The following is a 230,686-nucleotide window of genomic DNA, read 5'->3' as shown; positions in this document are numbered from 1 at the left end:
CCCGCGCGGTGACGATCAGCTTGTCGTCGTACCAGGCCATACCGCCGAGCCGGGCGCGCAGACCGTCGAAGCCCCGCTCGCCGGCCGTCGGCACGACCAGCAGCACCCACCGGTACCTGAGGTTCGACGGGTCACTGGCGTCGACGAACGCGACCCTGGCGAGCCCCTCGTCGTCGGCGCCGGCGGAGACGGTGCCGTCGGGTGTGCCGCTCCCGGCGCCGCTGTGCGACCAGCCGGACGCGATGACCCGGTTGTCGCGGGACGTGGTGACCGAGCGGGGGACCCACCTGTCGTCGACCGCGTCACCGGGTTCCCAGCAGTACGCCCGGGCGGCGGCCGGCTCGACGGGGAGATTGTCCTTCTCGGTGCTGAAACAGTCGGCCTCGGCGCGCATCGCGTGGTTCGTGCTGCCCAGCACCTCGTCGAGACCGACCCCGCCGCCCATTTCGTCGGCGAGGGTCCGCAGCCCGGCCCTGTCGGTCAGGGTCTCCCGGAGCTGGAGCGCGCGCAGCTCACCGGCCGAGGTGATCGAGGAGAGGGCGCCCGGCGTCCCGGCGCCCGCCGCCTGCGACGTGCTGATCAGGGTGGCCGCCGCCGTGAGCGCCAGCGCGGTCCCCGCCAGGGACGCGCGCAGCGCACGCCCCCTTCTGCGTCGGCGGTGCCTGCCGCGGTGCTTCATAAAACCTCCCGGGGAAGGCCAACTGCCCAGCGAAAACAAGATCTTGACGGAGAGGCAGGTGGGGCGGCCTGGCAGCGATGCTACGCCAGTGGGACACGTGTCACGCCGAGGTCCCGGGAAATACCGGGAGATCCCTCACCTCGACGCCATGATCCGTTCACCGGTACGAGGTTGAGATGTTCGGCGTGGGCTCAGAGGTTCGGCCCGGCCCGCTCGTGCCCCGAAGACCCGTCCGTCCCGAGGAGGCCACCCGGCGCACCACCCCGCGCGCGCACCACCCCCGGCGCCACCGAGTGCGGCAGCAGGTCCAACGGGGTCTCCGGGAGCAGGACTTCGACGTCGGCGCGCTCGGTGAAACGGTACGGCCGGTGGTCGAGGTAGGCGCCGAGATAGCGGCGTACACGGGACATCTCGGCACGGACCGTGACGGTGCGCGCGGGGTCGCCGAACATGTCGTCGGCGAGCGCGGAGGCGCTGCGCCCACCCCGGTGGAGGGCGAGCAGGTACAGGAGTTCGGCGTGGCGGGGGGTGAGTTCATGGGTCCAGGAGCCCGTGAAGCCGGCGACGGTGACGGTCCAGCCGCGCGGGTGGGAGACGTCGAGGGTGATGTGCGTGGCGGTCGGGGCGGACGCGGGCTCCGCCACCGGGCGTATCAGCCAGCCCGCGGGCAGCGGCTCGACGGTGCACGGGCCGAACGCGGGCAGCAGACAGCGGCCGGGGGAGAGGGACTTGGGCAGGGCGACCCGGCTGGTGTACGGCATGCCGGTGACCGCGGCGGTCCAGCCGTCCCGGTCGACGGCGATCGCGCGGCCGCCGACCCGGGCGAGCACCGGGGCCGCCACCGCGCGCAGCTGTTCGAGCGAGGTGAGGTGCAGCTCCCGGAGGTGGGCCTGGGCGAGTTTGGCCACCGAGTCGACGAGCGCGAGCGTGGAGGGGTGCAGCGTCTCCAGGGGGCCGCTGATGTCGACCGCGCCGAGGAGACGGCCGTCGCGCGGATCGACGATGGGGGCGCCGGTGCAGGTCCAGGGGTGCAGGGCGCGCACGAAGTGCTCGGCGGAGAACACCTGCACGGCGCGGCGGGAGACCAGGGGCGTGCCGACGCCGTTCGTGCCGACGGTCTCCTCGCGCCAGTCCGAGCCGATTCCGAGCCCGTGCCCGTCGGCCTTGCGGAGGACGGCCGTACTGCCCTCCCGCCACAGCACCCGGGCGTCCGCGTCCGCGACCATCATGATGTGCTGCGTGGTGTCCGCCAGCGACAGCAGCCCCTCGCGGAGCACCGGCAGGACATGGCGCAGCCGCGAGGTCCGACGACGGCGCTCGACCTCGTCCCGGCCGAGGAGGTCGGACCGGAAGTCGTGGTCGGGGTCGACGCCGCCGCGCACCGCGCGGCCCCAGGACTCCCGGATCGCGGGGCGCGGGGCGGGTTTCGAGGGCCGCCCGTCGAGAGTGGAGGCGCGTACCTCGCCGAGGACCCGGGCGGCTCGGGCGGCGTCCGTGGCGGTCAGCCGCGTGACTTCCATCGGCGAGTGCGGCACACGTTCCTCCCCGGCCGGCCGGTCCGCCCCACGGCCCCTGGTGGCCGTGGAAGTCCGGATCCGCGCGACGGCGTCGACTGCGGGTCTCCTAGTGTGCCGTTCTTCGGCCACGGAGGGGCGGCCTCCGGCCACAGAGCGCGGACGACTTGCAACCCCCTGCAACCCTGGCGGACCGGCCCGTGCTCCTTGAAACTTGTTCAACGTCGCCCGGTGCGGCGTCCGCGCTCCGCTCCGAGGGGCCACAGAAGCGGGGGTGGTGCCGTGTCGGCGCAGCGCCACCCCCGTGCCGGACGGCCCGGTCGCACCACTCGAAAGAGCGGGCACCCACCGCGCGGAGGGACGTCCCCCGTACGGCTGCGGCTCAGCTGACGGGACGTGCCCGTTCCACCACCGAGGCCAGATCCAGGGTGTGCGGCAGTGTGCCGAAGGCCGTGCCCCAGTCGCCGCCGAGCCGGGAGGCGCAGAAGGCGTCGGCGACCGCAGGGGGCGCGTACCGCGTGAGCAGCGCGCCCTGGAGGACGAGCGCGAGCCGTTCCACGAGCCGGCGCGCGCGGGCCTCGACGCCGGCCAGATCGGCGAGTTCGGTCAGTAGCGCCCTGATCGCGCCGTCGAGACGGTGGTCGGCGCCGCGTGCCCGGCCCACCTCCCGCAAGTAGGCGTCGAGGGCCCCCGGTTCGCGCTGCAGGGCGCGCAGCACATCGAGCGCCTGTACGTTCCCGGCGCCCTCCCAGATGGAGTTGAGCGGAGACTCGCGCAGCAGGCGTGGCATGCCCGACTCCTCGACGTAGCCGTTCCCGCCCAGGCACTCGGAGGCCTCCACCACGAGCGGGGCGCAGCGCTTGGTGACCCAGTACTTGGCGACCGGGACCGCGAGCCGCAGGAACGAGCGTTCGTTCTCGTCGCCCGCCTCGGCCGCGTCGTACGCCGAGGCCAGCCGCATCGCCAGCGTCGTCGCCGCCTCGGACTCCAGCGCCAGATCGGCCAGCACGTTCCGCATCAGCGGCTTGTCGACCAGCCGCCCGCCGAACGCCTCCCGGTACGTGCAGTGATGCACCGCCTGCGCCACCGCCTGCCGCATCAACGAGGCCGCGCCCAGCGCGCAGTCCAGCCGGGTGGCCGCCACCATCCCGATGATCGTGCGCACGCCGCGCCCCTCGTCCCCGACGCGGCGCGCCCACGTCCCGTCGAACTCGACCTCGGCGGAGGCGTTGGACCGGTTGCCCAGCTTCTCCTTCAGCCGCTGGATGCGGAACACGTTCCGCGAGCCGTCCGCCAGCACCCGGGGCACCAGGAAGCACGTCAGCCCGCCCGGAGCCCGTGCCAGCACCAGGAACCCGTCCGACATCGGCGCCGAGCAGAACCACTTGTGGCCCGTCAGCTCGTACGTCCCGTCCTCGGCCAGCGGCCGCGCCGCGCTGGTGTTGGCGCGTACGTCGCTGCCGCCCTGCTTCTCGGTCATGCCCATCCCGAAGAGGGCGCCGGCCTTGCGGTCGGCGGGGCGCATGTCCCAGTCGTAGAGCCGCGACGTCAGCCGCGGCTCCCACTCCGCGGCGAGCGCGGGGTCCGTCCGCAGGGCGGGCACCGCCGCGTGGGTCATGGACAGCGGGCAGCCGTTGCCGGCCTCGACCTGGGTCCACACGACGAACGCCGCCGCCCGCCGCACGTGACCGCCGGGCCGTGTCCAGGCCGCCGTCAGCCCCGCCGAGACCCCCTTGCCGAGCAGCCGGTGCCAGGACGGATGGAACTCGACCTCGTCCACCCGGTTCCCGTACCGGTCGTACGCCCGCAGCTTCGGCGGGTTCTCGTTCGCGAGCCGCCCCCACTCCTGCACCTGCGCGGAGCCGGCCGTACGGCCGAAGCCGGACAGCTCGCTCCGCGCCTCCTCCAGCGTCTCCGGCGCCAGATGCCGCTCGACCGCCTCCGTCAGGACCCTGTCGGCGGCGAAGACGTCGTAGTCCACCAGGGGCGGAGCCTGATTGGTCACTTCGTGCGTGCTGGATGCCATGTCCGGAACCTACCCGTCGGTATCGCGTCGTCACGGCGACGCCCACCAGTATCCGGCGGGCAGGTGTCCGGCGCCGGACCGGGACCGCTCCGGCGCCGGAGCGCGGAGGCCGGCTCAGACGGGCGCCGCGAGCTCGCCCGTCCCCAGGCCGCCCGTACCGAACTCCTCCTCCCGTTCGAGCGCGGCCTCCCCGTACTGCTCCAGCGGCCAGCCCGGCCGGTAGACGGTGTCGAGGTAGCGTTCGCCGAGGTCCGGGGAGATCGCCACCGCCGTGGTGTCGGGCGAGCCGTTGCGGGCCAGCCACGCGCCGGCACCACTGACGACCGTGCCCGTGGAGCCCCCGAAGAGGAAGCCCCGGCGGGCCATGCGGTGACAGGCCCGTACGGTGTCGATCTCCTCCACCCGGACGACGTCGTCGACGTAGGACGCGTCGAGGAGCGCCGGCGTCACGCTCGTGCCGAGCCCCGGGATCATCCGGCGACCCGGCGCCCCGCCGAACGCGACCGACCCCACACTGTCCACGGCGACGATCCGCACCCGGCGCCGCCGCTCCCAGAACCACTGGGCGCAGCCCATCAGCGTCCCGGAGGTGCCGACCCCCACGAACAGCACGTCCAGTCGCGGGAACTGCCGGGCGACGGCGGGCGCGGTGGTGCGGTAGTGCGCCTGCCAGTTCGCCTCGTTGGTGTACTGGTCGAGCCACACGTACCGCGGATCCGTGGCGCACAGCGCGCGGACGTACGAGATCCGCGCCCCCAGGAAACCGCCGTGCGGGTCCGGCTCGGAGATGACGTGCACCCGGCTGCCCAGCGCCTCGATCACGCGCCGGGTCTGCGGATTGCACCGGGAATCGGTCACGCACAGAAACCGGTAGCCCCGGCTCGCCGCGATCATGCTCAGCGCGACGCCCAGATTGCCGGACGACGATTCGACGAGCGTCGAGCCCGGCCCGAGACGGCCCTCCCGTTCGGCGGCCCGCACCATCTCGGACGCGGCCTTGAGCTTGATCGAGCCGGCGAAGTTGAACCCCTCGCACTTCAGGAAGAGCCCGTGTCCGACGACCTGGCGCAGATCGACGTACAGCTCCTCCTCGTTGAAGTCCGTGGGAACGGATATGACTGGCACCGCTGCCCCCCTGGTTGTGCGATGTCGTACTCGCTGTGCCCGGCGGTCAGCCGTGGCGGCGCAGCTCGTGGAAGAAGTCGTCCACGAGCCGTAGTCCGCCGGAGCGGGCCACCTCCTCGTGGACATGTGCGCCGACCGCGAGGTCCAGGACCCCGAGGCCGAAGGGCGAGAAGACCACCGGACGGTCCGCCGGCACGGTCGCCCGGCCGGTGAGGACGTCGTGGAGCGTTCCGTCGAGGAAGTCCCGTGCGCCGGTGAGCTGTTCGGTCAGGTGCGGTGACGTGTTCGCCTTGAGGCAGTGCTCGACGTCGTCGACGAAGTTCGCCGACGAGAGCAGCACCTCGGGCGCGAGATCGCGCAGCGACACGTGCAGCACCAGTGGGTTGTGGGCGAACCACTTCGGTTCGTGGATGTGCGGTTCGCCCGCGATCGTCGCGAAGACCACCAGGTCGCTCGCCCGGATCACGTCCTCGGCGCTGTCGTGCACGGTCACCCGCCCGGCCGCGCCGGACCGCTCCAGGTACCCCCGGAACCCGGTCGCGCTGTCCGCGGCCAGGTCGTGCACCCCCACCTCCTCGAAGCCGAAGCCGGTCGCCGCGAGGTACGTGTGGACGTACCGGGCGATCAGGCCGGTGCCGAGGAAGCCGACCCGGGCCGGGCGCGGCGCCCCCCGGCGCGCGCTCAGCCGGTCGGCCGCCAGCGCCGCCGACGCGGCGGTCCGCGTCGCGCTGATGACCGAGGCCTCCAGACACGCGAACGGATACCCGGTGGCGTGGTCGTTGAGGATCAGCACGGCGGACGCGCGCGGCAGCCCGGACGCCGTGTTCTCCGGGAAGCTGGAGATCCACTTCAACCCGTCCACCTGGAACCTCCCGCCCAGTGAGGCGGGCAGCGCGATGATCCGCGAGGTGGGGCGGTCGGGGAAGCGGAGGAAGTACGACGGCGGGTTGACCGTGTCGCCCGTCTCCCCGTCGCCGTGCAACAGATAGGCGGACTCGACCAGTTCGACGATCTCCCGTTCCCGGCCCCGCAGGGCCTGCTGCACCTGGGCGCCGGAGATCACGGCGAAACCCGGAACCTCGGTCATCGGAAGCTCACCTCGTCCTTCACGTCGGAGTGGTGTGCAAGGGATTCCTGCGGCCGTACCGGATCCGCGAGTCCCACCAGCACCTCGCGCGGCCCCTCGAAGGGCTCACGGCTGTGGGCGCAGCGGATGTTGTCGACGAGCAGCAGGTCGCCCGGTCGCCACGGGGTGCGGACGGTGTGCCGCTCGTAGACCTCGTTGAGCGTCGAGACGACATCGGCGCCGATCGGATCGCCTTCGCCGTAGCGCGTGTTGAAGGGCAGACCGTCGGCCCCGTACAGGTCCACCAGGTACTCGCGAACCTCCGGGTCCATGGTCCATTCGTTGAGGAACGCGATCTGGTTGAACCAGCAGCGCCGGCCGGTCACCGGATGCCGGAGCACGGCGGCCCGCCGCTGCCGGGTGTGCAGCGACCCGTCGGGCTGCCAGGCGAACTCGATGGCGTGCGCCCGGCAGTACGCCTCGACGACCGTCCGGTCGGCGGTGCCGAACGCCTCGGCGACCGACGCGCCGATCTCGTCGTTGTACGAGCGGGTGAGCAGCCAGCCCTCCCGCTCGAACCGCTCGGTCAACTCGGTCGGCAGCGCCGCGAGGACGGCCTCGGCGTCCGCGACACCGGTCGCCCCGCCCCGCTCGGCGGCCCCCAGACAGGCGAAGAGCATCAGGCCGGGGAACTCCAGCGCATAGCTCGACTCGTGGTGCATGCACATCGGCTGGTTCGGCGGCCAGGCCGTCGGGGAGTACACGCCGTCCGCGTACGTCCGGCGTGGCGCGAACGCCTCCTTCTCGGTCGTCAGCGTGGCCGCCACCTCGTGGAAGACCGCGCCGGCCTCGGGCGCGTCGCGCAGTCCGAGCCCGCGCACGAGCAGTGAGCCGTGCTCGGCGACGGCGGCCCGCAGAGCGCCGCGGTGTCCCGCCGCCCAGCGGGCGGCGGACTCGGCGGGGCGGACGGTGAGCAGCGGTGGCTTGTCGGTCGAGAGCTCGACGTCCGGCAGGGCGAGGGCGGCCGGGGACGGCGTCGAGGGGTCCGTGTCCCCGCGGCGGCGGCGCGCTCCGCCGCGTCGACGGCTCAGAAAGCTCACGACGGCCTCCCCACGGTCTCGGCGGCGGCGCGCGGCGTCGCGTCGGCGGCCGCCGCGCCGGCCCTCGTGTCGATCAGCCCGGCCAGCCCGGCCAGGGTCGGATGCGCGGTCACGTCCTTGGGGGACACCGCCCGGTCCAGGGCGATCGCCAGCTTCACCGCCGACAGCGAGGTGCCGCCCCGGTCGAAGAAGTGGTCGTGCCGGCCGATCCGGTCCCGCGGCACGCCGAGCACCTCGGCCCAGACGGCGGCCAGCCGCTCCTCGGTCGGCGTGGCCGGCGGCTCGTCCGACTCGCCCCGCACCACGTCGAGTTCCTCGGCCAGCGCGGTCAGCGTCCGCCGGTCGGTCTTGCCGTTGGCGGTCAGCGGCAGGCTCTCCCGCCAGTGGAACACCGACGGCACCATGTACGCCGGCAGCGACGCCGCCAGCCGGTCCCGCAGCTCCTCGCCCGCGAGCGGCCGGCCCGAGTGGAAGGCCACCAGACGCGCGCCCCGGGCGACCACCACCGCGCCGTCCCGTACGCCCGCCACCTTGAGCAGGGCGTTCTCCACCTCGCCGATCTCGATGCGGAACCCCCGCACCTTGACCTGGGTGTCCCGGCGGCCCAGGAACTCCAGTTTGCCGTCGGGCCGCCAGCGCCCGTGGTCCCCGCTGCGGTAGAGCCGCTCACCGGGCCGGTACGGATCGGTGGTGAACGCCCGCGCGGTGCGTTCGGGATCGTTGACGTACCCGCGCCCCACGCACACCCCGGAGAAGACGATCTCGCCCGGCGCGCCCAGCGGCACGAGGGCGAGGTGCTCGTCGACGACGTACACCCGGACGTTCTGGACGGGACGGCCCAGCGGCACCCGGTCCCCCTCCGGAGCGCGGTCCATCACCTCGTGATTGGTGTCGTCGGAGGTCTCGGTCAGCCCGTAGGCGTTGACCAGCGGTATGCGCGGCTCGGTGGCGAACCAGCGCTCCGCCAGCTCCTTCTTCAGCGCCTCGCCGGTGACCGACACCCGGCGCAGGTCGGGCAGTTCACGGGGGTGCTGCTCCAGATGGGCGAGGACCGCTTCGAGGTACGACGGCACCACCTGGACCACGTTCGCCCGGCCGTCCGCGATCCGGTCGACGAACCGCCCGGCGTCCAGGATCACCTCCTGCTCCACGAGCAGCGTCCGCCCGCCGACCAGGGGCGCGGCCAGCAGCTGCCACAGGGAGATGTCGAAGCACTGGGGCGCGGTCTGCGCGACCACGTCCCCCTCGCCGATGCCGAGGTCGTCGAGCTTGGCGTGGAGGTGGTTGACCATCCCGGCGTGCTCGCACATCGCGCCCTTGGGCTCGCCCGTGGAACCGGACGTGAAGTAGATGTACGCCAGCCGGTCCGGCCCGATGTCCATGCCGAGGTCGGAGTCCGGATGGGCCTCGTCGTAGGCGTCCTCGACCAGCAGCCGCCGCACCCCGGGCAGGGCGGCCAGGGCCCGGTCCAGCGTGGCCGTGCTGCCCCGCTCGGTGAGCACCAGCTCGCAGCCGGCGCGGGCGAGGGTGGTGGCGACGCGCTCGGCGGGGAAGTGCGGTTCGACAGGCAGGTAGGCGCCGCCGGCCTTGAACACCGCGAGCACGGCCGCCATCCAGTCCAGGTTGCGTTCGGTCACCACGGCGACGACGCCCTCGTGGCCGAGGCCCCGGACCAGCAGGGCCCGACTGAGCTGGTTGGCGCGGGAGTTGAGTTCGCGGTAGGTCCAGCGCCGGTCGCCGTGCACGGCGGCGACCGCGTCCGGGTGTGCCGCCACCCGCTGCTCGAACAGCTCGTGCACCCGGCGGTCGGGCAGTTCGCGCCGTGGCCCGGCCAACCCGTCGAGCTGGAGGCGGAGTTCGTCGTCCGCGACCAGACTCCGCCGCCCGTGCTCGGCGGCCGGTTCGGTGGCGAGCAGGGTCAGCGCGGTGACGTGGTACCCGGCGACGCGGGCCGCGGCGTCCTCGTTGAGCACGTCCGTGCGGTACCGCAGCCGCAGTGCCGGACCGTCGTCCCGGTGCACCAGGCCCACCCGCAGGACCACCTCCTCGTCGAGGTCGCCGTCGCCCCCGCTCGTGTCGAGCACGGTCTCGAACGGCGACTCGTTCAGGCGGAGTTCGTGCCGCAGGGCGGCCACCGGGAACGTGGCGTGCGTCAGCAGCTCGGCGGTGGCCCGTCGGGTCTGCTCCAGCAGGGCGCGCCAGGTGCCGCCGGGCGCGGTGGTGAGCCGGCAGGGCAGCAGCCGGCCGTCCTCCAGCCAGCCGGTGGTGATCTCGGCCTCGCCCGACAGCGCGGAGAGCACCTTGGCGTGCGCGGCGAGCAGCGCGGCCGTGCCGTCAGCAGCCGTCAACAGGCCCTCCGGCAGCGGTACTTCGTGGGCGGCTACCCCTTTCGCCGGGAAGGGACTCCACCGCGGTATCACGGTCCGCCCCCCGGCGGTGAGCATCTCGTGCCAGTACTTCCGGGCAGCGTCGCCCGGCTCCAACCGTCCCATGTTCTTCCCCCGATTCACCGTGTTCCGGTGGTCTCCGTCGCCGGGTTCCCGCCCCAGCGTGCGTGCGGCGGCACCTCCTCGCCCTTCATCAGGAAGGAGTCGGGCGCCAGCACGGCACCCTCGCCCAGCGTCACGCCGTAGTGGACGAACGCCTGGACCTCCAGCGTGCAGCCGGTGCCGATCGTGACGTGGTCGGACTTGTAGGTGCCGTCCTCCTGCGAATGTGCCTGGATCTTGCTGCCGGCGGCGAGCGTGCAGTCGTCCCCGACGGCTGTCAGCGTCCGCTCGGTGATGTACGCCCCGTCGTCGAAGACCCGGCGCCCGATCCGGACCCCGAGCAGCCGCCAGACGAGGTTCTTGTACGGCGTGCCGTTGAGGACCTGCAGATGCGTGTCGGGCAGCTTCCACAGCCGCTCCTGCCGCCAGAAGACGGGGTCGTAGATGGAGCACAGCCGGGGGCGCAGGGGACGGAAGCCGGTCAGTGTCCGTTCCACCAGCGCGTAGTAGAGGGCGTTGAAGACGAGTGCCGCCAGGGGCAGCGCGGCGAGTGCGAGCGGTGCCGCCGGGCCGTCGCCGTGGCCGTAGAGGTCGAAGGCCGCGAAGCCGAGGACGGTGAGTGCGAAGGCGTGCAGCCAGCGCAGGAACAGGAACAGTGCCATCGAGCGCAGGTTGAAGCGGTTCTTCGCGCTGAGCCTGCGGCGCAGTTCCGCGCCCTCGCGCAGATGGTCGAAGCGACTGTCCCGCTCGACCGAGCGGGGTATCTCGAAGGGCGGTGAGCCGAGCAGTCCGACCCCTTCGCGGATCTCGCCGTCCAGGGGCACCAGCACCTTGGTGGCCAGCAGACAGTTCTCGCCGGTCCGGCCGCCGACCGGGTAGGCGATGGCGTTGCCCAGGAAGTTGTGCCCGCCGATCGCCGTCCGGGAGACCCTGAAGGAGGTGCCGGAGTAGTCGGCGTTCATGACCGAGAGGCCGTCGGCGACCATCGTGCCGCTGCCGACCTTCACCAGGTACGGCGTCTCGTGCCGCACCGCGGTGCCGAAGTTGGACCCGGTCTGCTCGACGCGCGAGAGGTCGTATCCGAGGGCTGTGAGGCAGGGGACGATGTACGAGCTGTCGCCGCACAGCCACGTGAAGAACTTGATGTTCGTCAGGCGGGCGATCGTGCGGTGCACCGAGTAGTGGAAGCCGTAGAGCGGATAGACGCGGTCGGGCTTCACCAGCGGGCGCAGCAGCCGCGGTACGACGAACACCACGACGGCTCCGACGACGATCGAGGCCACGAACAGCGTGAGCGACAGGGCCATCGCCTCGACGTAGAAACGCGCCGAGGTGGTGTGCCGCGACGTCCGGTCGAGCAGGGTGTCCAGCTCGGGCGCGGCGGTCAGCAGCAGATAGGCGCCGCCTATGGTCAGCGGCACGTGGAGCAGCAGGGTCTGGAGCAGGGTGGCGAGTCCGTACCCGGCCCGGCGCAGCGTGCCGCGGGGGAGCGGGGGGACCCGGATGTGGTCCACGTCCGTCGGGCGGGCCGGTGAGCCGTGCCAGCTCTCTCCGGCCGGGACGGACTCGCCGGCGCGCAGCGCGGAGGAGTGGCCGAGCTGGGAGCCGTCGCCCAGGGCGGTGTCGATGTCGAGGACGGTGTGCTCGCCGACGAAGGCGTCCCGGCCGAGGGTGACGGTGCCGGTGCGGATGCGTCCGGCGCGCGCCCGGTAGCAGAGGAAGGAGCAGTCCTTGCGGATCACCGTGCCCGCGCCGATGGTCAGCAGGTCGGTGCAGACCGGGAGGGTGCGGCTGAGGATCGTGACGCCCGGTCCGATGCGGGCGCCGAGGGCCCGCAGGTACAGCACGTACAGCGGGTTGCCGACGAACAGGGCCATCGGGCTGGTGCGCAGCAGTGCCTTGACAAGCCAGAACCGCAGGTACGTCGGGCCCCACACGGGGAACTCCCGTGGTTTCCACCGACCGATCAGCAGCCACTTCGCGGCGACGGGCAGGGTGCACAGGGCGAGGAAGGCGAGCATCCCGAAGACGGTCGAGCGCAGATAGATCCCGAACGTCCCGGAGCCGTCCGCCACCCACTCGTACCCCTGTACGTATCCGGAGGTGGCGAGCAGACAGTATCCGGCGAAGAGGAGCAATTGCAGCACACCGCACAGGACATAGCGGAACGTGCTGCCCGGGGGCACGGTCTCGGCGGGCTCGGGCGGGGCGGCCGGCGCCGGTGCCCGGGTCAGCGCGGCGGCGAGGCCGCGGATCGTCGGGTGGCCGTAGACGTCCCGGATGGACACCGACGGCAGATCGGGGTGTTTTCTGACGCGGGCACAGAAATGCGCCATCGTCAGTGAGTTGGCACCGAGGTCGTCGAAGAAATGGCTTTCTGCGGGCACGTGTTCGATGTGTGCGACGCCGGCCAGAACTTCGGCGAGGAGTCGCTCGACGGCGGTGTACGATTCCGCCGCGTCCGGCTCGGCCCCCTGGACCTCGCCCGGTATTTCCGCCACGGGTCGTGGCGCTGGCAATGTCATTGAATTTCTCCGCGACAGGTATTGCGATGGAAGGCGCCCGGGGGTGAACGGGGCGGCGCGCGGAATGACAGAAGGAGGGGGGAGGGTGACGGGAACGGAAAGCGGTGACGGGTGTGGCGGAATTGATCAGGCCTGGTCGGATCCTGGACTGATTCCCTGGTGTGCGCTGGGCCGGCATCTGGTCCAGAGAGGCGCAGCGGAATGCAATCCGGATTCTTTCGGTACATTCGTGAACCGGTCAAGGGAGGTCGGGTAAATGACTCTTTCCCGCCCCTTTTGCGATCTCGTCCGGCCTGTCGGACCTGAGCCCCCGCACCGTTCCAGCGGGGAACTTTCCAAAAGGACGGCACAAACGCGCTCGCACGCTCCGCTTTCGGCCCCTCGATGATTCAGCCAGCACGTTCATGACAGAAAAGGCGATTCGGAATCACCTTTGGTTTCTGCTGGGTTTCCCTTTGTTTGCTGCCCCGTGACGCGACCGGAGGGGACCGTGCGTCGCACGCGGACCCTGTCGCGGCAGGCGGCACCGGGAGGTGAGGGCGGCACGCGCAGGCGGATACCTTTAGGGCGTGCAGCCAGCAAGTCAGTCACCCCCACCGTCCGAGAGCCCCCATGGGCGTCTCCACCGTGCCCGCGCCCTCTACCGGGACGTCTCCAAGCGCAGGACCGCCTGGCTGCTCCTGAAGGACACCGTCAACTCCTGCATCGAGTACCGCATCCTGGGCCTCGCGGCCGAGGCGGCGTTCTTCACGCTGCTCTCCGTGCCGCCGCTGCTGCTCAGCATGATCGGCCTGCTCGGCTACGTCGACGACTGGACCGGCGCCGACACCATCGCCAGCCTGGAGCTCAACCTCCTGGAGGCGTCGCGCACCGTCCTGTCCGAGAAGGGCGTCGCGCAGATCGCGCAGCCCATCCTGGACGACGTGATGAGGGGCGGTCGCCCCGACGTCATCTCCATAGGCTTCCTGTTCGCCCTGTGGTCCGGCTCCCGCGCGGTGAACGTCTTCATCGACACCATCACCGTCATGTACGGCCTCGACGGGGTCCGCGGCATCGTCAAGACCCGCCTCATGGCGTTCCTGCTGTTCATCGTGGCCCTGCTGATCGGCTCGATCGCCCTGCCGCTGATGGTCGCCGGGCCCGACGCCGTGGTCCGGATCGTCCCGTGGTCGGCGACCGTGGTCCAGGTCCTCTACTGGCCCGTCGTGATCGTCCTGTCCATCGTCTTCCTGACCACGCTCTACCACGTCTCGGTGCCGGTCCGCTCCCCCTGGGTCGAGGACGTCCCCGGCGCCCTGGTCGCCCTCGCCATGTGGGTACTGGGCAGCTTCCTGCTCCGCATCTACCTGACGAACACGGTCGAGGGCGCGACGATCTACGGCTCCCTGGCGGCCGCCGTCGCCGTCCTGCTCTGGATCGGCGTGGGCGCCTTCGCCGTCCTCGTCGGCGCCGCCGTCAACGCCGCGATCGACCGTGTCTGGCCCGCCGCCGCCACGGCCGCCGCCCGTGCCGCCAACGAGCGCCTGCGCGAGGAGCAGGCCGCCGAGTACGTCGCCCGCGCCGCCGCCGCCCGCTCCCACGACCCGGAGGACCCCGACATGCCCTCCGAGTTCCCCGAACGCTGGTCCCGCTTCCTGCCGCCGGAGGACGTCACGTCGAGGCTGCGGTCTCCGGTGAAGAAGGGGGAGGAGTAAGGGGCCTGGGGGCGTGCGCGGGCGCAGCCCCGGGCCACCCGCCGATCGCCGCGGCGGCCCCCGCGCCCTGATGTCCGACGGGTGCACCAGGCGCGCCGTGTCCGCCCCGCGCAGCGCCGGGACCCAGGTGGGCCCGTCCAGCCAGTCGAACCCGGTCGCCCGGCACGCCGCCCGCACCGTGAGGCCGACGGCCCGCGCGGCCTTCGCGGCCCCGGCTGCCCGTACGCCCCGAGGCCCCCCTCACCCACCGTCATGCTCATGGTCCGGGGTGACGCCTGGATCGTCCCCGACGAGGGCGGAGGGGGGCGGGGGTGTACGCGAGTCCTCAGGAGCACCGGCCGTCCGCGTGGGCCGTGAGCGCCGCGGGACGCCGTGGAGGCGAGGTGGTCTGTGGTCCGAGGGTGGTCTGCGGGTGGTCCGTGGTTGCTCGCGCAGGTCACCCGCCCCTTGGAGGGCACGGTGGCCACCGGCGTAGCCTTCTTGTCGTGTATGTCGAAAGGGCCTCTCGGCTGAGCGGGGCCGTGGTGTGGACCAACAGCCCGAGTCGGCCGGGCGCGGGGCGGGTCCTGCCCGACGGGTGCATGGACCTGTTGTGGAACGACGGGCGGCTGATGGTGGCCGGTCCCGACACCCGGGCGTATGTCACCGAGGGGGCGTCCAGCAGTTGGGCGGGGCTTCGGTTCTTCCCCGGTCAGGCGCCCGGCTTTCTGGGGGTGCCCGCGCACGAGTTGCGGGACCGGCGGGTGGACCTGGCCGAGCTGTGGTCGCTGACACTCGTGCGGCGGCTCACCGCCCGGGTGAACGCGGCGGACGATCCGGCGAGCGGACTCGAAGAGGTGGTCCTGGAGCGGGCGGCAGAGGCGGGGCGGCCCGACGCGCTGCTGCGGCAGGTCGTCGACGCCCTCGACGCGGGCCGGCCCGTCGCGGCGACCGCCGACGAACTGGGGATCGGAGCACGGCAGTTGCACCGGCGATCACTTGCCGCGTTCGGATACGGACCGAAGACGCTGGCCCGTGTGCTGCGGCTGCAGCGGGCGCTCGCGCTCGCCCGGGCCGGTGTGCCCTTCGCCGAGACGGCGGCTCGGACCGGCTACGCCGACCAGGCTCATCTCGCCCGTGACGTACGGGAGTTGGTTGGACTGCCGCTCGGAGAACTGCTCGGCGGACGGTAGCCGGCGGACGGTGGCCGGGGCTGGGTGGCGCGGGCACTCCGGGCCGGGCGCCGCCCGCGACGGACGGCTACTCGCCGGCGGGCGTCGGCAGCGGCGCGAAGAGGTCGACGCCGTTGCCGTCGGGGTCGAGGACCACGGCGTAGCGCTGGCCCCACACCGCGTCCCACGGCTTGAGTTCACCGTCGTACCCGGCGCCGACCAACTCCTCGTACAGCGCGTCGACTTCGGCCGGACTGTCGCAGAGCAGGGCCAGCCCGGCGCCGCCACCGGTCCCCGGGCGGTACTCCGGACGGAAGGACCGGACGGTCTCCTCGGTGTCGAGCAACAGCCGCAGCCCGCCCGGCAGTCGGGCCTCGGCGTGCGGCAGATTCTCGGCACCCTCGGGGAAGGCGAAACCGAGCCGGCGGTAGAAGGTGACGGAGGCGGCCATGTCCGAGGCCACCATCCCGATCGCGTCGAGTCGTGGAGTCATGCGAGCCACCGTAGGGCGGGTGGCGACGGCCGGTCTTGAAGGAATCGGACATCGGGGCAAGCGCTCTCACGGAACGGACTCTTTGGCTCACCTGTGGAACATCTGTGCGGCAGGATGGAGGTCATGTCCATGCTCCGTACCGCGCGTGTTCTGCTGCCCCTGGCGTTGCTGCCGTCGCTGCTCACCGCCTGCGGCACCGAGAAGGTCGTGGTCGCGGACCGGGAGCCCCTGGCACCGCCCCCCGACCGGGCCGAACTGCACGCCCGTGCCGAGGCGTTGGGCCTTGCCCCAGGGCTCGTCTACGTCACCGAGTCCCCCGGGTTCACGCTGGCCCGGCAGTCCGTGGGCGTGTACGGCGCCGACGGGTTCTCCGCCGCCTACTGGTCCCGCAGGAACAGCGCCCAGCTCCTGCTCCTCGTCGACCGCGGCACGATGACCGCCGGGAGCTGCCCCGAGCAGCCGGTGGGCCAGGGCACGGGCGAGGCGGTCAGCTGCGCGCGTGACGGGGCCACCTGGTACCGGGCCTCGGCGGGACAGCACGAGTACGTCGTACCGGAGGACGGCCACCTCGTCCGGATCAGCGCCGCCGAGACCGCCGTCGACCGCGCCACCCTGCGGGCCGCCGCCCTCGCCGCCCACCGCCCCACCGACGCCGAACTGGCCTTCCTCCTCCCGCACCGTCACCGCGACAAGCCCCCGCCCCACGGCATGCCGGCCGAACGCGGCGACCTGCCCCCGGCGGGCGACGGGGCCCCGCGCGACGAGGTGGGCGCCTCGGGCTGAGCCTCGGGTGAAGCGGCCACCGGCGCGGGGCGGGCGATCAGGACGTACCGCCCGCCTGCCGCGGCCCGAACGCCGTCATGAAGCGGTCACGGAACTTGTCCATCCGCCATGTCGGCGTGGAGTCGGCGGGCTTGAGCCCGTCCGTCCAGCCCCAGTCGGAGATCTTCTCCAGCACCTCGGGGTCCTGGGCCACGATCGACACCGGCACGTCGTGGCTGGGGTTGTCGCCGGTGACCGTCTTGTTCGGCTGGTGGTCGCCGAGGAAGACCAGCACGGTGTCCTCGGAGCCGTACTTCGCGACGAAGTCGACGAGGCTGGTCACCGAGTACTGGATGGACTTGCGGTACTCGTCCCGGACGGCCAGCGGGTCCTTCCAGACCTCCGTCGGGTCCTTGCCCTCGGCCTTCTGGAGGGAGTGGTAGACCGAGCCGTCGCCGATCTCCTCCTCGGGGATCGTGCTCGGGATCGGCGCCCACGGGTTGTGGCTGGAGGTCAGGATGATCTCCGCCATCATCGGCTCCCGGTCCTTCCTGCCGTGCTCCAGCTCCTGGAAGGCCTTCAGCGTGTACTGGTCGGGCATGGTGGACCAGCTGAACTTCGGCCCCTGGTAGCCCAGTTGGTCGGAGTCGTAGATGTGGTCCAGCCCGAAGTACTTGCCCTCGGGCCAGGTCTTCTGGGTGCCCGGCACGATACCGACCGTGCGCCAGGCGCCCGTGCGGCGGAACGCCTCGGTGAGGGTGAGCCGGTCGCTCGCGACGAGGTTGTTGTACCGCGACTGGTTCTTGATCCACAGACCGGACAGGAACGTGGAGTGCCCCAGCCAGCTGCCGGCGCCCGTGATGGGGGAGCGCAGCCAGCCGCTCCGCGAGGCGTATCCGGCGTCCTTCAGCTCCCGCGTCTTCTGTGTGAGGGTCTCACCGAGCGGTTCGCCCATCCGCGGGTCGTCGATCGCGGAACGGCCGTAGCTCTCGATGAACGTGATCAGCACGTCCTTGCCGCGCAGCCCCGTCAGCAGCTGGTCGGGCGGCACGTCGGCGAAGGCGTCCACCGCGGCCTGCTTGCGGAACGCCTCGCCGTCCTTCAGGCCCTCGCTCACCGCCTCGATCCGGTTCTCCACGAGGGTGGCGGCGCTGTGCGAGGCCACCGGTACGTCGGATATCTCCAGCGTCAGCGTCGAGCAGGTGATCCACGCGGTGCCCAGGACGAGGAGCGTACGGCTCGCCGTGTGCCGGTTGCGCACCATCAGCCTGCTCAGTCGTACGACCGCGAGCGTCATCAGCACGGGCAGCGCCAGCGCGAGCGCGATCACCCCGACGGTCGCGGCCTGGGCGGCCGCCCCGCCGAGCGAGTCCTTCATGAACGACTGCGCGTCGTCCAGCAGGATCCAGTCCAGCACCAGGTCGAACGGGCGGTCCAGGGTCCAGTACGACCCCATGTCCAGCACCTTGACGATCACCAGGAGACCGAGCACCACGCCGACCACCACGACCGCCACGCGGCGCGCCTTCGCGGGCAGCACCAGCAGCAGTCCGGCAACGAGGATGCCCTCCGCCGGGATCCGCAGGAACCGGCCGAGGTCCAGCTCCGTGATGTCGTTCGGCACGACGAGCGCGAACAGGACGAGCACGAGGGCAAGCCCCGTCCCGGCCCAGGCGACGGCACGCGCGGCCCGGGGGTGCCTCGTGAGCCGGCCGGGGGAGGGGGATGCGGCGGGCTCGGGACCGGACTCCGGGGCCGAGGGGGATTCGGGGGTGGCCGTTCCGGGGTCCGAGGTGTCCGCCTCGGGTGCGGGGGTGGCCGGTCCGGGTTTGGCGGTCGGGTCGGGGCTCTCCGGGCGTGCCTTGAGGCCGGGCTCACGCTCCTCGGGTGTCTCCGCCTCGGCTTGGGCCTCGGCCATGACCGGCTCGGACTTTTCCGTCTCGGCCTCGGTCTCGGCCGTCGCCGCTTCGGGTGTTTCTGCCTCGGCTTGGGTCTTGGCCGTTGCCGCCTCGGGTGTTTCTGCCTCGGCTTGGGTCTTGGCCCCGGTCCGAGCCGGTGCGGACGGGCGCTGCTCGGGTTCCTCGATCGCGGCCCCGGCGCCGGGCGTTCCCCCCTCGGGTTCCTCCCTCGCGGCCTCCGCCCCCGCCTTCGCCTCCGCCGGCTCGGTCACCGCGACCGCGTCCCGCTTCGGAGGGGCGGCGTCCTCCGGGGCCTTGTCGTCGTCCGGAGCCGGAGTCGGTCCCGGAAGCTGCGGAGAGCGTATGTGCGACAACCCGAAGGTCCTTCCCTGTGGAGCATGTGGAGCTCAGTGCTGGTGGAGCGGAGTGGGCCGGGGGCCGCGGGACCGCCGGGACACCCGATTGGCCATCCCTATGCGTACGGTCCCACGACGCCGACCGTTCACCCGAACTCAGGGCCTCCGCAACCACCTCACCGAACCACGCCGCACCGGCTCAGGCCGGGCCCAGCGCCCCCGTGCTGGCCCGTTCCACCAGCCGGGTCGACAACTCGGTGCGCGTGCCCTCCGGTTGGTCGCCCTCCATCATCCGCACCAGCAGCCGTAGCGCGGTCTGGGCCATCTCCGAGAGCGGCTGGCGGACGGTGGTCAGGCCGGGGGTGGCCCAGCGGGCCTCGGGCAGGTCGTCGAAACCGACCACGCTGATGTCGTCCGGCACCCGCAGCCCCCGCTCCGCCAGCGCCTCATAGACACCGAGGGCCATCTTGTCCGAGCAGACGAACACGGCGGTCGGCGGCTCGGGGAGGTCGAGCAGCTGGAGCATACGGTGCCGGGCGGTGGTCTCCATGAAGTTGCCGTAACGGACGTAGTCCGCCCGGTACGGGATGCCCGCGGCCGTCAGCGCCGAGCGGTAGCCCGCGACCCGGGCGCTGCTGCACATCTTGCGCCGGTACCCGGCGATCACGGCGATCCGCTCGTGGCCCAGGGACAGCAGATGGTCGGTGGCGGTCGTTCCGCCCTGCCAGTTGGCCGCGCCCACGGACACCACGCCGGGCGGCGGCTCCAGAACCGGGTCGATCAGCACGAACGGGATGCGGTGCTGGGTGAGCCAGGAGTACTGGGCGGGGGACAGTTCGGCCAGGTTGAAGAGCACGCCCGCCGAGCCGCGGGCGGTCAGCTTGTCGAACCAGCCGCGTTCGGGGCGGGCACCCCGGGTACGGGTCAGACCGGCCGAGACGACGACCTCCAGGCCGGCGTCGTGGGCGGCCTGTTCGACGCCGTGCAGTACGGCGCCCGACCAGGAGCTCTCCAGGGAGTGCACCACCAGGTCGACCATGCGCGGCGGCTTCGGCGCCTCGAACCGGGGTCTGCGGACATAGCCGAGCCGGTCCAACGCCTCCGTGACCCGGCGCCTGGTCTCGGGGGCCACGTCCTCCCGGCCGTTGACCACCTTCGAGGCCGTGGGCACGGACACCCCGGCCTCGCGCGCCACCACCGCCAGCGTCGGCCCGGCCGTCGCGCTCCCGCCACGCACCATCGCGACTCCACCTCTCAGGGCCCGTCCCGAGGGCCGGTGAAATTTTCGAACAGAGCTACGCACACGGCCGGATCCCGAGCCGCGTAGCAAGCGCTTCCTACGTTAAGCCCAACTCAACACGGCGGGAAGAAGCGGGGCTTCAGCTTGATCTAGCGCGGAACCCCGGGCGTTCACGCCCGGGAGGAAGCGCTTCTCTGGATCGCTCTGACCCGCAGGTGTCCACGGGCCTGCACTGTTGACCTCAGCCAGGTCGCTTCTGGTTCTCGATGTACTCCTCGATGATCTCCAGCGGTGCTCCGCCGCACGAGGCGGCGAAGTACGAAGGCGACCAGAAGTGGTCACCCCACAGATACTTGCGGATATGGGCTGGGAACTCCTGACGGAGCCGCCGGGCGGAGACACCCTTGAGGGAGCCGACCAGCCGGGACAAGGCGACTTTGGGCGGGTAGTGCACCAGCAGGTGGACGTGGTCCCTCTCCCCGTTGAACTCCACCAGCTCGGTGTTGAAGTCCGCGCACACGTCACGCATGACTTCCGGAGGCGGCGCCGATGACGAGGGCCAGGATCACGAGGACGGCGGCCGCCAAGCCGATCAGGAGCCATGGCAGAGGCTTCTTCGGCCGACGGAAGTGGAGGGCGGAGCGAAGGGTCCCCTGGGACTGCTCCACGAGCTCCCAGCCGTCCTTCCGCATCTTCGAGATCACCAAGCCGTCGGTGCCGCGAACCGTCCGCACGGTCTTGTGCTCGTACTTGATCTCGTCCGCCATGCCGCTCCGCGCCCCGAAATGGAACCGTTCGCACCAACTGCCCCGCGAGCTTACGGCCCCGGGGGACTCCGCGAGGACTCGGTGCCACCGGCGGTGCCCTCGGCGGCGAGCAGCGCACGAGGCTGTCCGAGCGGCGAACGGGGCCGGTCGCGCCGGAACGTCGCGGTCGCCCCGCGCCGTCACCTCACTCCGCCCCGCACACCAATCGGAACCCGCTGAAGTCCGCCGTGAACTCCGCCGCGACGAGGTCCTGGGCGTGGATGCCGGCCAGGGTTCCGGTGAAGCGGAGTCTGGGGCCGTAGTCGTCCGAGAGGTGGGTGAAGTCCAGGGGCGGGCCGACGGGGGTGCGGAGACCGTCGTGGAGGTACCAGAAGCGAGCCTCCTCACCGTCGATGCTCGCCCCCAGGGTGATCGGCTGGCCCGGCTCTACCTCGACGACGGCCACCTGCCGGGCGCCGTCGCCGTCGCGCTCCAGGAGGCTGAGCACCGTACGGCCCTCGCCCCGCCACTGCTGGCCGCGCTGCGGTTCGCCCTCGGGCTCGGCCCAGGTCAGATCGAGGCTGAGGTAGGAGGCGGTGTTGTACCGCAGGGTCAGCCCCGCGGCCTCGCCGAAGGTGCGCGGCCGGGCCTCCACGGTGACCTCCACCTCCGCCCGGTGCTCGGTGATCCGCTGCGCCAGCACGCTCTGGTCCCACAGCGACTCGGGCCCCTGCCGGCCCCGCAGCCGTATCCAGCCGGGGCGGGTGGTCGTGTCGACCCACGAGGCGTCCGGTGCGGCCCGCGGACTGCTCCAGGGCCAGGTCGGCAGTCCTTCGGACGAGGCACGCACGGTCTCGGGGGTCGCGGGGGGACCCGCCCCGTCAGGCACCCCTGAAGTCGGCGCCCCGGCAGCCGGTACCTCCACCTCCACCGCCGGATGCCAACCCCCCTGCCGCAGCCGGGGCCAGCCCTCGCTGTCCCAGGTGACCGCCTGGACGGCGGTCTCGCGGCCCAAGGTGCAGCGGATGCCGTGTGCGGTGTGCAGGGGGCGGGCGGTGAGGTGGCTCAGGAACCACTCGCCGGAGGGCGTCCGGACCAGTTCGGCGTGCCCGGCCTTCTGCAACGGCACCTTCGGGTCGTCCCGGGTCGTCAGCAGGGGCAGCTCGTCGAGTTCGTACGGTCCGGTCAGGGTGCGGCTGCGCGCCACCCGCACCCCGTGTTCGACCCCGGTGCCGCCCTCGGCGAGGATCAGGTAGTACCAGCCGTCGCGGATCAGGAGCTTGGGACCCTCGATCAACCGGTCGTGCTGGAGCAGGAGATGGGTGTCGCCGAGGGGACGCAGGGTGGAGCGGTCCAGCTCGGTCAGGACGATGCCGGCGAACCGCCGGCCGCCGGGACGGTGGTCGCTCTGCATGTTGAGGAGCCAGAGCCGGCCCTCGTGGTGGAACAGGGCGGGGTCGAAGCCATGGCTCACGACCCGCCGCGGCGCGGTCCACTCCCCGTCCACCGCCGTGGCCGTACTGACGTACGTGTCCAGGTCGAAGTAGCGCGTGCCGACCGACCGCACGATCGTGTAGACCACCCAGAAGCGCTCACCGTCCCAGCTCAGTGAGGGCGCCCAGATGCCCGCCGAGTCGGGGACCCCCCGCAGCGAGCCGCCGGGGGCCGCTCCGCGCACATGACCGGCGTACTCCCAGTGCGCCAGGTCTCTGGACCGGTGCAGGGGGATCGTCGGGAACCACTCGAACGAACTGGTCGCCACGTAGTACCACTCGCCGACCCTGATCAGGGAGGGGTCGGGGGCGAAGCCACGGATGACCGGGTTGCGGGCGACGGTCACGGCCCGCCGCGCGTCGGCGGTCACTTGAGCGCCCCCAGCGTGACGCCCGTCCGCCAGTAGCGGCGCATCGCGGTCATCATGATCGCCAGCGGGACGATGGAGAGGAGGGCGCCGGTCAGGACGAGGCTGGTCACGTCGATGCCGGACTCGGCGCGCTTGCCCGTCCAGTTGTAGAGGCCGAGGTTGAGGGTCCAGTTCTCCTCGCCGCGCAGGACGGTGAGGGGCAGGAAGAAGGCGTTCCAGGTGTTGACGAAGGCCAGCAGGAAGACCGTCGCGCCGCCCGTGGTCATCATCCGCAGCACGATGCTGAAGAAGATCCGCAGCTCACCGGCGCCGTCGATCCGCGCCGCCTCCAGCAGTTCGAAGGGGATCGTCGCCTCGGTGTAGACCTTCGCCAGATACACGCTGAAGGGGTTGATGAGGCAGGGGATCAGCATCGCCCAGGGTGTGTCGACCAGGCCGATCTTCGAGAACATCAGATACAGCGGAAGCGTGAGCAGGGCGATGGGGATCAGGAAGGAGCCCACCACGGCCGCGAACACCACGCCCCGGCCGGGGAAGTCGAAGCGGGCCAGGCCGTAACCGGTTGCCAGCGCGATGAACGTGCCGCCGAGGGAGCCGACACCGGCGTACAGGAACGAGTTGGCCGTCCAGCGCAGGAAGATGCCGTCCTCGTAGGTGAACAGCTGGTGCAGGTTGTCCCAGAGGTGCATGCCGGAGAACCACAGGCCGTTGCTCTGATACAGCCCGACCTGGTCCTTCGTGGCGGCGACGATCAGCCACCACACGGGGAACAGGCTGTAGACACTGGCCAGGATCAGGCCGAGCAGGATGAAGCGCTGGCCGCCGCGCCCGCGCGAGGCGGGGTCGGGGCCGGCGATCCGCCGTACGGGGGGCGAGCCTGACCTCCCCGACTCGGCGGACTTCGCCGGGGTGCTGGGGGAGTCGGTGGTCGTGGCCATCAGTCGACCTCCTTCGAGGTCAGCCGGTAGAAGAGGAGGGAGGCGACACCGAGGATCAGGGCGAGGAGCACCGACAGGGCGGCGGCGTACTGGTAGTTGCCCGCGTTGAACGCCTGGTTGTAGATGATCATGATGGGGGTGAAGCTGCCGTCGACGGTCTCGGGGGTGATGTTCCGGAACAGCGCCGGCTCGTTGAAGAGCTGCAGCATCTGGATGATCGACAGCAGGCCGGTCAGCACCAGCGCCGCGCGCACGAACGGGATCTTGATGCTCAGGGCGATCCGGATCTCGGAGGCGCCGTCGAGACGGGCCGCCTCGAACAGCTCGCGGGGCACCCCTTGGAGCGCCGAGTAGATGATCACCATGTTGTAGCCGATGCCGTGCCAGGTGAGCAGATTGCCGATGGACGGCCACACCATGGAGGGCGCGAAGAAGTTCCAGTCGAACCCGAGGAAGTCGCCCATCGGGGTCAGCGGGCCCACGGCCGGGCTGTACAGGTTGATCCACACGATCGCCGCGACCACACCGGGGATCATGTACGGGACCAGCAGCACGATCCGGAACCGGTTCGCGGCCTTCGCGGTGAGCGCGTCCAGGAACAGCGCCAGGACGAGGCTGACCAGCAGCATGAACGGGATCTGCACGCAGGCGAACAGCACCACCCGCAGGATCGAGCCCATGAACGCCGAGTCGGTCAGCCCCAGCTGGTAGTTGTCGAACCCGGTGAACTCCCGGGTCGCGCCACCGAGGCCGAGCCCGGACCGCTTCTCCTGGAACAGCGACTCGTAGACCGCGTAGGCGATGGGCAGCAGATAGAGGAAGACGAATCCGAGCTGGAAGGGCACCGTGAACGCGGCACCCTTCCAGCGTTGGGAGCGAATCATCGAAAGATGCCTCAGCCCTTGACGTTGATGCCGCGCGACTTCAGGTCCTCGACCGTCCACTCCTGCATGTGGGCGAGCAGGTCGGTGACCTTCTGCTCCTTGCTGACTACCTTGCCCCACTCGCTCTGCAGCTCGGTGAACATGGCGGTCCAGTTCGGGCCGTAGACCCAGTCGGTGGTGACGGTGCCCAGGCTGTCCGTGACGATCTTCTTGGCCGGCTCGTAGTTGTCGCCCAGCAGCTTCTCGGAGATCGCCTCGGCGACGAACGAGTCGCTGTCGGCCAGTCCGGGCATCACACCGCTGCCGGTCTCGGGGCTCGCCATCGACTTCACCGCGCCGGGGTCCGTGGACAGCCACAGGGCCGCCTCCGCCGCCTGCTTCTTGTGCTCGCACTGCTCGGTGACCAGGTTCATGCCACCGCTCTGGTTGGTGCCGGCCGGAGTCTTCGCCGCCTCCCCCTTGTACGTCGGCCACGGGGTGAGCGCCCAGTCGCCGAAGGAGTCGGTGAAGTTCTGCACCATGCCGGCCATCTGCCAGGTGGAGATCTGCCGGGTGACCGTGCCGCCCTTGTCGTAGTTGCGCTGCACGGCCGCGTAGTCGGCGAACGAGAGCTTGGAGTTGAGGTCGCCGTCGATGATCTGCTGGATCACGTCGGCCGCCTTCAGGCTGCCCTCGTCCTGGAAGTCCACCTTCCAGGAGTCGCCGTCGATCGCGTACCAGTGGGCGCCGGCCTGCATGGCCAGCACCTCCAGGGTGCTCGGGTCCTCACCGGCGTAGTTGGTGATGTGGATGCCGTGCTTCTTCAGAACCTTGCCGGCGGCTATGAAGTCGTCCCAGGTGGCCGGGGCCTTCAGGCCGTACTTCTCGAAGACGTCGGTGCGATAGATCGTGAACGCGGGCGCCGAGCTGGTGGGCACGCCGTAGACCTTGCCCTGCACCTGGACACCGGCCCACGCGCCGGCGTTGAACTTGTCCGCGCTCGACCCGACGTACTCGGTGATGTCGGCGAGCGCGCCCTGCGACACCCAGGTCGTCACGTACTCGGCGGTGTTCTGCACCAGACAGGGCGCGTTGCCCGCCTTCACCGCGTTGCTGAGCTGCTTCTGCATGGTCAGCTGGTCGGTGACCTTGGTGTACTTGAGCTGGACGTCCTTGTGGGCGGCGTTGAACGACTTGACGAGGGCTTCCTGGCCGTTGGCCCAGCCCCAGAACGGGAGGGTGACCGGGCCGGTGGCTCCGGAGGAGCCGTCGTCGCCCGAGCCCGAACCACCGCACGCGGCGAGCAGACCTGTCAGCGCCACACTCGCGACGGCGATGCGGGCGAACCTTCTCCGGGGGCTGCTGGAGTTCATCGAACGGCATCCTTCGAGACGTAGACGATCGCGGAAGGGGGAGCGAGGGGCGGCTCGGTGGGGCGACTGCGAGCGAGGCGGACCGTCAGCTCGGGTCTCGGGACCCCTGCGGAACGTTGTAGTAAACGGTTGCTGTGAAACGTAGGTCGCCTGATCGGCTCCACGCAAGAGCGCGACGGCAAATTGTTACGCCGGATGGTCGTCGGGGTTGCCGGAAGCTGTCGTCCGGTGGCCGCCGGGTTACGGTGAGTGCGCAGGTCAGAGACGCGTCGATCAGGATGCGGCCATGGTGGAGCGGGTGCGCGCGGCGATCGGTGGCGCGAAAACGTTTACGCGACGGCCACCGAGACCCCGCCCGTCGGGCCACGTTGCGGATGGTCGCCCGGCCCGGCCCGCCCGACGCCCTGCGCCGGCTCACCGCATCGTGTCCTTCCCGCGGGACGGCCGCGGCGTGAGGTGCGAGGACGCGTGGGGGCACGGGTCAGGCGACCCTGGCCAGATCCGTGTGCCGTACCTCGTGGGCCGGTGGCAGCCCCGAGGCGAGACGCTCCAGCTCCTCGACGACGGTACGGCCGAGGCGCTCCAGCTCGTTGCCGAGGGAGCCCGCGATGTGCGGGGTGAGGAAGACGTTGGGGAGGCGGTAGAGCGGGGAACCGACGGGCAGCGGTTCGGGTTCGGTCACGTCCAGGACCGCGCTGAGCCGGCCGGAGAGCAACTCGTCGGTGAGCGCCTCGGGGTCGACGAGGGCGCCCCGTGAGGTGTTGATGAGCACACCGCCGTCCCGGATGAGCGCGAGTCTGCCGCGGTCGAGCATGCGATAGGTCTCGGGGATGTCGGGGGCGTGCAGGCTGACGATGTCGCTGGTCCGCAGCAGGTCGTCCAGCGCCATCGGCTCGGCGCCCAGTGCGGCGGCCCCCGCCGTGTCGACGTAGGGGTCGTACAGCGAGACGGCGAAGTCGAACGGCTTCAGCAGTTCCAGGAGTCGGCGGCCGACGCGCGAGGCCCCGATGACTCCGACCCGGCGGCCGACGTTGCCGATGGCCGCGGTCTCGGCGGGGGAGGGGTAGGTGTGTGTCCTGCGGAAGCGTTCGCGCTGGTCGAAGGCGTCCTTTCCGGCCAGCAGGATCATCGCCAGGGTGTACTCGGCGACCGGCAGCGCGTTGCCGGCCACCGCGCTGGAGACGGTGACCCCGCGCTGCCAGAGGGCTTCGCCGACCAGCGCGCGGACCGAGCCGGCGGCATGCAGGACGGTACGCAGCCGGGGCGCCGCCGCCAGTACCTCCGCGTCGAGGTGCGGACAGCCCCAGCCGGTGATCAGCACCTCGGCGCCGGCCAGTGCGGAGGTGGCCACCGGATCCGTGAAGTCCCGCACCACGACCTCGGGATCGATCTCGATCACCTCCCGGAGCCGTGCCATGAGCGGAGGCGGGAAGAGCAGGGGCAGATGCACCGGATCCATGGCGAACACGGCTCGCGTCGACTGGGCGCTGGGCATGACTCTCCTGGAGAGCAGGGGGGTGGACGCAGGGGCTGCTGCGGGAAACAGTTTCAGAAAACGTCTTCTACCGTAGATCCGGTTCCGGCGGACGGTCAATCGTCGCGATCGGGTGTCGCACTCCGTGGCTCGCCTGAGGTCGTCTGCGTATGCGCAGGTCGTGCGGCTACGGGAGGGGACGTGGGGTGGGCGGCCGGAAGATGTCGGCCAGCTCCGGGGGGTGAGGGGTGTCTGCCGCGACAGAAGGGGTGGTTGATGTCCCGATGTGGCGTAATCGATTACTCCATGTGTCAGGTGGCCATGTGTCAGGTGGCCGTGTGCCAGGTGGTCATGTGCCAGGTGGTCATGTGGCCGGTTGCCGAAACGGTCGAGGTGTAGGCGATACGGCTCCGGAAGTGGATCAGGATCTCGGCCGCACGACAACCGGTTCCAGCAGGTGACGCAGTTCGAGCTCGTGACCTGACTCGCGTGGTGACCGGAAACCGTAGCCGATTCGGCGAATTTGCCCTGGTCGCACGGGGGTCCGCCCCCGCCCGGAGTGGCATCCGGCCATGTCCCGGGGGTTACGCGGAGTTTTCGAAAACTGGTCGAGCCTCTTGACGCGGTTTGCGGTCAGGAACAAGCTCTGCCCCGTCGGCCGGTAGAAACCGGTTGTTGTCGAGAGGTGGTCACTGCTCGTGGAGGTGAGGTGTCCATGCATACCCGTGCCGATGGTCCCCTGAGCCGCCGTCGATTCCTCGCCCTCTCGGCGGCCGGTGTCACGGCCGCTGGGGCGGCTCTGAACGGCTGTGCGCTCCCCGTGGCCGGTGGTGTCGGCGGTTCGGGCGAGACCGTCACGCTGATGGTGAAGGCCGAGGACATCTCCCCGGAACTGATCAGGCAGGCCCAGCGTGGCCTCGGCATCCGCATCGTCACGGTGAGGTACGACATCACCAAGCTGATCGCGATGCTGACCAGCGGGAACCCGCCCGATCTGGTGCGCGGCGTGGGCGCCGTGGACACGCCGTACTACGCGGCGCGTGACGTGGCCGAGGAACTGGACCCGTACTTCGCCGCGAGCACCGTGCTGAAGGCCGACGACCTCGACCCGGTCAACGACCTGTGGCGCTACGACGGCCGCACCCAGGGGAAGGGGCCGCGCTACGGGATGGTGAAGGACTTCTCCCAGGACTCCATGTACTGGTACAACACCGCGCACTTCGACGAGGCGGGCATCGCGTACCCGCCCACGTCCGAGCCGGTCACCTACGAGGAGTGGCTGGACCGGGCCGAGCGGCTCACCCGGCGGAGGAACGGTCAGACCATCGTCTTCGGCGGCAGCTACAACGGTCTCTACGAGGCCACCAACCTCTCGACCCTGACGGCGGCCGCCGGTGGCAGTCTCTTCGACGACGACCTCGCCCGGATCGACTTCACCACCCCGGAGGCCCGTAAGGCACTGGGCTGGTACATCGACTACTGCCGGACCAGGGTGGGCCCGAGCGCGATCCAGCCCGACCCCAACGCCTGGGACGGGCCCACCTACCAGGCGGGCCGCATGGCCATGAGCAACAGCGGCTACTGGCTCGGCGGGATGATCAACACCGACGAGAAGCTGGCGAAGGTGTCCCGGCTGGCCCCCGCCCCGGTCTTCGCGGGCGGCGCCCGGGTCAGCCCCTGCCAGGGCGGTACCGGTTTCTGGATGCCGAGGAAGGCACGGAACAAGGACGCCGCCTGGCGGGTCTTCGAGTGGTTCTTCGGCGAGGCGCCGGCCAAGGCCCGCGCGGGCGGCGGCTGGGGCATCCCGAGCCTGAAGTCGCTGCGGCCGCTGATGCCGGCCGAACACGACCACCAGCGCCGGGTGCTGGCGGCACAGGAGGCCGAGCTGGAGCACTTCTCGGTGATCTCCTTCACCCCCTACATCACGGCGGAGGGCTTCAAGGCCCTCTTCAACCAGGTGGCACCGGCGGCGATGAAGGGCGAGATCTCCGTCGACACCCTCGCCGGGCGCCTCAACTCCACCATCAACGAACAGCTCGACCGCGGGAAGGAGCAGGTCGGATGAGGGCCGAGGGAACACCCTCCGCGGCGACGCGCGGGGCGACCGGCGTCCGGGTGGCACCGGCGGCAGCCGCCCGGCCGGCCGGAGACCGGCCGCCCACCTCGATGTCCACCCGCAGGCACCGGGCGTTCTACATGTTCGCCTCGCCCTGGATCATCGGCTTCCTGCTGCTCACGATCGTCCCGATGGTGTACGCGCTGTGGCTGAGCCTCACCACCTACGACGGGATCTCGCCGCACTGGCGGTTCATCGGGCTCGCCAACTACCGCGAGCTGTTCGCCGACCCGGTGACGTGGGACGCCCTCGGCCGTGCCGGGCTGTTCGCGCTGACCTCGGTGCCGCTGTCGATCGTCGCCGGACTCGGGCTCGCCGTCCTGATCAACCGGCCGCTCAGGGCACGGGCACTGTTCCGCACTCTGCTCTATCTGCCGGCCGTCGTACCGCCGGTGGGCGCCGGCCTCGCCTTCAAGTCGCTGTTCGACCAGAACTCCGGCGCGGCCAACGGGGTGCTGAACATCTTCGGCATCGACGCCCTCGGCTGGCTCGCGGATCCGTACGCCCGCTACGTCCTGCTGATGACGGTGCTGTGGGCCGCGGGCAACGTCATGATCATCTCGCTGGCCGGGCTCCAGGACGTGCCCCGTGAACTCCACGAAGCGGCCCGGATCGACGGAGCCGGCGCCTGGCGGACCTTCCGCAGTGTCACCGTGCCGCTGCTGTCGCCGGTGCTGCTGTTCCAGACGGTGACCGGGGTGATCGCCTCGGTGCAGACCATCATGCCGCTGCTGCTGGCCGCCGAGCCCACCACGGGCGGCGTCACCGCGATCCCGCAGTCCAACTACATGTACATGATGCATGTGTTCGCCGAGTACTTCGCGCTCGGCCGTTACGGCTACGCCTCCGCGCTGCTGTGGGTGCTCTTCGTCCTGATCCTCGTCGTCACCGGTCTCATCTTCCGGTTCACGTCGGGCGTGGTGTTCTACAACGTCGATCCGGAGGCGAAGAAGTGACCGTCACCAGCGACACCGCCGGCACGTCCGACACTCCCGGCACCCCCGGCACCTCGGATTCCGCCCGCACCTCCGGTTCCGCCGTCGTGCGCGGCACCGCCGCCACCGGCCGGTCCCGCCGACCGTCCGGCTCCCCGGGCGGCTCCCCTCCGGCCGCCGTACGGCTGCGTACCGGCCGGCTCGTTCTCTACACCGTGCTCGTCGTCGTCACCGGGCTGTTCCTCGGCCCCTTCGGCTGGCTGGTCCTCACCGGGCTGAAGACCTCCGCAGAGACGGCCGCGGCGCCGGTGCACTGGCTGCCCGCGGACTTCCAGTGGCACAACTTCGCCGACGCGTTCCACCTGATCGACTTCCTCGGCTACGCCCGCAACTCCCTGATCATCGCCTTCCTCTACGCCACCCTGGTCACCCTGAGCTCGGCCTGGGTCGGCTACGGCTTCGCCCGTCTGGACGCACCCGGGAAGAAGACGCTGTTCGGCGTGCTGCTCGGCTCGATGATGCTGCCCCAGATGATCACGCTGCTGCCGACCTATCTGATCTTCGCCCGACTCGGCATGGTCGACACCTACTGGCCATGGGTGCTGTGGGGCCTCGCGGCGGCGCCGTATCTCGTCTTCCTCTTCCGGCAGTTCTTCGCCGGGCTGCCCCGGGAGCTGGAGGAGGCGGCGATCGTCGACGGCTGCGGCTACGCCACGATCTTCTGGCGGATCTTCCTGCCGCAGTCCTGGCCGGTGCTCTCCGCCAGCTTCGTGATCGCCTTCACCTGGACCTGGGGCGACTACATCGCACCCCAGCTCCTGCTGTCCACGGACCGTTCCACCCTCGCGGTCGCCGTGATGTCCACCTACGTCACCTCCGCCGGGACGCCCGTCACCCACCTCCAGGCCGCCGCCTCGGTGATGTACGTCGTCCCCATCCTGCTGATCTTCCTCGTCGCCCAACGCGGCTTCGTCGCCGGGATGTCCACCTCCGGACTGAAGTAAGTCCCGCCCCCGTCACCGCGGTCGCCCACCGATCCCCTCGACTCCCCTCGCACGCAAGGACGTTGATCATGAACGAAACCCAGGGCCCGGGTCTGTCCCGACGCACCCTCCTCCAGACCGCCGGCGCCGCGGCCGCGGCCTACACCCTGCTCGGAACGGCCACCGGCACCGCGAGCGCGGACACCGGCACCGCGAGCGCGGACACCGGCACCGCGAGCGCGGCCGACGGACCGAGAACCGACCGGCTGGTGGTGCACCCCGTCCCGACCGGGCTGCCCCTGAACACCAGCTTCTCGGTCAAGGCCCGCACGCCGGACGGCGAGTGGCAGCCGGTGCCCGTCATCCGGGCGCGCACCAAGACCATCAACGAGAAGACCGGCGCGGGCGTCGTCCGCAGCTCCTCGGTGGCCAACCTCGACTTCCGCGGCACCGTGGAGGTCCAGGTCACCTCCTCCAAGGGCGCCATCCCCTCCGCGCGGATCCGCCCCCTGTCGTACGACATCGCCCACGAGGTGAGCGGCGACACCGTCACCTTCAGCCTCACCGAGCCGCGCAACCTCTCCATCGAACTCGGCGACGCCGACGCAGGCGCCTTCGACCTCTACGACAACCTCCAGCTGCACGCCAACCCGATCGAGAAGTGGCGGCCCGAGGAGGACGACCCGGACGTCATCTACTTCGGACCGGGCATCCACACCGTCCCCGACAACGTGGTCAAGGTGCCCAGCGGCAAGACCGTGTACCTGGCCGGCGGCGCGGTCCTCAAGGCCCGCGTGGAGTTCAGTCACGTGGAGAACGCCCGGCTGCTCGGCCGGGGCATCATCTACGACTCGGACGCCGCCACGCTGGTCGCCTTCTCCAAGAACATCGAGATCGACGGCATCCTCGCCCTCAACCCGAAGACCGGTTACTCCTGCACCATCGGCCAGTCGCAGCAGGTCACCGTCCGCAACCTGCACTCCTACAGCTTCGGCCAGTGGGGCGACGGCATCGACGTCTTCAGCAGCGAGGACGTGCTCATCGAGGGCGTCTTCATGCGCAACAGCGACGACTGCATAGCCATCTACGCCCACCGCTGGGACTACTACGGCGACTGCCGCAACATCACCGTCCGCGACTCCACCCTCTGGGCCGATGTCGCCCACCCCGTCAACATGGGCACCCACGGCAACCCCGAGAAGCCCGAGACGATCGAGAACATCGTCTTCAGCGGCATCGACGTGCTCCAGCACCGCGAGCCACAGGTCCTCTACCAGGGCTGTTTCGCCCTCAACCCCGGCGACAGCAACCTCATACGCAACGTCCGTATCCAGGACGTCCGTGTGGAGGACTTCACCTGGGGCCAGTTGCTCAACATGCGGGTGATGGCCAACCGGTACAACGCCTCCCCGGGGCGCGGCATCGAGGACGTGTACGTCCGCAACCTGACCTACAACGGGACGCACGCCTCCATGGCGATCCTGACCGGCTACGACGCGGACCGCCCGATCAAGAACCTGACCTTCCAGAACCTGTCGGTCAACGGCACGGTCGTCCACGACAAGATGAAGAAGCCCGGCTGGTACCTGACGACCGACATGGTCCCGATGTTCGCCAACGAGCACGTCAAGAACCTCCGCTTCCTCGACGCCGACACGGCGGCCGCCACCACCGCGCCGGAGATCACCAGCGCGGGCGAGGTCACGGCCGTCGCCAAGCGGGTCTTCAACCACCTGGTCACGGCGAGCGGGCTGCCCACGTCGTTCGCCGCGGAGGGACTGCCCGGGGGTCTGTCGTTCGACACGAGAACGGGCCTGATCTCCGGTGTCCCGTTCCGCCCCGGCTCCTGGACGGTCACCGTCTCGGCCACCAACAGCGCCGGTACGGCCACCCAGTCCCTCACGCTCACCGTGCGGCACCCGTAGGACCAGGAGAGACATCCGTGCTTCCCCTCAGCAGACGGTCGTTCCTCGGCGCGGCCACCTTCACGGCCGCGGCCGGCGCCGGAATCCTGTCCGCCGCCTCCGCCGCCTCCGCCGCCTCGGCCTCTGCCGCGTGGGCGCGCTCCGCCGAGGCGACCCGCACCTTCAGCCACCCGGGCCTCCTGCACGGCGCGGCCGATCTGGACCGGCTGAAGCGTGCGGTCGCGGCGAAGGAGTCGCCGATCCACGACGGCTATCTCGTCCTCGCGGCCCACGCCCGGTCCAAGGCGACGTACACCGTGCAGAACACGGGGCAGATCACCTCCTGGGGGCGCGGCCCCACCAACTTCATGAGCCAGGCCGTCGCCGACTCCGCCGCCGCGTACCAGAACGCGCTGATGTGGTGCGTGACGGGCGAGCGGGCCCACGCCGACAAGGCGCGGGACATCCTCGACGCCTGGTCCTCCTCGCTCACCATGATCACGGGCGCCGACGGTCCGCTCGGCGCGGGACTGCAGGCCTTCAAGTTCGTCAACGCCGCCGAGCTGCTGCGGCACACCGGGTACGACGGCTGGGCGGAGGCGGACATCGCCCGCTGCGAGCGGTCGTTCCTCGACGTCTGGTACCCGGCGGTCTCCGGCTACATGCTCTACGCCAACGGCAACTGGGACCTGACGGCCCTGCAGACCATCCTGGCCATCGGCGTGTTCTGCGAGGAGCCCGTCCTCTTCGAGGACGCGCTGCGGTTCGCCGCCGCGGGCGCCGGCAACGGCAGCGTCCGCGGTCGGATCGTCACGGCGGCCGGCCAGGGCCAGGAGTCCGGCCGCGACCAGGGGCACGAGCAGCTCGCGGTCGGCCTGATGGGCGACGCGGCGCAGGTGGCCTGGAACCAGGGCGTGGACCTGTGGGGCTTCGACGGCAACCGTCTCCTGGCGAACGCCGAGTACGCCGCCCGCTACAACCTCGGCGGCGACGTCCCCTTCACTCCCGACCTGGACCGCACCGGCAAGTACATCAAGAAGACCGTCTCGGCCGTCGGCCGCGGCAATCTCCCGCCGGTCTACGAGATGTACCTCGCCCACTACGCCGGGGTGCGCGGCCTCGACACCCCCGCGACGAAGGCGGCGGTCTTCCGGGGCACGGGGGGCGCCCGCTTCGTCGAGGGCACCAACGACGACCTCCCGAGCTTCGGCACCTTCGCCTACGCCGGGGCGACGGCCCCCGCGTCGACACCCGCACCGGAGCCCCCGGCCGGGGTCACGGCGGTGGGCGCCCCCGAGGCGGTGACCGTGGCCTGGCTGCCGTCGGCCTGGGCCACCGGGTACACCGTCCGGCGGTCCACCCGCCCCGAGGGCCCGTACGAGGAGGTCGCCACCGGCCTCCACGAGCCGACGTACACCGACGGGGAGGTGCGCCGGGGACGGACGTACTACTACACCGTCGCCGCCGCCAACTCACGTGGGAGCAGCGGTTTTTCCAGCCCTGCCGCCGCCTCCGCGGGCCTCCCCGGGCCCTGGGGCGCCCGGGACCTGGGGACGGCGCGGATCCCGGGATCGGCCCTGTTCGACGGCGAGCGGTTCGTGCTCCGGGCGAGCGGTACGGCGGACACGTACCACCTGGCCCATCTGCCCCTGCGGGGCGACGGCACGGTCACCGCCCGGATCGTGTGGCCGCTCAGCTCCCAGTACTCCAAGATCGGCGTCACTCTGCACGACGCCCTCGACGCGGACGCCGCGCACGCCTCGATGCTGATCCAGGGTCTCCCGCTGCACACCTGGAGCGGGGTGTGGACCGTCCGGAAGGCGGCCGGGGCCGACCTCTCGGCGACCGGCAGCACACCCGTGCCGCCCGCCCAACAGCAGGCCATCACCACGGCCGCCGCGTTTCCGATCTCCGGCCTGGGGACGCTCCCGGAGTCGGCGACCCCGCTGGAAGCCCCGTACGTCGAGGGCGCGGGCGACGGCTACCGGCTGCGGGCGCCGTACTGGGTGCGGGTGACCCGCGAGGGCCGCCGCTGCACCGGGGCGATCTCGCCGGACGGCGTCCGCTGGACCGATGTAGGCAGCTCCGAGGTCGACCTGGGGCGGACCGTGCACGCCGGACTGGTCCTCACGTCCTGTCTGGGCGTGGACGAGGAGTACGCCGACTCCGGCACCGGCGCCTTCGACAACGTCACCGTGACCTCCGCCGCCGGGGGAGGGGTCTGGTCCGTGGCCCGCCCCGCCCGACAGGTCACCGACCTCAGGGCCACCACGGGGGCCGACGCCGTCGAACTGACCTGGACCGATCCCGACCTCTCCGCCCGCTACCGGGTGCGGCGTGCCACCGGCGTCGACGGCACCTACCGGACGATCGCGACCGGCGTCGCCCCGGTCGGCTTCGGCGCCCGCCTCCGGTACGCGGACGCCACCGGCAACCCCGGCACGACGTACCACTACGTCGTCACGAAGACCAACGAGGCCGGGCACGGCCCCCGTTCGAAGCCGGCCTCCGCACGGATGCCGTCCCCGACCGCCCCTCGACTCACCTCCGTCCTCACGGCGTTCGCCGGCAGGGGCGTCCCCTTCCAGTACCTGATCCGTGCCTCGCACACCCCCGTACGCTTCGGCGCGAGCGGACTCCCCGAGGGCCTCCGCGTCGACGAACGCAGTGGTCTGATCTCCGGAACCCCCACCCGGACCGGCGAGTTCACCGTCACCACCACCGCGGGCAACGCGGCGGGCGAGGCCTCCGGCACGCTCACCCTGACCGTAGGCACACCGCCGCCCGCCCCCTGGTCGTACGGCGATCTCGGCGACGTCGTCCTCGACGAGCGCGCCTTCGGGACCCTGGGCGTGGTCGCGATCCGTACCCCCGGCCATACGGCGTACGAGGAGGACGGGACCTTCGTCGTACGGGGCGCCGGCGTCGACCTTTCCGTCAACAACCAAGGCATGACCGGGCAGTTCGTGCGGCGGCCGGTCACCGGCGACTGTGAGGTCACCGCCCGGCTGGTCTCCCGTACCGGCGCCGTCGCCGACCGGGTCGGGTTGTTGATGACCAAGTCGCTGTCGCCGTTCGACCAGGCGGCCGGGGCGATCGTCAGCGGCGGGACGAGCGCCCAGCTGATGCTCCGGACGACCGTGGCCGGACGGTCGGCGTTCACGGGCGGTGCCACCGTCGCCGCCCCCTGCCTGCTGCGGTTGAGACGCGTCGGGACCGCGTTCTCCGCGGCGGTGTCCACAGACGGAGGAGTCACCTTCACCCCCCTCGCCGACGGAGAGATCCCCGGCTTCGGTGACGCCCCCTACCACGTGGGCCTGGTGGTCTGCTCCCGCGACCCCCTGGCCCACGTCACCGCGCGATTCAGCGAGGTGAGCATCACCCCCCTCTAGTGCCTGGCGGGTCCCTCGGGGCCCGCGAGGCACCTCCATGGAATGGAGACAAGCAATGAGCCGCACTTCCCCCCACACGAGCCCTGAAGGGCTCGCTCCCGAGGGCGAGTTGAGCCGCAGAGGTCTGCTGCGGACCGCCGGCGGTCTCACCGCCGCCCTCGCGCTGGGCGCCGCCTCCTCCGTAGTGACGACGGCGGAGGCGGCCCCGGCCGCCTTCACCCATCCCGGCATGCTGCACGCCTACGGCGAACTCAACCGCGCCAAGGTGCGCGTGGCCGCCGGCGACGACCCGTGGCTGTCCGGCTGGAACCGCCTGACCGCCAACTCCCACTCCGCGAGCACCTGGACGCCCAACCCGCAGGCCACCGTCATCCGCGGCGGCACCGGCGAGAACTACGGCATCCTCTACAACGACATCCACGCCGCCTACCAGAACGCGCTGCGCTGGAAGATCGCCGGTACCACCGCCCACGGCGACGCGGCCGTCCGTATCCTCAACGCCTGGTCGTCGACGCTCACCACCGTCACCGGCAACGCGGACCGGTTCCTGGCCGCCGGGATCTACGGCTACCAGTTCGCGAACGTCGCCGAGCTGATGCGCGGCTACGGCGGGTTCGACCTGGAGCGGTTCAAGACGATGATGCTCAACGTCTTCTACCCGCTCAACAACCAGTTCCTGAACAACCACAACGACGCCTGCATCACCAACTACTGGGCCAACTGGGACCTGTGCACCATGAACTCGATCCTCGCGATCGGGATCCTGTGCGACGACGGCGCCAAGTACGACCAGGCCGTGAACTACTTCAAGAACGGCGCGGGCAACGGCGCGATCCGCAGGGCCGTGCCGTTCCTGTACGACAGCCAGGGCCTCGCGCAGTGGCAGGAGTCGGGCCGCGACCAGGGGCACACGATGATGGGCATGGGCCAGATGGGAGCCTTCTGCGAGATGGCCTGGTCCCAGGGCGAGGACCTCTACGGCTACGACAACAACCGGTTCATGAAGGCCGCCCAGTACGTCGCCAAGTACAACCTCGGCGAGAACGTGCCCTTCACCGCCTACACCTGGGGCACCGGCCAGAACTGCGCCCAGCAGACCCACACCGTGATCTCGTCCAGCGGCCGGGGCCAGCTCCGCCCCGTGTGGGACCTCCTCCACTACCACTACGCGCGGCGACGGGGCCTGTCCGTCCCGTACATCACCCGTATGGCGGAGAGCGTCCGTCCCGAGGGCGGCGGCGGGGACTACGGCCCCAACAGCGGCGGCTACGACCAGCTGGGCTTCGGCACCCTGATGTACGCCAAGTAGCCACGCCCCGGATCGGCCCCCGTCGCCCGAACGGCGGCTCGGGACCCCGCACGACCGGAATACCGCGAAGGGATGTGGTGCTCTGAGGTGGACGACGGTTCACGAGCGGGCGGCGTGAGGAGCTGGTGCGCGGATGACGGCAGACCGGCGGGACCCCGTGGTCAGGACGCCCTACGGGGACGTACGCGGCACGTACGAGTACGGGGACGGCCCCGGGGACCGGATCGCGGTGTTCCGGGGCATCCCGTACGCGGCCCCGCCCTTCGGCCCCCGCCGGTTCCGCCCGCCCTCCCCGCCCGAGCCCTGGTCGGGGGTGCGGGACACCGTCGCCTTCGGGCCGACGCCTCCGAAACCGCCGTACTCGGAGGCGTTCGCCCGCTATCTGTCGGACCCCGTCGTCCCGGGCGACGACTGCCTCAACCTGAACGTGTGGACGCCGGAGCCGGGTCACGGGGCCCGGCTGCCGGTCATGGTCTGGATCCACGGCGGCGCCCTCACCCGGGGCTCCTCGGCGGTCCCGGTCTACGACGGCGCCGCCTTCGCCCGTGACGGGGTGGTGCTGGTCTCTCTCAACTACCGTCTGGGCGTGGAGGGTTACGGCCTCTTCCCGGACGCCCCGCCCAACCTCGGGCTGCGTGACCAGCTGGCCGCGCTGGAGTGGGTGCGGGAGTCGATCGCGGGGTTCGGCGGTGATCCGGACCGGGTGACCCTGGCCGGCCAGTCGGCCGGCGCCATCAGCGTCGGCGCGCTGCTGGCCATGCCCCGCGCCCGGGGCCTGTTCCGACGGGCCGTGCTGCAGAGCGGGCCGCCGGAGGCGCTGGACCGGGACAAGGTGCGCCGTATGGTCCGCCGGATGGCGAACCGGCTCAAGGTCCCGGCGACCGCCGAGGCCTTCGCCGCCGTGGACCGGTCCGCGCTCGCCGAGGCGCAGGCCGAGGCCGGCCGGCTCAGCAGCCCCGTGCTCGGCGGTCCCGCCTTCGGCATCGTCGTCGACGGCGACCTGCTGCCCACCGACCCGCTGGAGGCGCTGACCGAGCACGGCGCGGCACCGGGGATCGACCTCCTCATGGGCTGGACCCGCGACGAGCATCGGCTCTGGCTCGTCCCCGGCGGCCTCCAGGAACGCGTCGACCGCCTCGGGACGGTCGCACTGGCCGGCGCCCGCGCCCGCTGTCACTGCGGCCCCGAGATCCCGCGCGCCTACCGCGAACTCCACCCGGACAAGGGCATCGCCGACCTGGTCGGCCGGCTTGTCACCGACCACCTCCTGCGGGTCCCCCTGCACCGGGTGGCGGACGCCCGCGTCGACCAGGCCCGGTCCTACGTCTACGAGTTCGCCTGGTCCTCCGGCCTCCCGGCCCTCGGTTCCTGCCACGCCCTCGAACTCGGCTTCGTCTTCGACACCGGCGACACCCCCGCCTCCGCCAAGCTCGCCGGCGAACACGCCCCACGCGACCTGGCCACCGCCCTGCACTCCGCCTGGGTCGGCTTCGTGGCGGAGGGCACCCCCGGCTGGCCGGTGTGGGACCACACCCATCCGGTCCGCGTCTTCGACTCCCCGGACGCCGAGCCCCTCGCCTTCGGCCCCTACGACCCCGAACTCGCCCTGTGGGCCGCGGACGCGCGGCGACCGCGCAGGGTCCAGGGCGGCGGCACCTTCGTCACCTCCGGCGGAGGCCCACTGCCGGCGCTGCGCCGCTTCCGCCGGAGTCCCTGAGGCCCGCTGTCCTGCCGGTGCCGTCCCTATCCGTGGTCCGCGCCGGGTCCGGCGGTGCCGTCCGTGGGCGTCGGTGGTCTGGTGTGGAGGATCTCGCGGGCCTGCTCGGCGGCGCGGGTGGTGTTCTCGCTGACGAAGTCGAGGAAGCGGGCGACGTTCTCCAGGCGGGCGGCGGCGGGAGTGCCGGTGCCGAGGACGCCGACGCCCTGGCGGGCGGTCTCCACGATCTGGGCGATGGCGCGGGCGCTGGCGATCATCGACTGGTACCAGACGTCGTCGTCGACGATGTAGCGCTCCCGGCGGCGCTCGCCCTGCTCCCGGCGGACCATGCCCTGGCCGTCCAGGAACGCGATCGCCTTCGAGACGGACGCCGGGCTGACCTGGAGCCGCTCGGCCAGTTCGGACGCGGTGAGGCTGCCGCTGTCGGTGAGGGTGAGACAGGCCATCACCCGGGCCATCATCGTGGGCATGCCCGAGGCCATCATGACGTTCGTGAACGTCTCCTCGTACTCGCGTACGGCATCGGCGTCGCGGCCGTGGGCCTGCTCGGGGGTCTGTGCCGCCGGGGGAGTGGTCCGGCGGCGCCGGTGGGCGCGGCGTTCGGTGGCGCGGTGGGCCAGGTCGGCGCGGTAGGCGGTGGGGCCGCCGTTGCGCATGACCTCACGTGTGATCGTCGAGGTGGGGCGCTCGAGGCGTCGGGCGATCTCCGCGTAGGCGAGGCCGTCGGCCAGCCCTAGCGCGATCTGCTGGCGTTCCTGCTGGGTGAGCCTGCCTCCCGGCATCGCTGTCTCCTTCGTACTCCGTGGTGCGCCCACTCTAGCGTTCACATTCAATCCATTGCAACGTGACCCGTCGACGTTGTTGCGTTACCTTCACGGCCGTTGCAATGATTTCCAGGCTCTCACCTGCGTGTATGGCATTACTGCGCAACGAGTATGTTGCTCAATCTTCGAACGCAACGTAGCTTTTCCGTTGTCGGAAACGAAGAGCCGAAGGAGAGACACCATGCAGAAGTTCGAGACCCCCGCCCCCATCTCCGCCGTCCTGAACATCCCCGCCGGGCGCGTGCGGTTCATCGCCGCCGACCGGGCCGACACCACCGTCGACGTCCGGCCCGCCGACGCCGCCAAGGGCCGGGACGTCAGGGCCGCCGAGCGGACCACGGTCGACTACCGCGACGGGGTGCTGCGGATCCAGGCCCCGGAGGCGAAGAGCGAGCTCTTCGGCCCCTCCGGCAGCCTGGAGGTGACCGTCCAACTGCCCACCGGCTCCCACGTCCAGGCCAAGGCCGCCGCCGCCGAGTTCCGCGGCGTCGGGCGGCTGGGCGACGTGGCCATCGACGGCGCGCACGGCCAGGTCAAGCTCGACGAGGCGGCCAGCGCCCAGCTGAACCTGCTGGCCGGCGACGCACTGGTCGGCCGCCTGGCCGGCCCCGCCGACATCACCAGCGGCAAGGGCGACCTGCGCATCACCGAGGCCGTCCGCGGCACCGTCACCCTGCACACCGGGTACGGCGAGATCTCCGTCGGCGCCGCCGCCGGCGCCTCGGCCTCCCTGGACGCCGGCACCTCCCACGGCCGGATCCACAACGCGCTCAGGAACAGCGGGGACGCCGACGCCCGGCTCGACATCCACGCCACCACCGGCTACGGCGACATCACCGCCCGCAGCCTCTGACCCACGCCCCTTGCCCCGCAGCCCTGAAGGAGCACTCCCACCATGACCACCCCGGCCATCGCGGCGAACGGACTGCGCAAGTCCTACGGAGACAAGGTCGTGCTCGACGGCATCGACCTGACCGTCCCCGAGGGGACGATCTTCTCCCTGCTCGGCCCGAACGGCGCCGGCAAGACCACCGCCGTCAAGATCCTCTCCACCCTCGTCCCGCCGGGCCCCGGCTCCGGCGGGATCCGGGTCGGCGGCCACGACCTCGCCGCCGACCCGCAGGCGGTCCGCGCCGCGATCGGCGTCACCGGGCAGTTCTCCGCCGTCGACGGGCTGATCACCGGCGAGGAGAACATGCTCCTCATGGCTGACCTGCACCACCTGAGCAGGAAGGAGGGGCGGCGGGTCGCCGCCGGCCTGCTGGAGCGCTTCGACCTCACCGAGGCCGCCAGGAAGCCCGCCTCCACCTACTCGGGCGGCATGAAGCGCCGGCTCGACATCGCCATGACCCTGGTCGGCGCCCCGCGGATCATCTTCCTCGACGAGCCGACCACCGGGCTGGACCCGCGCAGCCGCCACAACATGTGGCAGATCATCCGTGAGCTGGTCTCCGACGGCGTCACCGTCTTCCTCACCACCCAGTACCTGGAGGAGGCGGACGAACTCGCCGACCGCATCGCCGTGTTGAACGACGGCCGGATCGCGGCCGAGGGCACCGCCGACCAACTGAAGCGGCAGATACCCGGCGGGCACGTCCGCCTCCGCTTCACCGACCCCGCCGCCTACCGCTCCGCCGCCTCGGCGCTGCGCGAGGTCACCCGGGACGACGAGGCCCTCGCCCTGCAACTCCCCAGCGGCGGCACCCAGCGCGAACTGCGCGCCGTCCTCGACCAGTTGGACTCCGCCGGCATCGAGGCCGACGAACTCACCGTGCACACCCCCGACCTCGACGACGTGTTCTTCGCCCTGACCGGCACCGACGTCCCCACCCAGCCGAACCAGTCCAAGGAGACCGCCCGATGAGCGCCCCCCTGGCTCCCGCCCGCCCGAACCCCGTCGCCCTCGCGGTCCGTGACTCGTCCACGATGCTGCGCCGCAACCTCCTGCACGCGCGCCGCTACCCGTCCCTCACCCTCAACCTGCTGCTGACCCCGATCATGCTGCTGCTGCTCTTCGTCTACATCTTCGGCGACGTGATGAGCGCGGGCATCGGCGGCAGCGACCGCTCCGACTACATCGCCTACATCGTCCCGGGCATCCTGATGATGACCATCGGCGGCACCGTCGTCGGAACCGCGGTGTCGGTCGCCACCGACATGAACGAGGGCATCATCGCCCGCTTCCGCACGATGGCGATCCACCGCGGCTCCGTCCTCGTCGGACATGTCGCCGGCAGCGTGCTGCAGTGCGTGGCCAGCGTGGTGCTCGTCGGCGCCGTGGGTGTCGCCATCGGCTTCCGTTCGGTCGACGCCTCGGTCCTGGAGTGGCTGGCGGCGTTCGGGCTGCTCGCGCTCTTCTCCCTGGCGCTCACCTGGATCGCGGTCGGCATGGGTCTGTCCAGCCCGAACGCCGAGGCCGCCGCCAACAGCGCACAGCCGCTTGTCCTGCTCCCGCTCATCTCCAGCGCCTTCATCCCGGCCGACACGATGCCGGGCTGGTTCCGGCCGATCGCCGAGTACCAGCCCTTCACCCCCGCCATCGAGACCCTGCGCGGACTGCTCCTCGGCACCGGGATCGGCCACAACGGCTGGCTCGCCGTCGCCTGGTGCCTCGGCCTCGCGGTGCTCGGTTACTTCTGGTCGACCTCGAAGTACGACAGTGACGCGAAGTAGACACCGCCGGCCCAGCACCCCGCGCCCCGTAGGGGCGCGGGGAACCGCGCGTCAGGCCACGACGCGCCCGCACCCGGCCGAGCACCTCACCCCGCGGGCGCGACCCCGCCCCCGCCCACCGCCCCCACCGAATCACGCACCACGACATGCGTCCCCAGCAGCAAGTGCTCGTCGGCAGCGGAGCGCCCCCGCTCCAACGCCGTCCGCACGGCCAGCCGCCCCAACTCCTCGTACGGCACCCGCACCGTCGTGAGCGGCGGATACAGATCACGCGCGAACGGAATGTCGTCGTAGCCCACGAGGGACACGTCCCCCGGCACCGACACCCCCGCCTCGCGCAGCGCGGTCAGCGCCCCCGCCGCGACCATGTCGGTCGACGCCATCACCGCCGTGAAGTCGAGCCCCTCCTCCAACGCCCGCCGCGTCGACCGGTACCCCGAGTCCCGGGTGAAGTCCCCGGCCAGCCGCAGCGCGGGGTCCGTCTCCACTCCCCGCGCCCGATGGGCCGCCAGATAACCCCGCTCACGCCCCTGCGCGGTCGTGTGCTCCGGCTTCCCCCCGAGGAAGAGGATCCGCCGGTGCCCCTTGGACAGGACATGCGCGCACAGGGCGTACGCGCCGCCCTCGTTGTCGTACTCGATGACGGTGACCGGCGCTCCGGGGTCCAGCGGCGGCCGTCCGCACAGCACGAGCCGGGACCCGGCGGCCGCCAGCCCGTCGGCGACCCGCGCGGTGCGCGACCGGTACTCGGGGGTGTCCGCGCCGCCGCCGACCAGGATGACGGCGGCGGCCCGCTGCGCCCGCATCGTCTCGATGAAGTCCGCCTCGTGCGCGGCGTCCCCGTCGGTGCTGCACACCAGACAGAGATGGCCGAGCCGGGTCGCCTCGCGCTCCACACCGTGCGCCATCAGCGCGAACGAGGGGCCGGTGATGTCGTCGAGGACGAAGCCGAGGGTGGGGGTGCCGGCACCGGCGATCGCCTTGGCGCGGGCGTCGGCGACGTAGTCCAGTTCACGGACGGCCCGCAGCACCTGCGTGCGGGTCGTGGCGCTCACCGGGTAGACCCCGCCGAGCACCCGCGACACCGTGGCCGCCGAGACGCCGGCCCGCGCGGCGACGTCCCGGATCGTGCTGCGGCCGCCGTCCGCGTTCTTCCTCGTCATGCGCCACCCCGCCCCACTTCTCGGCACCACCTCGGTAACCGGTTTCCCCGGGAGGGAGGCTAGCAGCGGGTGAACGGTGGAGGCCCCGGATCCGTCAGCCCAGTGACTTGGCGATGGCGGAGATCGCCTCGGGGCCCACCCGGCAGCATCCCCCGATCAGCCGGGCCCCGGCCGCCCGCCACCCCTCCACCTGCTCGGTGGTGAACGTCGACCGCCCGGTCCAGGCGCGCGCCGACGCGTCCCAGGTCTCGCCGCTGTTCGGGTACACCACGACGGGCTTGCCGGTGACCCGCACCGCCGTCTCGATCGCGCCGTCCACGTCGTCGGGCGAGCAGCAGTTGACGCCCACGGCGACGATCTCCTCGGCGTCGGCGGCGAGCGCGAAGGCCTCCTCCAGCGGCTGCCCGGCGCGGGTGCGGTCACCGGCGACGGTGTAGGACAGCCAGGCGGGCACGTCCAGACCCCGGACCGCCCGCAGCAGCGCCTCGGCCTCGTCCGTGTCGGGGATCGTCTCCAGGGCCAGGACATCGGGGTGGGTGGCGGCCAGTGCCTCCAGGCGGGGCCGGTGGAACCGCTCCAACTCGGCCCCGCTCAGCCCGTACCGGCCCCGGTACTCGGAGCCGTCCGCGAGCATGGCCCCGTACGGGCCGACCGAGGCGGCCGTCAGCAGCGGGCGCGTGATGCCCCGCGCCTGGGCCTCCACCGCCGCGTCGACGGCCAGCTCGACGCTCAGCGACATGAGTTCGGCGGCCCGCTCGCGCCCGATGCCGCGCTTCGCGAAGCCCTCGAAGGTGGCCTGGTAGCTGGAGGTGATCGCCACGCTCGCGCCCGCCTCGAAGTAGGCGAGATGGGCCTCGGTGATCGCCTCCGGCTGCTCCGCGAGCAGCCGCGCCGACCACAGTTCGTCGCTCAGGTCGTGGCCGGCCGACTCCAGCTGGTTGGACATACCGCCGTCGAGGACGAGGACTTCGGCGGCGAGGGCCGCCGCGAAGGGGCCGACGCGAGGACCGGGGACGTGGGGGAAGCTGCCGGGTGCGTTGCTGGTCATGCCGACGACGGTAGTCGAGGCACGCAGGCGGGCCCCCGAGTGTGTCCATCAAATGAACAGATTGACCACCATGTGGACTGCGGCGGTACGATCACGCCCTCCCCGTCCCCACCCCGCCGCATCCCCCGGGAACCGCCATGACCACGACCAGTACCCCCGAGGCCACCGAGCCCGAACCGACCTCGCCCCCCGGCGCCGGCGCCCCGGGCCGCAAGTTCGGGCTCGCCGCGGCCACCGCCCTCGTCATGGGCAACATCATCGGCGGCGGCATCTTCACCCTCCCCGCCGCCGTCGCCCCGTACGGCACGGTCAGCCTGCTCGCCTTCGTCGTCCTCTCCGTGGCCGCCGTCCTGCTGGCACTGCTCTTCGGGAAGCTGGCCCGGCGCAGCCCGGTCACCGGCGGCCTCTACGTGTACCCGCGCGACGCCTTCGGGCCCTTCGCGGGCTTCCTGTCGGCCTGGTCGTACTGGACGATGTGCTGGGTCAGCATCGCCGCGCTCGCCGTCGGCGTCGTCGGCTACGTCGACGTGCTGATACCCCTGGGCGACAGCAAGGCCGTCCTGGCGCTGGTGGCCCTGGCCGCCCTGTGGCTGCCCGCCGCCGCGAACTTCGCGGGCACCCGTTACGTGGGCGCCGTGCAGATCGTCTCCACCGTGCTGAAGTTCGTGCCGCTGCTGCTGGTCGCGACCATCGGCCTGCTCTTCGTCGACACCGACAACTACGGCCCGTTCAACGCCTCCGGCGAGAGCGCCCCCGGCGCTCTCGCGGCCGCGGCCGCGCTCCTCCTCTACAGCTTCCTGGGCGTCGAGTCGGCCGCCGTCAGCGCCGGCGAGGTCCGCGACCCGGAGCGCAACGTCGGCCGCGCCAGCGTCCTCGGCACCCTCGCCTCCGCCCTGGTCTACATCCTGGGCACGGTCGCCGTGTTCGGCCTCGTCCCGCACGAGGAACTCGTCGAGTCCGGGGCGCCCTTCGCCGACGCCGTGAACTCGATGGCCGGCGGCAGCTGGGGCGGCACGGTGATCGCGCTGGTCGCGGTGGCCTCGATCGTGGGCTGCCTCAACGGCTGGGTCCTGCTCAGCGCCCAGATGCCGTACGCCGCCGCCCGCGACGGCCTCTTCCCGAAGCGGTTCGCCCGGGTCGGCAAGGGCGGCGTCCCCGGCTTCGGCGTCCTCGCCACCGCGGTCCTCGGCACGCTCCTCATCGTCGTCAACTACGCGGACGACCCGGACACCGCGTTCCGTGTCCTCGTCCTCATCACCACGTTCACCGGCTGCGTTCCGTACCTGCTGTCCGCCGCCGCCCAGCTGTACTGGCTGGCACGCGGCACCCGGGAGCGGGTCCGCCCCGCCGGCCTGGTCCGCGACCTGATCGTCGCCGCCCTCTCCTTCGCCTTCTCCTTCTGGCTGATCGCCGGCGCCGGCTACGCGGCCGTCTACCAAGGGGTCCTGTTCCTCTTCGCCGGCATCCCGGTGTACGTGTGGTTGCGGGGGCGGCAGGAATCACCTGAGGACACGGACACCGGGGGCGAGAGCGGGGACCGGGCCGAGACCGGGGCGGGCGGCACCGACGCCGTCGCCTAGACACGGACGGGTGCGCCGACGGGGGCGGGGGTGGCGCCGAGCCGCACGGAGGGGTACGTGCGTCCCGGCTGCCGCGCTCGGAACCACGGCAGTGCGGGGTTGCCTCCGCGATGGTCGTCACCTCGGTCGTCCATCCGGCGCTCGTCCACGTGGGAGGCCGGGCTCGGGGCCAGTCCCTCACGGCAATCCCGAGCCGGCACCGGACATCACCCCTGTGACCGGTGTCCCGGCGTCACGCCGACGACCAGGTGTCCCACCCGCGGCATTCCTCCGCGTTCTCCGCGCTCCATTCCTCGTCGAGCACGCTGAACACCAACGAGTCCCGCCACCCGTCCCGGATCCACGCGGTGTGGCGGAGGCGGCCCTCGTACGTCATGCCGAGCTTGGTCAGCACGCGGGACGAGCCGACGTTCCGCGGGTCGCAGGTGGCGAAGATCCGATGCAGCCCCAACCGGGCAAAGCCGTGGGCGAGGAGCCGGCGTCCGATCTCCGTGCCGACGCCCTTTCCCCATGCCCGCGGATGCACGATGTAGGAGATCTCGCCCTGCCTGTGCCGGTGACTGCGGACCTGCAGCTCGCCCATCCCCACGACGTCGTCACCCAGGCGCGCCACATGGGCGAACCGCTGCTGCGGCGTGCTCGACCAGGCCTCGACCGCGGCCTTCACGAAGGCGTGTGTCTGCTCCTCCGTGTTGGGCCCCCAGGGCTGGAAGCGGCAGACCTCCGGCAGGCGGGCCCACGTGTGAACGGCCCTCCAGTCATCGAGCGTGATCCTGGTCAGGGTCACCGGGTGCTGACTCATGGGCCCATCCTGCAGGTCGGTGACACGGTCTACGTGTCGGGGCAGCTGTCCCACGACCGCGACGGGAACTTCGTGGGTGCGGACGACTTCGAACTGCAGGTCCGCACCACGCTGGAGAACCTGGACCTGGTGCTGAAGCAGTTCGGGGCCGGGCGCAGCCGGATCGTGGAGACCACGGTGCTGGTGAGGAACCTGCGGGAGAACTTCGACACGACGGCACGGCCGCACGCCGAGTACTTCGGGGAGCACCGGCCGACCAGCACGGTCATGGGCGTTGCCGACCTGGCGCTGCCCGACCAACTCGTGGAGATCGGCGCGCTCGTGCGTCTCGACGTGCGGCCGTAGGCCGGGCTCACCCCGTCGCCGCGTGGCGGCCGCCGCCCCGTCGGCGGTTCCTGGCGCGGCGCCTGCCCATCGGTACGGCGAGGCCGCAGAGCAGGCCGAGGGCCAGGGCGTACGGCCACCAGCCGGGGCCGCTGTCGGCCGAGGCGCCGGTGTTCAGCGTGTCGGCGCCCCGGCCGTCCGGGCCGGCGCCCGCCGCGGACCTGGTCTTCGGGGACGCGTCCGCCTTCGTCGCGGTCAGGACGACGTCGTTGCCGTCGCCGCCCCGGTAGCTGATCCGGTACGTGTTGTCCGCCAGTCGCACCTTCGTGCCCTCGCGCAGACCTGTGAACGTACCGGTGACGCCGCCCTCGCCGGTGTGGTCGATGACGGTGATCTCGTCCCCGGGGCCCCCGACGGCGCCGAGGGCCGCGAAGTCCAGGCCGCCCGCCAGCCGTACCGCACCGGCCACCTTCAACGGCGCCTGTCGCAGCACCAGTTGGCCCCGCCCGGTCTGGGTGTAGCCGCCGGTCACCCGGAGGCCGGCCACGACCGTACCGGCGTTGGTCACCGATCCGACCACCGTGCCCTTGCCGGACAGGGAGCGGTCCACCCGCAGCCCGGCCGTGCCCACGTCGAGCCTCGCCCCCGGTGTGGTGAGCCGGATTCCCTCGCTGCGTGCCAGGGTGGCCCCCGCACGGAGCGCGAGCGTGCCCTTCGTGACGGTCGTCCGCCCGGTGTACGTCACCTGGCTGCCCGTCAGTGTCGTCGTCGCGGTGCCGGACTGCGTGAACGAGCCGCTGCCGCTGATCCGGGACAGCGACACCGGCCTGGCGACGTTCCGGACGATCAGCGCACCGTCGTCGACGACCCTGTGGAGGTCGCCCCTCGTGTAGAGCCCGCCGTCGCCGCCCCGCCTGCCGCTGCCCAGCCGCAGCACCGCGCCCTTCTCGACCGTCGTCGAGCCGTTGTAGTGCTGCACGGCGGCGAAGGTGACGTCGTTGCCCTTGGTGCCCTTGACGACGACGTCCCCGGCGCCGGGCGCGGAGAGCGTGTCGTGGAAGCGGCCGCCGCCGATGGGGGCGCCCAGGGTGACGGGCCCGTTGTAGTCGAACGTGAGCAGGGAACGCGACCGGGCCGCCAGCAGGTTGATGTAGACCGTCTCGGCCGTGCCCGGCATGAAGATCTTGTTCGTCGTCCCGTCGCCCCACTGGACGTTCGCGCCCTTGATGTTGGTGCCCCGCTTGTTCACGTTCTTGCGCGCGGGCGTCCAGTTCAGCGCGGGGTCGCTGAGCGAGGGGTTGGTGTCGCCGCCCCGGTCCGACCAGCTGTACTGCCCGGTGAGGATCACTTTGCCCCCCGGCCGCGACTGGACGTTGATGTCGCTGCCGTACTCGCGCTGGTAGAAGTCCATGCCCTGGGTCACCGTCCGGCCCAGGGGGGTGTCGACGGTCCAGGTGCCCTGGTTGAGCACCTTGCGCGCGTTCGGCAGCGAGGTCGCGAACTCCGGGCGCCCGGCGTTCACCTGGGTGCCGTTGTCGATGACCCCGGTGAAGGGGTGGGTGCCCGACAGGTCCCAGGTGGCCCAGAGGAACCTCGGCTGGCTGACCAGGCCGGAGCCGCTGATGGTGCCGAGGTTGTACGCGACGTCCTTCAGGGCGAGCCGCAGGGTGCCGTCGACCCGGATGTTGTTCTGGTTGAGCCGGAACGCCGGGGTGCCGTACGGGTAGTGGCCGATCACGCCGGTCGAGCCGCTGTTCCCGTACTGCAGGGTCGCGCCCCTGGCGACGGTCACGGCGGGCGGGTCCGGGCGGGTGACGGTGACGTACGGGTGGTTGCCGCCGAGGATCCGCACGCTCTGCCGTCGCCGGGACTCGGGCAGGGTGAAGTCGCTGTCCCGGGTGAGGACCAGCGTCCCGGTGCCGCGCACGGTGAGGGTGCCGGTGCCGCTGAACACACCGTCGTACGTGGTCGTCCCGGACGGCACGGTCACCACGGTGTCCCCGGCGAGCGTGACGTTCCGCCCGGCCAGGACGTCGGCGGTCACATCGCGCGGGCCGGCGGCGGTCGCGTTCGGGGCGCCGAGCAGCAGGGCGGTGACCGCCAGGGCTCCGGCGGCCGACGCTGTCTTGTGGAGAGGGGTGCGCACGTCATGGGTGACGGTTCGGAGGCCGCCTCGATAACAGAAATCTCGCGAGGACCCCGGTTCTGCTCCTGTGAGCTTGTGTTGGTCTCGCGCAACCCGTTGACCTCCCCGTAACACGCCCTTACCTTTTCGGCGTTCGGAATGAAAGATCTTGTGCGATATGTCGAACATTTCTGTTTCCTTTTGTTCCCCCCTCCGAGAGGAAGCCGCATGGGCCGCGACCACACCGTCCCCGAACCCCCGAACCGCCGTCTGCTCCTGAAGGGCGCCCTGGCCGCCGGCGCCCTCACGGCGATGCCCGCGACCGCCGCCCACGCGGCCGGTTCCCGGCCGCCCTACGTCAACCCGCTGGTCCGCAACCGCGCCGATCCGCACATCAACCGCCACACCGACGGCTTCTACTACTTCACGGCGACCGCGCCCGAGTACGACCGGATCATCCTGCGCAGGTCCCGCACGCTGCGCGGGCTGTCGACGGCGGCCGAGTCCGTGATCTGGCGCAAGCACGAGACGGGAGTGATGGGCGCGCACATCTGGGCGCCCGAGATCCACCGCATCGACGGCAAGTGGTACATCTACTTCGCCTCCGCGCCCGCCGAGGACATCTGGGCGATCCGCATCTGGGTCCTGGAGAACTCCCACCCGAACCCCTTCAAGGGCACCTGGGTCGAGCGCGGGCAGTTGAAGACGGCCTGGGAGACCTTCTCCCTGGACGCCACCACCTTCACCCACCGGGGCTCCCGCTATCTCGCGTGGGCGCAGCACGAGCCCGGGATGAACAACAACACCGCGGTCTGGCTGTCCCGGATGGCCGACCCGCTGACCCTGACGGGACCTCAGGTGCGACTCACCACACCTGAGTTGGACTGGGAGGTCATCGGCTTCAAGGTCAACGAAGGCCCGTCGGTGATCAAGCGCAACGGCCGGCTCTTCATGACCTACTCGGCGAGCGCGACCGACTCGAACTACTGCATGGGCCTGCTGACCGTCGACGCGGACGCCGACCTCATGAACCCGGCCAACTGGTCGAAGTCCCCGACACCGGTCTTCACCAGCAACGACACCACCAAGCAGTACGGGCCGGGCCACAACAGCTTCACCGTCGCCGAGGACGGCCGTACCGACGTCCTCGTCTACCACGCCCGCCAGTACAAGGACATCGTCGGCGACCCCCTCAACGACCCCAACCGCCACACCCGCGTCCAACGCCTCGGCTGGAACCCCGACGGCACCCCCGACTTCGGCATTCCCGTGGCCGACTCACCCACCTCGAACACCCGGTAAGGAGAGCTGAGATGAGACGTGCGTACGCGATGCTCCTCGCGCTCTGTCTGGCGCTGGCCGGCGCCCTCGTGACCGCCGGCCCCGCCCAGGCGGCACCACAGACAGTCCCCAACGGCACCCAGTTCACGGACACCTCCGGCAACCCCCTGCACGCCCACGGCGGCGGGGTCATCAAGGTCGGGTCGTACTACTACTGGTTCGGTGAGCACCGGAACCCCGACAACACCTTCCGGTACGTGTCGGCCTACCGCTCCACGGACCTGAAGAGCTGGGAGTTCCGCAACAACGTCCTGACCGAGGCCACCGACCCCGAGCTGGCGACCGCCAACATCGAGCGGCCGAAGGTCATGTACAACGCCGCCACCGGCAAGTACGTGATGTGGATGCACAAGGAGAACGGCGTCGACTACAGCGAGGCCCGCGCGGCCGTCGCCGTCTCCGACACCGTCGACGGGAACTACACCTGGCAGGGCAGCTTCCGCCCGCTCGGCACCCACATGTCCCGTGACATCACCACCTTCGTGGACACCGACGGCACCGGCTACATGATCTCGGCGGCCCGCGAGAACTACGACCTCCAGATCTACCGGCTCACCGCCGACTACACGGGCATCGCCGCCCTCGTCGCCGACCCCTGGCACGGCGGCCACCGCGAGGCCCCGGCCCTGTTCAAGCGGGGCAACGTCTACTTCATGCTGACCTCGGGCGCCACCGGCTGGAACCCCAACCAGCAGCAGTACGCCACCGCCACCAACATCGCGGGCCCCTGGACCGCCATGGCCAACGTCGGCGACTCCACCACCTTCGGCTCGCAGACCGCGTACGTCCTGCCCGTGCAGGGCACGTCGACCACCTCGTACCTCTACATGGGTGACCGCTGGGGCAACTCCTTCGGCGGCACGGTCAACGACTCCCGCTACGTCTGGCTGCCGCTGACCTTCCCGACCTCGACCACCATGTCGATGTCCTGGTCGCCCGAGGTCACCGTCGACACGGCCACCGGCACGATCAGCGGTACCAGCGCCACGTACAACACGCTGATCGCGCGCCACTCGTCCAAGTGCGCCGACGTCACCAGCCAGTCGCAGTGGGCGGGAGCCCAGATCAAGCAGTACACCTGCAACGGCGGCAACAACCAGAAGTACTGGTTCAAGTCCGTCGGCGGCGGCTACTACCAGCTGATGACCCGGCACAGCTCCCTGTGCGTCCAGGAGAACGCCAACACGGTCACCCAGGAGAACTGCAACTCCTCCTCCACCGCCCAGCAGTTCTCGCTCACCACCACCGGCTCCTATGTGAACGTCAAGTCCCGCGCGACCGGCGAATGCCTGGACGTCAACGGCGCGTCCATCGCCGACGGCGCCGCCGTCATCACGTACGCGTGCAACGGCGGCACCAACCAGCAGTGGACGCGCGGAACATGACGGACGATCAGTTCAGCAGGTCGATCGCGTCGATCGACGTCCCCGCACTGAGATAGGAGGTCGTCCCCGAACCGCTCACCACGTTGATCCTCAGCACGTTGTACTGACTCGTGTCCGCCAGCCAGGCGGACGCCGGGACGCTGTAGGTGAACGTGTGGTTGTTGCCCCGGTAGGACCCGTTGGTCAGGGACCGCGTGTTCGGCTGGGTGGGCGGGGAGGGGATCGCCGAGGTCCAGGTGTCGTTCACGACGACCTGCGGCCGGCCGTTGGCGTAGGCCGTCGTCACCCCGATGCGCAGGGTGTGGGCGGCGGCGGCCTGCGCGGCGGTCAGCCGGAAGTAGACGAGGAGACCGCTGTTCACGTCCTTCCAGAGGTAGCAGGGAAAGGCCGAGGTCTCGCTTCCGCTGCCGATCACCACATTGCCGGTCCAGGCGGCCGCCCGCGTGTCCGACGGATGCGCGTACGTCATCAGGTCGGCGTTCTTGAATCCGCTCGGCGTGCCGTTCCAGTCGTTGATCCGCCAGATCGCGGACGCGTTCGACGGATCGTTGGTGGACGGGATCGCGATCGAGTTCAGCGTCGTCGTCCCGCCCGCCGTGACCGTCACCGAGGTCGTGTACACCGCCAGCTCACCCTTGAAGACCGTGAGCGTGTACGTCCCCGGAAGCACCCCGGAGATGGCGTAGTAGCCGTCCGACGCCCGAGCCGAACCCCAGTACTGCGCGGCGGAGTTGGCGAGCCCCACCGTGTACGCGTACGCCGTGTCGCGCCCGGTGATGCCGACGCCCGCCACCCGGCCCCGGCCGCTCGCGGAGACGTACCCGGACAGGCCGAGCGAGTCCGCCCACGAGGTGGTCAGGGTGCCCGGGAACAGCGACGAGGAGGGCGCCCCGCCGTCCGTGAAGGCGATGACGTACGGGCCCTGGAGGCCGAACCGCTGCTCCTCGGTCTGGTTCTGGCCGTAGTACAGGATCTCGTAGAGGCCGCCGCCGTCCGCGCTCTGGTGGCGCAGCAGGGAGCGGTAGAAGGGGCCGCCGGAGGCCTTCTCGTGGTTGCTGCGCACCATCCACAGGCCCACGCTGCCGGTCGTCCAGCCGACGTAGTCGTAGTCCATGACGCGGAGTCTGGAGAAGTGCTTCGAGCGGGTCTGGCCGTCGGACTTCCTGAACACGTCCGAGGCTTCGATGGTGGTGGGCGCGTAGGTGTAGGAGTCGGGCTGGTCGTTGAGGAACAGGCCCGCCTTCACGCGCACGATGAAGCGGGTCGCGGAGACCGAGGTGTCGGCCTTGTTGGTCCACAGGTAGACGTTGTTCTCGCCGCTGCGGGCCGCGTAGTAGTGCCTCAGCGTGCCGTAGGTGACGGAGACGAGGATCGTCGAGCCGGACTGCCTGATGGTGACGGTGGAGCTGCCGAGGCCGGACTCGATGTGCGAGTTCATGCCGCCGTAGCCCTGGTACTCCACGCCCCGGTAGACCAGCGACGACAGGTCGCCGTTGCTCTTCCTGACCTTGAACACCAGGTTCGCGCCGGTGTCGATCACGTAGTTGGTGCCGTCGTCGCTGTAGCCGAACGTCGCGGCGCGGGCGGTGCCGGCCAGCGGCCCGGCGAGCGCGGCGCCGGCGGCGGTGGCGGCGGTACCGACGACGAAGCCGCGTCGGCCGAGCGTCGTGCGGTCGGGGGATCCGGACATGGGGGTGCCTCCTCGGAGGTGCGTGGGGGGAGTGCGGGTGATTCGGAAGGGTGACAGTTGAATCGTTTTCGCGAAAGGGCTTTCACCGTGGGGAAGTTGACAATCTTGTGAAAATGGGCGGACATCTAGAAAGCGCTTGCCAAACGATGTACCGTCCAGCCGCCGGGTCATGTCATCACCTCGGAGGAGCCGCAATGAGACGTTTCACCGTCGCCGCGCTGACGGCGGCCGCGACCCTGGGCACCGTCCTGGCGGCCGCGCCGGCCGAGGCGCACGGGGGCCGCCCCGCGCTGGGCCTGGAGAACTGCGCCGCCAACGCCTGCCACTTCGACGTCCCGGCCGGCACGTACGACGTGACCGTCCGCCTCGGCGGGGAGAGCGCGGCGAGCACCAAGGTCACCGGCGAGACGCGCCGCACGCTGCTCGCCGAGACGGCCACGGAAGCCGGGAGGCCCGTCTTCCGCAGCTTCACCGTGAACGTCCGCACCCCGGAGGGCGAGCCCACCGGCGCCGACGGCACCCCGGGCCTCGACCTGGTCATCGGCGGTGCGGCGCCCGCGCTGGCCGACATCCGGGTGACCCCTGCGAAGCGGGCCCGCCAGATCTTCCTCGTCGGCGACTCCACGGTCTGCGACCAGCCCGGCGATCCCTACTCCGGCTGGGGCCAGCAACTCCCGCAGTACCTGCGCAAGGGCGCCTCGGTCGCCAACTACGCCGACTCGGGCGAGAGCACCGTGTCCTACCTCGCCGACCCCCGGCTGTGGGCGACCGTCCAGCCGCAGATCCGCCGGGGCGACCTGGTCCTGATCCAACTGGCCCACAACGACAAGCAGACCGACGGGGCCACCTACCGGGCCAACCTGGAGACCCTGGTCGCCGGCGTGCGGGAGAAGGGCGGCAGGCCGGTCCTGGTCACCCCGATCGTCCGCCGCTGGTTCAACGCCGACGGGACCCTGAACAACGGCACCGCCCTGCTGGTCAACGGCCTGGGCGTCGACCATCCGGCGGTCACCCGCGAGGTCGCCGCGGCGGGCGGTGTGCCCCTGATCGACCTCACCGCCAAGACGAAGGCGTTGGTGGAGTCGCTGGGCACGGAGGGCTCCAAGGCGCTCTACCTCTACAACGAGAAGCGCGACAACACCCACACGTCCGTGCACGGGGCGACGGTCTACGCCGGCCTCGTCCGTGACGAACTCGTCGCCCAGGGGCTGGTGCCCGAGGGGCGGACCAGGGTGGGGTGAGACGCCTGGGGCGTCCCGACCGGAACCGGGGCGCCCCAGGTTTTTTGTGGACGGCGATGGGGGGAGGGGTGTGTGGGTGAGTGGTCGGGTGCGGGTGAGTGGGGCTTCTCGCGCAGTTCCCCGCGCCCCTGAAAAGCAGGGGCTGCGCCCCACGCTTTTCATCCGCCGTCCGCCGCCCCGTCGGGCTGCTGCCCCGAGGCCTGCGGTTTCCAGGCCCGCAGGGCCTGGTCTTCCAGGGGCGCGGGGAACTGCGCGAGAAGCCCCACCCACCCGCACTTGCCGACGTACCCCAGCCGCCCCGGACCCTCGCTTGTCTTCAGGCCCGTAGGGCCTGATCTTTGAGGGGCGCGGGGAACTGCGCGAGAAGCCCCACCCACCCGCACGCGTCGACGCACCCCAGCCACCCCGAACCCCCCGCCCTCGAACAGAACCCCCGGCCCCGGTCAGAAAGCGCAGCGCATGCCCTCCCAGCCCCACGACGACCGCACCCTCAGCCCGTACACCGGCTACACCCGCGCCCACTGGGAGTCGGCGGCCGATTCCCTGCTGGCCGCCGTGGCGCCGTACGCGACGGCCGACGGGGCGCTGTACGACCTGCCCGGCGACCGCACCAGCTGGTCCGGTCGGCTCTCCGACGGACTGGAGGGATACGCCCGCACCCTCCTGCTCGCCGCCTTCCGCCGGGACGAGAACGCGCTCGCCCGGTACGCCGACGGTCTGGCCGCCGGTGTCTCCGGCGTCTGGCCGCGCATCGAGGACCGGAGCCAGCCGCTCGTCGAGGCCGCGTCGATCGCCTTCGCGCTGCGCGTGACACGCAAGGAACTCTGGGACCGCCTCGACGACGGCGTCCGGCAGCGCGCGGCGGCCTGGCTCGGCGACGCGCTCACCGCCGAACCCTGGCCCTGCAACTGGGAGTTGTTCCCGGTGACCGTCGGGGGCTTCCTCGAAGAGATCGGGCACGAACCGGAGCTGTCCCGCCGCGTCGTCGAGCAGCGCCTCGAGCGGATCGAGCAGTGGTATCTCGGCGACGGCTGGTACACCGACGGCGACGGTCGCAAGTTCGACTACTACAACGGCTGGGCCATGCACCTCTACCCGGTGCTGCACGCCTGGCTCGCGCAGGACGACCGCCTCCTCGCCCGCTACGGCGACCGCCTCGCGACCCATCTCGGCGACTACGCACGCTTGTTCGGCGGCGACGGCGCCCCCCTGCACCAGGGCCGCTCCCTCACCTACCGCTTCGCGACCACCGTCCCGCTCTGGCTGGGCGCCCTCACCGGCCGTACGCCGCTGTCGCCGGGCGAGACCCGGCGGCTGGCCTCGGGCGCGCTGAAGTACTTCCTCGACCGGGGCGCGGTGGACGACCGGGGCCTGCTGTCGCTGGGCTGGCACGGCCCGAACTCCGATGTCCTGCAAGGCTATTCGGGCCCCGCCTCCCCGTACTGGGCCAGCAAGGGCTTCCTCGGCCTGCTCCTGCCGCCCGACCACGAGGTGTGGACGGCGACGGAGGAGCCGGGGCCGGTGGAACGCGAGGACGAGCTGCGCCCCGTCGGCCCGCCCAACTGGCTCCTGCAGTCCACCGTTGCGGACGGCCTGGTCCGCGTGCACAACCACGGCAGCGAGGACGTGCGCTACGACCCCTTCTACACCCGGCTCGCGTACTCGACCGTGACGGAGCCCGTGCCCCTCGCGGAGCCGGCGGAGACGTACGACAACAGCGTGATCGTCGAGGGCGACGCGAGCCGCGTCGACATCGAGCCGCTGGGGGCGGGGGAGGGGTGGGCCGCGTCCCGGCACGCGGTCGGTGACAGCGGTGTGCGGGTCACCAGCCTCGTGGTGGCCCGGGGCGCGGTCGAGGTGCGTGCCCATCTGGTGAGCGGCGCGGCACCCGGCACCCCGGTACGGGTCACGGGATGGCCGACGGCGGAGGGCGTACGGGCCGAGCTCCTGCCCGTGCACGCCCTGTCGGACACGGACGCCACGGACGGTCCCGGATGTGCCGGCGGGACCTCGGAGGACGACGCCACCCTCTTCGTCGCTCTCGCCCGTCTCACCGCCGACCCCCGCCCCCTGCCGCTCACGGGACTGGTGTCCGTGGCGGTGGAGGGGGCACACGACCTGGTCGTGACGTGGGCCGACGGCGAGCGGGCGGCGTTCCGGTTCGACCGCGGGGCTACGGCGTCAGACGGGCGATCTTCAGCGTCTTCGTGGTCGGTGACGCCCCGTTGAGGGCGGTCGTGTAGGACGGGGTGACGGGCGCGTACGCCCAGGTCAGCGTCCCGTCCTTCAGGACCGCGAGGTCACCGGAGATCCGCGCCTTCACGATCTTGTCGGCGCCCTGCGGCTTGCCGTTCCAGTCGACGAGACGGACGTGGGTGCCCGTGAAGGTGCCGGTGCAGGTACCGCTCGCGCACTTGGCGTTCTTCAACGTCTCGTAGGAGACGAGGAGCCGGTTCTCGCCGTACGGGGCGACGCGCACGTTGACGTGCTCGGTGCCCTTGGCGGAGGTCAGGTAGACCGGCTTGCCCGAGGGGGTGTTCCTGTTCTTGAGGAACGCCAGGGCGACCTGGTGGGTGCCGGTCTTCGGCTTGACCGTCCAGCCCCGCCCGCTGGAGTCGTCCGGGTTCTTCTTGGCGGAGGCCGCTCCGCGCGAGGCGAACGCGGTGGCGTAGCGGCCGGTGGAGGACTTCACGAGGTCGCCGGTGCGGCCCGCGAAGGTGCCGCCGCAGTAGCCGGCCCAGCACTGCTCGCGCTGGACGACGGGCGCGTTGTCCGGGGCGGCGATACCGGTGGAGACGAACAGCCCCGACCGCCAGTCGTCGAAGCAGAGGGAGGTGAAGTTCCCGCTGGTCTCGGCGCGCAGGGCTATGCCCTCGTTGTGGGAGCAGCCCCAGCCCCAGCCGCCGCCGAGCTTCTTGCCGGTGGAGCCGACGTAGGAGAGCTTGTCGCCGAAGTGGCCGTCGGCGAAGCCGCCCGCGCCGTGCACGACGAAGTAGGCGCCGTACTTCTTGCCGTTCCAGGCGAGCTGGCCGTCGAGCAGCGGGGCCGTGTCGTCGCTGGACTTGCCGGTGAGCTTGGTCCGCCAGGCCTGCTTGCCGTTCTTGTAGCGGACGAGCGCGGCGGCGGTCTCCTTCCACTTGTTGGTGTCGGCGACCCGGGTCAGCAGCGCGAACCCGTCGTTGTGCGCGACGAGACCTCCGACCTCCTTGGTCCCCTTGACGACCGTGTCGGCGCCGGAGCGCTTGCCGGCCGCCGTCAGCGGTGTGACATGGATGCCGTCCGAGGCGGGCCAGGCGACCCGCAGGGTGCCGTTCGGCGCGACGGCCGTCGCCGTCCGCGTCCACTCCCGGCTGTTGTTGTAGCCCGCCGAGAGATAGGGGAACTTCGCCGGCAGGCTCACGGTCGTGTTCGTCACCGTGAGACCACCGGCCGCCGAGGGGGTGGAGGGCGCCGCCCCTGCGGTGGCGTACCAGGCCCCCGCCAGCACGGACGCGGCCACGAGCGAGCCGATGACGGGCTTGCGCGCGACGTGGCGGCGACGGTGTCCGGACGGGACGGAGGGGGAGGGTGTTGCAGGTGTCATGTCCTGGGGTCGCCGCCGGGAGACATGAGGTTGCCGCCGCGGGGGACATTCTTTGAGACCTCAAGGGACGGCAGGGCTGCGGGACTTCGCTTCCCTACCTCTCCGGCTTCAAGGCACCCCCACCGACCTCGACCGGACCGCCGGGGCTACGCCCCCTCCGGCGCCTCCCCGGGCCAGTGCGTCAGCGCCACGTGCAGTGCCTCCACGGCCTTGGCCCACGACCGGCCCACGTCCCGTGCCGCGCCGAAGCCGCCGCCCGCCTCCAGGGCGCAGTAGCCGTGGAAGGTGCTGCGCAGCAGGCGCACGGCGTCGGTGAGGTCGGGTTCGTCGAGGCCGTAGGCGCGGAGCATGCCGTAGGTGATCTCGGCGGTGCGGCGCAGGGCGGGGGAGTCGGCGACGAGGACCTGGTCGACGGGGAGTTGTGTGGCCGCGTACCGGCCGGGGTGCTCCAGGGCGTACTCCCGGTAGGCCCCGGCGAAGGCGGCCAGCGCGTCCTTGCCCGCGCGTCCGGCCACGGCTTCGGCGATCTTGTCGATCATCTCGCCGCCCGCCAGCAGGGCGACCCGCGTCCGCAGATCCTGGAGGTTCCTGACGTGCGAGTACAGACTCGCGTCCTTCACCCCGAAGTGCCGCGCCAGCGCGGACAGGGTGACCTTCTCGAACCCGATCTCGTCCGCGAGATCGGCCGCGGCCTCCACGACCCGGTCGACGGTGAGCCCGGCACGGGCCATGGAGACCACCTCTTCACCTCTGGGACCTGAACGCCAAGGCTATCGCCCGGTGATCAAGGGCACGGAGGCCGTGTGAGCGTCGGCGCGCGGGTCAGCCGATCGGTGCGTACAGGACGCCCAGCTTGTCGATCTCGTCGCCCGAGCGGCCGGTGAAGCCCACGATCTGCCAGCCGGGGGGTGCCGTGAAGGTCTTGGCGTTCGAGGTGGCCGTACCGGAGGCGAGGGTGCGGCCCTTGTCCGTGCCGAAGGCGGCGGAGAAGATCCGGGTACGGCCGTCCTTCTGGCCCTGTGTCAGCTTCACGGAGGTGAGGTGCTCATCGGAGGCCAGGGTGAGGGAGGCCGCCGTGCCGCCGGTGCCGCCGTGGGCCAGCGTCGTACCGCCGTCGTGGGTGAGCGAGACCGCGTCGAGGCGGGAGGCGCCGCGCAGGGTCAGGGTGCGGGGCGAGACCGTCGAGGGCAGGTTGTCGGCGTCGTTGTACGCCGTGCCGTGCGGGCCGCCGAAGAAGTCGCTGGCCCGGAGCCGCGAGTTGAGGGTCCAGGAGAAGTCGACCGTGTGCGGGAAGTGGTCGGAGAGGTTGGCGCCCGCGGAGTCGAGGAACTTGGCCCAGTCGTTGTTGTAGCGGCCGGCGGTCAGGTTCACCACGTTGCTGTCGCGGAAGAAGACCTTGTCGACGACCTCGCAGTCGTTGGTCGGGGCCGTGGTCGGGCAGACCAGCGCGTCGGCGCCCAGAGCCGGGGCGACACCGCCCTTGATCAGCTGCACCCACGGGTCCGTTAGCCCGTTCTCCGACACGAGTGAGCGGATGTTGTCGCCGGTGCGCGTGTAGCGGGTGTTGGTGTCACCCATGACGATCACCGCGTTGCCCGCCGAGTTCGCCTGGATGAACTGCGAGAGCTGGGTGACGTTGGCGCGGCGGGCGGCGAGGGCCGCGTCGTCGGAGTCGGCGTTGGTGTGCACGTTGTAGAGGTCGACGTAGACGCCCTCGTCGAGCCGCACGCGGGCCAGCGAGAAGCCCTTCGGGGTGAGGCAGTTGGTGCCGGTGCAGTCGTTCCACTTCACCCGCTGGAAGTCCTCGAACGCGTAGTCCGACAGCGTGTTCAGGCCGTCGCCGAAGGGCACACCACCGCTGGTGGCGGTGCGGTACGGGTGGTTGTCGCCCGCGTACAGCGCCGCGTGGTAGTTGAAGTCCTCCTGCACGTTCACGATGTCGTACGCCCCGAGGCGCGGCGATATCAGCGGGGTGTTCGTCGCCGGGTTGCCGGAGCTCAGCCCCTCCGGGAGGCCCGCGACGTTGTACGTGAGCACGTTGAACGTGCCGGTGGTGGCGGCCGCGGCGGGGGTCGCGCCGGTGGTCGCGAGGCCGGTGACGGCGAGCGCGGCGGCCGTGAGGCTGCCGATCAGTCTTCTCATGGGGACTCTCCGGGGGCGGGACAGGGGTGAGGGGAAGATGAGCGGTGTTCAGGTTCAATGTCAACCAGTGTGACGTGCAAGGCCAGTTGGGGAAACAGTGAGGGACGTGGCGATCCGCCGTATCCAGGGAACCCGGCGGCCACTCCTTGATCTTTCGACGTTCATGTCAAGAAGTTCGTGACCGGCTACGGCGGCAGCGGGAAGGGCGCCTCCGGCCAGCGGGAAATGCGCACAAAGGGGTGCCCGAAGGCTCGTGGGAGAACTGTGCAACCATTCTCTCCCTTGTGAGCCATGGAGGGACAGGGTGATATATGCCCGCTTTATGGCTTTCATTCAGATGTGGATGTGCTTTCGGAGCGTTCGAATTGACAACCCTTGACAAGAGCATGCGTGCTCGCCGGAGTGCGGGCGCACGAAGATCCGGTGCGATGACGCTGCGCAAAGCCGCGGCGATCGCCGTGACCGCGGGCACCGTACTGCTGGCCACGCCCCTGGCCTCGCCCGCGCAGGCGGCCAACGCGCCCACGGTCAGCGCCAAGGGCGCCTACCTGCTGGACAACGCGACCGGCACCAAGCTGTTCAGCAAGTACGCCGACTACAAGCGGCCGATGGCCAGCACGACCAAGATCATGACCGCCCGCGTGGTCCTCGGGCAGACCGGTCTCGACCTCGACCGCAAGGTCACCATCAGGCAGGCCTACCGGGACTACGTCACGGCCGAGGGCGCGAGCACCGCGGATCTGAGGACGGGCGACCGTGTGACGGTCCGGCAGTTGCTGTACGCGTTGATGCTGCCCTCGGGCTGCGACGCCGCGTACGCCCTCGCCGACACCTTCGGCACGGGTGACACCCGCTCCGCGCGGGTGAAGTCGTTCATCGGCAAGATGAACAAGAAGGCCGCGGACCTCGGTCTGACCAACACCCACTTCGACTCGTTCGACGGCATCTCGGCGGCCGGCGCCAACTACACCACCCCGCGAGACCTGGCGAAGCTGGCCCGCAGCGCGATGAAGTACTCGACGTTCCGCACCGTCGTGAAGACGACGAAGACCGTGCGCTACGCGACCACGAGCACCGGCGGCACCCGTACCTACACCTGGTACAACACCAACCAACTGCTCGGCTCCTACTCCGGCGCCAACGGCATCAAGACCGGCACCGGCACATCCGCGGGACCGTGTCTGGTCTTCTCCGCCACCCGAGGCGACAAGACCGTCATCGGTGTCGTTTTGAACGCCACCAGCCGCTACGGCGACGCCGCGAAGATGCTGGACTACGGATTCGGCACCAGCACCGCGTCGAGCATGCAACTGCGCCCGCTGCCCACGGGCGCACAGCGGGACTGACCGGGCGCCGAGGGGACCCGGGAACGCACGCCGTTCCCGGGTCCTTTGCCGTGCGGGCGCCGACGCACCTCCCCTGTGCGGACGGGCGTCCTCGAACGCCTGCGGCGACACGGGCCCGCGACGGCCACCCACCCCATGTCCGCGCGGCAGCATGCCGGTACCGGTACCGGTGTTGCTGAGGAGGACGTGTGAACGGGCTGATCTCGCTGGTCGGCGTTGCGGTGGTGCTGATCATCCTGCGGGACGTGTTCCACACCCTGTGGCACCCGACCCGCCACGGAGGACTGAGCCGGATCGTCATGACGGCCCTGTGGCGACTGTCCTCCCGCACCAGTCCCCGTTGGCGTGCCGCGGGAGTCGCCGGGCCGCTCGGCGTGGCGGGCGTGGTCGCGATGTGGACGTGCGGCGTGGCCCTGGGCTGGGCGGTGGTGTACTGGCAGCACATGCCGGAGGGCTTCGTCTTCTCGAGCGCCCTGGAGCCGACCCAGCACTCCCGTCCGGTGGACGCCCTGTATGTCTCCCTGGTGACCGTGGCCACCCTCGGCCTCGGCGACATCGCCCCCGCCGAGGGCTGGCTGCGGATCGTGGCACCGCTGGAGGCGCTGGTCGGATTCGCGCTGCTGACCGCCACCGTCTCCTGGGTGCTCGGCATCTTTCCCGCACTCGCCCGGCGCCGGACGCTGGCGCTGCGCGTCTGCCATCTGCGCCGGGCCGGGATCACCGACGAACAGCTCGACTCCGAGGCGGGAGCCGCCGCACTGGACGCGCTGGCCGCCGGGATCGCCGGCGTCAGCGTGGACTTCGCCCAGTATCCGGAGTCGTACTACTTCCACGACGGGACCGGCGACACCTCGCTGGCGCTGAGCATCGGCCACGCCGCCGAACTCGCCGAGCGGACCCGGCGGGCACAGCACCCCGGTGCTCGTATCGCGTCCCTCGTCCTCGCCGCCGCACTCGACGACTTCGCCACCGTGCTCGACGAGCGCTTCCTGCACACGGGGAAGCCCCGACCGGAGATCCTCGACGCCTACGCTCGTGACCACGGCGCCGCCCCGCCGGACAAGCGTGCGGCCCGCTGACGCAGAGGCGGGGCATCCGCCGGACCTGCTGGACCCGGCCCACGACCAACGCACCCTCGCGTCCGTGGCGGGGCACGGGACCGGCTGGACGAGCCCCCCGGTCTCCGCCCCGTGCTGATCCCACCCGCCCCACCGCTCGCCCGTCATCGCTCTGCCACGGCGCGACAGCGGCCGGTCGGCATGATCGCCCGACCGGCCGCTGTCCTGGCCAACTGCCTTCCTACGCCGTCGTCGAGAACACGAACGAGAACTCCGCCGGTCCCGCCGTCAGGTGGTACTCCGGCAGGGCGCCCGGGCCGCAGGACTGGGAGCCGATGCCCATCTGGCCGTGGTCCAGGTTGACCCACACCGTGTCACCGGCCTGAAGGTCCGTCAGATGCGCTGCGGCGTCGAGCTGTTCGGTGGTCCAGCGGCGGGCCGTGAACCAGAACTCCGGGTCACCGTCGACGCGCAGTCCGCCGAGCTCGGCCCAGCGGACGTCGGGCCGGGCGCCGTTCTCCTGCGGGCGGACGTACGGGGTCTGCAGCTCGTCCACCGTGGAGCTCCAACGGCCCACCATGGCAGCCGACTTGGTGTCGGGGTAACCCTCGCCGGGGCCACCGCCGTACCAGGTCACCGCATCCGCCGACCTCAGCCCGAAGCGGATGCCGAGCCTCGGGAGCGGGACCGTCCAGTTGCCGTCCGGATCCACCGACACGGTCAGCCTCAGCCGGGTGCCGTCCGTGGTCCACCGGTAGGTCGTGCGCAGGCCGAACTCCCACGCCGCCGGCGCCACCCGGGTCCGTACGGTCAGCGCGTCCTCGCCCAGCTCCACCCCGTCCAGGCGGTGCCGCATCCGGTGCAGGCCGAACTTGCGCCACAGCTCACTGGTGCGCGTGCCGTCCTGCCAGGAGGCGCCGTCGTCGTTGTCCGTCGGCGCCCGCCACACGTCCAGGCGCAGCCCGGTCACGTCGACGCCGCCGACGGTCTTCAGCTCACCCGTGCGGACGTCGAAGGAGGCGGGGCCGAGATAGATCAGCCTCTCGCTCGCCGTGGGGCCTTCACCGGCCACCACGGTCGGCAACGGCCGCTCCACCACCGGGAGTTGGGCCCACGCCACCTGGTGGTCCTTCTTGCCCCACGCCGTGTCCTCGGCCAGCAGCGCCCGTACGGTCCACAGCGCCTCACCCGCCGGCCCACCGGCCGGCGGCTGCGGCAGCTTCACCTCGGCCGACTCGCCGGGCCGAAGGCCGGGCACGGACAGGGTGCCCGCCTCCACCGTCTTCCCGTCCACCTCGTACGCCCACTCGAAGGCCAGCGAGGACAGGTCCTGGAAGTCGAACGCGTTGCGCACCCGGACCGTCCCGGCCGGACCGTCGCCGTCGATGCGGACGGGCTCGATGACCTTCTTGAACTCGATCAGGCCGGGGGAGGGCGTCCGGTCCGGGAAGATCAGGCCGTCGCACACGAAGTTGCCGTCGTGCAGCTCCTCCCCGAAGTCGCCGCCGTAGGCGTAGCCCAGCGTCGGGTGCTTGACGCCGTGGTCGATCCACTCCCAGATGAAACCGCCCTGGATGCGCTCGTGCGCCTCGAAGATGCGCTGGTAGTCGGCGATGCCGCCGGGGCCGTTGCCCATGGCGTGCCCGTACTCGCACTGGATGAAGGGCAGCTGCCGACGCTTGTGGGTGCCGCCGTCCAGGCGCTTGCCGATGCGCTCGGTCTCGGCGTGGTCGGCGTACATCCGGGAGTAGATGTCGGTGTCCCGGCAGTCCCAGTCGCCCTCGTAGTGCACCAGGCGGGAGCCGTCGCGGCCGTGGATCCACTCGGCCATGGCGGTCAGACCCCGGCCGGTGCCGGCCTCGTTGCCGAGGGACCAGATGACCACCGAGGGGTGGTTCTTGTCGCGCTCGACCATCCGGGCCGCGCGGTCCAGCAGGGCCGGGGTCCAGCGGTCGTCGTCGACGGGGTTGTCCCGCCACGCCTGCTCGGTGAAGCCGTGGGTCTCCAGGTCGCACTCGTCGATCACCCAGAGGCCGTACTCGTCGCACAGGTCGAGGAAGGCCGGGTGCGGCGGGTAGTGCGAGGTGCGCACGGCGTTGATGTTGTGCCGCTTCATCAGCAGCACGTCCTCGCGCATGGTCTCCAGGTCCAGCGCGCGGCCCGTCGTCGGGTGCCACTCGTGCCGGTTGACGCCCTTGAAGAGGATCGCCTTCCCGTTGACCTTCAGCAGGCCGTCCTCCAGCACCACGGTACGGAAACCGATCCGCAGCGGGACGCGTTCGCCCGCCGTGACCAGCTCCCCGTCGTACAACCGGGGCGTCTCGGCGGTCCACGGCTCCACCGGGACCGTCACCGCTTCGCCGGTCGCGACATCGATGTCGAGGGCGGGCACGAGGACCCGGCCGTCGACGTCGGAGTCGACACGCAGGGTCCCGATGCCGCCGACATGGTCGTAGGAGGCGTGCACGAAGAAGTCGGCGGCGCTGTCCGCCGGGCGGTGCAGCAGCGTGACGTCCCGGAAGATGCCGGGCAGCCACCACTGGTCCTGGTCCTCCAGATAGGAGCCCGCGGACCACTGGTGGACCCGGACGGCGAGGACGTTCCCCGCCGGCTTCAGCAGGTGCCCGACCGCGAACTCGTGCGGCAGCCGGGATCCCTTGAACTCACCGATGTCCGTGCCGTTCAGCCACACCCGGGCGCACGACTCCACACCGTCGAAGCGCAGCACCGCCCCGCCCTCGGAGAGACCGCCCTCGTCGGGAACGGGCCACCCCTCCGGCAGGTCGAAGTACCGCAGATGGTCACCGGTCGGGTTCTCCGTCGGCACCCTCGGCGGGTCCACCGGGAACGGGTACAGGTGGTTGGTGTAGATCGGCGCCCCGAAGGCCCCGTCGCCCTGCAGCACCCAGTGACCCGGGACGGCTACCCGGGCCCAGCCCTCGGCGTCGTACCCCTCGGCGGCGAACGAGTCGTCCTCCGCGTCGGCGGTCGGCGACAGCCTGAAGCTCCAGTCGCCGTTCAGCGACAGGGTCCGGGCGTCGGAGGACGCGTACCAGGCGCGGGGCGGAAGGGCCGCGCGGCCCGGTGAGACGTCCTCGACGTAGTCGACGGACGGGGTGGCGGCGCCGGTGGTGCCGGTGGTGCGGAAAGACATCGGTCTCCTTGCTGATTCCCTAGCCCTTGATGCCAGTCTGCGCGATGCCCTGCACCAGCCAGCGCTGGAGGAAGAGGAAGACGAACACCAGGGGCAGGATGGAAATGGCGGTGGCCATGAAGATCAGGTGGAAGTTGACGGTCTGGCCGGTCGTGTAGTTCGAGAGCGCGACCTGGACGGTCCACGCGCTCGGGTCCTGGCCGATGACCAGGGGCCACAGGAAGGAGTTCCACCCGCTGATGAACGTGATCGTCGCCATCGCGGCGAAGAAGTTCAGCGAGTTGGGTACGACGACCCGCCAGTACGCGCCCATGTAACCGAGCCCGTCCACCCGTGCCGCCTCCTCCAGCTCCTTGGGGAACCCCAGGAAGTACTGCCGGAACAGGAAGCACGTGAAACCACTGAAGAGGCCCGGAATGATGAGACCCCGGTAGGTGTCGATCCAGCCGAGGGACGACACCAGCACGAAGCTGGGCACGAAGGTCACGGCGGTCGGCACCATCAGGGTGCCGAGGACCATGTAGAAGACCTTGTTGGCGTGCTTGTACGGGATGCGGGCCAGGCCGTAGCCGGCCAGTGAGCAGAACAGCAGGACGCCGACGGTGTGCAGGACACCGACGACCGCCGAGTTCCACAGCGAGCGCGCGAAGTCGACCGAGGGGTCGTCGAACGGCTCGCTGACGTTGCCCCACTGGATGTCGGTGGGGAACCACTTCCATTCCTCGCCCGTGATCTCCGGGTCCGTCATCAGCGCGTTGCGGACGATCAGATAGAACGGGATGAGGAAGAGGAGCGCGGCGATACCGGTGGCGAGGTAGAGACCGGTCGAGCCGATCACACTGCCGCTCCGGACCCGACGCGGCTTGGCCGAGACGGCCGCCCGGTCGACCCGGTCCGCCGGAGGTGTCGTGGTGGTGGTCACTTGGACTCCTCACCCCTTCCGAATCCCAGGAACTTGCCCTGGAGCAGGGTCACGAGGCAGATCAGTACGGTGAGGATCAGCGCGCCCGCGCTGCCCGCGCCGTAGTCCTGGCTGTCACCGAGGGCCTTGTAGTACAGCTCGACCAGGGGCGGTCTGCCCCAGGTGGTCTTGTTCAGCAGGTTGAAGAACTCGTCGAAGGCCTGGTACGCCGCCACGAGCAGCAGCAGGATCACGGCGGTGGAGGTAGCCCGCAGCTGCGGCAGGGTGATGTGCCAGAACGTCTGCCAGCCGCGCTTGGCACCATCGATCGAGGCGGCCTCGTACAGCTCCTGCGGGATGTTCTGCAGGGCCGCGATGAAGAGGATCATGTAGAAGCCGGCCTGCAGCCACAGCCGTACGGTCAGGATGACCAGCCAGTACCACGGCGGGTCGGGGCTGGCCAGCCACGCGGTGTTGTCGATGCCGAAGAGGCTCAGGAAGGTGTTCATCATGCCGAAGCGGACACCACTGAAGATGGACATCTTCCAGACCAGGGAGGCGGCGACATAGCTGACCGCCGTGGGCAGGAAGAACACCGAGCGGAAGAACGCCCGCATGAACCGCAGCCGGTTCACCATCAGCGCGAGACCGAGCGAGGTTCCCCAGGTCAGCGGCACGATGAAGACGGCGAAGATGGTGAAGGTGACGAGGGAGCGGATGAACTCCTCGTCGGTCAGCATCGTCACGTAGTTGTCGAGGCCGATGAACTCGCTCGGCGTGACCGTGAAGCGGGCCTCGAAGAACGACAGATACAGGCTCCACAGGATCGGCAGATAGACGAAGATCGCCAGGCCGATCAGGAACGGCCCGGTGAAGAGCCAGAAGTTGAAGGTGGGGGAGCCCCGCAGCCCCCGCCGCGGCTTGGCCGGGGAGGCCTTCGCCGCGGCGGGGCTGGAGACGCCGTCCTTGGTGATGGTCGACATGTCGTGAGTACCTGTCCGCCGGCCTATCCGAACAGCTTCTTCAGCTCTTTGTTGACCTTCGCGTCGGCCTTGGTGAGTTCCTTGTCCGGGTCGGCGCCCTTGCGGACCGAGTTGGCGAGGACGTCCTCCAGGGCGGTGATGCTCGCCTGGGTCCAGCCGATGTTGTCGAAGTGGCCGAACTCGTTGAAGAGCTTCACGCCCTCAGCGGGCAGGCCCGACTTCAGCTTCTCGGCCGAGGCGGCGATCGAGGTGCGCGGCGGGATGTGGAAGCCGTAGGAGAGCGCCCAGTCCTCCTGGTACTCCTTCTGGTCGATCCACAGCCACTTCACGTACTCCTTGGTGGCTTCGAGGTTCTTGCCCTTGGCGTTGACGAACATCGACCAGCCGCCGTTGTAGACCGACTGCTTGCCCGCGTCGCCGACCTTCGGGAACGGGAAGATGCCGAGGTCGTCGCCGAGCGCCTCCTGCATCTGCGGCATCGCCCACATACCGCACCACTGCATGGCGGTCAGGCCCTGGTTGAGCGCGGACGGGTCCCAGAAGTCGGTCGGGGCGTCGAGCAGCAGGTCACCGCTGGTGAACAGCTTGCGCAGCTGCTTGAAGCCGTCGACGACCGCGTCCGTGTGGTAGGCGATCTGGTTCTTCTCGTCGAGGTGCTGCGCGCCGGCCGACCAGATCAGCGGGTTGATCATCGAGTGCAGGGTGTTGCCGAGGTAGGCGCCCTTGACCTTGTCCGTGGTCAGCTTGGCAGCGGCCTCGGCCAGCTCCTCCAGCGTCTGCGGAACCTCGACACCGGCCTTCTCGAACAGCGACGGGCGGTAGAAGAAGAACTGCGGGTCGTCGATCATCCGGATGCCGTAGATCTTGCCGTCGACCGTGTGCGACTGGATGTCGGCCGGGTTGAAGTCGTCCTTCACCGGGTCTATCAGGTCGGTCAGGTCCGCGACCTGCCCGCTCTCGATCATCTGCAGCTGCGGGTGGAACTCGAAGCAGTCGGGGGCCTTGTCCGTGAGCAGCGAGGCGAAGAGCTTGCTCTCGAAGTTGGAGCCGGTGATCCACTGCGTGGTGACGTTGGATTCCTTGTAGGCCTTGGCGTACCGCTTGATGGCCTGCTCGGTGCCCGCCTCGCCGTACGCGTGGAAGTACTGCGTGAGGCCGGCGCCGCCGCCGCTGCTGCTCCTGCCGGTGTTGCTGCCGCACGCGGCCAGTCCGCCGGCGGCGGCCAGACCCAGCGCGGCCCGCAGGGCGGTGCGGCGGTCGAAGTTGCTGTTCCTGAATGCCGACATGCTGACGTCCTTGTCTCGAGTACGGCTGCGGCTCTGCGCCCATGGCTCGGCGGCTCAGTGCCGGATGGCTCAGTGGCTCAAAGAGGCTTGCGGTGCGGGACGTTAACCTTCGGCTAAGGCTTCGGCAAGGGGTTGGACGAAGTCTGTTCGAAGCGTTGTATTCGGTTCGGTGTTCCGAACGTCCGTGCGGCGCAATGGGTTTGACGTGGGGGGAGAGGGCCACCGGGTCAGGGTCCGGCGGCCCTCGGCTCAGGGGTGTTCGCGCAGGCGTTCGCGCTCTTCGGGCCGCCCTCGGCGGCGCACGGCGGGCCTGCTGCGCGACGCGGCCGGCGCGGCCCGGGTGCCCGGTTTCTGCCCGACCGACTGGAGCGCGCCCTCCAGCGCGAACGTCGCCGCGCCCAGGCACGCCGGATCGCTCGGGATCTGGGAGAGCACGATCTCGGTGGCGGCCATCGGACGCGGCAGCGCGTGCCGGGCGACGGCCTCGCGCACCTCCGCGACCAGGGGCTCGCCCAGCGCGGCCGCGACCCAGCTGCTGAGCACGACCACTTCGGGATTGAACAGATTGACCAGGTCGGCGATGCCCGCACCGAGATATCGGGCCGTGTCCCGCACCACCTTGACCGCCACCGGATCGTGCCGGGCCGCGCCCCGCGCGAGGGCCGCGATGGTGGCCGTCTGGTCCTCGGGGTGCAGCAGCGTACTGCGCGGGCTCAGCTCCCGGAGGTTCAGCATGATCCCCGGGGCGCCCACGTACGTCTCCACGCAGCCGTGGTTGCCGCAGTGGCACAGCCGGCCGTCCAGCACGATCGTCGTGTGGCCCCACTCGCCGGCGCTGTTGCTCACCCCCCGGTGCAGCCCGCCGTCCAGGACGAGCCCGGCGCCCACGCCGGTCCCCAGGGTGATCACCGCGGCGTCCCCGCGACCGCGGGCGGCCCCGAACCACAGTTCGGCCACCGCGACCGCGCGCAGCGGATTGTCCAGGTACAGGGGGTAGGCGATGTGCTCGGTCAGCAGGTCGAGCAGCGGCACGTCGTGCCAGTCCCAGTTGGGCGCGTACTCCGAGATGCCGGTGGCGCGGTCGACCTGCCCCGGCACGCTCACCCCGACGCCGAGCACCCGGGCGCCCTCGGTGCCGGCCTGCGCGACCACGGAGCCGACGGCGGCGGCGACGTGCCCCACCATCTGCTCGGGCAGGCTCTCACCCGGGCGGACGTTCTCCTCGGCGCGGGCCAGGACGTTCAGCGCCAGGTCGAACAGCTCGACGTGGACGTACGTCTCCGCGATGTCGACGCCGATCAGCGCGCCCCCCGACGCGTTGACGGCCACCAGCCCGCGGGGGCGCCCGCCCGCCGAGTCCTCGAACCCGACCTCGGTGATCATGCGGAGGTCGAGCAGCTCGCCCACGAGTGTGGCGACCGTGGCCAGGCTCAGGCCGGTGGCCGCCGCCAGTTCCTGCCGGGAGGTGGGAGACTTGGCGATGATCTGGCGCAGCACCTCGTAGCGGTTCGCGGTGCGGATGTCGCGTGAGGTGCGCTTCACCGACGACATGATCCCCTCGATCCCTCCAGGCCATGACGAGGCCTGTTGCCCCGGCGCGGCGCCAAGGCTATGGCGAGCAGGGACTTTCTACAAGGGGTTAGGAAAGGGGGTTTACGAAGTCCCCCAAGGTGACTCACGCCCGACTCACGCGCCGAGCACCTCCCCGACGAAGGTGTTGCGGAACTTGCCCGCCGGGTCCAGGACTTCGGCCAGCGCCCGGAAATCACCCAGCCGGGGGTACAGCGCCCGCAGCTCCGCCGCCGGAACCGTGAACACCTTGCCCCAGTGCGGCCGGGCATCGAACGGCGCGAGCACCTCCTCGACCCGCCGGACCACCGGCAGCACGGGCGCCGGGTCCGCGATCCAGGTGAAGTGGAACGCCACCGTGTCCCGGCCGTGGGCGGGGCTCAGCCACTGCGCGTCGGCGGCGACCGTACGGACCTCGCAGACCTGGAGCACCGGCGCGACGACATGCCGTACCCCGTCGAGCGCGTGCAGCGCCTCCGCGGCGAACGAGCGCGGCAGCAGGTACTCCGACTGCAGCTCGTCCCCGCTGCTCGGCGTGAACTCGGCCCGGAAGTGCGGCAGCCGCTCGTGCCAGGGGCCGGGCACCCCGAACTGCTCGGTGCAGTTCACCGCGGGCATCCCCGGCACCGGGTGCATCGCCTCGGTCGCGGGCGCCGCCCACGGGAAGTCGGCCGTGGCCCGGTCCACGCGCCGCTTGACCCACGCCTGGTCGAAGCCGGAGTGCCGCCAGCGGGTGAAGAGACTCACGCTGTACGCAGCCGCCGACACGGCGTCGAAGTCCAGCCCCGCCAGCGGGAGTTCACCGTAGACCTGCTGGCCGACCTCGAAGGCCGGCTCCAGGTCGAGGGTGAGCGCGGTGACCACGCCGAGCGCGCCGAGCGAGGTCACCGCCCCGCCGAAACGGTCGTCGCCGCGCGCGAGCGTCAGCGTCGTCCCGTCCGCCGCGACCAGCTCGACCTCGCGCACCGCCGCCGCGAGCGGACCGTTCCCGTCGCCCGAGCCGTGCGTACCGGTGGCCACCGAGCCCGCCACGGAGATGTGCGGCAGGGAGGCCATGTTGTGCAGGGCCAGGCCGTGGGCGTGCACCGCGCGGGCCAGTTCCGCGTACCGGACGCCGCCCCCGACCCGGACCGTACGGGCCGTCGTGTCCACCTCGATCTCCGGGGCCAGCCCGGTCAGGGACAGGAGCACCCCCTCGGGGCCGGGGTCCGCGATCTCGTTGAACGAGTGACCGCTGCCCAGCACCCGCACCCTCTCGCCGGCCGCGACCAGGGCCCGCAGCGCGTCCACGGACCGCGGCCGGTGCAGCTCCTCGGCGGTGTACGTGATGTTCCCGGCCCAGTTGGTCAGGGTCTCGGTCGTCATGTCTGATGTCCTTTGCTGGCCGTAGCTGTCGAGGGCCATCCTCTCCGTCCCGCGCGGCAGCCGGTTCATTGACCTCCTCGCGAGCGCCTGCCTACCGTAGAGACCGCTTACTGTCCCCTGGCCTCGCCTTCTCCCAGCCCTCCCAGCCGGAAGGTCCTTCCTTGCCCGAGCGTCCCCGCGCACTGTTCGCCATGACGGCCGAGAACGTTCCGCAGGTCTTCCCGCCGGACGTGCTGGCCCGTCTGCGGGAGACCGTGGACATCGACCCCGCCCTGATCGCCGAGGACTTCGCCGACCCCGAGGTCCGGGCGGCGCTGGCGAAGGCCGAGGTGCTGGTCACCGGCTGGGGATGCCCCCGCGTCGACGAGACGGTCCTCGACGCGGCCCCCGCGCTACGGGCGCTGCTGCACTCGGCGGGCTCGGTGAAGGGCTTCGTCACCCCGGCCGTCTGGGAACGCGGGATCACCGTCTCCACGGCCGCCGCCGCCAACGCCCTGCCCGTCGCCGAGTACACCCTGGCCATGATCCTGCTCGCGGGCAAGGACATCCTCGGCCGCCGTGAACGCCTGCGCGCCGAGCGCGTCTCGACGGGCTGGGGGTTCGTCCCCGGCATCGGCAACCACGGCCGCCGCGTCGGCGTCATCGGCGCCTCCCGCATCGGCCGCCGCGTCATCGAACTGCTGCGCCCCTTCGACCTGCGGGTGAGCCTCACCGACCCCTACGTCGACGAGGCCGGGGCCGCCGCCCTCGGCGTGCCCCTGCTCCCGCTCGACGACCTGCTGCGCACCTCGGACATCGTCACCGTGCACGCCCCCGACACCCCCGAGACCCACCGCCTGATCGACCGCCGCGCCCTCGCCCTCATGCCCGACGGGGCCGCCCTGATCAACACGGCGCGCGGCGCCCTGGTCGACCACGACGCCCTCGTCGACGAGCTGCGTGCCGGGCGCCTCTCGGCGATCCTCGACGTCACCGACCCCGAGCCGCTGCCCGCCGACTCCCCCCTCCTCGACCTCCCGAACGCCTTCGTCACCCCCCACCTCGCCGGCTCCCAGGGCAACGAGGTCGCCCGCCTCGGCCTCGCCGTCACGGAGGAGGCCGAACGGCTGGCCGCCGGAGAGGAGTTGGCGTACGCGCTCGACCGGGGGGCGCTGGCCCGGATGGCGTGACGGTGGCCCCGGGCCACCGACGGGGTGCCGGGGGCACGTAGCGGTCGGTGGGGTTCCAGCGGTCAGTGGGGTGCCGTCGGCGGGGGCGGTGGGCGTCCCCTGCCGCCGGTGTGGTCCGGCAGCGGTCGGCCGGTGCGCTGCCTTCGTCCCGGCGGGCGGTCGTCCCCTGCGCGGCCTCCGGCCCACGACCGGGTCGCCCGGTCGTGGGCCGGAGGCCGCGGGCGCTTCCCACCAGCGGCTTTCGACCCTGATCGAAGGGGGCGCGGACGTGCCCCGCGAGTCGGCAGGCTTCGGCACGGGACTGGACCGAAGCGCAAGGGCACGCCGGATGCCGTGGCTGAGCCTCGACCGCACCCGTCACGCACACACACGTCCTGACAGGAGAGGAACACACATGAGGTTTCGTTGGCTGGTCGCCACCGCCGGCCTGGCCGCCGCGCTCGGCACGACCCTCGCGGCGCCGTCCGCGTCCGCCGCGTCCAACTGCTGGCGACACGAGGACGGCATCAGGTACTGGTGCAACAACGTCTCCGGTGCCCCGGTGTACGGATCGGTGGGCAACAACCGCCTGTACCCCAATCCCGACCAGGTCGTCGGAACCATGAACACCAACCCGAGCTGGTTCCACTGCAAGCTGGACAACCAGGCCTGGGTGGGCGGGCCGCACCCGACCCGCTGGCTCAGGACAGTCGCCGACAACGGCCAGTCCGGCTGGATGAAGGACACCGCGATCTACAGCGAGACGGACCCGCTGCGCGACTGCTGACCCGGGAGAAGGCGCACCTGAGCCTCGGGAGAACAGACAACGGTTGTCGACGATCACTGTCGACAACCGTTGTCTGTTTTCTCTGGCCCTCGAAAGTCTTTCTGTCGCACGACCTCTTGTCTACCTCGGGTGCAGCCGCCTACCTTCCGCAGAGAACGTTTACTACGGCGCGCCCGGCCCGGAGGACTCCGCATGCCCATCTCCAGAAGATCCGTCCTGACCACGGCCGCGGCGGGCACCGGCACGCTCGCCCTCTCCGGCGGCTGGTCCCCGGCGCTCGCCGCCGGGGACGCGGCCGGCCGGGAGGCCGACGCGACGGCGGGTGGCGCCGGACGGCTGGATCTCGTCGACTTCGGCGACCCCGACTCCGAGGCCGCCCACGACTTCCACGGCCCGGACACCGAGGTCGTCGACGGCAACGCGGGGGACAGGGCACGGGTCGCCAAGCCCCTCGCCACCCCCGGCATCAAGGGCGGCGACCTCCGCTTCACCGTCGCCGTCGACCCGGTCCACCAGAACCACCTCACCGTCAAGTTCTGGGGCGGCGACACCTCCACGTACAAGACGATCGCGTACATCAACGGCGAGCAGATCGGCTACCGCCGCTCCGGCGACTACGAGGCCCTGAACACCGGCACCAACCGGCCCCTCCCGGGCCGCTTCTTCTACGCCACGATCATGCTGCCGCTGGAGCACACCCGGGGCCGTACCCGGGCCGAGATCACCCTGCGCACCTACGACGGCGCGTTCTCCGGCAAGGTGACCGCGAACTCCCGTGGCTACTACCGCGCCTACACCCACACCGGCAGCCGTCTCGACCTGAGCGACGATCCCCGGACCGACTTCACCCCGCCCACCGCCACGGTCACCGCCCTCGACGACACGGCGCGGCAGGCACTCGTCGACGGATATGTCGCCGATCAGGTGAAGCTGTTCAACTCCCTTACCGCCAAGGTGGATTCGTCCGCCGGCGGCAAGCTCTCGATCGTCCGGTACGTCGAGGAGCTGTTCTTCTACGCGGGCGCGCTGGCCCGTGCCTCCTGGTGTCCGGCGAAGACGCCGGCCGCCAGGAGGGCGGCGCTGCTGAGGGTCTTCAAGTGCGTCGACAACCACACCAAGGACTACTACGGGAACACCAAGCTGCTGGCCTGGGGCGGGCACCAGGGCGACTGGGGCGGCTACTACGGGGCGCTCGGCCAGGCGCTGTACCTGGTCGAGAACCTCATCGCCGACAGCGATGTCCACGGCCGTGAGGCCTTCGAGGCCTTCCTCGACGAGCCGTTCGTCACGGGCACCGAGGAAGGGCCCACCTCCCTCGCGGGCGTCGGCCCGGACGGCGGCCCCCTCACGCGCCGTGCCGCATGGGAGCGGGTCCTGAAGGCAAACTTCGACTACGCCCGCTCCCGGCTCTCCTACATCTACAACCAGGTGATGTACACGTACGAAGGCGCCTGGGAGGCCCACGAGGGGCTCCGCGTGATCGGCTCGTCGTACTACGAGGGCCGGGCGCGCAGCCACCGCATCGTCGGGGAGGCCCTCGGCTGGGAGCCCTTCCTCGGGGAGGAGGTGCTGGTCGGACCGGACGGTCAGGACCTCGACCTCTTCCACTCCCTCTTCCAGCACGACACCACGGCCCGCTGGACCGACGACTACGTCACATACGTCATCAAGGGCCTGGCCCGGTCCAAGCTCGACAAGGACGGCAACGTCGTACGCCGCCTCCCGCTCGGCACGCACTACACGACCATGACCGAGGCCGGCCACACCCGCGAGAACGGCTATGTCGCCAACTACGGCGAGGCCACCAACTACCTCCCCGAGTGGTTCCACCGCACCTGGGGCCATGAGGGCGACGAACAACTCAACGACAGGATCCTGGAGACGGCGCTGCGCAATCTGCACGCCCGCTCACACGCCCGGATGACCGACCTCGACGACGACCTCAAGCGCACCATGCGCATGGAGATGGTCATCGACGAGCGCAACACCAACTTCCCCGGTTTCCCCGGCTACGTCCTGCGCGTCTCCGAGGGCAAGCTCCTGCACTACGTCTCCCTCGCCCACCACATCGCGGAACACCCCGAGCGCTACGCGGGCGAGGAGTGGAGCCGTACCCGGCGCCACGCCCGGGAGGCGGTGGGCTTCGCCCAGCAGCAGATCGCCGACCACCAGTACTTCGCCAACTTCTCCGCCGTGCGGTCGAAGAACAAGTACGACCTCGAACTCGGCGAGACCTGGGGCTGGTTGAAGGCCCAGGAACCGACCGGCATCGTCCACCCGCACACCGACTTCGCGTACTACACCCCCGCCGAACTCACCGCGCTCGGCGTGCGCACCACCGACTACGAGCGCTTCGCCTGGGTGGACGTGGACTGCATGTTCGTCTCCCTGCGCGACGGCGACACACATCTGTGGGGTCACCTCAACGAACGCCAGCGCGGGTTCGCCCGCAACGGCCGCCTCCACGTCCGGCACCCCGACCGCGACCACATCGTCCAGCTCCACACGGAGGGGCTCTTCCGGTACGAGGACTACTGGGCCCGCATGGACAACATCGACGTCGACTTCATGGAGGACCAGCAGACGGGCGACTCCGCCGCCCTCCAGGCCCTCGCCGGCGAGATCGCCCCCATCACCTTCCAGCCCGGCGTGGGGACCGTCAACCGGGAGAACTTCGAGGCCGACCACGCCTATTCGGGCTACCCCGACCTCCTCACGGCCCGCTACGGCCGCTACCTCTTCGTCGTCAACACGACACGCAAGGCGTACGGGAACGAGCGCACGCACCGGGTGGAGGTACCGGGCGGGGGCGCGGGCGTCCTCGACCTGGTGAGCGGCCGGGAGCTTCCGGTGCGGGGCGGCAAGGTGAGCGTGCCTCCCAGGACCGGTCTGGTGCTGCGCCTGGAGTCGGAGGACATCGCCGAACTCCCGCCCTCCCACGTCGACTTCGTCCACACCCTGCCCGGCGACGCCTCGATCGCGGTCACCTGGCAGACCACGGCGGGCGCCACGCACTACGAGGTGCGCCGGGCGACGCGACGACGGGGCCCGTACGAGCTGATCGGCACCAAAGTGAAGGGCCGTCACTTCGTCGACGAGTCCGCGCGGCCGGGCGAGACCTACTTCTACACGGTCACGGCGGTCAACCCGGCGGGCCGGGGCCCGGCCTCGCACGCGATCGAGACGGAGCTGAAGCGGCCCGCCTCGGCCGGGCTACGACGGACCGGCTGGCGCGACGACGCCCTGCACCACGCCCGCGAGGGCAGCGCGATCGTGCGCGGCTCGACCGTCCGCGTCCTCGGCGCACACGGCGACGGCCTCGGCGAGGGCGACGACTACCGGGTCCTGTCCCGCGACATCGAGGACGAACTGCACTTCGTGAGCCGCCCGGCGGTGGGCGGCTTCACCCTCACCGCCCGCGTCGACACCGCGCGGGGCCCGGCGACCGGCCTGATGCTCCGCGACCGGCTCACCCCCGACACCCGGCACGTGTACTTCGGCGCGGGCGCCGACGGCGGGCTCGTCCTGCACCACCGCACCCGGGACAGCCGCCACGACTGGCAGGACGACATCCGCTCCCCGATCACCCGAGGGCTCCCCGGCCGCACCCTGGCCGCCACCCCCCACCTCCGGCTCGTCCGCGACCTCACCACCCACCGGGTGCACGGCCAGGTGTCCGGGGACGGCCGTACCTGGGTGACGGTCGGGAGCCTGTTCTGCCCCTTCCCGTACGCGGTGCACGCCGGCGTCGTGGCCACGGGCGACGCCGACTTCGCCGAGGTCGGGCTCGACGCGCTCGGGAACCGTCCCCTGCTGGTCGCCCTGGAACGCGACGGCGACACCGTCACCGTCCGCTGGAACAAGCCGGAGGACGCGCTCACGTTCACCGTGGAGCGTTCCACCGACGGGGACACCTGGGACGCGCTCGTGAAGGACACCCGGTCCCTCGCCCACCACGACGAGGGGCTGCGGCACGGCAGGCGGTACTACCGGGTCACGGCGGCCCTGGTGGGCGGCGGTACCCGGGTCTCCACGCCCGCCGCGGCCGTCGCCGAGACCTTCGCCGACGTCCTCGCACGGGCGCGTGCGACCGACGCGGCCGAGTGGACGAAGAAGAGCCACGCGGCCTTCACCGCCGAGCTCGACCGGGTGGAAGGGGAGACCGGGAAGGACGAGGACACCCGGATCGACGCGGTGTACGCGGCCTACGAGCTGCTCGTCTCCCGGGAGACGCTGCTGCGGCGCGGCGAGGTCACCGCGTCGATGGTGAAGGCCTCGACCATCGCCTGGCCCGGCACCGGGACGCAGGCCGCCAACGGCTGGCGCGCCTTCGACGGCGACCCCGCCACGTACACGGACACCCTCGCGGCCGACAGCTGGATCGACATCGACGCGGGCGCCGGCGGCACGCTGCGGGTCGACAAGCTCCGTGTCCTGCCGCGCGCCGGGTTCGCGGCACGGGCGACCGGTACGGTGCTGCGCGGCTCCACCGACGGCGGGGCGACCTGGACCGACCTGCACACCATCGGCACGACGACCGACGGCACCTGGTACGAGGCGAGGCTGCCGAACACGGCGGCGTACCCGCTCCTGCGCCTCCACGACACGCACAACGGCCGGTGCAACCTGACCGAGGTCGAGTTCTGGTCCTACGCGGCGGAGGACTGACGCGCGGTTCCCCGCACCCCTTGAGGGCCGAGAAGCACGGGGCGCAGCCCCTGCTTCTCAGGGCCGCGGGGAACCGCGCGAGAAGCCCCACTCATCCGCACCCGTCGACGCACCGAGCCGCCCGAGCTCGACCGCGCCACACCCGGCAAACGGCCCCCGCTCCTCCCGCCCGACCGCCGGAGGCTTACCGTGGGGAGTTGCGTGCGGGCGATCCCCGGGCGACGTCGGGAGCGAGGAGACAACGGGATGGATGGCAGCCGCACCGCACTGGTGGAGGACCTGATGGAGAGGTTCCCGCAGGTGCCACGGGAAGCCGTCTTCAAGGAGGACCTGCTCAGGGGTGGTGTGGCCTTCGACGCCTCCGCGCTGAGCGACAACGAGAAGGGCGAGGTCAAGCCGAAGTCGTACTTCATCTTCTCCTTCGACCACGGCACCCTCCCCGAGCTCGGTGAGGCCGCCCTGCGCCGCCCGCCGGAGGAGATCATCCTCACCGGCGGCCCGTACGACCTGCGGCGCACGGTCGTCTCCGTACGGGTCAACCCCGCCTCTCCCTACCGGGTGGCGTCGGACGAGGAAGGCCTCCTCGGCCTCTACCTCGACGGCCGGCGCATCGCCGACGTCGGCGTGCCGCCCATGCCCGAGTACTACAAGCACACCCTCTCCAACGGGAAGTCCGTGATGGAGGTGGCCCCGACCATCCAGTGGGGCTACCTCATCTACCTCACCGTCTTCCGCGTCTGCCAGTACTTCGGCGCGAAGGAGGAGTGCCAGTACTGCGACATCAACCACAACTGGCGCCAGCACAAGGCGGCCGGCCGGCCGTACACGGGTGTGAAGGACGTCGACGAGGTCCTCGAAGCGCTGGAGATCATCGACCGGTACGACACGGCGAAGACGTCCACCGCGTACACGCTCACCGGCGGCGCCATCACCAAGACGGTCGCGGGCCGCGACGAGGCCGACTTCTACGGCCACTACGCCAAGGCCATCGAGGAGCGGTTCCCCGACCGCTGGATCGGCAAGGTCGTCGCCCAGGCGCTGCCCCTTGACGACGTCAAGCGTTTCCACGACTACGGCGTGAAGATCTACCACCCCAACTACGAGGTCTGGGACGAGTACCTCTTCAAGATGTACTGCCCCGGCAAGGAGCGGTACGTCGGCCGCGACGAGTGGCACAAGCGGATCCTGGACTCCGCCGGTGTCTTCGGCGCGCGCAACGTGATCCCCAACTTCGTGGCGGGCGTGGAGATGGCCGAGCCCTTCGGGTTCAAGACGGTCGACGAGGCGATCGCCTCGACCACCGAGGGCCTGCGCTTCTTCATGTCGCACGGCATCACGCCCCGCTTCACCACCTGGTGCCCGGAGCCCACCACCCCGCTCGGCAAGGCCAACCCGCAGGGCGCGCCGCTGGAGTACCACATCCGGCTGCTGCAGGCCTACCGCGCCACGATGGACGAGTTCGGGCTGTCGTCGCCGCCCGGATACGGCCCGCCCGGACCCGGCCGTGCCGTCTTCTCCGTCAGCTCCTTCATGGACAGCCTTTCGGCCGACGCGGAGGTTCCCGCCGAGTAACTCCTGTGGCGGTTGAGTCGATTGGGGTCGGCGTACGTACAACTCAACAGTGTGACCGCTGGTAACCGCATTTGAAGACGCAGCTTGTCAGTTGTGTGGGAAGCGTGAAAAGCTCTGGGGCACCGCAAGGTGGTCCCCCCAACTCCCTTGGATTTAAAGGGTAGTTGACTACTTTTGCACACTTCCCCCCTCGCTCTGTTGGATGCAGGAGACCCATGCCCGACCTGCCGAAGCCCCAGGACGCCGCCGAGGCCGCGCTGTTCTCGGAGTGCTGGGACGCGGTCCTGTCGTACGCCGACCTGTGCACGTCCGGTTCGACCGCGGCGACCCAACTGGCCACCGAGGCCTTCACCAACGGCATGCACGAGGCGCACGCCCTGGAGTCCGAGGCGGGAGCCGACCGCGGCGCCGGACGCCGTGCCCTGCGCCTGCCTCGAATACCGTTCCTCCTGACCTGGGTCAGGACCACAGCCGCCGCCTGGGAGACGGGTGGCCAGGGCCACCGGCTCGACCCCGAGCTGCGCCTCTGGCTCAACTCGGACAAGGCCGCCCGGTACACCGGCCCGCCGCTGTACCGCCCGCTCGCCCTGCGGGCCCTGCGGGACATGCAGGAACCCGACGCGGCCCTGCTGTGGCTGGCCGAGGTCGAGTCGCTGCCGCTGGGCTCGGTGGCCCGCCGGCTCGGCCTCGACCCGGCGGTCGCCAGGACCGAACTCGACCAGGTGCGGGCGCTGTTCAGGGACCGCTGCCACCGGGGCCAGCTCGACGCGCCCCTGCACGCCGACTGCCGCACCTACGCCCGGCTGCTGGACGCGGTGACCCGCTCGCCCGGCACCGACACCCCCGACGACCTGTCCCGCCACCTCGCCACCTGTGTGCAGTGCGCCGAGGCCGCGGCCTGCCTCGGCCTGCACGGCGGCGGGCTGCCCGCCGCGCTCGCCAGCGGCGTGATCGGCTGGAGTGGGCTCGCCTACCTGGAGCGCCGCCGCCGCGCGGCCGAGGCCGGACTGCTCCCCGGGCGCGCGGACTCCACCGGCACCGACCGGGGACTCTCCCCGGGCACGCAGCCGAGGCCCCGGTTCAGCCGGAACGGGCTGCTCGTCGGAGCCGGTCTCGTCTCCGTGCTGGCGCTCGCCGTCTCCCTCATGCCGTTCGGCGACGAGGAGACGGTCGCGGAGGGCTCGTCCGCCGGGGATTCGGCGGTGGTGCAGCGGGACCCGAGGTCCCCGGTGACCGGGGACCCGTCCGACGGCGGCTCGTCCGAACTGCAGAGCACCGCGCGGCCCGAGGAGACCGGTTCCGGCGACGAGGACGACAAGAACGAGGGCGACGGCAACAGCAACGAGGAACCCCAGGGCGACTCCTCGACGCCCGCCCGCGTCACCCACCGGCCGGTGGACCCCGGCAAGTCGTCCGACGCCACCTGCCACGTCCGCTACCAGGTCGTCAACGAATGGCCCGGCGGCTTCCAGGGTGCCCTCACCGTCACCTCCACCAAGGCCCTCGACGGCTGGCAGGTCGAGTGGACCTACGCGGCCGACCAGCGGGTCACCCAGATGTGGGACGGCACCTTCGACCAGGAGGGCGCCAAGGTCACCGCCTCCTCCGCCGACTACAACAAGACCGTCGCCGCCGGCGGCACCTTCGGCGTCGGCTTCCTCGGCATCTGGCAGGGCTACGACAATCCGGCACCCGTGGACTTCACGCTCAACGGGAAGAAGTGCGACCGGGCGGACTGAGCACGGCGGACCGAGCACCGCGCGGGGAGCGCGGCGCGATAAATCGGTTGACGGGGGTCCACGGGCCCCCGCTAGGGTGAGATCACCGAGCACGGCGGCCGTTCCGGCCGCCGTTGCCGACGACGAGTGAGACAGGAGGTGTCGACCGATGGCTGTCATTGAGATGGGCGCTGCCCGCATCCAGGAAACCATCCAGTCCACCTCCGTGGTCACCGGCTGACACCCACGTCCCGCACGACCGCCGGGGCCACCCTTGTGAAGGGTCTCCCTTGACTTCCTCCGGCTCCACTTCCGGCTCCACCTCGTTCTCCACCTCGTTCTCCACGCTCGCCCCTTACGGCTGGGACGACTCCTGGGCGGACGCCTTCGCCCCGTACGCCGCCGAGGGCCTGCTCGTCGGGCGGGTCGTCCGCGTCGACCGCGGGCAGTGCGACGTCGTCACCGCGGACGGTCCGCTGCGGGCCGACACCGCGTTCGTCACACCCCACGACCCCATGCGGGTCGTCTGCACGGGCGACTGGGTCGCCGTGGAACCCGCGGGCGACCCCCGCTACGTGCGCACGTACCTGCCCCGCCGCAGCGCCTTCGTCCGCTCCACCTCCTCCAAGCGCGCCGAGGGGCAGATCCTCGCCGCCAACGTCGACCACGCGGTCGTCGCCGTGTCGCTCGCCGTGGAACTCGACCTCGGCCGCGTCGAACGGTTCCTCGCGCTGGCCTGGGAGTCCGGGGCCCAGCCGGTGGTCGTGCTCACCAAGGCCGACCTCGTGCCGGACGCCACCACGCTGGGGCATCTCGTCCAGGACGTGGAGACCGTGGCACCCGGCGTCCCCGTGCTGACGGTCAGTTCCACGCACGGTGAGGGCCTCGACGTCCTCGCCGCGGTGCTCTCCGGCGGCACCTCCGTACTGCTCGGGCAGTCCGGAGCCGGCAAGTCGACCCTCGCCAACGCGTTGCTCGGCGACGACGTCATGGACGTCCAGGCCACCCGAGACGTGGACGGCAAGGGACGGCACACCACCACCACCCGCAACCTCCTCGCCATGCCCGGCGGCGGCGTCCTCATCGACACACCGGGGCTGCGCGGCGTCGGCCTCTGGGACGCCGAGACCGGCGTCGGGCAGGTCTTCGCCGAGATCGAGGAACTGGCCGCGGACTGCCGCTTCCACGACTGCGCGCACCTCGCCGAGCCCGGCTGCGCGGTCCTCGGCGCGGTCGAGTCCGGTGAACTGCCCGAGCGACGGCTCGACAGCTACCGCAAGCTGCTCCGCGAGAACCAGCGGATCGTCGCGAAGAGCGACGCGCGGCTGCGGGCGGAGATCCGCAAGGAGTGGAAGCGGCGGGGTGCGCAGGGGCGTGCGGCGATGGAGGCGAAGCGGGGTGGTGCGCGGTGAGTTCCGGGCGCGGGCGAGTGGGGGGCTGGTAGCGCAGTTCCCCGCGCCCCTGCACGGCAGAGGCTGCGCCCGCTGCCGTGCAGGGGCGCAGCCCCGTGTCCGAATACCGCCAGCCCGCCGCCTCCGCGTCGTCGACACTTGATGACATGAAGGACGTCATGAAGGACGAGGACACCAGGTACGAGGCGGTGCGGAGCAGGGACGGCCGGTTCGACGGGGAGTTCTTCTTCGCCGTCGCGACGACCGGTATCTACTGTCGGCCGAGCTGCCCGGCGGTGACGCCCAAACGGGAGAACGTCCGCTTCTACGCCACCGCGGCCGCCGCCCAGGGCGCCGGGTTCCGGGCCTGCCGACGGTGCCGTCCGGACGCCGTGCCCGGCTCTGCCGAGTGGAACGTGCGCGCGGACTCCGTGGGCAGGGCCATGCGGCTCATCGGGGACGGCGTCGTAGACCGGGAGGGCGTCGCCGGGCTGGCGGTGCGGCTGGGGTACAGCGCACGCCAGGTCCAGCGGCAGCTCACCGCCGAGGTCGGCGCCGGTCCCGTCGCCCTGGCCCGCGCCCAGCGGGCGCACACCGCCCGCGTGCTGTTGCGGACCACCGCCCTCCCGGTCACCGAGATCGCCTTCGCGTCCGGCTTCGCCAGCGTGCGCCAGTTCAACGACACGATCCGGGCGGTGTACGCCATGACGCCCAGCGCTCTGCGCGCCGGCGCACCCCGGCGGTCCGCAGGGTCGCGGACGGCCGGGATCCCGCTCCGGCTCGCGTATCGGGGCCCGTACCAGTCCACCGCCCTCTTCGACGTCCTGGCCGCCGAGGCCGTCACCGGTGTCGAGGAGACGACCGGTGAGCGCGGCCACCGCACCCACCGGCGCACCCTCCGTCTCCCGTACGGCACCGCCGTCGCCGAGGTCGACGAGCGACCGGGAGGCCGCCCCGCCGGCCGTCGCGGCGGCTGGCTCGACGCCCGGCTCCACCTCACCGACCCCCGGGACCTCACCGCCGCCGTGCAGCGGCTGCGCCGGCTGTTCGACCTGGACGCCGACCCGTACGCCGTGGACGAGCGTCTCGGCGAGGACGCCCGGCTCGCCCCGCTCGTCGCCGCCAGGCCGGGGCTGCGCTCACCGGGCTCGGCCGATCCGGAGGAGTTCGCGGTACGCGCGCTCGTCGGGCGCGCGGAGGCGGCACGGCTCGTACAGGCGTACGGCAAGACGCTCGACGCCCCACAGGGGACGCTGACGCATCTGTTCCCCGAACCCGCGGCACTGGCCGACGCGGACGGCCCCCTCGGTGCCCTCGCCACCGCTCTCGCCGACGGCACCTGCCGTCTCGATGTCGGCGCCGACCGGGACGCCGCCGAGGCGGCCCTGCTCGCGCTGCCCGGCCTGGACGCCCCTACCGTCGCCGCCATCCGCACCCGCGCCCTCGGCGACCCGGACGTGGGACCCCCGGGCGAGGCCGTGCCGGACACCTGGCGGCCCTGGCGGTCGTACGCCCTCCGGCATCTGCGGACACCGGCGCAGGCGCAGGCACAGACAGAAATACCGGCACAGGCCCAGGATCAGGGAGTTCAGTCGTGAGCACCGAGCAGCGGACGTACTACACCGTCGTCAACAGTCCCGTCGGACACCTCCTCCTCACCGCCGACGAGTCCGGCGCCCTCACCTCCCTCTCCGTGCCGGAGCAGAAGGGGGGCCGGATCCCGTTGCCGGGCTGGCTGCGCGACCCGGCCCCCTTCCGGGCCGCGGAGGAACAACTCGCCGCCTATTTCGCCGGTGAACTCAAGGAATTCCGGCTGGAGTTGCGCGGCGAGGGCACCGAGTTCCGGCAGCGGGTCTGGGCCGCGCTGGACGACGTCCCGTACGGCGCGACCATCACGTACGGCTCCGTCGCCGCCCGGATCGGCGCACCCCGCGCCGCCGTCCGGGCCGTGGGCGGCGCGATCGGCGCGAACCCCCTCCTCATCGTCCGCCCCTGCCACCGGGTGATCGGCGCGGACGGCACCCTCACGGGGTACGCCGGCGGCCTCGACCGCAAACGCCTCCTCCTCGGCCTGGAGGGCGTGCTCCGACCGTAGCGGCGGGCGGGGTGAGGGCGCGCGCTCCGCTGCTGCCGCCGGGGAGCGGTGGACGGACGCTCAGCGTGACCGCATGACCTCCCTGCCGGCCCACGGCCGCCTCCTCCATGTCGCCGACCTCGCGCCCGAGGCCGACCGCTGTACGGGTTCGGGCTGACGACCCTGACGACCCTTGCCGACTCAGCCGCCGAACACCACGCCCACCCACGCCCCCGTCACCAGCAGGCACGCGAAGAGCTCCGCCAGGACGCTCGAACCGCCCGAGCGCATCGCCGTGCGCGTCGCGGCCTTCGCCGCGCCGGCGTGACCGAGGCGGAGCCGTTCGGAGAGGTAGATACCGCCGACGAAGCCGGGGATCGCGCCGAGGACGGGGACCAGGACGAAACCGAGAAAGGCGCCGGCCCCGGCGTACACGCCCATCCGGGGGGTGGCACCGCTCTCCGCCAGGCGCCGTGGCGGCAGGCCCCAGCGGACCGCCCGGGACAGCAGCAGCACGGTGGTGGCGCCCACCAGCACCCACCAGGCCATGGGCCGCGGATCCTCCAGCGCCCACCACATGACCCCGGCCCATACGAGCCAGGACCCCGGTACGCCGGGCACCAGCACTCCGCACAGGCCGAGCAGCAGTACGACCCCGACCAGCAGGAGTTCCCACGCTCCCATCTGCCCAGGGTGCCGGACCGTGAGAGGAGGCGCAGGTCAGTGGTGTCAGTCCCGGGTCACCCAGGCCCGCTCGTACGCGTGCCAGCCCAGCTGCAGCCGGGTCGTCACGCCGGCGAGCTCCATCAGGCGCTTCACCCGGCGCTGTACGGTCCGCAGGCCCAGGTCCAGCTGTTTGGCGACGCTGGCGTCGGTCATGCCGGCCAGCAGCAGGGAGAGGATCTCCAGATCGGTGTCGTCGGGTGCGTCCGGGATGTCCTCGGTGACCCGGCCGGAGCCCAGGCGCAGCGGGAGGGCCTGCCGCCAGACCGACTCGAACAGGCCCGACAGCAGCTCCAGCAGGCCGCTCGCGTGGACGACGAGCGCGGCGGGCTCGGCGGTGTGCGTGGTGAGCGGGAGCATGGCCAGCGTCCGGTCGGCGATGACGAGCTTCGTCGGCACCTCGTCCATGACCCGCACCCGCTCCTCCCGGCCCAGCGCGGCGGACAGCTCGGTGAGGCCGGCGTCCTCGTCCAGGACGGCCCGTTCGACCACCACGCGGTAGACGACGCCGCGACCGGTCGCCTGCTCCTCCGCGGAGTTGTTCTCCGGCCCGGAGACCGCGATGGGAGCGCCCGTGACCATGGCGCAGACCTCCTCCGTGGCGCCGAGCTGCAGCTGGAGGAAGCGTTGCGCTATCGCGGCGGAGCCGATCACCACCTCGACCAGGTCGTGCGCCGCGGGCTCGGTCGCGCTCGCCCGGTACTCCTCGGCGAGCAACGCCGCCGTCAGTTCGGCCTTCTCCAGCTCGTGCCGCCGCTGGGTGAGCAGGGCGCCCAGGGCCACACCGGGGGGCGCGGCGACCCAGCGGCCGGGGCGCGCGGAGGACTGGGCGGCGAGACCGTGCCGCTCCAGCCGGCGCAGCGCGCGCTCGGTGTCGTGCTCCCCGAGCGTGAGCCGGCGCGCCAGGTCCGGTACGTCCGCGGCGCCCACGGACACCAGGGCCCGGTACGCCGACTCGTGCGTCTCGTCGAGACCGATCGCTCCCAGCATCCGGCGACGCCGCCCCTCACTCGCCGCGCCACTTCGGCGCGCTTCCGCGTCGGCCCATCATCACCGCACCGCGTGCCCCACCGGCAGGCGGGGTCGCACAGCGGAATCCCAGGCACGTGCCGCACACTCGGGCCGACCGGCCCGCGCGCCCGCACCGCGCCCCTGGTCATCCCGGCGCCGCCGGGCGGTTTCTCCTGTGGGGGGTGGCACCGCCCGGCGGTCCCCGCACGCGAAGCGGTGCGAAGCGCGCGAAGTGCTCCGCACTGCGCACTCCTGGGCGCCCCCTTCTCCCATACTCCCTATCCCTCGCATTTCCCTCATCTCCCGTCGTCCTCTCGACTCCCTTGTCTCGCACCGGAGTTCGGCATGTAGTCCGACACGCCGACGGGCCGTCGGCTCCGCGGGCCGATTTTCCGGATGCCCCGTTTTCATACGGCTCCCGAGGTGGACAATTAGGGGCATGAGCCAGCAGGGGGAGAGGCCGACCGGTCACGAGGACGACTGGTGGCGGCAGTTGTACGACGACGCGAGTGGGGACACGGGCCCCGCAGTAGCGGCCGATTCCCTCGACGACCGCTTCGCCTCGGCGGCGAACACGGTCAGGGACGGGACCCCGCATCCGACACCGACGGAGCCTGCGACGGCTGCGGCGACACCGACCGAGAGCGAGGCGGGTGCGTCGGGTGCGCGGGGTGCCTGGGGAGCCGTCCCGGGTACGTCGGGCGCCTGGGCGGCCGTGCCGGGCACGTCGGGTGCCGGAGGGGAGCCGGGCGGAAGGCCGGGTCCGACGGCCGGATCGGGAGGCGGGCCGGGCGGGGCGGGTGGTCCCGGAGGCGGGCCCGGCAGGACGGGTGGCTCGGGCACCGGGGGTGGGAGCCCTCTCTCGGACCGGGTGCCGCCCCAGGGATCGCCGGGCGGCCCCGCCGGACGTGGCGGGCAAGGCCGGCAGGGCGACCCGGGCCCCCGGCCGGCCACCCCTCCCGACCCCATGCCCGCACCGCCCGCTGTCCCCCCGCGCCCGTCGTCCGCCCCCGATGCCGCGGCGCCCGCCGACGCCGGCCCGGGTGCGGGTGGGGGTGGGGGCCCGGGCTCCGTGTCGCCCGCTGCTCCTCCGCGTCCGTCGTCGAGCCCCGATCCCGCCCCTCCCACCGACGCCGTCCCGCGCGGGCCGCTCGACGCCGGCGCCGTTTCGCCTGGTGACGCCGGTTCCGCCTCGCCCGTCGAGCCCGTCCCGCGTCCGCCCTTCGCCCCCGGCCCCCGCAGGCCGTCCGACCCCCCGGCCTCCGTGCCCGCGAGGGACCCCCGCCTCAGCGGGCTCACTCCGCGGCCCGCGCCCTGGGAGTCGCCGTCGGTCCAGCCGTCGGGGCCCGTGACCTTTCCGCCCGGACCCACGCCGTCGGGGTTCCACGCGGCCACGCCATGGCGCCGCGCCCCCGTCCGGAGCCCCCTCACGCAGGCTCCCATCCCTGCTCAACCGCCCTCTGGCGAAAGGCCCGCCTCCCCACCCGCCGAGCCCTCTCCGACTCCCCGCCCCGCTGCGGAACCCTCCGACGCCCGGCCCTCCACCCAGCTCGACATCCCCACCCTCCAGGCGGACGAGGTGTCCCTCGTCGACGACAGCGGACGGGTACGGGTCGAGTACGTGGGGTCCGGCCCGCCCACCTACGACGCGGAGCCGACCGCCTTGCCGTCGGCGGATCCGGAGGACCTGGGGGACCTGGTGGCGGACACGGTGCTCGACGGCGCACGCTATGGGGCGTGCACGCTGCGTGCCGCGTCGCTGCGCGGGGACTCCGCGCGCTACCGGGGCGAGCCGCGCCGCGACGCGCTCCTCACCGCCCGCTTCGGCCTCGGCGAACAGGCACTCGTCCTGGTGGCCATGGCCACCGGCGCCCGGGCCATCCCGGGCGCGCACCGCGCGGCGGCGGAGGCGTGCAGGTGGATCGGCCGGGCTGTCGGGCAGAGCCATGTGCGGCTGGTGGAGGACATCAGGGCCGCCCGGCGCGGCGATCTGAAGTCGGGGCTGCACCGCCTCACCGACCGCAGCCTCGGCAAGCTCCGCGCCAGCGCCGTCGAACAGGGGCTCGACCCGGAGGAGTACACGGCGAGCCTGCGCTGTCTGCTGCTCCCGGCCGACCCCGGGTGCCGGACGCGCGTGTTCTTCGGGGTCGGCGCGGGCGGACTGTTCCGGCTGCGGGGTGGCGAGTGGCAGGACATAGAGCCCCGGGTCGCCGACACGGCCGGTGCCCCGGTGGTCGGCTTCGGGTCGCTGCCGCACGAGACCCCCGAGGGCGACCGTCTCACCATGGACCTCGGCATCACGACACCCCCGAGCCCCTACGAACCCGCTCCCGCCCCACCCCGCGAACCCTTCCGCTTCCGCGCCTCCGTGGCCCGCGAGGACGACGTCCTGCTGCTGTGCACCGGCGGTCTGGCCGAACCGTTGCGCGGGGAGCCCCCGCTCGCCGAGCATCTGGCGGCCCGCTGGGGAGCCGCGGAACCGCCCGGTCTCGCCGCTTTCCTCGCCGACGCCCAGGTCAGGGTCAAGGGGTACGCGGACGACCGTACGGCCGCCGCCGTCTGGGAGGCCTGACGGAGACCACCGGCGGGCCGGGAGGGGCGTCAATCAGCCGCCCCCGGCCGGGGGTTGGCCTGTACCAGCGCGCGATTCCGGCCAATCAACATCATCGGGGGGAGTGGCCCGCTCCGGTCGGGGTAGACGCGGCGCGTACGCCCGTCGTGTCCCGTCGGCATACGGCCGGATCGGCAGCCCCGCATGGGCGGTTGGGGCCGAGGCCCGTGGCCGCTCCGCGCTGCCCGGAGTGGGGCGGGGCGTCGGGTTCGTAGAACTGTGCGGTGGTTTCGCGAGGCGGGAAGCGCTCTCACACGGTGCCGACAGCTGGCTTGACCCTGTGCGTTTGAAAGCGTACGGACGGTCGTTGACGATTCGACATGAGTGCCGCGATCCGGACGGGGCATGCATCCCCGTGTACGTGTTCGAGCAGGAGGGGAATCGTCATCGGCGCGTGGGCGGGGGTCATGAAAAGGCAGGCACGAGGGGGCGGTCCCACGGCGATCGGGGCCTTCTCGGCAGAGGCGGAGGACGCGGTCGACGAAGCGGCGCACAAGGTCGACGCCGAACAACTCAGGCACAGACTCGGGCGGGCCGACCTGAGGGCGGTGCCCGAGGCCCGCAGGGCGCTGCGGGAGCTGCTGCGGCAATGGGGGCGCCCGGGAAGATCGGAGATAGCGGAGCTGCTGACGAGCGAGCTGGTCACCAACGCGATCATTCACACCGACCACGACGCGGTGCTGACCGCCACCGTCTCACCCCGCGGACTGCACGTGGAGGTACGGGACTTCGTGGGACGCAGGCCCAGGCCGAGGGTGCCGCCCGCCGACGACAGCACGCACGGACGTGGCCTCCTCCTCGTCCAGTCCCTCGCCGACGCCTGGGGGGTACGGGCGCACGGGGTGGGCAAGGCGGTGTGGTTCGACCTCGACGGCGGGCTGACCTAAGGGCCCCTAGCGCCCTTCTGATGGACCTCCCCTCGACGCCGACGGGACCGACATGGCACGGGCGGCGGACGAGGGACGGCGGACCGCGGACGGCGGACAACGGACAGGGGCGCGGCTCGCTGCCGCGCCCCTGTCCGATGTGTGGCTCGTACCGCTCAGCCGAACTGCTGCTCCAGGTCCTTGAGCTTGCGCTCCAGGGAGTCGAGTCGCGGCAGGGCCATGGTGTCGTCCTCCGCGGTGAGGTCGACCGTGATCGACTTGTCAGCGCCGTTGCGGACGGGCTGCAGGGAGGGACGCGTACGAACGGGCAGTTGTTCCGGGGTGGATATGGCGGAGTCCGAGGCCACCTGGGCCGCGGGCACGCGCTCCACGGTGGTGTCGACCTGGCGGCCGCCACCGCCACCGCCGCCGCCACGACCGGGCAGACCCCGGTGGCCCCGGCTGATGGCCTTGAGGTGGGCGCGCTCCAGGCGCTCCTGCTCCCGCTTGCGCGTCCGGTTCTCTTCCTTGATCCGCTTGTCCTCGCGTACCTCGTCCACGGCCTCGTCCAGGCTGCGCACACCCTCCAGGAGCATCAGCGACCAGGCCTTGTACGTCTCGCGCGGGGCCCGCAGCCAGCGGACGATGCGGATCTGCGGCAGCGGACGCGGCACCAGGCCCTGCTCGCGCAGGGCGGCCCGGCGGGTCTGCTTCAGCGCGCGGTCGAAGAGCACCGCGGCGGACATGGACATGCCGGCGAAGAACTGCGGGGCGCCGTCGTGGCCGAGGCCCCTGGGCGCGTGCACCCAGTTGAACCAGGCCGCCGCACCGGCGAACGTCCAGACGAGTATGCGGGATCCGAGGGCCGCGTCACCGTGGCTGGCCTCGCGCACCGCGAGCACCGAGCAGAACATGGCGGCGCCGTCCAGGCCGAACGGAACCAGGTACTGCCACCCGTTGCTGAGGCCAAGGTTCTGCTCGCCGAAGCCGACCAGGCCGCGGAAGGAGAGCGCGGCGGCGACCGCGGCACAGCAGAAGAGGAGAATGTAGGAGGCCGTGGCGTAGAGGGCCTCCTTGCGCCTGCGGCGCTCCTCACTGCGTTCCCACGAGTCCTCTGTCTTCGCGTGCTCCCCGGAGCGCTTGCCGCGCGCGAGCACCGCAACCGCCGCCAGCATGCCCAGGAGCAGTACGGCGCCCGGAAGCAGCCAGTTCAGCGATATGTCGGTCAATCTCATCAGGGGTCCCTTGCATTGGGATAGGGCGTAACGCCCGCCATAGTGGCCCAATCCTCGCGGCCCTCAGGGGGTTTCGGGACAAGAGACCGCCAAAGAAGTGCAATGAGTGACGCCAGGCGGCATTCTGCTCGAACTACCGCGCGAGGGACGGGAGTAGAGTGCGAGTGAGATTACCCGTTCGAGTGGTTCCACGGAAAGTTCCTGCGACAAGTGAGGAATTTGTGAACCACCTGTAACCCAACGAGGGGTCCCACCCGGAGTGGATCTTACGGCACGCGCCCCGGGCGATCACCGGGGGGTCGCCCGGCGCGCGGCGCCCCGGCGGTGGTGAGAGGCCGTCAACCGGTGACGGCGGCCGTGAGCTTGGAGATCCGTTCCGTCTCGCACGTGCGCGGACAGGTGACGCAGGTGTCCTCCGGGACCAGCGTGTAGAACATGCAGCAACTCGCCCGGTCCCGGGTGGGCAGCGACTCGCCGCCGGGTCCGGTCAGTTCACGGAAGCCCGCCGTGCCCACGTACGGCCGCGTCGCGCCCGGGAGCAGCAGTTCCAGTTCGCGTCGGCAGCGCTCCTGCTCGTCGGGGCCGAGCAGTTCGGCGATGTACCAGATGCCCTCGACGATCTCGTCGGTCGCCATGCCCCACAGGGCGCGTCCGCGCCGCCGCATACGCGGGCCGAAGCCGCCCAGGACCGGTTCTATGTGCTCGGCGAACGCGGCGCGCACCTCGGCCCGCAGCGCCTCCTCGTCCGCCACCACCCGGGCGCCGGGTTCCCCGGCCGCCGGGTCGTCCGGCAGGCAGCTGAACGTTTCGCCGCGCACCGCCAGCCGGCTCTGCTCGCGCTGGAACGCCACATGCTCGGCGGGAAAGCGCGGCACCCGGCGCTGGAGGAACCAGGGGACCGTGAAGAGCAGACAGGCGTACCAGGAGTAACGGTGCAGTCCGAAGGTCGCCACGACGTCCGGGCGCCCCTTTCGGCCGTGGTCCCGCAGTATCTGGGCCTCGTCCCACGCCAGGAACGCGTCGAGCTCGGCCCCCGCCGCCGCGAGCCCGGCGGCGGAGACCCACCCCTCGCCGACGGGCAATGGATCCGTGGGGGAGAGTTCTGTCACGCTGATCATCGGCAGGACCTCGGTGAGGCGTGCGTATGCCGCCGCCACGGGCGACCTGCGTGAAGTGGGTGCGGATGCCGGTGCTGACTGGGGCATACGGGGACCGCCGTTTCACCATCGCTGCCAAGTAAGGCTTACCTTACCCGAGGTGGTCGAGGTTTGAACTGAGGGCATGTGCGCCTATGGTGCTTTACGACCGGTAACAACCCGAGTAGTGACCTAACCGCCCCCATGTACCCAGTCGGCCTCACTGCTCGGCCACTCGACACTCGACTCGGCTCGGAGGAGGACCCGTGGAGCAGGCCGGACCGCGCCCGCGCGAGGCCACGGCCATGAGCGCGCCGGACCCCGCACTCGCTCGTCCGGCGTCGGCCTATCGCGTGCCCGCGCAGCCCGGAGTCGCGGACGTCGACCGGGAGCGGGGCATCGCGGCGGACGGCACCGGGACCGCCGTCCGCGGTGGCACCGGGCCCGGCGCCGACGCCGCCCGGGGCGAGCACACGCACAGCGAGGTCCCGATCCCGCTGCCGCGCGGCCAGGGGCGCCCCGTCGTCCAGCGGGCCTCCGTGCGGGGGCAGATCCTCGACGCGCTGCGGGCCGCGCTCGCCGGTGGGGAGCTGACGCCGGGCGAGGTCTACTCCGCCCCGGCGCTGGGTGAGCGGTTCGGGGTCTCCGCGACCCCCGTGCGCGAGGCGATGCAGCAACTGGCCATCGAGGGCGCGGTCGAGGTCGTGCCCAACCGGGGCTTCCGTGTCGTACGGCGGGGCGCCCGGGAGCTGGCCGAACTGGCCGAGGTGCGGGCGCTGCTCCAGGTGCCGGTGGTCATGAGGCTCGCGCGTACGGTGCCCGCGGACCGCTGGGGTGAGCTGCGGCCCCTCGCCGACGAGACGGCTCGCGCGGCGTCCTCCGGGTGCCGTGCGACGTACGGGGAGGCGGACCGGGCCTTCCACCGCGGGGTGCTGGGGCTGTCCGGCAACGAGCAGTTGCTGCAGATCGCGGACGACCTCCACCGGCGAACGCAACTGCCGTTGGGGGGTGGCCAGGTGGGTGCGTCCGGCAGCGGGGGCCGGGTGGACCTGATGGCTGACGCCGCCGAGCACATCGCGTTGCTGGACGCGCTGGTGGCGGGGGACCTGGACGCGGCGTGCTGTCTGGTGGAGAGGCACTTCGGGGTGGTGGGCTGAGGGTTCGTCGACGGGTGCGGGCCAGGTGGGGCCTCTCGCGCAGTTCCCCGCGCCTCTCGAAGCCCAGGCCCCGCAGCCCTGAAAGGCGACCGGCGGCGGGCCTGGGAAGCACGCGGGGCGCGGCCCCGGCTTTTCAGGGGCGCGGGGAACTGCGCGACCAGCCCCCACGCGCCCGCACCCGTCGACGAACCCGCTCCCCCGAGCGGTGAGGCGCCTTCACGCCGTCGCCGCCGGCGGTGGGGCCAGCTGCCGTGCCAGCCACGTCGGTACACCACCCAGCAGCCGGAACAACCGCCCGGCCTCCTCGCGCAGTCGCGAAGCCTCCGGTTCGGACTCGGTCTCGGCGAGGGAGACGAGCGCCGGGGCGGTGCCCACGAGGTAGCCCAACTCCTCCCGGATGCGCAGGGATTCGGCGAATCCGTGCCGCGCCTCGGCCAACTCGCCGTCCCGCAGGGCGAGACCGGCGAGATGGCGCCAGGTGAAGGACTGCAGGAGCAGGTCGTCGTGGGCGGTGGCACCGGCGTGGGCCCGACGGTAGGCGGCGCGCGCGGCCTGCGGGGAGCGGGCGAGGTTCTCGGCGATGAGACCCCGCCGGAAGTCGAGCAGGGCCCGGCCGCGCGCGCCGGGGGCGATCAGGGCCGCCGCGCGGCCGAGCGCGGCCCGCGCCTCGTCGGAGCGGTCCCGGACCCCGAGCAGTGTGGCCGCGTACGCCAGTTGACCGCGCTCGCAGGCGGCCGCGCCGCGCTCGTCGTCGGTGCGTGCCTGCGCCTCGGCCGTGCGCAGCGCGTCCTCGGCGTCCTCCCAGCCCTGCTCGGTGTAGAGACAGCGCTCGACGAGCAGCGCGGTCCGCTGGAGCGAGGCCTGTGGACCGTCGGGCTCGATCAGGGCAGCCGCGTCGACCCAGCAGGCGCGTGAGCGCAGCCGCCATACCGCGGTCTGGAGTGGATCGTCACCGGCTGTCGTTCCGTCACCAGACATGGCGGTATGCGCCACGTTGCCCTCCCCGAGCACGCCCTTGAGCTTTGAGTGGTGGCGGCATCTCAGCACGAATCCCGTGGCCCGGCCAAGGGGGTGGGTGAAGGAATTCACAAAGTCATGGGGCGCGGACGGCGCACTTGGATCTTCGTCCACCACCCCGTGGCCTCAACTCATGCGCAGGGCCAGGAAGAAGTCCAGTTTGTCCTCCAGTCGGGAGAGGTCCCGGCTCGTCAACTGTTCGATGCGGCCCACCCGGTACCGCAGCGTGTTGACGTGCAGATGGAGGCGCGCGGCGCAGCGCGTCCAGGAGCCGTCGCACTCCAGGAACGCCTCCAGGGTGGGGATCAGCTCGGCGCGGTGCCGCCGGTCGTAGTCGCGCAGCGGGTCGAGGAGCCGGGCCGTGAAGGCGCGGCGCACGTCGTCGGGGACGAAGGGGAGCAGCAGGACGTGCGAGGCCAGTTCCTGGTGACCGGCCGCGCACACCCGGCCGGAGCGCGCCGCCGCCACCCGACGGGCGTGCCGGGCCTCCTCCAGGGCGCCGCGCAGCCCTTCGGCGGAGTGCACGGCCGCGCTGACGCCCAGGGTGAGCCGTCCGTCGTCGTCGAGGCCGGCGCTCAGCGGGTTCCGTACGGCCGCGAGGAGAGTGTCGGCGTGGACGCCGGCCTCCGAGCCGTCGTGCTCGGAGGAGACGGCCGGGAGAGGGACGAGGGCGATGGCCTCCTCACCCGTGTGGGCGACTGCGATGCGGTCGGAGGGCTCGGGGCCCGTGGACAGGGGATCGACGAGGATCTCCTCCAGGAGCGCCTGGGTGACCGGGCCGCTGTCGATCTCGCCGTCCTCCCACTCCACCCGCGCCACGACGACCTGCCAGTGCGGCGCCGCCCCGAGGCCGGGCAGCAGCACCGGCGCGGCCACCCGCAGCCGGGCGGCGATCTCGGCCGGGACCGCTCCCGCCTGCACCAGCTCCAGGACCTCCTGGGCGAGTCGGCGCCGTACCGTACGGGCCGCGTCGCGCCGGTCGCGCTCGACCGCGATCAGCTGGGTGACGCCGTGCAGCAGGTCGAGCCGTTCGGCGGGCCAGTCCCCGGCGTCGGCCTCGACCGCGAGGAGCCAGTCCGACAGCAGGGTCTCGCGGACGTCGCGGGGGCCGCCACCCGGCCCCCGGCCCGTGCTGCTGATCGGGAAGAGCGAGTACGTGGTGGTGCCGACGGCCACGCGGTGCGGTCCGCGCCGCCCGGTGCGCGTCGCCGCCAGGTGCTCGGCGGACAGCCGTGCGCGCAGCTCGGCGGGGAGCGCCGGTCCGGCGTCCTCGGGGCCCGCGACGAGCCGGCCGGCGGGGGAGAGCACCCAGGCGCGCAGGTCCAGGTCGGAGCCGAGCAGGTCCAGGACGACGTCCGGGCCGCCGCCCGCCGGGCCCGAGGTCATCATCCGGCGGTGCCGCTCCACCACGGCCGCCAGGTCCCCGGCACGCTCGCCGGAGACCTGCCGTACGACGTGTTCGGTGATGGTCGCGAAGGCCACCGACTCGTTGACCGCGAAGAGCGGCAGCCGGTGACGCGCGCAGGCCACGACGAGGTCCTCGGGGACGTCGCCCAGCTCGGCCTCCCCGGCGGCCAGCGCGGTGACGCCGGCGCCCACCAGGATCCGTACGAAGGGTTCGGAGTCGGCGGCGTCGCGGCGCCAGGCGAGGCCCGTGAGCACCAGCTCGCCGCCGGAGAGATAGCGGCTGGGGTCTCTGAGGTCGGTGGTCATCACACCGCGCACGGTGCGGTCCAGCTCGTCCTCGCCGCCGAGCAGCCGCAGTCCCAGCGCGTCGGTGTCCAGCAGTGCGCGCAGGCGCATTCTCGTCGCCGCCGTTCCTGTCTCGGGAACAAGGATGTTTCCAGGGGAAAACCAAGAGGTTGCAGAAGGCCTCCGTTCATACGAATCTACAAGATGAGCGCCCTGGCCAGCCAACTCCTTCATGGTTTCCGTGACTGACCGGGGTGGAGGAGGGCGCTGTGTACTGAGTCCCAGGACACCTGAACAGCACCTGCACGAGCCGGGCCCGCCGCACACGATCTGGCTCAAACCGAACGACTCCAGACGAAGAAGAGAGCCGGTCAGATGGACTTCCTTCGCCCCGCCAGCTGGGAGGAGGCGCTCGCCGCGAAGGCCGAGCACCCCACCGCTGTGCCGATCGCCGGCGGCACCGACCTGATGGTCGAGATCAACTTCGACCACCGTCGGCCCGAGTATCTGCTCGACCTGAACCGCATCGGCGAGCTCTCCGAGTGGGAGGTCGGCGAGGAATCGGTTCGTCTGGGTGCGTCCGTCCCGTACACCCAGATCATGGAGAACCTCCGCGGCGAGCTGCCCGGCCTCGCCCTGGCCTCGCACACGGTCGCCTCCCCGCAGATCCGCAACCGCGGCGGCGTCGGCGGCAACCTCGGTACGGCCTCCCCGGCCGGCGACGCCCACCCGGCCCTCCTCGCGGCGGGCGCCCAGGTCGAGGCCGAGTCCGTACGGGGCTCCCGGCTCATCCCCATCGACGACTTCTACACCGGCGTCAAGCGCAACGCCCTCGCGCCGGACGAGCTGATCCGCGCGGTGCACATCGCCAAGGCGGACGGGCCGCAGCAGTACTCCAAGGTCGGCACCCGCAACGCCATGGTCATCGCCGTCTGCGCCTTCGGACTGGCCCTGCACCCGTCGTCGCGCACCGTCCGCACCGGCATCGGCTCGGCCGCGCCCACCCCCGTCCGGGCCAAGGCCGCCGAGGAGTTCCTGAACGCGGCGCTCGACGAGGGCGGCTTCTGGGACAACGGCCGGATCATCACCCCGTCGGTCGCCAAGCAGTTCGCGGACCTGTGCGCCGGCGCCTGCAACCCGATCGACGACGTACGCGGCACCGCGGGCTACCGCCGTCACGCGGTCGGCGTCATGGCCCGCCGCACGCTGATGTGGACCTGGGAGTCCTACCGCGGCACTGACGGCCGGACCAACCAGAAAGGGAGTGTCGCGTAATGCGCGTCAGTTTCACGGTCAACGGCCGTCCCCAGGAAGCCGACGACGTGTGGGAGGGCGAGTCCCTGCTGTACGTGCTGCGGGAGCGAATGGGGCTGCCCGGCTCCAAGAACGCCTGTGAGCAGGGTGAGTGCGGGTCCTGCACGGTCCGCCTCGACGGTGTCCCGGTGTGTTCGTGTCTGGTGGCCGCCGGTCAGGTCGAGGGCCGCGAGGTCGTCACGGTCGAGGGACTCGCGGACTTCGCCAAGCAGCGCGCCGAGCACGGTGGCTGCGCCTCCGCCGCGTGCGGTACGGCCGGCGCGGCGGGAACCTCGCTCGACGAGGCAAGGCGGTGGGTGGCCGAGGGCACCGACTCGCAGACCGGCAAGGGCACCGAACTCTCCCCGATCCAGCAGGCGTTCATCGACGCCGGGGCCGTCCAGTGCGGCTTCTGCACCCCGGGTCTGCTGGTCGCGGCCGACGAGATGCTGGAGCGCACCCCGAACCCGAGCGACGCGGACATCCGTGAGGCGCTGTCGGGCAACCTGTGCCGCTGCACCGGCTACGAGAAGATCATGGACGCGGTCCGCCTCGCGGCCGCCCGGCAGTCCGAAGGGGTCTGAACCATGGGAACCACCGGCCTGCCCCCCACCCTCACCCAGGGCTCCCGCACCAAGGGCGGCATCGGCGAGTCCACGCTCCGCCCGGACGGCACCCTCAAGGTCACCGGCGAGTTCGCGTACTCCTCCGACATGTGGCACGAGGACATGCTCTGGGGCCAGATCCTGCGCTCCACGGTCGCCCACGCCGAGATCGTCTCCATCGACACGGCCGAGGCGCTGGCCACCCCCGGCGTCTACGCCGTGATGACGTACGACGACCTCCCGACCGACGTCAAGCACTACGGTCTGGAGATCCAGGAGACCCCCGTCCTCGCCCACGGCAAGGTGCGTCACCACGGCGAACCCGTCGCGATCGTCGCCGCCGACCACCCGGAGACCGCCCGCCGCGCCGCCGCCAAGATCAAGGTGGAGTACCGCGAACTGCCGGTCGTCACCGACGAGGCCTCCGCGACCGCGCCGGACGCCGTCCTCGTGCACGAGAACCGCACCGACCACCACATCGGACACGTCCCGCACCCCAACATCGTCCACCGTCAGCCCGTCATCCGCGGCGACGTGGCGAAGGCACGCGAGCGCGCCGACGTGATCGTCGAGGGCGAGTACGTCTTCGGCATGCAGGACCAGGCCTTCCTCGGCCCCGAGTCCGGCCTGGCCGTCCCCGCCGAGGACGGCGGTGTCGACCTCTACATCGCCACCCAGTGGCTGCACGCCGACCTGCGCCAGATCGCGCCCGTCCTCGGTCTGCCCGAGGACAAGGTCCGGATGACGCTGGCCGGCGTCGGCGGGGCCTTCGGCGGTCGCGAGGACCTGTCGATGCAGATCCACGCCTGCCTGCTCGCCCTGCGCACGGGCAAGCCCGTCAAGATCGTCTTCAACCGCTTCGAGTCCTTCTTCGGCCACGTCCACCGCCACCCCGCGAAGCTCCACTACGAGCACGGCGCGACGAAGGACGGCAAGCTCACCCACCTCAAGGCCCGTATCGTCCTGGACGGCGGCGCCTACGCCTCCTCCTCCCCGGCCGTCGTCGGCAACGCCGCCTCGCTCGGCGCCGGGCCGTACGTCATCGAGGACGTCGACATCGAGGCCCTCGCCCTCTACACCAACAACCCGCCCTGCGGCGCGATGCGCGGCTTCGGAGCGGTCCAGGCGTGCTTCGCCTACGAGGCGCAGATGGACAAGCTGGCGGCGAAGCTCGGCATGGACCCGGTGGAGTTCCGGCAGATCAACGCCATGGAGCAGGGCACCCTCCTGCCCACCGGCCAGGCCGTCGACTCCCCGGCCCCGGTCGCCGAACTCCTGCGCCGCGTCAAGGCGATGCCCCTGCCGCCCGAGCAGCAGTGGCTCACGGCGGGCGAGGCGGCGGACGTACGACAGCTGCCGGGCGGCCTGTCCAACACCACGCACGGCGAAGGCGTCGTCCGGGGTGTCGGTTACGCGGTCGGCATCAAGAACGTCGGCTTCTCCGAGGGCTTCGACGACTACTCGACCGCCCGGGTCCGGATGGAGGTCGTCGGCGGTGAAGCCGTCGCCACCGTCCATACGGCCATGGCGGAGGTCGGCCAGGGCGGCATCACCGTCCACGCGCAGATCGCCCGCACCGAGCTGGGCATCACCCGGGTGACCATCAACCCGGCCGACACCCAGGTGGGTTCGGCCGGCTCGACCTCCGCCTCCCGCCAGACCTACGTCACGGGCGGCGCGGTCAGGAACAGCTGTGAACTGGTCCGCGAGAAGGTCCTGGAGCGGGGGCGCCGCAAGTTCGGCACGTACCACCCCGCCTGGGCCACGGCCGAGCTGCTGCTGGAGGGCGGCAAGGTCGTCACCGACGCCGGTGAGGTCCTGGCCGACCTGGTGGACGTCCTCGGGGACGAGGCCGTCGAGGTCGAGGCGGAGTGGCGGCACCGGCCGACCGAGCCGTTCGACCTGCGGACCGGGCAGGGCTTCGGCCACGTCCAGTACTCCTTCGCCGCGCACCGGGCGGTCGTCGAGGTCGACACCGAGCTGGGCATGGTCAAGGTCGTCGAACTGGCCTGTGCCCAGGACGTCGGCAAGGCGCTCAACCCGCTCTCCGTGGTGGGCCAGATCCAGGGCGGCACGACCCAGGGCCTCGGCATCGCGGTGATGGAGGAGATCGTCGTCGATCCCAGGACCGCGAAGGTGCGCAATCCCTCCTTCACGGACTACCTCATCCCCACGATCCTCGACACGCCGACCATCCCCGTCGACGTGCTCGAACTCGCCGACGACCACGCGCCGTACGGGCTGCGCGGGGCGGGCGAGGCGCCGACCCTGTCGTCGACTCCGGCCGTGCTCGCGGCGATTCGCTCCGCGACGGGGCTGGAGCTGAACAGGACGCCGGTACGGCCGGAGCATCTGACCGGTACGGCGTAGGAGCCGCCGGGCGCCCATGAGCTCGGGTGGTCCGGTTCGTGGGCGGGTGCGGGTCCGGTGGGGCTCCTCGCGCAGTTCTCCGCGCCCCTGAAAAGCCGGGGCTTCGCCCCGTGCTTCTCGGCCCGAAGGGCCGTAGGCCTTCACGGGCGCGGGGAACTGCGCGACCAGCCCCCACCGGACCCGCACCCGCCCACGAGCCCACCCACGAACCCACCCACCCCCCCAACCCACCAATCCCGTTCGTCTCGGGCCGTCCCCCGCGTCGGGCGCACCTTCCCAAATCCCGCCGAAGCCCAGTGCAACGGCCGGGTGTCCCTGTGAACCTTGGGAGAACGCCCCATGACCCACCAGTCGCTCAAGCCGAGGACGGCCGTCGAAAGCACCCCCGCCCCGGCCGACCGGTCGCGCCTCGACCGGTACTTCCGCATCACCCACCGAGGATCCACGGTCGCCCGCGAGGTCCGCGGCGGCGTCACCACCTTCATGGCGATGGCGTACATCCTCCTGCTCAACCCGCTCATCCTGTCCGGCCCGGACGCCGCCGGCGCCACGCTCGGCCAGAAGGCCCTGATCACGGCGACCGCGCTCGCGGCAGCCGTCAGCACGCTTCTCATGGGCGCCGTCGGCAGGGTCCCGCTCGCCCTCGCCGCCGGCCTCTCCGTCTCGGGCGTCATCGCCTCGCAGGTCGCCCCGCGGATGACCTGGCCGCAGGCGATGGGCATGTGCGTGATGTACGGCGTGATCATCATGCTGCTGGTCGTCACCGGTCTCCGCGAGATGATCATGAACGCCATCCCGCTGGCCCTGAAGCACGCGATCACCATGGGGATCGGGCTGTTCGTCGCCCTGATCGGCTTCTACAAGGCCGGTTTCGTGCACCAGGGCAAGGCGACCCCGGTCAGCCTCGGCCCCACCGGGGAACTCGCCGGCTGGCCGGTCCTCCTCTTCGCGGTCACCCTCCTCGCGATCTTCATGCTCCAGGCCCGGGGCGTTCCCGGCGCGATCCTGCTCGGCATCGTCGGCGGCACGGTGATCGCCGTGCTCCTCAACGCCCTCGACGTCATCGACCCGAAGCAATGGGCGGGCGGCGCACCGGAGTTGCACGGCAGCGCGGTCTCGATGCCGGACTTCTCGCTCCTCGGCCAGGTCGAGTTCGGCGGCTGGCGCGACGTCGGCGCGATGACGGTCGGCATGATCGTCTTCACCCTCGTGCTCGCCGGGTTCTTCGACGCGATGGCCACCATCATCGGCGTGGGTACGGAGGCCGGGCTCGCCGACGACAAGGGCCGCATGCCGGGCCTGTCCAAGGCGCTGTTCATCGACGGCGCGGGCGGCGCGATCGGTGGTGTGGCCGGCGGTTCGGGCCAGACCGTGTTCGTCGAGTCGGCGACCGGCGTCGGCGAGGGCGCCCGCACGGGGCTCTCCTCCGTCGTCACCGGGCTGTTCTTCGCCGCCTGTCTGTTCTTCACCCCGCTCACGGCGATCGTGCCCGGCGAGGTCGCGGCCGCCGCGCTCGTCGTCATCGGCGCCATGATGATGATGAACGCCCGCCACGTCGACTGGTCCGACCGCGCCACGGCGATCCCGGTGTTCCTGACCGTCGTGATCATGCCGTTCACGTACTCCATCACGGCGGGCGTCGCCGCCGGAGTCGTCTCCTACGTCGCCATCAAGCTCGCCCAGGGCCGGGCGCGGGAGATCGGCGCGTTCATGTGGGGCCTGACGGCGGTCTTCGTCGTCTTCTTCGCCCTGCACCCGATCGAGAACTGGATGGGCGTGCACTAGGGCCCTTCTGATGGTTCTCCGCGGCGTCACGGCGCCCGGCACGCACGCGGACACCGCTCCTTCGTCCGCGGAGATCCATCAGAAGGGCCCTGGCGGCAGTCCTCGCCACGTACCGTCCGCACCACCGCTGTTGACGCCGAAGGAGACCGAGAGATGCTGGACGTCGCCGAAGAACTGCACCGGTGGGTCGAGCAGGGGCGTGACTTCGCCGTGGCCACCGTGGTGGCCGTCGGCGGCAGCGCACCCCGCCGGCCGGGCGCCGCCCTCGCGGTGGACGCCGACGGCACGGCGATCGGCTCGGTCTCCGGCGGCTGCGTGGAGGGCGCCGTCTACGACCTGTGCCGACAGGCCCTGACGGACGGCGAAACGGTCCTCGAACGCTTCGGCTACAGCGACGAGGACGCCTTCGCCGTCGGGCTGACCTGCGGCGGAGTCATCGACATCCTCGTCACACCGGTGCGGGCAGGCGACCCCGTCCGCCCGGTGGCCGCCGCCGCGCTCTCCACCGCCGCGAGCGGGCGGGCGGCGGCCCTGGCCCGGATCGTCTCCGGCCCGGCGGAGCTGCGGGGCCGCGCCCTGCTGGTCCGCCCGGACGGCTCGTACGACGGCGGCTACGGCGCCCATCCCGAGCTGGACCGCACGGTCGCCGCCGAGGCCCGTGCCCTCCTCGACGCCGGCCGCACGGGCACCCTGGAGATCGGGGAGCGGGGCTCGCGGTGCGGATCCCCGCTCACGGTCCTCGTCGAGTCGTCCGTCCCGCCGCCCCGGATGATCGTCTTCGGCGCGATCGACTTCGCGTCGGCGCTGGTCCGGGTCGGCAAGTTCCTCGGCCACCATGTGACGGTCTGCGACGCCCGCCCCGTCTTCGCGACCCGGGCCCGCTTCCCGGAGGCCGACGAGATCGTGGTCGAGTGGCCCCACACGTACCTGGAGCGCACCTCCGTCGACGCCCGTACGGTCCTCTGCGTCCTCACCCACGACGCCAAGTTCGACATCCCGCTCCTCCGGCTCGCCCTGCGGCTCCCCGTCGCCTACGTCGGCGCGATGGGCTCCCGCCGCACGCATCTCGACCGCAACGAACGGCTCCGCCAAGCAGGCGTCACCGAGCTGGAGCTGGCCCGGCTCAGGTCCCCCATCGGGCTCGACCTCGGCGCGCGCACCCCGGAGGAGACGGCCCTGTCGATCGCCGCCGAGATCGTCGCCGACCGGCGGGGCGGCAGCGGGGTCTCCCTGACCGGCGCGCACACCCCGATCCACCACGACGGCCCGCCCGCCCTCACGGAACTGCCGGGCCTCCGCGGCTCCTGGGGGTTCGCCGGGACAAGCCCCACCGGGGCCACGGGATGATCTCGAAGCCCTGAGATCAGGGCCGGGCGGCCGGCGCCGGCCTCGCCGCCGACACCCCCGGCCGCTTCTGCTCAGGCCCCGGGGACGGGGCCGTTCCCCGTCAGGTGCGGCGCGGGCAGGGCGGCTCGTAGTCGAGGCGGGGAAAGTGGCGGGCCCACTCGGCGCGGCTGATGGTGCCGTGGACGCGGTCGCAGGCGTCGGCGAGCGCCCGGTCGAGGTCGGTGTACCAGATCTGCACGCTGTGGTGGGCGGTCACGGTGAGGAAGGTGCCGTCCGCCTTGAGGTAACGCACTTCCTTGACCGTCCCGCCCGGGTTGGTGAGGCGGGCCAGGGAGGTGGGGCGTGCCCGGTCGTTCAGGTCCCAGGCGTGCACCACGCCGTCGATGCCGACGGTCACCGCCGTGCGGCCGTGGGAGGCGAAGGCCACGCTGGTGACGATGTCGGTGTGTCGGGCCAGTTCGCCCAGCGCACGGTGCCGGGGAAGATCGCCGACGTCCCACAGCTGCGCCGTGCGGTCGTCGCTGCCGCTCAGCAGCGTACGGCCGTCCGGGCTGTAGGCGAGGGCGTCGACGAAGTGCCGGTGCCCCTTGAGGACGGTGACGAGGGCGGCGTGGTGCGGGTCGGTCACGTCCCAGAGGCGGATGTCGTGGTCGTTGGAGCCCGAGGCCAGGGTCTTTCCGTCGGGGCTGAACACCACGGGTTTGACGTCGCCGTCGTGCCCGGTGAGCGTGTCGAGCAGACGGGGGCGGGCCGGGTCGGTGATGTCCCAGAGGCGGATGGTGTCGTCGTAGCTGCCGGTGGCGGCCACGCGGCCGTCCCCGCGTACGGCGACGGAGTAGACGCCGTCGGTGTGTCCCGTGGGCCGCTTCGACAACACCGTGGGGTGGTGCGGGTCGGTCACGTCCCACAGCCGGAGCGTGCGGTCGCTGTCCACACCGAGCAGTGTGTCGCCGTCCCGGGTGAACTGGATCGGGCCCAGACCGACTCCCTCGGCGGTGCCGAGCCGGGAGGGCCGTCGTGGATCGGTGATGTCCCACAGGACGATCTGGGAGCCGTCGGCCATGGCGAGGGTGCGGCCGTCAGCGGGCACGGCCGGGGTGTGCCCGACCGGTGCGCGCCCGACGGGCGTGGAGCCGGTCGTTCCGGCGTCGGTCGACGCGACGGACAGGGAGCTGAGCAGGGCGTCCTCGGTACGGTCCTGCCGAGTCTGCCGGTAGGCGGCCAGCGCGACCTGGACGGCGAGGGACGGATTGTGTCGGCTGAGGAGCACGGCTTCGTCGGCGGCCCGGAGGGCCACGGCCTCGTTGCGCTGCTGGGTGACGGTGTTCTGTGCCCGTACGGCGAATCCGGTGGCGGCCACGGCGCACACGAGCAGGACGACCAGGGCTCCGGCCAGCCTGCGCAATCGGCGCAGGCTGCGGCGGCCGCGCTCTTGCGTCTGCTGTGCCGCCGACTCGCTGGCATCGAGGAAGGCGCGTTCCCGAGAGGTCAGCGCCTGTGCCGGGATGTCCTTCGCGGCGGCGAGGCGTACCCCGCGGTACAGGGTGTCGGGGTCGTGGTCCAGGGACTCCCAGAGAGTGGTGGCCTCGGTGAGGGCCCGGTGCAGACGTACCTGGCCGCGGTCCTCCTCCAGCCAGGCGCCGAACCGGGGCCAGCACCGGATCAAGGCCTCGTGGGCGATCTCCACGTGGTCGGCGTCGGCGGTCAGCAGCCTGGCCCTGGTCGCCTGTTCGAGGACGAAGTCGGTGTCCGGACCGCTGTCGAGTTCTCGACGTGGCACACGGCGCTTGGTGTCCTCGGTACCTTCACCCAGGGCGACGAGCCGGAGGAACAGCCGTCGCGCGGCCTTCTGGCGGCTGTCGCCGAGGGCGTCGTGGAACTTCTCGGCGGTCTGGGTGAGCGCGCCCTCGATACCGCCCGCCGCACGGTAGCCGGCCAGCGTGAGAGCGTTGCCCCGCCGTAGTTTCCAGGTCTCCAGCAGAGCGTGCGAGAGCAGGGGCAGCGCGCCCGGCCGACCGTGGGCGTCGGCCGTGAGCGTCGTCAGCAGGGCACTCTCGACGGTGAGCCGGGAGCGGGCAGCGGGCTGGACGATCGCCGCCCTCAGTTCCTCGGCGGTCATCGGGCCGACGGGATGGTGGGCATGGGGCAGGGCCTCGACGAGACCGGCCAGTCGGATGCAGTGCGTGTAGAAGTCGGACCGTACGGCGATGGCGACCCGCGTGCGGCTGTCGGGGGCCTGCGCCGCGTGCACGAGCGCGGCGACGAACCGCTCCCGCTCCTGCGCGTCACCGCAGAGGGTGAAGACCTCCTCGAACTGGTCCACGACGACGAGGAGTTCGTCCGTCGCGGAGTCGGTCTCCGGCCGCCCGGCGAGGATCTGCCTCACCATCCGGTGGAAGGTGCCCGGTTCGGCCGCGAGTTCGGCACGGACCGGGCCGGGAGCCACGCCGGCGCGGGCCGCCAGCCGTAGGGCGCATTCCTCCAGGGGATTCGGTCCGGGTGTGAAGACCAGCGAGGAAACACCGGGAAAGGCGGGGAGCACACCCGCGCGCAGCACCGACGACTTACCGGATCCCGATGCCCCGAACAACACGAGGAGCCGTTTTTCCTTCAGATGTTCGACGAGCATGCCGGTGAGTTTCTCGCGTCCGAAGAAATACGCGGCATCGGCCTCCTCGAACGCGCACAGACCGGCATAGGGCGGCTTGGCGCCGCTCCCTTTCCGGTTGTCGGCGCCGGCCTCGACCGACGTGTCCGTGCCGCTGCACGCGTCAGCCGTCCATTGCCAGATCAGCTTCCATTCCCGCTCGTCACCGCCGCAGGCGCGAACGTAGGCGAGAGTGACGGCCAGGCTGGGGAGTTGACGCCCCGCCGCGGCCGAGGAGAGTGCCGCGATCCCATAATGTGATTTTCGCGCGAGTTCCCGGTAGGTGGGACGGCCGGCCTGTTCCCGCAGTTTCCTCAAGCGCGCCGCGAATTCGAACAGAGGACCGCCGTCCGGGTCCAGAGGCTTTTCCCCCCGGGCCATGCGTCCACCCTTCCCCCGTCTCCCACGGATTGTTCGGCATCCGTTTGTTCACCATCGGCCCACCGGCCTTGAACAACAGATTAGCGGCTACAAACGGTGCATCAGGTCCCGCACCGAGGACCGGACGACGAACGGAAATGAGGAATTCCATGAAGACCCGTGTACGAACCGTCCTGCCCGCGATCCTGGCCACCGCCGTGACCGCGCTCGGCGTCGGCGAGGCCCTGCCCGCCGCCGCCGCTCCCGCCGCCGTCGTGCGGACCGCGCCCTCCCAGCAGACGACCGCCGCAGCCGCGGCAGCGCCCGCGGAGGATGTCCGGCAGGTCGCGGACCGCATCATGAACCTTCGGTACTACGACTTCACCAAGCACCCCAAGGTCGCACCGTTCAACTGGTCCAACGACGGGTGCAGCGGCCCGCAGGAGATCAAGAACCTGTTCACCGAAGCCTGCAACCAGCACGACTTCGGCTACCGCAACTACGGGGCCCAGCACGGAGGCCTCCGGCTCAGCCCCACCCGCCAGACGAAGGACTGGATCGACACGCGCTTCTGGCACGAGATGCGCCAGACCTGCTTCGACCACCACGGCGGCGGGAACTGGTGCCTGATCCACGCACGCGCCGCCTACCTGGCCGTGCACAACTTCGGCGACAAGTACTTCTGGGCCGCCGGATAGAGGAAGGCTGCTCGGCGCCCCCGGTTCGGGGGCGCCGCGGTCATGGGTGAGGTGCCGCGGGGGTGCGGAGCCTGATTCCGGCCTCTCGAAGTCACGGTCGCACGGCTCCCGCGCGGCTCCCGCCCGGCGTACGCCCTCACGGCCGCCGCGGTCACCCCGCACCCCGCCCCTCCCCACGGTCCCCACCTCCACGAAGGAGCACTCATGCACGACAGCGCACCGGACGGCGCCCCACGTCCGCCCCAGGCTCCCGTCCGCCCGGTCCACCTCAGCCGGGCCGGCTTCCTCCGGGGCGCCGCCGCGGCGGTTCTCGCGGGCGGCCCCCTGCTCCGCACCCCGGCCCACGCGGCAACAGACCCCCTCCGCGTCTCCAAGATCGCCGACCTCACCGGTCCCGGTCTCACCACCCGGTTCCGCATGGAGGCCACCGACCTGGGAGTGCCTGTACGGACGCCCGACGGCCGACTCCTGTTCGTCTTCGGCGACACCTTCGAGGAAGCCAGGGTCGGCGGCGGCTGGTGGCGCTCGCCCGTGGCGCTGTACGGGCGCTTCGACGGGCACGGTCGACCGGTCGTCTGGACCGGTGCGGTGGGCGGACGGCACGCCCGGCAGCTGTGGCCGTACGACCACGACAACCCCGACTATTCCACCGTCCTGCCCTCCGATGTGATCACCCTCGGGGACACCATGTACCTGCACGTCATGGTGAACAAAGGGCTCGGCAACGTGGTGCGCACCGAGATCTGGCGGTCGGACGACTCGGGCGCGACCTGGAGCGCCACCGGTGCCGTGTTCGCCGCGAACCTGCACGGCGGCATGTTCCAACTGCTCACATGGGCGCTCGGCGGTGACGGGTACGTCTATGTCCTGTCCACCGGGTTCCAGCGGGACAAGCCGGTCATCCTGCACCGCGTCCGTCCCGACCGACTGACGGAGCCCGGCGCCTACGAGCCGTGGGGACAAGGCCCCGACAGCCGCTGGGCCTGGGGCAACCCGCCCACGCCCGTCCTGGACGGCACGTTCGGCGAGCTCTGCCTGCGACTGCTCGACGGCCGGTGGATCCTGACCTGGTTCAACCAGGGCGACTACCGGATCGAGGGCCTGGTCGCGGACCACCCCACGGCGGACCTGCGCACCGCCCATCGCCGCACCCTGCTGTGGGGCACGTCGTGGGGCGACGAGGACGACACCCACGTGGCGCAGTTGTACGGCGGCTACGTCATTCCAGGGTCGACGCTCGACGACCTCCACCTGTCAGTGAGCCAGTGGAACACCAAGGCGGGCTGGCCCTACCGCGTCATGCAATTCCGCGTTCGCGGTCTCGCGCGCTGACCTCGGAACCCAGCGGTCGTCCCGTGCCCTTCGGGGCTCGTCTCGGCGATCCGGGACTTACCCGGCCCGTGCCGCCGTCTTGACCCCCGGGGGCAGCAGGGCCGACCGTTGCGTCAGGGCAACAGCACTACGGGGGCGGGCGGTTGAGCGCCATGACCGGTGAGGGACGACCGCGCGGGGGCGGGGACGAGAGCCCGGACGGCGCGACGGGATCGGACACGGACGAGCGGGGGCGGGTCGCCACCGCCGATGCCGATCCTGACACCGAGGCCGAAGCCGAAGCCGAAGCCGAAGCCGAAGCCGAAGCTGGGGACGGGGACGGGGACGGGGACGGGGACGGTGGTGCGGCGGGTGATGGCGGTTCGGGGGAGGCCGGAGGTTACGGCGCCTCCGACGACCGGCGGCTGTCGGCCGTGTCGACCGCGCTCCTCGGGCTCTTCCTCCTCGCCGACGTCGTCTTCGTCTGCGGAGCCCTGGTGACGCTCTGGCCGGCGGTGCTGGCGACGGTCGAGCCCGGGGCGGAGCCCACGGCCACCGCGCGCTGGTCGCCGTTCGGCCTGGGGGACTGGTCGCTGACCGCCGACACGGCGATGCTGCTGGCCGTGGTCGTGTGCAGCGCGCTCGGCAGCTTCGTCCACGCCGCCACGTCCTTCGCGACGTACGTCGGCAACCGTCGGCTCTACGCGAGCTGGCTGTGGTGGTACCTCCTGAGGGCCGGAATCGGGGTGGCCCTCGCGCTCCTCGTCTATCTCCTCCTGCGCGGCGGCCTGTTCGCGGGCAGCTCCGGCGCCGGGGCGACCAACCCGTACGGCTTCTCCGGCATCGCCGGGCTCTGCGGGCTCTTCTCCAAACAGGCCACCGACAAGCTCCGCGAGATCTGCGACACCCTCCTCAGCACCACGGGCGACGGCGACCGCGACCGCCGCGACGGCCTGTCCACCAACCGCAACGGGGACCCCGGCCCGTCCTGACGACGTTCGGCATCAGCACCCCGCCCCCCAGGCGTCCGCCCGGCCCCTGGACGCGCCCGTCAGCTCACCCCGGCTTGCGCGCCAGCACGTACGCCTGAGGGGTGTTCGCCGTGGTGCCGGGCCCGTCGGCCTCCCGCACGAGCCGCGCCGACTCCACGAACCCGGCGTCCCCCAGCATCTCGGCGATCCGGTCGGGCGGGAAGCGGTGGACGTCGAGGTCGAGGGGGTGACCGTAGGCCTGTGTCAGGTGGACCGACTCGTCGCCCACCTTGTACGCCATCGCGAGGAGCCCGCCGGGGGCGAGGATCCGATGGAACTCCCGGAACACGCACGGGAGTTCGGCGGGCGGGGTGTGCACCGTGGAGTACCAGGCGAGGGCGCCCGCCAGGCAGCCGTCCTCGAAGTCGAGCGCGGTCATCGTGCCCACGTCGAACCGGAGTCGCGGATGGGCCCAGCGGGCCACGGCGACCATCTGCGGAGAGAGGTCGATGCCACAGATGTCGAGCCCCAGCGAGGCCAGATGCCCGGTGATCCGCCCCGGCCCGCACCCCAGGTCCGCGACGCGTCCGCCCCCGGAGTCCAGCACCCGCTCGGCGAACACGCCCAGCATGGCCCGCTCGAACGGGCTCTTCGCCAACTCGTCTCTCAGCAGCTTCTCGTAGTCGGTGGCGACCGTGTCGTAGGACTCCCGGGTGGTGTGGTGGTGTGTGGTCATGGTTCGGACAGTAGTGGGAGGGTCTGACAGCGACGTCCGCACCGTGGCCGACGACCGGGCCGCCGGGGCGGCCGACTCAGCCCGTGCTCCGGCCGTCGGCCGAGAGCAGCCCGTCCATCGCGCGTCCGAACATGCGTCGCGACGTCCATGCAAGCGGTCGGTCGAGGAGGCCCGGCAGCCATCGCACCCGCAGGTCCTCGCGCCAGACCGTGCGGGAGGCGCCGTCACCGTACGGATGGACCTCGATCTCGGCCCAGCCGGTGACGAACGAACCACGCTTGACGAGACGGCACATCCCGGGAGCCGCGGCCTCCGGCGGCTGCCAGACCGTGACCTCCATCGGGTCGTCGAAGGCGAGCGGCCCGACACCGCTGCGGGCCACGAACACCGTGCCCTCACCGGTCGGCGCAGGCGTGCGCACGGTGACGCGGGTCAGCGGCACGACGTCCGCGTGCCGGGGCCAGTCGGTCAGGAGCCGCCAGGCGCGGTCCGCGGGGAGCGGGGTGAGGCGTTCCAGGAGGAAGAGAACCACGGGGCGAGCGTAAGGGAACAGCCGAGGAGGAGGCGGGTGCCGGGGGCGCGCGCAGGGTCGCGCGCCGGGGTGCTCCGACACCCTCCCGGCCCGCCCGGCCCGTCCGGCACACCCGCCGCAGCGCCCCTATCGCCCTGCCACGCCGTACGGCACGATGAGCGCGACCGCACGCCCGCCCCTGGCCGGAAGGTGCTCGTGGACGCTGATCTGCACGACAGACTCGACGAGTTGCAGCGCGATCCGTATCCCCTCTACGCGCGGGCCAGGTCGGCGGAGGGGCTGACGTACGTCCCCGAGCTGGACTCCTGGCTGGTGGCCCGGGACGCCGACGTACGAGAGGTGCTGCGGCGTCCGGAGGACTTCTCCTCGGCCAACGCGCTGCGCCCCGACGTCATGCCCGCGCCCGCCGCGCTGGCCGTGCTCGGCGGCGGTTTCGGCGGCCGTCCCGTGGTCGTCACCGCCGACGGCGCCCTGCACCAGGAACTGCGCGCCCCCATCGTGCGAGGCCTGTCGCCGGCCCGGGTCGGCGCCGTCGTGCCGTACGCCGCAGAACGGGCCGCCGCCCTGGTCGACGACTTCGTCAAGAACGGCGAGGGCGGCCGCGTCGAGTTGATGTCCGCGTACGCGGGGCGGCTGCCCGGGGAGGTCATCGGGCGTCTCGTCGGGTTCGACCCGGACGACGTACCGGCGTTGGTGCACGGCGGTCGCCGGGCCGAGCAGTTGCTGTTCCGGCCCATGGCGGAGGCCGAGCAGATCGCGGCGGCCGAGGACGTGGTCGCCACGGCCCATCTGCTCGACGCCTTCGTGCGGGCCCGGCACGCCGACCCGCGCGAGGATCTGGGCACCGAACTCATCGCCTCCGTCGCCGGACCGGACGCCGCCGCCGAGCTGACCCTCGACCAGCGCCACCAGGTCGTGGCCCATCTGCAGAACCTGCTCATCGCCGGACACCTGACCACGACGGCCCTCATCGGGACCACCGTCCTGCACCTGCTGCGCGACCGCCGGCAGTGGGAGCTGCTCTGCGCCGAACCGGAGCGCATCCCGGCCGCCATCGAGGAAGCCGCCCGCTACGACACCGCCCTGCAGGGCTTCCGCCGCGTCACCACGCGCCCGGTCACCCTCGCCGGCACCGAACTCCCCGCCGGGACACCGGTGTTCCTCGCGTTCGCCGGCGCCAACCGCGACGCCTCCCGCCACCCGCGCCCCGACGACTTCGACATCGCCCGCCCCTCCGGCAGCCGCCACCTCTCCTTCGGCCTCGGCACCCACACCTGCCCCGGATCGCAGCTCGCCCGCGAACAACTCCGCGTGACACTGGAGCTGTTGACCAGCAGACTGCCGGGCCTGCGCCTGGCGGAGGGCCAACGGATCACCATGCGACCGACGTTGATCCATCGTTCCCCGGAACGCCTCGAACTCCTCTGGTGACCTGCTGGACCTCCCGGAGTCCCTGCCCGGTGCAGGCGCGCGGCGGCCCCGGCGCGCGGGCGGCGCGGGTTCACACGTCCAGCAGGTCCCGCGCCGCCACCGGCATCCCCGTCTCCAGCGACCGGTTCGCCGCCAGCCCCGTCACCAGCGACCGTGCGCCGTCCACCGCGTCGGCCGCGCGCCCCAGCGCGTCCGGCACACGCGCCCCGAACAGGTCGGCCAGCATGTGGACGTCTCCACCGCCGTGCCCGCCCGCGTCCGTCCCCACCTTCACCTCGCGCGGCGGCTCCCAGAAGCGGCGTACGAGCAGCTGTGTCCTGCCGGGTTCCTCGCCCGCCTCGGCGCCGTGCAGGACGGGGCTCGCACCGGTGACGGGGACGTGCGGGCGGGTCCAGACGGACTCCTCCACCAGCCGTTCGACGCGTCCCTCGCTGCCGTTGAAGGCGATGCGGTACCCCTCCCAGGGCGCGTACGCCGTCAGGTGGTACGTCAGGGGCGCCCCGGAGGCGTACCGCACGAGGACCGCCATGTCGTCCTCGATGGTCACGCCCGGGCCGAAGACGTTCCGGTCGCGGTGGTAGCCGTCCTCCCGCTCGTGTTCCTCGTACCGGGGCCGCCGGCGTTGGCGCTCACGGTCGTCGACGTACGCGGAAAAGAGGTCGCTCCGCGGGAGGGCCTGTGATGGGCTGACCCCCTTGACGGGCCGGCGCGCGTGACGGGCGGCGCCTCGGAGGTCCCGCGAAGGGGGAGCGCGACGGTGAACAGACGGCGCCGGAAGAAACTGTCGCACCGGCTGGTGTCGGCCGCGTCGATCGGCGACACCGCCGTTGTCGACGCACTGCTGCGCGCCGGCGCCCCCGCCGAGACGACGGACGCCGAGGGGACGACACCCCTGTACGCGGCGGCCGTCCACGGGGCCGCCGACACCGTCCGCCGGCTGCTCGCGGCCGGGGCCTCGCCCGACACCGAGAGCGGGCACGGCACGGAGGGCACCCCGCTGTGCGGCGCCGCGTGCTGGGGACACACCGAAACGGTGCGCGCACTCCTCGCCCACGGAGCCGACCCCGACCTCCGCGAGGACCACGGCACGGGCCGCTCCCCGCTCGACTGGGCGGCCTCCGGTCCCCACCCCGGGACGACGGCGCTGCTGCTCGCGGCGGGAGCCCGGCCCGCCCGGCTGGGTCAGGGCTGGGCGGGGTGAGGGCCTGCGCGGGTTCAGAACGCGTACGGTCCGAACCGGCCCCAGGCCACCACGGCCGCCAGGACCAGCAGCACCAGACTCGGTGCCGTCTCCTTGGTCTCGCCGCGGCGGAGGTGGAAGACGACCGCGCCGAGCATCGTCACGGCGAGGCCGGTCGCCGCGAGCGGGACGAACACCGTGGCTATGTCGAGGACGGCCGGCAGGATCAGCCCGACGGCGCCCAGGGCCTCCAGCGCGCCGATGGTCTTGACCATGCCCGGGGAGAACGAGTCGACCCACGTCATGCCCGAGGCCGACAGCTTCTCCTTGGACTGGGTGGTCTTCATCAGGCCGGCGGCGAGGAAGGCAGCCGCGAGCAGGCCCGCGATGATCCAGAGAGTGACGTTCATGGCAGGTTCTTCCTAAGGGGAGGCATGGACGAGATGACTTGAATGTTCAAGGCAAGAGAGGGCTCAACGTAGGGCCGAGCGACTTGAAGCGTCAAGCCGATCGGCACGTCGGCGCGGGCTTGGTCGATGGCCACCGCACGTAGAGTGGGCGCCATGGAGACACCCCAGCAGCCGCGTTGGCTGACCGACGAGGAGATGGAGACCTGGCACGCGCTGGCGGGCGTGATGGTCAGACTGCCGGGCGCGCTGGACGCGGAGCTGCAGAGGGGCGCGGGGGTCAGCCACGTCGAGTACCTGGTGATGGCGATGCTGTCCCAGACCGAGGGGCGCACGCTGCGGATGAGCGATCTGGCCGGGCACACCGGTTCGTCGCTGTCCCGGCTCTCCCATCTGGTGAAGCGGCTGGAGAAGAGCGAGTGGGTGCGCCGCGAGCCGGACCCCACCGACGGGCGCTACACGCTGGCCGTCCTCACGGACGCCGGCCACGCCAAGGTCGTCGAGAGCGCCCCGGGCCACGCCGACGCCGTACGCCGCTTCGTGTTCGACGCGCTCACCGGCGCTCAGCAGCGGCAGTTGCGGGACATCGGGCGACGGATCTGGCGGACCGTCGCGCCCGACGACCACTGTCTCCCGCCGCCGAGCTGACGGCCCGTCCCCTCGTCAGGACCCTGCTGCCGCCGCTCGGCGCCCGGCCGGCGCGCCGACCTCTCAGTGCCCGCCCGGCGGGCCGGTGGTGCCCCGGACCTCCAGCGTCGGCGTGGTCAGGACGACCTTGGCGGGACGTGCCGGATCGGCGATGCGGTCCAGCAGGCACTGCGCGGCGGAGCGGCCGACGTCGTGGCTGGCGTTGTCCACGGTGGTGAGCCAGAGGTGGCGCAGCCGTGAGACATAGGTGTTGTCGTAGCCGACCAGGGAGAGGTCGCGCGGCACCCTCAGGCCCAGTTCCTCGGCGGCGGAGAGCGCGCCCACACAGGCCATGTCGTTGAACGCCACGACGGCGGTGGGGCGTTGGGGGAGGTTCAGCAGCCGGACCGTGGCGCGGTAGCCGCCCTCCTCCGTCAGGTCGCCCCGTTCGACGGTCGCCAGATCGCCCAGCCCGTGCTCGCGCATCACCGTCTCGAAGCTGCGGCGGCGCAGCGCCCCGACCACACCGTCCCCCGCGATGTGCGCGATGCGCCGGTGCCCGAGCCCGATGAGGTGCTCGGTGGCGAGACGGGCGCCGTGCTGGTCGTCGCCCGCGACGACGTCCACCTGGGGGAGCGTGGGTTCACGGGCACCCGCCACCACGGTCGGGATGAGCCCGGCGGCCGTGCGCAGCGCCTCGGAGGGCGGCAGGGTGCCGACCGCGATCAGCCCGTCGACCCGCAGTTCGGTGAAGGTGCGGGTGAGGTCCTCGCCGAGCCGCCGGTTGAGATGGCCGTCGGCCAGCAGCATGCGCAGACCGTTGTCGTGCAGCTGGGAGTTGAGGCCGTCGAGCAGCTCCACGAACCAGGGGTTGCGCATGTCGTGGAGGAGGACGCCGACCGTGCGGGTCCGGCGCTCGCTCAGGCTGCGCGCGGCGGCGTTCGGCCGGTAGCCCAGCTCGTCCACGGCCGTCAGCACGGCCTCCCGCTTCTCGGGGCGCACCTGGTCGGAGCCGCGCAGCACCAGGGAGACCAGCGACTTCGACACGCCGGCCCGCTCGGCGACATCGCGGATCGTCGGGGGTCTCATGGCGTGGACCGTTCCATAGCCGCAGTGCGGTTGTCAAAGGGTGGCACAGGGCTTGACACCGGCGAAGACGGCCTCGCAGAGTGGGCGGCGAACGATATGGAACGGTCCAAGAAGCGGGCCGGTGATTCCGGTGAGGGGCCGAGGAAGGCCCGGGAAAGGGCAGTCATGGTGAGTGGGCTCGGTGTCGCCGTCGTGGGGTTCGGCTGGATGGGACGGGTGCACACCCAGGCGTACGCGCGGGTGCCGCACCACTTCCCGCGGCTCGGCCTGCGGCCCGAGCTGGTCACCGTCGTCGAGGACGTGCCCGGACGCGCCGAGGAGGCGGCCCGGCAGTTCGGGTTCGCCACCACCGCCCGGGACTGGCGGGACGTGGTCGCCGACCCGCGGATCCAGGCGGTCAGCATCACCGCGCCGAACTTCCTGCACCGGGAGATCGGCGTGGCCATGGCCGAGGCCGGCAAGCACATCTGGATCGAGAAGCCGGTCGGGCTCACCGCCGCCGACGCCCGCGCCGTCGCCGACGCGGTCGAGAAGGCCGGCGTCCAGGGCACCGTCGGCTTCAACTACCGCAACGCGCCCGCCGTGGAAGCCGCCCGCGAACTGATCACCGCCGGTGAGATCGGCAGGGTCACCCATGTCCGCATCCGCCTCTTCAGCGACTACGCCGCCCATCCCGAGGGGGCCCTGACCTGGCGGTACGAGCGGCAGCGCGGGGGCAGCGGGGTCCTCGGCGACCTCGCCTCGCACGGGGTGGACCTGGCCCGCTACCTGCTCGGCGACATCGCCTCCCTCATCGCCGACACCGCGATCTTCGTCCCCGAGCGGGCCCGGCCCTCCGGCGCCACCGCCGGCCACACCCGTGCCTCGGGCGGCGAACTCGGCCCCGTCGAGAACGAGGACTACGTCAACTGCCTGCTCCGCTTCGCGGGCGGCGCCCGGGGCGTCCTGGAGGCCTGCCGGGTCTCCGTCGGCGAGCAGAACAACTACGGCTTCGAGATCCACGGCACCGAGGGCGCGCTCTTCTGGGACTTCCGCCGCATGGGCGAACTGGGCGTCAGCAAGGGCGACGCCTACCAGGACCAGTCCGTCCACACCCTCTACGTCGGCCCCGGTCACGGCACGTACTCCGCCTTCCAGCCGGGTTCCGCCAACGCCATGGGCTACGACGACCTCAAGGTGATCGAGGCGTACAACTTCCTGAGCTCCATCGCCGACGGCACCCCGCACGGCACCACCCTCGCCGACGCCGTGCACAGCGCCACCGCGCTGGACGCGATGAGCCGCTCCGCCGAGTCGGGGGCGTGGGTGGACCTCTGAGCGGGCCGTTCGCGGCCCCGGACCACCGTTGCCCGGGCGTCAGTTGCGGACGAGCAGCTGGAAGTCGAACGAATAGCGCGAGGCCCGGTAGATGTGGGTGCCGTACTCGACCGCGCGCCCGGTGTCGTCGTACGCCGTGCGCTGCATGGTGAGCAGTGCGGCGCCCTCCGGCTCGCCGAGGCGGTCGGCCTCCTCGGGCGTGGCGATGCGGGCGCCGACACTCTGGTGGGCGCTGTGCAGGGTGATGCCGGCGTTGCGCATCATCCGGTACAGGCCCGTCGACTCCAGGCGCTCGGTGTCCAGGTCCAGCAGTCCGGCCGGGACGAAGTTGGAGAGGAACGCCACCGGCTGCCCGTGGGTCAGGCGCAGCCGCTCGAAGAGGTGCACCTCGGCGCCCTCGGCGATGCCCAGGGCGGCCGCGACCTCCGCGGAGGCCTGCCGGAGCTCGCTCAGCAGCACCTTGGTGGTGGGCTGCTGACCGGCCGCCTCCAGGTCGTCGTACAGGCTGCTCAGCTCCAGCGGCCGTTTGACCTGGCTGTGCACCACCTGCGTGCCGACGCCCCGGCGGCGTACGAGCAGGCCCTTGTCGACGAGCGACTGGATGGCCTGCCGTACGGTCGGCCGGGACAGGCCCAGACGGCCGGCGAGCTCGATCTCGTTGCCCAGGAGGCTGCCCGGGCCGAGCGCACCGTGCTCGATCGCCGACTCCAGCTGCCGGGCCAGCTGGTAGTACAGCGGCACCGGGCTGCTCCGGTCGACGCTGAGGCCGAGACTCCCTGTACTCCCCGTAGTCGTGCTGGTCACGCCCATGAGGGTATCCGTCCGTCCGGATGACAGGAACCCCTGTCATCGCATTGTCCTGACAAGCCCGGAAGGTTCGGCGACCACCGTCAGAGGTGGCGGCGCTGGTTGGCCACCTCGCGGTCGTACGTGGTGCGCGCCTCGACGGCCGCCGGCCGGGAGGCGGTCTCCGCTACCGGGACGTCCCACCAGGCCTGGGCCGGAGGAGCGGTGGGCGTCGGGTCGGTCTCGACGTACACACAGGTGGGCCGGTCCGAGGCGCGGGCCGCCGCCAGCGCGTCGCGCAGTTCCTTCACGGTCTTGGCGCGGAGGACGTCCATGCCGAGGCTGGCCGCGTTGGCGGCGAGGTCCACCGGGAGCGGGGCGCCGGAGAAGGTGCCGTCGGCGGCGCGGTAGCGGTAGGCGGTGCCGAAGCGCTCGCCGCCGACCGACTCGGAGAGACCTCCGATGGAGGCGTAGCCGTGGTTCTGGATGAGGACCAGATTGACCGGCAGCCCCTCCTGGACGGCCGTCACGATCTCCGTCGGCATCATCAGGTACGTGCCGTCCCCGACCAGCGACCAGACGACCGTGCCGGGCGCCGCCTGCTGGACACCGATCCCGGCCGGGATCTCGTAGCCCATGCAGGAGTAGCCGTACTCCAGGTGGTACTGGCGGGGGCTGCGGGCCCGCCACAGCTTGTGCAGGTCGCCGGGGAGCGAACCGGCCGCGTTGATGACGACGTCCTCGTCGCCGACGACCGAGTCCAGGGCGCCGAGCACCTGGGTCTGGGTGGGCACGGCGTGCTCGTCGGCGGCGCTGTAGGCCGCTTCGACGACCTGCTCCCAGCGCTCCTTGCCGGCCCGGTACTCGGCCTCGTACGCCTCGTCCACCCGGTGCCCGTCCAGCGCCTCGGTGAGTGCCGTGAGTCCGGCCCGGGCGTCGCAGACCACCGTCCGGGCCGCCAACTTGTGGGCGTCGAAGGCGGCGACGTTGAGGTTGACGAATCGGACGTCCGGGCTCTGGAAGAGGGTGTTGGAGGCGGTGGTGAAGTCGGTGTAGCGGGTGCCGACGCCGACGATCAGGTCGGCGGTACGGGCGATGTCGTCGCAGACGGCCGTGCCGGTGTGGCCGATGCCGCCGAGGTCGGCCGGGTGGTCGTACCGCAGGGAGCCCTTGCCCGCCTGGGTGGACGCGACCGGGATGCCCGTGGCGTCGACCAGCGCCCTCAGCGCCGCCTCGGCCTCGCTGTGGTGGACGCCGCCGCCCGCGACGATCAGCGGCCGCCGCGCGGCACGGATCGCCCGCACCGCCTCCGCCAGCTCGACCGGGTCGGGGAGAGGGCGGCGTACGTTCCACACGCGCTCGGCGAAGAACTCCTCCGGCCAGTCGTACGCCTCCGCCTGGACGTCCTGCGGCAGGGCGAGGGTGACGGCGCCGGTGTCGACCGGGTCGGCGAGGACGCGCATGGCGTTCAGCGCGGCCGGGATCAGTGCCTCGGGGCGGGTGATCCGGTCGAAGTAGCGGGAGACGGGGCGCAGGGTGTCGTTGACCGAGACGTCCGCCTCGGTGGGGTGCTCCAACTGCTGGAGCAGGGGGTCGGCGGTGCGGGTCGCGAAGTAGTCGCCGGGCAGGAGCAGTACGGGCAGGCGGTTGATGGTCGCCAGGGCGGCGCCGGTGACCAGGTTGGTGGCGCCGGGGCCGATGGAGGTGGTGACCGCCTGCGCGGAGAGCCGGTTCAGCTGGCGGGCGTGGCCGACGGCGGCGTGCACCATGGACTGCTCGTTGCGGCCCTGGTGGAACGGCATCGTCTCCTCACCGGCCTCCAGCAGCGCCTGGCCCAGCCCCGCGACGTTGCCGTGGCCGAAGATGCCCCAGGTTCCGGCGATCAGCCGGTGGCGCACACCGTCGCGCTCGGTGTACTGCGCGGACAGGAACCGCACCAGCGCCTGGGCGACGGTCAGACGGCGGGTGGGGGACTGGGACATCGGGACCTCACTGGGACGAAGGGTTGTCGGGGCGGCGGGCTGGTTGCGGGCCGGGGGTTCCGGGGGAGGGGCGGGGTGTGGCGGGTTCTTGTGCGCCGGCGGTTCAGAGCAGTCCGACCGCCGTGTCGACCGCGGTCTCCACGTCGCCCTCGGCGGGGTAGAGCAGGGAGCGGCCGACGACCAGGCCCTGGACGGTGGGCAGACGCAGCGCCTTGCGCCACTTCTCGTACGCGCCCTCCTGATCCTTGCCCACTTCGCCGCCCAGAAGCACGGTCGGCAGGGTGGACGTCTCCAGGACCTCGCCCATGGCGTCCGGGTCGTCGGTGACGGGCAGCTTCAGCCAGGTGTACGCGGAGGTGCCGCCGAGCCCGGCCGCGATGGCGATGGAACGGGTCACGGCCTCGGCGCCCAGGTCGTTGCGGACCTTGCCGTCCACCCGGCGGGAGATGAACGGCTCGACGAACAGCGGCAGTCGGCGCGCCGCCATGTCGTCGACCGCCCGTGCCGTGGAGTACAGGGTGCGCAGGGAGCCGGGGTCGTCGTGGTCGATGCGCAGCAGGAGTTTGCCGGCGTCGAACCGGAGCCGCTCGATGTCCTCGGGGCGGTGGCCGGTGAAGCGGTCGTCCATCTCGAACGAGGCGCCGGCGAGTCCGCCCCGGTTGAGGGAGCCCAGGACGACCTTGCCCTCCAGGGCACCCAGGAGCAGCAGGTCCTCCAGGATGTCGGCGGTGGCGAGCACGCCGTCCACGCCGGGGCGGGCCAGGGCCACGCAGAGCCGTTCCAGGAGGTCGGCGCGGTCGGCCATGGCGAGGGGGCGGTCGCCGACGCGGAGCGCTCCGCGGGCGGGGTGGTCGGCGGCGACGATCATCAGGCGGCCGGTGTCGCCGATGAGAGGGCGGCGGCCGCGACGGGCCGCGGCCTCGGCGACGGCCTCCGGGTGCCGGGCGCGTACGGCGGGGAGGTCGGGGATGCGGATGGTCAAGTGGGGCTCCGTTCGGTGGGTTGCCAGGGGTTCGGGTTCGGGTTCGGGGGTCGGGTGGGGTGCGTTGTTCGGGTGCGGGTGCGTGGGGCTTCTCGCGCAGTTCCCCGCGCCCCTAGAAGCCCAGGCCCTGCAGGCCTGGAAAGACCACGGTCCTGCGGGCCTGGAAAGACCACGAAGAGTCGCCGGCCCTGCGGGCCCCCATAGGCGACGGTCCTGCGGGCCTCATAGGCGACGGGGCTGCGGGGTGAAAAGCACGGGGCGCAGCCCCTGCTTTTCAGGGGCGCGGGGAACTGCGCGAGCAACCCCCACGCACCCGCACCCGAAGAACGCACCCGACCGCCCCCTCACCCCACACCCCCACAACCTCACCCCCCACCGCTCAACAACTCCTCCACCTCCCCCTCCGTCGGCATCGCCGAAGAACACGCCAACCGTGACGCGACGATCGCCCCCGCCGCGTTCGCGTGGCGCATGATCCGTTCCAGGTCCCAGCCCCGCAGCAACCCGTGGCAGAGCGAACCCCCGAACGCGTCCCCCGCCCCGAGCCCGTTGACGACCTCCACCGGCAGCGGGGCCACCTCGGCGACCGTGCCGTCGCGGTGGACGGCGAGCACACCCTTGGGGCCCTGCTTCACGACCGCCAGCTCCACCCCCGCCTCCAGCAGCGCCTCCGCACACGCCCGCGGCTCCCGCACGCCGGTCGCCACCTCGCACTCGTCGAGGTTGCCGACGGCCACCGTGGCGTGCCGCAGGGCCTCGGCGTAGTACGGGCGCGCGGTCTCGGGGTCGGACCAGAACATCGGCCGCCAGTCGAGGTCGAAGACGGTGGTGCCGGACCGGCCTCGGGCCTTGAGCGCGGCGAGCGTGGCCGAGCGGCTGGGTTCCTCGCTCAGGCCGGTGCCGGTGATCCAGAAGACACGGGCCGCGCGGATGGCGAAGCAGTCCAGTTCTTCGGTGCGGATCTCCAGATCGGGAGCCTTGGGGCGGCGGTAGAAGTACAGCGGGAAGTCGTCCGGCGGGAAGATCTCGCAGAACGTGATCGGGGTCGGATACTCCGCGACGGGCGTGACGAAGCGGTCGTCGACCCCGAACTCCTTGAGCGCCTCGTGCAGAAACGTGCCGAAGGGGTCGTCCCCGGTCCGGGTGATCACGGCGGTCGTGTTGCCCAGCCGTGCGGCGGCCACCGCGACGTTGGCGGCCGATCCGCCGAGGAACTTCCCGAACGACTCGACGCGCGCGAGTGGGACGCCGGTCTGCAACGGATAGAGATCGATTCCGATACGACCCATCGTGATCAGATCGAAGGATTCGCCGGGCTCGGGCATGCGCGTCGCTCCTCGGGTGGGGGGATGCGGGCCACCGGAGACCCGCGGCGCGCGGGGATGCGCATGCTCGGGTCCGGATGTATCCCAGATTTAGGGCCCGAACCGACCCCCTGTCAAGAGTTTGTACTGACATTCTGACCTGCTCGTGAAATGATGTCTTAACAAAGTCTTGACAGGGGGGTCCGTCAGGGGTTTGTATCCCGTCCCAACGAAACAGCGCAGTCGGCCTACCGGCACAATGATCCGGACTTCGAACGTCCGGGCTCGCGCGGGCATCCGCTCGACGCTGTCCCGTTCCCTTTCCCCCTGTCGCACAGTGAGGTGCAGGAAAGATGGACCGCACGTACTCCCGCTCACGCAGAGTGGCCCCCTTCTTCGCCATTGCCGCGGCTTCCGCGCTGCTGATCGCCGGCTGCTCCAGCGACTCCGGCGGCAAGGAGGCCGAGGAGGGCGGGGCAGACGCCTCCGCGGGCAAGGCCAACACCCCCCGGATGAAGGTCGCGCTGGTCACCCACCAGGCCCCCGGCGACACCTTCTGGGACATCGTCCGCAAGGGCGCCCAGGCGGCGGCCGACAAGGACAACATCGAGCTCATCTACTCGGCGGACCCGAACGCCGGCAACCAGGCCAACCTCGTGCAGAACGCGATCGACCAGAAGGTCGACGGCATCGCCATCACCCTCGCCAAGCCCGACGCGATGAAGGACGTCGTGGCCAAGGCGACGAAGGCGGGCATCCCCGTGGTCGGCCTCAACTCCGGTCTGAGCGACTGGCAGAACCTCGGTCTGATGTCCTTCTTCGGGCAGGACGAGAGCGTGGCGGGCGAGGCGTTCGGCAAGCGGCTGAACGACGTCGGCGCCAAGAAGGCCGTCTGCGTCGTGCAGGAGCAGGGCAACGTCGGCCTGGAGCAGCGCTGCGCGGGCGTGGAGAAGACCTTCGAGGGCGACACCGAGATCCTCAACGTCACGGGCACCGACATGCCGTCCGTGAAGTCGACCATCAGCGCCAAGCTCAAGCAGGACGCCGCCATCGACTACGTGGTCGCCCTCGGCGCCCCCTACGCCCTGACCGCGGTCCAGTCGGTCGCGGACGCGGGCAGCAAGGCGAAGGTCGCCACCTTCGACCTGAACAAGGAGCTGACGGACTCGATCAAGAGCGGTGACATCCAGTTCGCGGTGGACCAGCAGCCGTATCTGCAGGGCTACCTGGCCGTGGACTCGATGTGGCTCTACAAGAACAACGGCAACTACAGCGGCGGCGGCGAGGAAGCGGTGCTGACCGGCCCCGCGTTCGTCGATGCGAAGAACGTCGACACGATCGCCAAGTTCGCCGCGAAGGGCACCCGGTGATCTGAATGACCCAAGCAACGGCACCGGCGGCGAGTTCACCCTCGTCGCCGGCCCCGCCGGCCGCCCAGAAGGACGGGCGCACCGTACAGCGCTCGCTCGGGCGCCGGCTGCTGGCCCGCCCCGAGGTCGGCGCGCTCATAGCCGCGATCGGCGTGTACGCCTTCTTCTTCTCGGTGGCCCCGTCCTTCCGTGAGGCCAGTTCGCTGGCGACCGTGCTCTACCAGGCCTCCGTCATGGGCATCATGGCGATCCCGGTGGCCCTGCTGATGATCGGCGGCGAGTTCGACCTGTCCGCCGGTGTCGCGGTCACCACCTCCGCGCTGACCGCCGCGATCATCAGCTTCCAGCTGACGGTGAACGTGTGGACCGGTGTCTTCGTCGCGCTGATCATGTCGTTGGCGGTGGGAGCGTTCAACGGCTGGCTGCTGATCAAGACCGGGCTGCCCAGCTTCCTCGTCACGCTCGGGTCGTTCCTGATCCTCCAGGGCTCGAACCTGGCGGTGACCAAGATCTTCACCGGCAACGTCGCCAGCGACTCCATCAGCGACATGGACGGCTTCGACCAGGCCAAGAGCGTCTTCGCCTCGGAGATCGGCATCGGCGGCGTCGACGTCAAGATCACGGTCTTCTACTGGCTGGCGTTCGCGGCGATCGCGACCTGGCTGCTGCTGCGCACCAAGTTCGGCAACTGGATCTTCGCCGTCGGCGGCAACAAGGACAGCGCGCGGGCCGTCGGCGTGCCCGTGAACTTCACGAAGATCGCCCTGTTCATGGGTGTCGGCGCGGGAGCCTGGTTCGTCGGCATGCACCTGCTGTTCTCGTTCAACACGGTGCAGTCCGGTGAGGGCGTGGGCAACGAGTTCCTGTACATCATCGCCGCGGTGATCGGCGGCTGTCTGCTGACCGGCGGCTACGGCTCGGCGGTCGGACCGGTGATCGGTGCCTTCATCTTCGGCATGGTCTCCCAGGGCATCGTCTACGCCAACTGGAACCCCGACTGGTTCAAGGCCTTCCTCGGCGTGATGCTCCTGATCGCCGCCCTCGTCAACTTGTGGGTCCGCAGCCAGGCGACCCGGAGGTGAACCACCCCATGACCAACACCAACGGATCAGCGGCCAGCGGTGCGCCCGCGAAAGACACCGCGGAGGACACCGTCCGGGACGCGGCGGCGCCCGGTCGGGACCAGCCGATCGTCGAACTGCGCGACGCGGGCAAGTCCTACGGCAACATCCGCGCGCTGCACGGGGTGAACCTCACCGTCCACCCCGGCAAGGTCACCTGCGTGCTCGGCGACAACGGCGCCGGCAAGTCCACCCTCATCAAAATCATCTCCGGGCTGCACCAGCACACCGAGGGCGAGTTCGTCGTCGACGGCGAGCCGGTGCGCTTCTCCACCCCGCGCGAGGCCCTGGACGCCGGTATCGCCACCGTCTACCAGGACCTGGCGACCGTGCCCCTGATGCCGGTGTGGCGCAACTTCTTCCTCGGCTCGGAGATGACCAAGGGCCCCTGGCCCGTGCGTCGCCTCGACATCGAGAAGATGAAGAAGACCGCGGACGAGGAACTGCGGAACATGGGCATCGTCCTGGACGACCTCGACCAGCCCATCGGCACCCTCTCCGGCGGCCAGCGCCAGTGCGTCGCCATCGCCCGCGCCGTCTACTTCGGCGCCCGCGTGCTGATCCTGGACGAGCCCACCGCCGCCCTCGGCGTGAAGCAGTCCGGCGTGGTGCTGAAGTACATCGCCGCCGCCCGCGACCGGGGCCTGGGCGTCATCTTCATCACCCACAACCCCCACCACGCCTACATGGTCGGCGACCACTTCAGCGTCCTGCGTCTGGGCACCCTCGAACTGAGTGCCGCCCGCGACCAGGTCAGCCTCGAAGAACTCACCAACCACATGGCCGGCGGCACCGAACTCGCCGCCCTCAAGCACGAACTGGCCCAGGTACGCGGAGTCGACGTCGAGGAACTGCCCGAAGAGGACGACCTCACCGTACCCGTGGTCTCCTCGAAGGACGGGGCGGCCTGACCCCGGCCGCTCCTCGTGAGCGACCGCGCGGCCGACGACACGGCGAGGGCGCTTCGCACGGAGGCCCTCGCCGGTCGGCGAACGACTTCCCGCCGGTCAGCGTACTTGGCTGGCGATCGCCTTGCTGTTCGGTTACCGGGCCGTCACTATGAGGTGTGCCGCCCGGAGCCGTACGCCCGAGGAGACGCCTATGGACAGGTACGAGCAGCCCTTCGCCACGAGCGTCGTCAGGGATTTGCACGACACCTCGCTGGATGACGTGCCCGAGTCCGCTCAGGACTCGGTCATGGCAAGGATGCTCGCAGGTGGCGGAGAGCCGGTGGCCGCCTTCCAGTCGTCGCTCTGACCGGCCTGGCCGGAACGACGAGGGATCGTCCCGGTGACGATGGCGGCGCGGCCCTTCCGCCAGTTTGTGATCAAGGTGCACAGCCGGTGCGATCTGGCCTGTGACCACTGCTACGTCTACCAGCACGCCGACCAGAGCTGGCGCGGGCGGCCGGTGACGATGTCCGAGGAAACGTTCCGTCATGCGGCCGGGCGGATCGCCGAACACGCGGCCGCACACCGACTCACCCGCGTGCACGTCGTGCTGCACGGCGGTGAGCCCCTGCTCGCCGGGCGGGAACGCCTGAGAGGCTTCGCCCGCTCACTCCGCTCGGCGCTCAGCGGCGTGGCCGAACTCGACCTGCGCATGCAGACCAACGGCCTCCGCCTGGACGACGAGTTCTGCGCGATGCTCGTCGACGAGTCCATCGTCACCAGCATCTCGCTCGACGGCGACGAGGCGTCCAACGACCGCCACCGGATCAGACGGGACGGCTCCGGCTCCTACCACGACGTGGTCCGCGCGGTACGTCTCCTCGGCTCACCGCCCCACCGCGCCGCCTTCGGCGGGCTGCTCTGCACGATCGACGTCGAGAACGACCCGGTGGAGGTGTACCGGGCGCTGGCCGAACTCCGCCCGCCGGCCGTCGACTTCCTGCTGCCGCACGCCACGTGGGAGTTCCCGCCACCCCGCCCCGGCGGGGAGACCGACTACGCGGACTGGCTGATCGCCGTGCACAAGCAGTGGACGGCCGACGGCATGCCGATGCGCATCCGGATGTTCGAGTCCATCAGCCGGCTGACCCGAGGCCGTGGCAGCCTCACCGAGGCGCTGGGGCTGGGCAGTTCGGACCTGCTCGTGGTCGAGACCGACGGCGCCCTCGAACAGGCGGACTGGCTGAAGACGGCCTATCCGGGAGCCCCGGCGACCGGCATGCACCTGGCCACCCACCGTCTGGAGGAGGCCGCCGAGCACCGGGGCATCCAGGCCCGCCGCGCCGGACTGGACGGGCTGAGCGCGCAGTGCCGCGCCTGCCCCGTCGTGTCGGTCTGCGGCGGCGGCCTCTACGGGCACCGCCACCGCTCCTCCAACGGGTTCGACAACCCCTCCGTCTACTGCGCCGACCTGCTGAAAATCATCGAGTACGTGCAGACCACGGAGCGCGACGACGCCGACGTCCGCCACGGCTGGCACGGTCTGTCCTGGACCCACTTCGACGAACTGGCCGCCGGATACGGCGGCGCGGCGGCCGTCCGCTCCCTGGCCGCGGCACAGAACAGCCAGCGCAGGGCGCTGCTGGCGGCGGCACGGCGCGCGGACACCCAGGGGACGGGGCTGACCGCCGGGCTGAGGCCGATGTCGGTGGGCGCGGGGGCGGGGACGAGCGCGGGCGCGAGCGCCGGCGCGGTCGTGGGGACGGCTCCGGGAACGGGCGGGCCGGCGGACTCGGGACCCGGCTGGGACGCGATCCTGGCCCTGCCCGCCGCCGCGCTGGACGTCCTGCTGGCCGACCCGTACCTCCGTGTGTGGGCCCTCGCGTGCGGGCAGCCGGTGCGACGCCGGGCCGAGGGCCGCCCGGCCGAGGGCCGCCCGGCCGAGGGCCGCCCGGCCGAGGGCCGCCCGGCCGAGGCCGCGCTGTCGGCCGTCGCACGGGCCGGTGGCCGGCTGACCCTGTCCGTCCCGCTGCGGCACGAGCCCGAGGGGCCGGCGATCCATCTCCCCGGCCTGGGGCGGCTGTCGCTGCGCGCCGACGGCCGCGACCGACGCGCAGGGACGGTCACCGTGACGGCCGCCGACACCGCGCTCACCGTCGAAGGGCGGACCCTGGGCCAGGAGTCGCCCCCCGACGGCATGCGCTGGCAGCCATTGCGCCACCTGTCCGCCGACGGACTGGAAGTGGCCCTGGACGACCTGGACCCCTCCCGCGACTGCTACGGATACAAGCCCCTGCCCCGCCTGTCCGAGGCCGAATTCCGACGGTGGGAGGCGATGTTCGGGGAGGCCTGGCAGCTGATCAGGACCGAGTACGCCGAGTACGCGCAGGGGATCGCCGCCGGCCTGACCACGGTGACCCCGCTCGTGCCCGCGGCGTCCGGCGACGACGTCAGCGCCACCTCCCGGCACGCCTTCGGGGCGGTCGGCATCGCGCTGCCCCGCTCGGCCGAGGATCTGGCCATGCTGATCGTCCACGAGTACCAGCACGTCAAGCTGGGCGCCATGCTCGACATGTTCGACCTGCTCGACGGCCTCGACGACCGCCGCTACCGCGTGCTGTGGCGCCCCGACGCCAGGCCTCTCGACGCCATCGTGCAGGGCGCGTACGCCCACCTCGCGGTCGCCGACATCTGGCGGCTCAGGGTCCGCCGCGGTGCGGCCGGTGTCGGCCCGGCCCTGTACGAACGCTCCCGCACCGAGGCGGACAGATGGCGCACGGCCGTACTGGACGCCCTCGACACGGTGGCCGGAACCGGCTCCCTGACCGCCCTGGGACACCGGTTCGTGCGCGGGCTGCGGGGCGAGGCGGAGACCCTGGGGGGAGTGGCCGAAACCGGCCCGATCGCGGTCTGATACCGGATCAATTCCCGTTCACCGTAACGGTGTCCGATACAACTTGAGCCGGCAGACCCCTGGCACCCACGGCGGTCTTCGCGTTCCAATGGACCCTGGAGAAGAATCAGCGGTGATGCTCGGGGCGGGGAGACCCGAGGTGGGCGACGGGGGAGGGAAAGGCGAGTCCATGGTTCATCCGGCTTCTCAGGCGGCACCGGCGTCGGTTTCCTCCGACCCGTACGTATTCTTCATGAGTTACGCACGGTTGCCGGTGGGTGCGAGGGCGAAGAAGGATCCGTCTACTGTGGCGCTGGAGCAGTTTCACACCCATTTATGCAGCGACATCATGCAGTTGACTGATCACGACGGCGTGGAATCGCCCGGATTCCTCGACCAGAGCATCGATCTGGGTGAGAACTGGCAGAGCAGACTCGAACACGCTCTGGCCACCTGCCGGGTCTTCGTGCCCGTCTACACCAGCCGGTACTTCACGAGGGAATGGTGCGGAAAGGAATGGGACGCCTTCGCACGACGTCAGGAGGAACAGCTTCGGACCCGGCCGTACACGGGCAACGCGATCATCCCCGTCCTCTGGGTGGGACAGCAGCATCTGACTCTGCCGCCCGTGGCGAAGAAAGTGCAGTTCGCTCGGCACGACCTGGGTGAGGACTACCTTGAGTCGGGCTTCTACGGATTGAAGAAGGCGGGCCGCCACGCCAGGTACCGCAGCTCTGTGTGGGCGCTCGCTCAGAGGATCGTAAAAGTGGCTCAGCAGACCAGCCTTGAACCGTGCGACGTGGAGCTGTTCAAAGACCTCCGGAACGTCTTCGAGGGGGAGTAGCGGGATGCCGATGTTCTTCATGAGCTATGCGCGGGTTCCTGTTCCCCGACACCGGGACGCCGCACAGGATCCCAATCGTCTGGTCTTCCGGTTCTTCGACGAACTGTGCGCCAAGGTGGCGCGCCGCGCGAGGGTGACGAAGGAGGAGGCGGGCTTCGTCGAACGGCCGGGAACGCCGGGGGAGTTGTCGGTCAGGGCGCTTCTCGACTGCCAGGTCTTCGTTCCGCTGTACTCCAAGCGGTACTTCAGCAATCCCCAGTGCGGCCGGCAGTGGACCGCGGTCACCCAGGGTGCGCACGAGAACCGGCCGAGCATCGTCCCGGTGCTGTGGACGCCGTACTCGCCCACGTCGCTCCCGAAGAAGGTCAAGGAGCAGTACCCGGAGGTGCCGGACGGCATCGGTGAGGCCGCCGAGAACTACGCGTCCATGGGACTGCACCGGCTGCTCGACCAGGTGCTGGACCTGTCCGAACGCCCGGACCCGGAGGACGAGGGCGCGGCGGACCGATTCTCCGCCCAGGTCGCCCAGGTGACCGACTGGCTGGCCCAGCGCATCGTCGACCTGGCGGCCGCGGATCCCGGGCGGGCGCGGACCATGGGCGGCGACGGAAGGGCGCCGCGGCCGGAGACGCTCGCGGGGCTGGACGACGCCTTCGCCGACCCGCCCTACGCCTCCCCGCTGCACATCACCGTGCTCGCCCCGACCGAGGAGGGGTTACCCGTCGGGCGCGACAGCGCCCGCTACGGACCGCAGGTGGACGACTGGCGCCCGTACGGCAGGGCGGTGGGCCCGCTGGTCGAGCTGATGGAGGCGCTGGCCCGCAATCTCGGCTTCGAGCCCACCGTGAAGCCCTTCGACAAGTTCCAGACGGAGCTGAGGGACAGCGAACTCCCCACCGCCCCATGGATCCTGGTGGTGGATCCCTGGGCGCTGGAGAACTCCCAAATGGCGCGCCAGGCAAAGGAGTTCGACCGGGCCCGGCGGCCGTGGACGGCGGTGCTGAGTACTCTGGCGGGGGACGATCTGCAGACGAAGGAACAGTCCGACCGACTGCGCGGACTGCTGGCGGCGAACTTTCCCCGGTTCATCAGCGAGGGCCGGGTGGGCGAGCAGGAAGCGGTACGCGGGCTGGCCGGGGCGGATGTCTTCACCCGGTGGTTCAGCGAACTGGCTGAGGCGACCAAGATCCGCTACTTGCGGTACATTCACTCGCAATTGCCCCGGAGCGGCACGGGTGTCCGGGGCGTCCCGGATTCCGGTGCGGACCTGCCCCGACGGCCCGACACCGGCCGGGGCAACGGGGCATCGAGCGACGGCAGTCGCGTGGAGGGCAGGCCATGACCGGCGAGGACGCGCGCAGGATCATCACGTTCTACTCGTACAAGGGTGGTACGGGACGGACGATGGCGCTCGCCAACACGGCCTGGATCCTCGCCTCCGCGGGCAACCGCGTCCTGGTGGTCGACTGGGATCTCGACGCCCCCGGTCTGGACCGCTTCCTGCACCCCTTCCTGAGCGAGAGCCAGCTGCGGACCACCCCGGGTGTGCTCGAACTGGTCAGCCGTTCCACGCAGTTCGCGAGCTCGATGCAGAGCAGGGGTGACACCCTTCCCCAGTTCGAACTGGGTTCCGACTATGCGGGCGGGTCCGACGCGGAGGCGGCCGACGGGATCACCCTCAACAGCTGCCTCATCCAGGTCGACTGGAACTTCCCCTCGGGCGGTCAGCTCTACTACCTGCCGGCGGGCACCAAGAACAAGGGCTATCTCTCGGCGTTCTCCCAGTTCGACTGGAAGGACTTCATGGACGGGCCCCTCGCCACCAGATTCCTCGAAGGGCTCAAGCGCGAGTTCGTCGAGAACTTCGACTACGTCCTCATCGACAGCCGCACCGGGCTCAACGACATCTCCGACATCTGCACGGTCAATCTGCCGCACACCGTGGTCACCTGCTTCACTCCCAGCAGCCAGAGCATCGAGGGCGCCGCCGGGGTCGCCGAGCGCATCGACGGGATGCTGTACGGCAACCGGGACATCCGGATCCTCCCCGTGCCCATGCGGGTGGAGAACGCCGAGGCCGACCGGCTCGACGCCGCCCGGGGACAGATCCAGTACCGCTTCGACCGCATCGTGCGCAAACACATCCCCGACCGGGACCCGGAGAGCTACTGGGGCAGTGTGGAGATCCCCTACCGGCCGATCTACTCCTACGAGGAGACGCTCGCCCCGTTCCGGGAGAAGCCGGGGGACCCCAAGAGCCTGCTCGCGGCCTACGAGAGACTCACCGAGGTCATCACGGACGGCCAGGTCGACTCGATGCCCCGCATCGACGAGCCGCTGCGTCACAAGACCCTCGACCGGTACACCCGCCACCGCCCGCCGCGGATCTCCGACGTGTACATCAGCTTCGTCCCGCAGGACCGCAGTTGGGCCAACTGGGCGGGCGCGGTGCTGGGGCAGGCGGGCTTCAAGGTCCACCTGGCGCAGGAAGGCACCACGGAGAGCTCGCAGGTGCGGGACGAGATCGAACGGGGCGTCGAGTCGGCCTCGCACACCCTGGTCATCTTCTCCGAGGCCTACCTCAGGTCGTCCCGTTTCCGCACCACCTGGGAGGCGGTCTACGCGGAGAGCGACCGGCGCGCGCACCAACTGGTCTCGATGCAGGTCGACGACCAGGTGTCCCTGGAGGCACCCTTCACGGAACAGCTCGCCGACATGACGGGCTGCGAGGACGGTGAAGCGGGCCGGGACGCCCTGCTGACCTGGTTCGGCCGCAGCGCCGACTCCCTGTCACGCAGCCATTTCACCGCCGACGAGCCGAAACTGCCCCGCTTCCCGAAGACCGAGCCCTCGGTCTTCGGCGTCCCGCTGCGCACGTCGTCCTTCACGGGCCGTACGGAGATCCTGGAGAGCATCCGGGAGAAGCTCTGGAAGGGCGACACCCGGGCCCTGGTGCTGAAGGGCATGGGCGGGGTGGGAAAGACCCTGCTGGCCCAGGAGTTCGCCCACCGCTACAAGAGCGACTACGACGTCATCTGGCACATCCGGGCCGAGCAGAAGATCCTGGCCGTCGACCGGTACGCGGACATGGCCCAGGAACTGGGCCTGCCCGCGCGCACCAACTCCACCGACACGGCCAAGATGGTGTACGAGGCCCTCAACCACGGTGACCAGTACGACAGTTGGCTGCTGATCCTGGACAACGTCCCGGAGGCGGACCACCTGCCCGAGTACATGATGGACGGCCGGCGGGGTCACGTCCTGGTCACCAGTCAGCGGGCCGAGGGCTGGGGACGCTACGTGGACACCGTGGACATCCCGGTGTTCGAGCGGAACGAGAGCATCGCCCACCTGCACAGTCGGCTGCCCGACTGCGGCTGGACGGAGGCCGACCAGATCGCGGAGGCCCTGGGCGACCTGCCGATCGCGATCGAACGGGCCGCGGCCTTCATCGAGCAGACCCGGGCCGACGTACGCGACTACATCAAGAAGCTCCAGCCGCAGGCCACCGGAGCCCCCGACGACAAATCGGTGGGCGCGGTCGTCAAGTCCGGTACGAACACCTGGGAGTTCGGCCTCCGCAAACTGCGGGAGAGCTTCCCGCCGGCGGTGAAGCTGCTGCAGATCTGCTCGTACTACAGCCCCGAGGAGATCTCCATGGATCTCCTGGAGGGCTACGAGGTCTCCCGCGCACTCGGCGGGGTGCGCACGGTCTCCCGTGCCTACAAGGAACTCAGCAAGTTCTCCCTGGTCACGCTGGACCGTAAGGCCCGTAGCGTGACGGTGCACCGCATGATGCAGAGCGCGATGCGGGAGGAGATGACCGCCGAGGAGCGGGAAGCGGCTCAGGAGGCCGTCTACCGCTCGCTGATCGCCGCCCGGCCGAGCGGAGACGACCCGGAGAACCCCAACACCTGGGAGAAGTACCGCATCATCTGGCCGCACCTCGGTACTCCCTGGGCGGAGATGGCCCCTGACGAGGGCATCAAGGAACTCTATGTGGACCGGGTCCGTCAGCTGCGCCGCCGGGGTGAGCTGAGCCAGGCCATGGACTACAGCCTGCGGCGCGTGGCTGCCTGGTCCGCGGAGGAGTCGCCCGACGAACGCTGGACGCTGCACATGCGCTTCCAGATCGCCAACATCCTGCGCGCCCAGGGCAAGTACGAGGAGTCCCTCGCCCTCGACCAGGAGGTCCTGAAGCGGCAGAAGGAGGTGCTGGACGACGTCGACGACCAGCACATCCTGATGACCACCAGCAGCATCGCCGCCGACCTGCGCGGTCTGGGCCGGCTGACCGAGGCCCTGCGGTACGACGAGGAGACCTACCGCAGATACGACCAGAACTACGGCGAGGACAACGCGCGCACGCTCAGCGCGGCCAACAACCTCGCCGTCGCCCTGAGGCTCTCCGGCAACTACTACCGCGCCCGCGACGTCGACCGCAGAACCCTGGAACTCCGCGAGGCGATCCAGCTCCACGATCATCCCCTGACCATCGAGTCGGCGGTGAACCTCGGCCGTGACCTGCGTGACTGCGGTGACTACGACGAATCGGTCGCACTGCTGAGGCGCGCCTACGAGCGCTGTCTGCGCAATCCCCGTCTCACCCAGGGCTCACCTACCGTGCTGAACACGGCCAAGGGGCTGGCCGGTTCCCTGCGCAGGGCCGGCCGGGCGGCGGAGGCCGAGGAACTCGTACGGCATGTGCTCAGAAGCACACCGGACGGCGAGAAGTCGACGTCGGAGGAGCTGCTGCTGGAGATGAGCCTGGCCGGAGACATGGCCGCCCAGGGCCGGGTCGACGAAGGACTCGATCTGATCCGCAGGGTCCAGGACGACCTGAGGGACAAGCTGGGGGAAGGGCACTCCCACACGGTGGCGTGCTCGGTCAACCACGCGGTTCTGCTCCTCCACGACATCGGGTCCGTCCACCCGGAAGCCGCGGGCGAGGCACAGCAGTTGCTGCGCAGGGCCCAGGCCAGGTTCACCGAACTCAACGGCGATCAGCACCCGTTCGCGCTCATCTGCCACGCGAACCTGGCCGTCGCGGAGGCGGCGCTCGGCCACTGGGAGGAGGCCCGCAGGATCAGCACCGGGTCGTACGAACTGCTCAAGGAGGTTCTCGACCCGCTGCACCCGTCGACACTGACCTCCGCCGGGAACCTCGCCGTCGCCCTCAGTCATCTGGGCCGGGCCGACGAGGCCCGCACCACGCACCACGACGCGCTGGCCGCGCTGAACAAGCGCATCGGCAGGGACCATCCCCGGGTGCTGGCCCTGAAGGCCTGGAAACTCAGCTGTCTCGACCTGGAGCCGCACCCGATCTGATCCGGAGGCGTGCCGCGAGGCGGACGGCAGTCGTCGGACAGGACCTAGGAGGGCCCGGCCTTGTCCCGGGCCCAGGCCAGCACCTGGGGCAGAGCGGGCAGCGCCGCGAAGTGCGCCGCGGAGGGCTGCAGCTTGGGCGTGGCCGAGGGGATCTTCTTGGCCAGCCAGTGGAAATGGGCGACGGGGGCGAAGACGTCGTGTTCGCCGTGCCACAGCATCACGGGCACGGAACGGTCGATGTCCTTGAGGTCGAAGCCCCAGGGCCGCTGGAACGCGACCAGGTCGTCCACCCAGCCCATCGGCGCGCGGGGGTCGACAGCCTCGCCCTCGCCCACCGCCGACAGATAGTTCCTGAGGAGGGCTTGGCGGATCCCGGCGTCCTCGACGATCACCCGGTCCACGCTCGGCATCTCGCCGCGGAGGGACGCGAGGAACACGGTGGGGTCGCGCCGGATGGTCTCGGCGTTGCGGGCCAGCAGCGCACCCAGCTCGGTCACATCGGGTGCGTGGCGCCGCAGCAGCTCGTAGGTCGACACGTTGGACTCGGACATGTCCTTGTGCCACTCGGGCCAGTCGAGTCCGTCGGTGGCGGCGTCGCCCGGGCTGTCGTCCTCGCTGTCGGGTTTCGGCGGAGCGAGCGAGACCAACGCGGCGACACTCGCCACCTGGCTGCCGAAGTTCCGTGCCGCACAGGCCAGGGCGTGGGGAGCGCCGCCCGATCTGCCCACCACCGAGTACTTCTTGAGATCCAGGTCCTCGGCGATGGCGGCGACGTCCTCGGCGGCGTCGACCACCCTGCGACGCTCGTGACGGTCGGAACCGCCGTACCCCGGCCGGTCGTAGGCGATGAGGCGCACTCCGAGCTTGTGCAGGTCGAAGGTGCGCAGTCGGGGCCCGAGTCGGCTTCCGGGAGTTCCGTGCAGCAGAAACACCGGGTGTGCGTCCGGATCGCCCCAGGTCTCGTAGGCGATCGTCCGTCCGCCGGACGGCGTCTTCACTGTCTTAACCACCCGATGCCCTCCCGTGCCAGCGGCTGTGGAGTGAAGCGCGGGACCTCCCAGCATTACGCATGGGAAGCCCCGCTCCTAGTAGCTGCTCAGCCGTTCTGGCTTTATGTGGCAAGAATTGGGTAAACGTGGGCCGCTCGGCTGTTCACGGCCCAAGGTAGTGCACCGGGGCACGGGTCGCCGGACGAGGGCGGAATTCGTGGTGCCCGAGTTGGTCATGGAGTATGCCGCCTCACCGTGCTCCCCGGGCCGTTTCCGCCCCTGCGCGATGCCCGGCACCTGGGGGTAGGCGCGACCACCCGTAGGGAGCAGTACGGACGCTGAGGTTCCGGGAAGTGGTGTGTCTCACGCCCCGGCGGCGGGCTCGGGCCGGTGCACACCGCGGGGCCGATAGCCCAGGGCGTCGGAGCGGCCCAGCAGATCGGCCAGCAGCCAGACGATGGCCAACCACATCTCGGTCCCCTGCAGCCCCGGTTCAGGGCCCGGTCCCGCCGTACCCGGTCCGAACCCGAACCCCCTGCCGTCCTGCCAGCGTGCCAGGACGGCGGTGAGTCGCTGTTCGGCCCAGCCGCGGATCTCGGCCGACCGGTAGCCGCCCTCGCCTCCGCCCCCGATGCCCGACTGCCGTGCGCACAGCCACAACGGATGGGCGACGTCGAGGACGTTGCAGGCGTTCTCCCGGCCCGCACCGAAGTAGCGCGTGTCACGGGCATGGTCCAGCACCGCGTCCACGACCCGTTCCGGATGCGGGACGGGTACCCCGAACTGTGCGAAGGAACCCCGGGTGAGCCGGTAGTAGCCGTTGACCACCTGCAGGCGGCCGGCGCCGCCGGAAGGGCTGCCCCACATGCCGGTCCAGGGGTCGGCGCGGGTGAGGAGCCAGCCGAAGAGGGCTTCGAGGGTGCCCGGGACGAGGCCGGCGCCGTCCGGGTGCCGGAGGTTCCAGTGGGCCGCCGTGGCCCAGGAGTCGATCCACGCGCCCGCTGTCCACGCCTGGTCCCGCCACGGCAGTCGCTCCAGCCGGGCGACGAGTTGAGGGGCCGTCATGTCGCGGACACCGCGCACCGGTCGGGGGAACGCGGCGCCCAGGAGGTCCAGCGCGTAGCCCACCGACAGGACGTGGTACAGCGCCGGGCCCTCGCCGGTGAAGCGGTCGGCGTCCATGGGGGGCGGTCGCTCGCCGAGTTCGGGTACCAGGCCGGTCTCCGGGTCCTGGAGGGACGTCAGGCGCTCGATGTGTTTCGCCCTGTCCAGTTGGGCGGGGGCGCTCGACAGCAGCAGGTCGGCGATCTCCACGGCGTCGCAGTGGGCCCGTACGGTGGGGGCGACGCCGGGGCGGTCCGTGTACCGGTCGCCGTTCCAGCAGCGGGCGAGGAGGTCGGCGGCCTGGGCGCGCGCGGTGTCGGCGAACCCCGCCAGGACGTCAGGGCCGGTCGCCTCCCGGTCCGCTCCGGCGGTCTCCCGCCTCCGGCCCGCCGGCTCCCGCCGGTCCCGGATCCGGCGGGCCGGATTCCCCGCGGCCACCGTCCACGCCGGTACGTCCTTCGTCACCACGGCGCCCGCGCCGATCACACAGTGGTCGCCGATGGTCACGCCGTCCACGACCACCACATGGGAGCCGATCCAGACGTCGTCGCCGACGGTGATGCCCCGGCTGGTCTGGGGCTGTCGGTGGATCGGGCGGTCGGGGGCCGTGGAGTGGTTGAAGGCGAGGAGGGAGGTGTGGGCGCCGACGCGTACGCCGGTGCCCAGGGAGACGGTGCCGCGGACCACCGTGAAGGGGTTGAGGGTGCAGTCCGTGCCGGTGGTCAGGGTGCCGGTGACATAGGCGTGGGCGGCGATGTACGAATCGTCGCCCAGACGCAGGAGGTCGGGGAGGACCGCCGCCGACTCGGCCACGTAGCAGCGTTCGCCCACCTCGCTGTCTCCGTCGAGCGACCGCTGCCGTTCCCGCTGCGCGGCCCGTTGCTCCTCCGTCGCCTCCTTCTCGAACAGCCAGGGGCAGTGGTCGAAGCGGACCGAGGGGTCGCGGCGGCCCTGGTGTTCGGGGTGTGCGGCGTCGTCGAAGGGCTGCGCGGGCGGCGGCTGTCGGTGATCCATGGGCGCACGCTAGGCAGACCTGAGCCCGGCGAGGAAGAGGGCCCGCCCGCGCGCGGCTGCGGGCTGGCTGAGCCGGGTGGGTGAGCCGGGTGGGTGAGGGAGGACTGCGGGGCGATGCGCGGATCGTCCGGACTGCGGCGGGCGGCTCGTCCTTTTGTCCCTTTAAATGCATTTCTAAGTGCATATGTCAGTGCATGTGTAGGTGCATCTGCCGGGTCAGAGGTCTGTCGGTTCACCCCTGGATGGGTCCATGCGCATGAGTTCGAATGCCGCTCCGGTCGTCGCGCCCGTCGCCGTTCCGGCGGCCGTGGCACCGGGGCCCGGCCCCGTCGCCGTGGTCGCCGGAGCCTTCACACTGGCCCAACTCCTGCTCGTGCCCCCGGGGATGGGGCTCGGGTGGGACGAGACCGTGTACGTCAGCCAGGTCAGCCCGCACGCGCCTGCGGCGTTCTTCAGCGCGCCGCGTACGCGCGGGGTGCCGCTGCTCGTGGCGCCGGTGGTCGTCTGGACGTCCTCCACCGCGGTGCTGCGGGTGTACCTGGCGGTGCTGTCGGGCGTGGGGCTGTACCTCGCCCTGCGCTCCTGGCGAGGACTCTTCCCGGCGCGTGTGGCGGCACTCGCCGGGGCACTGTTCGCGTCCCTGTGGGTGACCCTCTTCTACGGGCCGCAGGCCATGCCCAACTACTGGGTCGCCGTCGGCGCGCTCGGCTGTGTGGGGTGCTTCCTGCGGGCGCGGAACGATCCGGGGGACCGGGCGGCGCTGTGGGGCGCGGGCGCGGCCACGGCGCTGATGGCGTGGATGCGGCCCACCGACACCGTGTGGGTGACGCTCCCGCTGTTCACGCTGCTGGTGGCCGTACGGCGGTGGCGGCGACCGTGGCTCCTGGGGGTGATGGGGGCCGGCCTCGCCACCGGCGTGGTCGCGTGGGTCGTGGAGGCCTACGCCCAGTTCGGCGGGCCCGCCCGGCGGCTGGCCGACGGGTCACGGATCCAGGGCGGGCTGGGCTGGAACATCGCCGTCGACGACCAGCTGCGCAGCCTGGTGGGGCGTACGTTGTGCCGGCCGTGCACCGGCGACCTGCCGCATCCCGCGGTCATCGCCTGGTGGTTCGTCCTGCCGGTGCTGGCCGCTCTCGGCCTGGCCGTGGCGGTCCGGGCCGGGCGGGCGACGCCCACCGTGGTGCCGCTGGTCTGCGCCGCCACGGCCGCCGTCCCCTACCTGTTCCTGATCGGGTACGCCGCCCCTCGCTTCCTGCTGCCCGCGTACGCCCTGCTGGCGATCCCGGTCGCCGACGCGCTGCTGGATCTCGTCAGGGGGCCGGGCGGGGCGCGACGGCCGGTCGTGGCGGCCGTGGTGGCGCTCGGGCTCGTCGGCCATCTGGCGGTGCAGTACGCGGTGCTGGAGCGCACCGTCACGCGGACCACCGCGTTCCATCGCGACTGGGACCGTGTCGCCACGGAACTGCGGCGCCTGGGTGTGCGTCCGCCCTGTCTGCTGACCGGCGACTACGCCATCCCCATCGCCTACTACGCGGGCTGCTCGTCCGCCCACACCAGCGGCAACAACGCCAACATCACCCGGGACGGCATCCTGCGCACCGCGGACCGTATGCCCGTGGCGGCACTCGTCGCACCGGGCGGCGGGCCGCCCGAGTTCGCGCGGGAGTGGTCGGCGCACCGGGTCGCGGGGTTCCGGCTGCACGTGGCGCCGACGGGGGACCGGGTGCTCACGGGGCCGTAGGGAGGACGCCCGTGGCGAAGCCGTCCGTGACCTTGTCGAAGACCGGGCGGTAGGTGTCCCAGTCGGCGTCCGGGGCCGAGAGGTAGATGTCGTACTCCCGTTCACCCTCGCGGCCGTACCCGAGGTCGATGGCGCGGAAGGCTCGGGCCCGGCCCTGGAAGGTGAACTCCCAGACGGCCGCCGGCTCCCCGCGGAAGGTGGTCTGCTGCATCCGCAGCCGCCGGTACGAGCCCGGGTAGTTGATCTTGGTGTTCGCCTCGATGTCCTCGAAGTGGGCCATGGGGTGCGAGCCGGCGGGGTCCACGACGCCGATGGTGAGTCCGACGAGTTTCGTCTCGTCGGTGTAGGTGACCGACTCGGACGTCCGCTTGCCGGCCTGCCAGCCGTCCGGGACGGGGAAGGAGATCCCCAGGGTCCCGTCCGTGACCAGACGGAAGCCTTCGGGTACGGGCGAGGGGGAGGGGGAGTGGGAAGGGGTGGCGGAGCCGCCCTCGCTCGGGGAGGGGGATTCCCCGAAGAGAGCCGAGGGCAGGGAGAGCGCGGCGCCGACGACCGTCGCGGCCACGGTCACGGCGACGGCGACCGGGACGAGGAGCCGGCGCTTCCTCCGGACCCTGCGCGAGCCTCCGGTGGGCGAGCCTCCGATGGGGGAGCCGCCGGTGGACGTGCCTCCCTCGGCCGGGCCTCCCGCCCCCGGTGAAGGTGAAGGCGAAGGCGTCGGCACAGGCGTCGGCATCGGCAGGGCCATGGTCGCCTGGCCGGACACCACGGCGCGGAGTGCCCGTTCCGTCTCCTCGGCGGTGGGCCGGTCGGCGGGGTCCTTGGCGAGGAGGGCCTCGATGAGGGGCTCCAGGGCGCCGCCCCGCTTCAGGGGTTCCAGGGGGTCCACGGCGATGGCGTACGCGGCCTCCATCGCGGTGAGACGGCGGAACGGCGGCCGGCCCTCGACCGCCTGGTAGAGCGTGGCTCCAAGGGCCCACAGGTCCGACGCCGGACCGGGCTTGTGGCCGCGGACCCGCTCCGGGGCCATGTAGTGGATGGAGCCGACCATCTCACCGGTCTTGGTGAGCGTCGAGGCGTCCGCCGTCATCGCGATGCCGAAGTCGGTGAGAACGACCCGCCCCTCGGCGCCGAGCAGGACGTTGCCGGGTTTGACGTCGCGGTGCAGTACGCCGGCGGCGTGCGCGGCGCGCAGCGCGGCGACCATGCCCAGACCGACACGGGCCGCCTCCCCGGGCGGGAGGGTCCGGCCGTCGGTGAGGAGGTCGCCGAGGGTGGGCGCCGGGACGTACTCCATGACGATGCAGGGCCGGCCGTCACCGGAACCGCCCTCGGCGCCGCCCCCGACACCGCCGACGGGACCCCCGGTGGGGGTGTCCAGACGGTCGTCCACGACGTCATGGACGACGATCACGTTCGGGTGCGCGATCCTGGCCGCGCTGCGCGCCTCGCGGCGCGTGCGCTCGTACAGGGTGACGAGGTCGTCGGGCGACAGATGCGGCTGCACATGCAGGCGCTTCACCGCGACCTGGCGGTCGAGGACCTCGTCCCCGGCCCGCCACACCGTGCCCATGCCGCCGCGGCCTATCTGCTCCGTGAGCCGGTAGCGCCCGGCGACGAGCCGCCCTACGTCCGACACCACGTGCCCTCCGCCAGCCCTGCGTACGTTCGATTCGCCTCGTCACCATAACCGGGGCGAGGCGACGAGCAGCGAGGAGGACCGCCCCGGGACGGGGGGCGCACGGCTCGGGGCGGACCGGCGGCTCCGGCGGCCCCGGCGGGTGGACCGGGCGGGGCGGGCTCGCGGTGGGGCGTAAGCGGTTGTTCGGCGTACCGTCGTGACTGTGGACTCCACGGCTGACGGTCTCGTGGCCCGTGTCGCGCGTGAGCTCGTCCCCAGAGCGGACGAGCTGACCGCCGATGTGGAGCGATGCCTGCGCCGCGAGATGCCCGAACTATGGGCGCACCCCGACGCCATGACCGTGGACAACGTCGCCGAGCACGTCGTCGCGGGACTGTCCGCGCTGCTGCACGGCGTCGAACCGGGTGGCATCGAGGCACCGTCCGCCGGCCTGGAGCGGGTACGCCGGGTCGCCCGGCACGGGGTCCCCGTGAGCACGGTGCTGCGGGCCTTCCGGCTCGGCCAGGGCATCATCCTCGACCACCTGCTGGCGGAGATGCCCCGGTGCACCGACGACGCCGCCCTGATCAGCGAGGCCGCGCGCAGCCTGATCGCGTCGGCGGCCGGATACCTGGACCGGACCTCCGAGCAGGGCGTCGTGGCCTACGAGGAGGAGCGGGACCGGCGACTGCGCTGGCGGCTGTCCATGGTGAACGAGTCGAGCGTCCGCATCGGCACCACGCTGGACATCGCCCGCACCACGCAGGAACTGGCCGACTTCGCCACCGAGCACTTCGCCGATCTCGTGACCGTCGACCTGCTCGACTCCGCGCTCGACGCCCACGGCACTCCGCCGGACGGCCCGCCCGCGTCACCCCTGCTCCACCGGGTCGCCCAGCGCTCGGTCGCCCACCCGGGCCCGGCGGCCACGCCCACCCCTCGACCGCCCCACACCTTCGCGCCCGGCTCCCCGCCGTCCCGCGCCCTGGCCACGGGCCAGCCGACCAGGCACCGCGTCGACGGCGGCCACGGGGGGCCGTACGAGGCCGCCGAGCCCGCGGGCGGGGGGTGCGCCGGGGAAGGAGGCTGGGGCGAAACCGGGGCCCGGGCGGAGGGGAAGGGCGGCGCGGGCGCCGGGAACGGCAGGCGGCCCGGCGACGACGATCGCGCGGGTGCCGTGGGCGGGGGTGCGGGCGGCGAGGGCGGCTGCGGGGGCCGGCCCGCGGCCGTGGACGGCAGCTCCGGCGCTCGGCGCCCGGTGCACTCCACGCTGGTCGTGCCGTTGCGGGCGCGGGGGACCACGCTCGGTGTCGCGCAGTTCTGCCGGGACCGCAATCCCGACGCGTTCGACGACGAGGATCTGCTGCTCGCGCAGGAGATCGCGGCGAGGGCGGCGATCGCCGTCGACAACGCCCGTCGCTACACACACGCCCGCGCCACCGCCCTCACCCTGCAACGCAGCCTGCTCCCGCGCAGCGCGCCGAGGCAGTCCGCCGTCGACGTCGCCCTGCGCTACCTCCCCGCCGACGCCCAGGGCGGCGTGGGCGGTGACTGGTACGACGTCATCCCCCTCTCCGGGGCCAGGGTCGCCCTCGTGGTGGGGGACGTCGTGGGGCACGGCATCCACGCCGCCGCCACCATGGGGCGCCTGAGGACCGCCGTGCGCACCCTGGCCGACATCGATCTGCCGCCCGACGAACTCCTCACCCACCTGGACGACGTCGTGCTCCGCCTCGCCGCCGAGGTGGAGGAGAACGGCGCGGACCAGGAGCCCGGGACCGCCGCGGTCGCCGGGGCCGGCGCGGCCGACGCCGTCGAAGGAGACGGGGACATCGGGGCCACCTGCCTCTACGCCGTGTACGACCCCGTGTCGCGCCGCTGCACCCTCGCTCGTGCGGGGCATGTGCTGCCCGCCGTGGTCGGCCGGGACGGCACCGTCGAGATCCTGGAGCTGCCGCCGGGCCCGCCGCTCGGCCTGGGCGGGCTCCCGTTCGAGGCGGCGGAGTTCGAACTGCCCGAGGGCAGTCTGCTCGCGCTCTACACCGACGGTCTGATCGAGGCACGGGACCACGACATCGGCGCGGGCCTGGCTCGGCTCCGCGGCGCCCTCGCCCGGCCGGCCCCCTCCTTGGAGGCCACCTGCGACGCCGTACTCGAAGCGTTGCTTCCGGCCAGGCCCCCCGACGACGTCGCCCTGCTGCTGGCCCGGACCCACGCCCTCGGTGCGGGACAGGTCGCCACCTGGGACCTGGAGGCCGAACCCGCCGCCGTCGGGCGGGTCAGGGCGCACGTCACCCGGCAGCTGGAGGACTGGGGCCTGGGGGAGCTGGAGTTCACCGCCGAGCTGGTGGTCAGCGAACTCGTCACCAACGCCATCCGCTACGGCCGGCCCCCCGTCCGGCTGCGGCTCATCCGCGACCGCACCCTCATCTGCGAGGTCTCCGACTCCGGGGGCACCACGCCGCATCTGCGCCGCGCCCGGAGCTACGACGAGGGCGGCCGGGGCCTCCTCCTGGTCGCCCAGCTCGCCGAGCACTGGGGCACCCGCCGCGCCCGCCAGGGCAAGACGGTCTGGGCCGAACTGAGCGACTCCGCCGAGCTCACCTTCCCCGAGCCGGCCGCTCTCTAGGCCGGCCCTAGGTGTGCTGGGGCCGGAGGCCTCGGACGGCCCGTCCGCCCCGGGGGGATCCGAAGCGGCCCGTCGGAAGACCGGCGGGCCGCTTCGCGGCGGTCGGAGCGCGGGGGAGGTCGCCCCGACCCGGCTTCGGGAGCTGTCGCCTCACATGTGGACCACGGGGGCGGCGACGGGGTCGTGGACGGGGGCGCCGCGCCGGTAGAGCAGGAAGCTGACGACCACACCGGCCACGAAGAAGACGGCGGACCACCAGTACGCGGTCGAGTAGGCCTCCAGTCCCGCCTGGGCGACGACGGCGGGGTCCTTGGGGTTCCGGCCGTCCAGATAGTCCGCGGCGGCGCTGGTGGAGAGCGTGTTGAGCAGGGCGGTGCCGAGGGAGCCGCCGACCTGCTGCATGGTGTTGACGGCGGCGGAGGCGACGCCGGCGTCCTCGGTGGCGACCCCTTCGGTGGCCAGACTCATCGCGGGGGCCATGATCAGCCCGAAGCCGAGTCCGGCGAGGACCAGCGGCGGCAGGATGTCGGTGGTGTAGGAGCTGGTCAGGTCGAGGGTGGTCAGCCAGGCCATCGCGGCGGCGGCCATGCCCATGCCCAGCGGGACCACCGGTTTGGGGCCGAGGCGCGGGACGAGCACCGTGGACGCGAGCGTCGAGGTCAGCATCAGTCCGGCGATCATGGGCAGGAAGGCCAGGCCGGTCTCGATGGGCGTGTAGCCGAGGCTCTGCTGCAGGTAGTAGGTGAGGAAGAGGAAGACACCGAACATGCCCGCGCCGATGATCAGCACGGAGACGAACGACGCGCCCCGGTTCCGGTCGAGCAGGACGCGCAGGGGCAGCAGCGGATGCGGCGAGCGGGTCTGCCACACCGTGAACGCGGCGAGCAGAACCGCCCCGGCGAGGAGGAAGCCCCAGGTGGCCGGTGAGCCCCAGTCGTGGCTCTCGGCGTTGGAGAAGCCGTAGACCAGGCAGAACAGTCCGGCCGAGACCAGGACCGCGCCCGGTACGTCGATCCTGGCGGCCTTGTCGCGGCTGCCGCGGCCGAGCAGGATCACCCCGCCGACGAAGGCCGCGGCGGCGAAGAAGAGGTTGACGTACAGGGTCCAGCGCCAGTCGAGGTGCTCGGTCAGGACGCCGCCGAGCAACAGGCCGACGGCACCGCCGGCGCCCGCGATCGCCCCGTAGACGCCGAAGGCCTTGCCGCGCTCCCTGGGGTCGGTGAACGTCGTGGTCAGCAGCGACAGGGCGGCCGGAGCGAGCAGCGCCCCGAAGACGCCCTGGCCCGCCCGGGAGGCGACGAGCATCTCGAAGCTGCCGGCCGCGCCGCCGACGGCGGAGGCACCGGCGAAGCCCACCAGCCCCACCAGGAAGGTCAGCTTGCGACCGAAGAGGTCGGCCGCGCGGCCGCCGAGCAGCAGCAGGCTGCCGAAGGCGAGGGCGTAGGCGGTGACGATCCACTGGCGGTCGCCGTCCGAGAAGCCCAGGTCCTGCTGGGCGGACGGCAGCGCGATGTTCACGATCGTGGCGTCCAGCACCACCATCAGCTGGGCCAGGCCGATGACGGCGAGGATCCACCAGCGGTGACGGTGCGGTGGGCCGACGGTCGCCGGGGGCGAGGGGCTGGCCGTGCCGGTCGGTGTGCCGGAGACGGTTCGAGGCATGAGGGAACTCCAGAGGAGGAGGGGGCTTGGGGAAGCGAAGGCGAGCGAAGTTCGGGCAGCACGCTCTGACACCTGTCAGATTAGCTGTAATCTGACAGGTGTCAAATAATCAGTCCGATGGGCGTCACCTGGCGTGCCGTGGATCTCTGGAACGCCTCCACGGGTCCCTAAAATGGGCGCGGACCGCCCGCACGGCATACGGGCAGGGCGCCCGAGCGATGGAGGCAAGCGTGGGAGCAAGAGCCGAATCCGCCCGTCGGCCGGGACGTCCCGGCGCGGACACTCCCGCCCTGCCGGAGGAGGAGAGCATCCTCCAGCGCGGGCTGGAGGCCTTCGCCGAGTTGGGCTACGACCGGGCGTCCGCCCGTGAACTGGCCCGCCGTCTGGGCGTCAGCCACAACTTCATCAACGACCGCTACGGCTCCAAGGCCGCGTTCTGGCGCGCGGTGGTGGACTCCGCCCTGGGGGCGCAGATGGCCCGTATGCCCGAGCCCGACCCCTCGCTCGACGACGAGGAGAACCTGCGGCGGCTCGTCACCGCCTTCTACCGGACCGCCGCCGACACCCCCCTGGTCGGCCGGCTCTTCGTCGACGAACTCCACCAGGACACCGAGCGTCTGACCTACCTCTACGACAACTACATCGGCGTCGTCGTGGGCAACATGGCGTCCAGCGTCGATCGGCTCGTCGCCGCCGGACGTATGGCCCCCGTCCCGATGGACGTGCTCTTCTTCGCCGTCGTCCCGACCGTCTCCGGCATGCTCGACGTCCCTCTCGCCCGCCGCCTCGGCCGCTCCGGCGCCTCCTCTCCCGAGCGGATCGCCGCCACGGCGGAGTCGTTGGCGTCGCTCGTGCTCGACGGGGTGCTCGGGACGGGTGGGAAGGCGTCTCACTCCGCGGGGGCCGGGACCCGCGGCTCCACCTCGTAGCAGCCGTCGGCCGCCGTCGGCCGCCGTCGGCCGGGGGCGTCCGGCGGTGGGCCGGTCGGTCAGCGGTGCGGCGGCACCGTGTCGAGCAGCTCGCCGGCCATGCGCCGCGCCGGGGCGGCGGTCAGCTCGGCGAGGCGGCGGAAGGTCTCTTCGGCCGGGCGGGCGGGCCACTCGGCAGGAAGGTGACGGGCGGGGAGCCGGGGGTCGGTGCGGATGGTCCACAGCCACTCACTGACCAGCCGCAACCGGGTGCCGATCGGATCGTCACCCGCGCCGACCCCTGCGCCGACCCCTGAGCCCAGGACGGCCGTCCAGCGTTTGTCGAAGGTGACGTAGCGGGCGGCGATGCCGTCCAGGTCCCAGGTGTCGCGGATCATCAGCTCGATGTCGGTGGCCACGTCCGCCCGGGCGTGGAAGATCTTGACGTGGTCGGTGAGGCCCAGTTCGGCGACGGCCGCGGCGATGTCGACGTTCCCCGGGGCGATCCAGAGCCCGCTGTACAGGGCGCCGAACCCGGACCAGGTCAGCCGTGAACGCAGGTCGTGCCGCTGGCGTTTCCACGAGTCGGGCAGGGAGAAGCCGAGGAGGGTCCAGGTGCCGTCCCAGTCGTCGTTGACCGCGCCCTGTTTCCAGATGCGGGTGCGGCCGTCCCACAGAACGCGCGACGCCTGCGGGGTGAGGCCGAAGTACATCTTGCGGCCCTCGCGTCGGCGCCGCAGCAGACCGCGGTTGACCATCCGCGTCAGGGTGGAACGCACGGCCTGTTCGCCGACGCCGACCCGGCCGAGCACGTCGATGATGCTGCCCGAGTACACGCACACGTCACCGTCCCCCTCCTCCAGCACGTGGTTGCCGAAGAAGGCGAGCATGAGCGACTGCGGGCGCGGCTGTGGGCCGTCCGAGGCGTCGCTGTCCGGGGCGCTGTCCAAGGTGTCGCCGTCCGGGGTGTCCAGGATGTCGTGGTCCTCCACGGGGGCAAGCGTACGGCCGCCCGCCGACACTCCGTCGGGGAGGTCACCGTGAATTCGGGTGTCTCTCGAATCGTCGTCAAGAAAGCACACAACGTCGACGGGTCCGGGACAGTGGGGACCGTCGAACACGTTCCGTCAGGGAGGCACGCGAGTCATGACCACCATCGCCGTCATCGGAGCCGGGCCGGGTCTCGGCGTGGCCGTCGCCCGGCGCTTCGGCCGTGAGGGGTTCGCCGTGGCGCTCGTCGCCCGCGACCCGGAGCGCACCGAGGCGCTCGCCGCCGACCTGGCCGACCGGGGTGTCACCGCGCGGGGGTTCGCCGCCGACGTGCGCGACCCGGAGGCCCTGACCGCCGCGCTCGACGCGGCACGCTCGGCGCTGGGCCCGATCGAGGTCCTCCAGTACAGCCCGTCGCCGCACCGGGACTTCATGCTGCCGGTGCTGGAGACGAGCCACACCGACCTGGTCGGCCCGATCGAGTTCTCCGTCTACGGCGCGGTCGCCGCCGTACGGCACGTGCTGCCCGGTATGCGCGCCCTCGGCCGCGGCACGATCCTGTTCGTCAACGGCGGTACGGCCGTGGTCCCTCACCCCGACCGGGCCGGGACGTCCGTCGCGTTCGCCGCCGAGAGCGCGTACGGCCACCTGCTGCACGACACCCTCGGGGCAGAGGACATCCACGTCGCGCAGCTCGTGGTGCCCGGTGCGATCGTCCCCGGGCATCCTCGCAAGGACCCGGTCGTCCTCGCCGACACCCTCTGGGGCCTCCACCGCGACCGCCACGGCTTCCGGCACTTCGCCGACGACCTCGACGCCTGACGGTCGGCGCGCGAGTGCCCGGGGGCGGTGTCAGGCTGAAGGCACGGAACCGAGAACGCGAAGGGGAATCCCGTGATCACCACAGACCTGACGCCCGGCTCCCCCTGCTGGCTGGACCTCGGCGTCCGCGACCTCCCGGCCGCGGCGGCCTTCTACCGGGCGGTGCTGGGCTGGGAGTACGAGCCCATGGGTGGCGAGGGCGAGGGCGAGGGGGAGGAGGCGGAGGGCTCGGGCGGCATGTTCCGCAAGGACGGAAAGGTCGTCGGCGGGCTCGGCGAACTCACCGAGCAGGGCGCGCGTCCGGCCTGGATGATCTACTACACCGTCACCGACGCGGACGCCACGACGCGGGCCGTGGAGGGCACCGGCGGCACGGTGCGGGTGCCACCGAGGGACCTCGGCGAATGGGGGCGGATGGCGCAGTACAGCGACCCGCTCGGCGGCCAGTTCGCCGTCTGGCAGCCGGGTACGAACGCGGGCTTCGAGCTCGCGGACGAGCCGGGCTCGCTGTCCTGGACCGAGCTGTACACCACCGACGCCTCGGCCGCCCGGGAGTTCTACGGCGGCGTCCTCGGCTGGCAGTTCGGCGACATGCCGCTGCCGGGCGACGGGGGCGCGTACACGCTCATCACGCCCGCCGGGCTCCCCGAGGAGCGGATGCAGGGCGGCCTCATGCAGCTCCGCGCGGAGGACCTCACCCTGACCGGCGGACGGCCGTACTGGCATCCCGTCTTCGCCGTCACCGACTGCGACACGGCCGCCGCGGCGGTCACCGGGAACGGCGGCAGCGTGCAGATGGGCCCCGAGGACATGCCGGGCGTCGGCCGGCTGGCCGTCTGCCTCGACCCGTCGGGCGCGGACTTCGTCCTCCTCGCCGCCGAGAGCTGACCCTCCGCGCCCCTCTCGCGCCCTCCACGCCACCGTTCCAGCGACGGTGGCGTGCTCACCGTTGCGGAAAACAGGATCAGCGTCCATCATCCCATCAACAGGAATCCTGTTAATTCAATGTTGCAGCGATGGGTGGGTGCGATCATGTCGTTCGGTGCCAGAATCAAGGCCAGAGGGGTTCAGCTGTTGCTCGGCCGCGTCATCAGCCGAGTCCACCAGGACCTGCGCTTCACCGACATCCCGGCGCGGACGGAAACCCTCCGGGTGGACACCGGCGCCGGCCCGGTCGACTGCACCGTCTACCGCCCGCCGACCACCACCCCCACCCCCGCTCCCGTCTACGTCAACTTCCACGGTGGCGGCTTCGTCGTGGCCCGCCCCGAACAGGACGACCACATCTGCCGCTACATCGCCGCCACGGCCGGCTGTGTCGTCGTCAACGTGGACTACTCCGTCGCCCCGCAGCGCGTCTTCCCCACCGCCGTCACCCAGGCCTACGACGTCGTCGCGTGGGTCGTGGAGAACGGCGAGGCCCATGACTGGGACGGCTCACGGGTCGCCGTCGGCGGACACAGCGCGGGGGCCAACCTGACCGCCGGGGTCTGCCGGACGGCCCGTGCCCGGGGCACCTTCACACCGCGCCTCCAGATCATCGACTCCGCGCCGCTCGACCAGGTCGCCGATCCGGCCACCAAGCGGTCCCCCCTCGCCAAGCCGCTGCTCAGCCCTCAGATCATGCGGATCTTCACCGCCGCCTACGTCCCGGATCCGGCCGACCTCGCCGACCCCCTGGTCTCACCCGGACTCGCCGACGACCTCGCCGGACTGCCGCCCGCCCTCGTCATCACCGCCGAGAACGACCGCCTGCGCGACGAGGGCGACGCCTACGCCAAGGCCTTGGCGGCCGCCGGAGTCCCGGTCACCCACCGCGTCTTCGAGGGCGTCGACCACTACTTCACCCACACCGGCCCGGTGCCGGCCGGCAAGGAGGCGATAGACCTGATGGCCACCTCCCTGCGCACCGCCCTCGACGCCGCCGTCCCCGACGTGGCTTGACGGCGCGCGCCCCGTCGGGGGGACACTGCCCGCCCGAGGCCTCGGATCCACCGGCCGTCCCGCCGACGAAAGGCACCACGTGCGGCTGCACACCCGTGAATGGGGCGCCGGTGACCGGACCGCCCTGCTCGTCCACGGCATCATGTCCGACTCCCGCACCTGGCGCCGGGTCGCCCCGGCGCTCGCGGACCGCGGCTACCGGGTGATCGCCGTGGACCTGCGCGGCCACGGGCTCTCACCGCGCGGCGCCTACAGCCCGCGGCTCTTCGCCGACGACCTCGTCGACACCCTGCCCCGCCAGGCCGACCTGGCGCTGGGGCACTCCCTGGGCGGGCTCGCCCTCTCCCTCGCCGTCGAACGGCTGCGGCCCCGGCGGGCGGTCTACTCGGACCCGGCCTGGGCGTCGGCCGGCCCCGAGGTCGGCCCCGAGGTGTTCGCCGCCTTCAAACACGCCACCCGCGCCCGGACGGCCGCGCTCAACCCACGCTGGGACCCCGAGGACGTCGACATCGAGATGGCCACACTGGCCGCCTGGGACGCCGGCTCCGCGCACTTCCTCGGTGGACGCCCGCTCACCGGCTTCCTCCCCGACCGCCCCGTCGTCCCCTCCCTCCTCCAACTCGCCGACCCCAGCTTCCTGATCGGACCCGAGGCCGCCGACCGCCTCGGGGCCGACGGCTTCACGGTCCGTACGGTCCCCGGGGCGGGCCACACCATCCACCGGGACGACTTCGACGGCTTCATGAAGTCCCTCGACGGCTGGACCTGACGCCCGCACGCCCGCCCTCTCGACGTTCGCCACCGGGGCGGCGCGCGCGGTGGCGTGGCTACGGCGCGGTGCGGACGCGCTCGTACAGGACGGGGTCGTGCGCGTTGACGACCGTGAGATCGGCGTCGGCCCGGCGGTGCAGCTCGGCGAGGCGGGCGTGGTTGGCGCGCACCTGCTTCAGGTCGTGCGCCAGCAGGTTCTCCACGGCGCGCAGGGCGCCGGGGACGGGGGAGCGCCCGTCGATCGTTCCGCGGTGGAAGAAGGCGTCACCGGCGTGCAGGATCCAGCCGCTTCCGGTGTCGACCGCGACGCAGGCGTGACCGCGGGTGTGCCCCGGCAGGGACACGAGGACGATTCCCGGGGCGACGGCGTCGAGTTCCTTGGCGGCGGCGAATCCGCGCCACGCCTCGCCGTCCGGAGTGTGCTCGACGAGCTTCGGCCCGTGGGCCCACTGCGCCGACCGGTACCGGGACCGTTCCCGCCGGGACGGGGAGACGATGGCACCCAGGGCCTCGGCCGCGGTCGTGTGGACCTGGGCGTCGGGAAAGTCGGACAGGCCGCCGATGTGGTCGAAGTCGAAATGGGTGACGACGATGTGCCGCACGTCGTCCCGCCGGAACCCGAGGGCCTCGACCTGCCGCGCGGCCGTCTCCTCGGCCCGGAGCACGGGCCTGACCAGATGCCGGGAGGTACCCAGCCGGCGTCCGGGCTCGGCGATGTCGCGCAGCCCGAACCCGGAGTCCACCAGCACCAGTCCGCCCGGCGTCTCGACGAGCAGGACGTGGCAGACCAGCGCGCCGGTGAGCGGCAGCATGGTCCCGCAGTTGAGGTGGTGCACCTTCACGGCAGTACCGCCTTCGGGGAGTCGAGGAGGGAAAGGGAGAGGAAACGGCGGACAGCGTACGGGTCGGTGCCCCGACCTCGTGGCCAGTGGTGCCGGCGTCATCGTTCCTCGGTCGGCGGTGGGCCCCATTCCGCTCCGGTGCGCAGGCGGTACGCGGCGACGGCGGACTCCACCGTGGGGAAGAAGTGCCGGGGGTCGAGGGTGCGGGTGAGGCCGTACCGCTCGATCTTGCGTCGTACCGGGTCCTTGAGCTCGGCGAACACCAGATGCACATGCCGGGCGTTGAGGTCCTCGTCGAGCTCCTCCAGCACGTCGGCGGCGGTGGTGTCGACGTCGGTCATCGGCTCCGCCGCGATCAGGATCCAGCTCGGCCGCGGCTCGGCCGAGGCCAGGCGCCTGACCTCGTCGCGGAAGGTCTTGGCGTTGGCGAAGAAGAGCGGTGCGTCGAACCGGTAGATCACCAGGCCCGGCAACTGACCGGCCCGGGGGTAGGAGCGGACGTCGTGGTAGCCCTCCAGGTCCCGCACCCGCCCCAGCACGGTGTTGTAGGGCCACCAGGCGCGCCGGAAGACATTGAGGACGGACAGCCCCACGGCGACGGCGATGCCGGGCAGTACGCCCAGCAGGGCCACGCCCAGGAAGGCCGCGAGGCAGAGCAGGAACTCCGCCCGGCGCTGCCGCCACAGCCGTACCGCCCCCGGAATGTCCGCCAGGGAGAGCGACGCGGTGATGACCACGGCTGCCAGGGCCGGCTGGGGCAGATCACGGAACAGACCCGGAACCAGCACCAGCATGAGGACAATCAGTGCCGCTCCGACGACCCCGGTGAGCTGACTCCTGGCCCCCGCGCGCTCCGCCACGGCCGTCCGGGACCCGCTCGTGCTGACCGGGAAGCCCTGGAAGAGACCGGCCGCCAGATTCGCCACCCCGACCCCGGTCATCTCCTGGTTGCCGCGGACCTCCTGCCCCGTACGGGCCGCGAAGGCCGACGCGTTGGAGATGGTGTCGGCCAGGGACACCAGGGCGATGCCCAGGGCCCCGCCGACCAGCGGGGCGAGGTCGGAGAGCCGGATGTCGGGGATCGTGAACGGCGGGAAACCGTCGGGCAGTTCGCCGACCAGGCTGACACCGTGTGCGCCGAGGTCGAAGGCCGTGGCAGCGGCGATCGCCAGGACCACCATCACGAGCACCGCGGGGACCTTCGGCAGGAAGCGCTGCAGGACAAGGATCACGACGATCCCGCCGCAGCCGACCGCGGCGGCGGCCGGCACCGCCGCCCCGTCGGCGAGTTCCCGGACGAACCCGACGCACTCGCCGATCAGATGGTCCGCCTCGACCTTGAAGCCGAGCAGCTTGGGCAGCTGACCGATCAGGATGGTCAGGGCCAGGCCGTTCATGTAGCCGATCATCGTCGGTTTGGAGATCAGGTCGGCGATGAAACCGAGCTTGGCCACCGACGCCAGGATCATGACGGCCGCCACCATCAGCGCCAGCATCGACGCCAGCGCGACGGCCCGGTCGGGGTCCCCGTCCGCCGCCACCAGGGGCAGCACGGTGGCGGCGATCATCGGCCCGAGCGAGGAGTCCGGGCCCAGCACCAGGATCCGGGACGGCCCGCACACCGCGTACCCGAGCAGGCAGAGCACCGTCGTGTAGAGACCGGTGATGGGCGGCAGGCCCGCCAGCTCGGCGTACGCCATGCCCTGCGGCACCAGCAGCGTCGTCAGGACGACCCCCGCGACCAGGTCCTTGACCAGCCACTCGCGCCGGTAGGACGACACCGCACGGACCCCGGGAACCGCCCGCACCCGGGAGAGAAGCCCTCGACTCTTGCGCTGGGTTGTCACAGACCGTCCTTCCGTCCCGGCACAGCGCACAGCGTGGCACGGGAACGGCGGGACCCCGGCGCGGACGGTGAAATGTCGCCCCTGCCGGACGGCGCTGTCAGCCCAGGTCGAAGAGGTTCGGCAGCCGCAGGAGGTACCGGGTGCGGTCGTGGCGCTTGAGGGCCTCGAACTCCGGCGCCCGGTACAGCGGGGTGACGGTGCACCGTTCGGCGGACGAACCGGTCCGGTCCAGCAGGGCGTTGACGGCCTGCCGGGCCGAGGTGTTGGCGCCCTCCATGGTTGCCAGGTCGATGGGCACGGCCACGTAGTCGCCGGACAGGAAGAGGTTGGGAATCCTCGTCGCGGATCGGGGACGGTGGTGGAAGGTCCCCGTCGGATGGATGAGCAACTGCTCCTCGTTGACCGGGTTCGGGGTGCCGAGTCCGTCCACCGCCGGATCGAGGAACCAGGAATGCAGGACGGAGTCCTTCAGAACCGTACGTCCGGTGTCGTTGAGCGCCGCCTTCAGCTGCGCCCACACCTCGCGGGCGACCTCGGTGCGGGTGCACTGCTTGGCCGTCTTCCCGTAGAGGATGCCCGGCCGGTCCCACTCGGAGACGTCCACGGAGAGGCAGTCCGCGACCGTGCCGTCACCGAAGTCGGCGGGGAAGTCGTGCCTCGGCCAGTGCTGCGCCTGCGCGATCGCGGTCAGCGACCAGGGGGAGTCGATGAGGTCGAGATGGCCGTGCAGGATCGGCGTACGCTCGGTCAGATAGAACTGGATGCCGGTCATCCAGTCGGTCTGCAGCCGGTCGCACGCGGCCAGTTGGGGATCGGCGGCGCGTACGGCGGAGTTCCAGGTGCGACGGGCGTGCTCGACCGGCATGGCCGAGATGTAGTGGTCGGCGGTGACGGTCCGCCGGGCGCCCGCCGGATCCTCCACGACGGCCCCGCCGATCCGGCCCTCCTCCAGGGTCAGGTCCCGTACGGTCCAGCCGACCCGGAACTCGACCCCGAGCGACCTCAGATACGTCACCCACGGATCGATCCAGGCCTCGTTGGTGGGCGCGTCGAGGATCCGGTCCAGCGGTCCGTCCGCGCCCCGCCCCAGCAGGTTGAAGGCGAAGGCCTCCAGCAGGGTGGCGACCGTACGGGTACTGGCCTCCTCCGCCTTGGTGGCCACGATGTTGCGGGTGATGCCGACGGCCAGGATCCGCTGGTAGTCGTACGACATCTGCCCGGCCCGTACGAACTCCCACCACGGCGTCCGCTCCCAGGTCTCGTCGCGGCGTTCGTCGCAACTGGTGAGGAAGACCAGGAAGCGGTTGGCGAAGTAGAGGGCCTCGTGGAGCGGGAGGTTGAAGGCGGTGTCGAGCACCGAGGTGACGGCCCGGCGGATCTCGTCGGGGGTGAGTTCGGCGGGGCTGTTGTCCGGCCAGGGCAGCGGGATCCTGATGTCCTCGCGGCCGCCGGACCGGGCGAACAGCATCTCCTTGGGGGCCACGAGGTTGTCGTGCACGCCCTGGGCGTTGCCCGGGAAGGGGATGCGGCGCATGGTGTCGGGCAGGTTGTGATAGATCCCCGGGATGAAGCGGAAGCCGTGTTCTCCGGGCAACGGGGCGCGGCCGCCCGTACCGCTGTCCGGTACGTCCATGCTGCGGGCCTTGCCGCCCAGCGCCTTGCGTTCGTAGACCGTCACCCGGAAACCGCGTTCGGCGAGTTCGTGCGCCGCCGTGAGCCCGGCGACGCCCCCGCCGAGGACGGCCACGGTCGGAGGAGCGGCACCGTCCTGGGCCGCGGCCCGCCGGGTGGTGCCCAGGGCGACGGCGCCACCGGCGGCCGTCGCCGTACCCAGGAACCCTCTGCGTGTGGTGCCGCCCAGCGCGTCCATCGCCCACCCCTTACCGTCGGTAACCATTGGCGTACGAAGATAGGAGCGACGCACCGATCCCGGAAGGCGACCGACGCGGCAGGGGTCACTTTGGCTTGATGCCGTATCAGGTCGCCGAGCCGAGCCGAGTCGAGTCGCACCGCACACCGCCGAGCGCACCGCGCCGCTTCCTGGTGCGTGCCGGCAGCCGGTGTGGTGTGTGTCACCGCGGCTGGATTGAGTGGGAGGCCAGGGGCGTTCACGTACCCTCTCGTGACGCATGGGACCAGGACTGCGAGGATGTGGCCCGATGACCGCTTGGGGGTGTTCCCGCACGCTCAGGGCCGCCGTGTTCGCGGCTGTCTGCGTGCTGTTCACCTCCCTCGGGCACGTCATGATGTCGGGGAGCGCGGTGCCCTGGTGGGCCATGGTCGCGGGTGCGGTGGTGACCGGCGGCCCGGCCTGGTGGTCGGGTGCCCGGGAGCGCGGAACGCTCCTGGTCGGCTCCGCCACGGTCGCGGCCCAGGCCCTCCTCCACGTGATGTTCTCGCTCGCCCAGACGGCGGTTCAGCACTCCCGGAGCGCCACGGGCCGGGCGACGGAGCCGATCGCCCACGCCACGGCTGCCGCGCCCGGCATGGCGCCGATGGATCACGCGACGGGAGCCCCGCTCTCCTCGCCGCCGACGGAACACGTGGGCGTGGAGGCCGTACACGGGTTGGGCCACGCCATGGGCGGCCTGCCCTCGACGGGCATGCTCGCCGCCCATCTGCTGGGCGCGCTGCTGTGCGGCCTCTGGCTCGCCCACGGTGAGCGTGCCGCCTTCCGCATCCTGCGGGCGCTCGCCGCATGGCTGACCGCGCCGCTCCGCCTGCCGCTCCGGCCGTCGGTGCCGCCGTACCGTCCGCCGGTCCGCGCCCGCCACCCCCGTACGGACCGCCTGGCGCGCCGCTACCTCCTCACCTACGCGAGCACCTCCCGGGGGCCACCGGTCGGGACCGCTGTCGCCGTCTGACGACAGCCGGTTGTCCGGGGCCGTCCCCGGAGACGACGCGCAGTCGGCTCCACGCCCCGGGCGAGCGCCGCATCCCCGAGCCCGACGGTCGGCCCCTGGCTGATCCGCGTGCGCCGGGGCTGCCTCGTGTCCCACCACAGCCTTCAGCCCACCCACTCAAGGGAGTCCCCGTGCCTCGCTCCACCCTGCTGCGTACCCTGCGTCGATCCGGCGCGCTCGCCGCGGTCGCCCTCGCGTCCGTCGTCGCCGTCGCGGGGCCCGCCGCGGCCCATGCGGATGTCGAGGCCGAGGGTGCCCGCGCCCTCGACCAGAACGTCGAACTGACCTTCTCCGCCGCGTCGGAGTCCACCACGGCCGGCATCACCAAGCTGGAGGTGATCCTCCCCGAGGGCCTCGTCCCGGCCGACATCACCTACGAGAAGGGCCCGGACGGCTGGAAGTTCGCCCCCACCAGCCGGGGCTACACCGTCTCGGGCGAGAAGCGCGCGGTGGGGGAGGACGTCGAATACGTCGTCACCGTACGGCAGCTGCCCGACGCCGAGTCGCTGGTCTTCAAGACCCTGCAGTCCTACAGCGACGGCAAGGTGGACCGCTGGATCGAACTGGAGGAGTCCGAGGAGGACGGCCACCACGGCCACCCCGCTCCCCGCCTGGACCTGAAGGCCGCCGCGCCCGGCGCGAAGCCCGCCAGCCCGACACCCTCCGAGGAGCCCACGACGGCCGCCCCCGAGACGGAGGCCACGCCGGAGTCGGACGCGCGGACGCCGTCGGCTCAGCCCGCGGCGGACAGCACGGACGGCGACGACGGTCTCTCCCCGGCCGTGCCGCTGGGCATCGGCGCGGCCGTCCTCGTCGCGGTCGGGGGCGGAGTGTGGTGGCTGCGGAGCCGGCGCGGCGGAACCGCCTGACGCCGGGAGCCGAGGCGGGCCCGGCTCCGGGGTGGGCCGGGCCGCCGGACGGTGAATCGCCCGTGAGGGGGTATGCGGTGTCGGTCAGCAGCCGTGGGGAAAGGATCGAGGATGACCGACGACGCCTATCTGTTCCTGCTCGACGACGAGTCCGTGCCGCTCGGCGTGGCCCCCGCCGCCGTCGAGGATCTCGCGTGCATGGAGACCCCCGCGGTGCGCGCGTGGCTGGACGCTCATGGGACCACGCCGACCTCCGCGCGACTGCGCCTGCTGCCGCCGGAGGAGACGGGGTCCATTCCCGAGGAGGCGGAGCGGCTGCCCGTCCCGCTGAGCGACGAGGAACTGAGCCGGGTCCGCCACCGGTTGGCGCCGGAACCGCTCGCCCTGATCGAGGAGGAGCTGCTCGCCTACCGGGACTGCGCGGACGGCCGGGACGGCCTGATCGGACGCGCCCTGGCCGCGGGCGTGCCACCGCACCGCATCGTCGAGCTGACGGGGATGGACCCCGACACGGTGACGGCCGCGGCGAGCGGCTGAGACGTCCGGATGGGGACCGTCGTCCACGTCCCGCAGACGCGGGACATGATCGGGGAGGAACTCTCCGGTGACGAGGCGCTGACCGCGCTGAGGCGCTACGGGGGCCGCCGGCTGCTCCTCGACGCGTTTGCCCGGTTCCGCTACGCGGACGGCTTCAGCCACTCCCGTTCGCTCGCGTTCCAGGTGGTTCTGGGCCTGGTGCCGTTCACCATCGCGCTGGTCGGCGTGGCGACCACCGTGCACACGGAGAGCGTGGGGCGGATCATCGAACTCACCGTGGGCCGGATCGTGCCGGGCGCCAGCGCGACTCTGGTCGAGGACGCGCTGGACGCCACCGAGCGCAGCGCCGGTTCCGGTGTCTGGAACGCCGTCGCCATGTGGCTGGGACTGGCCTTCGCCCTGCTCAACCTCGCCTCGGCGATGGGACAGGTGGAGCGGGGCGCCAACCGCATCTACGGCGTCGAACGCGACCGTCCTTTCCCGGTCAAGTACGGGCGGGCCCTGCTCCTCGCCCTCGCGGCGGGCATGCCGATGGTCCTGGGGTTCCTCGTGCTCGTCGCCGGGAACGCCGTGGGGAGCGCGGTGGTGGAGGCCCTCGGCTGGTCGCGGGAGTGGCTCGACCTGTGGGGCCCCCTCGAAGTACCGCTGGGCGTCCTGCTCGCCTGGGTCGCGTCGGCGGTGATCTTCCGCTGGGCCCCGCGCAGGGACCAACCGGGTTACACCTGGCTCGCGTTCGGCTCGGCGGTCCACCTGGTCCTGTGGGTCACGGCCACGTGGCTGCTGGCGCTCTACGTCGCGAAGAGCGGATCCTTCGGTGCCGTGTACGGACCGCTGACGGCGTTCGTCGCCCTGCTGCTGTGGGCCAACCTGACGGGGGTGGCGCTGTTCCTGGGGATCGCGTTCGCCGCCCAACTCGAAGCGGCGCGCGCCGGAATCACCGAGGCGGTGCGGCCGGATCCGGGGCCGGGACCGTGACGCCGGGCCGGGACCGTGACCCCGCGCCGGGGCCGCGACGCCGCGCCGTGACGCCGGGCCGGGCGGGGACGCCGGGCCGGGGCGAGCGTCTCATCGTTCCGCGGGGATGCGTCTCATTGTTCCGCAGGGGTGCGTGTCTCCACGCGATGGTCGTAGTACGCCCATACCGCCACGCCCACCACGAGGATGAGCCCCACGGCCACGACGCGGACGATGCCGCTGGTCGCGAAGGCGGCCAGACCGGCGGCCGCCGCGCCGCACAATATGATCATGTGACTGACGAAGCGCTGCTGTGGCTGGGGGTCCTCCCGGTCCTTCAGGTCGCGCAGGGCCTCACGGGCGGGTCGCCCGGAGCCGCGCCGGGCCCGGGCCCGGGCCCGGTACTGCAAGCCGTAACTGATCAGCAGGTACAGCGCCAGGGCACCCAGTGCCCAGAGCACCCCCACGCCGTCCCCGCTCGCCGCCCGGGACAGATACATGACACCGCTCCTCCCCTGAGGCTCCGTGAGCGCAAGCACGCCCGCGCCGTCCGGATGCCCCGAGCGTCCGCTCGCGAACTCGGCGGGAGAGGCGACTTCGGGCCATGTCGCAGATCGTCCGATCCGGACGGGGCCGGACCTCCGGCGGCCGTCGGGGTGGCATGCATGGGACCATCGCGGGTACGGGCGCGTATGCGAGGGGGGAATGAGGGCGGGACACGTGGGATCGAATGCCGACGGCGACGGCTGTAGCGGGCCGGACACCTATCTGATGCGCGCCGGATACGCCCTGGGGGGCGAGGACGGCTGCATCGCCGATGCCCGCCACCACGCCCTCGCCTTCCTCGACCGCGCCCACGCCGATCACGACCTGCCCGTCTCCGCGCGAGTACGGGACCTCACGCAACTGGTGGTCAGCGAACTGGTCACCAACGCCCGCAAGTACGCCCCCGGCCCCGTACTCCTGGAACTGCGGGTCACCGTCGACAGCGTGGACATCGTCGTGTGGGACAGCGACCCCACGGTGCCCGCGGCCCGCGCCGCCGACCCCGACCGGATCGGGCAGCACGGGCTGGAGATCGTCAAGGCCGTCACCGAGGATCTCTTCGTCGAACGGGAACCGGTGGGCAAGCGCATCACGGCACGCATCGCGCTGGCCGACCCGCCCGGCAGGGGCCGGTAGCGCGCGGGCACGGCAACGCGCGGGCAGAGCGCTGAGCCCCTGCCCGCGGCCCGTCACCGGGCGATCAGAGGACCACCGCCATACCGACGAGCCCGATCGCCATCAGCGCCACGATCACGAGGATCAGGACGAGGGTCATGGACCCCCATCCCCGGCGCGGTGCGGGCGGTTCCGGATGGGAGATCCCGTAGGTGCCCCCTTCGCCGGGGGGTGTCTCACCGGGTGGCACACCACCGTGTGCGTCGACTCCCGGCGTTCGCCGGGGGCCGGGATCAGGAGTCGTCATGGCGCACGCTCCCTTCGACGGACGCGCTACTTGTTGGGCTTCGTGGAGCTGATGTCACCGAGGGCCGACTCGGGGTCGCGCTCGATGGCCAGGTCCCCGAGGGAGACGATGCCCACCGGGTGCTGCTCCTCGTCGACGACCGGCATACGGCGGACCGAGTGCTCACGCATCAGGTCCACCGCGCGGCGGACGTCGTCGTCGGGGCCGACCGTGACGAGGTCGTCGCTGCACGCGTCCGCCACGGTCGTCCGGTTCGGGTCGCCACCCTCGGCCACCGTGCGGACCACCAGGTCGCGGTCGCTGACCAGCCCCCGCAGCCGCTCGCCCTCGGTGACCAGAACGGCGCCGATGTCCTCGTCGCGCATCATCCGGGCCACGGTCGCCACCGACGTCTGCGGCTCGACGGTCACCGGGGCGCTTGTCATCAGGTCGCTGACATGCTGAGTCATGGGAACCCATCCCTCCGTGGAGTGGGACGGCGCCTTCACCGCCGCTCGGCCTTCCGAGTACCCATAAGCGACAAAACCCCACGCGATCGCATCGGATGCCGCCCCCCGGGGAACCCGACGATCTCCACCATCCCTGAAGTGAGTGAGCGAGGCGTCACGGATGTCCCCTCCGCAGCAGCCCGAACAGCGGCGCAGCGACGAGGGCGGCGGCAAGGGCGGAGGAGTGCCGCCGGCTCAGCAGCCAGAACACCCATGGTCCGTAGGTTGTAGTGCGTGGTCGCCGTGTGGTCGCCGGATCCCTGGGCACTCGACTGGCACGCGATACGGGTGTGTCGGGTGTTCCGATCCGGCATCGGAGGGCTCGCGGCGGCGTCGCCGCGGTACCCGAGGAAGCGGAGGTGACGGATGGCGGCGCTCACGCTGATGTCGATGTCGACGCTGTTGCTCACCCCGCCGGGTGTGTACGCCCCGCAAGGGGACACCGAACTGCTCATGCGCGCCCTGCGTCGAGAGGACATCGACTCCTCGACCGACGTACTCGACCTGGGGACCGGCAGCGGCGCCGTCGCCGTGCAGGCGGCGCGTCTGGGCGCCAGGGTGACCGCCGTGGACATCTCCTGGCTCTGCGTGTTCACGGCGCGCGTCAACGCGCTGCTCGCCCGTCGGCGGGTCCGTGTCCGGCACGGTGACCTCGCCATGGCGGTCACGGGGCGCACGTACGACCTCGTGATCAGCAATCCGCCCTATGTGCCCTCACCCGCCGACCGGCCGCCGCGCGGGGGCCGGGCCCGGGCATGGGAGGGCGGCCGGGACGGCCGGGTGTTCGTGGACCGCCTCTGCGCGGCGGCACCCGCGATGCTCCGCCCGGGAGGGACCCTGCTGGTCGTCCATTCGGACCTGTGCGGCACCGACGCCACGCTGCGGGGCTTCGAGGAGCGCGGACTGCGTGCCTCGGTCGTCGACCGGGCCGAGGTGCCGTACGGTCCGGTGCTGCGCGCCCGCCGCCCCTGGCTCGTCCGACAGGGCCTGATCGGAGAGGACGACAGCCGGGAGGAACTGGTGGTCGTCCGCGCCAAGCGCCCCTGACGGCGAGGCGCGCCGGGCGCCCGGACAACACCGGCACCGGCCCGCCGTGCTGCGGACCGCCGTGCTGCGGCCCGCCGCCGCGGACCGGCGGAGCCCCGAACACCCTGCCGTCACGCGGCGTCTGCCCGTCGGCGCCGGCCCTCGCGTCAGTCGGTCCCCGCGCCCCTCATCCCCCCTGTAAGCCCGCACCGCCGGTCACGTCCTGTTCTGGCGCTGGTCGCTGCTGGCGCGGCGGAGCCGGTCGGTGTGGCGGGTGATGTCGTCGACGCGGGCCGCGATCTCGGGGTGGCCGGGCGCCAGGTACGAGTGCGTGTCCGCCAGAGGGGCGATGAGGGCGGCGGCGTCGTCGTCCGCGAGGGCGGCGGTGAGTTCGACGACGGGGGTGCGGGCGGCGGCGGGCAGGTCGGTGAGCGCGGTGATCCGACCGGCGAGACCGCGCAGGTCCGCGGCGTTGGCGCGGGCCCAGGTGGTGACGGTGCGGTCGGCGGCACGGCGGTCACGGGTGGCCTGGACGCGCTGTTCGCCGGTGGTTCCGGGACGCCCGGGGCGTACCCGCAGATAGCGGCGCTCGGCGGCCTGGCGGCTGGAGACGCCCAGGGGGTGGGCGAGGTCGGCCCAGCTGGCGCCCGCCTCCCGGGCCGCTTCGATCAGCCCCGCTTCCCACTCGGCGAGCTGATCACGCGCTTCGCGGAGCATCAGGAGCGCGGCGAGCGCCTGCTGCGAGCTGGTTGCCGCGTCGGGCTCGGGAAGCTCCGTGTCCCGGGGGGTCCGGGCGGTGTGCAGGGCCTCGTGGATCGTGTCCAGCGCCGCGGCGGCCGCGAGGAAGGACGTAGGGGTGAGACCGCCGGGGTCGGAGGCGGGCTGATGGGCGGTGGTCATGGGCCCTCCAACTCAGTGTCATCATCTCGATGACTTTCCACTTGTCATCACTTGGATGACATGTTACAACGAAGGCAGGTGAAACGCATTGGCAGGAACGTGCCTGACCCGAACACTGGAGGTGTTTGACGATGTTGATGCGCACCGATCCGTTCCGTGAGCTCGACCGCCTCACCCAGCAGCTCCTGAACACGACCGGCACCTGGTCGCGTCCGTCGGCGATGCCGATGGACGCCTACCGCGAGGGCGAGGAGTACGTGATCGCCCTCGACCTGCCCGGTGTGTCCCCGGACGCGATCGATGTCGACGTCGAGCGGAACATGCTGACCGTCAAGGCCGAGCGGCGCCCGGTCGCCAAGGCGGACGACGTGCAGATGGAGCTCTCCGAGCGGCCCCTGGGTGTCTTCTCCCGCCAGGTCGTGCTGGCCGACACCCTGGACACCGAGCACATCAAGGCGGACTACGACGCGGGTGTGCTGACCCTGCGGATCCCGATCGCCGAGCGCGCCAAGCCCCGCAAGGTCGCCATCGGTGGCGGCACCGCGCACCGGGAGATCAGCGGCTGAACCCCCCTGCCGGCCGCGCCGGGACGGAGGACGGCTCCGCGACCGTCCTCCGCCCGTCCCGTCGGCGGCCTGGGTGACCCCGCGGGCCCCCGGGCCGCCGCCTCGCTCGCGACCCCCCTCGGACGAGAAAGGCAACCGCTTCACGATGTTCTCCCTGCAAGAGCCGTGCCGGCACACCGTGGGCATGACGTTCGAGCAGATGCTGGAAAGAGTGCGCTACGAAGGCGCCTACCCCACCCGCTCACGGGCCGAGGAGGCCGTACGCGCCGTGCTGGCCGCCTTCGGTCGCCGGCTCACCGGTGACGAGCGCGTCGAACTCGCGGCCAGGCTGCCCCACGAGGCCGCTCTCTGCTTCACGGCGGAGATCCCCGACAACGAACCCGTCAGCGGCTGGGGCTTCGTCAAGGACCTGGCGTCCCGCACCGGCGCCACGGCCGCCACCACCCGCTGGGACACCGGGACCGTCCTGCGGATCGTGGCGCAACTCGCGGGCGAGGACCTCCTCGACCGCATCCTCGACCAACTTCCTCCCGGCTACGCCCTGTTGTTCGGGCGCGCCGAACTCACCCAGGCGCCCTCGGCTCCCCCTTCCCTGGTGGGCGCCGGGGCCCCGACCGGCACGACGACCCTCTGAAGCACCCCCCCCCACACCCCCCACCCCATACACCCCCTGAAACCCTCCCGGCCCGACCACGGTTCACGCCCTCGCCGACCGCGTCCCGCACCCCGCACGGCGAGGGCGGTCCACCCGGCGAGGGCGATCCACCCGAAAGAGCCGAGAACGCGATGCCCCACCCGGGCCGGTGGCGCGGAGATCGTCGCGCCACGCGCATACGGACACGCGCGGAGCCCTCGTGGCCCGCACCTCTGGAAGGCTGAGGGGCATGACGCCGACGGTGCACGGAGTTCCGGAGTTTGTGCAGTTGACCCGTCCCGGCGAGGTCACCGGTGACCTCAGACAGGAGATCGTCGACTGTTGGGGGGAAGTGGCCAACGCGGGCGGCGCGGTGCTCGCCACCGAGTTCCCGCCGCTGCCGGTCGGCGCACGGGACGTCGCCCCCGTGGTCGACGCGCTCGTCCACCACCTGCATCCGGAGCGCGGCAGACTGCTCGTCGCCACCGTCGGCGGCACGCTCGCGGGCTGGCTGATCCTGCGCCGCGAGCCGCATCCCCTGGGCGCGCACTGCGGCACGGTCAACCACGTCCAGACCCGTCCGCGCCATCGCGGCCGGGGCATCGGCGTCGCGCTGATGCATCGCGTCCGTGACATCGCGCGGGACGAGATGGGACTGGAGCGGCTGTCGCTCTCCGCCCGAGGCGGCGTCGGGCTGGAGGACTTCTACCGCAAGGTCGGCTGGGTGGAGGTCGGCCGATGGCCCGGCGCCCTGCGGATCGCGCCGGGCGACGACCGGGACGCGATCCTGATGAGCCTCGCCCTCTGAGGCACACCCGCCCGTCCCCGCCCGTACCCACCCCTCCCGGCCCCTCCCGACTCGTCGAGACCCGTCGAGACCGTCCCCTTCCAGCCGTCCGGCATCCGGAAACAGTCGGAAACGGCCCCCCTTCCGCCACGCCGGATTGAGAGGGCCCGGTGCTGGTTACGGTCGTTATGACTGTTTGCCGACACCGGTACGCACTCCTCGGCGGGAGGAACCGCTGGTATGAGCGACGACCCGTTGTACCTGGAGCCGCGGCTGGCACCGCCCACGGCGGAGCTCCTGGAGTCGGCTCCGCTCCTCCACACCCTCGTGGACGCGCTCGGCTCACCTCTCAACCTCGTCCTGCCGGACCGGATCGCCGACAATCTGCGGCAGTTCCGTTCGGTCTTCGACCGCCATCGGCTCAGCGGGCAGATCTTCTTCGCCCACAAGGCCAACCGCTCCAGCTCTCTCGTCCGGCGGCTCACCACGACGGACGCCTGTCTGGACGCCGCCTCGCTCCGTGAGCTCCAGCACGCGCTCGGGTCCGGGTTCGCCGGAGAGAGGATCATGGCGACGGGCCCCAAGGACCCGGATTTCCTCTGGCTCACCGCGCGCGCCGGGGCCGTCCTCAACGTCGACGGCCCCGAGGAACTGCAGCATGCCGCCGACCTCGTCCACACCCACCAACTGCCGCCCCTGCGCGTGCTGTTACGCCTCTCCGGCTTCGAGGGGGCCGGAACCAGACGGCTCTCGCGCCGAAGCCGTTTCGGCACCTCGGTGACATCCCTGCAGCGCCTGCTCGACATCCTCGAACGCCACCGGCGGGTCCTGGAGCCGATCGGTGTCGGCTACCACCTCGACACCACCAGCCTCGACGAGAAGGCGGCCGCGCTCGACGGATGTCTCCAGGCGATGGAGGAGTTGCGGATCCGTGGTTTCCAGCCCCGAGCCATCGACGTCGGCGGCGGCTTCGGCATCGACTACCTGGCGCACGCGGCCCAGTGGGAGCGCTACACCACCGAGCTCACCGGCGCCGTCATGGGCAGCCGCCCACCCCTGACATGGGGCGGCCACGGCTACGGCCTACGGGCCGAGAACGGCACCCTGAGGGGCGCGCTGAGCCTGTACCCCGCGCATCGCCCCGTCGCCGGTGCCGCGTACCTCGACGCGCTGCTCTCCCATCCCTCACCGAGCCTCGGGCGTCCCCTGGGCGTCCTGCTGCTGGAGAGCCTGTACGACCTCTACGTCGAGCCCGGTCGTGCCCTGGTCGACCAGTGCGGCCTCACCCTCGGCAGGGTCCTGGAGGTCCGGCCCACGGACACGGGGCCGTACCTGGTGCGCCTCGCGATGAACGCGGGGGACGTCGGCCTGGAGGACCACGGAGTGCTCCTGGACCCCCTGGTCCTGCCCCGCGACCCGGCCGCGCCCGGACCCTCGGCCGCGCCCGGCGACACCCGGGCGACCACGGCGGGCTCCGGCGACGGGACGGCAGGCGCGGTCGCCGTCCACCTCATGGGAAACCTCTGTCTGGAGGCGGATCTGATCACCCGTCGCACCGTCTTCCTGCCCCGGCTCCCGCGCCCCGGCGATCTGCTCGCGTTCGTCAACACGGCCGGCTACTGCATGGACTTCGGCGCCACCCACGCCCAACAGCAGCCCGTCGCCCGGAAAGTGGCCGTCCACCGCAGGAGCGGTCAGTGGCGGTGGTGTCTGGACGAGGAGTACTGGCCGTACGAGGAGTACTGGCCGCTCGACCGCACGGGGGGTCCGCAGGGATGAGGTACGACACCATCACCGACGCCATCGGCGACACACCGCTGGTCCGTATCGACCCGGCCGTCCACGGCCTGCGCAACATCGACCTCTACGCCAAGCTGGAGATGCTCAACCCCTTCGGTTCGCTGAAGGACCGGGCCGCGTGGAGCATGACCCGGCAGGACATCGCCGGAGCCAAGGAGCGCGGCGAGACGATCGTGGAGCTGTCCAGCGGCAACACCGCCAAGGCCCTGGCCCTCATCGCCGGCCTGCACGGGCTGCCGTTCAAGAGCGTCACCAACCGGATGCGCGTACCCGAGATCAAGGACCTGCTCCTGCTGCTCGGCGCCGAGATCGAGGAACTCCCCGGCCAGACCGAATGCCTCGACCCGACCGACACCGAGGACCCCCTGACCCTCTTCCACCAGCGGCTGAACCGCCCGGGCGGCGCCCACCTGCACACGGACCAGTACTTCAACGCCCTCAACACCGAGGCCCACGCCACCGGAACGGGCCCGGAGATCATCGCCGACCTGGACGGCCGCGCCCCCGACTGGTTCATCGCCTGCGTGGGCACCGCGGGATCGTCCACCGGCGTCGCCAGGGCGCTGCGCGCGCACGACCCGGCGGTGCGCGTGGTCGGACTGGTCGGCCGGAAGGCGGACTTCATCCCCGGCATCCGGACCGCCGACGAGGTGCAGGAGGTCGGCATCTTCGACCCGGCCACCTACGACACGCTGGAGTCGGTGAGTGCCGACGAGGCCATCGACGGCATGCTCACCCTGCTCCGCCGGTGCGGACTGCTCGCCGGCCCGACCGGCGGGGCGGCCTACTACGGTGCCGTCCGCCATCTTGCCGCCGTGGACGCCGAGTTGACGCAGCGCAGGACGGCCGTCTTCATCGTCTGCGACCGGGCGGAGAGTTACCTCGGCTACGTCCGGCAGCGCCGCCCGGACCTGCTGGGCCGTCCTCCGGCGAGGAACGGGCTCACGACCCTGACCGAGAGCGAGATCCGCGAGGCGAAGGTCATCGACGTCGAGGAGGCCCAGAAGTGGATCGTCGAGCAGCGCCCCCTCGTGATCGACCTGCGCGGCCCCTTCGCCTACGCGGCGCTCCACATCGACGGCTCGGTGAACATCGTCGACGAACTCTTCGAGGAACTCGTCCGGGGCGGACTGCCGTTCAGCAAGCGGCAGCCCGTGCTGCTCGCCTGCCCGGTCGGCGAGAAATCGGCCCGGTACGCGGCTCTGCTCACCCGGATGGGCCACCCCGACGTGCGCAGCCTGGCCGGCGGCGTCATCGCCTGGCGGGACGCGGGCGCACCCCTGGTGCGTGACTGAGATGACCGACCCCGCCTCGAACCCGACCGACCCCGCCTCGAACCCGACCGATCCCCCCTCGAACCCGACCGATCCCACCGCGAAGCCGGTCGATCCCGCCGAGGAGCTGACGGAACTGGCGGCGTGGCAACGTCCGTTGCGCGCCCAGTTCCCGATCATCGCCGCGCACCCGGACCTGGCCTACCTGGACAGCGCCGCCACCAGCCAGAAACCGCGGCCCGTCCTGGACGCCGTACAGACGTATCTGACCACCACCAACGCCAACGCGGGCCGGGGGTCCTATCCCTGGGCCAACACCACCACGGCGCTGGTGGAGAACACCCGGGTGCGGGTCAAGCAGTTCCTGGGGGACCCGGACCCGGAGCGGTCGTCGGTCCACTTCACCAGCGGGACCACCGCGGGGCTGCGCATGATCGCCCTGGACTGGCTGCCCGCCTTCCTCGCCGATGGCGACGAGATCGTCGTCCCGCACGCCGACCACCAGGCGAACCTGTCGCCGTGGCTGGAGGCCGCCGAGCTGCTGGCCCGACAGGGCGTACGCGTCCACGTCCGGCAGCTGCCCTACCAGGCCGGCTCCGGCGACTACGATCCGCAGGCGCTCGCCGCGCTCGTCGGCCCCCGCACCCGCTTCGTCGCCGCCACCCACGTCCACCACGTCTACGGCGTCGACATGAACGTGCACCGTCTCCGGCAGGTGGTCGGGCCGGAGGTGCCGATCTGTCTGGACGCCGCGCAGAGCGTCGGACACCTGCCGGTCTCGGTGGCCCAACTCGACGTCGACTTCGTGGTGTTCTCCGGTCACAAGACGATGGCCCTGCCCGGTTCCGGCGCGGTCTGGGCACGTGGCCGGCACGGACCGGTCCTCCGGCCCGGCGGCTGGAGCGGCACCCCCAACACGGTCGGTGTCGCGGGGCTGGCGGCGGCGCTGGACTGGCTGACCGCCGCCGGTACGGACCGGATCGAACGCTGGACCGTGGCGCTGACCTCCCTGCTGACCGACGGGCTGGCCCGGATGGACGCCTACGAGGTGCTCGGCTGCCGGACGAGCCTCAGGGCCGACACCGAGGTGCAGCGGCGCCGTAGCCTCGTCACCTTCCGGCACCGCGAGATCGGCTCGCAGGACCTCGGCTTCATCCTCTTCAGCCGGGGGTTCATGGTGCGCTCCGACGGTCACTGCCAGGCGGGCCGCGACGCGGAGGACGGCTCGGTGCGGGTGAGCCTGCACGTGCACAACACCCCTGAAGAGATCGAAGAACTGCTCACCACCCTCGCCAGTCTGCAATGATTTCCATTAACAGGAACGGGTTCCGGAGACGGGGGCAGTGCGACAGGCATGGGTCTGAGTACGACGACGGCGGCGCGATGGGTGGAGCGCTGGGAACGCCAGCAGCAGTTGTACGCGGTCGACCGCGAGGAACGGTTCGAGGTCATCGCGGATCTGGTCGAGCATGTGACACGCGACCGTGCCGTGCCGCTCGTCCTGGATCTGGGCAGCGGCCCGGGATGCCTGGCGGCGCGGCTCGCCGCCCGCCTGCCGACCGCCGAGGTGATCGCCGTGGACGCGGACCCGCTCCTCCTGGAACTGGGCAGCGCTCACTACGGCCCCGCCCTGCGTTACGTCAGAACCGTGATCGGTGAACCCGGCTGGCTCGACGCACTCGCCCTGGAGCGCCCGGTGGACGCGGTGGTGTCGACCACCGCTCTGCACTACCTCGGCACGGAGACCCTGCGGGGCGTCTACCGGGAACTCGCCGGGCTGCTGCGGCCCGGCGGCATCCTGATCAACGGCGACCACATCAGCCCGGACTCCACGAAGGTGTCCGAGCTCGCGATCGACATCGGCCGCCGCCGAAGCGAACGCACCGCCGTGTCCCTCGTCGAGGACTGGGACTCCTGGTGGGCCGGTGCCGCCGAGGACCCGGAACTCGCCCGGCTCCTCTCGCACCGCGCGGACACCGGACGCCCCCGCTGCGAGGGCAACGATCTGACCCTCTCCGGCCATGTCGCCCTCCTGCGCGACGCGGGATTCGAACACGTCGGCCCGGTCTGGCAGGTGGGGCCCAGCCACGTCCTGGCGGCCCTGCGATGACCCGCCTGGCGCGCGCACCGATGAGGCGAAGGGGGAAGGGGCCCGGGGCCGGTTCCGTCGTCAGGCGGGGTAGGCGTGGGTCTGGCTCGCCTTGACCGTCGCCCAGATCTCGCTGCCGGGGTGGATGTCGAGTTCCGCCGCCGCGACGGTCGTCAGGTCGACTGCCAGGGAGAGTTCCCCGGCGAGCGAGGCGCGGATCTGGTCGCCGTGCGCCTCCATGCCGGTGACCTCGCAGTGCCAGAGGTTGCGGGCGCTGGACCCGGTCGGGCGGCCCCGGTGGAGGGTGACGGCGCTGGGCGGGAAGGCCACGAAGACCGGTCCGGTGAGGTCGTCGGCGGTGGTCAGGGCGGGGCCGTCCGGGATACGGACGAGGTGGCCCTCCGCCTCGCCCCGGTAGAGGTTGAGGCCGACCAGGTGGGCGATGTAGTCGGTGCGCGGGCGGCGGGCGATGTCGGAGGGGGTGCCCTCCTGGACGATGCGGCCGTCCTCGATGACCACCAGGCGGTCGGCCAGCACCATGGCGTCCAGCGGGTCGTGGGTGACGAGTACGGCGACGGCCTCGAAGTCCGCCAGGTGGCGCCGGAGTTGGGCGCGGACGTCGAGGCGGGTGCGGGCGTCGAGGGCGGCGAGGGGTTCGTCGAGGAGGAGCAGACGGGGACGGGTGGCCAGGGCGCGGGCCAGGGCGACGCGCTGCGCCTGGCCGCCGGAGAGCCGGCGGGGCTTGCTTCCGGCGTGCGTGGCCAGCCCCATCCGCTCCAGCCACCCCGCGGCCTGCGCCCGTGCCTCCGCCTTGCTCGCGCCGTGGCAGCGGGGGCCGAAGGCCACGTTGTCGAGAGCGGTGAGGTGGGGGAAGAGGAGATAGTCCTGGAAGACCACGCCGACCGGGCGTGACTCCGGTGGCCGACGGCTCAACTCGGCGCCGTCCAGCCGCATACGGCCGCCGTCCGACAGGGGCACGAGTCCGGCGAGCGCCCTCAGCGCCGTCGTCTTGCCGGCGCCGTTGGGGCCGAGCAGCGCCACCACGTCGCCGGGCGCGGCGGTCAGTGTCACATCGAGGCGGAACGACGAACCGCGTTCGACGACCAGCCGGGCGTCGAGGCCCTCGTCGAGCGCCGGGGCCGAGGAAGGGGCCGGGGGAGGGGCCGCGGTGGCGCCGGTGGCGCTGCTCGTCTTCTTCCGGGCGTCGGTCATGAGGGGGTCATCCATCGGTCACGCAGTCCCGCCAGCACCGCGATCGACACGGCCAGCAGGACCAGGCTGAGGGCGATCGCCGCCTCCGGATCGTTCTGGAGCGCGAGGTAGACGGCGAGGGGCATGGTCTGGGTGCGGCCGGGGAAGTTGCCGGCGAAGGTGATGGTCGCGCCGAACTCGCCGAGCGCACGGGCCCAGGCCAGCACGGCGCCCGCCGCCACCCCGGGCGCGATCAGCGGCAACGTGACCCGGCGGAACGCGGTGAACCGGGAGGCCCCCAGCGTGGCCGCGGCTTCCTCGTACCGGGGGTCGGCGGCCCGTAGCGTGCCCTCCACGCTGATGACCAGGAACGGCATCGCCACGAACGCCTCGGCGACGACGACCCCGGCCGTGGTGAACGGCAGGGTGATCCCGAACCAGTCGTCCAGCCACTGCCCGACGACCCCGTTGCGGCCGAGTGCCATCAGCAGCGCCACACCGCCGACCACCGGCGGCAGGACGAGGGGGAGGGTGACGAGGGCCCGTACGAGACCGCGTCCGGGGAAGTCGACCCGGGCCAGCAGCCAGGCCAGCGGCACCCCGAGGACCAGGCTCACCGCCGTGGCCGCGGTGGCGCACACGAGCGACAGCCGCAGCGCCTGCCACACCTCGGGGCTGGTGAGCAGGTCGGGCATGCTGCGCCAGGGCGCCCGGATCAGGAGGGCGACGAGCGGGAGAACGAGGAGGACGAGGCCGATCAGCGCGGGCAGGAGCAGGGGGAGCGGGACGCCCCCGCGATGCCCGCCGCGGTCCTCACGTCGGCGGACGCGCCGACGCCACGGGTCCCTGCCCGGGGTGTCCGCGGTGCCGGCCCCCGCAGGAGGGGGAGAGGCGGAAGGGGAGGGGGAGGTCACGGCTGGAGGAATCCGGCCTGGGTCAGGACCTTCCGGCCCTCGGCGGACCGCACGAGTGCGATGAACGCCTTGGCGGCGTCGGTGTTCCTCGACTCCTTGAGCAGGGCGATCGGGTAGTCGTTGATGGCGTCGGCGGACTCGGGGAACTCCACGCCCGCCACCTTCTCACCGGCCGCCCTCACGTCGGTCCGGTAGACGACCGCCGCGTCGGCCTCCTTCAGCACCACCTTGTTGAGCGCGGACTTCACGTCCTCCTCGTACGACACCGGTGTCAGCTTCAGCTTGCTCGCGTCGAGCGCCTTCCTGGCGGCCGCGCCGCACGGCACGGCCTCGTCGCAGAGCACGACCTTCAGGCCGGATCCGGTCAGGTCCTTGAGGGAGGAGATCCTGTCGGGGTTGCCGGGGAGGGTGGCGATCTCCAACTGGTTGCGTACGAAGGTCTCCGGGGCGCCGGAGGCGTCACCGGCATCGGTGACGACGGCCATCGTCCTGGGACTGGCGGAGGCGAACACGTCCGCCGGGGCGCCACCGGTGATGCCGGCGGCGAGCGCGTCGCTGCCGCCGAAGCTGAACGTCACCTTCGTACCGGGGTGCTCCTTCTCGAACCGCTCGCCCAGCGTGGTGAAACTCTCCCTGAGCGAGGCGGCCGCGAAGACGGTCACCTCACCGGAGAGCTGCTCCGAGCCGGAGGATCCCGACTTCGCGGCCGAGCCGGAGTCGGAGGAGCCACAGGCGCCCAGGGCCAGCAGCGCGGCGGCGCCGGCCCCGGCTGCCCGCAGGGTCCGCCTGCTCCGTCTGCTCCGCCTGCTCTGCCTGCTTCGACGGGTCCGGCGTACGGAACAGGTCATCACGGTCCACTCCCTCAGGTCCGGAACGGACTCGGCCACGGTCCTACGATTCTGCCGCAAGTGCCAGGTGAAAGTCACCAACGGCATGGCATGTGCGTCCCTGCACGACCCGTGGTCGACGAATCATGAGGCCTTCGAGGGGTGCGGAGGACCGGCGCCTGGGCGCTTGCGGCCCGGAAACCGATCGGTGTACCGTGGTGCTGGTGGACGCGGAGGTGAGCGAGTACGGGCATGCGCTTGGCCGCGCCCCCTGCGCCGACCGCACGTTGTGCGTCGCGGCCTGCCCGGTCGGGGCCATCGCCAAGGCTCCGCCTCCACCGACCCGGAAGAACGTGCGTCATGAGTGGCATTCACCCCGTCCGCGTCCTGCGCGCCAAACCTCTGTGGATCGCCAACGGTGTCATCACCGGCGTACTCGCGCTCCTGTTCGCCGTGTTCTACGTGGGCGCCAACATCGATCCGGCCGGCCATGTGAGGAAGCTGCCCGTCGGTCTGGTCAACGCCGACGAGGGGGCCGCGGTCGGCGGCGAGCGGGTCAACCTGGGGGCTCGGATCACCGAATCGATCAAGAAGTCCACCGCGGGCGGGGACACGATCGACTGGCAGGTGATGGGCGAGAAGGAGATGAGGGAGAAGCTCGGCCAGGGCAAGCTGTACGGCGCGCTCGTCGTCCCCGCCGACTTCACCTCCTCCGTCACCGCACTGACCGGCGCCACCACCACCGGGACCCCGGACCGCCCCACGCTGACGGTGCTGACCAATCAGTCGGCCGGCGGCCTGGGCTCCGGCCTGGCCCGGACGGCGACGACGCAGGCAGCCGAGAACGCCTCGCTCCAGGTGGGCAAGGAGCTGACCGCCCAGACCGGCGCGCGGCAGGAGAAGCTGCCCGCCGCGGCACGCGTCCTGCTGGCCGACCCGGCAGCCGTCACGGTCGAGGACGGTCATCCGCTCGACGCGCGCAGCGGCCTGGGCATGACGGCGTTCTACTACGCACTCACCCTCGTGGTCGTCGGGATGCTCTCCGCCAACGTCATCAGCGGCCAGGTCGACCACGCCCTCGGCTACACCCACAACGACATGGGCCCGCTGCGCCTGCACCGCCCCCTGATCCGGGCGACCCGGGTGCAGACCCTCGCCATCAGCAGCACCCTCATGGCGGGTCTGTCCCTGCTGATGGGGAGCCTCGTCATGGTGGGCGCGGTCGGCGTCATGGGCATGGACGCCCCTCATCTGCCGCTGCTGTGGCTGTTCTCGGTGTGCGCCATCGCGGTCGCCGGGATCGGCGCGCTCACCCTCCTCGCGGTCTTCGGCACACCCGGCATGCTGGTGGTCACGCTGGTCTTCATCGGGATGGCGGTGCCGACGTCCGGGGCCACCACCCCCGTCGAGGCGCTGCCCGGCTTCTTCCGCTTCCTCGCGGAGTTCGAGCCGCTGCGGCAGATCACCGGCGGCATCCGCTCGATCCTCTACTACGACGCCCAGGGCGACGCGGGACTGACCCGGGGCTGGGTCATGATGGCCGTCGGTCTCCTGGTGGCCGTGCTGTTCGGTTTCGGCGTACTGGGGTGGTACGACCGCAAGGGGCTGCACCGCATCCCGGCGGAGACGGCACCCGAGAAGGCGGCGACCCCGGCGTAGCGCGGGCCACCCTCCGCCTTGTTCAGGACGGGTCATCACTCGACCCGCCGTGCGGAGGTGCCACCTTGAAAACCGATCGGTTTCGCTTTGCTCCGCTCTGGGTTAACCTCGCGGTATGACCACCGAAGTGAAACCAAGCCCCAGGGAGCGGCTGCTGGAGGCGGCGGCCACACTCACCTACCGCGACGGCGTCGGCATCGGCGTGGAGGCGCTGTGCAAGGCGGCTGGAGTGTCGAAGCGCTCGATGTACCAGCTGTTCGAGAGCAAGGACCAACTGCTGGCGGCGAGTCTGGAGCGGCGCACGTCGGCCTACGTGGCGGAGCTCCTGCCCCCGGCGGACGACGACCGCTCACCCCGGGAGCGGATCCTGCATGTCTTCGAGCGGGTGGAGGCGTGGTCGGGCGCACCCGAGTTCTTCGGCTGTCCCTTCCTGGCCGCGCAGATCGAGCTCAAGGACCAGAGCCATCCCGCGAGCCGGGTCGCCCATGCGGTCAAGGAGAACCTGACCGCCTTCTTCCGCGCCGAGGCCGAGCGGGGCGGAGCCGGCGATCCCGGTCTGCTGGCCCGGCAGCTCAGCCTGGTCTTCGACGGTGGCAGCGCCCGCGCGGGCATCGGCGCGGACCGGCTGACAGGGCTCATCGCGCCCACGGTGACCACCCTGCTCGACGCGGCAGGCGTGCGCTGACGCATCGCCCCTCCGGAACGTGGACTCGCACACCGAAACCGATCGGTTTGCTCGGCGGTCTCCTCCCGCCCCACCCACGCTTTCGAACAACCATGGTTACTACGCCGCGGCCTCGGCGCGAAGGCCGCGGCGTGGCAAGGGCGTAGGCGGAGCGCGCCCAGCCCGGCCACGTAGTGCGTGCCGCACGGCCTCGTCCACGAACACGCCTTGTGGCACGGCGCGTTTCGTCAGCTACGTCGCACGGCACCCTCGGACCCGGCCTGCTGGGTGCCGCCTACGGTGTGGGCGCCGGTTGCTCCCCCGAGCCCCGGACGATCAGCCGGGTGGGAACGGTGATCGTGCGCGCCCGGGAGCGGGTGCCGTCGAGCCGGGCCAGGGCGGTGGCCGCCGCGCTGCGGCCGAGTTCTTCGGGGTCTTGGGCGACGACGGTCAGGGCCGGTTCCAGGGCCTCGGCGAGTGAGACGTCGTCGAAGGCGACGACGGCGACGTCCTTGCGCCTGCCGCGGGCGAGTTCGGCGACGATGCCGAGCGCCATGATGTTGTTGCCGGCGAACAGGGCCGTGGGGGCATCGGCCAGTTCGAGGAGTTGGGCGGTCGCGGCCTCGGCGCCCGACTGATCGTGGGCGTTGGCGACGAGCGAGCGGTCGTAGGGGATGTCGGCTTCTTGGAGGGCCGCACGGTATCCGGCGAGGCGTTCGCGGCGGGTGTACAGCGTGACGGGCAGGTCGCCGACGAATCCGATGCGGCGGTGGCCGTGGGCGATCAGGTGGGCGACGCCCTCCCGGGCCCCCGCCCGGTTGGAGCTGACGATGCTGTCCGTGGCCAGGCCGACTCCGGGGCGGTCGAGGAAGACGATGGGCAGTCCCGCCGCGCGGTGGGACTTGAGGTGGGCGTGGTCGGCGCCGACGGACGGAACGACGATCAGGATGCTGACGCGGCGGGCGAGGAACTTGTCCGTCAGGGCGCGTTCGCGGTCGGGGTCGTCCGCGGAGGAGCCCATGAGCAGGGTCAGTCCGCGTTCGCGGACGGTTTCCTCGATGCCTCGCGCCACGGCCCCGAAAAAGGGGTTGGCGAGATCGGGGACGACCAGGCCGATGGTGGTGTCGGGTCCGCCCACGCGGATGTTGCGTGCCATGAGGTTCGGCTGGAAACCGAGCTTGGCCACGGCGGCGAGAACCTGTTCCCTCGTCTCGGCCGAGGTGTATCCGTCCTCGTTGAGAACGCGGGAGACGGTCTTGGCGCTGACACCGACTTCGCGTGCGACGTCTGCCATGGTCGGGCGGCGGTTCGCTGCCATGAGGGGAACTGTCTCCTGTGCTCGTCGGTTCCGGCCGCGGCCTCGGCCGGAAACCTGTGAGTGTGTGTGTTCAGGTGGCCTGGACGCCGGCGGCCTTGGCCGCCGCGGAGTCCGCGACGACAGTATCTCCGGCCTCGTCGACGCTGAGAGCGCCGGTCATGATGGCGACGACCTCCGCCATGGAGTAGTCCGAGGGCTTGATCACAGCGGCGCGCCTGCCCAGCCGGTGGACGTGGATCCGGTCGGCGATCTCGAAGACGTGCGGCATGTTGTGGCTGATCAGGACGACCGGCATGCCCTTGTCCCGGACGCGGCGGATGAGGTCCAGGACCTGACCGGACTCCTTGACGCCGAGGGCGGCGGTGGGTTCGTCCATGACGACGACACTGCGGGCCCAGGCGACGGCGCGGGCGACCGCGACCGCCTGCCGCTGTCCGCCGGAGAGGGTCTCGACCGACTGGGTCAGTGAGCGCAGGCCGATCTTCAGGTCGGCCATGTGCTCGGCGGCCTCCTGGCGCATGCGCTTCTTGTCGAGCATGCGGAAGGCGCTGCCGAGGATGCCCGGTCGGCGGAGCTCGCGGCCGAGGAACATGTTCGAGGCGATGTCCATGGAGGCGGCCACGGCGAGGTCCTGATACACCGTCTCGATGCCGTGGGCACGGGCGCTCTGCGGTCCGGAGAAGGTGATGGGCTTCCCGTTGAGGCGTATGTCGCCCGCGTCGGGGACCACCGCGCCGGTGAGGGCCTTGATGAGGCTGGTCTTGCCGGCGCCGTTGTCGCCGATGACGGCGAGGACCTCGCCGGGCAGCAGGTCGAAGTCGGCGCCGTCGATGGCGGTGACGTGGCCGTAGCGCTTGACCAGACCGCGGGCCTGCAGCACGGGGGTGGGGGAGCTGGTCATCGGGCCTTCTTCCGGGAGATCTGGTCGACGGTCACCGCGAGGATCACCAGGACTCCGGTGATGAGGGTCTGGTAGATGGAGGCGACGCCCATCAGCTGCAGGCCGTTGCGGAACACGCCGACGATGAGGACGCCGATGAACGTGCCCAGGACCGAGCCCCGTCCGCCGAAGAGGCTGGTTCCGCCGAGGACCACGGCCGTGATGCTGTCGAGATTGTCGGTCTGCCCTGCCTGGGGGTCGCCGACGCCGGTGCGGGAGATCAGCAGCAGAGCGGCGACGCCGTAGAGAAGACCGGCCACGGTGTAGACGCCGATGGTCAGTCGGGAGGTGCGGATGCCGTTCAGCCGCGCCGCTTCCGGGCTGTTGCCCAGCGCGTAGACGTGCCGGCCCCAGCTGGTGCTGCTCAACGCGTAGGCGAAGGCCAGGAACAGGGCGATGGTGACCAGCGAGCCGTAGGTGATGTCGGTCTTGCCGAGCGGGAAGGTCTGCCCGAGGGCCGTCAGGGGGCCGGGCAGGTTGGTGACCGTCTGCTCCTCGGAGTAGATGTGGGTCAGCGCGAACGCCACGTTGAGCATGCCGAGGGTGACGATGAACGGCGGCAGCGGGATCTTCTGCACCAGCGCCCCGTTGAGCAGGCCGAAGCCGCCGCAGACGACCAGGCCCAGCGCGATCGCGGCCAACGGGGGCAGGCTTCCCTCGGCGGCCATCTTGGCGATCATGATGCTGCCGAACGCCATCACGGCCCCGCAGGACAGGTCGATGCCCGCGGTGAGGATGATCAGGGTCTGGCCGATGGCGAGGGTACCGACGACCATGACCTGCTGCACGATCAGCGAGAAGTTCCCGCCGGTGAGGAACTGGTCGGTCGAGACGGAGAAGAAGACGCAGGCCAGGAGGAGGGCGGCCAGCGGGCCGGTGGTCGGCTGCGTGAGCAGTCTGCGGATCGTGGTCGGTGCTTTGAGCTCCGCGTACGGCGTGGACGTGGCAGTCATGCGGGGTCCTTGTCGGGAGACAGAAGTCCTTGTGCGCCCTTGTCGGACGGTCGGAGGACGAGGGGGCGGCCGTCCCCGGTCGGGGAGGAGGGGCCGGCCGCCCCGCTGAGGAGTGGGGAACGGCGGCAGACGGGGGCGGCGGCTCAGCCCCAGCAGTTCTCCAGGCCGTAGGCGGTGTCCTTGGACGTGACCCCGTCCTGCGCCTTGTCGGTGATCAGCGTGACACCGGTGTCGGTGTAGCCCGACGCCTTCTTGCCGTCCTTGGCGTACGTCGCCACGGCCTTGACGCCCTCGGCCGCCATCTTCAGCGGGTACTGCTGCGAGGTCGCGGAGATCTTGCCGTCCTTGACGGCCTCGGTGCCGGTGCAGCCGCCGTCGACGGAGACGATCAGGACGTCCTTCTCCCGGCCCTTGGCCTTGAGCGCGGTGTACGCGCCCAGCGCGGCCGGTTCGTTGATGGTGTAGACGACGTTGATGTCGGGCGACTTCTGCAGGCAGTTCTCCATCGCGGTCTGGCCCTTGGCCTGGTCGCCGCCGGTGTCCTGGGAGCAGACGACGGAGGGGTCGCCCTCCTCGATGCCGAAGCCCTTGAGGAAGCCGTTGTGCCGCTGGACACCGACGGAGACGCCCGGCGCGAGGTCGAGGGTGGCTATCTTGGCCGGCTTGCCCTTCATGGCGGCCTTGGCGTACTCGCCGATCAGCTCCCCGGCCTTGACGTTGTCGGTGGCGAAGAGGGCGTCGACCGCGCTCTCCGGCTCGGTCGGGGTGTCCAGGGCGATGACCAGGACGCCCTTGGCCTTGGCCTTCTCGATCGCCGGCACGATCGCCTTGGAGTCGCTCGGCGTGATCAGGATGCCCTTCACCCCGGCGGCGACCATGTTCTCGATGGCGGTGACCTGACCGGCGTTGTCCCCGTCGAACTTGCCCGCCGCCGTGGACAGCTCGACACCGTTCTCCTCGGCGGCCTTCTCCGCGCCCTCCTTCATCTTCACGAAGAACGGGTTGGTGTCGGTCTTGGTGATCAGACCGACCTTGACGCTGCCCGATCCGGCGTTCGCGGTGCCCGATCCGGATCCGGATCCACAGGCGGTCAGGGCGAGGGCCGCGACACCCGTGCAGGCAGCGGTTCTGAGCAAGGAGGAGGGCAGACGAGAGATGCGAGACATGAACGACTCCTGCGAGTTCGCGGGCGAGCGGCCGGCATCGGGGCATGCCGTCCCAGGAGTGTCATCGTTGACTTATGTCATCGTTGACACTGCATGGCGAGGATGATGGACTCCGCCTCCAGGCAACGTCAATGCCTTGCACCCGTCACAAATCGGCAACGCCCGCGGCCGTCGCCCGCCTGAAACCGCTCAGCGGCTGCCCGCGACGCGCCCGTTCCGCCCGCGCGTTCTCAGAGAAGAGCAGCCCATGAGCCCGTATCAGATCACCGTCCTGGGGGAGTGCGTCGCGGACGCGTTCACCGAACCCGCGAGCACCCGGAACGAACTCGCCCTGCGGGTGCTGCCGGGCGGTGGACCTGCGAACACGGCCGTGTCCCTGGCCAGGCTGGGCACCCCGGCCCGCTTCCTCGCACGTCTGTCCGGCGACGTGTTCGGCCGACTGTTCCGGGCCCACCTGGAGGCATCGGGCGTGGACCTGTCGCACGCCGTGGCGGCGGCCGAGCCCAGCACGCTGGCCGTGGCGGAGCTGGACGCCCGGGGGCAGGCCGCGTTCTCCTTCCACGCGCAGAACACGGCCGACTGGCAGTGGACGCCGGGGGAGCTGACGGGGGTGGACCTGTCCGAAACGGCCTGTGTGCACACCGGGTCGCTGGCCCTGGTCCGTGAGCCCGGTGGGGCGGTGGTGGAGGAGTTCCTGGCAGCGGCCTCTCGCCGGACCACCATCAGCATCGATCCCAACGTCCGGCCGCTGCTGGTGCACCCCGACGTGTACCGCGCCAGGCTGGCCCACTGGTGCGCCCTCGCCGACATCCTGCGGCTGAGTGAGGACGACCTGGAACTGCTCCTGCCGGGCACCACGCCGGAGCAGGCATGCGACACCTGGCACGCCGCAGGGGTACGACTCGTCGTGATCACACTCGGCGCCGACGGTGCCCTGGCCTCACTCGACGGCGAACGGCTGCGGGTGCCCGCGGTGACGACACAGGTGGTCGACACGGTGGGGGCGGGGGACTCGTTCACCGCCGGGCTGCTGCACCACCTCGCCGCCCGGGGAAGCCTCGGCGGCCGGCTGGCCGATCTCGGTCTCGACGATGTCGCGGAAGCCTGCCGGTTCGCCACCCGGGTCGCCGCCCTGACGTGCTCGGTCGCGGGCCCCAACCCGCCATGGCGTGACCAGCTGGCGCTGTTCGCGACCGCAAGCGACGCCTGACGGACCGTACGCCGTCCGCCACCTCGACCGCACCCACTGACAAGGACACGAACATGACGAAAGCCCTGCTCGCCGAGTTCACCGCCCGAGAGGGGGCGGAGGACGAGGTCGCCCGCCTGATCCGGGAGTACGCCCTGAAGGTGCGCGAGGAGGAAGGCAACCTGGCCTTCGACGTCTACACCAAGGCGGCCGCCCCGCGCGCCTACTGGATCTTCGAGGTCTACCGGGACGAGGACGCCTTCAAGGCACACCTGGAGGCCCCGTACGGCGCCCCGTTCAACGCCGCCCTCACGCCGCTGATCGAGGAGGACGCCTCCGTGCTGACGTTCCTCGATCCGCTGGCCACACATCGATGACGAGCGTTGAACCGAGCAGTCGTGGCGGAATGGCCCACCGCGCTCCGCTTCGCTGGTCGACCCTGTCCTGCCGCGCCCGGACGGCGCGGCAGAGCAGGGCCCGTGTCAGCTGATCGTGCTCGCGCAGGCGCAGGATGCGGCGAGGGCCGGTACCCGGACGTCGGTCGGCCTGTGGCCTACCGTGATCCTCCCGGTGCGGCAGTGGCGGGGTACATCGGCATCACGTGCTCGAACGTGTGCCCTGGTCGGGATCGGGCGCCGCGGCCACTGCTTCATCGGTCTTCTCAGGCAGGTCGAGGCTGCTGCGCAGGTTGACCGGTTCGAGGAGGACGGCGGCGATGACGGCGAGAAGGGCCGCGGCGGCCGCGAGGAGGAAGACGTGTGCCGTCGCGTCACCGTACGCGACGCGGACGATCTCCCGCATCGCGGGAGAGTTCGAGTCCACGCCGGACAGCCCGGCGGAGGCAAGACCGCTCGCGGTCCCGTCCTCGACCTGGCGGGCCAGGACGGCGCCGAGGACGGCGACGCCGACCGTTCCGCCGAGCGATCGGAAGAACGTCACCGTGGAGCTCGCCGCCCCGATGTCCTTCAGCGGCACGGTGTTCTGCACGGCGAGTACGAAGTTCTGCAGTGTCATGCCGACGCCCATCCCGACACACAGCATCGACACGGCCAGGAAGACCATGGGGGTCTCGTGGTCGATGACGCCGAGGCCCGCGCAGCCGACGGTGAGCAGTGCGGCGCCGGAGATGAGGAACGGCTTGATCTTCCCGCTCCGGCTGATCAGCCGGCCGGCGACGATGGAGGCGATCAGGATGCCGGCCATCATCGGAATGGTCAGCAGACCGGCTTCGGTGGGGGTGCGGCCGCGGCTGAGCTGGAAGTACTGGATCAGGAAGACCGAGGCGCCGAACATGGCCGTACCGACGGCCAGGCTGCCGAGGATGGCCAGGGCGGTGGTGCGCTGCCGCACGACGGCGAGCGGGACGATCGGTTCGGTGGCGTGCTTCTCCACCCACAGGGCGGCGGCGAGCAGGGCCGTCCCGCCGGACAGCATGGCGGCGGTCTGCCACGAGGCCCAGGCGAAGGAGCTGTCGACGAACGACACCCAGATGAGCAGGACGCTGACCCCGGTGGCGATCAGAGTGGCCCCCAGGTAGTCGATCCGCACGTTCTCACGGCGCAGCAGAGGAAGGTTCAGCGTCCGCTGGAGCAGGAAGAACGCGACGACGGCGAGCGGAACGGCGATGAAGAAGCACCACCGCCAGCCCAGCCACGGGGTGTCGACGATGACACCGCCGAGGAGCGGTCCACCGATGGTCGATGTCGAGGTGGTGCCGCTGAGGTAGGCGCTGTAACGGCCGCGCTCGCGAGGCGGGATGACGGCGGCGATGGCGATCTGGACGAGCGCCTGCGCGCCTCCCACGCCGACGCCCTGGAGGGCCCGCGCGGCGATCAGTTGCCCTCCCGTCTGGCTGATCCCGGACGCCACGGTGCCGAGCACGAAGATGACGAGGGAGACTTGGAGAAGGGTCTTCTTGCTGAAGAGGTCGGCGAGCTTGCCCCAGATCGGGGTCGTCGCCGTCGTGGTGAGGAGGGTCGCGGTGACGACCCACGTGTACTGGGTCTGTGTCCCGCGCACGTCTTCGATGATCTTCGGTAGCGCGCTGGAGACCACCGTACTGCTGAGGGTCGAGACGAAGAGCGCGAGGAGCAGGCCGCTGAGCACCTTCAGTACCTGCCGTTGGGACGTGGGGGACGCCTCCGTGAGACTCGACTCGTTCACTGTGCTCCTCGACGGGTTTCAGGTCACCGGTTTGCTGTGCGTAGCGCTCGATGCGCCCCAGGGAGGACATCGCGGTCGTCGGCGTTGGAGAACGACAGGACGCCCACCTGACGCAAGGGGAGAGGGTGCGCGCAGGCCGGGACGGGCATCGGCCTGCGCGCACCCCAGGCAGGCGTACGGGGAGTCAGGAGCGCGCTGCCTGCGGGTTCCCGATGAGCGGGCGGTCCAGCGCGTCGGCCGTGCGGCCGAGGAGCTGCAGGTTGCGGGCGCCGAAGTCGACCGTGAGCGGGTGCCCGGAGATGTACCGCGCCGCATGGGAGTTGAGGAACACGACGGGGTCCGCCATCTCCTCCGGCGTGGCCAGACGCTGGTTCAGGCCGGCACGCGACTCAAGCGATGCGCGTCCGCCGGCCATCATGGCGAAGTCCGACGTCAGACCGGTCTCGGTGCTCGTCGGGAGCACGGCGTTCACCCGGATTCCGCGGCTCCCGAGTGCGGTCGCGCTGTGCGCCATGAACAGGTTGAGCACCCGCTTCGAGAGGGGATAGGCGGCCGGCCCGGGCTGGTCGTCGAGACCGAGTCCTTCGATCGCCGCGACGATGGCATCCCACCCGTCGACGTGGATCAGCCCTTCGAGTTCCTCCTGGTAGCGCTCCCAGTTGATACCGCCCGTGGAGGTCACATAGACGACGGCGCCACCGTCGCCCATCCGCGCCTCCAGATACGCGTCCGATATGTACTTGTTGGCGCCGAAGTTGATCAGCAGTGTCGTGTTGTAGTCGTGCTGGAGACCTGAGACTCCGGCCACGCCGAAGAACGCGTCGATGTGCTCGGGGAGCTTCGCGAAAGCCCGGTCGATGTCGTCACGCAGTGCCAGGTCCGCCTGGATCGCGGAGGCGAGACCTGGCAGCTCGGTCGGCGCGTAGTCGACGGCGTGGACCTCCGCGCCCAGTTCGACGAGGCGCTGCGCCGTCGCCCTGCCGATCCCGGAGGCGGTGCCGGTCACGACCGCAGTCTTGCCGGTGTACTGAAGGTAGTCGTTCATGTGTCCGATTCCTCTCACTCGCGCCCGGTGCCGGACGCGGGGCTCCTCTGTGCGTGCGGACTGCGTCAGGAAAGGGGCAGCGAGAGCGCGGACCCGATGGTCTTGGTCTCGGTGTGGATCTCGAAGCCCTCGCGGCCGCCCTCGCGGCCGATGCCGCTCGCCTTGTAACCGCCGAAGGGGGCGTCCCCGCCGGAGAACGAGCCACCGTTGATCATGAGACTGCCGGCTCGGACGGCGCGTGCGATGCGCAGAGCGCGCTCCGTCGAGGCCGACGCGACGTATCCGGCGAGGCCGTACCGGCTGGCGTTGGCCAGCCGGATCGCCTCTTCGTCGGTGTCGAACGGTGTCACGGTGAGTACCGGCCCGAAGATCTCCTCCTGCGCGATGGTGGAGTCGTTGTCGACGTCGACGAAGAGGGTCGGTTCCACCCAGAAGCCCGCGCGGTCGGGGACGCCTCCGCCGACGGCGAGCCTCGCGCCCTCTTCCCGGCCGATACGGATGTAGTCGGCGACGCGGTCACGCTGCCGGGCCGAGATGATCGGGCCGGCCAGCGTGCCCTGGTCCTGAGGGTCACCCCAGGACACCTGCCGGAACGCCTGCGTCAGGCCGGCGACGACGCGGTCGTAGACCTTGCGGTGCACGAGCAGCCGGGTCGGCAGCGCGCACCCCTGGCCCGAGTGGGCGAGCGCGCCGAGCGCCTGCGGGATGGCCTGCGTGAGGTCCGCGTCGTCGAGGATGATCGACGCGCTCTTGCCGCCGAGCTCCAGCATCGTGCGCTTGAAGGTCGGCGCGGCGAGTTCGAGGACGCGCTGCCCCGTGACCGTGGAACCGGTGAACGACACCATGTCGACGCGCGGGTCGGTCAGGAGGAGTTCGGCCGCGTCAAGGTTGCTGGTCGGCACCACGTTGACCACGCCGGCCGGGATGTCGGTGCGCTCGGCGATGAGCCGGCCGATGCGAGTGGCGTTCCACGGTGTCTCGGGGGCGGGCTTCGCGACGACCGTGTTGCCGGTGGCGAGAGCGCCGGCGAGCTTGCCGAGCAGCAATCTGAAGGGGAAGTTCCAGGGCGTGATGGCGGTGACGACGCCGATGGGCTCCTTGACCACCCACCGCTCGCCGGGCTCGTTGGTGAACCGGTTGACGGTGTCGTCGAGTCGGCGCACCCACTCGAACCGGTCGATGTGGTCGATGTGCCATTGGAGCAGCTTCAGAGGCTCCTCCAGCTGGGCACCGAAGGTGAGCATGCGCGGAGTTCCGACCTCTGCGATGAGTTCCTCGCGCAGTTCGTCCTTCTCCTCGACCAGCGCGTCGAGGAGCTGGGTCAGGGCGCGCTTGCGGAACTGCCGGTCGACGGCCCAGTCCGTCTCCTCGAACGCGCGCCGGGCCGCGGCGATCGCGTCGAGCATGTCCTCCCGGCCGGCGTCGGCGACCTTGCCCAGAACGGTGCCGTCCGCCGGATTGAGCACCTCGAACGTGCCGCTGCCCGCGGCGCTGCGGAGTTCTCCGTCGATCAGCAGGCGCTCCTCGTGCGGAGATGCTGTCGACCGCGGACCTGATGGAGTGGTGGACATCGTCTGTCTCCTCATGTGGGGGGTGAAGTTGTCGAGGTACGGCACGGGGTGGCACGGGGTGGATCGGGGGGGCCTGGAACGGCCGACGCCGCCCGGCGGTGCGTGCGCGAGGTATCGGCGTCGCGCCCGGCGTATGTGTGCCTGATCAGGCACGAAGCGCCCCCGGCTGCCGCGTTCCAGTGGGGGTCGGAGGTCAGGACTCCACTGCGGGGACGGTGGTGCTCACACTGTCGTGCCACGTCGCGCCGGTCGCGATCGCCTGACGCCACTGGCGGATCGCCTTGGGGGGCATGCCGACGGCGAGGGCTCCGGTGACACGGTCGCCGGAGCGGTACGCGGCGACGAACCGGCTGTCCGCCAAGTCCCCCTCCACCACGGTGACTTCGTCATGGCCGCGGAGGTAACCGAATGCCTGGATCTTCATGTCGTACTGGTCGGACCAGAAGTAGGGTACCGGCGCGAACGGCTTGCGCGCCTGCGGGGCGGCCAGCAGGTTCCGGGCGGCGGCCATGCCCTGTTCGGCGGCGGTGGTGCGGTGCTCGATGCGCATCGAGGTGCCGAACAGCGGGTTGTACCAGCGTGCGACGTCACCGGCGGCGTACACGTTCTCCGCGGCCCGGCAGTACTCGTCGCACACCACTCCGTCGCCGACGGTGAGCCCGCTGCCGTCGAGCCACCTGGTGTTGGGCAGCGAGCCGATGGCGACCAACACCTCGTCGGCCTCGATGACTTCGCCGTCCCCGAGCCGCACACCGGCGTCGGTCACCTCGGTCACGGTGACCCCGCAGCGCAGGTCGACGCCCCGCTTCAGGTGGGCCTGGCCCAGCATCTGGCCCACCTCCGTGCCGATGGCGTGCGCCAGCGGTACGGGGGCGGGTTCGAGCAGGGTGACGTGGACCCCGAGCTGCCATGCGACGGCGGCGGCCTCCGCGCCGAGGAAGCCGGCGCCCACCACGACCAGCCGTCGGCCCGGGGTGAGCCGCTCCCGCAGGGCCAGCGCGTCGTCGAGGGTGCGCAGGACGTGCGCGCCCTCGCCGGGCAGCCGACGCGGCCGGACCCCGGTGGCGATGACCAGCCCGTCGTACGGGAGGGCGGATCCGTCGGCCAACCCGACGGTCCGGTCGGCCGGTTCGAGGCCGGTGGCCGCCACGCCGAGCCGCAGGTCGAGGTCGAGCGCGGCCAGCGTGTCGGGGGTGCGCAGCGCCAGCCGCTCGGGCTCCCACTCCGCGGCCAGGATCTGCTTCGACAGGGGCGGGCGGTCGTACGGGGCGAGCGGTTCGTCGCCGACCAGGGTGAGCGTGCCGTCGTAGCCCTCCCGGCGGAGGGTCTCGGCCGCCGCGAGTCCGGCGGCCGAGGCACCGACGACGACGATCCGCCTCACTGCTCGACCAGCCGGATGGCGGCGGCCGGGCAGACCGCGACGGCCTCCTTGACGTCGTCGAGTCGGTCCTCGCCGACCTGTTCCTCCAGGAGGATCGCGATGCCGTCGTCGTCCTGGTCGAAGACGTCCATCGCGGCGAGCACGCACTGCCCGGAGGCGACGCACTTGTCGGCTTCCAGCTCCACCTTCATGGGATTCCCCTTACTTGCTTCGCTCGTGGTTCTTGGTTCGCTCGCGGGACGGGGAGTCGTCACCAGGAGACAGGCAGTTCGTGCACGCCGTAGATGAACGCGTCGTTCTTGAACCGGACGTCCTCCAGCGCGCAGGCCAGCTTCAGCGTGGGAACGCGCTTGTAGAGGGTGCCGTAGACGACCTGGAGTTCCATCCGGGCCAGCGGCTGGCCCAGGCACTGGTGGACGCCGAAGCCGAAGGCGACGTGGCGGCGGGCGTCGCGGGTGAGGTCGAGGCGGTCGGGGTCGGGGAACACCTCGGGGTCGCGGTTGGCGATCTCGTTGGCCATGATGACGCCCTCGCCGGCCTTGATCACCTGGCCGGCGATCTCCATGTCCTCGGTCACCGCGCGGCGCCGCCCGAGGTGGGTGATGTGCAGGTAGCGCAGCAGTTCCTCGACCGCGCCCGCGACGAACTTCGGGTCGTCGCTGTCGCGCAGCAGGGCGAGCTGGTCGGGGTTCTGGAGGAGGGCCAGGGTGCCGAGGGCGATCATGTTCGCGGTGGTCTCGTGGCCCGCGATCAGCAGGAGCAGGGCCATTTCGGTGGCCTGTTGGTGGTCGATCTCCCCGGCCGTGACGCGCCCCGCGATGCTGGAGAGCAGGTCGTCCTTCGGGTCGGCGAGCCGCTTGGCGATCTGACCGGCCAGGTATCCGGCCATCTCCCGCGTCGCCGCACCGCGCTGCTCGGGGGTCGCGGTCGTGCGGACCATCGTCTTGGTGTTCTCCTGGAACAGCGCGTGGTCGTCGTAGGGCACGCCGAGCAGTTCGCAGATCACCAGGGAGGGGATCGGCAGGGCGAACTCCTCCACGAGGTCCACCGGACCCGGCCGGCTCAGCATCCCGTCGATCAGGTCGTCGACGATCCGCTGCACGGCGGGCCGCAGGGCCTCCACCTTCTTCACGGCGAACGGGGCCGTCACCATCCGTCGCAGCCGGGCGTGTTCGGGGTCGTCCATCATGATGAAGCTGAGCTTGCCCTCGCCGCCCTCGGGACTGGCCTTGGTCGGGTAGCCGGGGCTGTCGGTGTCGGCGCTGACTCCGGGGTCGCCGAGGACGGCGCGCTGGTCGGCGTACCGGGTCACGAGCCACGGTTCACTGCCGTCCCACAGCCGCACCTTCGTCAGCGGCGTCTTCTCCTGGAGGTCCTTCAGGGCGGGCGGCGGGTCGAAGGGGCAGCGGGCCTCCCGGGGCATCGGGAACTCGGGGAGCGAGTCCGGCGCCTCGGGTACGGCTCCGGCCAGGGTGTCGGCCATGGTTCTCCTCGGTGGTGGGGGCGGGCTCCCGCCCGACGGGTAGGAGCACCGGGGCGAAAGGGGGTCGAGGCCTCGATGAGCACATGCAAACAGAGCGGGCTGACGCCTTCCGATCAGTTCCCTGACAGAGAGCCGACGTGACCCAGATCACAGCCGCGTCGGGGTGTTCAAATGCCTTGCTGCGTAAAGGAGTTGTAAGCACCGCGCCGCTTGGTGCGGCCGGTCAGCGCTCGGTGTCGGCGTGCCCGAGCCAGTAGCCGAACCCTCGGCGTGTGTGAATCAGGTTGGGCGCGTCACGGTCGACCTTGCGCCGCAGCCGGGAGACGAGTTGCTCGATGGAGTTGTCGCCGCGGTGGTCGCCCCAGACGTACCGCCCGATCTGCTCCTTGGAGAGCACCCGGTGTGCGTTGACCAGGAGGTGGCGCAGCAGCCGGTACTCGGCGGCCGTCAGGGCGAGGGGGCGGGTGCCGCGGCGCGCTTCGCGCAGGGTGTCGTCCAGGACCAGGTCGCGGTAGCTGAGCGCGCCGTCCCGTGGATGCCCCGCGTGCGTGCCCCGCAGCAGGACCTGCACCCGGACCAGCACCTCGGCCACCCGGACGGGCTTGGTGACGTAGTCCCGCTCCCCCGGGCCCAGTTCGGGCACGAGGTCGCCCAGCGAGTCGTACTCCGTCAGGACGAGCACCGGGGGGCGGTGTGCCACGACGGGCCGCTCCCGGGCCAGGCTCACCATGTCCGGCAGCGCCGCGTCGACGACCATCAGGTCGAACCGCTGCTCCGCGAGCCGCTCCAGAGCCTCACCCCCGGTCCCGGCCAGGGCGGTGCGGTATCCCGCCAACTCCAGCGTGGTGGAGAGGAGTTCGGCGAGGTCCGGCTCGTGGACGACGAGCAGAAGGTGCTGACCGGCTCCCCGGGCGAGTGCCGGTTTCACTCGGGCGCCACTGCCGTCCATGCGCTCCACCCTACCGTTCCGCTTGCCTGACTCAACTAATTCCCGCGAGGGTTCGGCTTCGGGGTCAGGGCGTCGGCGTGACCGGTGCCAGCCTTGTGCCGACGACGTGTCCACCAGTCGGGTGGCGGTGTCGATCGGCCTGTGCCCGGGCCCTGACGCGTACCGGCATTCACGCCGACTTCGAGGAGGTCGCATGGCGACATGCCGTCACCGAGGCCCAGCGGGAGCCGCGGGACGGCGACGGCACCGGGCGGTTGCTGGTCGTCCGGCTGGTCCTGCCCGGGCTGTACCGGAACCTGCGACGGATCCCGCGCCTCTGGCGGCGGGCCGACCGGGCCGACCTTGAGGCGGAGGCAGTCCTGGCCGTGCTTGCCGCGCTCGACGCGGCGGATTGCGCCGAGGCCCGCAACGCCACCCAGAACATGGGGAACTCTCCCGACACTCAAGCGTCCAAGTGCCCAGCCCACCCGAGGGCAGTCCGGGCAGGTCTGCCACCTGCCCGGCCGTTTCAGCGTTCCGGTCGGGGCCGACGACGCCGGAAAGACGACGCTCACGGATGCGCTCTACCTCGCTCATCATGGGGCGGTTCACGAGGCGGGTGCCCGCACGGCGTATCCACCGGTGAGAACCGGTGGATACGGGGAACCGGGCGCGATCACATCCGTCAGGAGCCGCGTGTGCGGCTCCGGCATGTCCGTCACGCGGCTGCTCGGGCGCGGGAGGCGAGCTGAGGGAAGGTGTTCGTATACGGCGCACACGGTGCGCGGACGAGGGTGCGCGGCACCGGCGCGAAGAAGGGCTGAGTGCGGTGCCAGGTTTCTAGAGCCAGTCCCGCCGCTTGAAGATTAGGTACAAACTTACGCAAACTACCCCCATCAAGCCGATCGCGAAGGGGTATCCGAAGTTCCAGCCCAACTCCGGCATGTGTTCGAAGTTCATGCCGTAAATGGTTCCCACGAGTGTGGGAGCAAAGAGAATCGCCGCCCAGCTCGAGATCTTCTTGATCTCCTCGTTCTGCTCGAACCCCGCCTCCGCCAGAGCGCGCATCTCCGCGTTCTGTTGCTGGGTGACGAGGGTGGCGTTGACCGTGAGGATCTCCGTGAGGGCCTGGCGGAAGCCGTCGACGCGTTCGCTGGTGTGGGTGACGTGGTCGGCGACGTCGCGGAGGTAGCGCTGGAGTTCCTCGTCGGTCTCGTACTTGGTGAAGCCGGCCATCAGGCCGTGCAGCATGCCGACGAGGGGTCGCGTGGCGCGCTGGAACTCGACCATCTCGCGCGAGAGTTCGTAGATGCGGCGGGAGACCTCCGGGTCGCCGCGGAAGACCTCCGTCTCGATTTCGTCGACGTCGTTCTGCACACCGGACACGACGGGCGCGTACCCGTCGACCACCGCGTCGAGGATGGCGTAGAGGACCGCCTCGGGGCCCAGCTTCAGCAGCTCCGGTGTCTCCTCCATCCGGCGGCGCACCGCCGACAGATCGGGCGCCGCCCCGTGCCGGACCGTGATGACGAAGTCCGGCCCCACGAAGACGTGCAGCTCGCCGAAGTCGACCTCCTCCTGTGCGTCGAGATAGCGCGCGGCGCGCAGGACGACGAAGAGGGTCTCGCCGTAGCGCTCCAGCTTGGGGCGTTGATGCGCCTCCATCGCGTCCTCGACCGCCAGCGGGTGCAGGTCGAACTCGGCGGCCAGGGAGAGGAGTTCGGTCTCGGTCGGGCGGGCCAGCCCGATCCACGCCATGCCGGCCGGGGCCCGGCGCAGTTCGCGGAACGTGTCCGCGAGCGTGCCCGGGGAGGAGACGCGTACACCGTCCTGGTACACGGCCGCCTCCACCACACTGGCCGCCCGCTCGGCCGCGGCCGACGGCGTCGCGTCCGGGATCGGTGCCGTCGGCCCGGCGGGTGGTGTGGGCGAAGGGGGCAGCGCGCGGCGCCAGCCCGCCTTCCTGCTGCCCTTGGAGGTGGGGCCGGTACTCTTCGCGGCCGGGCGGGCGCGTCGTCGATCGGCCATCGCGGATGCCTCCCGAGGTGCGCGGACTCGTACGAGTGTGTGATCACCGAGCAGGATACGAGCAGGATATACGGGGCAAACACCCCGGGGCCGGTGGCCGAGGCGCGGAAGTCCGCCCGCTCCGCCCGAGGCACTACTGCCCGGGCTCCCGGACCTGGAACGACGGAACGAGGAGGGAACGAGGAGGGAACGAGGAGGGAATGAAGCGGGAACGAAGCGGGAGTGAAGCCGGTGTCGTGTATGTCGAGCCGGAAACGCGGGCCAAAAACCACGGCGTCTAGGACAGAACCTGTCCGCGATGCCCGCTAGCGTGCACGGCATGACGAACAAGGCGCCCCAGACCGTCGCTCCCCGGCTCGGCACCCGCGCTCTCAACCGCGCGACCCTCGCCCGTCAACTCCTCCTGAGCCGGGCGGAGATGTCCGCCCGCGACGCCGTCGAGCACCTCCTCGGCCTCCAGGCGCAGAACGTCCAGCCGCCCTACTACGCGCTCGCGGCCCGGCTGGACGGGTTCACCCCCGAGCGACTGTCGGCGCTGATGGCCGATCGGCAGGTCGTCCGCATCGTCAGCATGCGGTCCACGATCCACACGCACACCGCCGAGGACTGCCTCACCCTGCGGCCGTTGGTGCAGCCGGCCCGGGAGCGGGAGCTGAACCTGTTCCGCAAGGGGCTGGCCGGAGTCGATCTCGACCGGCTGGAGGCCATCGCCCGCGAACTCGTCGAGGCCGAGCCACGCACCCTGAAGCAGTTGCGGGAGGCCCTGGTCGTGGAGTGGCCCGACGCCGACCCGTTCGCCCTCGGACTCGCCGCACGCTGTCGGCTGCCGCTCGTCCAGGTCACCCCGCGCGGCCTGTGGGGGAGGAGCGGGCAGGTCGCGCTGACCACCGCCGAGCACTGGCTCGGCCGGCCCACCGAAGAGGCCCCGGCACCCGAGGCCGTGGTCCGGCGCTATCTCGCCGCCTTCGGGCCCGCCTCCGTGAAGGACATGCAGACCTGGGCCGGACTGACGCGCCTGCGCGAGGTGTTCGAGCGGCTGCGCCCGGAGCTGGTCACCTTCCGGGACGAGAGCGGCGTCGAACTCTTCGACCTCCCGGACGCGCCCCGCCCGGACCCGGAGACTCCGGCACCGCCCCGGCTGCTCCCCGAGTTCGACAATCTGCTTCTCTCCCACGCCGACCGCTCCCGGGTGGTCCCGCCCGACCTCAAGGGCCGTTCCTGGCAGGGGAACCAGGCCTACCGCACGTTCCTCGTCGACGGATTCCTGGCCGGTGTCTGGAAGCTCGACGCCGACGTCCTCACCCTCGAACCCTTCGGACGCCTCACCGGGCGGCAGCGGACGGAGTTGGTGGAAGAGGCGGGCCGCCTGCTCGGAACGCTGCACGGCGGCGGCTCGTACGACATCCGCTTCGGCGCCGTGACGGCCGCCGGCCGGTGACCCGGCGTGCCGTCGCACAGTGGAGAGGGGGCGCCCCGAACCGCTCGTGGCAGGTTCGCGGCGCCCCCTGGTATCACCTGAGGGAGTGCCTCAGGAGTCCGTGGGCCGACTTCTCCCCGTCAGGAGTTGACCTGCGCGGCCACCGTGTTGGAGAAGGTCGTCAGCCGGGTGTAGATCCCGGGGTACTGCGCGTCGGCGCAGCCGTAACCCCAGGAGACTATGCCTGCCAGGACGCCCCCGATCATCAGGGGACCGCCGCTGTCGCCCTGGCAGGTGTCAACGCCACCGGAGGAGTAGCCGGCGCAGACCATGGAGCTCGCGATGAACTCGGAGCCGTAGGAGCTGGAGCTGCCGCAGACCGAGTCGGCCACGACCGGCACGGTCGCCGTGCGCAGCTGGTTGGAGGAGGAACCGCCCGAGGAGGTGGTGCCCCAGCCGATGATGCGGGCGGTGGTGCCGGCCGCGTAGACGCCCGTCTGGGAGGCGCTGACGTAGGGCACCGTGGTGTACGGCTGCGCGACGGCGAGCGTCAGCACGGCCACGTCGCTGGTCATGGTGGAGCTGTTGTAGCTCGGGTGGATCCAGATCTTGCTGAGCGTGCTGACGGTGCCGTTCGTGCCGTTGCGGTAGGTGCGGCCACCGACGACGCGGGTGTTGGAGGTCGTTCTGCCGACCATGCAGTGAGCGGCGGTGATCACCTTGGTGGGCGACACCAGGGTGCCACCACAGAACTGGCTCTGCGAGGCGTTCGTGATCTGCATGACGTACGGGTACGCGCTCGCGGTGGTGGTGGTCCCACCCACGATGGGCTGGGGAGCGGCGACGGCGCCGGGCGCGGTCAGCAGGGCGCCGGCGGCAGCGGCGGCGGTCGCGGCGGCGGCGACCATCAACTTCTTGGCGCGGTTGAACCCGAACATGGTTCTCCTCATGGGGGTTGCCGGTGGGGGACGCGCGGGTGGGGGGATGGTGCACAGAGCCTGCGGTGCCGCCCCCGCTCGGGGGAGCCGAGCGGGGGCGGCGGGCCGGTCTGTGTGCCCTGGCGTGGGCACGTCACAAAAACTAAGAGCCGGAGGGATCCCCTCCCAAGGGGGGATCCCCCTAGGGGAGTTGGGGAGGGAAAACCCTCGATGACCCGGGCCGGGGTTTGAGCCTAGGCTGGAGCCGCAAGGTCGCCGCCCGCACGGATGCCCCCGAAGCGCGCCGGACGAGAAGCGGACGGGAAGGTGACGACAGGGCCCAGGTCCCGGCAGGGACTCGTCAGCCCGTCCCGGGGAGGTCAGTTCGTACGGTGTCCCGCCGCCAGACGCACGATGTCCACACGCGACCGGATGCCCAGCTTCCGGTAGACACGAGTGAGGGTCGCCTCGACCGTCTTCACGCTGATGTACAGCCGGCCGGCGATCTCCCGGTTGGTGGCGCCCTCCATGACCAGCTCGGCGACCTGGCGTTCCGTCGCGGCGAGCACGGCGAGGGCGTCCAGCGCCGACGGGGCGATCGCGGGCTGCGGCGGGGGCGCCGGGACGACCGAGGCCTCCTCCACCTGACGCAGCCACGGCAGGGCACGGCACCGGCGGAACAGCCGGGACGCCTCGTCGTACGAGCCCGGCGGGGGCGTCCCCGGTCGGGCGAGCCCCTGCGACAGGACGCGCAGCCCTGCCAGGGCGTACGCGGCCCGCGCCTCCTCCAAGCCGTAGCCCAGCTTGGCGAGCCGGTCCTGAGCGGACGTCAACTGCCGTACGGCGGCGTCCTGTTCACCCCGTGCCGCCCGCACCAGAGCCTCGGCGCGGTCGAGGACGGCGAGCACGCTCTCCCGGCCCAGCCGCAGCGCCTGCTGCCGGGTGACGTCGATGACGTCCTGCGCCTCCGCCAGCTCGCCCACCCGCACCAGGGCTTCGGCGAGATCGCCGTGCCACCGGCCACGCGCCGGGTCGTTGACCCCCAACCCGTCCTCCAACTCCCGGACGCGACGCAGGGACTGGACCGTCCCGGGCGCGTCCCCGGCCACCAACTGGGCGTGCCCGAGGGCGCCCAGGGCGCGGGAGAGGTACATCAGGTCGCCGTCCTGCTCCGCGCGGTCGGCCGCCTCGCGGGCCAGCGCACGGGCCCGCTCCACATCACCGCCGGCGGCCTCCGCGAGCGAGGTGAGCATGGCGGACGCGCCCTCGCCGATACCGGAGTCCCGGGCCAGGACATAGCCCTCGCGGGCGAGGTCGAGGGCCCGGCCGCAGTGCCCGGAGCGCAGTTCGGTCTCGGCGAGGAAGCGCACGTAGTGCACCTCGCTCTCGACCATGCCGCGCCGACGCACCTCCCGCAGCAACGAGGTGATCGTGGCGCGGGCCTCGCCGAGCTGGTCGCTCATCATCAGCCAGCGGAAGCGGGTCGCGCCCGCCCCGTTGTGGTGACAGGCGAGCTGCGGGTCCTGGGGCTCCTTCAGCGCGCGTTTGATCGTCATCGGGGCGTCGGGGTGGCCCATCAGGATCTCGGCCTGCGCCTGGAAGGCGAGTGCGAGGAGTTCGGTGCGCCGGTCCTCGGCGCGTCCGGCCAGTTCCGCCGCGCGCGCGGCCTCCTCCCGGCTCTGCGCGAAGTCGCCCTCCAGGACCAGCGCCCGCCAGGCCAGCTGGTAGCGGACCAGCCCGAGCAGCCGCGGGTCGTCGCCCGCGTCGGCGAGGACCTGCGGGTAGACGGCGTCGACCTCGGCGAGGGACTGCCCGGCCGCGTCGATCACCACCATCCAGGCCCGGACCCGCTCGGCGGGCTCGCTGGCGCGGGTCAGCACCTCACGGGCGATGTCCCGGCCGAGGTCGTTCTCCCCGGCGGTCAGGGCGTCCTCGGCCGCCTGCAGCCGCCGCTCGTCCGGACCCGGTGTCGCGTCCGCCGGGGTGTGCCGGGCCGAGAGCAGCCCCAGCTCGGCGGCGACCGAGGGCGCGCCCCGGTCCCGGGCCACGGCGGCGGCCTCGCCGAGCCGCGCGGCTACCTGCGGGTCGGTGCCCTGGGTGGCCAGCGCCAGGTGCCGGGCCCGCTCGATGGGGTCGACGGCGGCGGTGGACAGCGCGGCGTGGGCGGCCCGCCGCTCCTGCGCGGTCGCCTCGGCGTACAGCGCGGCCGAGACCAGGGGGTGCGCGAACCGTACTCCGGGGCCCTCCCGCTCCGGCGCGAGCAGGCCCAGCTCGACGGCCCGCGCGGTCTCCGCCTCGGCGTTCTCCCGCCCGGCGGCACGCAGCAGCGCCACGGTGGGCCGGGCACCGGCGCTGGCGACCAGCAGGGTGCGGCGGGCCTCGGCGGAGAGCATGTCCAGCCGGTTCAGGACCAGGGTCCGCAGTGAGGTGGGCACGGGCAGGGGTTCGCCCGGACGCGGCGGGGTCGAGCTGTCGGCGAGTGCGCGGCCCAGCTCCAGCGCGAACAGCGGGTTGCCGCCGCTGGTGCGGTGGATGTCCCGCACGGTCGAGCGGGGCAGACCGGTGTAGCCGCGGTTCTCCAGCAGTTCGGCGACGTGCGCGCGGGACAGCGGGGCGACCCGGAGGGCCAGGGTGTCGGGCGGGGACGCGCGTAGATACCTGTCCTGCTCGTGACCGTGGGGGTCCGTCGAGGTACGTACGGCGCACAGCATGCGCACCGGCATCTCGCCGAGCCGCCGCGCGGCGAAGCCGAGCAGCTCCACACTGGCCGGATCCAGCCACTGCAGGTCGTCGGCGACGATCAGCACCGGGCCCTTGGTGGCCAGCGCGCGCAGCGTCGACAGCACGGCCAGCCGCAGGGCCAGTCCGTCACGCTGGAGCGTGGACTCGCCACGGCCGGTGAGCGCGGACTCCAGTGCGGTGCGCTGCGGCGCCGGCAGCTGGTCGGACACCTCGTCCATGACCAGCCCGAGCAGGTCGGTCAGGGCGAGGAACGGCAGATGGGACTCGGACTCGGTGGCCGAGCAGCGCAGCACCGTCCGTGCCGATTCGTCGTATTCGGCGGCCAGGGCGCGCAGGACGGTCGATTTCCCGATGCCCGCGGAGCCGTGCACGAGCACGCTGCCGCCCCGCGAAAGCTGTTCGCGCGCCCCGGCGAACAGCTCCTCCCTGCCTATGACCAGGTCGGGGCGGGGTCTCCCAGGCTCCTTGAACTCCCGTCGCACGGGCCACCGCTCCCCTCGAGTGTCGTGTCCGGGCCAATATTAGGCGTCCAGTCTTTGAATTTCGGAACGCGGCCCGGTGTGGGAAATAACAGGAAGGGTACGGCATAGGGAATTTCACAGGCCCGTTACATGAATGCTCCGGGCGCACGACAGCCGCGCCCCGTCAGGGGCGCGGGGAACTGCGCGATCACCCCCCCCCGCCGGCCCGCAGTGTGAGAATCGCCCCACCGCTTCACCTACGGCAGTAGCCCCGCCCGGCGCGCCGCCACCACCGCTTCCCACCGACCGTGCACCCCGAGCTTCCGCATGGCCGAACTCAGATACGCCTTCACCGTCTCGGGGCGCAGCCCCAGACGGTCCGCGGCGACCCGGTTGCTGGCACCCGTCGCGACGCAGGCCAGCACGTCCGTCTCACGCGGCGTGAGGGCGACCCGGGGGACACCGTCCGGCGCGGCGCCCTCCCCGTCGCTCACGCCGGCGAGGCGCCCGCACACCCGCAGCAGTTCGGCCCGCAGCTCCGGATCGCCGACGCGCGGAGCGAGCGCGCGCAGCTCCCCGTGGGCCTGACGGACCTCCTCCCACGCCCCGGCCGATCCCCCCTCGGGCGGGGCGGTCGCGGCCAGCAGGTTCCGGGCCTCGTCGTGCACCACGAGCGTCTGCTCCAGGTCCCGCGCCGCGTCCAGCGCGGCCGCGACCGTGCGGTCGCCCAGCGGCTGGGCCGTGCGCAGCGCGCCGTACAGCACCCCGCGCACCTGACGCCGCACGACGACGGGGACCGCGAGGACGGAGCGGATGCCCTCGGCGGCGACCGCGGCGTCGTACTCGTGGCTGATCCGGCGCGACGCGGAGTAGTCGGTCACCCAGCAGGGGCGGGCCAGGGCCACCGCCTTGCCGCCGAGGCCGTTCCCGGAGCGCACGGCGAGACCGTGGAGCGAGGTGGTCCTGTGGCCCTGGAGTTCGCTGATGCGCAGTTGCCCGGCTCCGGGCTCGATCAGCCCCGCGAAGGCGAGCGGCAGCCCGGTGGACTGCCGCAGCCGGTGCAGCGCACCGCGCATGTCCGTTCGGCCCGGCCAGGCCGGCCCGACGGAAACCGAGGGTTCCAGTGCCACGAACTCGCCCCTTCCGCGCGGCGCACCCCCGTTCGGGGGTAGTGAGACGTGTATCACGCATTACACGATGTGGGGCAACGGTCCGGCAATGAGGAGGACACATGTCGGCGAGGACGAGCGCCACGGAGGAGTTCCGGGCGGCCCGGGACTTCTTGCTGGCGCATCGCGAGGACTACGCCACGGCCTACCAGGGTTTCGTCTGGCCCCGCCCCGAGTACTTCAACTGGGCGCTCGACTGGTTCGACGTGATCGCACGTGGGAACGATCGCACGGCCCTCCACATCGTGGAGGAGGACGGCTCCGAGACCCGTCTCTCCTTCGCCGAGATGTCCGAACGCTCCTCCCGTGCCGCCAACTGGCTGCGGGACCGGGGCGTCCGCGCCGATGACCGCATCCTCGTGATGCTCGGCAACCAGGCGGAGTTGTGGGAGACCGCGCTCGCCGCGATGAAGCTGCGCGCCGTCGTCATCCCCGCGACCCCGCTGCTCGGCCCCGGAGATCTGCGTGACCGGGTGGAGCGCGGCCGGGTCCGGCATGTGATCGTGCGGGCCGAGGACGCGCCCAAGTTCGAGGACGTTCCCGGTCGTTACACCCGCACCACGGTCGGCGGCACGGTCGACGGCTGGCGGCCGTACGAGCAGGCCTACGCGGCCCCCGCCCGCTTCGAGCCGAACGGCGCGACCAACGCCACCGACCCGTTGATGCTGTACTTCACCTCGGGCACCACCGCCCGGCCCAAACTGGTCGAGCACACCCATGTGTCGTATCCCATCGGCCACTTGGCCACCATGTACTGGATCGGTCTGCGCCCCGGCGACGTCCATCTCAACATCTCCTCGCCCGGCTGGGCCAAGCACGCCTGGTCCAACCTCTTCGCCCCGTGGAACGCGGAGGCGACCGTCTTCCTCCACAACTACGCCCGCTTCGACGCGAGCCGGCTGCTCGCGGAGATGGACCGCGCGCGCGTCACCACCTTCTGCGCCCCGCCCACCGTGTGGCGCATGCTCGTCCAGGCCGACCTCTCGCGGCTGCGCACCCCGCCCCGCGAGGTCGTCGCCGCCGGGGAGCCGCTGAATCCCGAGGTCATCGAGCAGGTTCGCCGCGCCTGGGGTGTCACCGTCCGGGACGGCTTCGGCCAGACCGAGACCGCCGTCCAGGTCTCCAACAGCCCCGGCCAGGAGCTGAAGACCGGCTCCATGGGCCGGCCGGCCCCCGGCTACAAGGTCGTTCTCCTCGACGTCGTCACGGGTGCCCCGGACGCCGAAGAGGGAGAGATCGCCCTGGACCTCTCCAACCGCCCCGTGGGCCTCATGACCGGCTACCACGGGGACCCCGACCGTACGGCGGAGGCCATGGCCGGCGGCTACTACCGCACCGGCGACATCGGCTCCCGGGACGAGGACGGCTACCTCACCTACGTGGGCCGCGCGGACGACGTCTTCAAGGCCAGCGACTACAAGATCAGCCCGTTCGAGCTGGAGAGCGCCCTGCTGGAGCACGAGGCGGTCGCCGAGGCGGCCGTGGTGCCGGCCCCGGACGAGGTGCGGCTCGCCGTGCCGAAGGCCTACATCGTGCTCGCGGCCGGCTGGGAGCCGGGCCCGGACACCGCGAAGTTGCTCTTCGAGCACTCCCGGACCGTCCTCGCCCCCTACAAGCGCCTGCGCCGCCTGGAGTTCGGAGACCTCCCGAAGACGGTCTCCGGCAAGATCCGCCGCATCGAACTGCGCGAGGCCACCGCCGCGGGCTCGGACGCGGAATACCGCGAGGAGGACTTCCGATGACTTCATACACGCACGGGACGAGCGGGACCGCGCTGCTCGGCGACACCATCGGTGCCAACCTCGACCGGGCCGTCGCCGCCTGGCCGGACCGGGAGGCGCTCGTCGACGTGCCGTCCGGGCGGCGCTGGACGTACGCGCACTTCTCCGCGGACGTCGACGCGTTGGCGTACGCGCTGGTCGCGAGCGGCGTCGCCAAGGGCGACCGGGTGGGCATCTGGGCGGTCAACTGTGCCGAGTGGGTGCTCGTGCAGTACGCCACCGCCCGCATCGGCGCGATCATGGTGAACATCAACCCGGCCTACCGGACCCACGAGGTCGAGTACGTCCTCCAGCAGGCCGGGGTCTCGTTCCTGTTCGCGTCCCTCCGGCACAAGACGAGCGACTACCGGGCGATGATCGAGCAGGTCCGCGGCAACTGCCCGCGCCTGAGGGAGACCGTCTATATCGGTGACCCGAGCTGGGACGCGCTGGTCGCGCGCGGGACGCCGGTGCCGTACGAGGATCTGTCCTGCGACGACCCGATCAACATCCAGTACACCTCGGGCACCACGGGCTTCCCCAAGGGGGCGACCCTCTCCCACCACAACATTCTCAACAACGGCTACTTCGTGGGGGAGTTGCTCGGCTACGGCGAGCAGGACCGGATCTGTGTGCCCGTTCCCTTCTACCACTGCTTCGGCATGGTGATGGGCAACCTCGCGGCCACCTCGCACGGCGCCTGCGTCGTCATCCCGGCCCCCTCCTTCGACCCGAAGGCCACCCTGGAGGCCGTCCAGCAGGAGCGCTGCACCTCCCTGTACGGCGTACCGACCATGTTCATCGCGGAGTTGAACCTCCCCGACTTCGACGCGTACGACCTCTCCTCCCTGCGCACCGGGATCATGGCGGGCTCGCCGTGTCCGGTGGAGGTGATGAAGCGGGTCATCGCCGAGATGCACATGACGGAGGTCTCGATCTGTTACGGCATGACCGAGACCTCGCCCGTCTCCACCCAGACCCGGCGCGACGACGATCTGGCACACCGCACCGGCACCGTCGGCCGCGTCCTGCCGCACATCGAGGTGAAGATCGTCGACCCGGCGACGGGTGTGACCCAACCGCGCGGCAAAGCAGGGGAGTTGTGCACCCGTGGCTACAGCGTGATGCTCGGCTACTGGGAGGAGCCGGAGAAGACGGCCGAGGCCGTCGACGCGGGGCGGTGGATGCACACCGGGGACCTCGCGACGATGCGCGAGGACGGGTACGTCGAGATCGTCGGCCGGATCAAGGACATGATCATCCGGGGTGGCGAGAACATCTACCCGCGCGAGATCGAGGAGTTCCTGTACGGGCACCCGAAGATCGCCGACGTCCAGGTGGTGGGCGTGCCGCACGAGCGGTACGGCGAGGAGGTGCTCGCCTGCGTCATCCCACGCGACAGCGCCGAACCGCCCACCCTGGAGGAGCTGCGGGCCTTCTGTGAAGGGCGGTTGGCGCACTACAAGATCCCCAGCACGCTGCGCATTCTGGACGCCTTCCCGATGACGGTGTCGGGGAAGGTGCGGAAGGTCGAACTGCGCGAGCGGTACGCGAGGTAGCCCCGTAACCGCATGGTCGGGGTGGGGCGAGGGCCGCGCCCGCGTTCCGTGCGGCGCGGTCGTCGGTCAGGCCCTCGCGCCGGTGGCCACCAGTTCGGTCGCCGCGCGGTTCACCGGCTGCGGGGTGCCCGTGAGATCCAGGACGAACAGGGAGACGCCCAGGCCGTCGGCGCGGTCGCGGGCGTCGTTCGCGTACCCGGCGAGGGAGAAGTAGACGCAGTCGGTGGACTCCGTCATGGCGGTCAGCCACAGGCACTCGACATCGCGCAGCGAGGCCGGGCGCACCGACGGGTCCACCTGGACCAGGACCCCTCGCGCGGCCAGCCCGATCCCCGAGGGCTGGCGCTGGTCGGCGCGGCGGATGTCCCGGTACCCCAGCCAGCGCAGATAGAGGGCGACCGCGGTGACCGCGTCGCGGGCCGTACGGATGGTGACGGGACGGAAGGCCGCCCGGGGGACGGCGGGCGCCTCGGTCATGGACTCGGCGCCACCCGGGCCCAGCGGCCGTAAGGCGCCGGCCACGGGCACGCGCAGGACGGTCCCGCACGAGCAGCCCAGCTCCGGGTGGGGCCACTGGTCGGCGCGACCGCAGTTCCCGCACTGGACGGTGACCCAGTCCTCGTCCCAGGTGTGGTGGGTGACCGACGTGGGGGCGGCGCGGTGGTTCAGGGCGGGCGCGACCGGGGCGCCGCACGCACAGGGGTAGGCCGGGGCGGCGTACTGGTGCTCCCGCCCGCAGTCCGGGCACCGCACCGCCATGCTCTCGCTCATGCTTCCCACCCCACCGCCGGGCCCGTCGAAAACGCCTCCTCATCGTCCTCCAGGCAGGGCTGCTCCGGCAGGGAAACACCTCGAGACGGCCTGGTGGATGCCACGGCCCGCGCCCTTGACGCTCCTTGGCCCGCCCCCTACATTGCTTCCAGATAATAGAAAACATTTTCCACAATGTGGAATTCTGTAGTCTGTAGTCATCACACCGACGAGATCACGGAAGTGCTCACCGCGGGGCGCGACGGGAGCGCGAGTCCGGCACCTGGAGCAGGAGTACGCAATGGCTCGTATGACCGCTGCCCGCGCGGCAGTCGAGATCCTCAAGCGCGAGGGCGTCCGTGACGCGTTCGGGGTCCCCGGCGCCGCGATCAACCCCTTCTACGCGGCCCTGAAGGCCGCCGGCGGGATCCAGCACACCCTCGCCCGGCACGTCGAGGGCGCGTCGCACATGGCCGAGGGGTACACCCGCGCCCGTCCCGGGAACATCGGTGTCTGCGTCGGCACCTCCGGGCCCGCCGGCACCGACATGATCACCGGGCTCTACTCGGCCATCGGTGACTCCGTCCCGATCCTCTGCGTCACGGGCCAGGCACCCACGGCCGTGATCCACAAGGAGGACTTCCAGGCGGTCGACATCGCCTCCATCGCCAGGCCGGTCACGAAGATGGCCGTCACCGTCCTGGAGGCCGCCCAGGTCCCCGGCGTCTTCCAGCAGGCCTTCCACCTGATGCGCTCCGGCCGTCCCGGCCCCGTCCTCGTCGACCTGCCCATCGACGTCCAGCTCACCGAGATCGAGTTCGACCCGGACACGTACGAGCCGCTCCCGGTCTACAAGCCGGCCGCCACCCGCGCCCAGATCGAGAAGGCGATCGGGCTGCTGAACGCGTCGCAGCGGCCGCTGATCGTGGCCGGCGGCGGGATCATCAACGCCGACGCCTGCGAACTCCTCGTCGAATTCGCCGAGTTGACCGGTGTTCCGGTGGTCCCCACGCTCATGGGCTGGGGCACCCTGCCCGACGGCCACGAGCTGAACGCGGGCATGGTCGGCCTCCAGACCTCGCACCGCTACGGCAACGCCACCTTCCTGGAGTCCGACTTCGTCCTCGGCATCGGCAACCGCTGGGCCAACCGGCACACCGGGAAGCTGGACGTCTACACGGCCGGACGCACGTTCGTGCACGTCGACATCGAGCCCACCCAGATCGGCAGGATCTTCGCCCCCGACTACGGCATCGCCTCCGACGCCAAGGCCGCGCTGGAGCTGTTCGTCGTGGTGGCACGGGAGTTGAAAGCGGCGGGCCGGCTGCCGGACCGCTCCGGGTGGGCGGCCGACGCGCAGGACCGCAGGGCCCGGCTGCAGCGCCGCACGCACTTCGACGACATCCCGATCAAGCCGCAGCGCGTCTACGAGGAGATGAACAAGGCCTTCGGCCCCGAGACCCGTTACGTCTCCACCATCGGCCTCTCCCAGATCGCCGGCGCCCAGATGCTGCACGTCCACCACCCACGCCACTGGATCAACTGCGGCCAGGCGGGACCGCTCGGCTGGACGGTCCCGGCCGCGCTCGGCGTCGCCAAGGCCGACCCGGAGGCGTCCGTCGTCGCCCTCTCCGGCGACTACGACTTCCAGTTCATGATCGAGGAGCTGGCCGTCGGGGCGCAGCACCGCATCCCGTACGTCCACGTCCTGGTCAACAACTCCTACCTGGGCCTCATCCGCCAGGCCCAGCGCGCCTTCGACATCGACTTCCAGGTCAACCTGGAGTTCGAGAACGTCAACTCGCCCGAGCTGGGCGTCTACGGCGTCGACCACGTCAAGGTCGCCGAGGGCCTCGGCTGCAAGGCGATCCGGGTGACCGACCCGGCCGACCTGGGCGCCGCCTTCGAACAGGCCAAGAAGCTCGCGGCGGAGTACCGGGTGCCGGTCGTCGTCGAGGTGATCCTGGAGCGCGTCACCAACATCTCGATGTCCACGACGAACGACATCGGCAACGTGGTCGAGTTCGAGGAGATCGCGACGGAGCCGGGGCACGCGCCCACGTCGATCAAGCGGTTGCGGGTCTGAGGAACTCTGAGAGGGCTCTCAGGGGCACAGGGCGATCGGCCGCCGAGCGGGAGAGAGCGAGAGGGGGGAGGGGAGGAGAGGGAGGAGAGGGAGAGGGGCACGGAGAAGGGAGGCCTTGCGGCAGCGCGACCTCGCGTGATGCGAGCCGCTTAGTCGCGCCGCCGCGCTCGGCCTCCCCCGTTTCCCCGGTTCACCCCCGATCCCCGGGCCCCCGTTTCCCCCGTTCCTGTGCTCCCTTGCTTCCCCCGTCGCTTCCCCCGTGCCCCTGTTTCCCCCGTGGGGCTCTTCCCCCGTCGAGGCCCGCCGCCCCCGTGCCGGCGGGCCTCGTGTGTCGAGAATGTGCCCTGCCCCAGGGGTGGTTGAAGCCCTCAAGCACGGTTTCAGAGGTTGATTTGAGGGTTCCGTAGACGCTCTACGCAGCCTTGCGTAGGCAGAGGGCCGCGACGGCTGCCGGTGACCGGCTTGTCGGACCCTGATCGTCCCTCGACCCGCCGGTCTCGAAGCTCCCCCCGTGACGTGCCCCGGGAGGAGTGACGCGGACGGGTCGGACCGCGGCGGCCGCGGCGGCACCGGACCCGTGTCCCTCACGTCGAGACGCGGGCCGGGGCCTTCACCACCGCACCGGCGCGCATCGCCGCCGCGGTCCGTGCCCTGCCCGCGGGTGTCCGACGCGCACCCCTCATCCGGGTCGGTCGGAAACGGTCGCGGGCGGTGCGTCCGGTGGCTGGTGGGTGTCCACCAGGGACCGGACGCCGATCAGGGATGGAAGGGGATGGAAGAACTCGATCGCCGGCGCGGGGTGGACGGCACACCCGTCGGCGAGGGGCGGAGCTTCACGCACCGTCGAGAGTCGTACGAACATCGAGAGGGGTACGCCGACGTCCCTGAGGAAGTCGGCGTACCCGGGGCGGCGGTTCCGGCCCGCGGCGGCACCTGGGCGCGACAGGACAGATGTCGGCGCCGCCGCGGACCGGAAGTCCGTGAGGTGTCGCCTCAGACCTGGGCGCCGGAGAGGCGTTCCACCGCCCGCAGCAGGGCCGAGTGGTCGAGGCCGCCGTCGCCCTGGGCGCGCAGCGAGGCGACCAGCTGGGCCACCACGGCGCCGACCGGCAGGGCGGCACCCACGGTGCGGGCGGCCTCGGTGACGATGCCCATGTCCTTGTGGTGCAGGTCGACGCGGAAGCCCGGTCTGAAGTCCCGGTTCAGGAAGTTGTCCTTCTTGCGGGTCAGCACGGTCGACCCCGCGAGCCCGCCGTTCAGGACGTCGAGGGCCGCCTTCAGGTCGACGCCCGACTTCTCCAGGAAGACCACGGCCTCGGCGCACGCCTGGATGTTCACGGCCACGATCAGCTGGTTCGCGGCCTTCACGGTCTGCCCCGCGCCGTGCGGACCGCACAGCACGATCGTCCTGCCGAGCGCCTCGAACAGCGGCGCGGCCTCGTCGAAGTCGGACTGCTCGCCGCCGACCATGATGGACAGCACGGCCTCGACGGCGCCCGCCTCACCACCGGAGACCGGGGCGTCGAGCACCCGGATCCCCTTCTCCTTCGCGGCCTTCGCCAGGTCGACGGAGGTCTGCGGGGTGATGGACGACATGTCGATCAGCAGGGCGCCGGGCCGGGCGTGGGCCAGGATGCCGTCGGGGCCGTACGCGACGGCCTCCACCTGCGGGGACGCGGGCACCATCGTGATGACGACGTCGGCGTCGCGCACGGCCTCGGCGACGGAGGCCGCCGCGGTCCCGTCGGCGGCGGTCAGCCGGTCCAGCTTGTCCTGCTCCAGGGTGTGGCCGGTGACGTCGTAACCCGCCTTGATCAGGTTCTCGGACATGGGGGAGCCCATGATGCCGAGACCTATCCACGCGACCTTGGGGAGATTGCTCATGGTGAGGTGCCTCTCTGACTGCTCTGCTGCGGCGGTGGGGTGGCCCTCAGCGGGCCGCGCGGGCCGCGCGGGCTTCGCGGGGGAGCCACGCGAAGGCCTCGGCGCTCGGCCGGTCGCCCGGCTTGTACTCCAGGCCGACCAGGCCCCCGTAACCGGCCTTGCCCAACTGGTCGAGGAGGCCCTCCAGCGGGACGGTCCCGGTGCCGGGGGCGCCGCGGCCGGGGGTGTCGGCGATCTGCACATGCCCCGTGCTGCCGGCATGGTCGGCGATCACCTGCGGCAGGTCCTCGCCGTTCATGGACAGGTGGTAGAGGTCCATCAGGAAGCGCGCGTTGCCGAGGCCCGACGCCTCGTTGACCCTGTCGACCACGCCGACGGCGGCCGGGGCGGACACCAGCGGGTAGAGCGGTGACTCCACCTTGTTCAGGGCCTCGACCAGCAGGATCGCGCCGATCCGGTCGGCGGCCCGCGCGGCCAGGACCAGGTGGTGCAGGGCCAGGGCGTCCTGCTCGGCCGGGTCCACACCGGCGACGCGGTTGCCGTACAGGGCGTTGAGCGCCCCGCAGCCGACGGACTCGGCGAACTCCGCGACCACGTCGACGTTGGCGCGGAAGCGCTCCGACTCCGCACCCGGGATCGACAGCGCGCCCCGGTCCGGTCCCGGCAGCACTCCCGAGTAGAAGTTCAGTCCGGTCAGCCGCACGCCCGCGTCCTCGAACGAGCCCCGCAGGGCATCGAGTTCGGAACGAGGAGGCGTGGGGGAGTCGACCCAGGGCCACCACAGCTCGGCCGCGGTGAAGCCGGCCGCGGCGGCGGCCGCGGGGCGCTCCAGGAGCGGGAGTTCCGTGAAGAGGATCGAGAGGTTGACGGTGTAGCGCTGCTCCGCGAATCCCATGGGGCCTCGGACGCTCCCTTCCGTGCACTTTCCGGATGATATTCCGTATGATGGAAGTTAGTTTCTGCTTAATGGAAGACTGCCGTCGCAGGTCGGAGCTTGTCAAGAGGGCTCGGTGGAATCCGGCACCGCGCGTTAGGTTGTGCCCGTGCGATTGAGAGTGGAGTTCACGACCGAGCCCTTCGATCTCGACGAGGCCCCGGCGCACGCGCTCGTGGCGCGGGAGGTCGTCGAGGCCGCCGACCTGGACGCGGTCGACGTCGGCCCGTTCGGCAACACGGCGGAAGGGGAAGCCGATGCCGTGCTCACGGCCGTGGACGCCCTGCTCCGCCGGACCCTGGAGTCCGGCGCCACTCGGATCTCGCTCCAGGTCAATGTGATCGGGGAGGGCGGCGAGTGACCGGCGTCGGCGCCGGCACCGGCGACGAGCGCTTCGTCGCGGCCGTCAAGCCGCTGGTCGACGCCATGGGCGGACTCATGCTGCCGCCGGACGAGGCCGGCCCCGACGACGTCGTCCTGTCCTGGGAGGGCGTCGACGCCGTCGCCGTGCGGCTGCCGCAGCTCGCCGAGTCGCTGGATCACATCCTGGCCGCGATGGAGCGCCAGAAGGGCAGGCCGCTCGCCGACCTCGACCGCAAGGCCAAGCAGGAGATCGTGCGGGTGCTGGAGACGCGCGGCGCCTTCTCCGTGCGTCACGGCGTGGAGACCGTCGCGAGCGCCCTCGGTGTCAGCCGCTTCACCGTCTACAACTACCTCAACCGCGAGAAAGAGGCCTGACGGGCGCCTCGGTCCTGCCGGGAGGCGCGGCGGGCACGGCTGCGGGGATCTCGCCGTAACCGCGATTTTTCAACAAACTGTTGACGCGATGTCGTCGCGGGGCGTTAGCTTGCCGTAGCCAGTCCAGCACCACGGCGACGGAGGCTCCCGTGACTTCGCGTTCCTCGACACCGGGCCTCGCCCGTTTCAACGCCCTGGAGGAGCACGCGGCCGCCGCCGCGCTCCATGAGGTGTGCGCCTCGGCGGAATGGGGGCGCAGACTGCTCGCCGACCGCCCCTACGCCACCGCCGAGGACCTCTTCGCCGCCAGTGACGCCGCCATGGCCGAGCTGAGCGAGGAGGATCTGGCGCAGGCGATGGCCGGGCACCCCCCGATCGGCCGCCCCGCGCCGGGCGATCCGACCTCCGCCCGTGAGCAGCGCGGCATGGCCGGCGCCTCCGACGAGCTCAAGGCGGAGATGCTCGAACTGAACCTGGCCTACCAGGCGAAGTTCGGTCATGTGTTCCTGATCTGCGCCACCGGCCGGACCGGCGAGCAGATGCGCGACGCGGTCCGGGACCGGATCGGCAACGCGCCGGAGCGGGAACGCGAGATCGTCCGCACCGAACTGGGCAAGATCAACCGCATCCGCCTGGCCCGGCTCGTCGACGTCGAAGAGGAAGCCCGCACATGAGCACCAGCACGACCGCCTCGGTGTCCACGCACATCCTGGACACCTCCGTCGGCCGTCCCGCCGCGGGCGTCGCCGTCCGCGTCGCCGCCCGCTCCGGACGAGAGGCACCCTGGCAGGCGCTCGGCGGCTCGGCGACCGACGCCGACGGCCGCTGCAAGGACCTCCCGGCTCTGCCGGAGGGCACCACCCACGTGCGACTCGACTTCGAGGTCGAGCCGTACCTCGCACAGACCGCCGCACAGACCGCGAAGCAGCAAGCCGATGCGCAGCAGGACGCCCCCGCGAACCGGGACAGCGGTGCCGTGTTCTTCCCCGAGGTCGTCATCACCTTCACGGTGACGCCCGGCGAGCACTACCACGTACCGCTGCTGCTCAACCCGTTCGGCTACTCCGTTTATCGAGGGAGCTAGCTATGCCCATCCTTGGACCGAACCAGTACGGCAAGGCCGAGAACCGCGTCGTACGCATCACGCGGGACGGCGCCACCCACCACATCAAGGACCTCAACGTCTCGGTGTCGCTGAGCGGCGACATGGACGAGGTCCACCTCTCGGGCTCGAACGCGAACGTCCTGCCGACGGACACCACCAAGAACACGGTGTACGCCTTCGCCAAGGAGTACGGCATCGACTCCGCCGAGCAGTTCGGCATCCACCTCGCCCGTCACTTCGTGACCTCCCAGCCTGCCATCCACCGGGCCCGCATCCGCGTCGAGCAGTACGCCTGGGACCGCATCGAGCACGGCGGCGAGGGCGCGCACTCCTTCGTCCGCAAGGGCCAGGAGACCCGGCTGGCACAGATCACCTACGACGGCTCGTCGTGGGAGATCGTCTCCGGCCTCAAGGACCTCACGGTCATGAACTCGACCGACTCCGAGTTCTGGGGCTTCGTCAAGGACAAGTACACGACCCTGCCCGAGGCGCACGACCGCATCCTCGCCACCGAGGTCTCCGGCCGCTGGCGCTTCAACTGGACCGACGACGAGCAGCCGGCTCCCGACTGGGAGGCCTCCTACGAGCAGGTGAAGAAGCACCTGCTCCAGGCCTTCGCCGAGACGTACTCCCTCTCGCTGCAGCAGACCCTGTACCAGATGGGCGCGCGGATCATCGACAACCGCGAGGAGATAGACGAGGTCCGCTTCTCCCTGCCGAACAAGCACCACTTCCTGGTGGACCTGGCCCCGTTCGGCCTGAAGAACGACACCGCCGACGGAGCCGTGTACTTCGCCGCCGACCGCCCCTACGGCCTGATCGAGGCCACCGTCCTGCGGGACGGCCGCGAAGCGAAGATCCCGGCGGACCTCACCAACCTCTGAGAGACCTCGGAACCAACCTCCGAGAGACCCTCAGAAGACCTCTGAAGGACGAACCATGGCAGCAACCCAGCGTCTCGTCATCGAGAACGCGGCGATCGCGACCGTGGACGCGCGGGACACCGAGTACGCGTCCGGTCATGTGGTCGTGGCGGACAACGTCATCGAGTCGGTCGGCGAGGGCCGCGCCCCCGAGGGCCTGACGGACGTCGTACGCCGGATCGACGCCACCGGCCACCTGGTCACACCCGGCCTGGTCAACACCCACCACCACTTCTACCAGTGGATCACCCGGGGCCTCGCCACCGACCACAACCTCTTCGACTGGCTCGTCGCGCTCTATCCGACCTGGGCGCGCATCGACGAGCGCATGACGTACGCGGCGGCCCAGGGCTCGCTCGGCATGATGGCCCGCGGCGGCGTGACCACGGCCATGGACCACCACTACGTCTTCCCGAAGGGCTCCGGCGACCTGTCGGGCTCGATCATCCGGGCGGCACGCGAGACGGGCGTCCGCTTCACGCTCGCCCGTGGCTCGATGGACCGCAGCGAGAAGGACGGCGGCCTCCCGCCGGACTTCGCGGTCGAGACTCTGGAGGGCGCGCTCGCCGCCACCGAGGAGACAGTGAAGCGGCACCACGACGCCTCCTTCGGCGCGATGACCCAGGTCGCCGTCGCCCCCTGCTCGCCGTTCTCGGTCTCCACCGAACTGCTGCGCCAGGGAGCCGAGTTGGCCCGTCGCCTCGGGGTGCGGCTGCACACCCACGGCTCGGAGACGGTGGAGGAGGAGAAGTTCTGCCACGAGCTGTTCGGCATGGGCCCGACCGACTACTTCGAGTCCACGGGCTGGCTCGGCGAGGACGTGTGGATGGCCCACTGCGTCCACATGAACGACTCCGACATCGACGCCTTCGCCCGTACGAAGACGGGCGTCGCCCACTGCCCGTCGTCCAACGCCCGGCTGGCGGCGGGCATCGCCCGGGTCCCGGACATGCTGGCGGCCGGCGTCCCGGTCGGCCTCGGCGTCGACGGCACGGCGTCCAACGAGTCCGGCGAACTCCACACCGAACTGCGCAACGCCCTCCTCGTCAACCGCCTCGGCGCCCACCGCGAGGCCGCCCTCAACGTCCGCCAGGCGCTCCGGCTCGGCACGTTCGGCGGTGCCCAGGTCCTGGGCAGGGCACAGGAGATCGGCTCCCTGGAGCCCGGCAAGCTCGCCGACCTGGTCCTCTGGAAGCTCGACACCCTCGCCCACGCGTCTATCGCCGACCCGGTGGCCGCCCTGGTTCTCGGTGCGGCGGCCCCGGTGACGGCGTCGTTCGTGAACGGCCGGCAGATCGTGGAGAACGGTCGCCTGCTGCATGTCGACGAGGACGCGATCGCCCGCTCGACGAGGGAGGAGGCGCGGCGGCTGGCGCGGATCGCCGCCGAGGCCTGACCCACTGGACTCTGGTCGAGGGGGACGGCCCTCGACCAGAGCCGTGGACCTCGGTGAGGCCCACGGCAGCCGTCTCCGGGGCGCGGACGGATGTGCGCGCCCCGGAACGGTGTCAGGTCGGCCGACCGAGTGACTGCCGCCGTACGCCTGTCGGTCCGGCGGCGCCCACGGATGGTCGTGGGGGTGCCGTGGCGGCGAGCCGTGATCCGTCGATCCGTCAGGAGAGTGCCGTGAGCCGGTCCCGGACCCGTGTCGCGACCGTGTACGTGTCCCCGGTCGGCTCGGTCGCGAGCGTCCCCGGGTTCCGCGCCCAGCGGTCCTCCAGGGCGAACCAGTCGATCTTCGCCGGGGCCCGGCCCGCGTCCAGCGCGGCCCTCAGCTCCTCGAAGTACGTCGACCAGCGCAGCCGGTACAGTCCGCCGACCAGCCCCGCCCACTCCCGGTTGGCGTAGTCCCGCAGTCCCGCGTCCGCGCCCTGCCGCGTCCCCCACACGGTCAGCAGCGACAGATTGTCGTACGCCAACTGGTCACGCTCGGCGGCGTCCGCGCCCCAGGAGCGGGCCTCCGCCACCCAACGGCCCAGCAGATGACGGGAGTCGGTGGCCACCAGCTCGTCCAGCAGGTCCATGAGCGAGAGCCAGTCCGCGCTCGACTTCTCGAACCGTGCGGTGTCCTCGCTGTCGTACGCCGCCTTGATCTGCGGCAGCATCACCCGGCTGCGGTTGGCGAGCGCCTGACGGGCCACGTCGAGGAGATCGCGACGATACGCCGACGTGGCCCGCAACTCCGGTCGCACCCGCAGCAGCTCGTCCAGCGCGGGTTCGAAGTCCGCCGCGCTGTAACGGAGTTGCTTCGGCGACCAGCGGCCGGCGCGTACGACGTTCAGCGCCGGCCGGGCACCGAACAGGCCGTCGGCGCCCTCGCTCCAGGAGTCGGCGCGGGTGGTGCCGTACGCGGTGCGGCGCAGAATGTCCCAGGCGGCCGTGGCGTGCGGATCCACGGCGCCGTAACGGGCGTGCGCCCACTCGGCGAACCAGGCCTTCAGATCCAACTCGCCCTCACGCCAAGGGAGTTCCGAGAACAGGGCGAAAGCCGCCGGGTTGTTGTCGGCGGCCTCCGGCATCAGGGCGATGCCGTGCAGCCTGCTGCCCGCCTTGGTACGCCACTTCTCGTACAGGGCGGCCCAGTCGGGGGTGTTGGCGCCGAGCGCGGTGTGCCCGCCGAAGTTCCAGATCGAACCGAAGGCGTACGGGGTGTCGCCCCAGTCGGCCTCGCGGTCGGTGACCGTGGGGAAGCGGTCGGAGAGACCGTCGACGACGAGCATGCGCTCCTTGTCGACGGCGTCGACGATCGCGCGCGGCGGGTTGTGCTGCCAGCCGAGGATCACCCAGGTGGCCCCCGGACGAGCCCGCTGCAGCGCCCGCTCCACACCCTTCGCCGCGTCGGCGACGGGCACGTCCCCCGGGTCGCCGCCCTCGTGCAGCAGATCCATCTTGTACAGCGTCGACGGACCGAACATCTCGTCCTGCACGCGGTAGAAGGCCGCCGCCACCCGGGCGAACTCGTCCCCGCGCGGGTCCAGCCAGTCGGGGCGCGCGAAGCCCATCCACTCGCCCTGCGGCACGGTCCGCGCCCCCGGGACCCGCTCCGCGAAGCCCGGCGGGACGGTCCCGAAGTAGCCGGGGAACACCGGCGTCATTCCCAGCTCGCGCGCCCGGTCGGCGATCCGGCGGCCCAGTACGGCCCGCGCGTCCAGGAGCTGCCGGGAGACCGGGGAGGGGAAGGCGGACAGGTTCTGCAGCAGCCACCACGGCTGGTGGGCGGGGCCCGGCACCCAGGCCCGCAGCTCCTCCTCCCCGTAGCCGAACTCCTGGAACACCCGGTGGTACAGCGCGTCCGCCCCCGCGTAGACGAGGACCTCGTTGTAGCCGTGCAGCGCCAGCACGTCCAGCTCGCGCTCCCAGTAACGCCAGTCCAGGTACGCGCCCGTGTAGCCGTCGTTGGTGTCGTTGAGGGCGAAGCGGTGGACGACGTTCGCCCGGCGGCTGACCGCCGCGTCGAGGCCGGGGAGCTCGCGGGGCAGGAGGTCGGTCTGCTCGCCCGCCCAGTTGATCTCGGCGTACGCGACATGCCTCAAGTACCAGTTCAGACCGGTGAGTTGCGTGGCCGGTGTGTCGCCGGCGACGGTGATGCGCCCGGTGCTCCCCGAGACGCGGAAGGTGTCCTTCTCCTTGCCCTCCGTGAAAATGATCTGCCGCCAGTGGTCCGGCAGCAACCTTCTGGTCGCCACCGAGGCCGTGCGCAGGGCGTTGTCGGTGCGGGGCGCGTCGTCCGAGGGGACGGCGCGGGCCGAGGTGCAGGCGGCCGCGGAACCGGCGGCGAACGCGGTGAGCAGGGCACGGCGGGCGAGCGGCATGGTGTCTCCGGGATGCGGTGGGGGGTACGCCGTGGGAGGAATACCCGCCGACACCCCACTTGTGCGCGGACACACGGCCACACGGGGGAGAACCCGGCGTGAACGGCTCCTTCCTACGTCAATATGAGTAGATTTCCCGGTTCGGGAACCGCTCCCCGCGCTCGACACGTTGTCGGGAAACAGGGATTTATCCGAATGATCGCTTCGCGTCCGGTGGGGGCCGGTACCGACGGGGAGAACCGGTAAGTCCGGTTGTGACCGTTCGCGGAGCCGGGGGACAGAACGGGGACACACATGGTGCATCGACACCATCGCGAGACCTACTACGTCGTCAACGAGGGTCGGATCCTGGAGTTCGAGAAGGGGGCGGCGGTCGCGCGCGTGCCGAGCGCGACCGAGCAGCAGATGGCCTTCCGCTTCTCCCGGTTCGGCGAGAAGGGAGTCCAGCTCGACGAGGCACTGCTCGGCAAGCTGGCCGTGGCCATGACCACGGGCACCGGCGGCGCCGACCCCGACTCGGGGGAGCCCGGGGCGTCGGTCCCGGCGGGGTTCACGTATCTCGGTCAGTTCGTCGACCACGACCTGACCCTGGACCGCACCCAGGTGGGGCTGGGTGAGCCGGTCCCGGTCGAGGATCTGGTGCAGGGGCGCAGCCCGGCCCTCGACCTGGACTCGCTCTACGGCATGGGCCCGCACCACGCGGGCAGTGCCCGCTTCTACGAGTCCGACGGCCGTCTGAGGACGGGCACGACGCTCGGGGTGCCCTTCCCGCCCGAGTCGACGTCCAACATCGACCGCGAGGGCTTCGACCTGCCGCGGGCCGGCGAGGCGGCCGGCGGCACCCGGGCCGACAAGCGTGCCCCGCTCATCCCGGACGCGCGCAACGACGAGAACCTCGCGGTCGGCCAGCTCCACCTGGCGTTCATCCGCTTCCACAACCGGGTCGTCGACCTGCTCGCCGAGCGCGGAGTGCCCGAGCACCGGCTGTTCCAGGCGGCCCGGGACATCGTCGTGAAGCACTACCAGTGGGTGCTGCGCACCGATTTCCTGCCGCGCATCGTCGACCCGGACATCGTCGATCGGGTCTTCACCCGAGGGCGCAAGCACTTCGAGCGGCCCGGGTACGTCCGCCCCGGCGACTTCCCGACGATGCCCATCGAGTTCTCGGTGGCCGCCTACCGCCTCGGGCACAGCATGGTCCGCGGGGCCTACCAGTGGAACAGCGTGTTCCGCGCGGGCGGACCCGGTCCGATCGCCTCGCTCGGTCTGCTGTTCCGGTTCAGCGGCACGGCGGGCAACCTCACGCCGGGCCCGGACGACCTGAGTGACCTCGACGACCCGAACTCCGGGGAGAACCTGCGGCTGCCGAGCAACTGGATCGTCGACTTCCGTCGACTGTTCGACTTCGGCGAGATCGGCCGTGACGACCTGGTCGTGCCCGAGCGCGAGTTCAACGTGGCCAAGCGGCTGGACACCCTGCTCGTCGACCCCCTGTCCACGCTGCCCACCGGCACCTTCGACGGTCGGGGCCGCCCGGCCCCGCCGCCGGTCCAGCGCAACCTCGCGTTCCGCAACCTGATGCGGGCCGCGATGGTGGAGCTGGCCACCGGGCCGCAACTGGCCGCCCGGATGGGGTTCAAGCCCCTGACGGAGGACCAGATCCTGCGGGGCAACGGCGGAGCCGTACTGGAGGGCCTCACCGACACCGAGCGCGCACAGGTCGTGGAGCACACCCCGCTGTGGTTCTACGTGCTGCGCGAGGCCGAGGTGAACGAGGCACGCCCCGGCAGCCTCACCGGTGTCGGCGGCACCCTCGTCGCGGAGGTCTTCCACCGGGCGATGGAGGGCAGTCGGCGGTCGATCGTGAAGCACCCGGGCTGGCGCCCGAGCCTCCCGTCCCACCGGAAGGGCAGGTTCACCATGGCGGACCTGCTGCTCTTCGCCTTCGAGAACGATCCGGAGCTGCTGAACCCGCTGGGCTGAGCGGTGCGGCAGTCCGGCGCGGACCGGAAGCCGTGACGCGACCCCGCTGTCCGGACCGTGGGCCCACGCCCGCCGTCCGGACGGCGGGGGCCGCCCTCACCGCCCGAACAGCGCGGGATCCGCCGTCAGAGCCCTCACCGGCCGGCAACTCGCCGCCCTGCCCGGTGCGGCGGTTCCGACAGGGCCTAGGCCCGTCTCGGTGACGCCAGCAGATACCGCTCGCGCGTACGGGGATCGGTGTGCTCGCCCACCTGCCAGCCCGCCGCCTCCAGCGTCGCCGCGCAGGCCCGCAGCGCCCCCGCGTCGGGCTCCCGTACGGCGACGGCCTCGGGCTGGGGCGTGGCCCGTACGCGGTAACCCCCGCCCGCCGGCGCCGCGGCCCCCGCGCCCGTCGTGTCCGCTCCCGCGGGTCGGTGGCCCGCGGCCTCCAACGCCAGCGCGGCGGCCTGCACCAGGTGCGAGCGCTCCCAGGCGCACGGCCGGTCCGTGGCGCCGCCGGTGTTGGTCATCCTGCGCAGCTCCAGAAGCCCCTGCCAGGCGCTGTGGACCTCACGTGTACGAGCCGGTCCGGTGGCGGCGGCCTCCTCCCCGCCGACCCGCGCGGCGAAGACACCGGTCGAGGCGGTCGCGGTGTCCGTCCGGGCCGTCTCCCGGGGAGCCGTCTGCGCGGCCGAGACCGCTGCCGTCTCCCGTATGCGATGCCCGGCCGGGGTGAGGAAGTGGTCGTGCGGCGGGCGCGGATGCCGGAAGGCCAGCCCTCGCTTCACCAGGGCCGCGAGTTGGTGCTCCGTACCCGTCAGGCGCCCGGTCACGGGCTCGGCGGCGTCGATGATCCGCCGCTGGGCGGCGGTCGGCGGTCGTGTCACGGCACCCTCCCTCACCAGAACCGGCCGTGGGTCCCCGCACCCGGACCGGCCATGGGTCCCTCACCCCGACCGGCTGTGGGCCGACCCACTCGAAGGCTACGAGGGGGGTCTGACATTCCACCCCGCGACGACCGGACGGCCGTGCTCCGTACCGAGCCGGCAGACCGTGCCCGTGGCCAGCTGGAACAGCGCGCCGGCGGAGGCGGGCAACCCGAGATAGCGGGCGGTGAGGACACGCAGGAAGTGCCCGTGGGCCACGAGCACCACGCATCCCTCGTTGTTCGCCAGCGCCGCGTGCGCCTTCGCCAGTATGCGGTCGGCCCGCGCGCCGACCTCCTCCGGGCTCTCCCCGGGGTGCTCCGCCGGTCCCGGTGCGACGCCGTCCGTGAACAGGAACCAGTCCGGCCGGGTGCGATGGATCTCGACGGTCGTGACGCCCTCGTACCCGCCGTAGTCCCATTCGACGAGGTCCGCGTCGACGCGGGCCCCGTGGAGCCCGGCCAGGTCGGCCGTCTCCCGGGCACGCTTGAGCGGGCTCACGAACACGGCACCGATGCGGTGCGAGCCGAGCAGCGGGGCGAGGCCGCGGGCCTGCTCGCGGCCGCGGTCCGTCAGCGAGATGTCGGTCCAGCTGGTGTGCTGCCCGGACATCGACCACTCGGTCTCACCGTGCCGCACGAGGAGAAGATCACCCATGCCTCACAGGGTACGAGCCCACCGCTCCAACTCCCGGAACTCCACCTCCCGCAGACCCCTGCGCGGATCGATCCGCATGAGCAGCGCCGCGGTGTCGTGGTGCTCGGCCACATGCCGTACGTCGAGGTCGGTGATCATGTCGTCGACCCAGACGAACGGTCGTCCCGCCGCCCACTCCAGGACCCGCCGGGTCTTCCAGTACAGCCCGTCCGGGTCCTCGGCGAAGAGGTTCGCGAACTCGATGACCGGCAGTTCGCGGGGCAGCCCTATCGCCGGGCCGATCATCTCGTTGGCGTCGTGCATCCACGTCGTCGCCCACGCCAGTTCGTAGGGCAGCGCGAGCAGTCGCTCGCCGTGCGCCGGATTGAGCCGGATCCGCAGGCCCCGACGCAGCCGCCGGGAGCCCGGTTTCTGCCGGGAGGACCAGTTGGCCGGACGCACCCGGTGGGTCACGTAGCCGCGCGGACGCCACCATCGGGCGCCGAAGGGATTGAGGGGGCCGTCGACGTCGAGGAGGAGCAGTGGACGATCGGTCATGGGGAAGGGCTACCCATGCGGGGTGCGTGCCGATGCCCGGACGGCCGCGTACGCCGACGGCGTGCTCCGCGTACGCGGAGGTGCCGGGAACGCCGGACCACCCCCGGTACCCGCCGCCGGCTACTGCCGGTACCCGCTCAGGAAGCGGCCGATCCGGCTGATCGCCGCGTCCAGGTCGTCGGCGTGGGGGAGGGTGAGGATGCGGAAGTGGTCCGGTGTCGGCCAGTTGAAGCCGGTGCCCTGGACGACCTGGATCTTCTCGCGGAGGAGGAGGTCCAGCACGAACTTCTCGTCGTCGTGGATCCGGTGGACCTTGGGGTCGAGTCGGGGGAAGGCGTACAGAGCGCCCTTGGGCTTCACGCAGGAGACCCCGGGGATCTCGTTGAGCTTCTCCCATGCCACGTTGCGCTGCTCGTGGAGGCGGCCGCCCGGGGTGGTGAGGTCGGTGATCGACTGGCGGCCGCCGAGCGCGGCCTGGATGGCGTACTGGGCGGGCGCGTTGGCGCACAGCCGCATGGAGGCCAGCATCGTCAGGCCCTCCAGGTAGTTGCGGGCGTGCTGCTTGGGACCGGTGACGACCAGCCAGCCGGAGCGGAAGCCCGCGACGCGGTACGTCTTGGACAGGCCGCAGAAGGTGAGGACGACCAGGTCGGGCGCGAGCGCCGCGGCCGAGTGGTGGACGGCGTCGTCGTAGAGGATCTGGTCGTAGATCTCGTCGGCGAAGACCATCAGGCCGTGGCGGCGGGCGAGGTCGAGGATGCCCTCGATGATCTCCTTGGGGTAGACCGCGCCGGTGGGGTTGTTCGGGTTGATGATGACGACCGCCCGGGTGCGGTCGGTGATCTTCGACGCCATGTCGTCGAGGTCCGGGTACCAGTCGGCCTGCTCGTCGCAGAGGTAGTGGACCGCCTTGCCGCCGGCGAGGGTGGTCACCGCCGTCCAGAGAGGGAAGTCGGGGGCGGGGATCAGGATCTCGTCGCCGTCCTCGATCAGCGCCTGTACGGCCATGGAGACCAGCTCGGAGACGCCGTTGCCGAGGAAGACGTCGTCCACGTCGACGTCGAGGCCCCGGTCCTGGTAGCGCTGGGCGACCGCGCGGCGGGCCGAGAGGACGCCGCGCGAGTCCGTGTAGCCGTGGGCCTGCGGGAGCATCCGGATCATGTCCTGGATGATCTCCTCCGGCGCCTCGAAGCCGAAGAGCGCGGGGTTGCCGGTGTTGAGGCGCAGGACGCTGTGGCCCGCCTCCTCCAGTGCGTTGGCGTGCTCGATCACGGGGCCGCGGATCTCGTAACAGACCTCGCTGAGCTTGCTCGACTGCCGGAACTCCATGCGCTCTCGCCCTCCGGTTGTTGTGTTGCTTGGTTTTACCAAGTAGACGCTTGGAAAGTCCAACGACATGTCTAGACTGCGTCCCATGTCACCTCGCCGAAGCTACGACCAGTACTGCTCCGCCGCCCGCGCGCTCGACCTCGTCGGTGACCGCTGGACCCTGCTGATCGTGCGTGAACTGCTGGCCGGGCCGCGCCGCTACACGGATCTGCACGCGGATCTGCCGGGCGTCAGCACGGACGTGCTCGCCTCGCGGCTGAAGGACATGGAGCGGGACGGGGTGACCACACGGCGTCGGCTGCCGCCGCCGGGAGCGGCCTACGTGTACGAACTCACCGACCATGGGAGGCAGTTGCTGCCGGTACTGCAGGCGCTGGGCACGTGGGGGGAGTCGGTGCTCGGGGAGCGCCGGGCCACGGACGCCGTACGGGCGCACTGGTTCGCGTTGCCGCTGCTGCGGGGGCTGGGCGGAGGAAGCGCCGGCCTGGTCGAAGTCCGGTTGGAGGAAGGGGCGTTCCATGTGTGGGCGGGCACCGAGGAGGGACCGGTGTACGGGGAGGGGCCCGCGCCCGGGGAGGCGGACGTACGGCTGACCCTCGACGCGGACACCTGCGGCGCTCTCGGGCGGGGGGAGTTGGGCCTGAGGGACGCGGTGCGGGCGGGGCGGGTCGAGGTGGCGGGGGAGGGGGCGCTTGCCAAGGAGTTGCGGGAGGGCTGAGGGAGGGTGAGGGAGGCGGGCGTGGAGCGTCGTTGTCGGCTGCGGGTAGGTGGGGCTTCTCGCGCAGTTCCCCGCGCCCCTGGGAAGCAGGGGCTCCGCCCCTTGCTTCTCGGCCCGCACGCCCCGCACCTCCGGGCCCGGAGGGCCTGATCTTTGAGAGGCGCGGGGAACTGCGCGAGAAGCCCCCCTCGGCCGCAGTCAGCGGTGGTGCCTCAACCGGCCCCCTCCGGCGCCGGGGCCCGCCGAACCCCCTTCTCCGGCGGGCCTTTGGTGCGGCGTCAGGCACCCGGCGGCGGCACGTGCCGCGGTCTGCCCGATCCCCGTGTCAGTGTGTACCCGCCGATGCCCGCCAGCGCGGCCAGCGCCGCGCCCAGCGCGGTCCACACCCAGCGGTCGCTCCACCAGCCGGAGGCCCACCCGTCGTCGGGTTCGAGGGAGGAGAGGACGGCCTCGGCCGAGGAGTCCTCGTCGTCCTCCTGCCGGGAGGCGACGGCGATCCCCGGCACCAACGGCTGGGCCAGCGAGCCGTCGACCGCCGCCGAGCCGCCGATGTCCTTGGAGTCGACCTCGACCTCGGTGCCGACCGGCAGACCCAGGTCGGCCGTGGCCAGCCGGGTCGTCGTGAGCCGCAGGTAGTACGTGCCCGGCAGCGGGTCGTCGGCCCACTCCTCCGACCAGGCGCGGACCGTACGCAGCGTGCAGGACAGCTCGACGGAGCCGGCCCCCGCCGCGGCGGTCCGCGTCTGCGCGCCGTACTGGCAGGCCTGGCGGCGCCGCAGTCCGTCGTACACGTCGATCTGCCAGGTCGAGGAGGACTCGGCCCCCTCGGGCAGCTTGACGCTCGCCCGGACGGTGGGCCGCTGCCCCGCGTCGGCCGGGAACGACCAGTACAGGTAGTCACCGGTCGAGGCGCTCGCCGTCGCGGTCTGCCCCTGCTCGAACTCCGTGGCCGTACGGAAGGAGGTGCCCGCCTCGGTGGGCGCGTCACCGCCGTCCGAGGGGCTCGCGGAGGGCGTGGAGTCCGCCACGGCCGGGGAGACGGCCAGGCCCAGCGTCAGCAGGGCCGCGCTCAACACACGTGCAATACGCATCAGTTGGTCCTCCAGACCGCGACCCGCCAGCGCGAGAGCCAGCCCCACAGCACACCCGCCAGGAACCCGACGAGCACCAGCACACCGAGCAGCCACCAGCCACGGCCGAGGCCGAAGGAGGCCACGTCGGCGGCCTGGTCGGAGCCGTCCACGACGTCGACGGTGATCTCCAGCGGCAGTCCGGGCGTGGTCTTCACGCCGCTCGCGGGCGAGTAGGAGTGGGTCACCTGGAGACACACGGTCTCGGCGACGTCCTCCTCGTCCTCGTCCTCGGCCTCGGGCTTCGGATGGCGCAGACCGGTCGAGATGACATCGGTACGGCCGGTGCCGGCCGCCTCGCCGCGTACGATCTCGCGGTTCTTGGTGGTCACGGCACGCAGCAGCACCCCGTAGTCCGGGTTGACGTCACGGTCCGCGGCGACGCTCACCGAGGCCCGCAGTTCCTGACCCGGCTTCACGTCCACGCGGTACCAGCGCTGTTGGCCGAACTCGCCGCGGTCCGTGTAGAGACCGGACGTGAGCGTGGGCGCCTGCGCGCACGCCTCGGCGCCCTCCACGGCCTTCGGCACGACCACGGGGTCGGCGGCCCGGTCGACCAACTGGTTGACCCGGTCGGTGAGTTCGTCGCGGTGCTCGATCGAGGTGTACGTGCCGCCGGTCGCCTCGGCGATACAGCTCAGCTGCAGCCGCATCTTGGCGTTCGGGACCAGGCCGAGCGTGTCGATGGTCAGGCCGATGCCCTTCGCCGCGATCTCGCGGGCCACCTCGCACGGGTCGAGCGGGGCGCAGGTGTCCTCGCCGTCGCTGATCAGCACGATGCGCTTGGTGCCCTCGCCGCCCTCCAGGTCGTCGGCCGCCTTCAGCAGCGCGGGGCCGATCGGGGTCCAGCCGGTCGGCGCGAGCGTGGCCACCGCCGTCTTCGCCTCGGTGCGGTCCAGCGGTCCCACCGGGTAGAGCTGCGCGGTGTCCTTGCAGCCCGTCTTCCGGTCGTCGCCCGGGTAGTTGGCGCCCAGCGTGCGGATGCCGAGCTGTACCTCCTCGGGGGTGGCGTCCAGCACCTCGTTGAACGCCTGCTTCGCCGCGGCCATGCGGGACTGGCCGTCGATGTCCTTCGCCCGCATCGAACCGCTGACGTCCAGCAGGAGGTTGACCTTGGGCGCGGTGGCCGTGGTCTCGTCGGCGACGGCCGTGGACGGGACCGCGATCCCGGCCGTCAGGGCGGCGAGCAGGGCGAACACCCCTGCTGCCAGCCGTTGTCTTGTGATCATCGGCGGATCCTATTGATCCGGAGGGTCTCGCTTCAAAACGAGACCCCCTGTTGACGAGCCGTTCACCGAGCCGTTCACCGAGCGGTTCACCGCAGTGGACTCGGCAGCTCGGCCCAGATGTCGCCGGGCCGCTCCGGCGAAAGTCGCATCAGCGTCAACGCCTTCGTCGGTACCGGCCCCTCCAGCAACGTGACCAGATCCGCGGTGCGCGGCAGGTCCCGTACGGCGGTGGTGAGCGCCTCGCGCAGGACGGGCGTCGAACCGGCCGTCGCGCCGAGCGTGCCCGTGATCAGGGCGCCGAACAGCTTGCGCCGCAGGGTGGTCGCGTCGTCCGTGATGATGCGGCCGGACATGGCCGGGGCCGGAATGCCGTGCCGGGCGAGGCGTGCGGGGCTGACCCGGATGTCCGCGAGGTCGCGGTAGACGAGACGGCGGGGGGCACCCGACGGGGACAGGACCACCAGGAGGTTCTGTCCGTGCGCCTCCAGGGCCACGCCGAGGTCGAGCAGCCGGAGGGAGACCGTGAGCGCGAGCCGGGTGAAGTCCGCCAGCCAGGACGGCGACCGCGGCAGCTCGGTCGTCGCCAGCGCCGCCACCGGCAGGACCCGTTCGCCGGCCGCCGTGTCCGCGTACGTGTCCGGCGATTCCCGCAGCACCGCCGCGAGATCCGGCGAACCGGCGGTGACCGCGCCGAGCGTGCGGGTCACGTGCAGCAGTCCGTCGGTGCGGGCCGCGACCTCGGCCATGAAGTCCGACACGATCGCCGAGGTCTCGATCGAGTAGACGGAGATGTCCCGCACGGAGGAGGTCAGCCGGGCGCTCAGCGCGGTCTTGACGTGCGGCCCGCCGTCCGCGAGGGCGAGGGTGCGCAGGGACATCAGCGGATGCGCCTCGATCACCTCCCCCAGGGAGCACTTGAGGACATGGGCCGCCTGCCACGGATGCACCGGGACCAGCACCCGCCCGCCGTCCCGCAGCGACTTCGGCCACTCCCCGACGACCAGCGCGTCCTCGACGGGCGCCAGCCCCAGCTGCACCACCGGCCGGTGCTCCGGCCCGTAGGCGAGCTGGTCGACCGCCGAGAATCCGGGCCGCGAACGGCAGTTGGGGTGGAAGGGATGCCCGTCGACGATCGCCTGCTCCCACATCCAGCCCGCCCTCGGGGACGAGTCCGCCAAGGTGACCCGCGAAGGAGCCCGGTTGGCGCGTGACAGGGCCAACGAGGCGACGCTGTGGTCCAGTTCGGCGGCGAAGGCGGCGCTGTGCGGAACGGCCAGGGCGGTCATCAGCCGCGCCGGGCGACGGTACGCCCGCTCGTCGAGCCACACCTCCTCGACCTGCGCGGCGGTGCCGTACGGGTCGACCGCCGGGCCGTGCAGTCGGCGGCCGTCGGCGAGGTGGAGCGTGACCCCGTCCCCTCCGGCCGTGTCCCGCCGGACCACCCAGGGCAGCGGCTCGTGGACGAGGCCTCGCCACAGCCGGGACAGCACGGCCGCCCGGGCGCCGGGCAGCGCGGTCGTGAGCGGCAGGGTCAGATCAGGGCGTACGGCGCTCAACTCGGCGCCGAGCGCGGCCTCGGCGTCGGCGTCGATCAGGGGGTGACGGGCCACGGAGGGGCTCCTCGGATGCGGGGCGGGTGCGGGGGCGGTGTCGAGCGGGTACGGGTAGCGGCAGGGATGTCGGTTCGGACGTCGGCGTACGACCACTGCCCCTCCGCCTCCGCCGCGACGCATGAAGGCAGCGCGGCCGGACGCCGCACGGCCGCATCGCGACGGAGCGTGAGGGGCAGACATACTGATCACGAGTGCACCGTAAGAAACGAATGGACCCCGTGGACGCCAACCCGCCCCGCGACAGCATCGGCGCCGCCGCCGACGCCCACGCCGCCGCACCGCTGCTCAACTGTCTTCTGCGGGAAGCGGGAGAGTCGGCCGGGTCGTCGGCAGGGGTGCACCGTCTCAGGGGCAGCGGCCGCCTCCTGCGGGTGCGTGGCAGCCGCCGCCCCACCCAGCCCGAGGTGCGCGCCGAGAGCGCCTGGCACGCTCTCACCCACACCGACCTCGTCAAACTCGTCGCCGAGGAACTCCGCGCCCTCACCGGCCTCGCCAACTCCGAACTGCCCTCCGAGATGCTGGACAGCCGTGAGGCCGTGGCCGCCCTCCTCGCCGCGCGCGCCCACGCCCCGGTGCCCGAGGACGCGTACCGGCGCTCCGAACAGTCCCTGATCACGGGCCATCCGTACCATCCCGCCCCCAAGGCCCGCGGCGGCGGCCCGGTCACCGCCTGGCTGCCGTACGCGCCGGAGGCGTACGTCCACTTCCCGCTGGTCCTCCTCGGGGTCCGCGAGGACGCGGTCGTCGAGGAGGGCGACACCACCGCCCTCGACGCACTGGGCTCGGCCCCGCCCGGCTATCGGCTCCTCCCGGCCCACCCCTGGCAACTCGACCTGGTGGGAGGCGAGTTGGCCGAGGCGTTCGCGGACGGCCGCCTCGTGCGGCTGGGCCGGACGGCGGGCGCGGCGTGGCCCACGGCGGCGATCCGCACGGTGTACCTGTCCGAGGCCGTACGCGAGGGCGGACCCGAGGGCGTGCGCGTCGCCCCGTCCACGAGCGAGCCGGTGACCGGGCGCGCTTTCGCCTCCGACCTGTTCCTGAAGTTCAGCCTCGACGTGCGGATCACCAACGACATCCGTCGGCTGTGGCGGCACGACCTGCTCACGCTGCGCCGCACCGACCGGGCGGTCACGGAGGCCTTCGCCGGGTCACCGGGTGCCTGGCTCAGCGACCGCGGCTACCGCAGCGCCGCCTTCGCGTTCGAGGAACTGGCGGTTCTGGTGCGGGACGGCCTGGGCGGCCATGTTCCCCCCGGCACGACACCCTTTCTCGCCGCCGCCCTCACCGAGAGCGCCGAGGCCTTCCCGGACAACCCGTCGGCCCGCACCACCGATCCCGAGGCCTGGTGGGAGGCGTATCTGCGCGCGGTCGTCCCCCCGGCCCTCGCCGTGTTCCACGGCCACGGCGTCGTGCTGGAGGCCCATCTGCAGAACACCGTCATCGTCTGCGACGCCTCGGGCACCCCCGTCCAGGCGGTCTACCGCGACGCCGAGGGCGTCAAGCTCCTCCCGGACGTCACCCGCGCGGCGGGCTGGGAACGGCTGGTCTACTGCCTCTTCGTCAACAACCTCCTGGAGATCGCGGCGGCCCTGACCGAACACCACCCGACGGTCGACCCCTGGCCCGCCGTACGACGAGAGCTGGAACGCCACGGCGACGTACCGGAAGTCGCCGACCTGCTCGACTCACCCACGCTGCCTGGCAAGACGAATCTGCTGCTCAGATGGACGGGAGCGGACGGCGCGGCCGCCCGCTACCTCCCGCTGCCCAACCCGTTCCGCCGACCGCCCGGACCCGGCGGACGATCGTCCGCCTGATCCACGGCGGCCGGCGCGCCGCGCGGGCCGGTCACGACACCGGGAGCCGCACCGAGTCCAACGAGACCGCCGGGTAGAGGTCCGGCAACCGGTCGGGGGTCAGCGCCGTGGGGCCGTAGACCCAGTCGGTGAAGCCGTAGTCGTACGGGTCGCGTGAGCGCAGCAGGGCATTGCGCTGGAGTCGCCTGGTCCCTTCGACGTGCCACAGCCCGCCCCACTCGCGAGCGGTGAGGACCACCCGGCGGCAGTGTTCCGCGCGGACGGCCTCGTACGCCGCCAGGGCCGCCGCCCAGTCGACGCCGGAGGAGTGCCCGGTCCGCCGCGGGCGCCCGGCGCGTACGTGTTCGGCCAGCACCCATCCGTCCTCGATGGCCATCACGGCGCCCTGGGCCATGTACTGCAGCGGGGGATGCGCGGCGTCACCCAGCAGCGCGATCCGGCCGGTCACCCAGTTCGGGATGGGGTCGCGGTCGTACATGCGCCACCTGCGGTCACGCCACATCAGCGGCAGCCCCTGCCGGATCTGGGCGCAGGTTCCCTCGAAGGCCCGGTCGAGCTCGTCGGGCGTGCCCCAGTCCTCCTCCCCCGCCAGGGCCCTGGGCGACTCGAAGACGGCGACCTGGTTGAACATCTCGCCGCCGCGCAGCGGGTACTGCACGAAGTGGCAGCGCGGGCCGACGTAGACCACGACGTCCTTCTCGTGCACCGCGTGGGCGCGCACCTGATCGAAGGAGACCGTGCCGCGGTAGGAGACGTACGCCGAGTTCACCGGCTCGTCGGCCACGAGAAGCGGGCGTGCCGTCGAGTGCAGGCCGTCGGCGGCGATGACCACCTCGGCCTCGTCGGCCGTGCCGTCGGCGAAGGTGACCCGCGCGCCGCCCACGGTGTTCTCGTACGCGGTGCACCGGGCGCCATTGATCAGGTCCACGCCCGACCGGCGGCAGGCGCGCAGGAAGATGCCGTGGAGGTCGCTGCGGTGGATCACCAGGTACGGAGAGCCGTAGCGGTGTTCGAGGTCTTCGAGGTCGAGGTGGGTCAGCTCCTCGGCGTTCAGCGCGTCCTTCATCACCATGCGCTCGGGCAGCACGCCCAGCGCGACGGCCTCGTCCAGGAGCCCGTGGTCGTCGAGGACGCGAGTGCAGTTGGGGGCGAGTTGCAGGCCGGCCCCGACCTCGCCGAACTCCGCGGCCTGTTCGTACAGGCGCACCCTCAGGCCCTGGCGGGTGAGCGCCAGGGCCGTGGAGAGTCCGCCGATCCCGCCGCCGACGACCAGGACGTCGGGGCGGGGGCTGTCCTCCGTGCTCATGTCGTTCCCTCGGTCGTCACAGCCAGGGAGCCAGAGGTTCGGCGGGGGAGCCGTCGACGGTGGTCACGCCCCGGTGGGGACGGCCCGCCAGATACGCGGTGACCTCAGCGGAAGGACCGAGCACAGCGGGAGTGCCGACGCCGCGCCGTGCGCCGATGTCGTCGCGCAGGGCGGCGAGGAAGTCCTCCGGCAGGTCCGTGAAGCGCACGTCGGCGTCGAGGTCCACGGCGTGCACCATGACCTCTCTGGCGCGCAGCCAGGGGATGTCGCAGGCCGGCACGGTGCGCCCCTGGGCGGTGACCACCTCGGCGCGCCACTGGGCCTCGGTCAGTTCGGTCATGGCGTCGTGCAGTGCCTGCGCGGACCGCTCGAACCACGCGGTGAGCCGGTCCGCGGGCAGGCGTGCTCCTGACTCGATGCGGGCGTCGCGCTGTTCCGGGGAGCCGTACATGGGGGTGCGCTCACCGGTGCGCGCCCAGCGCACCAGGTTGCCGAGCGCTTCGGCGTTTCCGGCCAGGTGGGCCACGACGTGGGTGCGGCTCCAGCCGGGCAGCAGCGAGGGCGCGCCGTACGAGGCTTCGTCGAACGCCGCGACGGTCTTGCGGCACAGGGCGGTGCCTTCGGCGACCCAGGCGAGTGCCGTCCGCAGGTCCGTCATACCGTTCCCTCGGTGATCACCCGGTTCTCCAGGCGGCCCAGGCCGTCGATCTCGGTGACCACGGTGTCGCCCTCCCGCAGGAAGATCTGGGGCTTGCGGGCGTGGCCGACGCCGCCGGGTGTGCCGGTGGCGATGATGTCGCCGGGGCTCAGCCGGATCATCGTGGAGACGTAGCGGACCAGGTCGACCGGGTCGAAGAGCAGGTCGCCGGTGTTGTCCTGCTGCATCACCCGCCCGTTCACCTCGCAGCGGACGTCGAGCGCGGGGCGTGGGCCGCCGACCTCGTCAGGCGTCACGAGGTAGGGGCCGAGCGGGGTGGTGGAGTCCCAGTTCTTGCCCTGCAGCCACTCGCGGGTGCGGAACTGCCAGTCGCGGCAGGTGATGTCGTTGAGCACCGTGAAGCCCGCGACGGCCGCTTCGGCCTCCCTCTCGTCGGCGCGCCGGACCCGTCGGCCGACGACCACGGCGAGTTCGGCCTCCCAGTCGAACTGCTCGGTCTCGACGGGACGGTGGATGTCGTCGTGGGCGCCGATGAGGGTGTCGGCGAACTTGGCGAAGAGAGTGGGGTACTCCGGCAGCTCGCGGCCCATCTCCTTGATGTGGTTCTGGTAGTTGAGCCCTACGCAGATCACCTTGCCGGGACGTGGCACCAGGGGCGCGAACACCACGTCGGCGGCGGACAGAACAGCGCCGTCGGTCCGCGCCGCGGTGTCGAGACCGCCGGGCGATGCCAGGAGCGCGCCCACGTCCGGCAGTCCGAGATCGATGAGCGAGTCTCCCTCGACCCGGACGGCGGCGGTCCGGCCTTCGAGGCGGATGGTGGCGAGCTTCACGCGTGAGTCTCCTCGGTGTGGGTGCGGAACAGATCGAGCTTGGAGAGGATCGGAGCGTCACTGAACTGGAACAGGTCCAGTGCCCCGGAGTCCGAGTCCGAGGGCGACGCCTGCGAACGGATCGACAGCGGCGTCCAGGACGGGACGACGAAGAGGTCGCCGCGGGTGACCGACCAGGAGAAGTCGCCCGCGGTCACCTGGCCCGACCCGTCGAACACCTGGTACACCGACGACCCGGTCTCCCGGCGCGGGGCGGTCTCCACGCCGCTGCGGACGCGGTGGAACTGCGCGCGGACGGTCGGCAGGACGTCCCCGCCGTGGGCGGGATCGGTGTAGCGCACCAGGGCGTGGCCGGGCTCGACGGTGCCGGGGTGTCCCGCCTGCTCCAGTTCCAGCTGGTCGGTCAGCGCGGCGTCGGTGTCCGCCCAGCGGTAACACAGCAGCGGCGTGCCCCGCCCGCGGCCGAGCTGGGAGACGGGCACCAGACCCGGGTGACCCCACAGCCGCTCCGAGCGCGAGCGGTCGGGCGTCGTGTGTTCCTCCTCGGACAGCCTGTCGCGGCCGAAGTCGAAGAACTGCGCCTCGATGTCGTACTGGAAGGGGATGTCGAGGCCGTCGATCCAGGCCATGGCATGGTCGGCGGCGTTGTGGTGCGCGTGCCAGTTCATCCCGGTCTGCGGCAGGAAGTCGCCCCGGCGCATGGGCACCGGGTCACGCTCCACGACCGTCCACACGCCCTCGCCCTCGACGACGAACCGGAAGGCGTTCTGGGTGTGCCGGTGCTCGGG

Annotated in this window: 182 protein-coding genes and 1 pseudogene (2 of these 183 only partly in view); 89 read left to right on the top strand and 94 right to left on the bottom strand. The window is 71.6% G+C overall.

Annotation, left to right across the window (positions count from 1 at the left end; translation table 11 throughout):
- From K1J60_RS10215 to K1J60_RS10180, 8 genes are all read right to left on the bottom strand, one after another.
- Positions 1–679: the beginning of a hypothetical protein gene (locus tag K1J60_RS10215; protein WP_220645937.1), read on the bottom strand. 704 nt of this gene lie to the left of the window's left edge; only the first 679 of its 1,383 coding nucleotides appear in the window; it begins with the start codon at positions 677–679; its stop codon lies off the left edge, out of view.
- Positions 680–870: 191 nt separating this feature from the next.
- Complete coding sequence (locus tag K1J60_RS10210; protein ID WP_220651395.1) at positions 871–2,199, bottom strand: helix-turn-helix domain-containing protein; 1,329 nt, start codon at positions 2,197–2,199, stop codon at positions 871–873.
- Between the two features lie 376 nt (positions 2,200–2,575).
- The gene (locus K1J60_RS10205) at positions 2,576–4,219 is read right to left on the bottom strand and encodes an acyl-CoA dehydrogenase family protein (RefSeq protein WP_220645936.1); all 1,644 of its coding nucleotides are present in this window, start codon (positions 4,217–4,219) and stop codon (positions 2,576–2,578) included.
- 114 nt (positions 4,220–4,333) lie between these two features.
- Positions 4,334–5,344, bottom strand: coding sequence for a 2,3-diaminopropionate biosynthesis protein SbnA (gene sbnA / locus K1J60_RS10200; RefSeq protein WP_220645935.1), 1,011 nt, complete (start codon positions 5,342–5,344; stop codon positions 4,334–4,336).
- A gap of 46 nt (positions 5,345–5,390) precedes the next feature.
- The gene (sbnB, locus tag K1J60_RS10195) at positions 5,391–6,431 is read right to left on the bottom strand and encodes a 2,3-diaminopropionate biosynthesis protein SbnB (RefSeq protein ID WP_220645934.1); all 1,041 of its coding nucleotides are present in this window, start codon (positions 6,429–6,431) and stop codon (positions 5,391–5,393) included.
- Positions 6,428–7,510, bottom strand: coding sequence for a TauD/TfdA family dioxygenase (locus K1J60_RS10190; protein WP_220645933.1), 1,083 nt, complete (start codon positions 7,508–7,510; stop codon positions 6,428–6,430). The genes sbnB and K1J60_RS10190 overlap by 4 nt, the downstream gene beginning before the upstream one ends.
- On the bottom strand, positions 7,507–10,002 hold the full coding sequence (locus K1J60_RS10185) for a non-ribosomal peptide synthetase (protein WP_220645932.1): 2,496 nt from the start codon (positions 10,000–10,002) through the stop codon (positions 7,507–7,509). Before K1J60_RS10185 ends, K1J60_RS10190 begins: the two co-directional genes overlap by 4 nt.
- 14 nt (positions 10,003–10,016) lie before the next feature.
- A complete protein-coding gene (locus K1J60_RS10180) occupies positions 10,017–12,524 on the bottom strand; it encodes a Pls/PosA family non-ribosomal peptide synthetase (protein WP_220645931.1) in 2,508 nt (835 codons plus the stop codon).
- Between the two features lie 569 nt (positions 12,525–13,093).
- Between K1J60_RS10180 and K1J60_RS10175 the strand changes: the two genes are divergently transcribed.
- Entirely contained in the window at positions 13,094–14,218 is a 1,125-nt protein-coding gene (locus tag K1J60_RS10175) for a YihY/virulence factor BrkB family protein (RefSeq protein WP_220645930.1), read from the top strand.
- Positions 14,219–14,703: 485 nt separating this feature from the next.
- Positions 14,704–15,390, top strand: coding sequence for a helix-turn-helix domain-containing protein (locus tag K1J60_RS10170; RefSeq protein WP_220645929.1), 687 nt, complete (start codon positions 14,704–14,706; stop codon positions 15,388–15,390).
- A 67-nt stretch (positions 15,391–15,457) separates the two neighbouring features.
- Here the strand turns inward: K1J60_RS10170 and K1J60_RS10165 are convergent, their stop codons facing one another.
- Complete coding sequence (locus K1J60_RS10165; RefSeq protein WP_220645928.1) at positions 15,458–15,862, bottom strand: VOC family protein; 405 nt, start codon at positions 15,860–15,862, stop codon at positions 15,458–15,460.
- A 129-nt stretch (positions 15,863–15,991) separates the two neighbouring features.
- Between K1J60_RS10165 and K1J60_RS10160 the strand changes: the two genes are divergently transcribed.
- Positions 15,992–16,645, top strand: coding sequence for a hypothetical protein (locus K1J60_RS10160; protein WP_220651394.1), 654 nt, complete (start codon positions 15,992–15,994; stop codon positions 16,643–16,645).
- A gap of 37 nt (positions 16,646–16,682) precedes the next feature.
- Here K1J60_RS10160 and K1J60_RS10155 read toward each other — a convergent pair whose 3' ends face one another.
- The 9 genes and pseudogenes from K1J60_RS10155 to K1J60_RS10115 all read right to left on the bottom strand — a co-directional run bounded on the left by K1J60_RS10155 (position 16,683) and on the right by K1J60_RS10115 (position 27,397).
- The gene (locus K1J60_RS10155) at positions 16,683–18,896 is read right to left on the bottom strand and encodes a sulfatase (protein WP_220645927.1); all 2,214 of its coding nucleotides are present in this window, start codon (positions 18,894–18,896) and stop codon (positions 16,683–16,685) included.
- 181 nt (positions 18,897–19,077) lie between these two features.
- Positions 19,078–20,118, bottom strand: coding sequence for a LacI family DNA-binding transcriptional regulator (locus K1J60_RS10150; protein WP_220645926.1), 1,041 nt, complete (start codon positions 20,116–20,118; stop codon positions 19,078–19,080).
- A 241-nt stretch (positions 20,119–20,359) separates the two neighbouring features.
- Positions 20,360–20,653, bottom strand: a pseudogene (gene tnpA / locus K1J60_RS10145) (IS200/IS605 family transposase); the annotation flags it as partial.
- A complete protein-coding gene (locus K1J60_RS10140) occupies positions 20,640–20,885 on the bottom strand; it encodes a hypothetical protein (protein ID WP_259407653.1) in 246 nt (81 codons plus the stop codon). The pseudogene tnpA and the gene K1J60_RS10140, both read right to left, overlap by 14 nt.
- Positions 20,886–21,069: 184 nt before the next feature.
- Positions 21,070–22,704 carry a family 43 glycosylhydrolase gene (locus tag K1J60_RS10135; protein ID WP_220651393.1) on the bottom strand — a complete coding sequence of 545 codons (1,635 nt, stop codon included), beginning with the start codon at positions 22,702–22,704 and terminating at the stop codon, positions 21,070–21,072.
- 20 nt (positions 22,705–22,724) lie between these two features.
- Entirely contained in the window at positions 22,725–23,666 is a 942-nt protein-coding gene (locus K1J60_RS10130; protein WP_259407652.1) for a carbohydrate ABC transporter permease, read from the bottom strand.
- A complete protein-coding gene (locus K1J60_RS10125) occupies positions 23,666–24,550 on the bottom strand; it encodes a carbohydrate ABC transporter permease (RefSeq protein ID WP_220645925.1) in 885 nt (294 codons plus the stop codon). Before K1J60_RS10125 ends, K1J60_RS10130 begins: the two co-directional genes overlap by 1 nt.
- 11 nt (positions 24,551–24,561) lie before the next feature.
- Entirely contained in the window at positions 24,562–25,902 is a 1,341-nt protein-coding gene (locus K1J60_RS10120) for an ABC transporter substrate-binding protein (protein WP_220645924.1), read from the bottom strand.
- Between the two features lie 481 nt (positions 25,903–26,383).
- Positions 26,384–27,397: a hydroxyacid dehydrogenase gene (locus K1J60_RS10115; RefSeq protein WP_220645923.1), complete on the bottom strand. Its 1,014-nt coding sequence runs from the start codon at positions 27,395–27,397 to the stop codon at positions 26,384–26,386.
- A gap of 694 nt (positions 27,398–28,091) precedes the next feature.
- Between K1J60_RS10115 and K1J60_RS10110 the strand changes: the two genes are divergently transcribed.
- The 7 genes from K1J60_RS10110 to K1J60_RS10080 all read left to right on the top strand — a co-directional run bounded on the left by K1J60_RS10110 (position 28,092) and on the right by K1J60_RS10080 (position 39,732).
- On the top strand, positions 28,092–29,441 hold the full coding sequence (locus K1J60_RS10110; RefSeq protein WP_220645922.1) for an extracellular solute-binding protein: 1,350 nt from the start codon (positions 28,092–28,094) through the stop codon (positions 29,439–29,441).
- Entirely contained in the window at positions 29,438–30,448 is a 1,011-nt protein-coding gene (locus K1J60_RS10105; protein ID WP_220645921.1) for a carbohydrate ABC transporter permease, read from the top strand. Before K1J60_RS10110 ends, K1J60_RS10105 begins: the two co-directional genes overlap by 4 nt.
- A gap of 164 nt (positions 30,449–30,612) precedes the next feature.
- Positions 30,613–31,431, top strand: a complete 819-nt coding sequence (locus K1J60_RS10100) for a carbohydrate ABC transporter permease (protein WP_259408254.1) — start codon at positions 30,613–30,615, stop codon at positions 31,429–31,431.
- A 68-nt stretch (positions 31,432–31,499) separates the two neighbouring features.
- Positions 31,500–33,335, top strand: coding sequence for an Ig domain-containing protein (locus tag K1J60_RS10095; RefSeq protein ID WP_220645920.1), 1,836 nt, complete (start codon positions 31,500–31,502; stop codon positions 33,333–33,335).
- A gap of 17 nt (positions 33,336–33,352) precedes the next feature.
- Positions 33,353–36,706, top strand: a complete 3,354-nt coding sequence (locus K1J60_RS10090; protein ID WP_220645919.1) for an alginate lyase family protein — start codon at positions 33,353–33,355, stop codon at positions 36,704–36,706.
- Positions 36,707–36,761: 55 nt separating this feature from the next.
- Complete coding sequence (locus tag K1J60_RS10085) at positions 36,762–38,015, top strand: alginate lyase family protein (protein WP_220645918.1); 1,254 nt, start codon at positions 36,762–36,764, stop codon at positions 38,013–38,015.
- 133 nt (positions 38,016–38,148) lie between these two features.
- Complete coding sequence (locus K1J60_RS10080; protein ID WP_220645917.1) at positions 38,149–39,732, top strand: carboxylesterase/lipase family protein; 1,584 nt, start codon at positions 38,149–38,151, stop codon at positions 39,730–39,732.
- 26 nt (positions 39,733–39,758) lie between these two features.
- Here K1J60_RS10080 and K1J60_RS10075 read toward each other — a convergent pair whose 3' ends face one another.
- Positions 39,759–40,514, bottom strand: coding sequence for a GbsR/MarR family transcriptional regulator (locus K1J60_RS10075; protein WP_220645916.1), 756 nt, complete (start codon positions 40,512–40,514; stop codon positions 39,759–39,761).
- A gap of 223 nt (positions 40,515–40,737) precedes the next feature.
- Here K1J60_RS10075 and K1J60_RS10070 point away from each other — a divergent pair, with 223 nt between their 5' ends.
- The 3 genes from K1J60_RS10070 to K1J60_RS10060 are packed head-to-tail and all read left to right on the top strand — an operon-like array spanning position 40,738 to position 43,229.
- Complete coding sequence (locus K1J60_RS10070) at positions 40,738–41,409, top strand: DUF4097 family beta strand repeat-containing protein (RefSeq protein WP_220645915.1); 672 nt, start codon at positions 40,738–40,740, stop codon at positions 41,407–41,409.
- A 42-nt stretch (positions 41,410–41,451) separates the two neighbouring features.
- The gene (locus K1J60_RS10065; protein ID WP_220645914.1) at positions 41,452–42,420 is read left to right on the top strand and encodes an ATP-binding cassette domain-containing protein; all 969 of its coding nucleotides are present in this window, start codon (positions 41,452–41,454) and stop codon (positions 42,418–42,420) included.
- Complete coding sequence (locus K1J60_RS10060; RefSeq protein WP_033531501.1) at positions 42,417–43,229, top strand: ABC transporter permease; 813 nt, start codon at positions 42,417–42,419, stop codon at positions 43,227–43,229. The genes K1J60_RS10065 and K1J60_RS10060 overlap by 4 nt, the downstream gene beginning before the upstream one ends.
- Before the next feature lie 86 nt (positions 43,230–43,315).
- Here the strand turns inward: K1J60_RS10060 and K1J60_RS10055 are convergent, their stop codons facing one another.
- Positions 43,316–44,392 (bottom strand): LacI family DNA-binding transcriptional regulator, encoded by a 1,077-nt coding sequence (locus K1J60_RS10055; RefSeq protein ID WP_220645913.1) that lies wholly within the window; start codon positions 44,390–44,392, stop codon positions 43,316–43,318.
- A gap of 94 nt (positions 44,393–44,486) precedes the next feature.
- Positions 44,487–45,440 (bottom strand): homocysteine S-methyltransferase, encoded by a 954-nt coding sequence (gene mmuM, locus K1J60_RS10050; protein ID WP_220645912.1) that lies wholly within the window; start codon positions 45,438–45,440, stop codon positions 44,487–44,489.
- A 137-nt stretch (positions 45,441–45,577) separates the two neighbouring features.
- Here mmuM and K1J60_RS10045 point away from each other — a divergent pair, with 137 nt between their 5' ends.
- Entirely contained in the window at positions 45,578–47,020 is a 1,443-nt protein-coding gene (locus tag K1J60_RS10045; RefSeq protein ID WP_259407651.1) for an amino acid permease, read from the top strand.
- Positions 47,021–47,252: 232 nt separating this feature from the next.
- Here the strand turns inward: K1J60_RS10045 and K1J60_RS10040 are convergent, their stop codons facing one another.
- Positions 47,253–47,822: a GNAT family N-acetyltransferase gene (locus K1J60_RS10040; RefSeq protein WP_220645911.1), complete on the bottom strand. Its 570-nt coding sequence runs from the start codon at positions 47,820–47,822 to the stop codon at positions 47,253–47,255.
- Here K1J60_RS10040 and K1J60_RS10035 point away from each other — a divergent pair.
- Entirely contained in the window at positions 47,811–48,167 is a 357-nt protein-coding gene (locus K1J60_RS10035; RefSeq protein ID WP_259407650.1) for a RidA family protein, read from the top strand. The two genes, K1J60_RS10040 and K1J60_RS10035, sit on opposite strands and share 12 nt — an antisense overlap.
- 7 nt (positions 48,168–48,174) lie before the next feature.
- On the opposite strand, the gene K1J60_RS10030 is transcribed toward K1J60_RS10035, so the two are convergent.
- On the bottom strand, positions 48,175–50,292 hold the full coding sequence (locus tag K1J60_RS10030) for an autotransporter (RefSeq protein ID WP_220645910.1): 2,118 nt from the start codon (positions 50,290–50,292) through the stop codon (positions 48,175–48,177).
- A gap of 207 nt (positions 50,293–50,499) precedes the next feature.
- On the opposite strand from K1J60_RS10030, the gene K1J60_RS10025 reads away from it, so the two are divergent.
- The gene (locus K1J60_RS10025; RefSeq protein WP_220645909.1) at positions 50,500–51,573 is read left to right on the top strand and encodes a glycoside hydrolase family 43 protein; all 1,074 of its coding nucleotides are present in this window, start codon (positions 50,500–50,502) and stop codon (positions 51,571–51,573) included.
- Between the two features lie 11 nt (positions 51,574–51,584).
- The gene (locus K1J60_RS10020) at positions 51,585–52,997 is read left to right on the top strand and encodes an RICIN domain-containing protein (RefSeq protein ID WP_220645908.1); all 1,413 of its coding nucleotides are present in this window, start codon (positions 51,585–51,587) and stop codon (positions 52,995–52,997) included.
- A gap of 7 nt (positions 52,998–53,004) precedes the next feature.
- Here the strand turns inward: K1J60_RS10020 and K1J60_RS10015 are convergent, their stop codons facing one another.
- A complete protein-coding gene (locus K1J60_RS10015; RefSeq protein WP_220645907.1) occupies positions 53,005–54,687 on the bottom strand; it encodes a rhamnogalacturonan lyase B N-terminal domain-containing protein in 1,683 nt (560 codons plus the stop codon).
- 194 nt (positions 54,688–54,881) lie between these two features.
- Between K1J60_RS10015 and K1J60_RS10010 the strand changes: the two genes are divergently transcribed.
- Entirely contained in the window at positions 54,882–55,928 is a 1,047-nt protein-coding gene (locus K1J60_RS10010; RefSeq protein ID WP_220645906.1) for a rhamnogalacturonan acetylesterase, read from the top strand.
- A 459-nt stretch (positions 55,929–56,387) separates the two neighbouring features.
- Entirely contained in the window at positions 56,388–58,157 is a 1,770-nt protein-coding gene (locus K1J60_RS10005; RefSeq protein ID WP_220645905.1) for a DUF2264 domain-containing protein, read from the top strand.
- Here the strand turns inward: K1J60_RS10005 and K1J60_RS10000 are convergent.
- From K1J60_RS10000 to K1J60_RS09990, 3 genes are all read right to left on the bottom strand, one after another.
- Positions 58,102–59,511 carry a hypothetical protein gene (locus K1J60_RS10000; protein WP_220645904.1) on the bottom strand — a complete coding sequence of 470 codons (1,410 nt, stop codon included), beginning with the start codon at positions 59,509–59,511 and terminating at the stop codon, positions 58,102–58,104. The genes K1J60_RS10005 and K1J60_RS10000 overlap by 56 nt on opposite strands.
- Before the next feature lie 146 nt (positions 59,512–59,657).
- Positions 59,658–60,242 (bottom strand): TetR/AcrR family transcriptional regulator, encoded by a 585-nt coding sequence (locus tag K1J60_RS09995; RefSeq protein WP_220645903.1) that lies wholly within the window; start codon positions 60,240–60,242, stop codon positions 59,658–59,660.
- Between the two features lie 91 nt (positions 60,243–60,333).
- Positions 60,334–61,653 (bottom strand): jacalin-like lectin, encoded by a 1,320-nt coding sequence (locus K1J60_RS09990; protein WP_220645902.1) that lies wholly within the window; start codon positions 61,651–61,653, stop codon positions 60,334–60,336.
- A 428-nt stretch (positions 61,654–62,081) separates the two neighbouring features.
- On the opposite strand from K1J60_RS09990, the gene K1J60_RS09985 reads away from it, so the two are divergent.
- Together K1J60_RS09985 and K1J60_RS09980 are read left to right on the top strand one after the other, a co-directional pair.
- Positions 62,082–62,999 (top strand): D-alanyl-D-alanine carboxypeptidase family protein, encoded by a 918-nt coding sequence (locus K1J60_RS09985; RefSeq protein ID WP_220645901.1) that lies wholly within the window; start codon positions 62,082–62,084, stop codon positions 62,997–62,999.
- 188 nt (positions 63,000–63,187) lie between these two features.
- Positions 63,188–64,078, top strand: coding sequence for a potassium channel family protein (locus K1J60_RS09980; RefSeq protein WP_220645900.1), 891 nt, complete (start codon positions 63,188–63,190; stop codon positions 64,076–64,078).
- Positions 64,079–64,298: 220 nt separating this feature from the next.
- On the opposite strand, the gene K1J60_RS09975 is transcribed toward K1J60_RS09980, so the two are convergent.
- The 6 genes from K1J60_RS09975 to K1J60_RS09950 form a co-directional block, all read right to left on the bottom strand.
- Positions 64,299–67,211: a glycoside hydrolase family 2 TIM barrel-domain containing protein gene (locus tag K1J60_RS09975; RefSeq protein WP_220645899.1), complete on the bottom strand. Its 2,913-nt coding sequence runs from the start codon at positions 67,209–67,211 to the stop codon at positions 64,299–64,301.
- 19 nt (positions 67,212–67,230) lie between these two features.
- A complete protein-coding gene (locus tag K1J60_RS09970) occupies positions 67,231–68,133 on the bottom strand; it encodes a carbohydrate ABC transporter permease (RefSeq protein ID WP_220645898.1) in 903 nt (300 codons plus the stop codon).
- Positions 68,130–69,095, bottom strand: coding sequence for a carbohydrate ABC transporter permease (locus tag K1J60_RS09965; protein ID WP_220645897.1), 966 nt, complete (start codon positions 69,093–69,095; stop codon positions 68,130–68,132). Before K1J60_RS09965 ends, K1J60_RS09970 begins: the two co-directional genes overlap by 4 nt.
- A 23-nt stretch (positions 69,096–69,118) precedes the next feature.
- Positions 69,119–70,381 (bottom strand): ABC transporter substrate-binding protein, encoded by a 1,263-nt coding sequence (locus K1J60_RS09960; RefSeq protein ID WP_220645896.1) that lies wholly within the window; start codon positions 70,379–70,381, stop codon positions 69,119–69,121.
- A gap of 249 nt (positions 70,382–70,630) precedes the next feature.
- Complete coding sequence (locus tag K1J60_RS09955; RefSeq protein WP_220645895.1) at positions 70,631–71,932, bottom strand: ROK family transcriptional regulator; 1,302 nt, start codon at positions 71,930–71,932, stop codon at positions 70,631–70,633.
- 135 nt (positions 71,933–72,067) lie between these two features.
- Entirely contained in the window at positions 72,068–73,315 is a 1,248-nt protein-coding gene (locus tag K1J60_RS09950; RefSeq protein ID WP_220645894.1) for an FAD-binding protein, read from the bottom strand.
- 161 nt (positions 73,316–73,476) lie between these two features.
- Here K1J60_RS09950 and K1J60_RS09945 point away from each other — a divergent pair, with 161 nt between their 5' ends.
- The 8 genes from K1J60_RS09945 to K1J60_RS09910 all read left to right on the top strand — a co-directional run bounded on the left by K1J60_RS09945 (position 73,477) and on the right by K1J60_RS09910 (position 86,694).
- The gene (locus tag K1J60_RS09945; RefSeq protein WP_220645893.1) at positions 73,477–74,484 is read left to right on the top strand and encodes a hydroxyacid dehydrogenase; all 1,008 of its coding nucleotides are present in this window, start codon (positions 73,477–73,479) and stop codon (positions 74,482–74,484) included.
- A gap of 394 nt (positions 74,485–74,878) precedes the next feature.
- On the top strand, positions 74,879–75,250 hold the full coding sequence (locus K1J60_RS09940; protein WP_220645892.1) for a hypothetical protein: 372 nt from the start codon (positions 74,879–74,881) through the stop codon (positions 75,248–75,250).
- Between the two features lie 192 nt (positions 75,251–75,442).
- Positions 75,443–79,918 (top strand): fibronectin type III domain-containing protein, encoded by a 4,476-nt coding sequence (locus K1J60_RS09935; RefSeq protein ID WP_220645891.1) that lies wholly within the window; start codon positions 75,443–75,445, stop codon positions 79,916–79,918.
- A gap of 246 nt (positions 79,919–80,164) precedes the next feature.
- Positions 80,165–81,490 (top strand): radical SAM protein, encoded by a 1,326-nt coding sequence (locus K1J60_RS09930; protein ID WP_220645890.1) that lies wholly within the window; start codon positions 80,165–80,167, stop codon positions 81,488–81,490.
- 215 nt (positions 81,491–81,705) lie between these two features.
- Positions 81,706–83,229 carry a cellulose-binding domain-containing protein gene (locus tag K1J60_RS09925; protein WP_220645889.1) on the top strand — a complete coding sequence of 508 codons (1,524 nt, stop codon included), beginning with the start codon at positions 81,706–81,708 and terminating at the stop codon, positions 83,227–83,229.
- A gap of 269 nt (positions 83,230–83,498) precedes the next feature.
- A complete protein-coding gene (rsgA, locus tag K1J60_RS09920) occupies positions 83,499–84,620 on the top strand; it encodes a ribosome small subunit-dependent GTPase A (protein WP_220645888.1) in 1,122 nt (373 codons plus the stop codon).
- Between the two features lie 146 nt (positions 84,621–84,766).
- Positions 84,767–86,197 (top strand): bifunctional transcriptional activator/DNA repair enzyme AdaA, encoded by a 1,431-nt coding sequence (locus tag K1J60_RS09915; protein ID WP_317619705.1) that lies wholly within the window; start codon positions 84,767–84,769, stop codon positions 86,195–86,197.
- Positions 86,194–86,694, top strand: a complete 501-nt coding sequence (locus K1J60_RS09910; protein WP_220645887.1) for a methylated-DNA--[protein]-cysteine S-methyltransferase — start codon at positions 86,194–86,196, stop codon at positions 86,692–86,694. Before K1J60_RS09915 ends, K1J60_RS09910 begins: the two co-directional genes overlap by 4 nt.
- Before the next feature lie 180 nt (positions 86,695–86,874).
- Here K1J60_RS09910 and K1J60_RS09905 read toward each other — a convergent pair whose 3' ends face one another.
- Positions 86,875–87,357 carry a DUF456 domain-containing protein gene (locus K1J60_RS09905; protein WP_220645886.1) on the bottom strand — a complete coding sequence of 161 codons (483 nt, stop codon included), beginning with the start codon at positions 87,355–87,357 and terminating at the stop codon, positions 86,875–86,877.
- A 45-nt stretch (positions 87,358–87,402) separates the two neighbouring features.
- Entirely contained in the window at positions 87,403–88,386 is a 984-nt protein-coding gene (locus K1J60_RS09900; RefSeq protein ID WP_220645885.1) for a helix-turn-helix transcriptional regulator, read from the bottom strand.
- A 460-nt stretch (positions 88,387–88,846) separates the two neighbouring features.
- On the opposite strand from K1J60_RS09900, the gene K1J60_RS47405 reads away from it, so the two are divergent.
- Together K1J60_RS47405 and K1J60_RS09890 are read left to right on the top strand one after the other, a co-directional pair.
- Complete coding sequence (locus K1J60_RS47405) at positions 88,847–90,979, top strand: protein phosphatase 2C domain-containing protein (RefSeq protein WP_220645884.1); 2,133 nt, start codon at positions 88,847–88,849, stop codon at positions 90,977–90,979.
- 446 nt (positions 90,980–91,425) lie between these two features.
- Positions 91,426–91,905 (top strand): ATP-binding protein, encoded by a 480-nt coding sequence (locus tag K1J60_RS09890; protein WP_220645883.1) that lies wholly within the window; start codon positions 91,426–91,428, stop codon positions 91,903–91,905.
- A gap of 155 nt (positions 91,906–92,060) precedes the next feature.
- Here K1J60_RS09890 and K1J60_RS09885 read toward each other — a convergent pair whose 3' ends face one another.
- Together K1J60_RS09885 and K1J60_RS09880 are read right to left on the bottom strand one after the other, a co-directional pair.
- Positions 92,061–93,119 carry a DUF2637 domain-containing protein gene (locus K1J60_RS09885; protein ID WP_033531472.1) on the bottom strand — a complete coding sequence of 353 codons (1,059 nt, stop codon included), beginning with the start codon at positions 93,117–93,119 and terminating at the stop codon, positions 92,061–92,063.
- A gap of 338 nt (positions 93,120–93,457) precedes the next feature.
- Positions 93,458–94,324, bottom strand: coding sequence for a (2Fe-2S)-binding protein (locus K1J60_RS09880; protein WP_220645882.1), 867 nt, complete (start codon positions 94,322–94,324; stop codon positions 93,458–93,460).
- 197 nt (positions 94,325–94,521) lie between these two features.
- Here K1J60_RS09880 and K1J60_RS09875 point away from each other — a divergent pair, with 197 nt between their 5' ends.
- Positions 94,522–95,412: a GntR family transcriptional regulator gene (locus K1J60_RS09875; protein WP_398683168.1), complete on the top strand. Its 891-nt coding sequence runs from the start codon at positions 94,522–94,524 to the stop codon at positions 95,410–95,412.
- Positions 95,413–95,628: 216 nt separating this feature from the next.
- Here the strand turns inward: K1J60_RS09875 and K1J60_RS09870 are convergent, their stop codons facing one another.
- The gene (locus tag K1J60_RS09870; RefSeq protein ID WP_033531525.1) at positions 95,629–96,405 is read right to left on the bottom strand and encodes a hypothetical protein; all 777 of its coding nucleotides are present in this window, start codon (positions 96,403–96,405) and stop codon (positions 95,629–95,631) included.
- A 150-nt stretch (positions 96,406–96,555) separates the two neighbouring features.
- Positions 96,556–98,232, bottom strand: coding sequence for a PucR family transcriptional regulator (locus K1J60_RS09865; protein WP_220645881.1), 1,677 nt, complete (start codon positions 98,230–98,232; stop codon positions 96,556–96,558).
- Between the two features lie 264 nt (positions 98,233–98,496).
- Here K1J60_RS09865 and K1J60_RS09860 point away from each other — a divergent pair, with 264 nt between their 5' ends.
- The 5 genes from K1J60_RS09860 (at position 98,497) to K1J60_RS09840 (ending at position 105,521) form a co-directional block, all read left to right on the top strand.
- On the top strand, positions 98,497–99,396 hold the full coding sequence (locus K1J60_RS09860) for an FAD binding domain-containing protein (RefSeq protein WP_220645880.1): 900 nt from the start codon (positions 98,497–98,499) through the stop codon (positions 99,394–99,396).
- Entirely contained in the window at positions 99,396–99,998 is a 603-nt protein-coding gene (locus tag K1J60_RS09855; protein WP_220645879.1) for a (2Fe-2S)-binding protein, read from the top strand. Before K1J60_RS09860 ends, K1J60_RS09855 begins: the two co-directional genes overlap by 1 nt.
- A 3-nt stretch (positions 99,999–100,001) precedes the next feature.
- The gene (locus K1J60_RS09850) at positions 100,002–102,389 is read left to right on the top strand and encodes a xanthine dehydrogenase family protein molybdopterin-binding subunit (RefSeq protein ID WP_220645878.1); all 2,388 of its coding nucleotides are present in this window, start codon (positions 100,002–100,004) and stop codon (positions 102,387–102,389) included.
- A gap of 339 nt (positions 102,390–102,728) precedes the next feature.
- Entirely contained in the window at positions 102,729–104,174 is a 1,446-nt protein-coding gene (locus tag K1J60_RS09845; protein ID WP_220645877.1) for an NCS2 family permease, read from the top strand.
- A gap of 153 nt (positions 104,175–104,327) precedes the next feature.
- The gene (locus tag K1J60_RS09840; RefSeq protein ID WP_220645876.1) at positions 104,328–105,521 is read left to right on the top strand and encodes an XdhC family protein; all 1,194 of its coding nucleotides are present in this window, start codon (positions 104,328–104,330) and stop codon (positions 105,519–105,521) included.
- 100 nt (positions 105,522–105,621) lie between these two features.
- Here K1J60_RS09840 and K1J60_RS09835 read toward each other — a convergent pair whose 3' ends face one another.
- A complete protein-coding gene (locus K1J60_RS09835; RefSeq protein WP_220645875.1) occupies positions 105,622–108,549 on the bottom strand; it encodes an nSTAND1 domain-containing NTPase in 2,928 nt (975 codons plus the stop codon).
- Between the two features lie 149 nt (positions 108,550–108,698).
- On the opposite strand from K1J60_RS09835, the gene K1J60_RS09830 reads away from it, so the two are divergent.
- From K1J60_RS09830 to K1J60_RS09820, 3 genes are all read left to right on the top strand, one after another.
- Entirely contained in the window at positions 108,699–109,226 is a 528-nt protein-coding gene (locus tag K1J60_RS09830) for a phospholipase (protein ID WP_259407649.1), read from the top strand.
- A 204-nt stretch (positions 109,227–109,430) separates the two neighbouring features.
- Positions 109,431–110,558, top strand: coding sequence for a DUF4185 domain-containing protein (locus K1J60_RS09825; protein ID WP_220645873.1), 1,128 nt, complete (start codon positions 109,431–109,433; stop codon positions 110,556–110,558).
- Between the two features lie 152 nt (positions 110,559–110,710).
- The gene (locus K1J60_RS09820; protein WP_259408253.1) at positions 110,711–111,529 is read left to right on the top strand and encodes a hypothetical protein; all 819 of its coding nucleotides are present in this window, start codon (positions 110,711–110,713) and stop codon (positions 111,527–111,529) included.
- Positions 111,530–111,593: 64 nt separating this feature from the next.
- Here the strand turns inward: K1J60_RS09820 and K1J60_RS09815 are convergent, their stop codons facing one another.
- Positions 111,594–112,244 carry a class I SAM-dependent DNA methyltransferase gene (locus K1J60_RS09815; protein ID WP_220645871.1) on the bottom strand — a complete coding sequence of 217 codons (651 nt, stop codon included), beginning with the start codon at positions 112,242–112,244 and terminating at the stop codon, positions 111,594–111,596.
- Positions 112,245–112,320: 76 nt separating this feature from the next.
- Positions 112,321–112,776 (bottom strand): SRPBCC family protein, encoded by a 456-nt coding sequence (locus K1J60_RS09810; protein WP_220645870.1) that lies wholly within the window; start codon positions 112,774–112,776, stop codon positions 112,321–112,323.
- Positions 112,777–112,971: 195 nt separating this feature from the next.
- On the opposite strand from K1J60_RS09810, the gene K1J60_RS09805 reads away from it, so the two are divergent.
- Positions 112,972–114,207, top strand: coding sequence for a cytochrome P450 (locus tag K1J60_RS09805; protein ID WP_220645869.1), 1,236 nt, complete (start codon positions 112,972–112,974; stop codon positions 114,205–114,207).
- A gap of 70 nt (positions 114,208–114,277) precedes the next feature.
- On the opposite strand, the gene K1J60_RS09800 is transcribed toward K1J60_RS09805, so the two are convergent.
- Entirely contained in the window at positions 114,278–114,754 is a 477-nt protein-coding gene (locus K1J60_RS09800) for a hypothetical protein (protein WP_398683167.1), read from the bottom strand.
- 210 nt (positions 114,755–114,964) lie between these two features.
- Between K1J60_RS09800 and K1J60_RS09795 the strand changes: the two genes are divergently transcribed.
- On the top strand, positions 114,965–115,408 hold the full coding sequence (locus tag K1J60_RS09795) for an ankyrin repeat domain-containing protein (RefSeq protein ID WP_220645868.1): 444 nt from the start codon (positions 114,965–114,967) through the stop codon (positions 115,406–115,408).
- A gap of 14 nt (positions 115,409–115,422) precedes the next feature.
- Here the strand turns inward: K1J60_RS09795 and K1J60_RS09790 are convergent, their stop codons facing one another.
- On the bottom strand, positions 115,423–115,797 hold the full coding sequence (locus K1J60_RS09790) for a DoxX family protein (RefSeq protein WP_220645867.1): 375 nt from the start codon (positions 115,795–115,797) through the stop codon (positions 115,423–115,425).
- 153 nt (positions 115,798–115,950) lie between these two features.
- Between K1J60_RS09790 and K1J60_RS09785 the strand changes: the two genes are divergently transcribed.
- A complete protein-coding gene (locus K1J60_RS09785; RefSeq protein ID WP_220645866.1) occupies positions 115,951–116,442 on the top strand; it encodes a MarR family winged helix-turn-helix transcriptional regulator in 492 nt (163 codons plus the stop codon).
- Positions 116,443–116,505: 63 nt separating this feature from the next.
- Here K1J60_RS09785 and K1J60_RS09780 read toward each other — a convergent pair whose 3' ends face one another.
- Positions 116,506–117,510, bottom strand: a complete 1,005-nt coding sequence (locus K1J60_RS09780; RefSeq protein WP_220645865.1) for a LacI family DNA-binding transcriptional regulator — start codon at positions 117,508–117,510, stop codon at positions 116,506–116,508.
- A gap of 165 nt (positions 117,511–117,675) precedes the next feature.
- On the opposite strand from K1J60_RS09780, the gene K1J60_RS09775 reads away from it, so the two are divergent.
- Positions 117,676–118,827 (top strand): Gfo/Idh/MocA family protein, encoded by a 1,152-nt coding sequence (locus K1J60_RS09775; protein ID WP_220645864.1) that lies wholly within the window; start codon positions 117,676–117,678, stop codon positions 118,825–118,827.
- A gap of 39 nt (positions 118,828–118,866) precedes the next feature.
- On the opposite strand, the gene K1J60_RS09770 is transcribed toward K1J60_RS09775, so the two are convergent.
- From K1J60_RS09770 to iolC, 4 genes are all read right to left on the bottom strand, one after another.
- Complete coding sequence (locus tag K1J60_RS09770; RefSeq protein WP_220645863.1) at positions 118,867–119,637, bottom strand: GntR family transcriptional regulator; 771 nt, start codon at positions 119,635–119,637, stop codon at positions 118,867–118,869.
- An 80-nt stretch (positions 119,638–119,717) separates the two neighbouring features.
- Positions 119,718–121,595 carry a 3D-(3,5/4)-trihydroxycyclohexane-1,2-dione acylhydrolase (decyclizing) gene (iolD, locus tag K1J60_RS09765; protein WP_220645862.1) on the bottom strand — a complete coding sequence of 626 codons (1,878 nt, stop codon included), beginning with the start codon at positions 121,593–121,595 and terminating at the stop codon, positions 119,718–119,720.
- A gap of 103 nt (positions 121,596–121,698) precedes the next feature.
- The gene (locus K1J60_RS09760) at positions 121,699–122,577 is read right to left on the bottom strand and encodes a Cgl0159 family (beta/alpha)8-fold protein (protein WP_220645861.1); all 879 of its coding nucleotides are present in this window, start codon (positions 122,575–122,577) and stop codon (positions 121,699–121,701) included.
- Positions 122,578–122,942: 365 nt separating this feature from the next.
- Entirely contained in the window at positions 122,943–123,902 is a 960-nt protein-coding gene (gene iolC / locus K1J60_RS09755; protein WP_220645860.1) for a 5-dehydro-2-deoxygluconokinase, read from the bottom strand.
- A gap of 332 nt (positions 123,903–124,234) precedes the next feature.
- On the opposite strand from iolC, the gene K1J60_RS09750 reads away from it, so the two are divergent.
- From K1J60_RS09750 to fxsT, 8 genes are all read left to right on the top strand, one after another.
- A complete protein-coding gene (locus K1J60_RS09750) occupies positions 124,235–125,251 on the top strand; it encodes a sugar ABC transporter substrate-binding protein (protein ID WP_220645859.1) in 1,017 nt (338 codons plus the stop codon).
- 5 nt (positions 125,252–125,256) lie between these two features.
- Positions 125,257–126,333 carry an ABC transporter permease gene (locus K1J60_RS09745; RefSeq protein WP_220645858.1) on the top strand — a complete coding sequence of 359 codons (1,077 nt, stop codon included), beginning with the start codon at positions 125,257–125,259 and terminating at the stop codon, positions 126,331–126,333.
- Positions 126,334–126,341: 8 nt separating this feature from the next.
- Positions 126,342–127,283, top strand: coding sequence for an ATP-binding cassette domain-containing protein (locus K1J60_RS09740; RefSeq protein ID WP_220645857.1), 942 nt, complete (start codon positions 126,342–126,344; stop codon positions 127,281–127,283).
- 190 nt (positions 127,284–127,473) lie between these two features.
- A complete protein-coding gene (fxsA, locus tag K1J60_RS09735) occupies positions 127,474–127,629 on the top strand; it encodes an FxSxx-COOH cyclophane-containing RiPP peptide (RefSeq protein ID WP_063774535.1) in 156 nt (51 codons plus the stop codon).
- A 33-nt stretch (positions 127,630–127,662) separates the two neighbouring features.
- Positions 127,663–130,176 (top strand): FxsB family cyclophane-forming radical SAM/SPASM peptide maturase, encoded by a 2,514-nt coding sequence (locus tag K1J60_RS09730; protein ID WP_220645856.1) that lies wholly within the window; start codon positions 127,663–127,665, stop codon positions 130,174–130,176.
- Between the two features lie 115 nt (positions 130,177–130,291).
- Positions 130,292–130,999, top strand: a complete 708-nt coding sequence (locus K1J60_RS09725) for a TIR-like protein FxsC (protein WP_259408251.1) — start codon at positions 130,292–130,294, stop codon at positions 130,997–130,999.
- A 4-nt stretch (positions 131,000–131,003) separates the two neighbouring features.
- Positions 131,004–132,341, top strand: a complete 1,338-nt coding sequence (fsxC, locus tag K1J60_RS09720) for an FxsC protein (protein ID WP_220645855.1) — start codon at positions 131,004–131,006, stop codon at positions 132,339–132,341.
- Positions 132,338–136,327, top strand: coding sequence for an FxSxx-COOH system tetratricopeptide repeat protein (gene fxsT / locus K1J60_RS09715; RefSeq protein ID WP_220645854.1), 3,990 nt, complete (start codon positions 132,338–132,340; stop codon positions 136,325–136,327). The genes fsxC and fxsT overlap by 4 nt, the downstream gene beginning before the upstream one ends.
- A 44-nt stretch (positions 136,328–136,371) precedes the next feature.
- On the opposite strand, the gene K1J60_RS09710 is transcribed toward fxsT, so the two are convergent.
- Positions 136,372–137,337: an alpha/beta fold hydrolase gene (locus K1J60_RS09710; protein ID WP_220645853.1), complete on the bottom strand. Its 966-nt coding sequence runs from the start codon at positions 137,335–137,337 to the stop codon at positions 136,372–136,374.
- 342 nt (positions 137,338–137,679) lie between these two features.
- On the bottom strand, positions 137,680–139,434 hold the full coding sequence (locus K1J60_RS09705; protein ID WP_220645852.1) for an acyltransferase: 1,755 nt from the start codon (positions 139,432–139,434) through the stop codon (positions 137,680–137,682).
- 250 nt (positions 139,435–139,684) lie between these two features.
- On the opposite strand from K1J60_RS09705, the gene K1J60_RS09700 reads away from it, so the two are divergent.
- On the top strand, positions 139,685–141,175 hold the full coding sequence (locus tag K1J60_RS09700; protein WP_220645851.1) for a hypothetical protein: 1,491 nt from the start codon (positions 139,685–139,687) through the stop codon (positions 141,173–141,175).
- Here K1J60_RS09700 and K1J60_RS09695 read toward each other — a convergent pair.
- The gene (locus K1J60_RS09695; RefSeq protein WP_220645850.1) at positions 141,162–142,817 is read right to left on the bottom strand and encodes a serine/threonine-protein kinase; all 1,656 of its coding nucleotides are present in this window, start codon (positions 142,815–142,817) and stop codon (positions 141,162–141,164) included. The genes K1J60_RS09700 and K1J60_RS09695 overlap by 14 nt on opposite strands.
- Positions 142,818–143,019: 202 nt before the next feature.
- Here K1J60_RS09695 and K1J60_RS09690 point away from each other — a divergent pair, with 202 nt between their 5' ends.
- Positions 143,020–145,425 carry a SpoIIE family protein phosphatase gene (locus tag K1J60_RS09690; protein ID WP_220645849.1) on the top strand — a complete coding sequence of 802 codons (2,406 nt, stop codon included), beginning with the start codon at positions 143,020–143,022 and terminating at the stop codon, positions 145,423–145,425.
- A gap of 150 nt (positions 145,426–145,575) precedes the next feature.
- Here K1J60_RS09690 and K1J60_RS09685 read toward each other — a convergent pair whose 3' ends face one another.
- Positions 145,576–147,087, bottom strand: coding sequence for an MFS transporter (locus K1J60_RS09685; RefSeq protein ID WP_220645848.1), 1,512 nt, complete (start codon positions 147,085–147,087; stop codon positions 145,576–145,578).
- A gap of 230 nt (positions 147,088–147,317) precedes the next feature.
- On the opposite strand from K1J60_RS09685, the gene K1J60_RS09680 reads away from it, so the two are divergent.
- Positions 147,318–148,016 carry a TetR/AcrR family transcriptional regulator gene (locus K1J60_RS09680; RefSeq protein ID WP_317619704.1) on the top strand — a complete coding sequence of 233 codons (699 nt, stop codon included), beginning with the start codon at positions 147,318–147,320 and terminating at the stop codon, positions 148,014–148,016.
- Between the two features lie 59 nt (positions 148,017–148,075).
- Here K1J60_RS09680 and K1J60_RS09675 read toward each other — a convergent pair whose 3' ends face one another.
- Positions 148,076–148,987, bottom strand: a complete 912-nt coding sequence (locus K1J60_RS09675) for a PaaX family transcriptional regulator (protein WP_398683164.1) — start codon at positions 148,985–148,987, stop codon at positions 148,076–148,078.
- A gap of 154 nt (positions 148,988–149,141) precedes the next feature.
- Between K1J60_RS09675 and K1J60_RS09670 the strand changes: the two genes are divergently transcribed.
- The 4 genes from K1J60_RS09670 to K1J60_RS09655 all read left to right on the top strand — a co-directional run bounded on the left by K1J60_RS09670 (position 149,142) and on the right by K1J60_RS09655 (position 152,520).
- The gene (locus K1J60_RS09670; protein ID WP_220645846.1) at positions 149,142–149,807 is read left to right on the top strand and encodes an SDR family NAD(P)-dependent oxidoreductase; all 666 of its coding nucleotides are present in this window, start codon (positions 149,142–149,144) and stop codon (positions 149,805–149,807) included.
- Between the two features lie 72 nt (positions 149,808–149,879).
- Positions 149,880–150,695, top strand: a complete 816-nt coding sequence (locus K1J60_RS09665) for a VOC family protein (RefSeq protein ID WP_220645845.1) — start codon at positions 149,880–149,882, stop codon at positions 150,693–150,695.
- A 144-nt stretch (positions 150,696–150,839) separates the two neighbouring features.
- A complete protein-coding gene (locus K1J60_RS09660) occupies positions 150,840–151,751 on the top strand; it encodes an alpha/beta hydrolase (RefSeq protein WP_220651387.1) in 912 nt (303 codons plus the stop codon).
- A gap of 79 nt (positions 151,752–151,830) precedes the next feature.
- Positions 151,831–152,520 (top strand): alpha/beta fold hydrolase, encoded by a 690-nt coding sequence (locus K1J60_RS09655; protein ID WP_220645844.1) that lies wholly within the window; start codon positions 151,831–151,833, stop codon positions 152,518–152,520.
- Positions 152,521–152,578: 58 nt separating this feature from the next.
- On the opposite strand, the gene K1J60_RS09650 is transcribed toward K1J60_RS09655, so the two are convergent.
- The 3 genes from K1J60_RS09650 to K1J60_RS09640 all read right to left on the bottom strand — a co-directional run bounded on the left by K1J60_RS09650 (position 152,579) and on the right by K1J60_RS09640 (position 157,108).
- Positions 152,579–153,364, bottom strand: a complete 786-nt coding sequence (locus tag K1J60_RS09650; protein ID WP_220645843.1) for an MBL fold metallo-hydrolase — start codon at positions 153,362–153,364, stop codon at positions 152,579–152,581.
- Positions 153,365–153,462: 98 nt separating this feature from the next.
- Positions 153,463–155,211 (bottom strand): SulP family inorganic anion transporter, encoded by a 1,749-nt coding sequence (locus K1J60_RS09645; protein WP_220645842.1) that lies wholly within the window; start codon positions 155,209–155,211, stop codon positions 153,463–153,465.
- Positions 155,212–155,308: 97 nt separating this feature from the next.
- Complete coding sequence (locus K1J60_RS09640) at positions 155,309–157,108, bottom strand: hydroxysqualene dehydroxylase (RefSeq protein ID WP_398683163.1); 1,800 nt, start codon at positions 157,106–157,108, stop codon at positions 155,309–155,311.
- 262 nt (positions 157,109–157,370) lie between these two features.
- On the opposite strand from K1J60_RS09640, the gene K1J60_RS09635 reads away from it, so the two are divergent.
- From K1J60_RS09635 to K1J60_RS09620, 4 genes are all read left to right on the top strand, one after another.
- Positions 157,371–158,075 (top strand): hypothetical protein, encoded by a 705-nt coding sequence (locus K1J60_RS09635; protein WP_220645841.1) that lies wholly within the window; start codon positions 157,371–157,373, stop codon positions 158,073–158,075.
- 170 nt (positions 158,076–158,245) lie between these two features.
- Complete coding sequence (locus K1J60_RS09630; RefSeq protein WP_220645840.1) at positions 158,246–158,983, top strand: DUF1775 domain-containing protein; 738 nt, start codon at positions 158,246–158,248, stop codon at positions 158,981–158,983.
- Between the two features lie 111 nt (positions 158,984–159,094).
- Positions 159,095–159,520 (top strand): DUF6003 family protein, encoded by a 426-nt coding sequence (locus tag K1J60_RS09625; protein ID WP_220645839.1) that lies wholly within the window; start codon positions 159,095–159,097, stop codon positions 159,518–159,520.
- A 9-nt stretch (positions 159,521–159,529) separates the two neighbouring features.
- Positions 159,530–160,495, top strand: a complete 966-nt coding sequence (locus K1J60_RS09620; protein WP_220645838.1) for a YihY/virulence factor BrkB family protein — start codon at positions 159,530–159,532, stop codon at positions 160,493–160,495.
- A 113-nt stretch (positions 160,496–160,608) separates the two neighbouring features.
- Here K1J60_RS09620 and K1J60_RS09615 read toward each other — a convergent pair whose 3' ends face one another.
- On the bottom strand, positions 160,609–160,974 hold the full coding sequence (locus tag K1J60_RS09615) for a hypothetical protein (protein ID WP_220645837.1): 366 nt from the start codon (positions 160,972–160,974) through the stop codon (positions 160,609–160,611).
- 220 nt (positions 160,975–161,194) lie between these two features.
- On the opposite strand from K1J60_RS09615, the gene K1J60_RS09610 reads away from it, so the two are divergent.
- Positions 161,195–161,656: an ATP-binding protein gene (locus K1J60_RS09610; protein ID WP_220645836.1), complete on the top strand. Its 462-nt coding sequence runs from the start codon at positions 161,195–161,197 to the stop codon at positions 161,654–161,656.
- Between the two features lie 64 nt (positions 161,657–161,720).
- On the opposite strand, the gene K1J60_RS09605 is transcribed toward K1J60_RS09610, so the two are convergent.
- Both K1J60_RS09605 and K1J60_RS09600 read right to left on the bottom strand, forming a co-directional pair.
- A complete protein-coding gene (locus K1J60_RS09605; RefSeq protein ID WP_220645835.1) occupies positions 161,721–161,942 on the bottom strand; it encodes a DUF6480 family protein in 222 nt (73 codons plus the stop codon).
- A gap of 26 nt (positions 161,943–161,968) precedes the next feature.
- Positions 161,969–162,391, bottom strand: coding sequence for a CBS domain-containing protein (locus tag K1J60_RS09600; protein WP_220645834.1), 423 nt, complete (start codon positions 162,389–162,391; stop codon positions 161,969–161,971).
- Positions 162,392–162,796: 405 nt separating this feature from the next.
- On the opposite strand from K1J60_RS09600, the gene K1J60_RS09595 reads away from it, so the two are divergent.
- Positions 162,797–163,477: a HemK2/MTQ2 family protein methyltransferase gene (locus K1J60_RS09595; RefSeq protein ID WP_259407647.1), complete on the top strand. Its 681-nt coding sequence runs from the start codon at positions 162,797–162,799 to the stop codon at positions 163,475–163,477.
- A gap of 195 nt (positions 163,478–163,672) precedes the next feature.
- Here K1J60_RS09595 and K1J60_RS09590 read toward each other — a convergent pair whose 3' ends face one another.
- Positions 163,673–164,356 (bottom strand): type III effector protein, encoded by a 684-nt coding sequence (locus K1J60_RS09590; protein WP_220645833.1) that lies wholly within the window; start codon positions 164,354–164,356, stop codon positions 163,673–163,675.
- 131 nt (positions 164,357–164,487) lie between these two features.
- On the opposite strand from K1J60_RS09590, the gene K1J60_RS09585 reads away from it, so the two are divergent.
- The 7 genes from K1J60_RS09585 to K1J60_RS09555 all read left to right on the top strand — a co-directional run bounded on the left by K1J60_RS09585 (position 164,488) and on the right by K1J60_RS09555 (position 171,527).
- Positions 164,488–164,922 (top strand): Hsp20/alpha crystallin family protein, encoded by a 435-nt coding sequence (locus tag K1J60_RS09585; RefSeq protein ID WP_033529956.1) that lies wholly within the window; start codon positions 164,488–164,490, stop codon positions 164,920–164,922.
- A 184-nt stretch (positions 164,923–165,106) separates the two neighbouring features.
- Complete coding sequence (locus K1J60_RS09580; protein WP_220645832.1) at positions 165,107–165,556, top strand: DUF2267 domain-containing protein; 450 nt, start codon at positions 165,107–165,109, stop codon at positions 165,554–165,556.
- A 250-nt stretch (positions 165,557–165,806) separates the two neighbouring features.
- The gene (locus K1J60_RS09575; RefSeq protein ID WP_220645831.1) at positions 165,807–166,364 is read left to right on the top strand and encodes a GNAT family N-acetyltransferase; all 558 of its coding nucleotides are present in this window, start codon (positions 165,807–165,809) and stop codon (positions 166,362–166,364) included.
- Positions 166,365–166,583: 219 nt separating this feature from the next.
- A complete protein-coding gene (locus tag K1J60_RS09570) occupies positions 166,584–168,122 on the top strand; it encodes a type III PLP-dependent enzyme domain-containing protein (RefSeq protein WP_220645830.1) in 1,539 nt (512 codons plus the stop codon).
- On the top strand, positions 168,119–169,438 hold the full coding sequence (locus tag K1J60_RS09565) for a pyridoxal-phosphate dependent enzyme (RefSeq protein WP_220645829.1): 1,320 nt from the start codon (positions 168,119–168,121) through the stop codon (positions 169,436–169,438). The genes K1J60_RS09570 and K1J60_RS09565 overlap by 4 nt, the downstream gene beginning before the upstream one ends.
- On the top strand, positions 169,431–170,723 hold the full coding sequence (locus K1J60_RS09560) for an aminotransferase class V-fold PLP-dependent enzyme (RefSeq protein WP_259407646.1): 1,293 nt from the start codon (positions 169,431–169,433) through the stop codon (positions 170,721–170,723). The genes K1J60_RS09565 and K1J60_RS09560 overlap by 8 nt, the downstream gene beginning before the upstream one ends.
- Before the next feature lie 48 nt (positions 170,724–170,771).
- Positions 170,772–171,527 (top strand): class I SAM-dependent methyltransferase, encoded by a 756-nt coding sequence (locus K1J60_RS09555; protein ID WP_220645828.1) that lies wholly within the window; start codon positions 170,772–170,774, stop codon positions 171,525–171,527.
- Between the two features lie 60 nt (positions 171,528–171,587).
- Here K1J60_RS09555 and K1J60_RS09550 read toward each other — a convergent pair whose 3' ends face one another.
- Genes K1J60_RS09550 through modA form a run of 3 tightly spaced genes read right to left on the bottom strand, consistent with a single transcriptional unit; the run spans position 171,588 to position 174,459 of the window.
- A complete protein-coding gene (locus K1J60_RS09550; RefSeq protein ID WP_220645827.1) occupies positions 171,588–172,718 on the bottom strand; it encodes an ABC transporter ATP-binding protein in 1,131 nt (376 codons plus the stop codon).
- Positions 172,715–173,611 (bottom strand): molybdate ABC transporter permease subunit, encoded by an 897-nt coding sequence (modB, locus tag K1J60_RS09545; protein ID WP_220645826.1) that lies wholly within the window; start codon positions 173,609–173,611, stop codon positions 172,715–172,717. The genes K1J60_RS09550 and modB overlap by 4 nt, the downstream gene beginning before the upstream one ends.
- Positions 173,608–174,459: a molybdate ABC transporter substrate-binding protein gene (modA, locus tag K1J60_RS09540; RefSeq protein ID WP_220651383.1), complete on the bottom strand. Its 852-nt coding sequence runs from the start codon at positions 174,457–174,459 to the stop codon at positions 173,608–173,610. Before modA ends, modB begins: the two co-directional genes overlap by 4 nt.
- Before the next feature lie 339 nt (positions 174,460–174,798).
- Between modA and K1J60_RS09535 the strand changes: the two genes are divergently transcribed.
- Together K1J60_RS09535 and K1J60_RS09530 are read left to right on the top strand one after the other, a co-directional pair.
- Positions 174,799–176,097, top strand: a complete 1,299-nt coding sequence (locus K1J60_RS09535) for an SNG1 family protein (protein ID WP_220645825.1) — start codon at positions 174,799–174,801, stop codon at positions 176,095–176,097.
- A gap of 115 nt (positions 176,098–176,212) precedes the next feature.
- Positions 176,213–176,782: a TetR/AcrR family transcriptional regulator gene (locus K1J60_RS09530; protein WP_220645824.1), complete on the top strand. Its 570-nt coding sequence runs from the start codon at positions 176,213–176,215 to the stop codon at positions 176,780–176,782.
- A gap of 274 nt (positions 176,783–177,056) precedes the next feature.
- Here the strand turns inward: K1J60_RS09530 and K1J60_RS09525 are convergent, their stop codons facing one another.
- The 4 genes from K1J60_RS09525 to K1J60_RS09510 form a co-directional block, all read right to left on the bottom strand.
- Positions 177,057–178,079 carry a LacI family DNA-binding transcriptional regulator gene (locus K1J60_RS09525; protein WP_220645823.1) on the bottom strand — a complete coding sequence of 341 codons (1,023 nt, stop codon included), beginning with the start codon at positions 178,077–178,079 and terminating at the stop codon, positions 177,057–177,059.
- A 70-nt stretch (positions 178,080–178,149) separates the two neighbouring features.
- Positions 178,150–178,980, bottom strand: coding sequence for an ATP-binding cassette domain-containing protein (locus K1J60_RS09520; RefSeq protein ID WP_220645822.1), 831 nt, complete (start codon positions 178,978–178,980; stop codon positions 178,150–178,152).
- Positions 178,977–179,972, bottom strand: a complete 996-nt coding sequence (locus K1J60_RS09515) for an ABC transporter permease (protein ID WP_220645821.1) — start codon at positions 179,970–179,972, stop codon at positions 178,977–178,979. The genes K1J60_RS09520 and K1J60_RS09515 overlap by 4 nt, the downstream gene beginning before the upstream one ends.
- A 143-nt stretch (positions 179,973–180,115) precedes the next feature.
- On the bottom strand, positions 180,116–181,138 hold the full coding sequence (locus tag K1J60_RS09510) for a sugar ABC transporter substrate-binding protein (RefSeq protein ID WP_220645820.1): 1,023 nt from the start codon (positions 181,136–181,138) through the stop codon (positions 180,116–180,118).
- A 247-nt stretch (positions 181,139–181,385) separates the two neighbouring features.
- Here K1J60_RS09510 and K1J60_RS09505 point away from each other — a divergent pair, with 247 nt between their 5' ends.
- Positions 181,386–182,348, top strand: a complete 963-nt coding sequence (locus K1J60_RS09505) for a carbohydrate kinase family protein (protein WP_220645819.1) — start codon at positions 181,386–181,388, stop codon at positions 182,346–182,348.
- 53 nt (positions 182,349–182,401) lie between these two features.
- The gene (locus tag K1J60_RS09500) at positions 182,402–182,704 is read left to right on the top strand and encodes a putative quinol monooxygenase (protein ID WP_220645818.1); all 303 of its coding nucleotides are present in this window, start codon (positions 182,402–182,404) and stop codon (positions 182,702–182,704) included.
- Positions 182,705–182,924: 220 nt separating this feature from the next.
- Here K1J60_RS09500 and K1J60_RS09495 read toward each other — a convergent pair whose 3' ends face one another.
- The 8 genes from K1J60_RS09495 to K1J60_RS09460 all read right to left on the bottom strand — a co-directional run bounded on the left by K1J60_RS09495 (position 182,925) and on the right by K1J60_RS09460 (position 192,926).
- A complete protein-coding gene (locus tag K1J60_RS09495; protein WP_220645817.1) occupies positions 182,925–184,490 on the bottom strand; it encodes an MFS transporter in 1,566 nt (521 codons plus the stop codon).
- A gap of 184 nt (positions 184,491–184,674) precedes the next feature.
- A complete protein-coding gene (locus tag K1J60_RS09490) occupies positions 184,675–185,535 on the bottom strand; it encodes an SDR family oxidoreductase (protein WP_220645816.1) in 861 nt (286 codons plus the stop codon).
- Between the two features lie 65 nt (positions 185,536–185,600).
- Entirely contained in the window at positions 185,601–187,106 is a 1,506-nt protein-coding gene (locus K1J60_RS09485; protein ID WP_220645815.1) for an aldehyde dehydrogenase family protein, read from the bottom strand.
- A gap of 193 nt (positions 187,107–187,299) precedes the next feature.
- Positions 187,300–188,487, bottom strand: coding sequence for an NAD(P)/FAD-dependent oxidoreductase (locus tag K1J60_RS09480; protein ID WP_220645814.1), 1,188 nt, complete (start codon positions 188,485–188,487; stop codon positions 187,300–187,302).
- Positions 188,484–188,678 carry a ferredoxin gene (locus tag K1J60_RS09475; protein WP_220645813.1) on the bottom strand — a complete coding sequence of 65 codons (195 nt, stop codon included), beginning with the start codon at positions 188,676–188,678 and terminating at the stop codon, positions 188,484–188,486. The genes K1J60_RS09480 and K1J60_RS09475 overlap by 4 nt, the downstream gene beginning before the upstream one ends.
- A 59-nt stretch (positions 188,679–188,737) precedes the next feature.
- Complete coding sequence (locus K1J60_RS09470) at positions 188,738–189,970, bottom strand: cytochrome P450 (protein ID WP_220645812.1); 1,233 nt, start codon at positions 189,968–189,970, stop codon at positions 188,738–188,740.
- Positions 189,971–190,193: 223 nt separating this feature from the next.
- On the bottom strand, positions 190,194–190,919 hold the full coding sequence (locus K1J60_RS09465) for a response regulator transcription factor (protein ID WP_220645811.1): 726 nt from the start codon (positions 190,917–190,919) through the stop codon (positions 190,194–190,196).
- Between the two features lie 819 nt (positions 190,920–191,738).
- Positions 191,739–192,926, bottom strand: coding sequence for a magnesium and cobalt transport protein CorA (locus tag K1J60_RS09460; protein WP_259407645.1), 1,188 nt, complete (start codon positions 192,924–192,926; stop codon positions 191,739–191,741).
- A 319-nt stretch (positions 192,927–193,245) separates the two neighbouring features.
- Here K1J60_RS09460 and K1J60_RS09455 point away from each other — a divergent pair, with 319 nt between their 5' ends.
- Complete coding sequence (locus K1J60_RS09455) at positions 193,246–194,364, top strand: winged helix DNA-binding domain-containing protein (RefSeq protein WP_220645810.1); 1,119 nt, start codon at positions 193,246–193,248, stop codon at positions 194,362–194,364.
- Positions 194,365–194,483: 119 nt separating this feature from the next.
- Here the strand turns inward: K1J60_RS09455 and K1J60_RS09450 are convergent, their stop codons facing one another.
- The 3 genes from K1J60_RS09450 to K1J60_RS09440 all read right to left on the bottom strand — a co-directional run bounded on the left by K1J60_RS09450 (position 194,484) and on the right by K1J60_RS09440 (position 199,539).
- Positions 194,484–195,281 (bottom strand): S1 family serine peptidase, encoded by a 798-nt coding sequence (locus K1J60_RS09450; RefSeq protein ID WP_220645809.1) that lies wholly within the window; start codon positions 195,279–195,281, stop codon positions 194,484–194,486.
- 359 nt (positions 195,282–195,640) lie between these two features.
- The gene (locus K1J60_RS09445; protein WP_220645808.1) at positions 195,641–198,484 is read right to left on the bottom strand and encodes a helix-turn-helix transcriptional regulator; all 2,844 of its coding nucleotides are present in this window, start codon (positions 198,482–198,484) and stop codon (positions 195,641–195,643) included.
- 236 nt (positions 198,485–198,720) lie between these two features.
- Positions 198,721–199,539 carry a helix-turn-helix transcriptional regulator gene (locus K1J60_RS09440; protein WP_220651381.1) on the bottom strand — a complete coding sequence of 273 codons (819 nt, stop codon included), beginning with the start codon at positions 199,537–199,539 and terminating at the stop codon, positions 198,721–198,723.
- Between the two features lie 155 nt (positions 199,540–199,694).
- On the opposite strand from K1J60_RS09440, the gene K1J60_RS09435 reads away from it, so the two are divergent.
- Together K1J60_RS09435 and K1J60_RS09430 are read left to right on the top strand one after the other, a co-directional pair.
- Entirely contained in the window at positions 199,695–201,374 is a 1,680-nt protein-coding gene (locus tag K1J60_RS09435; RefSeq protein WP_220645807.1) for an AMP-binding protein, read from the top strand.
- A complete protein-coding gene (locus K1J60_RS09430; RefSeq protein ID WP_220645806.1) occupies positions 201,371–202,951 on the top strand; it encodes an AMP-binding protein in 1,581 nt (526 codons plus the stop codon). Before K1J60_RS09435 ends, K1J60_RS09430 begins: the two co-directional genes overlap by 4 nt.
- Before the next feature lie 66 nt (positions 202,952–203,017).
- Here K1J60_RS09430 and K1J60_RS09425 read toward each other — a convergent pair whose 3' ends face one another.
- Positions 203,018–203,722 carry a hypothetical protein gene (locus tag K1J60_RS09425; RefSeq protein WP_220645805.1) on the bottom strand — a complete coding sequence of 235 codons (705 nt, stop codon included), beginning with the start codon at positions 203,720–203,722 and terminating at the stop codon, positions 203,018–203,020.
- Positions 203,723–204,002: 280 nt separating this feature from the next.
- Between K1J60_RS09425 and gcl the strand changes: the two genes are divergently transcribed.
- Positions 204,003–205,787 carry a glyoxylate carboligase gene (gene gcl, locus K1J60_RS09420; protein WP_220645804.1) on the top strand — a complete coding sequence of 595 codons (1,785 nt, stop codon included), beginning with the start codon at positions 204,003–204,005 and terminating at the stop codon, positions 205,785–205,787.
- Between the two features lie 993 nt (positions 205,788–206,780).
- Here the strand turns inward: gcl and K1J60_RS09415 are convergent.
- Entirely contained in the window at positions 206,781–207,671 is an 891-nt protein-coding gene (locus K1J60_RS09415; protein WP_220645803.1) for a 2-hydroxy-3-oxopropionate reductase, read from the bottom strand.
- A gap of 46 nt (positions 207,672–207,717) precedes the next feature.
- Positions 207,718–208,566 carry a TIM barrel protein gene (locus tag K1J60_RS09410; RefSeq protein ID WP_220645802.1) on the bottom strand — a complete coding sequence of 283 codons (849 nt, stop codon included), beginning with the start codon at positions 208,564–208,566 and terminating at the stop codon, positions 207,718–207,720.
- A gap of 148 nt (positions 208,567–208,714) precedes the next feature.
- Between K1J60_RS09410 and K1J60_RS09405 the strand changes: the two genes are divergently transcribed.
- From K1J60_RS09405 to K1J60_RS09380, 6 genes are all read left to right on the top strand, one after another.
- Positions 208,715–208,966, top strand: a complete 252-nt coding sequence (locus tag K1J60_RS09405) for a thiamine-binding protein (protein WP_220645801.1) — start codon at positions 208,715–208,717, stop codon at positions 208,964–208,966.
- A gap of 65 nt (positions 208,967–209,031) precedes the next feature.
- The gene (locus tag K1J60_RS09400; protein WP_220651380.1) at positions 209,032–209,343 is read left to right on the top strand and encodes a helix-turn-helix domain-containing protein; all 312 of its coding nucleotides are present in this window, start codon (positions 209,032–209,034) and stop codon (positions 209,341–209,343) included.
- Positions 209,344–209,492: 149 nt separating this feature from the next.
- Entirely contained in the window at positions 209,493–210,017 is a 525-nt protein-coding gene (uraD, locus tag K1J60_RS09395) for a 2-oxo-4-hydroxy-4-carboxy-5-ureidoimidazoline decarboxylase (RefSeq protein ID WP_220645800.1), read from the top strand.
- Positions 210,014–210,427, top strand: a complete 414-nt coding sequence (gene uraH / locus K1J60_RS09390; protein WP_220645799.1) for a hydroxyisourate hydrolase — start codon at positions 210,014–210,016, stop codon at positions 210,425–210,427. The genes uraD and uraH overlap by 4 nt, the downstream gene beginning before the upstream one ends.
- Positions 210,428–210,429: 2 nt before the next feature.
- On the top strand, positions 210,430–211,332 hold the full coding sequence (gene pucL / locus K1J60_RS09385; RefSeq protein ID WP_220645798.1) for a factor-independent urate hydroxylase: 903 nt from the start codon (positions 210,430–210,432) through the stop codon (positions 211,330–211,332).
- A gap of 55 nt (positions 211,333–211,387) precedes the next feature.
- Positions 211,388–212,767 (top strand): 8-oxoguanine deaminase, encoded by a 1,380-nt coding sequence (locus tag K1J60_RS09380; protein ID WP_220645797.1) that lies wholly within the window; start codon positions 211,388–211,390, stop codon positions 212,765–212,767.
- Positions 212,768–212,984: 217 nt separating this feature from the next.
- Here the strand turns inward: K1J60_RS09380 and K1J60_RS09375 are convergent, their stop codons facing one another.
- On the bottom strand, positions 212,985–215,183 hold the full coding sequence (locus tag K1J60_RS09375; RefSeq protein ID WP_220645796.1) for an alpha-N-acetylglucosaminidase: 2,199 nt from the start codon (positions 215,181–215,183) through the stop codon (positions 212,985–212,987).
- A gap of 294 nt (positions 215,184–215,477) precedes the next feature.
- On the opposite strand from K1J60_RS09375, the gene K1J60_RS09370 reads away from it, so the two are divergent.
- Positions 215,478–217,166 carry a peroxidase family protein gene (locus tag K1J60_RS09370; RefSeq protein WP_220645795.1) on the top strand — a complete coding sequence of 563 codons (1,689 nt, stop codon included), beginning with the start codon at positions 215,478–215,480 and terminating at the stop codon, positions 217,164–217,166.
- A 185-nt stretch (positions 217,167–217,351) separates the two neighbouring features.
- Here the strand turns inward: K1J60_RS09370 and K1J60_RS09365 are convergent, their stop codons facing one another.
- The 4 genes from K1J60_RS09365 to K1J60_RS09350 all read right to left on the bottom strand — a co-directional run bounded on the left by K1J60_RS09365 (position 217,352) and on the right by K1J60_RS09350 (position 220,594).
- Complete coding sequence (locus K1J60_RS09365) at positions 217,352–218,032, bottom strand: hypothetical protein (RefSeq protein WP_220645794.1); 681 nt, start codon at positions 218,030–218,032, stop codon at positions 217,352–217,354.
- Between the two features lie 96 nt (positions 218,033–218,128).
- Positions 218,129–218,728 carry a histidine phosphatase family protein gene (locus K1J60_RS09360; RefSeq protein ID WP_220645793.1) on the bottom strand — a complete coding sequence of 200 codons (600 nt, stop codon included), beginning with the start codon at positions 218,726–218,728 and terminating at the stop codon, positions 218,129–218,131.
- A 3-nt stretch (positions 218,729–218,731) separates the two neighbouring features.
- Positions 218,732–219,265: an HAD domain-containing protein gene (locus K1J60_RS09355; RefSeq protein ID WP_220645792.1), complete on the bottom strand. Its 534-nt coding sequence runs from the start codon at positions 219,263–219,265 to the stop codon at positions 218,732–218,734.
- A gap of 120 nt (positions 219,266–219,385) precedes the next feature.
- Positions 219,386–220,594, bottom strand: coding sequence for a pyridoxal phosphate-dependent aminotransferase (locus tag K1J60_RS09350; protein WP_220645791.1), 1,209 nt, complete (start codon positions 220,592–220,594; stop codon positions 219,386–219,388).
- 85 nt (positions 220,595–220,679) lie between these two features.
- On the opposite strand from K1J60_RS09350, the gene K1J60_RS09345 reads away from it, so the two are divergent.
- The gene (locus tag K1J60_RS09345) at positions 220,680–221,312 is read left to right on the top strand and encodes a winged helix-turn-helix transcriptional regulator (RefSeq protein ID WP_220645790.1); all 633 of its coding nucleotides are present in this window, start codon (positions 220,680–220,682) and stop codon (positions 221,310–221,312) included.
- Between the two features lie 278 nt (positions 221,313–221,590).
- Here the strand turns inward: K1J60_RS09345 and K1J60_RS09340 are convergent, their stop codons facing one another.
- The 3 genes from K1J60_RS09340 to K1J60_RS09330 all read right to left on the bottom strand — a co-directional run bounded on the left by K1J60_RS09340 (position 221,591) and on the right by K1J60_RS09330 (position 225,281).
- Positions 221,591–222,403: a hypothetical protein gene (locus tag K1J60_RS09340; RefSeq protein ID WP_220645789.1), complete on the bottom strand. Its 813-nt coding sequence runs from the start codon at positions 222,401–222,403 to the stop codon at positions 221,591–221,593.
- Entirely contained in the window at positions 222,403–223,671 is a 1,269-nt protein-coding gene (locus K1J60_RS09335) for a VWA domain-containing protein (RefSeq protein ID WP_220645788.1), read from the bottom strand. The genes K1J60_RS09340 and K1J60_RS09335 overlap by 1 nt, the downstream gene beginning before the upstream one ends.
- Before the next feature lie 86 nt (positions 223,672–223,757).
- Positions 223,758–225,281 (bottom strand): IucA/IucC family protein, encoded by a 1,524-nt coding sequence (locus K1J60_RS09330; protein ID WP_220645787.1) that lies wholly within the window; start codon positions 225,279–225,281, stop codon positions 223,758–223,760.
- Positions 225,282–225,493: 212 nt separating this feature from the next.
- Here K1J60_RS09330 and K1J60_RS09325 point away from each other — a divergent pair, with 212 nt between their 5' ends.
- A complete protein-coding gene (locus K1J60_RS09325) occupies positions 225,494–227,101 on the top strand; it encodes an IucA/IucC family protein (RefSeq protein ID WP_220645786.1) in 1,608 nt (535 codons plus the stop codon).
- Between the two features lie 31 nt (positions 227,102–227,132).
- Here the strand turns inward: K1J60_RS09325 and K1J60_RS09320 are convergent, their stop codons facing one another.
- The 4 genes in view from K1J60_RS09320 to K1J60_RS09305 are tightly spaced (at most 16 nt apart) and all read right to left on the bottom strand, a layout consistent with a single transcriptional unit that may run on beyond the window.
- The gene (locus tag K1J60_RS09320) at positions 227,133–228,407 is read right to left on the bottom strand and encodes an FAD-dependent oxidoreductase (RefSeq protein WP_220645785.1); all 1,275 of its coding nucleotides are present in this window, start codon (positions 228,405–228,407) and stop codon (positions 227,133–227,135) included.
- A 16-nt stretch (positions 228,408–228,423) separates the two neighbouring features.
- Positions 228,424–229,065: a maleylpyruvate isomerase family mycothiol-dependent enzyme gene (locus tag K1J60_RS09315; protein ID WP_220645784.1), complete on the bottom strand. Its 642-nt coding sequence runs from the start codon at positions 229,063–229,065 to the stop codon at positions 228,424–228,426.
- Entirely contained in the window at positions 229,062–229,898 is an 837-nt protein-coding gene (locus K1J60_RS09310; protein WP_220645783.1) for a fumarylacetoacetate hydrolase family protein, read from the bottom strand. Before K1J60_RS09310 ends, K1J60_RS09315 begins: the two co-directional genes overlap by 4 nt.
- A protein-coding gene (locus K1J60_RS09305; protein ID WP_220645782.1) for a cupin domain-containing protein crosses the window boundary here: on the bottom strand, positions 229,895–230,686 show its 3' portion. It continues 363 nt past the right edge of the window; the window shows 792 of its 1,155 coding nt (coding positions 364–1,155); its start codon lies beyond the right edge, outside the window — the gene reads right to left on this strand; the stop codon is at positions 229,895–229,897. The genes K1J60_RS09310 and K1J60_RS09305 overlap by 4 nt, the downstream gene beginning before the upstream one ends.

Source organism: Streptomyces akebiae, assembly GCF_019599145.1.
Classification (GTDB): domain Bacteria; phylum Actinomycetota; class Actinomycetes; order Streptomycetales; family Streptomycetaceae; genus Streptomyces; species Streptomyces akebiae.
This window is presented reverse-complemented; position numbering and strand designations above follow the sequence as displayed.

Excerpts from the sequence above, each read along its gene's own strand:
- K1J60_RS10210 (WP_220651395.1), bottom strand. The coding sequence starts at position 2,199 with ATGGAAGTCACGCGGCTGACCGCCACGGACGCCGCCCGAGCCGCCCGG.
- K1J60_RS10205 (WP_220645936.1), bottom strand. The coding sequence starts at position 4,219 with ATGGCATCCAGCACGCACGAAGTGACCAATCAGGCTCCGCCCCTGGTG.
- sbnB (WP_220645934.1), bottom strand. The coding sequence starts at position 6,431 with ATGACCGAGGTTCCGGGTTTCGCCGTGATCTCCGGCGCCCAGGTGCAG.
- K1J60_RS10185 (WP_220645932.1), bottom strand. The coding sequence starts at position 10,002 with ATGGGACGGTTGGAGCCGGGCGACGCTGCCCGGAAGTACTGGCACGAG.
- K1J60_RS10180 (WP_220645931.1), bottom strand. The coding sequence starts at position 12,524 with ATGACATTGCCAGCGCCACGACCCGTGGCGGAAATACCGGGCGAGGTC.
- K1J60_RS10165 (WP_220645928.1), bottom strand. The coding sequence starts at position 15,862 with ATGACTCCACGACTCGACGCGATCGGGATGGTGGCCTCGGACATGGCC.
- K1J60_RS10160 (WP_220651394.1), top strand. The coding sequence starts at position 15,992 with ATGCTCCGTACCGCGCGTGTTCTGCTGCCCCTGGCGTTGCTGCCGTCG.
- K1J60_RS10150 (WP_220645926.1), bottom strand. The coding sequence starts at position 20,118 with ATGGTGCGTGGCGGGAGCGCGACGGCCGGGCCGACGCTGGCGGTGGTG.
- K1J60_RS10140 (WP_259407653.1), bottom strand. The coding sequence starts at position 20,885 with ATGGCGGACGAGATCAAGTACGAGCACAAGACCGTGCGGACGGTTCGC.
- K1J60_RS10130 (WP_259407652.1), bottom strand. The coding sequence starts at position 23,666 with ATGGCCACGACCACCGACTCCCCCAGCACCCCGGCGAAGTCCGCCGAG.
- K1J60_RS10125 (WP_220645925.1), bottom strand. The coding sequence starts at position 24,550 with ATGATTCGCTCCCAACGCTGGAAGGGTGCCGCGTTCACGGTGCCCTTC.
- K1J60_RS10120 (WP_220645924.1), bottom strand. The coding sequence starts at position 25,902 with ATGAACTCCAGCAGCCCCCGGAGAAGGTTCGCCCGCATCGCCGTCGCG.
- K1J60_RS10115 (WP_220645923.1), bottom strand. The coding sequence starts at position 27,397 with ATGCCCAGCGCCCAGTCGACGCGAGCCGTGTTCGCCATGGATCCGGTG.
- K1J60_RS10110 (WP_220645922.1), top strand. The coding sequence starts at position 28,092 with ATGCATACCCGTGCCGATGGTCCCCTGAGCCGCCGTCGATTCCTCGCC.
- K1J60_RS10105 (WP_220645921.1), top strand. The coding sequence starts at position 29,438 with ATGAGGGCCGAGGGAACACCCTCCGCGGCGACGCGCGGGGCGACCGGC.
- K1J60_RS10095 (WP_220645920.1), top strand. The coding sequence starts at position 31,500 with ATGAACGAAACCCAGGGCCCGGGTCTGTCCCGACGCACCCTCCTCCAG.
- K1J60_RS10085 (WP_220645918.1), top strand. The coding sequence starts at position 36,762 with ATGAGCCGCACTTCCCCCCACACGAGCCCTGAAGGGCTCGCTCCCGAG.
- K1J60_RS10080 (WP_220645917.1), top strand. The coding sequence starts at position 38,149 with ATGACGGCAGACCGGCGGGACCCCGTGGTCAGGACGCCCTACGGGGAC.
- K1J60_RS10075 (WP_220645916.1), bottom strand. The coding sequence starts at position 40,514 with ATGCCGGGAGGCAGGCTCACCCAGCAGGAACGCCAGCAGATCGCGCTA.
- K1J60_RS10070 (WP_220645915.1), top strand. The coding sequence starts at position 40,738 with ATGCAGAAGTTCGAGACCCCCGCCCCCATCTCCGCCGTCCTGAACATC.
- K1J60_RS10065 (WP_220645914.1), top strand. The coding sequence starts at position 41,452 with ATGACCACCCCGGCCATCGCGGCGAACGGACTGCGCAAGTCCTACGGA.
- K1J60_RS10060 (WP_033531501.1), top strand. The coding sequence starts at position 42,417 with ATGAGCGCCCCCCTGGCTCCCGCCCGCCCGAACCCCGTCGCCCTCGCG.
- K1J60_RS10055 (WP_220645913.1), bottom strand. The coding sequence starts at position 44,392 with ATGACGAGGAAGAACGCGGACGGCGGCCGCAGCACGATCCGGGACGTC.
- mmuM (WP_220645912.1), bottom strand. The coding sequence starts at position 45,440 with ATGACCAGCAACGCACCCGGCAGCTTCCCCCACGTCCCCGGTCCTCGC.
- K1J60_RS10045 (WP_259407651.1), top strand. The coding sequence starts at position 45,578 with ATGACCACGACCAGTACCCCCGAGGCCACCGAGCCCGAACCGACCTCG.
- K1J60_RS10040 (WP_220645911.1), bottom strand. The coding sequence starts at position 47,822 with ATGAGTCAGCACCCGGTGACCCTGACCAGGATCACGCTCGATGACTGG.
- K1J60_RS10025 (WP_220645909.1), top strand. The coding sequence starts at position 50,500 with ATGGGCCGCGACCACACCGTCCCCGAACCCCCGAACCGCCGTCTGCTC.
- K1J60_RS10020 (WP_220645908.1), top strand. The coding sequence starts at position 51,585 with ATGAGACGTGCGTACGCGATGCTCCTCGCGCTCTGTCTGGCGCTGGCC.
- K1J60_RS10015 (WP_220645907.1), bottom strand. The coding sequence starts at position 54,687 with ATGTCCGGATCCCCCGACCGCACGACGCTCGGCCGACGCGGCTTCGTC.
- K1J60_RS10010 (WP_220645906.1), top strand. The coding sequence starts at position 54,882 with ATGAGACGTTTCACCGTCGCCGCGCTGACGGCGGCCGCGACCCTGGGC.
- K1J60_RS10005 (WP_220645905.1), top strand. The coding sequence starts at position 56,388 with ATGCCCTCCCAGCCCCACGACGACCGCACCCTCAGCCCGTACACCGGC.
- K1J60_RS10000 (WP_220645904.1), bottom strand. The coding sequence starts at position 59,511 with ATGACACCTGCAACACCCTCCCCCTCCGTCCCGTCCGGACACCGTCGC.
- K1J60_RS09995 (WP_220645903.1), bottom strand. The coding sequence starts at position 60,242 with ATGGCCCGTGCCGGGCTCACCGTCGACCGGGTCGTGGAGGCCGCGGCC.
- K1J60_RS09990 (WP_220645902.1), bottom strand. The coding sequence starts at position 61,653 with ATGAGAAGACTGATCGGCAGCCTCACGGCCGCCGCGCTCGCCGTCACC.
- K1J60_RS09985 (WP_220645901.1), top strand. The coding sequence starts at position 62,082 with ATGACGCTGCGCAAAGCCGCGGCGATCGCCGTGACCGCGGGCACCGTA.
- K1J60_RS09975 (WP_220645899.1), bottom strand. The coding sequence starts at position 67,211 with ATGTCTTTCCGCACCACCGGCACCACCGGCGCCGCCACCCCGTCCGTC.
- K1J60_RS09965 (WP_220645897.1), bottom strand. The coding sequence starts at position 69,095 with ATGTCGACCATCACCAAGGACGGCGTCTCCAGCCCCGCCGCGGCGAAG.
- K1J60_RS09960 (WP_220645896.1), bottom strand. The coding sequence starts at position 70,381 with ATGTCGGCATTCAGGAACAGCAACTTCGACCGCCGCACCGCCCTGCGG.
- K1J60_RS09955 (WP_220645895.1), bottom strand. The coding sequence starts at position 71,932 with ATGTCGTCGGTGAAGCGCACCTCACGCGACATCCGCACCGCGAACCGC.
- K1J60_RS09950 (WP_220645894.1), bottom strand. The coding sequence starts at position 73,315 with ATGACGACCGAGACCCTGACCAACTGGGCCGGGAACATCACGTACACC.
- K1J60_RS09940 (WP_220645892.1), top strand. The coding sequence starts at position 74,879 with ATGAGGTTTCGTTGGCTGGTCGCCACCGCCGGCCTGGCCGCCGCGCTC.
- K1J60_RS09935 (WP_220645891.1), top strand. The coding sequence starts at position 75,443 with ATGCCCATCTCCAGAAGATCCGTCCTGACCACGGCCGCGGCGGGCACC.
- K1J60_RS09930 (WP_220645890.1), top strand. The coding sequence starts at position 80,165 with ATGGATGGCAGCCGCACCGCACTGGTGGAGGACCTGATGGAGAGGTTC.
- K1J60_RS09925 (WP_220645889.1), top strand. The coding sequence starts at position 81,706 with ATGCCCGACCTGCCGAAGCCCCAGGACGCCGCCGAGGCCGCGCTGTTC.
- K1J60_RS09915 (WP_317619705.1), top strand. The coding sequence starts at position 84,767 with ATGAAGGACGTCATGAAGGACGAGGACACCAGGTACGAGGCGGTGCGG.
- K1J60_RS09905 (WP_220645886.1), bottom strand. The coding sequence starts at position 87,357 with ATGGGAGCGTGGGAACTCCTGCTGGTCGGGGTCGTACTGCTGCTCGGC.
- K1J60_RS09900 (WP_220645885.1), bottom strand. The coding sequence starts at position 88,386 with ATGCTGGGAGCGATCGGTCTCGACGAGACGCACGAGTCGGCGTACCGG.
- K1J60_RS47405 (WP_220645884.1), top strand. The coding sequence starts at position 88,847 with ATGAGCCAGCAGGGGGAGAGGCCGACCGGTCACGAGGACGACTGGTGG.
- K1J60_RS09890 (WP_220645883.1), top strand. The coding sequence starts at position 91,426 with ATGAAAAGGCAGGCACGAGGGGGCGGTCCCACGGCGATCGGGGCCTTC.
- K1J60_RS09885 (WP_033531472.1), bottom strand. The coding sequence starts at position 93,119 with ATGAGATTGACCGACATATCGCTGAACTGGCTGCTTCCGGGCGCCGTA.
- K1J60_RS09880 (WP_220645882.1), bottom strand. The coding sequence starts at position 94,324 with ATGCCCCAGTCAGCACCGGCATCCGCACCCACTTCACGCAGGTCGCCC.
- K1J60_RS09865 (WP_220645881.1), bottom strand. The coding sequence starts at position 98,232 with ATGCGCCTGCGCGCACTGCTGGACACCGACGCGCTGGGACTGCGGCTG.
- K1J60_RS09860 (WP_220645880.1), top strand. The coding sequence starts at position 98,497 with ATGGACTTCCTTCGCCCCGCCAGCTGGGAGGAGGCGCTCGCCGCGAAG.
- K1J60_RS09855 (WP_220645879.1), top strand. The coding sequence starts at position 99,396 with ATGCGCGTCAGTTTCACGGTCAACGGCCGTCCCCAGGAAGCCGACGAC.
- K1J60_RS09850 (WP_220645878.1), top strand. The coding sequence starts at position 100,002 with ATGGGAACCACCGGCCTGCCCCCCACCCTCACCCAGGGCTCCCGCACC.
- K1J60_RS09845 (WP_220645877.1), top strand. The coding sequence starts at position 102,729 with ATGACCCACCAGTCGCTCAAGCCGAGGACGGCCGTCGAAAGCACCCCC.
- K1J60_RS09840 (WP_220645876.1), top strand. The coding sequence starts at position 104,328 with ATGCTGGACGTCGCCGAAGAACTGCACCGGTGGGTCGAGCAGGGGCGT.
- K1J60_RS09835 (WP_220645875.1), bottom strand. The coding sequence starts at position 108,549 with ATGGCCCGGGGGGAAAAGCCTCTGGACCCGGACGGCGGTCCTCTGTTC.
- K1J60_RS09830 (WP_259407649.1), top strand. The coding sequence starts at position 108,699 with ATGAAGACCCGTGTACGAACCGTCCTGCCCGCGATCCTGGCCACCGCC.
- K1J60_RS09825 (WP_220645873.1), top strand. The coding sequence starts at position 109,431 with ATGCACGACAGCGCACCGGACGGCGCCCCACGTCCGCCCCAGGCTCCC.
- K1J60_RS09820 (WP_259408253.1), top strand. The coding sequence starts at position 110,711 with ATGACCGGTGAGGGACGACCGCGCGGGGGCGGGGACGAGAGCCCGGAC.
- K1J60_RS09815 (WP_220645871.1), bottom strand. The coding sequence starts at position 112,244 with ATGACCACACACCACCACACCACCCGGGAGTCCTACGACACGGTCGCC.
- K1J60_RS09790 (WP_220645867.1), bottom strand. The coding sequence starts at position 115,797 with ATGAACGTCACTCTCTGGATCATCGCGGGCCTGCTCGCGGCTGCCTTC.
- K1J60_RS09785 (WP_220645866.1), top strand. The coding sequence starts at position 115,951 with ATGGAGACACCCCAGCAGCCGCGTTGGCTGACCGACGAGGAGATGGAG.
- K1J60_RS09780 (WP_220645865.1), bottom strand. The coding sequence starts at position 117,510 with ATGAGACCCCCGACGATCCGCGATGTCGCCGAGCGGGCCGGCGTGTCG.
- K1J60_RS09775 (WP_220645864.1), top strand. The coding sequence starts at position 117,676 with ATGGTGAGTGGGCTCGGTGTCGCCGTCGTGGGGTTCGGCTGGATGGGA.
- K1J60_RS09770 (WP_220645863.1), bottom strand. The coding sequence starts at position 119,637 with ATGGGCGTGACCAGCACGACTACGGGGAGTACAGGGAGTCTCGGCCTC.
- iolD (WP_220645862.1), bottom strand. The coding sequence starts at position 121,595 with ATGTCCCAGTCCCCCACCCGCCGTCTGACCGTCGCCCAGGCGCTGGTG.
- iolC (WP_220645860.1), bottom strand. The coding sequence starts at position 123,902 with ATGCCCGAGCCCGGCGAATCCTTCGATCTGATCACGATGGGTCGTATC.
- K1J60_RS09750 (WP_220645859.1), top strand. The coding sequence starts at position 124,235 with ATGGACCGCACGTACTCCCGCTCACGCAGAGTGGCCCCCTTCTTCGCC.
- K1J60_RS09745 (WP_220645858.1), top strand. The coding sequence starts at position 125,257 with ATGACCCAAGCAACGGCACCGGCGGCGAGTTCACCCTCGTCGCCGGCC.
- K1J60_RS09740 (WP_220645857.1), top strand. The coding sequence starts at position 126,342 with ATGACCAACACCAACGGATCAGCGGCCAGCGGTGCGCCCGCGAAAGAC.
- fxsA (WP_063774535.1), top strand. The coding sequence starts at position 127,474 with ATGGACAGGTACGAGCAGCCCTTCGCCACGAGCGTCGTCAGGGATTTG.
- K1J60_RS09725 (WP_259408251.1), top strand. The coding sequence starts at position 130,292 with ATGCTCGGGGCGGGGAGACCCGAGGTGGGCGACGGGGGAGGGAAAGGC.
- fsxC (WP_220645855.1), top strand. The coding sequence starts at position 131,004 with ATGCCGATGTTCTTCATGAGCTATGCGCGGGTTCCTGTTCCCCGACAC.
- fxsT (WP_220645854.1), top strand. The coding sequence starts at position 132,338 with ATGACCGGCGAGGACGCGCGCAGGATCATCACGTTCTACTCGTACAAG.
- K1J60_RS09705 (WP_220645852.1), bottom strand. The coding sequence starts at position 139,434 with ATGGATCACCGACAGCCGCCGCCCGCGCAGCCCTTCGACGACGCCGCA.
- K1J60_RS09700 (WP_220645851.1), top strand. The coding sequence starts at position 139,685 with ATGCGCATGAGTTCGAATGCCGCTCCGGTCGTCGCGCCCGTCGCCGTT.
- K1J60_RS09685 (WP_220645848.1), bottom strand. The coding sequence starts at position 147,087 with ATGCCTCGAACCGTCTCCGGCACACCGACCGGCACGGCCAGCCCCTCG.
- K1J60_RS09670 (WP_220645846.1), top strand. The coding sequence starts at position 149,142 with ATGACCACCATCGCCGTCATCGGAGCCGGGCCGGGTCTCGGCGTGGCC.
- K1J60_RS09660 (WP_220651387.1), top strand. The coding sequence starts at position 150,840 with ATGTCGTTCGGTGCCAGAATCAAGGCCAGAGGGGTTCAGCTGTTGCTC.
- K1J60_RS09640 (WP_398683163.1), bottom strand. The coding sequence starts at position 157,108 with ATGGTTACCGACGGTAAGGGGTGGGCGATGGACGCGCTGGGCGGCACC.
- K1J60_RS09635 (WP_220645841.1), top strand. The coding sequence starts at position 157,371 with ATGACCGCTTGGGGGTGTTCCCGCACGCTCAGGGCCGCCGTGTTCGCG.
- K1J60_RS09625 (WP_220645839.1), top strand. The coding sequence starts at position 159,095 with ATGACCGACGACGCCTATCTGTTCCTGCTCGACGACGAGTCCGTGCCG.
- K1J60_RS09620 (WP_220645838.1), top strand. The coding sequence starts at position 159,530 with ATGGGGACCGTCGTCCACGTCCCGCAGACGCGGGACATGATCGGGGAG.
- K1J60_RS09615 (WP_220645837.1), bottom strand. The coding sequence starts at position 160,974 with ATGTATCTGTCCCGGGCGGCGAGCGGGGACGGCGTGGGGGTGCTCTGG.
- K1J60_RS09605 (WP_220645835.1), bottom strand. The coding sequence starts at position 161,942 with ATGACGACTCCTGATCCCGGCCCCCGGCGAACGCCGGGAGTCGACGCA.
- K1J60_RS09600 (WP_220645834.1), bottom strand. The coding sequence starts at position 162,391 with ATGACTCAGCATGTCAGCGACCTGATGACAAGCGCCCCGGTGACCGTC.
- K1J60_RS09595 (WP_259407647.1), top strand. The coding sequence starts at position 162,797 with ATGGCGGCGCTCACGCTGATGTCGATGTCGACGCTGTTGCTCACCCCG.
- K1J60_RS09590 (WP_220645833.1), bottom strand. The coding sequence starts at position 164,356 with ATGACCACCGCCCATCAGCCCGCCTCCGACCCCGGCGGTCTCACCCCT.
- K1J60_RS09585 (WP_033529956.1), top strand. The coding sequence starts at position 164,488 with ATGTTGATGCGCACCGATCCGTTCCGTGAGCTCGACCGCCTCACCCAG.
- K1J60_RS09580 (WP_220645832.1), top strand. The coding sequence starts at position 165,107 with ATGACGTTCGAGCAGATGCTGGAAAGAGTGCGCTACGAAGGCGCCTAC.
- K1J60_RS09575 (WP_220645831.1), top strand. The coding sequence starts at position 165,807 with ATGACGCCGACGGTGCACGGAGTTCCGGAGTTTGTGCAGTTGACCCGT.
- K1J60_RS09570 (WP_220645830.1), top strand. The coding sequence starts at position 166,584 with ATGAGCGACGACCCGTTGTACCTGGAGCCGCGGCTGGCACCGCCCACG.
- K1J60_RS09565 (WP_220645829.1), top strand. The coding sequence starts at position 168,119 with ATGAGGTACGACACCATCACCGACGCCATCGGCGACACACCGCTGGTC.
- K1J60_RS09555 (WP_220645828.1), top strand. The coding sequence starts at position 170,772 with ATGGGTCTGAGTACGACGACGGCGGCGCGATGGGTGGAGCGCTGGGAA.
- K1J60_RS09550 (WP_220645827.1), bottom strand. The coding sequence starts at position 172,718 with ATGACCGACGCCCGGAAGAAGACGAGCAGCGCCACCGGCGCCACCGCG.
- modA (WP_220651383.1), bottom strand. The coding sequence starts at position 174,459 with ATGACCTGTTCCGTACGCCGGACCCGTCGAAGCAGGCAGAGCAGGCGG.
- K1J60_RS09535 (WP_220645825.1), top strand. The coding sequence starts at position 174,799 with ATGAGTGGCATTCACCCCGTCCGCGTCCTGCGCGCCAAACCTCTGTGG.
- K1J60_RS09530 (WP_220645824.1), top strand. The coding sequence starts at position 176,213 with ATGACCACCGAAGTGAAACCAAGCCCCAGGGAGCGGCTGCTGGAGGCG.
- K1J60_RS09525 (WP_220645823.1), bottom strand. The coding sequence starts at position 178,079 with ATGGCAGCGAACCGCCGCCCGACCATGGCAGACGTCGCACGCGAAGTC.
- K1J60_RS09520 (WP_220645822.1), bottom strand. The coding sequence starts at position 178,980 with ATGACCAGCTCCCCCACCCCCGTGCTGCAGGCCCGCGGTCTGGTCAAG.
- K1J60_RS09515 (WP_220645821.1), bottom strand. The coding sequence starts at position 179,972 with ATGACTGCCACGTCCACGCCGTACGCGGAGCTCAAAGCACCGACCACG.
- K1J60_RS09510 (WP_220645820.1), bottom strand. The coding sequence starts at position 181,138 with ATGTCTCGCATCTCTCGTCTGCCCTCCTCCTTGCTCAGAACCGCTGCC.
- K1J60_RS09505 (WP_220645819.1), top strand. The coding sequence starts at position 181,386 with ATGAGCCCGTATCAGATCACCGTCCTGGGGGAGTGCGTCGCGGACGCG.
- K1J60_RS09500 (WP_220645818.1), top strand. The coding sequence starts at position 182,402 with ATGACGAAAGCCCTGCTCGCCGAGTTCACCGCCCGAGAGGGGGCGGAG.
- K1J60_RS09490 (WP_220645816.1), bottom strand. The coding sequence starts at position 185,535 with ATGAACGACTACCTTCAGTACACCGGCAAGACTGCGGTCGTGACCGGC.
- K1J60_RS09485 (WP_220645815.1), bottom strand. The coding sequence starts at position 187,106 with ATGTCCACCACTCCATCAGGTCCGCGGTCGACAGCATCTCCGCACGAG.
- K1J60_RS09475 (WP_220645813.1), bottom strand. The coding sequence starts at position 188,678 with ATGAAGGTGGAGCTGGAAGCCGACAAGTGCGTCGCCTCCGGGCAGTGC.
- K1J60_RS09470 (WP_220645812.1), bottom strand. The coding sequence starts at position 189,970 with ATGGCCGACACCCTGGCCGGAGCCGTACCCGAGGCGCCGGACTCGCTC.
- K1J60_RS09465 (WP_220645811.1), bottom strand. The coding sequence starts at position 190,919 with ATGGACGGCAGTGGCGCCCGAGTGAAACCGGCACTCGCCCGGGGAGCC.
- K1J60_RS09460 (WP_259407645.1), bottom strand. The coding sequence starts at position 192,926 with ATGGCCGATCGACGACGCGCCCGCCCGGCCGCGAAGAGTACCGGCCCC.
- K1J60_RS09455 (WP_220645810.1), top strand. The coding sequence starts at position 193,246 with ATGACGAACAAGGCGCCCCAGACCGTCGCTCCCCGGCTCGGCACCCGC.
- K1J60_RS09450 (WP_220645809.1), bottom strand. The coding sequence starts at position 195,281 with ATGTTCGGGTTCAACCGCGCCAAGAAGTTGATGGTCGCCGCCGCCGCG.
- K1J60_RS09440 (WP_220651381.1), bottom strand. The coding sequence starts at position 199,539 with ATGCGCGGTGCGCTGCACCGGCTGCGGCAGTCCACCGGGCTGCCGCTC.
- K1J60_RS09435 (WP_220645807.1), top strand. The coding sequence starts at position 199,695 with ATGTCGGCGAGGACGAGCGCCACGGAGGAGTTCCGGGCGGCCCGGGAC.
- K1J60_RS09430 (WP_220645806.1), top strand. The coding sequence starts at position 201,371 with ATGACTTCATACACGCACGGGACGAGCGGGACCGCGCTGCTCGGCGAC.
- K1J60_RS09425 (WP_220645805.1), bottom strand. The coding sequence starts at position 203,722 with ATGAGCGAGAGCATGGCGGTGCGGTGCCCGGACTGCGGGCGGGAGCAC.
- gcl (WP_220645804.1), top strand. The coding sequence starts at position 204,003 with ATGGCTCGTATGACCGCTGCCCGCGCGGCAGTCGAGATCCTCAAGCGC.
- K1J60_RS09415 (WP_220645803.1), bottom strand. The coding sequence starts at position 207,671 with ATGAGCAATCTCCCCAAGGTCGCGTGGATAGGTCTCGGCATCATGGGC.
- K1J60_RS09410 (WP_220645802.1), bottom strand. The coding sequence starts at position 208,566 with ATGGGATTCGCGGAGCAGCGCTACACCGTCAACCTCTCGATCCTCTTC.
- K1J60_RS09400 (WP_220651380.1), top strand. The coding sequence starts at position 209,032 with ATGGGCGGACTCATGCTGCCGCCGGACGAGGCCGGCCCCGACGACGTC.
- uraH (WP_220645799.1), top strand. The coding sequence starts at position 210,014 with ATGAGCACCAGCACGACCGCCTCGGTGTCCACGCACATCCTGGACACC.
- pucL (WP_220645798.1), top strand. The coding sequence starts at position 210,430 with ATGCCCATCCTTGGACCGAACCAGTACGGCAAGGCCGAGAACCGCGTC.
- K1J60_RS09380 (WP_220645797.1), top strand. The coding sequence starts at position 211,388 with ATGGCAGCAACCCAGCGTCTCGTCATCGAGAACGCGGCGATCGCGACC.
- K1J60_RS09375 (WP_220645796.1), bottom strand. The coding sequence starts at position 215,183 with ATGCCGCTCGCCCGCCGTGCCCTGCTCACCGCGTTCGCCGCCGGTTCC.
- K1J60_RS09370 (WP_220645795.1), top strand. The coding sequence starts at position 215,478 with ATGGTGCATCGACACCATCGCGAGACCTACTACGTCGTCAACGAGGGT.
- K1J60_RS09360 (WP_220645793.1), bottom strand. The coding sequence starts at position 218,728 with ATGGGTGATCTTCTCCTCGTGCGGCACGGTGAGACCGAGTGGTCGATG.
- K1J60_RS09355 (WP_220645792.1), bottom strand. The coding sequence starts at position 219,265 with ATGACCGATCGTCCACTGCTCCTCCTCGACGTCGACGGCCCCCTCAAT.
- K1J60_RS09350 (WP_220645791.1), bottom strand. The coding sequence starts at position 220,594 with ATGGAGTTCCGGCAGTCGAGCAAGCTCAGCGAGGTCTGTTACGAGATC.
- K1J60_RS09345 (WP_220645790.1), top strand. The coding sequence starts at position 220,680 with ATGTCACCTCGCCGAAGCTACGACCAGTACTGCTCCGCCGCCCGCGCG.
- K1J60_RS09340 (WP_220645789.1), bottom strand. The coding sequence starts at position 222,403 with ATGCGTATTGCACGTGTGTTGAGCGCGGCCCTGCTGACGCTGGGCCTG.
- K1J60_RS09335 (WP_220645788.1), bottom strand. The coding sequence starts at position 223,671 with ATGATCACAAGACAACGGCTGGCAGCAGGGGTGTTCGCCCTGCTCGCC.
- K1J60_RS09325 (WP_220645786.1), top strand. The coding sequence starts at position 225,494 with ATGGACCCCGTGGACGCCAACCCGCCCCGCGACAGCATCGGCGCCGCC.
- K1J60_RS09320 (WP_220645785.1), bottom strand. The coding sequence starts at position 228,407 with ATGAGCACGGAGGACAGCCCCCGCCCCGACGTCCTGGTCGTCGGCGGC.
- K1J60_RS09315 (WP_220645784.1), bottom strand. The coding sequence starts at position 229,065 with ATGACGGACCTGCGGACGGCACTCGCCTGGGTCGCCGAAGGCACCGCC.